Source organism: Thalassotalea hakodatensis (genome assembly GCF_030295995.1).
In the GTDB taxonomy this organism is placed as follows: Bacteria; Pseudomonadota; Gammaproteobacteria; order Enterobacterales; family Alteromonadaceae; genus Thalassotalea_C; species Thalassotalea_C hakodatensis.
Window position 1 is genome coordinate 2883576 of sequence record NZ_AP027365.1, and the last position, 230686, is coordinate 3114261.

Below are 230686 nucleotides of genomic sequence, written 5' to 3' on the forward strand. Positions count from 1 at the left end.
GCTATTTAGCTTTGTATGTTGATAAGTCATCGACCAGTACACAGCGGCATGCTGATGTTGATAGAAAGATTGGGTAATCTTAAATTGGCAATATGCTACGTTTTCGTAGAGTTCGCTAAAGTATTTTGTCAAATTAACCAAGCCATTTATTTCGTGCATAGGGTCAATAAAAGCAACATCATGGTGATAGATTAGTGCTAGCTCTTCAAAAGAACTATCCGCAGAAAGAGATTGATAGGTATCACAGAAGTTTACCAACCACGCTGGTCTCTGTTCTATACCATGTTCAGATACTTGCTCAATATGTCGTCGCAAAATGAGTCCCCAAATGCTGCTCTATAAAATTCGTTTATCGATAAAATGCTAGCGCTTGTTCTCTCGCCGCTTTATGATCAACAATTGCCGGCCAATAAGCTATATCAGAATGAGACTTCATATAACTATGCGGAAAGTGAACATGCTTGTCAGGCACTTTATCAAGCTCTGGTAAATACTTACGTACAAACTCACCTTTAGGATCAAATCTTTCCCCTTGTCGGATCGGATTAAAAATTCTAAAGTACGGCTGCGCATCACACCCTGTGCTCGCTGCCCATTGCCAGCCACCATTATTTGCAGCAAGATCACCATCAATTAATTTTGACATAAAGTATTGTTCACCTAGTCGCCAATCAATTAATAAATGTTTAGTGAGAAAACTCGCAACGACCATTCTCAAGCGATTATGCATCCAGCCAGTTTGATTGAGTTGACGCATCGCAGCATCAACAATGGGGTAACCCGTTTGTCCTAAACACCACGCATCAAATTTCGCTTTATCATACGGCCAAGTAATGTTTGCATATTTATCATTAAACATTTTATGCCGACACAGTTTAGGAAAATGATGCAACAGATGACGATAGAAGTCGCGCCAAATGAGTTCATTAAGCCATGAAAACGCAGGACTATCATGCGCAGTTAATAAATCTGGATGTTTGTTCAAAATTAATTGTAGTAAATACCTTGGGCTTAACGCGCCGATAGCTAAATAGGGTGATAGACCTGATGTGCCTTTGATGGAAGGTATATCTCGAAATTCATGATATTGGTCATGTTTGTTAGCAAAAAAGGCAGGAATAGTATGCGCTTCAACTTCATCAATTAATGGCCATTGCGACGACGAGTTGTCACCCTGTAAAACGTCGTTATTTGCATGGTTGACTGGTTCATCATTAATTTCAATGGCAGTTGTTCGTTTGCCTGGTTTGCCCAAATATTCAACACCATCATTTTTTACATGACGTAACCAAGCACGTTTAAAAGGCGTAAATACTTTAAACATCTCACCGGCTTGATTAAGTACTTTCCCTTTACTAACAATAACGTCTGCTTCAAATAACGTTAATGTTACCCCCTTACTTTTTAATTTTTCATCTCGTTGCCTTTCGTTGACTTCAAGTTCTTCATTTGCAATAAAATGAATTGCAGAGCCTTGTTCATTTTCATTGATAATAAACTCAACTTGTTGTTCAAAGTCATCAACGTGATATACCTCTAATTGCACACCTAGTTCATTTAACTGTTTACTCACTAACGCTACGTGTCGTTTAATCAAATCAATTTTAATACGCGACCAGTGATGTTGGTGCCATTGAGCTGGCGTTAACAAATAAATAGCCCGATCACCGGATTGATAATGCATTAAAAAATGGTGCAAAGCTGGATTATCATGCACGCGTAAGTCGTTTCTAAACCAAAGTATTTGCATAACGTCTCATATGCCAAAATGTATGTTAATCAAAGAAATGAATATCGACAAAGACCATGTAGTCTTCATCGATATAGGTTAAATTAATAGCCGTAGCGTAGCTTTAAACTTTCTGGGTACGGGTTTAAATAAGTCTGCTTAGCCAGATACGACTTGGGGTGTGACAATAAATAATGTTTTATTAAGGTCAAAGGCACAAATAATGGAACTAAGCCAGTGCGAAACGCTTCAATTTGTTGACAAAGTTCTTGCCTTTGTTCTGGCGAAAGGTGTTTTGAAAAATAACCTTGAATATGAGACAAGGTATTTGCATGGTTCTTACGCGTTGCTTTAATTTTAAGTGCTGCCATCAAGCCCGTGATATATTGATGAGCAAGTTCTTCAATAGACAATTCATTACCAGCAAGTAATTGACCTAGCTTTTTATAGGCAACAAGATCATGGCTCATCACTGTATATTTATATTCACTATGAAACGTTGTAAGCTTGTGCTTTGTTAACCCTGATTCAACCAATGACTGCCAATGCTTATAAGCAAAAACTCTGGCAACAAAGTTTTCCTTTAATATCGGATCGTTTAAACGACCATTTTCTTCACACGGCAACAATGGGTTAGCTGCCATAATCTGCTCGGCAAAAGCCCCAACCCCAGTAGCAGGAAGCGCATTTCCTTCAGGTGAGTAAATTTTTACCCGTTCCATACCGCAACTTGGACTTTTAGCACAAAAAATAAAGCCACTAAAACTATCAGAAAATTTAGCGATTTTTTTTCCGTATTCCGATAAAGCTTCCGTTACATCACCACTACCATCAGGTCTTGCCACTTTGATGACATTATCTTTTTGAATTAACCTGATCGTAGGCCGTGGTACAGGTAAGCCAATAGCAACTTCAGGGCAAAAGGTTTTAAACGTGACATGTTGAGCCAACTCTTTCATACAAAAGTTTGATGGCTTATTACTCGCATCAAAACGAACTTTTTCGCCAGCAATACAAGCACTTATTCCAACTGTAATGTCTTTTTTATCAAATGAACTATGCATGATTTCACCTGTTAATAAATAAAGCTACCAATAGGGTTTAGTAATTTATTAATCCCTTGGGTAAATTTTTGCGGCGCATTCGCTACCGTGTAACACAAACAGCCTTGAGCCGACACAGGGTTATGCACATGTTGGCCATCAAGCATTATAAAGTCGCCAGGAAAATATTCGCCCATTTCATCGGAAAAGCTACCTTCAACCAGTACGGTAAGTTCAAAACCATTATGCGTATGCATGGGCACACCACCTCCTGGTTCTATATGTACTAAACTTGTATGAATTTCACCTTCATCCAACATTACTCTGGCCCGTGAAAGCTTACCAATACTAGCGGTATTGGTTATTTCCATATTTTGTATAGCTCTGGGTAGTTCATATGTCGTGTCGCGTAACGTTATCGTTTTTGCTTCAACGGGTTTAGCTATTGTTATTCTGTCATCTTCACAAATATTGTTGATCATTTGCTCAAAATCAACTGATATAACGTTTTGATTGTTTAATTGATCAATGTTTAATAAATCCTGATCATGATCAAAACTCACTTCCGCCAATTGCTCAGTTAATAGGCTAATCTGTTTTTTACATTTCTCGCATTTATCCGCGTGAATGCTAATACCAGCAGCCAGAGATGCCGGTAACTCTCCTGCCACATAGGCAGTTAACATTTCAAAGGTAGGATGATGCTTAATCATGGTGTTCTCCTAACTGCGCCTTTAGTTTCGCTAAGGCTAGGCGTAATCGTGATTTTATTGTGCCTAAAGGTAAACCAAGGTGATTGGCAAGTTGCTCTTGCGACATCTCCATAAAGTAAAAGCCTTTAATCACTTGCTGCTGATTTTCAGGAAGTGTTTCGATAACAGACAATATGTTATTTTGTGCGAGATGATCTTCAAACGGTTCATCTTCTGATGCTGACTGTTCAGCTAATGGCCAAATGTCATCGCTTAAGGTATCTTCACGGTTACTTTTAACTTTTCTCAGCATGTCAAAAGTAACATTTCGCATTACCGTATATACCCACGTCGTGGGTGCTCCTTTTTGGGCGTCAAATAAGTGAGCTTTACGCCAAATATTAGACATGGTCTCTTGCACTATTTCACTTGCTTGCGCTTCACTACCAATTTTGTTTTTAGCGATACGCAAAATTTTAGGTGCAAAAAACTTAAACAGTTCGCTAAATGCCGCTTTGTCTCGATGATTTGCAACAGATGTAAGCCATTGACTTAACTGTTGATGTTCAGTTGAATCGTTCATAGCTTTAGGTTTAACACTTGAAGCTGTAACTGACAAGCTTATTTGCCCTGTAACCATCTTTAATACTTCCAAGAATATATATAATAGCCAATACGCAGCAATTAAGTGACTGGATCACTCAACGTGAATTTATTTTTCTACTAAGACAATATTTGCAATAAATTGCTTCGCCATTGGATAAGAATTTTGTTGAGCAAATATCATTTTTTCCTCAAGTGTTATCGGTAGCAACTCTACCCAACGCGACATTATCCAATTAGCATTGTCATTAAAACCAGATTGATAGAGATCACTCAGTAAGTTATTTTCTTCAAATATTTTTAACAATGATTGTGACAACCTGTTTGTTACGTCATCATAACGTTCTTCAGGCCAATGATTTTGAGGAACAATATCGGCGTACTTTAATTTGTCTTTATCTTCTGAAAGTTCCGCGACTGAAACGATAGACTTACATTTAACATCAATCGTTAACACGCCATGTTTATCTTGATCAAAATTAATAATATCAACCCAGCTCGCCCAATTTTCCACACCTTTATGCTCGCCACTAACCGTCGACAAAATGGCAAAGCCATGCTCTTTGATTGCCAATTTCACCATCTTTAAATAGCGTTGTTCAAAAATGCGTAACCGTGTAATTCCTTGTGGTAGCAGAAATACAGGCAGTGGAAATATTGGTAACTTCATTAATATCTTTTATTGATGTCTTTGTAGTTATTACGTAACTACCTTAGGTTTTGATCACAAAAAAGTACCTAAATTAAAGAAAAATTAACATGCATATTTTATAAATACTCAGTGAAAATATAATTCACTTGTCAATTCCTTCTCTCACATAGGTCGCAAAGTACTACGGCAAGTTTTTGAATTGGATCAAATTATTATCGTTAAAAAATATAAAAGTTTTTAAGTGATCTACACTTAGAAAATACACGTATTAATTAAGTCATTTAGTTCATGGGTGATAAACAGTGCGAATATTAATGACAGGTGGAACAGGCTTGATAGGACAAGTCCTGATAAAGCAATTATTATCTGATCAAGACAATCAGATCTCAGTGTTAACTCGCTCACCTGATAACGCCACTGCTCGCTTAGGTAGCGCAATTAATCTTATAACTAGCCTTAATCAAACGCTAATCGATCAAACAGATATTGTTATTAACCTTGCAGGAGAACCCATTGCTGATAAACGATGGACAACGAGCCAAAAACAAAAGATTTGTCATAGCAGATGGGATTTGACCGGTAAAATTGTTGAACTCATCCAACAAAGTGAAACACCACCTCACACATTACTGTCTGGCAGTGCCGTAGGCATTTATGGCAGGCAAGGAAATTATCAAATAGATGAAACCTTTACGCAATACTATCCAGAGTTTTCACATGAGATCTGCAAGCAGTGGGAAGACATTGCGTTAAAGGCACAATCATCGTCTACGCGTGTATGTCTATTAAGAACAGGCATTGTTCTTTCTACAACTGCGGGTGCTCTTAACAAAATGTTACTACCATTTAAGCTTGGTTTAGGTGGAAAGTTTGCCAGCGGCGAACAAGTCATGAGCTGGATACATATTGACGATATGGTTAACGCAATTATCTATTTAATGGAGCAAAAAGCTATTAACGGTGCAGTAAATATGACAGCACCGAATGCCGTCACTAATCAAGTATTTAGTGAAACACTAGCAAAACAACTATCTCGCCCATGCATATTTACAACTCCTAGTTTTGTGTTGAAGCTTATTTTTGGTGAAATGTCAGATTTATTTATTTACGGTCAAAACGTTGTGCCCAAGAAATTATTGGCCAATGGGTTTCAATTTGAGTATTCGCAACTAAACAGCGCGTTACTGGATTTACTTAGCGATTAGAGCACTGTTGAACAGACTTATCGAAAAATAACGTTATATCTGCAACCGTTATTCCGTATTTATTCATGGCAGTTTTATTCATCACGCGATTGTCATCTAATTGATACATCCAGTCATCCATTGAGAACCGGATCACATCATTATCAATCTCAACATCGAGCTCATATTGCCAATTAAACGCCATACCAACTTGTTGCCCTTTAGCAGTGCCTATTACATCATGGGCTTGGCCATTATATTTACCATTAGCTTCAAGGTTAAGTTGCCAAACACGCTTAGACACTTCACCATCTAAAAAATAAAACGTTTCATCAAGTTCACCTTTATTACCCAGCCAAGTGCCAATAATTTCAACGCAGAATCGACGTGATACTTTATTGTCGTACTTATTAATCATGCCCCAACCCACGAGCTTGCCCGAAAAATAGCTTTTAATGTCTAATTTAGGTGAGGTATTTCGATAATCACTCACATCACTGCTGCAACCGATTAAACAAGTGGCAATGACTAAAGACGTTAATACATTATTCATTGATTTCTCCTATTAGACGTTTGCGAAGTGCTGGCTGACTTGTTTTTTCAGAAAGCCATATTGCAAGAAATACCTCTGCAAATTTTGTATCTTCTATTGTGCCAAGTAATTCACCATTAAAATAAAAATGACTTTGATTATTGGCATAAAGCAAAGCTAAGGAATCACCCTTCTCAATGTTTGGCCAAAGAACACGCAAAGTATCAAGATACTTACCATACTGCTCCTTTGTAAAACCTAAGTATTGCCATTGCTCTACGGTATTTTCGAGTAAATCATCCCGTGTAATATCTTTCAAATAATGAATGTCCAGCAATAAAGGTTGGTTTGAAGTTGTGCTGTAACTCCCGTTTTGTGTATAAAGTTTACTTTCATAAATATCCCAAAACATGAATGAGAAGGTCGCCTTACCAACTTGTGTTAATTCTGATTTAATCTTGTTGATAGCCAATAGATTAGCTTGTGCCGTACTCATCATTAATAAGCATAGAAATACGATAGATTTAGCTGACACGGTGACGCTCCTTGTGAAGCAAATAGTTTTCTAACGAGAACGCTAACATGATAAATAATGGCCAAATAACAGACAGCAATAACATCGTCGGTAGTACACCCCAAGCAAACTTGACGGCTGATAACTGAAAGCCGACAAAATAGCTTAAGGGCGCAAAGAACATGGGTAGCGTTACCTGTAACCAACGAGTCGTTTTGAGTTGTTGTGGCGCTCGCAATAAAAGACAACTAAAGCATGCCCAAAGTACTATTAGCCAATAAGGAATAAATGTTTCGTTAGGGAATCTAAAGATGCCTAAGACAGTTAAAATGTTATCTATACTAATCCCGAGAAAGGTGATAACAGCAGCTAAATAAAATTCATGCCTCGTCAGTTTCTTGTTCCATGCAAAAGCACCCAACCAAAGTAAAGCTAAGATTATTGCAGCATTGCCGTAAATGACTAACGCCAACCATAGTAAATTAAACAAGATAAAGTGGATCAACATAACGGTAAAAAATTGGTGATATTAATTACCGTTACGTCTTAATAAAGGATAAAGATCACCTTAGAAGCAGATCCATTGACGAACTTATACTTGGCCCAACACTTGGGCAGGATCAATTTTCGTTGCTCGCCATGCGGGGTAAACAGTAGCCACTAACGTTAGCAACAACGCCGTGCAAACAGTTAGATAGATGTCAGCACTATTCACTTCTGTCGGTAAATAATCGACAAAGTATACATCGCCTGATAATAACTTAGCGCCAAAAAAAGATTCTAAAATTCGCGCAATGTCAGTTAAATTTAGCGCGAGTACTGTGCCGACAATACCACCAATGAAGGTACCAACAAGTCCATTCCTTAAGCCCTGTAGTATAAATGTCATCATAATGGTTTGAGAACGCGCGCCCATGGTTTTTAAAATTGCGATATCACTTTTTTTATCGTTTACGGCCATAATCAAAGTTGAAACAATATTAAAACTTGCTACCGCAATCACAAGCACTAAGACAATAAACATCACCATTCTGACAAGTTGAATATCGTTATATAAATGCCCTTGAGAATAGGTCCAATCATAAATATACACATAAGCATCTGTTTTATAAGCAACTTGCTTTGCAACTTTCGCCGCATCGAATACTTGCTCAACCGTTAAGCGAATACTCTGCACCTGATGAGACTCATAGTGCATAATATCCTGACCTTGAGATAGCGAAATATACGCTTGTTGTGCATCTATCTCACCACCAAACTTAAATATTCCAACGACAGTAGCATTGCGTTTGCTCATCGCATTAAATTGACGTTTTACTTGCACTTCTTGACGCATAGGCGGCAATAGAATTTGTAACTGCTCACCGACTTTCACACCTAATTTATCAGCAGTGGCTTGTCCAATAATAATGCTGTTTTCTTTTAATAAATGTTGCCAATCACCATCGACCATATGATGTGAAATTGCCGAGACTTGCTGTTCCAGTTGTACATCAACGCCACTTAACTCTACGCCCTTTAACTTATCTTTATGTTGCAACATTCCTTGTACTTTTATTAACGGAGCTGCAGCCACAACATTTGGTTGTTGATTGGCATTATTTACTTGCTGTTGCCAATGATTTATCGGTTCATTGACGCTAACAAGTTCTGCATGGGGAACCACAGATAATAAATGTTGCGCTAATGCCCTTTCAAACCCATTCATAGCACTTAACACCAAAATTAAGATGGCAACGCCAAGCGCTATTCCAATGGTTGATGACGCAGAAATAAAAGAGGCAAAACCACTATTTTTTTTCTGGCTGATATAGCGTCTTGCTAAAAAATAACTGAGTGATTTAGCCATCGACTAGCTCTTCTACATTAACAAGCACACCATGATCTAATTTAATTTGTCTATCCATTTTTGCTGCCAAGGTTAAATCATGTGTAACAATAATGAAGCTGGTATTTAATGTGCGATTGAGCGTTTTCAACAGTTGATAAATTTGCTCAGCAGTATCGAAGTCTAAATTACCCGTTGGTTCATCGGCCAACACTAATGCCGGCTTTGTCACTAAAGCCCGAGCAATCGCAACCCGTTGTCTTTCTCCACCCGATAATTCTGAAGGACGATGTGCTAAACGATGAGACAATCCTACTTGCGCTAACATTTCAGAGGCTAACTTCTCAGCTTCATTTTCCTGTAGGCCTCGGATCAACAATGGCATTGCCACATTTTCTAACGCGGAAAACTCCATCATTAGGTGGTGAAACTGATAAATAAAACCAATATGTTGATTTCTAAACTTTGCTTTCTTTTTCTCGCTTAATGTATGAATGTCAGTGCCATTGATAAATACTTGTCCTGAACTAGGGCTATCTAACCCACCGGCCAAATGCAAAAGCGTACTCTTGCCACTGCCAGAGCTACCTACTATCGCTAATAACTCACCAGATGCAACAGTAAGATCAACCCCCTGTAATACAGAAGTTTCCATTGTTCCTTGTTGGTAAACTTTAGTAAGTTGTTTACAAATCAAACCATTACTCATTACGAAGTACCTCCGCAGGTTGGGTAAGTGATGCACGATAGGCAGGGTATAGCGTTGCAATGAAACTCATCGCTAATGCCGTGAAAGAAATCATAAAAATATCACTCAACTGCATGTTAATAGGTAGAGACTGCGAGAAACCACTACCAAACATATTAATATTAAAATACGTTATCAGGTTATTTAAATTTAACGTTAATATCACCCCGAAAATGGTACCCAACATAACGCCCCAAACACCATTAATAAGCCCTTGCGCCATAAAAATCTTGATAATACCGCTTCTATCCATACCAAAGGTTTGTAAAATAGCAATTTCTCCTTGCTTATCAATTACAATCATCACTAACGCAGAAACAATATTGAAGGCAGCAACAGCTATAATTAAACTTAGCATTAGCCACATCATGTTTTTTTCCATACTAACAGCCGAAAATAACGTACCCTGCGTTGAACGCCATGTACTAAATTGGTAGTTTGAAAAGTCGTTTTGGTTAGCTTCAACCAGAGAATCAGCAGCAAAAGCGTCATCTAAGTATAAACGTAAATGGCTAATGGAATCTGCAGGATAGCGCAGTAACTTACTAGCATCTCGACGATGAATATAAATAACCCAATCATCTACTTGTGAGCGCATATTAAAAATACCACTAATGGTAAACGTGCGTTGTACTGGAATGCGTCCCATGGGGGTGAATAAGGTTTTTTCGGGTACCACAACACGAATGGTATCCCCCATTGAAACAGATAACTTTTGTGCTAATGATTGGCCAAGAATAACGGAGTACTTTTGATTGGTTAGATAACTTAACTGCCCTGCAACCATATGATTGAAAACAATATTATTTCTTTCTTCATTAGGTTCAATACCTTGTAACAGCACGCCACGCAGCGTTTTATTGGATAACACTAACGCTTCTGTTTCAATAATTGGAGTGACATGAGTGACGTGTTCAAGTGTGGAAAGTTTCGCGTGTAAATCGCGCCAATTATTCATCGGCTGATTATTTTCACTGACCAACACATGCGGCACAATACCTAAAATACGTTTTTTTAATTCCCCTTCAAAACCATTCATTACAGAAACTACCGTAATGAGCGCGCTAACGCCCAGTAAAATACCCACAATAGAGAAAAAAGTAATAAAGGAAACAAAGCCTGAACGCTGGCGACTTCTGCTATAACGAAGTCCGATAAAGAAACTAACCGGCTGAAACATTATTTTTCTATGCTAAATTAAGCTATTTGAATTAGCCAAGCATAACATAACAAACGCTGAGTTAATAACGCCTATTATGCTGTTTTTGTTAGTGTTCGATTAAAAAACTCTACTGACATTCCATAAACACGTAATGCTAACGCAGGATCGTATCTGTCGCCTTCATCACGCATAAACGCGTGTTGTGCATTAAATTCATGCCAGGTGAACGTATTGGCTGAATTAAGTAACTTTTTGTGTATCTTCATTCTACCTTCGTCAGGTACATGTGGGTCTTGTTTACCCCAAATCATCATTAACTCACCTTTTATATCAGGCGTACGCGTTAAAGAATCATTATGCTCTTCGCAAGAAAGCGTATTTGAATGAATATCGGTTGCATATAAACACACCGCAGAGAATACCTTACTATTTAATGCCGCACGGTAAGCTAAATGGCCACCGATACACACGCCCATTGTACCTATAGCCCCGGTACAATAGGTTTGCTGATTTATAAATTCCACCAACGCCTTGGTATCTGTGTCATGGCTTTCTAACGGCTTTGCCCATTTATCATTATTTCCCTTATCCTTGCCTTCATCGTCATAACCGAGCACGGTTCCTAACGGGTTTAATTCGTGAAAGACTTCCGGTACTAAAACAACAAAGCCATGACCAGCCATAATCGCTGCCGTTCTGGCAATCGGCGCTGTTTGTTGAAAAATTTCAGAATAAAAAATAATGCTGGGATACTTGCCGCCAGCTTGTGGGCGATAAATATAAGTTCGCATAGGCCCTGTAGCCGTATTTATATCAATAACATTTTTTTGAATGATCATCGGTTTGCGCTTTTAAATGGTTAATGTTCATTAAGTTAGTGTAGCGATATTCTCACATGATGGTAATCATTAAATAATTCATCAACCATTTCAATAAACATATCAACCGCTATTTGAAACGAACCTTATTGCCAATCATTTTAAGTGCGGGTACTCCTCGAATTAACGCTTCTCTTGCAAACGTTTGATGGCATTGAGGGCATTCACCTAACTTTTCGGTATGATCTTGAGCGATTCGTTCCGTAAAACACTTTATTAGTGCTCCTTTTCCGCCTTTTCTGTATTTAAACAATTTGCACTGACAAGCAGCACAATAAATATCAACTGTTCTGCTCGGTCCTTTCGTATTAGGTTTTGCCATGCATTAAAGCTCTTCTTTTTAAAAGATATTATAATTGTATTAAAAAAGTGTACATCATTCGCATTTTTTAAAATGGCTACTACAATCAACTATATAAGGCGATATATTCGCTATTCACTATGGAAAATAAATTTAATGTTTGTACTAAATAAACTATCGATTCGATTCAAAATTCTCATGATTCCAATTGTAGGCACGATAGGTTTTTTAATTTATTTAATCACCAGTATGACGGCGATGTCGCAAATTGTGAACCAACTTGAGCGTGCATACGCGATTGAATATAAATATTTAGAGTCTTCTAAGTATGCTTTAAACCACCTGGATAAAATAAAAGAAACATTAGGCAATGCCGTTACCATGGGCGAGCAAGAAATGCTGGAAACCGCCAACGGCTATGCTGATGACTTTCGACAAAACGTTAAACAAACGGCTAGCCTTGATCCAGCTCATTCATCAACCATCAAACAACTGGTTAGCGATTTCGAAGATTATTACCAACAAGCATTTACCTTATCAAGTGAAATGGTTGATGGCAGTATGGACTTTGAAACGTTAGGCGCACGATCATCAGCAATGGCAGATAAATTAAATACTTTACAAACCGAATTACAGCAATTCAAAAGTACGAAAAATAAAGCATTTAATGACGCCTTTGAATCAGTCAATAGCAAAGTTTCTTCTACTGTCACTATCGGTATTACCATTGGAGTGATCACTATACTTGTATTGTTTAGCGTTGCCATTCCAATTATTTCCTCTATCAGTAACAGCTTGAAAAATGTGATCGCTTCACTAAAAAATATTGCTCAAGACAATGGTGATTTGACCGTTCGCCTACAAACAAATAGTCAAGATGAAATTGGCGATTTGGTTTTTTGGTTTAATAATTTTATTGAAAAATTACAGGGAGTAATAAAACGCGTGGTAGATACTGCGGTTCCACTTGCAAATACCGCGAATAATATTCAGCGACTATCTAATGAAACCATTAATTCTTTTAATCGACAAAACGACAGTATTTCAGCATCAAAATCATCCGTAGAAGAAATGAGTCATAGTGTTAATACCATCACATCAAACGCTGCTGATGCTGTAACATCTGCACAAAATGCCAACTCGGAAGCAGAAAATGGCAAAAATGTTGTCGATCAAACAGTGATAGAAATAAGGCAATTGTCTGACGTGATAAAAGAATCTTCTGAAATTATTAATCAACTCAATGAAGATACCAATAAAGTCAATGTAGTGCTTGACGTAATTAAAGGCATCGCTGAACAAACTAATCTTTTAGCGCTAAACGCCGCTATTGAAGCGGCACGAGCTGGAGAGCAAGGCCGAGGCTTTGCTGTTGTTGCTGATGAAGTGAGAGGGTTAGCTTCACGTACGCAAGAATCGACTGAACAAATTAATCAAATGATAGAACAATTACAAAGCGCAGCACGCAATGCGGTGAATACCATGGAAACATCAATTACAGGAGTTGAAAGTAGTGTCACCAGTGCCAATCAAGCAGGCAATAGTCTTTTAGAAATTACAGAAGCAATAAATATTATTTCACAAATGAATGATCAAATTGCCAACTCAACACAACAACAAACCTCTATTTCAACCATTATGGTGGAGCACGTTGATGATATTCAACAATGTGCGCAAGATGCCTCTAATGCAACCACTGAAATAGCTTCCGTCAGTGATGAGTTAACCAACCTTGCGTCAAAACTTGAAGAAATAGCACTACAATTTAAAGTGTAGTGCGCAATACCATAGGAAATCATTATGAAAAAAACATTCATATGTTTGGCTACGTTAAGTGCCTTAACTTCGTCAGCAGCACATGCAGATATTACCTTTAATGGGTTTGCTTCTGTTGTAGGCGGCATGACTACATCGAGTAAAGATCAACTTTATAACTTTGATGATAACCTTGATTTTAAACAAGGCTCATTATTTGCTTTACAAGCATCAAGTGATTTAGACAACGGCTTAGGTGTAACACTTCAATTAACAGCAAAAGGCGCTGATGATTGGGATCCAGAATTTAAATGGGCTTATGTGAGTTATGATGCTTCAGACGAGTTTCGGATTCTTGCGGGTAGACAACGCGCACCCTTTTACATGTATTCTGATTATTTAGATGTATCATATGCTTACCCGTGGATTTCTCCTCCGAAAGGTGTGTACGATTTAATTTTTGATACTTTCGATGGGCTTGGTGGTATTTACACAACATCTTTTGGTAACGTAGACGCTACATTTCATGGCATCTATGGCAGAAATACCGATGACATTGAAGCATTTGGTCAGCAGGTCAAACCAGATATTACCGGGCTTACAGGCCTGTCATCTACTTTCGTATACGATTGGTTAACCCTTAGAGCCAGTTATTTTGTTGCAGACGTGTCTATACCCTTAACAGACTTACAAACTTTATCCGCAGGATGGCAACAAGCAGGGTTTAATGACATTGCACAACAAACTAATATTGCGGAAGATGATGCTTCATTTTTGGAGTTCGGCTTTCAAATGCACTTTGATAATATTCAAATTGTTGGCGAATATACCAACTTAGACATTGACAACTCACCGCTTGTAGAAGAAGAGTCATATTATGTAATGACGGGATACCAGTTTGATCGTGTTTTATTACACTTAACCTACGGTAAAGATGACAACGCAATGCCCAACTACACTTCAGGGGTACCTTATGGTATTGCCCCTACGCTTGATTTTCTCAAAGGGACTACAGAAGAAATAATAACCAATCAAATATCAAAAGAAAATTATTTAACGTTTGGCGTACGTTATGACTTCCATGATTCTGCCGCCGTAAAATTTGAATATACCGATTTTGAAAATGAAACTGATAGTAGTTATGATGCAGGATTATTCCGTATGGCATTAGTAACGGTTTTTTAAGGAGACAACAATGAAATTATTAAAAACAAGTATAGTTGTTTATTTATCAATCTTAAGTTTTTCCTCCTTGGGCGATGTTGCTGTCATTGTAAATCCGAATAACACGAGTGAGATCAGCGAGAACGATATCAGTCGAATATTTTTAGGGAAAAATAAATCCTACGCCAATGGTAATTCTGTTGAGCCTGTTAACACCAAATATGGTAATGGTGTTCGTAAAGAGTTTGAAGATAAGCTTATTGGTAAAAATAAATCGCAAATGAAGGCCTATTGGTCGAAACTCATCTTTACAGGCAAAGGAAAACCACCTAAAGAGTTATCATCAGATGATGAAATAATCGCATTTGTAGCTGCAAACCCTAATGCTATCGGTTATATCTCAAGTGAAAAAGTAAACGACTCGGTTAAAGTGGTAAAATAAATAGCCATTCACGTACATTTGAACAAAATAAAACAGCATGCCGTTCTCATTAGTGAACGGCATTTTAGTTTTCACTTTATCAGTATGATTAACAGTAAAGCAACTAAATGGTAATGCCAAAACTTATCATTAAACAATTTAGTCTCTAATCCTTCTTACAATAATTGATAGACCAACTCCAACTTCTCACTTTTGTTAACACCTCTTTCCTCACTGACTATAATCAAAAGCTAATAACACATATAAATAAAAAAAATGATTTTAAGCTAAGACTTACCACCTATAATGTATAGCCACATTGTATTACCAATAATAAAAACAACCAAAAAACACCCCTTGTTATTGGTTACTATTTAAACTATAAAATATAACCAGAGGATTTAAAACAAAACACCTCTTTGGTAATACCAAAAAAATTATAAATATAAAGAATTTGTGGGAGACAATGATGAAACTTAACGGTATAAGTGCGGTAATACGCCAGAAACGCAACTTACCTCTTTATGGTGCGGCTTTAGCTGCAATGCTAACAGTACCAGTTCAAGCGGAAGAAAGTGAACAGCAATCTAAAGCGGATCAAGTCGAAGTAATTGAAGTAACAGGTATTAGAAGTTCATTAGCAAGTGCATTAGCACAAAAACGTTCAGCTGACAGTTTAGTAGAAATAATTGAAGCTGAAGATATTGGTAAGTTACCTGATCAAAACTTAGCTGAAGTGCTTGAGAATGTTACCGGTATTCAAATTACACGTTCGGCTGGTGTTGGTACGGGTGTGCAGATACGCGGTACTAATGCAAACCGCACGGAAATTAATGGCGTTTCTACCGTTGGTTCTGGTGCAGGTCGAAGCGGCATTAACTTTGAAGATGTTTCTGCTTCAATTATTGCAGGTGTTGAGATTATTAAAGCGCCAGAAGCAAAAACCGTTGAAGGTTCAGTTGGTGGAACAATAAACTTAAGAACAATTCGTCCACTTCAACTTGATGAAACATTAGCGGCATTTAGAATTCAAGGTGAAGAAAGCAGCCTTTCAACTGACGGTGTAAAACCAAGGCTTTCTGGCACTTTTGGCGACAACTGGGATACTGACAACGGCAAAGTAGGGCTCGTTATCAGTGCAAGTTATGCAGAGCAAGATGTCTCAGCATTTCGCCCTCGTGCCGATCGTGACAATATTATCGCTGCTGACAGCGGAGCAGCTAGTGCTCAAGATTTTGATTTTTTACCCATTCAGTTTTTAAACCAAGATCAAGACAATTATGAATATGAAACACTCAACCTAGTGGGTACCTTAGAATGGGCACCAACTGCAAACACTCGGTTTTGGTTTGATGCCGTTATTAACGATCAAGACAGAAAAGAAGAAAGTACCAGAGTACAAGCTTCAGGTGTTAGTAGTCTAAATAACATCTCAATACCAAGTGATTTTGAGATGGTTAATTTTGGTACCCTTGATGGCGTTGATTTAGGCAGTATTCAAGCCGCAGTAAAAGGCATCATACCTGTAGACTTAGCAGATGACGATGATGATCCGAATTTACGTTTTTCAGGTGATACGAATTCACGTGTTACCAAAAGTGAAATCTTCAGTATTGGTGGCGAATGGCAAGGTGAAAGCTTATTTGCGAAAGTTGAGCTTTCAACATCACGTTCAGATTCAACCAACCCACGGATCAATACTACATTAAACTTTATCAATCCAAATGCGCCATTAGATGCCGGTGGTTCAAATGATAACAGCGTTCCTTTTGCATATGATTTAACGGGTGGTTCATTGGCTTTCGGCATTGCTTACGGCGCTGATCATGCACCAACCGTTGCTGATATGCTTAATCCAGAAAATGTGGTGCTTCGTGACGTACAAATTGCGAATGATCAAACTGAAAATACAGAAGATGCATTGCGTGCTGACTTTACTTATGACCTATATTGGAACGCTATCTCATCGATAGATTTTGGTATTCGTTACAGCAAAGCAAGCAGTATGACAGATCAAGTTCGGTCAAATCTTGGCCTGCGCTCAATGGATGACAGCCCGAGAGGATCTCTATTTGCTGACATTTTAACAGCAGGACCAAGTAACTTTGGTGATGCTGATGGTCGCGATTTATTTGTTAAAGACTATTTAATTGTAGATCCTGAGTTAGTGGCCTCTGATCCTGATTATGTCTTTGAAACATTAGCTTCAGCTATTCAAGCACATGGCGGTTCAAATCCATTAAACGAACCAACCTCAGGTGTTAGTGCATTTTTTGATATTGAAGAAACCACTAGTGCTCTTTACGCTCAGTTAAATTTTGAAACTGACTACATTCGCGGTAACTTTGGTCTTCGTTATATTGAAACCGATATAGAATCTTTAGGTAATTCAATTACTGAAGATGCAAATGGCAATAGTGTTGTTACGCAAGAAACCAAGAAAGGTAACTATGACTTCTTGCTACCACGGGTAAACTTAGTAGCAGATCTCACCGAAGATGTTATGATGCGCGCCTCATGGGGTAAAGACATTCGTCGTCCTAACTTTAATGACCTATCAACATCCGTAACCTATAGCACTAGTCCAAATCCAGCTGTTTCGGTCGGTAATCCAGGGTTAGAGCCAGAAGAAGTCACTTCTTTTGATCTCTCAGCAGATTGGTATTTTGCTGAATCTAGTGTGATTAGTATTGGTTATTTCCATAAAACCCGTAAAGACTTACATGTTGGTCAACAAGAAGATCCTTTTGAAGATCCAAATACCGGCTATCGCGACACAACAGGTCCAGATTGTGAACAAGGCGGTACTTGGAACCCAATTGCTGACGTTAATGTATTTGGCCCTAGTGGTGGTGTAGGGGTTTGTGTACCTTGGTCAACAACCATTAATGATACTGCTGAAACAACACAAGAAGGTATTGAAATGGCCATTCAATATGACCTTTCAAGCTTTGAAGAAGAACTTGGTTGGGCATCTGGTTTTGGCTTCCTTGCTAACTATACCATTCAAAAATTCTCTGGTGGTGAATCTGTAGATAGCGCTACAAGTAGAGCAAATGCAGTATTTGCAGCAACGACAGGTATCAGTGATATTGAGGTGTCAGCAAAACAATCGCTAATCGATTTATCTGAAAACGCATACAACTTCACTTTGTATTACGAAAAATATGACCTTTCTGCCAGAATGCGTTACACATGGCGTGAAGCATATCGTTCTACAGATTTCGGTAGTACAAGTAGCTTCCCATGGGGTTTTCCTGTAGTACAAGAAGACAGAGGACAACTTAATGCAAGCATAAACTACAATGTTAATGAGCAATTAAATATTGGCATTGAAGCTGTAAACCTTACTAAATCTGACATTAAGCAATCATGTGTCAGTGAAGGCGCACTATTATGCTACCAAGGTTTAACAGACCGCCGTATTACTTTCGGTGCAAGTTATAAATTCTAAATAAAACGAACGTAAAGGCCTTCAACAAGAAGGCCTTTTTTATAGCAGTGCTCAAGTTATTAACCTCATTTATTTTTTACTTCACTAGAGCGTGTTGATCTTTGTTGTTTGAGTTTTGTTCAAAGTAAACGCCTTCTGATCGCGGTACTTGGATTCTTGCATAGTCATTCTATGGTTAATTCAAGTAACAAAGAGCAGGAGGCGTTTAGTTGAACCCTTCGGGCAGCACCTATTTGGCATTTCTACTATGTTATCGCTTGATTTGAGTAGAATAACTACACGGCACAAGCTCTTCCTTGTATAAATACCAAACAAATTGCTGCAAAAACAAACATGAAAGATCAACACGCTCTAATTAAGGAAATATTTATGTCTGATGGTCGCAAGGTAGTCGTCATTACTGGCGGCGGTAGAGATATTGGTAAAGCCTGTGCAATTGATTTTGCCAAACAAGGGGCAAAAATTCTATTTACCTATCATTCAAGTAAAGACAGTGCTATGCAAGTTGTTGATGAAATCACTCAGCTAGGTAGTGAAGCCATCGCGATAAAAGCGGATTTAACACAACCTGACGCAGTCAACCTCGTTGTTCAGCAGGCTGTTGACACTTATGGTCGTATTGATACATTAGTGCACGTATCAGGCGGACTAATAGATCGCGTAAAACTCAGTGAAATGTCCCTTGAACACTGGAATAACGTTATGTCAGTGAATTTGACCTCATTATTTATGATGTCGAAGGCATGTATCCCACATATGCCTGCTGGTAGCTCTATTATCACCTTTGCCTCTCAAGCAGGCCGAGACGGTGGTGGACCTGGTGCTGTAGCCTATGCAACATCAAAAGGTGCTGTGATGTCATTTACCCGAGGTTTAGCGAAAGAATTAGGGCCAGATATTAGAGTTAATTGTGTCTGCCCAGGCATGATAAGTACTGGGTTTCATGATACGTTTACTAAAGACGATGTACGTGAAAATGTCGCCAACGCTACCGCCATTAAACGAGAAGGACAGGCAGATGAAGTGGCTAAATTGGTAACGTTCCTTTCAAGCCAAAACGCTAGTTACATGACTGGAAACTGTGTTGATATTAATGGTGGAATTTTATTCTCATAGCATTTGTTAGAATGGTAGCAAAAAAGCTGGTGTTTTTATCAAATTAACGCATGTTGGTTGGATTTGATAAATTAACACCTTTTACCATAAAAATATCATCGAATGCCAGCCCACCATTTCCATAAGGTTGTTCAAGTGGGCCAGTATTACAATTAGCCAAAAAGCTAATTAACGGTTGCTCTCGTTGCATACGAAAGTCAGCTTTTTCATACACCAAGGTTTGTTTGACAAACTCACCACCTTGCACATAAACACGATATGTTTGTCCACCGTGTATTTTTAAAGCATTATTGACCACATACCAAATTTGATACCATTGTTTCGCTACTAACGGCTTAGCGTCACGTTGTTGGCTATAATATTGAATATTATCGTATTGGCGGTATTTATCATTACTGGATATCTTAACCATTAATGCGCCAGTATTTTTATAACCATTAGATTCTGCTTTATCAGTAACTCTTAATGTTGGCTCAAAGGCATTATATCCGGCTTTTACAATTTCTTCTGACGTTAAGTTACTTAATCCAAAAGCATGATTATTTGGAAAACGTTCAACCTGTATGCGAGTATAAAACGTGAAGGTTTCGCCCACATTAACAGGTACCGGTAACGCTTTAAACGTTAACGCCTTTCGATTACCAATAACACCATCTTTTGCTGGTTTTTTAATTAAGTAATGATTATCTTTTTCACGTCGGATTTCAGTTATTTGTGGGTTTTCTATAAACGGTTTTGCATTATTTTGTGTATCAACTTTATACCAATTAATGAGACCTTGTTCAAAATCATCAACTAACAACCACGTACTGTGCTGCGACGTTGCACAGGCACTTAAAGTACTAAAACAGCAGACAATGGCAAACTTTCTCATTGCAAGCACCTAAATCGATATTGAGCACCCGTCAATTGAATTATCATATACAGGCACTCATAATTGACCTTAAATCACACGCTAAATATTTCTATTGATACAATTAAGATCAGAAAACGTTTGCTCTAGTCGATCTACCATGCTTAATTCAGCTTGGCGTAGCCAAACACGAGGGTCATAATATTTTTTATTGGGTTTGTCTTGACCTTCAGGGTTCCCTATTTGAGACGTTAAGTAATCACGATGCGTTGCATAGTAATTTTTTACCCCTGCCCAAGTCGCCCATTGCGTATCTGTATCAATATTCATTTTCACGACACCGTAGCTTATTGATTCACGAATATCTTTTAGCTCTGAACCAGAGCCACCATGAAAAACAAAATCTAACGGCTTAGTAGATAAATTAAATTTTTCAGCCACATACGCTTGTGAATTTTTTAAAATAACCGGCGTTAATTGCACGTTACCCGGTTTGTACACACCATGCACATTGCCAAATGAAGCTGCAATGGTAAATTGCTCACTGACTTGGCTTAATTTATCAAAAGCATAAGCAACATCTTCTGGTTGGGTGTAAAGCGCAGAATTATCAAGGTGGCTATTATCTACGCCATCTTCTTCACCACCTGTACAGCCTAACTCGATTTCTAAGGTCATGCCCAACGTTTTCATACGAACCAAATATTCGGCGCACACAGCAATATTATCTTCTAAAAGTTCCGCAGATAAATCAATCATGTGTGAGCTAAACAGCGGCTTTCCTGTTTGTGCATAAAACGACACAGAGGCGTCAAGTAACCCGTCTATCCAAGGTAATAAATTACGCGCTGCATGATCAGTATGTAGCATGACGGCTACGCCATAGAACTCGGCCATTTGATGAACATATTTAGCTGCAGCTATCGCACCTTGAATGGCTGCTTGGTGCCCTTCTAACTTGATACCTTTACCAACAAAAAAGCCTGCACCACCATGAGATAATTGAATAATAATCGGTGATTGAGCTTTGGCAGCAGCTTCTAAGCACGCATTGATAGATGATGTACTTACTACATTTACTGCCGGTAAAGCATATTGTTCTGCTTTTGCCTGAGCAAATACTTGTTGAACTTGCGATCCGGTGATCACGCCAGGAGCAATTTTCATTGTCATGAGTTATTTATTTCCTTCACTGCACGCATCTGTTATGGCTTGCCAATTCCCTTGTTCAACCCAGTCTTTCTTCGCAACCCAAGTACCACCAACAGCAAACACATTGTTAAGTGACAAGTAGTCAGGTTTATTGTCGAGAGTTACCCCCCCTGTTGGGCAAAAACTAATATCAGGAAACACCGATGAGATTGCAGACAAAAATTTAGCGCCACCTGATAATTCAGCTGGAAAAAGCTTCATTTCGGTGTAGCCGAACTCACGTGCCAGTAAAATTTCACCGGTATTCGACACGCCAGGTAAAACCGGCAAGTTACAATCAGCTAAATCATTTAATAATCGATCTGAAACAGCTGGCGTGATAATAAAATCTGAACCTGCCGCAATCGCTTTTTCCAAAATATCTTTATTCGTTACTGTACCAGCTCCAACAATCAACTCTGGCAATGCTGATTTAATGGCACTTAACGCTGCTAAAGATGCTTCCGTTCTTAATACAACTTCTACCAATGTTAAGCCTGCTTCAGACATAGCTTTAGCTATACTCACGCCTTCTTCTGGCGTTGATGCTTGAATAATGGGTAATAATGTTTGTGTTCCCATCAAAGATGAAAAGGATGTCATGGTAATAAACCTATAAAAATGAATTAAAGCGTGATGAGAAAGCTGATGATTCAACAATCGCACCAGGGTGTTGAATGACAAAACCAGCCACCTGGTTGGCTAATTCAACAGATTTCGTAATAGAGTGTCCTGCCATACGAGCACCAAGGTAACCACCATTGAAAGAGTCGCCTGCTGATGTAGTATCCACCACTTGCTTAACCGGCGTAACATCAACAATATTTTGGCCTGTAGATGACAAGCAATACACATTCTTTTCACCATTTTTGACCACTAACTCTTGATAATGATATTGCTCAAAAAAACTGATCACACCGTGAATATCGTTAATGTCAAATATTGCTGCAAAGTCATCAACGCCAGGTAATAAAATATCCGAGGCCTCAAAAGCGAGTAAAAATTGGGCTTGTGCCTCTGCTTTCGTCGCCCACAACTTGGGGCGATAATTTAAGTCAAAGGCAATTTTTACACCTGCCGCTTTAAGTTCAGCAATACATTGCCAAAACTTATCGCGACTCTCAGGGCGAACGACACCTAATGAAATACCACTAAAAAAGAAGATGTCCCCTTTGCTTAGTTGTTTCGTTATGTCTTCATTGATGAAGTCCATCACAGTTCTAGCTGCCGAATTGTCCCGCCAATAGGTGAAGCTACGTTCACCGTATTGATCAAGTTGAATCGCGTATAAACCAGGAATCTTTGTTTCAGAGCGAAAGACATAATCAGTACTTAGGTATTCATCTTGAAAGTACTTCACCATGTTTTCACTAAAATGGTCTTGGCCAACGGCAGTCACTAAGTTGACATTAGTGTTAGGAAACAATCTTTTTAAATACACTGCGGTATTAAAAACATCTCCGGCGAACGACTGCTTCATGGTCATTGATGAGGTATGCATCAACTCAATCATACATTCGCCGAATAAAAAAATGTTTTTCATTGGTTATGCCTTGGTTATTTTTTTCAATGGTTCGACTTTAGGGATCAGGATCCAAATGGCTGCCATTGCAATAACAGCTAACGAAGCTCCAATGACAAAAGCTGGTGTATAATTACCGTCTGCAGTTAAATAAGGAACAAGAGAGGTTAAACCAACAGCACCTAATTTCGCCGCCATTCCAGAAAAACCCGCTAAAGTCCCAACAGCCTTTTTCCCTAATAAATCACTCGGTAGCGTTTGTACATTACCAATGGCAGTTTGAAAGCCAAAGAGAATCACTGCCATTATAAGTACCGCTGTTACCGGTTCACCCGGATCCGCCATTGCTAACAACGAAGGCAACATAATTAAGCAACCTAAAGTGATGGTTAATTTACGCGTTTTGTCTGTGTTCCAACCCGCTTTTAATCTGTTTTGCGCTAATAGGCCACCAAACCAAGCACCAAACATTGCGCCTACATAAGGCACCCAACCATAAATACCAATCGATTTAACATCCATGGCATAAACTTCGTTCAAGTAAATAGGGATCCAAAAAACGAATAACCACCAAATAGGGTCAATCGCAGCAGACGCAATAATAACGCCCCAACTTTGTTTTCTTGAAAGTAGCTCCCCCGTTGACGGGTTGTACTCTTCTTCCTCTTCGCTTCCTTCGCTTATGTCGGAACGACGTTGACCCGTTAAAATATATGCTTTTTCTTCTTCCGAAATCCAAGGATGAGAACCCGGTGGCGATTTCACAAGTACTAACCAAGGTACTAACCATAACAGGCCTACAGCACCAACAATAACAAACACCATTTGCCAACTAAAATATACCGTTAAAAAGGCAATCAATGGAATTGCAATAATACCGCCAATAGCAGCACCAGAATTAAAAATTCCTTGCGCTAAAGCACGTTCTTTCGTTGGAAACCATTCAGCATTACCTTTGGTAGCACCGGGCCAATTACCAGCCTCTGCCACACCTAAGATGGCTCGAAAAATACTAAAAGACAGCACACCTTGAGCAAATGCATGAGCAATTGTCGCTAATGACCAAACACCTATCGATAATACAAAACCGATACGCGTACCAATCCAATCAAATATTTTGCCGAATATTGCTTGACCAAAGGCATAAGCAAACACAAAGACAATAGAAATATTCGCGTATATTTGCTTGCGTTCCAACGATGATTTTTCTGGAAAAAGATCTTCCACGATGTCTGGCCATAAAACACTTAGTGCCTGACGATCAATGTAATTAATGATAGTTGCAAGCGCGATTAACGCGATTACCCACCAGCGTAATCCTTTAATTTTCATTATAAATCCTCCACAAAATCTTCACGCGCAGGGCTAAACGTGTCGATTAAAATACCACCTGTAGGACAAGTAGCGCCGTGATCAGCATGAGGAGGGATATAACAACTGTCGCCCGCCTTTAAAACTTTCGTTACACCCGCAATATTAAAATGAAATTCACCTTCTACAACATAGGTAACTTGAGAATGACGGTGAGCATGATTATAGCCAATCGCCCCTTTTTCAAACCAAATTTTAACAGCCATTAACTCGTGGTTATAGCCAAGCATTTGACGTTTTAATCCACCACCGATATCTTCAATTTCGGTTTCGTTGCCAAATGAAAAGTGGGCACTTTCGCTCATAATAATTCCTGCCTTACTGCTGCTTTGTAATGTTAAGAAGTGTAAATCGACCATCAAGTTGATAATCGTTATTGTTATATGTAAATTCTGTTTTATCTGTACCAACTTCATTTACCGCTAATAAATACTGTTTTGAGTTAGCAAGTGTTATTTCTAGCAACGAGATATTATTTTCGTGGTGGAAATCTAGTGCGGTAACTTTCGACTGTGCTTCTAAAGTAAACTCTTTCGAAGGGTTATATTCGCCATGCGGCTCTAAAACACTGACAAATGTATGTTGTTTACTCGCTTTTTTTCGATAAATAAACGCGGCTTCATTTCTTAGGTTAAACAGCGGGTCATTTGCGCCGGTACGCGTAAATAATGTTTCAGTATCACCATCAACAATCGCTGATTGCGTATAAAATCGGCCATTATCATTAAGCCAAGTTACCTTTGCAATTCCTTCATTGGCAACGCCTGTTGCTGTTAACCACAAGTGCTGATAACCATTTGCATTACCTAAAGCTGATAATTGTTCAGTATAGGCATTACGCTCAAAATTCGTATCGATTAATTGGCCTTGGTAGTGAACGGGTAAGTCGTATTGATGCGCTTTATCGCTAGCAACATGGAACACATCAACTGCTAATGAAATATCGGTTTTTGGTAAAGTAATTAATGCCATCATGCGGGTTAATTCAACGCCTGAATATGCGGTGTTAATGTACGCTTTACTCAGAGTGCCATGGGTATTGGTTGCATAATAATCTACTATTGGATGATTGTTATTACCCACGCTAACATCGCCATCAAAGTGACTTTTCTCATCAACAACCAAGGTATTATGAGCAATGGTTTGTTTAGCGTAACTGTCATTTTCTGGTAAGTACTGACCACCATATTTTGCTTCTACATTTAAAAAACGTGCAGCACCGTAATCTGCAACAATTTCTTCGCCTTTGTCATAAAATAACCAAGCTAGCTTATCAAAATGACCATGACCTAACCCTTGTGCAGCTGGCTTAAATACCAACGCTTGATCGCCTTGAGTGTGTTGACGCATCACAACTAATGCACCTTGTTTACCATCGGCGCCATCACCAAACGCTTTAGAAGTAAACGCATAGGGAGTAGCTAAACCAGCATCTAAGGCTTTAGCAACCTGTAGACCATCACCCGTCAAAATGATTTGTTGTTGCTGGCTAGCTATATCAAGTAATCCACTATTCTTGGTAAGCCCGTAAGCAATGGTTACCGCTTGAACAAGCTCTATAGTGTCAATTCCTTTACTTTTTATCGCATCATTTAAAGGAAAGAATAAGCCGTTATAGCTCAAATCTATCGTGGTATTTATCGCTTTCAGTAAAACACCATCGCGATATTCAAATATTTTTCTTTCTGGTTCATTTGTTTCAATAGCTTTTGCAAATGTAACAAACGGCATTAAGGCATAGCGCTGATAATATGGCCCTTCATTGTAATACCCTTGAGGAGAGAAAAGCGCTTCCAATTGGTGCATAAAGCCGCCTTTTCCTGACTTATCTAAGCCATATAACGCTTGTTCGACCCATTCTTGTTCACCGATAACATAACCTGTCATACCAACAGCAGCCGTTAACCATGTGCCGTGATTATGAACTTTATTAAAGGTAGCAGGTGAATCGACAGATAAGAATTTAACAATAGGTCTTAGAATTCCAGTTTCAATTCTTGTTTGTTCTTGCTCAGTTAACTGACTGATTATCATATCGTAAGCTTGCGAGGTGTAGACCAACCAAACCGCTTCGTTCAAACTTTGCCAGAATAATTTACCTGGATTGTTTTTATCCTGACGACGTGCAGGATGTAACGGTAAATTGGGGTACATATCAGCATAAGCAAACAACATGTCACGCACATATTCAGCATATTGTTTCTGTTGGGTTAATTGAAAAACAACCCCCGCGTCATACATTAATTGATAATTTTTCTTATGGCGTTCATGTGTAAAACCACCACCAGAATCTTTCGGAGTAGGAACATTAATCGTTTTGCTAATTTGTAAATCTACCTTCGCTTTAGTTTTTGCGAAGGTATCTGAAAAGCTGTTATCCTCTTTTAATGCCATGCGCATCGCTTTCGTCTCTTGATATGACACCACTAAATTAGGATGTTTTTTTGCATGTGCAGTAGAAGTAAATATTAAGATAAAAACCGCTAAAAGCGCATTATTAAGTGTTGAGGTAAAAAACATTTTTCTTTTCCTACTTAACGATTTTATTATTTTGAAGTTCAGCGGTATGTTCCCCTGCAACGCGTAATTCAACAATGCTCGGTTTTTCATTTAAGGTATTATTAAGCAACATTGTTTTAGGCTCGCCAACAGTATGCTCTATGGTAATTGGCGCACTTTTTTGAAAAACATTTGTATCAATATTAGTTACCTGCACACCATGCAAAAACACGCTTGATGCTGTTTTATTACGTTTTCCAGCGCCCACTGAAGTCAACTCATTATTGGCTAAAGTAAAATGTGGGCCAAAGGTACTTTCATCTGTACCACCTCGGTATAGTTTCACCAACGCACCTTTCACATTGTTAAAGGTATTCTGCTTAATCGTGACATATTCAGCATTGTAGATCCCTAAGTCTTCATGCTCTTTGTCTAAACGTAAAACATCGCCAGTTATATTAGTAAAGGTATTGTTTCTTAATACAATTTCATCAGCAAAAGCACCTTTTCCTGACTCAAACACATGAAATGAGTGGTTAATATCTAACTGCTCGATGATTGAATTTTCTATCACTAAACGATAATTTTTTGTCATGCCCCACTTTTTACTGCGGATCATCACATTACCTGAAGAGTCAGGACTATTTTTACCACTAATTTTCACACCGTTTAGCGCTAAGCTACCACCATCTACAAGTTCAAATAATGTGCCACGCTCAAAGGTAATAATAGCTTTACCAGTTTTTTTTGCTTTGATAGTCAGCGTTTTATCAATAGTTGCTATTTTACGGGCATCATAAGTGCCTTGACCTAAAAGCAGAACATCACCGTCTTGAGCATTCTCTATCGCGTTATAAAGCGCATCTTCTGCAGGAGATATGTTAATTTCTTTACCACTATTAAATGCGGTAATACCTTGCGTTTTCGGATACCAGCTTGGCCCAGTTTGAGACTTGCTGATTGGCGTTAATGATTTATCTACCCCGATTGATAACCCTTGTGGATACAATAAACCATTTGCAGCACGTTCGAGGGTAATAGCTTGTTTTTCAATGCCGTAAGCGAGTGCTTCAACAGGCTTTTTATTGGCAATATTATTAGAAAATTTAATGCCAGATACGTCATCAAATAGAGTAAAAGGCTGCTGCTTTTCATTATAAATAAGGTTATTGTCAACATGAGAGTTAATGGGCACAGCAGAGCGTTCAGCATCACTGCCTGCGGCTAACTGGATATGATCAACATTGATAAAGCTGTTATTGCTGACCTTTGCATTTTCGACTTGGTGATAACGATTAATAGGAGAGTTTGGTACGCCATTCATAATGGTAAAGCCACTACCAAAACGATACCCTGTTAAACCTTCTAGATAATTATTACGGACAATTTGATCTTTATTGATCACACGTATGCCGCCAGTATGATCAACGCCATTACCGAAAAACACATTATTTTCAATAACGTTACCGTTACCATGGCGTAATGTTAAGGTTCCTCTAGATTCATAAAAAACATTACTTTTTAATAAGTTTTTACCTGATTTCACCGAGATAATTTCCACTTCACCATTACACTGATCAAAGTAGTTATTTTCGACAACGGTAAATGAATCTGCTAATGAATAATGACTCGTACCAATGCGTAATGTTTCACCACCATTTGAACCTAATATTTGACGAGGGCCAAAATAATTGTGATCAATTCTATGATGATTTTGTTGGCTGTCTTCACTATTCAAACGAACGGCTAACGTCACACCCTTATTGGTTTTACCTGCTAGATAGTTATGATCGAAACGGTTATATTGACCATATAAACCTACCCAATAATCTGACTCTTGTTTGTCAGGGTTGGAATAATCTTCAATGACCGTTTCAGTAACACGTGAATGAAAGGCAAGGTTTTCTTTGTTTCGGCGAAATGCGATCACTTCACTGCTTGGTGTGTACCCATTTTTAAACACTAAGCCAGAAACAACAAGATGCTCTCCAGCTAGGCGCAAATTAGATTGACCCGATAAAATCACTTTACCTTTGGTTTGTGCCATTAACGTGATTGGTTTATCTTTTGTGCCACTGCCGGTAAATAGAATTTCAAAGTCTTGCCAAGTACCGTTGGCTAGTCTGATCGTATCACCAGCAACAAGTTGTTTTACGGTTTTCTTAAATGCTTTAGGCGAATCAACTAAATATTCTTTGGCATTTACGCCCAAAGAGATCATAAAAGAGAGAAATATAACTGTAAGTGTTTTCATTTGTATACCGTAACCCTTTGTTATTATTGCTGGCTAAAACTAAGGCTTTCACAACTCCTTGTAAGAGAAAGCCTTAAAAGAGAGTATCGTGTAAGGAAAACCTCTAAAATCAATAGCTTACTATTTTTTGTTAATACTAACTAATGTGTTAGTACGACAACATTATTTTTCAAGTTTAAGAAAGTAATCAAAGATTTCTGGCACATTGCCCTGCCCTAAACCTGCATCAAATGCAGCTTGTAAGTTCTGTGATGAACCCTGAGCAATTTTAGATTCAGTGCCTAAGTCATCTACCATTTGTAAGAAGTAACCTAAGTCTTTATTAGCATTGGCGATTGAGAAGCCTAAGTCACTGACACCGTCAACGGCATAGTTTTTACAAAACTGCATGAACGGAGAATTTGAAGGACCCGTTGACATAATATCAAACAATTGTTGACGATCTACGCCAGCAAGATCAGCTACAGCAAACGCTTGTGACATTGCACAAACGGTAGTCATCCCCATGAAGTTATTAATTAATTTTGTTGTGTGTCCTGCGCCTAAAGCACCTAAATGGAAAACATTTTCACCTTGCTCTTCTAATACTGGCTTAACCTTGTTAAAGGTATCAATATCACCAGCCGCCATGATATTTAGTAAACCGTCTTTAGCATGAGCAGGTGTACGACCAAGTGGCGCATCAACCATACCTACACCTTTAGCAGCTAAGTCAGTGCCAATTTTACGCGTTGATGCCGGAATAGAAGTACCAAAATCAACCAACACAGCACCTTCTTTAACACCAGCAAGAATACCGTCTTCTGCATAGATAACTTTTTCAACGATAGCCGATGTAGTTAAGCACAGCATGATAATATCACTAGATTCTGCTAACTCTTTTGCCGATGATGCAGCATTGGCACCACGAGAAACACACGCTGCAACCGCATCTTTGTTAAGGTCCATTACGGTTAACTGGTATCCTCTTTTTTGCAAGTTTTCAACCATGTTTCCGCCCATAAGGCCAAGTCCGATAAAACCAATTGTTGGTTTTGACATAATAAACTCCTAAATAGTTACGCTATTACTTTTCTGAGGTATAACGAGCTACCTCTTCATTGGGAACACAGCGATTTACTTCGATTAATAAACAGAGTCTCAGTGAGTATTAACTGCGTGAGACTCACAGCTTTTAGTTGTCAGTAGTTAAGCTACTGCTCAAATTTAGTACCTTAAGTAGAATTCTTTAAAACTTCGCTTTCACGCCAAATTCCCACTTAGTGCCTGAGCGTGAGTAATCCGCAATGGTGGTATCGTTACCTCGCGTCATCACTTGTGGTTCATTGGTTAAGTTAAGTCCTTTTAAGAAAAGACTTACATTTGAATTGATTTTGTATTTTGCCGACATATTGAAATACAAAGCATCTTGTACATAACGGTGTGAGCGGTCTGGGAATGGTAGACTGTTCGGCTGCAGGTACTTAGAACGATATTTCCATAATAAACGTACCGTTGTGTCATCGCCTTCCCAATAAACAGACGCCGATGCAACATTCTTAGAGAAGCCAAATAAGTTCGCATCTGGAACAATACCCGCACTAGCTGGCTCTGCGGTAACAAAGTCAGACTCTGCATAGTTCCAAGCAAACTTTGCCCCTAAACCATTGAATGGTTCAGGTAATTCAACAAAATGTTTTTGACCGGTAAATTCAACACCCTTAATAACAGATTCGTCTTCAGATGTTTGTTTCACAAGATGTGCTACATCAGGGTAAATGGTATCTACGCCATCTAAATTAACCGTAATATCGCGGTATTCAGTTTTAACATCATAGCCACCGGTGAATGATTTATAGTAAAAAGCGGCGGTAAAGGCTGCATCTTGCGATGGATAATATTCAAATGACACATCGTAATTCATTGCAGTGTATGGGTCTAAGTGGTTACCACTAGCGTCACCACTACGAATAACTTGTGAAAAATCAGTGTTAGTCGCTGGATCACAGACGGTATCGTCTTCATCTTCACAGGTTTCGTAACTCACACCTGCTGACATTGCGTTCATTTGAAAACGTGACATTGAACGATACGCTGCAGTACGTACATAAAAAGCATCATTAACCATAAAGGTTAAATTTACGCTAGGTAATACCTCAGTATATTCCGAATCTAAATTAACGACTTCGATCTCACCCGTCGGGTTAATCTCTGAACTCCAGGTGATATCACCTTCGTTGCCTTCGGTAGACGTGATGTAAACTTTATCACCCCAGCCTTTTGAATGCGTTTCGGTTTTTACAACCCGAACCCCTACATTACCGTATACCGGAGTACCTGCTATTTCTGTATCAATATTCGCCATCACATAAGCAGCAGTAATGGTTTCGGTTACATCTCTATCAGCACCATCACGGCCATCTGCTCGTTCGCCTATGTCATAAAAATCAGTTCCTGACGCTCCTGGTAATTGACCAAGTATTTGACCAATAAAACATTTATGATCATAAGTGGCATAACGAGTAGCATCGCCGCCAGCACCTTCTTCCTCAGTAAACTGAATATTATTTGAATGATCGTTTTGGCAATTATCGATAATGCCATTAATAAGTGCAGAGTTCGCTTCAGGGTTTAATTCATCCCAACTATTATCTTCGTTATCACTTGCACCATAGTTTTGAGAGCCATCAGCGATGACTAGAGAAACATCATTTGTAACGTAATCGACTAAATGTTCTTCTGAGTAACGAATACCTGCTTTAATACTTGAAAAGTATTGATTGTCTAATTGATATTGACCATCAAATTTAACCGCAAGAATATCATCATTACGATGTTCATGAGCACGACGATACTCAACATACGCATGGTCGTCGTGAACAAAATTACCCATGTGGCTTGCATCAAAAGCTTCCCAAGAAGCAAAGCCGGCATCATCAGGGCCCAAGCGATTACTATCTAACCAAGTCAGAGTTGGCACATTACGGCCACGGAAATCTAAGGCATAATTATAGCGTTCAGTTGAACGAAACTTTGTGCGTTGACGTAAACGATAACGATAAGACTCAGAATAAGAAACATCTAACGCAAGTGATAACGCATCTGTTGGGGTATATTCAACTTCGATACCGCCACCATGATATTCATCTACTTGATTACGATTTTCACCTTGTAACGTTGGACGTGCCTCGCCTGTCGCGTAAAGTAAGGTGTGATCTTCTGAAACAATATGATCCGCAAGATCATCAAGGCGCGTATCAAGAGCCAACTCCATACGTTTTTCCGTATATTCAAGATCTGAATATTCATAATCTACGTTAATATTCAGTTTATCGTTTGGCACCCATTGAAAGGTAAATACAGCTCCTGTTCTGATATCTTCGTCTTCACCCGTACGCCAGTAGGCATCATTCGGGACATAAAAAATACTGCTTTGATCAAAATCGGCTAAGTCAGTATCAATACCTAATTCAGGTTCGCGACCAACACGGCCAGAACTTACACCCTGTTGACCTGTTGCACAGTTACTACCACCGATTAAACTAGAGCCGTCAGCTGCTCGAAGAGCACAAACCCCCATCTGTGAACTACCACCGTAATTTTCTTCTGGGTTGGCGGAATTTGTATGATTAACCCCTAAGGTAAAACCCATATCACCTAGATTTTCAGTTTCCCATTGCTGTACAGTTGATACAACTAGCTTACTTCCCCACGGAGAAACATCACCCTCTACATCTTGGTAATACGAATTGTAAACGCCCGTTGCTTGAACAGTTGTTTGACTTTGACCATAATCAACTGCACGTAAAGAGTTCACATCAATCGTACCTGACGTACCCCCTTCAACTAAATCAGCTTGCTGTGATTTATAGATGACAACTTTATCCACAAGCTCAGACGGAAATTTTTTGAAATTTACTGCGCGACCTGGTCCTGCATTCGTGATTGTGCGGCCATTAAATGTAGAATAGCCCCAGTAAGATCCTAAACCTCGAATAGATATTTCGTTTTGGCTGCCTTTTAATCGATGACCAGAGGCGCCAGAAATATTTTCAATAACATCAGACAATGACAAACCCGGTAATTCCCCAAAGTCAGCTGCTGCCACAGCATCAACAATCGCAGTATTATTTTTTTTCTCATTTAATGAGCGTGTCATCGTACCTCGAAGTCCTTTAACTTCGATGACTTCAACCTCAGAGTCTACTTTTTTCTCAGTTTCTTCCTGAGCATTTACAGGAACAGTCACAAGTGAAAGTAAAGTTGATGCACACAGTAACTGTTTGCGATAGCTGCCCCAATTGCGTAATGCACAGCTGATTTTATTTAACTGATTTGTAGTTGCCATTGATATATCCGATTAATTATAGTTTTTTGAATTTTCAATATTGCATTATTCAAGCAACATAAAAAACAATTGTCAACCATTTTGGTAAAACAATTAAAAAATAAAAACTAACCAATCAACAAAAAACAAAACGAACCTTATACTAAAATGGTTTTACCAACATAACAATAAAGGTCTACACACGTTACCTTAGGTTTATTAGCCTACTTTTAGCCTGTGAATATAATTGAAGAACATTACGACTTTGAACAGAAAAATAAACATTCACTTGGAACACTTGATGACCATGTTTATTTTTTGGTTGACCATTTGGTATTAAATAATGTAATAATCAATACACGCTCGATAAATTTACTGACAATGACATATTCCAGTGCAGTACATTTTAAATATTACGCGGTGTAATAATGACAAAATGAGATAACTTGAAGATAACTTGGACCCCCATGAAAAAACAAAAAATATTGTTAACGTTATTCACTTCAGCTTTTTTATTTAGCTGCGGAGGAAGTTCTACAGCTAAAAATACCCAAGCAATACCAAAAACACCTGAAGAAGACCAAACGACAACGCCAACGGTCATAGATGATATAACTTGTGATGTATCATACCCACTAGATATCGCTAGTATCAGTTATGAAGGAGGAGCCCAAAGCATTGCTTCATTACATGATGGTTCTAAAATAAATGACTCAAGTTGGCAACCTAATACATTAGATACCAACGTCTTAATAACCTTGGCTGAACCAGCGTTATTAAAGCAGTTAGTCATCACTTGGGCCAATACCGAATATGCAAACCTCTTTTCAATATCAAGCTCAAAAGATAATAAAAACTGGCAATTGTTAAACACTGTTACTGAAAGCGAAATACAAACAATTATTCCAGATGTTGTTGACTTAGCACAGAGCCCACATGAACAGCAAACCGCACTTTACCTCAACTTAGCACTATCAGGTAATCAAGTATCGCAAGCAAGCACACTCCTTGAAATTGAAGTTTATGGATGTCGAGAAACTACTGCGCATTCTATTGAATTAATTGATTGGTATTTGAGTGTTCCAACCGACGATGATAACAATGGCAAATCTGACAGTATTAAAGAACAAGATTTAGCGGCTGGCTATTATGACCCAAGATTTTTTACCTTAACACACGATAGTGGCTTACGGTTTTCCACTTCAGTTTCAGGGTATAAAACCTCTAACAACACTAGCTATGTACGGGCAGAGTTGCGTGAAATGCTTCGTAGAGGTGATGCGAGTATAAATACTCAAGGGGTTAACAAAAATAACTGGGTGTTTTCAACTGCACCTGATTCAGATCTCAGCAAATCTGGTGGCATTGATGGTACTTTAAGCGCTCAACTAGCAGTTAATCACGTTACGACAACAGGCGAAAATTATCAAATAGGTCGGGTTATTATTGGTCAGATTCATGCCAATGATGATGAGCCTGTCAGGCTGTACTATCGTAAATTACCAGAGAACCAAAACGGCGCTATTTACCTTGCACATGAAAAGCTTGGTGGAGATGACTACTACTACGAATTAATAGGCAGCAGAGGAAATAACGCGAGTAACCCATCAAACGGTATAGCACTAAATGAGAAGTTTAGTTACACCATTGAAGTGCAAGGTAATAACCTTAACGTAACTGTGATCAAATCTGATGGCACTGAATTTCACCAGCACGTAGATATGTCACAAAGTGGCTACGATGTAGGTAACCAATATATGTATTTCAAAGCTGGCGTCTATAACCAAAATAATTCCGGCGATCCACATGACTACGTGCAAGCAACTTTTTACCAAATCGATAACCACCACAACACTTATTAAACCAGGAGTAAACAACATGAAAAAACTATCCCCATTGTTATTGATACTCAGTTTTTATCTTCAAGCTGCAGAAACAAACACGCATAAGTTCTTCGATGAAACATTATTAATTAAACTTTCAACAGAATTAAACGCAATGTCTTCAACAACGTTAGAGAAGCGTTATGGCAATCAAAAAACACCACCAAGCTATGGGTTTGATAACAAAAATCAAACAGTAAGCTTTACGTTTACTCAATATCCCACGCCGGCAAATAAGCAATCGATGAATAAGATCCATAAATATATTTCGAATATGTTACGTAAATCGAGCGAAGGCGCGAACTGGAAAAAAGACAAAGTATATACTCGACTAGACACTAAAATTGCTGTCTATGAATATGAAACTCAAGGGATTGGTAAGTATCAATATAATCTAACTTATGCTTTGCCTGTTAACGGCAAACTCACTTTTATTTCATTTATTACCACTGATAAAAAATATAAAAAGAAATGGTTGAATCTCGCAAGGGAAAGTTTGGACTCTTTACAGTTAAAGAAAACATAAACAATAACCACACTAATTAAATAGATATGTACTTTAAATCATGTGCAAACAAAGCACTTACCTAGCCAATACACATGACTAAAATTGTGATTAATTAAAATTGTTACCAGTTCATGGTTGACAAAATGGTTTTACAAATTAATATAAAAACAAACAAGTCATTAACAAGATTGTTTTACCAAAAAAACAACAGGATCATAATAATGAAAAATTTAATAAACAAATCGATTGCGGCATCTGCGATTGCTTTGGCTGTTACGGGGTGTAATACAGATGAATTACCTAAAGAGACGGGTAATGCATTTGGTCAAATCTCATTGTCTGGTGCAGCAAAAGTAGGGGAAACATTAACAGTATCGGTTACCGACGGTAATGGTGTAGACACATCAGCAATTACCTATAGTTGGTTAGCAAACGACGTTGAAATTTCAGGTGCTTCATCTAGCTCATTTACCGTAACGTCAGAGCAAGTTAACACACAAGTTTCAGTTATCGCATCATATACCGACAATGATAACTACCAAGAAAAATTAAGATCTAGTGCAACAAACACCATCATCATGAATGCCGATGGTATGATTGAAGTATCAGGTATTTTTGAATCAGGAAAGCTTCTAACTGCAACACTTACAGACGACAATGGCGTTGATGCACAAAACGTGACCTATACGTGGCTAGCAGACGGTGTCGTAATAGAAGGTGCAACAGAATCCACTCTTGCGTTAACTGATGATGAAATTGGTAAAACCATTGTGGTCACGGCCACATACACTGATGATGATGATTACAGTGAAGAAGTCAGTTCTACAGCTTCTGAATCGGTAGCGCCCGCTTCCGGAAATACAGCAGCGACGTTTGAAGGCTTAACAGCGGCCGTTACCAATGATGAAACAGATAGCGTTACCGGTACTGTTGTTATCACTGACGCTGATGTTGGCGAAAGTTCAGCGCTTGCTCAAACAGATACAATGACTACGTTTGGTACTTTTTCTATTCAAACGGATGGTCAATGGACATATACGCTAGATACAACAAACCCAACAGTCACATCGTTACTTGATGAAAATGACACCATTAACGATACCATTTCAATTTCCTCAGCGGACGGTACGTTAGCAGAATTAAACATCACTATTTCGGGCGTAGCTTCATTTGCTCCAACTAAAGTGGCTAAAATTACTGATAACATGACTGATGATGCGGGTGAACTTAGATATAAACTTTCATCAAGTGATATTATTCCTGCAGGTAAACTTACCGTTTCCTTCCTTAAAGAAGATGGTATTGAAAAAGATGCCTACATTGGTTTATACGGTTCCTCAACCAGTACTAGCAATGCGTTAATTGATTTGCGTATCCAAAGTAGCGGTTATGTTATTCGTAATAATGAAGGGGTTGATATCACTATTCCTTTTTCAGCGAATAAGTGGACTGATGTTGAAATGACCTGGGATGCAAGCAATGCTTCGGATACCGTTGCACCACTATTAACGTTAACTATTAACGGCACAAGTGTAACCACCGAACCTTTTGCTTCTGTATCACAATCATTAAGTGATGTTGTGGCCGGCGTGCAAACAATTATATTCAAGTTAGGTGACAACAGTTCAACAACAGGTGAAGCCGCCTACTACATTGATAACTTCAAATTGTATTCAGATCTTGCAGGTACGACCGTTCAATTTGAAGATGACTTCGAAAGTTATATGGAAGGTGATTCATTAGATGATGATAATTCAGCATCACCATACAACTCTAGTACTGCTGAAACCGTTGTTGCACAAATTGGTTCCGAAGGTGGTGCAGAAAATCCAGATAACTTAACAGCAAAAATTACTGATAACATGACAGATGATGCTGGTGAGTTACGTTATAAACTATCTTCAAGCTATATTATTCCTGCGGGTAAGTTAAGCGTAGCCTTCTTAAAAGAAGCTGGTATAGAAAAAGATGCCTACATTGGTTTGTATGGTTCATCTACGAGTACAAGTAACGCCATTATAGACTTACGAATCCAAAGTACAGGTTATGTTATTCGAAATAACGAAGGCGTTGACGTGACCATTCCATTTACTGCCGATAAATGGACCAACGTTGATATCACATGGGATGCAAGTAATGCTTCTGATACCGTTGCTCCTCTACTAACTTTAACGATAGATGGTACCAGCGTAACGACCGAACCCTTTGCATCAGTCTCTCAATCTTTAAGCGATGTTATTGCAGGTGTGCAAACGATAATCTTTAAATTAGGTGATAATAGTTCAACATTAGGTGACGCTGCTTATTTTATTGATGAAGTTAAACTCTACTCTGATCTTGAAGGAACAGTGATACAGTTCGAAGATAATTTTGAAAGTTATTCTGAAGGAAGTTCATTAGATGATGATAATACCTCATCACCTTATAACTCTAGCTCTGCTGAAGTAGTAGTCGCTAAAAAAGCAAAGTAAGCTAATTTATCTCTCTAGCTTGAAATAGCGCTATTACATAGCGCTATTTTTTTATAACACTATACGGCAGTTTTTACTTTGTTCAGCATCAATAACAGATTTAAAATAAGTACAACGTCGTGTCAACAATTTAAGTCGCTATTCGTTGTTGTAATGTCGCAATTAGCGATATTAAACACCAAAATGCGCACGTTAAAATAGGAGTGCTTTAATGATTAAAGCCGTAACGAAAATATCACTCATATTGTTATTTGCAGGATGTGCTAGCACATCAAATAATCCTGCCAATAAATTTGATTTATCCCATTGGAAAATTACCATCCCACTCGATCAAGATAACGATGGTAAAGCAGATACCATTGACACTAGGGCGCTACAACACTATCAACACCCTGACTATTTTTATTTGGACCAATTTGGCCATTTAGTGTTTACCTCGCCGAATAAAGCAGTGACCACTCAAACGTCATCTAATACCCGCAGTGAATTAAGGCAAATGATCAGAGGGTTGGATACCTCAATTGATACGAAATCATACGGCAATAATTTCGCCTTATCTGCACACCCTGATGCGAAATACTTTGATCAACTCGGCGGTAAATTATCAGCGAGTTTAAAAGTAAACCATGTCGCTAAAAATGCTAAACACCCTAAAAAACCAGCTTATTCAGTTGTTGTTGGTCAAATTCATGCTGGTAAAGATAAAGCGCTAATCGCCGAAGGCAATGGCTTTGGTTGGGGAAATGAGCCGATTAAAATATATTATAAAAAGTGGCCAAATCATCAATCGGGATCAGTATTTTGGACCTATGAAAGAAATTTAGCCAAAGACAACCCCGATAGAACCGATATCGCCTATCCTGTGTGGGGAAATACTTGGGAAAATGCCGAAGACCCAAAAACTAAAGGTATTAAGTTAAATGAAGAGTTTAGTTACGAAATTAATGTATTTAACAGTGTAATGCACTTAACGTTTACCCAAAAAAATAAAAAAGCCGTTACTTATCAAATTGATCTTTCCAATAATATTGACGCCTATGGCAACATCGATAACAAAGACAACCCTAATGGCTATACAGGTGATTGGCATTACTTTAAAGCTGGTGCTTATAATCAATGTTCAACAAAAGATGCCGATGGTATTTGGTATGCTGGCTGCTCTGGCACCGGAGATTGGCAAACAGATAAAGCTAACGGTGATTATACTCGCGTTACTTTTACGCACTTAACGTTAAGCCAAGCTACCCAACCTTAAGCTCCACAAACAGGGTATATTAGCAATATCCTGTTTTACCTGCTTTCCCACTTGTCAGCGATAAACATCATAAATTTAGTTAGCAGCCTATCAATAAAAACTAGTTAAAAGTATATAGTTTGGTATTACCAAAAAAGATAAACAGCTAAGCATATTAATTAATAAGAATAAAAAACAAAATCCGCATAAAACAAACAATACAATGAGGCTAGCTTAATAATTTAAATATTCTACTTTCTTCCACACTTAAGAAGGTTATTACCAATAAAAGCGAAATCATCATAATATTGGTATGATAATTACTTGAATAATAAGATCTGTTATGTAATGATTTAACTTATGTCACTGATTTTGATATAAAGAACAGATCAGTTTGGTAATTATCGTTTAACGCTTTTCGGGGTAAAGTCACTATGGCGGCAAAAAGGTTATTTTGGAGCATTGTTGAATTAATTGAAGCTTCCATTAATTCTGGAAATTTTCCAGTTGGCAGCCGATTGCCACCTGAAAGAGAGTTAGCCCAACGTTTCAATGTGAGCCGTCCAACTATTCGTGAAGCAATCATTGCCCTTGAAGTAAGAGGAAGGGTTGAAGTAAAAACTAGCTCTGGTGTTTATGTATTAGCATCTCAGCAATCAGCAAATTTACTAAAAAATATCAACGCTTTTGAAGTTACACAAGCAAGAGCACTTGTTGAAGGCGAAGTAGCCGCACTTGCAGCAGCGTCTATAAACGAACAAGAGCTTGAAGAATTAAATCAAACACTTATCGACATGGAAAAAGGGAAAGATATGGAAGCCGCAGACAGAGCTTTCCATAAAATTATCGCCAACGCTACTCGTAATGAAGCAATGAAAAGCCTAGTAGAGAGCCTATGGAATTTAAGAGCTTCTTCCAAAGAAATTATCGAAGATTATGATAGTGTCTGTAGCAAAGACAGCGCTAAAACAATCGCTGAACATAGAGCCATCTATAATGCCTTAAAATCAGCAAATGCTGATAAATCTCGTACTGCCATGCATGAACATTTTCATCGTTTAATCAATACATTATTTGACGCTGAAGAAACCAGAGCATTAGAAAAAATAAAAAGAGAGAGCAGCGAAAAACGAGACATGTACTCGATAAAACGACAAGCCTAGCATCTACTAAAACACCAACGTGAAAAACCTAAAAGGCAAAAAGGTATATTCTTATTTGAAGACACCTATCTTGGAAGCCCTACCGCTATATAGCGATAGACCAGTGGTTTACCCTCTCAATATCAGAACTCGTCGAACAAAAGCTACTATTTCCTTTAAAAACCGATAAAAAATAAACATTGTGAACAAACCAGTTAGTCGGTTACAATAATTGTGTACAACATTGAGGTTATTGTATGAGAGATGCAGAACAAACTCGCCAAAAAATTTTAGAAATTACCGCAGATGAGATTCATCAACATGGTTTTCAAGCCACAAGCTTGTCAACTATATTATCCCGTTGTGAAATTTCAAAAGGTGCGTTGTACCATCATTTCGATAATAAACTCGTATTGGGCTATGCTGTTTTTGAAGAAATTTTCACGCCAATGTTTCTAGCCACTTGGCAGCCTGCCGTTGAAGCAACAGATCCTATTGACGGTTTATGTAAATTCTTTAAAGAAATCTCGCAAGACATGAGCTGTGAAGACATTGTTTGCGGTTGTCCTGTGAATAATTTATGCCAAGAAATGTCAGGTGTTGATGAAGGCTTTCGATTGCGCATACTGAATATGCAACAACAATTGAATCATTTAATTGCATTAAATTTACAACGTTTTTCAGCTCATCTTCGTACTGAGCTCGACTTTACTCAAGTAGCTTACTTTGTCGTTTCTAGTTTCCATGGCGCCTATAGTTTAAGTAAAAGCGCAAAAAATAAAGAATTATTTGACAAAGTGGTTGATGAGTTATGTATTTACCTCAATAACTTACGAACCACTTAATCTTCAATAGTCAAAATAAACATAAGCTACAACAAAATTTTTATAAAAAAACATTTACAGACCGAGTGGTCGGTATGTAGAATGTACGCTCATATTCAGCAACTCTTTAAATAAGGACATCACATGAGATCAGCATTTATCATGCTTTTATCTGTTTTTTCATTTTCCCTTGCCGCCCAACCAACGCTAACGCCAAAAGAAGTGATAAGCCAAACCGGCGATAAATTATTTTCTCGTATTGCTGCTAGCCAAACAGAATTGCAGAAATTTCCAGAGTTAATGCGTAACATTGTTGAAGAAGAATTAATGCCTGCTGTAGATTATCGCTACGCTGCCTTTAAAATACTCGGCAAGCACGTCAGAAAAGCATCTAAAGAACAAAGAATAAAGTTTGTCAACTCGATGAAACACTATTTAGTCAGAACTTACGCCACAGCTTTGAACCAATATAAAGATCAAAAAGTGAGCTACGGACAATCTAAACTTTCTAATAGCGGCAAGTTAGCGTCAGTTGATGCGTTAATTTCTGAAAACGGCAAACCTGATATCCATTTAACCTTTCAAATGCGACAAAACAGGGAAACGGGTCAATGGAAAGCGTACGATATGATTGTTGAAGGTATCTCTTTGCTAAGTAGCAAACAAAGTGAATTCAATACGCGCATTAATAAATACGGACTTGATCAAGTCACTATTGAGCTTGCTGCATTGAACAAATAACAGTGTGTAAAAAATTACTTATCTCCCACTCATGGAGCTTAGCCAGTCATCGACTGGCTTTTTTTTGTTAGCGAATAAATAATACCAATTCGCATAAATATTCGGTCATTCAGCGAAAATTAAACGCTTTAGAGGCGCGATAATTGCGCAAAACGTATTTGATGTAGAACAACTATACCTGCACACGTTTCGCTTATTCTCCCACCTCTGACATCGCTCTGAACTGACTTAATCTTTATGCGAATTTGGTATAAAGACATTTAATTTAATTCTTTATCAACCCAAAATTTGGTCCCTTTAATAACGGCTTGTAGTGCCAACCCTGCCTCCGTTAATGTATAAACAGTGACATCGCCATAATAAGCTTCTCCTTCAACAGAGCCACCTTTATCACCTGCTTTTGCAGCTGCATCAGCATTTCCACCGAAAATCCAACCGTTATTAATAAAGCTATTCATTGCATCTGTGGTATGAAAGACCATGACAATACGATAGTCTTTAACACCTAAACCAAGGCCTACACCGCCTTCAGCCATATTCATATAAGTATGGGTATTCGTATTCATATTCTTTACAACACCATAGCCTGTGCCGGCAGCCATAAAGATTAAATTGACATTCGCGTTAGAAAATACCGCATAGCCTGGTACGGCATTCAACTGTTTACGCGTATCAGGTTTTTGTTCAAACAATTTCGTTAGCACATCATCTTTCATTGCCAATATGGCTTGTTGTTTTTCAACTTTGCTTCCTTTTCCCATTGAGGCACAAGCAGATAACAACACTATAATCATCAAACTGAAAAGCTTCTTACATACACTCATTTCATTTTCCTTTTCTCAATAAGATACATAAAGCCTAACGCATTTTATCAAGATCATCGAACCGTACATTAAAGATCTAAAAACATTTTCATTTAAACCGTATTCTCCCCTTGGTATAAACGGTCAAAATTAGGAATGTTTTTCTCCCAAATGGGCGTGAATTTACCAATATAATCTCGTACAGCATCATAAAATAAACGGGTTCTAACGGGTAAATCCCTATGAGGATAAATGACGTACATATCGCGGTAATCAAGTAATTTGATATCTGTTAAAATAGGAATAAGTTCGCCATTTATTATTTCATCACCCACAATAAATGCAGGCACTACAACAAATGCACTCCCCGATAGCGCTTTTAATAATAAAATTTCAGCATCATTTGCACGAAAAACACTATTAATTTCTTGCTCTGCGTGTTCGCCAAGTGCATTCTCATATTCAATACTTGTCACGCGTATTGTTGTACTAAAATAACTGGCTGCAGGCAGTGATTTAAGATCCGACATTTTATTCGGCATTCCGTAGGTTTTTATGAATTCTGGAGAGGCCAAAATGACTAAACGATTACGCGCAAGTTTTCTCGCAATCAGCGTTGAATCTTTTAACTCCCCAACTCTAAAAGCGAGATCTATTCCTTCAGAAACAATATCCATTACCTTATCATCTAAAATTAATTCAACTTCCACTTCAGGAAAGCGTTTTTGAAAGTCATTAATTACTGGTTGTAAATAGCGTTTGGCAATAATCGTAGACGAAGTCATTTTTATCGTACCTCGAGGCTCTAAATGATAATTCTCTGCCATCCGAACCGTTTCATTGAGTAGTTCTCGAAGCTCCGAAGCTTTCTTAACCATTTCAGCACCAGCTGCTGTTAAAGAAAAAGAACGTGTTGTTCGGTTTAACAACCTTACGGCAAGTTCATCTTCTAATTTACTGATTTGTTTAGATATAACAGATCGATCAATATTCCTACCTTCCGCGGCACTTGCAAATGATCCGCGCTCTACAACATCTAATAACATCAATAAACGACTAGTAGTATCCATAACGAAACCTTTAATTTTATTAGTGCCATTTTGGCATTAATGAAATTAAAAAACCACTGTATTTACTCATCAATTTCAAGCGTATCATAACGGCATTATTTTCAAATAACACACTTGACCTATGACTAACTCAACGCTTTATAGTGCTCAAAAACATGGAGTTAAACGATGAAAAAAACAATATTACTTGCTACTTTAACTAGTATAGGCATTGCAATTAGTGGTTGTGCAGAGCCTTCTGCAAAACAAAATTCACAACAATTTTTACAACCAATAGACGTAGCGAAAGTATTAATTAAGCCAGTACAACACTGGCACACTTTTACCACACGCTTAGAAGCTCCAGAAGAAGTATCATTACGCCCACGTGTCTCTGGCGTAATTAAGGAAATTGCATTTAAAGAAGGTGATAGCGTTAAGAAAGGCGATTTACTGGTTCAATTAGATGATCGTCCTTTTGCAGCTGTAGTCGCGAACCTAAAAGCACAGATTCTTTCTGCTGAAGCTGCTTTACAACAAGCAAAAAACGAAGCTAAACGAGCAAAAAGATTAACCGAACGTAAAGCCATATCGGTAGAGCAAGCGGAATCACGTTCATCAATACTTCGCCAACGTGAAGCCCAACTAGCAGCACTACAAGCACAGTTAGTAGCAGCAAATCTTGACCTAGCTTTTACGTCAATTAAATCCCCCATAAATGGCATTATTTCTCGCGCTAATATTACCCGAGGAAATACCGTACAAGCAGGAACGAGTGTACTGACTTCAATTGTTTCTGACGACAAAATGTATGCCTATTTTGATATTGACGAACGCACTTGGAATAACGCCTTCTCGCATGTAACAACCGATAGTAAACAACAAGTACTGATGCAGAAATTAGGTCAAAAAAAGTTTGAACATACCGGTTATATTAATTTTATCGATAACCAGATTAATGATGCTACTGGCACACTTCAAGTACGAGCCGTTTTTGAAAAGAAAACAGGAGCAAACCTAGAAAACTCATTACTTGCTGGTTCATTTGCGCGTATTAGACTTGCCGCAAGTGAAGTAAACGAACAAATTATTATACCAGAGAAGGCAATAGGCACAGATCTAAAAAATCGCTTTGTACTTACCGTTGATGAAAACAATGTTTTGCAATACAAACTTGTTGAAATAGGTGAACGTTATGGAAAGTTACGTGCGATAACTTCAGGCTTAACCGCTAATGACACGATTGCGGTTAATGGCCCTGCACGAGTGGGTCCTGGCATGCCTATAAAGCCTAATGTTATCAACATAGAAACAGCTAATTCTGCCTTTACCATGACAACCATTAAGCGCACTGATTTAGTTGCTAAGTACTAGGAAGTAACCATGAATTTTTCTCATTTTTTCATTAAGCGGCCAATTTTTGCATCCGTATTATCGTTAGTTATATTGATTGGTGGCGCTATATCACTGTTCCAGCTACCTATCAGTGAATATCCTGAGGTAGTTCCTCCGACCGTAGTTGTAACGGCAAATTACCCTGGTGCCAACCCAACGGTAATAGCACAAACAGTTGCTACGCCATTAGAGCAAGAAATAAATGGCACAGAAAATATGCTCTATATGTTTTCTCAAGCAACAAGCGATGGCCGCATGACACTAACAGTGACTTTTGCCTTAGGCACAGATCTCGATCGTGCCCAAGTACAAGTACAAAACAGGGTTAACAGTGCACTTTCTAGACTGCCTCAGGAAGTACAGCGCTTAGGAGTTGTTGCAGAAAAGTCTTCACCAGACTTAACCATGGTCGTCCACCTATATTCACCCGAAAAAACTCATGATACAGCATATCTTTCAAACTACGCAGATATCTATATTAAAGATCAAATAGCACGGCTACCTGGTGTTGGTGATGTACAATTATTTGGTGGAGGCCAATACTCCATGCGGGTTTGGTTAAACCCTGATGCTTTGGCTGCTAGACAATTAACCGCTTCAGATGTAATAAATGCCTTACGCGCACAAAATCAACAAGTTGCCGCAGGAAGCTTAGGAGCGCAACCTGCAGCAAATGATAGTCAATTTCAAATTTTATTAAATGTTAAAGGTAGGTTGACCAGTGTTGAAGAGTTTGAACACGTCATACTAAAAGTCGGCGATCAAAAGCAAGTTATTCGTTTAAAAGATGTCGCCACTGTAGAGTTAGGCCAGAACAGTTACGCACTTCGTGCGCTATTAGATGGACAACCTGCGCTAGCTATGCCTATTTTCCAGCGCCCTGGTTCAAACGCAATTGAATTATCAGACCAAGTACGAACAACCATGGCGCAACTTTCACAGGCTTTTCCTGATGGCGTTGAATACGATATTGTGTACGATCCAACTATTTTCGTACGTGATTCAATTGATGCCGTAATAACCACCTTATTAGAGGCCATCGCTTTAGTTGTCATTGTAGTGATACTTTTTTTACAAACATGGCGCGCATCTATCATTCCATTGATTGCAGTTCCTGTTTCACTTATTGGTACATTTGCCGTTATGCAATGGCTTGGTGTTTCAATAAACACACTATCATTATTTGGTTTAGTACTCGCAATCGGGATTGTTGTTGATGATGCGATTGTTGTGGTCGAAAACGTTGAACGAAACATAGAAAAAGGCTTATCACCGGTAGAAGCGACTCGCGTTGCGATGACAGAAGTAACCGGTCCAATAATCGCCATTGCTTTAGTACTTCTAGCTGTATTCATACCCACCGCTTTTATTTCTGGTTTGTCTGGACAGTTTTATAAACAGTTTGCCCTTACCATTACTATTTCAACGGTGATCTCTGCGTTCAATTCATTAACTCTTTCGCCCGCTTTATCAGCACTTTTATTAAAACCTTACAATGCTAAGCCTGACGCATTAACCCGTTTACTAAACAAGCTTTTTGGTCGTTGGTTATTTACACCTTTTAATAAACTGTTTGAACGAGGTGCAAAAAGTTATCAGCGTTTGGTTAAAAAATTAATTCGAATGAGCATAATTGTCATAGCGGCTTATGTGCTATTGCTGGGCGGAACATTTACCCTATTTAATTCCATTCCTGGCGGTTTTATTCCTTCTCAGGATAAACAATACCTAGTTGCTATCGCACAACTACCAGATGCTGCTAGTTTAGATCGCACTCAAGAGGTTATGGTCGAAATGGAAAAGATAGCGCTTAACGTACCTGGCGTGTTGCACACGGTAACATTTCCTGGCTTATCAGTTAATGGTTTTACCAACAGCCCAAATAGCGGTATTGTTTTTGTCGCGTTAGATGCCTTTGAAAACCGTAAAGACCCTCAGTTATCTTCTGGCGCAATAGCAATGCAGCTAAATCAACAATTTGTCTCAATTGATGAAGCTTTTGTTGCAGTATTTCCGCCCCCCCCCATACAAGGGTTAGGTACAACTGGTGGTTTTAAACTACAAATAGAAGATCGCGATAATAAAGGCTTCGAAGCACTGTTTAATAGTTTACAAACAGTTATCGCTAAAGCGCAACAAGACCCAGCGCTAACAGGCTTATATTCAAGTTTTCGTATCCAAGTACCACAAATGGATATTGATATCGATAGAGAGCAAGCCCTGATTCAAGGAATTCCCCTTGAAGAAGTGTTTGATGCTCTACAAATATATTTAGGCTCATTATATGTTAACGACTTCAATACGTTCGGTAGAACTTACCAAGTAAATGCCCAAGCAGGCGCTGAATTTCGAAAAGATCCTGCTCAAATTCTCCATTTAAAAGTAAAAAATAGAATGGGTGACATGGTACCTCTGGGATCAATTTTAACAGTCACACCTACAACGGGCCCTGATCGCGTAATGCATTATAATGGCTACCCAAGTGCAGAACTTAACGGTAGCCCTGCAATGGGTTATAGTTCAGATCAAGCGCAACAAGCAATCGAATTAATACTCGCCGATCATTTACCAACAGGTATTGATTACGAATGGACCGATGTAACCTACCAACAAATTATCGCGGGTAATACGATGGTTTACGTTTTCCCCTTAGTTGTGTTATTGGTATTTTTAGTTCTTGCCGCACAATATGAAAGTTTACGATTACCGCTTGCGATTATTTTAATTGTACCGATGACAATATTCTCCGCCTTATTAGGTGTGTGGTTTGTTGGCTCAGACAACAACATTTTTACCCAAATTGCATTAATTGTATTAGTTGCCCTAGCATCAAAAAACGCGATTTTGATGGTAGAGTTCGCTAAAGATCAACATCAAAATGGCATGAGTCATTTCAATGCAATTATTGCGGCGTGTCGGTTACGATTAAGACCTATTTTGATGACTTCTATCGCGTTCACAGCCGGTGTAATACCTTTGGTACTAGCTTCAGGCGCTGGTGCAGAAATGCGGCAAGCAATGGGTAATGCGGTTTTTTCTGGCATGATTGGCGTCACCATTTTTGGTCTACTATTTACGCCTATTTTTTATATGTTAGTTACCAAAAAAGAACCAACCAACGATACGATTGAAAGCAACTCACTGGAGCATAAACAACATGATTAAGTCATTCTTACCTGCTAATAACCAAGTGGCGTTAACCTTGCTTTTGTCCAGTGTAATCGCAGGTTGTGCAACGTCAAATAATGTAGATGTTCATCTAGAAAATCAGCAACAACTTCAGCATTTTGTTACTGAAATTGATATTGCATCACAACTAACGGGTACGAGTGAAATAAACTGGTGGCGACAATTAAAATCACCTCAATTGAACTTACTCGTACAAGAAGCGCTAACAAATAATTACGATTTAATAACAAGCCATTTAACACTACAAAGTGCCTTAGCTCGCCTTGGTGCAGAAAAAGCAACGTTTCTTCCCCAAGGTGAAATAACCATAAATAGTGAACGAACAAGTATCAATAATACTATCACGCCTAATTCGACAGCAACGTTAGGAGTTAATTGGCATCTCGATTTATTCGGTCGTATCTCTGCGCTTGTCGATGCTGCTAATGCCTCGGCACTGAGCCAAGCTGAGCAGCTTCGATTATTACAAATAGAAGTGGTTTCATCGGTTGTTTCTGGCTATATCAGTTACCAAGGTAATCTGCAAAAACACCATATAATTTCACAACAAATAGATGCATTACAACAAAGTATTGAAATACTACAAGCCAGTGTCGATGAAGGTGTAACCAGTGAATTAGATTTAAACCGTACAAAAGCGCAATTAAATCAACAACAAGCGTTAATACCTGAAATCGAATACTTACTACAACGCGATAATTCAGCGCTTGCCTATATTACAGGTAAAACATTAAGTGATCTCACGTTAATTGATCAACGTAAAGTGATTGGCTACGATTTACAAGTTCACTTAGCACAGCCAAGCGAAGCAATAGCGTTACGTCCTGATATTAGTAAAGCACTTTACCAGTTTAGCCATGAAGCCGCTTTAAGCACGGCAGCGAGCAAAGCCCTTTTACCTGATATTAGTTTAAGTGCCTTTGCTGGTATTCTAAGCACAACTAGCGCCACGTTATCTAATACTGATCAACAATGGCAAGTATCCCCGCAAATAGAATGGTCACTGTTAAGTTATCCTGCATTATTAGCGCAGCGAAATGCGCAACAATATTTAAGCAAAGCCGCTTATAATGAATACCAAAAAACGGTATTAAATGCTATTAATGAAAGTGAGCTTTCTTTGCATAAACTCGTTAAAGAAAGCAACAAACAGCAATTTGCAAACAATCGCTACCACTATGCGAATAAAGCTTATTTACAAGCACAGGCTATGTTTCAAGAAGGTCAAATACCTTATTTATCGTTACTAGATGCAAGGCAAGATTTACTAGCAGCAGAAGAAAATGCAGTTGATTCAGCAATTTCAACTTTACTCACGAAAGTAAATGCTTATCATACCTTTAACGGTCGCTGGAGTTACGCACTATCCAGTATTTAATACTTGAGTAAATTATGCCTAATGTAACCACCTTACAAAATAACCTTTCTGACACGATGAAAGCCATTGTTTTAGAGAAACCTAATGAGCAACTCTCATTAGCCGCTGTACAATGGCCAACACCAACACGTACAGGAAATGAGTTATTAATCAAAGTGGAGTATGTAGGGCTTAATCCGTTAGATGGGCAATATGCCCAAAAAGGCTTTTGCCAATGGCAGTACCCACATATTTTAGGCTTAGATGCAGTGGGTACTGTAGTAGATGCCCCAAAAGGTGTTTTTCCCACCATTGGTGACCGAGTAATGTGGCACGCTAGCTTAGCGGATCAAGGAGTGCTAAGTGAATACACAACAGTACCAAATTATGCGGTATCTGTTGTACCTGAAAGCGTTGAGCCATATCAAGCTGCTACCTTGCCCTGTGCAGGCATGACAGCATTAATCGCCTTAGATAAATTACAAATCATCGAGGGTGATACCTTATTAATTGAGGCTGGAGCAGGTGCTGTTGGTCATTTTGCAATTCAGTTTGCAAAGCAACGCGGAGCAGACGTTTTCACCACTGCAGCCAAGCATAATCATAAACGTTTAAAGTGTTTAGGTGCTGATGCTGTATTTGATTACCGAGACAAAAAGCTTTGTCATAATATTTGCCACCAACTTGGACCACAAGGCTTTGATGCCATACTAGATTCAGTAGGTGGCGATGCCACCATTCGAAATTTAGAATTAATGAGGTTTTGTGGCAGAATCGCTTGTTTACAGCCTTTACCCGATTTACCTCAAGTATTATTATTCAAAAAAGCACCAAACATTAGTATTGTTTCTTTAGGTGGCGCATGGCTCGAAAATAGCCTTTGTGCCCAACAACACATGAGCTTTATGAGTAAATTGCTGCTTGATGGTGTTGCTGATGGATCAATTAAACTCCCTGAAATCCATCACGTAGATTTTCAAGCAGAAGCTATTTCATCAGCGCTTAGAACACAATTAGCGGGTGGTTTTACAGGCAAACAAATTGTTACGTTATAGCCTTCACTTAACAACAACCAGCTTCAGAAAAAGTACTGGTTCTTAAAGTTATACCAATTCGCATAAAGATTAAGTCAGTTCAGAGCGATGTCAGAGGTGGGAGAATAAGCGAAACGTGTGCAGGTATAGTTGTTCTACATCAAACACGTTTTGCGTAATTATCGCGCCTCTAACACGCTCCCAAAGGGCGAGTTTAAACGCCTAATCAACTTGAGCTCGGGATAACCAGTACACATTAATATGTTCATAAATAACTTGCCATATTTTGTCATGATTGATCATTAGTTGAACATAATATTCCCATCACATGCCTGTATAGTAATACAATTTAGAGCGTGCTGAACTTTTTAAGGTGTTTCATATAAAAACCAACTAAGGTATCTAGGGCAAGTTATATTTGGTGTTTATACGAGACTGAACTTATGTAATGAGGTTGTACCCCATAAATAAGTGAAACTGCCTTAGAAAATCAACACGCCATAGTAACAATAACAAGAGAAACATGATGAAATTTTTTACCACACCGTATAACCGCACATGTATTACTATATTACTTGCGTTATTTAGCCATATTTCTATCGCTTTTTCTTCACAGGAAAGCATCATAGTAAATCAAATCAAAAAACAAGAACGCCTACTTAACGCAGATTTTGGTGTTGCTATTTTCGATGTAGAAAAACAAAGCTTATGGCATTATAACGGCAATTCTCGTTTCCCCTTAATGAGCACATTTAAAGTGCTCGCATGCGCAAAGTTACTCGCTGATGTTGAAAAAGGCGTGCAATCTTTTGATTCATCAACGTTAATCACTAAAAGCGATTTAGTATATTGGTCCCCTGTAACAAAGCACATGGTTGGTAAGAAAATGTCACTAAAACAGGCTTGTTCTGCTACCATGACGATGAGTGATAATACCGCAGCTAACATTATACTAGCAGGGATAAAAGGACCTACAGCATTAACAAAATTTATGCGTGATATTGGCGATAATGTTACGAGGTTAGATCGTATAGAACCCGAGTTAAACCAAGCTCTCAAAAATGATAAAAGGGATACTACCTCTCCTATTGCCATGGTTAAATCTTTACACACGTTATTATTTGGCAATATATTAAAAGATCCGTCAAAAGCACAGTTAACGCAGTGGATGATTGATAACAAAGTCACAGCAAGCCTATTACGCTCAGTACTTCCTGAGCATTGGTCAATTGCAGATCGTTCGGGCGCCGGAGGCTATGGTTCTCGAGCTATAACTGCAGTTGTTTGGTCAAAAGATCAAACGCCACTTATTATTTCAATTTATTTAACGCAAACCGAAGGGACGATGAAAGAGCGAAATAAAGCCATTGCAGCTATTGGCGAGAGTATTTTTACCTTTTATCAGAAAAACAATAACTAACAAGTATTCCTTGCACCTTCTCGCGGCAATAAACTCAGCATAATTCTGAAATAGATAACATTACGTTGCTAAGTGACTGCGACAATCGTTCCATATCTTCTGGCTTAGGTATACCAAAACGTAGTGATTGCTGCTCATCGGTCAATCGCACATAAACCCCTTGTTTACATAAACCCTTATAAATGTTCACTGCCTGATTTTGTTTTTCTAAACTCACCGTTAGAAATAAATCAGTGCCATTAATCACATCACCAAAATGGCTGAATAATAGCTTTGTTAATGCTTGGCGTTGTTGCGAAAGCATCTCCTTTTGATGTTTTTGCCAGACAAAATCTTGCAAAGCATGTTCAGCAATACGCTGAGCAGGCCCGTTTGCCTGCCAAGGTCCTAAATGTTCTGCAAAAGAAGTTAGCCACAATGGATTGGCAATGATAAAGCCGATCCGGATCCCCGCTAAACCAAAAAATTTTCCAAATGACTTAAGTACGACTGTATTACTATCATTAATGTGTTTAGACATTGACTGACTTGGCGTGACCACATCCATAAACGCTTCATCAATAACAAACAGTCCTTGACGATTGCTGATGGATTGTTGATATTGCTTTAACGTTTCTCGGCTAAATAATTTACCTGTTGGGTTATTAGGGTTGATCACCACTAATACACAATGCTGCGGTAATTGTGCTAATGCGGGTAATTCATCGTCATACCATTGAAGCTCAAACCCCATATTTTTCCATGCTTGGGCATGCTCTTTGTAGCCCTTAATGGGTAAAAAAACACTCGTTGAAAGAGGGTTCTTTTTCATCCACAATGTGGGTAATATACTAATAAGTGACTGACTTCCACTACTGACGAGTATATTGGCACATTGATAATATTGCAGTGCTGCGTCGTGTAAAGCAGGCGAGAATTGAGGTAACTGTTGCCACGCAATACCGGGTATGTTTGGGATTGGATAACTAAAGGGGGCAATACCTGTAGATAAATCTAACCAATCATGTATTGGAATGTTGTAATCATTCGCGACCTGTCTAAGTTGTCCACCATGAATTAAAGCCATGAATGTAACCTTGTAAGTAATGGTTTAATAAAAATATGTGACTAGCTGATAACCAAACACTATTAAAACAAAGCCAATGCTGGCTCGTTTAACTAGATCAGTACTACGAGGAATATCATCAATATTAACAGGTTGACCTATCCCCATGATTGGAGAACATAAACTATCACCATGATAGCTTGCCTTCCCTCCAATCACACGACAAAGCACTGTAGCACCCGCTGACATAACCCAGCCGCCATTATGACTTTTATATTGATTACCTTGTTGATAAGCGTTTTTAAGCGCCAAAATAAACGAACCTTGCATTGCATATAACACAGTACATATTTTACCCGATATAAACCCTAATAGGTCATCCAAACGTGCGCTAGCGAAACCAAAAGATAAATATCTAGCTGTTTTATAACCCCACATGGCGTCTAACGTATTGGCTAAGCGATGGATTATCACTAGTGGAATGCCACCAATAACATAATAAGTTAATGACGCTATTACACTGTCGTGCCCATTTTCTAACACAGACTCAACTGTCGCTCTCGACATTTCATTGTCTGAAAGTGTTTCGGTTTCTCTGCTGACCAAGTAGCCAGTGAATTGGCGAGCACTTTTCATATCTCCTTTGAGTAATGGTCTATACACTTGCATTGCATGCTCTTTCAAGCTTCGACCGCCTAACGCGAGATAAAGGATAAAAGCATCAACAACAATTTGACCATACCAGTCAAAGTCATTAAGCCAAAAATAATAAATAACAGATAAAGGAAGTACTAAAAAAAGCCAAGCAATAAAGCCAAGGAAAACCGCATAGCGACTGCGTATCAAAGGATGTTCAACGTTATCTAATGCCGCTTTATTTGGGTTTAATGTTAATTCTACTACGTCGCTTAAATACCCAAAACCAACTAAATAATGAAAGTGTTTAGCTTCACCAAATAAAGCATCTAACAGTAATGCCAATAACAACGTTAGTGAGACACTAAACGGATGAAATAGTGTGTCAACAGTCGTTAACCATTCAGCCATCATTATTCACTTTCTATGTAAAAATATGGTGGCTCGGTGTGATGAGCAAGCTTGAGCATACAACCATTTTGAAATTGCTCATAAGCATTGGCCTTTGACACTTTACCTAATCCAGCTAAAAAGCACCTGAGTGCTTCCCCATGAAAAATGACCAATATTTTAGCGCCACTATAGTGTTTAGCTACCTGATGAAGTTTCCGTTGAATCCTCTCACTACATGCAATAGCGCTTTCTCCACCGTGAGAAGAAAGCTTACTGAATTGTTGCAATATTTCATCATAATCAGGATGTAAAGCCACTTCTTCAACACGTTGCCCTTGCCATAAACCTAAGTTTCGTTCAATTAAATCAGATTCGACTTGATAAGGTCTGTTCAGTATCTTTTGACAAATTTTTGCTGTAGCCTGTGCTCGCCCAAGCGGCGACGAATAAATTATATCAATATTATTCATCTTTACTTGCTGAGCTAGTTGATGTGATTGCCACTGACCTAACTCAGTTAAAGCACTATCTAAATGCCCTTGAAAACGCATTGCTTTATTCCAATACGTTTCACCATGTCGTGCTAAAAAAAATACCGTTTTTATCATTATAAAACTATTTTCTATACATCTTTAACATTACCACCAATATCACTCGTCTTACTAAAAAATTGTAATGCTAGTTGCGGGTTACTAGGAAAATACCAGTGCATGTAAGACGCAAGAATATTGTTGCTCCGATATACAAACTCCCCTGCTCGCTCACTGGGATGATGAATAGTTTGACACCAAGGTTCAAGACTTACCTCTGCACAAGAATAATGAAAACTATGACCACGCATAACATTATTTTGTAATGTGCCACCAGGCTGCAAAGGTAACTCAACCCATTGCGAACCAATTGCTGCGAGCTTATCTTGCATTTTCGCTTTACCCGGCATTACATCTGCCATTGTGTAAGTTTGACCTTTGAGATCTGTCAGTTGTTCTAAAAGATACAGCATCCCGCCACATTCAGCGAGAATAGGCTTGCCACTTGTTGCAAAGCATTTCACATCATGAATGAATAATGTATTGTTCATCAATTGCTCAGCATATAGTTCAGGGTAGCCCCCTGGAACATACAAAATATCACCACTTGGCAATCGCTTATCTTCAAGTGCTGAACAAAAAACAATTTCGGCACCCGCTTGCTGTAAAAAAGCTATATTGGCAGCATAAATAAAACTAAAGGCATGGTCTTTGATTATAACAACAGTTGTTCCAACCAAAGCACCTTTAATAAGATCATATTGACTATTATTTTCTATGTTATAAAAATCAACTTTAGCAGGTAAATCTGTTAACTTTGTATCCGCTATATGGTCAGCCGCTTTATCTAATTGCTGATCAATACCACTAAGTTCTTTCGCTTGTACTAACCCTAAATGACGTTCGGGAAGCGTAATCAACTTATCAGTGGGTAACCGCCCATAAAAGCGATATTCCCCAGACAGGTTTTCTGCTAACAATTCAGCGTGTCTATCGCTATTTACGCGATTTGCGATGACTCCAGCAAAGGGCAATTCAGGCCGGTAATTTGCTAAACCATGAGTGACTGCCGCAAAGGTTTGTGCCATTGCTTTTGCATCAATCACACCAAGTACAGGGATATTAAAATAGGTTGCTAAATCGGCACTGCTTGGTGTGCCGTCAAATAACCCCATAACGCCTTCAATTAAAATTAGATCTGACTGTAAAGCGGCTCGATAAAGTAATTCTTGGCAGCCCTGTTCACCAACGAGCCATAAGTCTAATTGATAAACAAGTTCACCGCTGGCCTGTCGTAAAATCATCGGGTCTATAAAATCTGGCCCCACTTTAAACACTGTAACCTTACGCCCTTGATTACGGTGATAACGTGCTAACGCCGCAGTAACAGTAGTTTTACCACTGCCGGAATGAGGAGCCGCGATAATTAATGCTGAGCAACTGACCTTAGCACCCTTATTATCACTAGAATTTGTTTGAAAGAGCGGTGTTTGTTTATCGAGCTTTACTTTTTTCGTCATTATAGCTATGCCCTTTTATTGTCTATTACTGCTATAGACTTTTCAGTAAAGAAATGACGAATAATAACATCTATGATAAGTGCGCATATCACGTAAACCATAGGGTTAGAAAGATAGCGTAAGTAATACTTATCAACACGGGTTGCGTATTCAGCCCACGATAAATCAGTAAATTTACCGGATAACGTATAATAACTACCATTGGAGATAAAAAATGCAATTGTGCTTGCGATGAATAACCCCAACGCAACCTTAAGTACGTTATTGAATAAAGAGCCTTCTTGCCATTTTGGCTTTGTATAGTAGCCAACCATAAACATGACACCATAACTTAGCACCAATGCAGGGTAAGAAGTGGTGATGCAGTCACCAAATTGTCCTCGGAAATAAGATGAACCAAGATCGATGCCTACGGTTAAAAGATAAAAGAACCAAAAAACACTAATGTTACGTAGGTACATACCCGCTAAGAAAAAAATTGCAATTGAGGCGCTTGGCAGATGATTTAAACTAGAAAAATGATGCGTGCGGGTAGCAAGCATAAGTAAAATTAGGGTAATAAATATCCCAATGAATAAACTCTTCGAATAAGTGGTATTAACTGATTTCATAACATTCCCGTTATTGAAAATTAAGTTTCACGGTGTTTGAAATCAAAGTTGAGAATGGGTGAAGCAATTTAACGTTGAGGGTGATTAACATCTACGTTAAATACAGTGTTACGTAAGATGCATATTTATTTACGTATTATCAACACCATTTACAGCCCTGAATACCGCCCACCGCAGTTGTCGAGTATCATTTAGGCCGGTCTCCGGACTCCTGTTCATCGCGTTTGCAACACCTTCCCATATTCACGAATCTTACGTAATGAATCGTTGCTAAATACAGTGGTTTTTGTTGCTGCTCACAGTTACCGTTGCGGGGGCAGTACTGGGTTCTCACCAGTTTCACGTTTCACCTTCAATGGGTAATATTCATTCGGTATGATATATACATTGAAGACACCTAAATCAGCGCAAATACTACGTGATAGCAAGGCTTTGTTCAATAGTTAATAGGTTAAAACGTAAGTAATTATTCAGGTATTTCATACTAACAAAAGCAATAATATGTTCGCGTTATTACTTTGGTTAATTTAATACGTTGAGCACAAAAGACGTTCAGAACAAGATTTTCTGTTACCCCAATAAGAACACTTTCATTAAACTCATTTGCTCCTACTGTAATAAAAATCTTACAACATATTGTAACCAATATTTTACATAAAATTTTAATACTTATTTATCAACGTATTAACTAACAATAAAATAATGAAGGTTATTTGTGTCAATAATGTTGCGCAAATTATAATCACAGATACTATCTAAGATACACTTTGTTACATATTTGTTAACTGTAGCGGTCAAGGTGTTTCAATTACAACGATAAGAAGGAACAAAAAATGTATCAGAGACAAAGTTCGTTAAACCGACAATTGGCCAAAGCTGCAGTTGGTTTAACACTAACAACGGGGTTATTAAGCAGCCCTCTTTACGCACAGACATTAGATGATGTTACCCCCCATGTTGTCGGTGGCACAGAAACTATTCCTTATTCTCGCCCTTATCAAGTAGCCTTGCTAATGAGCGGTCAACAAGGGTGTGGCGGCACACTAATAAGTCCTAATTGGGTGTTAACTGCAGCACATTGTTTAGATAGAGCGTCAACGAGTAACCTCACCGTAAGGGTTGGCGCACATCGACGCAATGGAGGCGATGGTCAGGTGATCCGAGTTAGCCAAATTATCGTGCATGAATATTGGCGTGGTGCAGGCAGTATAGTCTCAGGCTATGATATAGGCGTTTTACGTCTAGCCAGCCCAGCTTCACAGGAACCAGCATTGTTACCAACGCTGGAAATAGAACAACAGTATGCGAGTATTGGCGATTATCCAGTCGTATCTGGCTGGGGATTAACCTACAACCGTGGCACTCCTAGTGAAGTATTGCGTGAGGCACCATTGCCTGTTATTACCAATAGCCAGTGTAGCAGTCAGTTAAATTCAAATATTCCTTCTTCCGTCATTTGCGGTGGTGGTGAAGGTGGCAGATCAGCCTGTAATGGCGACAGTGGTGGGCCATATGCCGTGAGTGCTAACGGTAATTTTTACAACATCGGTACGGTGAGTTGGGGCAAAAGCTGTAGTGGAGCATCAGTATTTACTCGAACTACTAGCTATCTTGACTGGATAGAAGACAAAACTGGCGTGAGCGCCGGTGATCCTGATCCTAATCCTGCTCCCGTTGCCAGTTTTACTAGCTCTATTAACGGTTATACAGTCAACTTTACTAACACATCTACAGATGACAGCGGTATTGCTTCTTCTAGTTGGAATTTCGGTGACGGTAGCTCTACCAATCAATCTGATCCTAGTCATACATATGATAATCAAGGTACTTATACAGTCACACTTCAAGTTACCGATACCGGAGGTAAAACGAACACCACCAGCCAGTCAGTAACTGTTGGTGATGTTACTCCTCCTGATTGTGATGGTCTAACTACTTGGAGTGCCAGTCAAAGCTATGCATTAGGTGACAACGTCGCGCATCAAGGTGATAAATATGAAGCGATCTGGTGGTCTACTGGGGCTGCACCGCATATTTACACCAATGTATGGAAGCGTTTAGAGCAGTGTGACGGTGATGGTGGGAGTAATACTCCACCTGTAGCGCAATTTTCAGCTGCAGTAAATGCTCTTACTGTCAGCTTTACCGATCAATCCAGCGATGATCAAGCTGTGGTTACCTATTTGTGGAATTTTGGAGATGGCAATACTTCTACTCAACCAAACCCAACTCATAGCTATGCACAAGCTGGCTCGTATACAGTCAGCCTTACTGTTAGCGACGAACAGGGCCTGAGTAATACTACCAGTCAGAGCCTTAATGTTTCAGACGGTGGTAATACTGGCTGTAATGGCGTGCCAGCCTGGCAAGTTAGTACGGTTTACTTAAGTGGCGAACAGGTATCACATCAAGGACGAAAGTATCAAGCTAACTGGTGGAGTCAAGGCCAGAATCCAGCCCAAAACTCAGGTCAATGGGAGGTCTGGACCGATCAAGGTAGTTGTCAATAACACAAACTACATCAAGCGTGTGGGTATCAATTGGTATCCACACAAACTGTTATCTTGTGTTCACTTTTACCACGCTATAACCACCCCATTTATAGATCAGGTCTCCATAGAGTTTTCTTGGTTTAATTTCTCACCAAGTTTCGGTGGTAAATCACTTAATAATTTAGAATTGAAAACTAATCCTTTATTACCTTGAAGCCTTACCTACTAGAGTTAAATTCACTAAAGGCAGGTCTAGCAATGATGACTAAATACGCTCACCAATAAATACTTCAAAAGAAAGAAAACTTTATTAATCAATAGAGACGAAATTGGAATAGCTCTATACCTAACGCTCAAAGGTCAATAACTTTATGCGCGATAGAGACGATAAAAATAGGTAATTAATTAACCCAATTGGTTTAACGTAAAAAGGTTCATGCTATCGTTCATTGGTGTTAGAGATCACTTTTAACCAGTTCTACACAGAACACTCGATAGGCTTAAAGGTATTTTGACCTATCACGAAAAAAGGTAATAACATCACTGCTATTACCTTTTATTATTCAGCGCTAATTGGCTTAGTGATTTTCAGACACCATATTTACAGTGTATTTCGGAATTTCAACCACTAAATCTTCATCGGCTACAATGGCTTGGCAACCTAAACGTGACTCAGGTTCTAAGCCCCAAGCTTTGTCTAGCATGTCGTCTTCAAGTTCGTCACTCTCGTCTAAAGAGTCAAAGCCCTCACGAATAATCACATGGCAAGTGGTACATGCACATACTTTCTCACAAGCATGTTCAATATCAATGTCATTCTTTAACGCGACATTTAACACACTTTCACCTGCTTCTGCTTCTAATACTGCACCATCAGGGCATAAATCTTCATTAGGTAATACGATAATTTTTGGCATGATTGTCTCTTTACTCTTCTATAAGTCGTCAACCGTGTGGCCTGACAAGGCTTTATTAATCGAAGCGTCCATTCTGCGTTCTGCGAAGGCCGCTGTTTTCACATTTACTTTTTCTATCACCGCTTCAACCGCATCAGCACTTTGATCTTGACTAACTTTCGCTAATTCAGCCAGTACTTTCTCGATAGCAGCTACTTCATCGGCTGACAATAAGTGGCTGTCAGCAGCGAGCGCTGCGTTAACAGATTCAATCACTCGAGCAGCTTCAACTTGTTGCTCTTTTAACATACGCGCTTGCATATCTTCTTGGGCATTAGCAACAGATGCATGTAGCATCTCTGTGATTTCGTTATCTGCTAATCCAAAAGAAGGTTTAACTTCAATACTTGCTTCAACACCCGTTGATTTTTCCATTGCTGTCACAGCAAGTAAACCGTCGGCATCTACCTTAAAGGTTACACGAATATGTGCAGCACCTGCTGCCATAGGTGGAATGTCATGAAGCTCAAATCGTGCTAGTGAGCGGCAGTCATCAACAAGTTCACGTTCACCTTGTAACACATGTATCGCCATTGCCGTTTGGCCATCTTTGAAAGTGGTAAACTCTTGCGCTTTAGCGACAGGAATGGTGGTATTACGAGCAATCACTTTTTCAACCAGACCGCCCATGGTTTCTAAACCGAGCGATAATGGGATCACGTCAAGTAACAGTACATCACTATCGGGTTTGTTACCGGCAAGAATATCTGCTTGAATGGCAGCACCTATTGCCACAACTTTATCAGGATCAATTGAGGTGAGTGGTGTTCGCTTGAAAAAGCTCTCTGCATCAGTTCTTACCAATGGTACACGAGTAGAACCGCCCACCATCACCACTTCTTTCACTTCAGCAGCACTAACATCTGCATCTTTTAATGCTCTACGACAGGCTCTCATGGTTTTACTCACCAAAGGCTGTATCAGCTGTTCAAATTCTGCTTTGTGAATCTCACCTTGCCAATCATCGCCATTGGTAAGAGGTACTGATATTTTATGTGTTTCACTTGATGAAAGCGCTTCTTTGGTTTGCGTTGCTTGTTCTAATAATTGGCGCTCGACAGAAGTAGAAAGTGGGCGTGACAGCCCTGCACGTTCAATAATAAAATCAACTAAGACCTGATCAAAGTCATCACCACCAAGGGCAGAATCACCACCGGTTGCGAGTACTTCAAACACACCTTTATTAAGACGTAAAATGGAGATGTCAAAGGTACCACCGCCTAAATCATAAACGGCAATAACCCCTTCTTGTTTACTATCTAACCCGTAGGCTACCGCAGCAGCTGTCGGTTCGTTTAATAACCTAAGTACATTTAAACCTGCAAGCTTTGCTGCATCTTTAGTACTTTGGCGTTGAGCATCATCGAAGTATGCAGGCACTGTGATAACAGCGCCTGTTAACTCGCCACCAAGGGCTTGTTCTGCTCGCTGGCCTAAGTGTTGTAATAATTGTGCAGACACTTGTACAGGGTTTATCGTACCACTTCGCGTTTGAATGCTTGGATGAGAGTCATCACCACAAAACTGATAAGGAAGTGAAGGATATTTGGTTTGAATATCTGCTAATGAGCGGCCAATTAAGCGCTTTGCTGAAACAATGGTGTTTTCAGGATCAGAAATAGAAAATGCCTTTGCTTCATCACCAACAAGGGTTTCTGTTTCTTGGTAGCTGACAACGGAAGGTAAAATATCACGTTGTTTATCATCAGAAATTGTTTCTGCTAAACCACTTTTAACCGTGGCGACCAATGAATTGGTTGTACCTAAATCAATACCTATTGCCAATTTATGTTCATGAGGTACAGTACTTTGGCCTGGTTCTGCAATCTGTAATAACGCCATGTTTGAGCTCTTTAATTTTGTCGGTTTACGTGAGTCAGTTAATCGTCAAACAATAAGTCTTCTAAACGATCTAACTCTACATGTAATTTTTGGTAAAATTTAAGCTTACGAAGCAATTCACTTGCTTGCTTGTTTGATGCTTCTGTATTATCAATTAGGGCAACTTGCATTGCTTTGAAGTGCTGCTCAAATTCAACTTCTAATACTTGTGACGCTTCAAAAACAGCACTTTCAACATTATCAGCAAATTTTACTTCTGCAAGCATTTCGCGTAGTTCCATTTGTCTCATCAAAAAGGCATTATCACTAAATGACGCCTGCTCGTTAGGTAACGAGACATCTCGTAATTCAAGCATATATTCAGCGCGACTTAATGGATTTTTTAACGTTTGATAAGCATCATTTATCAATGTAGATTTTTTTGCAGCAAGTAATTTCTCTTGATTGCTTGCATGAGCAAAGCGATCAGGGTGCACACTTTTTTGAATGGTTTGATAACGTTCTGTTAAGGTATTCAGTTCAAGCGAAAATTTTTCTTCAAGCCCGAATATTTCAAAATAGTTCACATTTACCACTTAATTTAGGTTGATTATCAGAGGATATTTGATCGGTAGCAGAAAGCTTAAACGTTACACATTAAAGCTTTCGCCACAACCACATTCACCTTTGGCATTAGGGTTTGTGAATTTAAAACCTTCATTTAACCCTTCTTTGACAAAGTCTAATTCAATGCCATCAAGGTAAACAAGGCTCTTACCGTCAATGATGATATTGACGTCATCAACCTCAAACATTTGATCGTCATCGTTAAGCTCATCTACAAATTCAAGTACATAAGCTAAGCCTGAGCAACCCGTTGTTTTTACGCCTAAACGTAAGCCAAGCCCTTTACCACGATTTGTAACAAAAGACCTGACACGTTCTGCAGCGGCTGGAGTCATTGAAATAGTCATTCAATGCCTACCTATTCACCGTGCTTAGTACGGTAATCTTCAATCGCTGCTTTGATAGCATCTTCCGCTAGAATTGAGCAATGAATTTTCACTGGCGGTAACGCTAACTCTTCAGCGATGTCAGTGTTTTTAATGCCCGATGCTTCATCAATACTCTTACCTTTAACCCACTCAGTCACAAGTGAACTTGAAGCGATTGCTGAACCACAACCATAAGTTTTAAATTTAGCATCTTCAATGATACCTTCTTCGGTAATTTTTAATTGAAGTTTCATTACATCACCACACGCCGGAGCACCAACCATACCGGTTGCTATTTGTGGATCTTCTTTGCTAAATGAACCCACATTACGAGGGTTTTCATAATGATCAATTACTTTTTCACTGTAAGCCATAATATTCTCTCCTGATAACGCTAGCGAATTAGTGCGCTACCCATTCAACTGAATCTAAATCAACACCATCTTTATACATTTCCCAAAGCGGTGACATTTCACGTAAATGCTCAATCGCTTTTGAAATAATACTGATAGCATGATCGACTTCTTCTTCGGTAGTAAAACGGCCAAAGCTAAAGCGAATTGAGCTATGTGCCATTTCGTCATTTAATCCTAACGCGCGTAACACGTAAGATGGTTCTAAACTTGCTGATGTACAAGCAGAGCCACTTGATACCGCTAAATCTTTTAATGCCATGATGAGCGATTCACCTTCAACAAAGTTGAAGCTGACATTTAAATTGCCTGGATAACGCTTATCAACGTCGCCATTAATAAATACTTGTTCTAAGTTATCAATGCCTGCCCATAAGCGATCTCGCATAGCAGTAACGTGTGCTAAGTCTTGTGACATTTCTTCTTTAGCGATTCGACACGCTTCACCAAAACCAACAATTTGATGTGTTGGCAAAGTACCACTACGCATACCACGTTCATGCCCACCACCATGCATTTGAGCTTCTAAGCGCATACGAGGTTTACGACGAACATATAATGCGCCAATCCCTTTTGGACCGTACATTTTGTGTGCAGAAATTGACAACAAATCAACTTTTAACTGTTGAATGTCTAAAGGGATTTTTCCGGCACTTTGTGCCGCATCCACATGAAACGCGATCTTACGAGCACGACACATCTCACCAATCTCAGCAATATCTTGTATTACGCCAATTTCATTATTTACGTGCATGATACTTACTAATACGGTGTCATCACGTAAGGCTGAAGCAAGCTTGTTTAAATCAATTAAACCGTTTGCTTCAGGATCTAAATAGGTTACTTCAAACCCTTGACGTTCTAATTCACGACACGTATCAAGCACAGCTTTATGTTCCGTTTTACAGGTAATAATGTGCTTGCCCTTTTTGCTATAGAAATTAGCAACACCTTTAATAGCAAGGTTATTTGACTCAGTAGCGCCTGACGTTATAACAATTTCACGTGGGTCAGCATTTAATAAATCTGCAATTTGGTTTCTAGCAATATCAACCGCTTCTTCAGCTTGCCAGCCAAATTTGTGTGAACGTGATGCTGGATTACCATAACAACCATCTGTAGTTAGGTATTGCATCATTTTTTCAGCAACACGCTTATCTGCTGGTGTTGTTGCTGAATAATCAAAATAAATAGGAAGCTTCATTGACTAACTGTCTCCAATTTTAATCGACATTACTGCGCTAACAGTTTTGTATTAAATTCGTTGCGATCAAGGTCTCAAGTGCGTGCTTTTCTTCACGCTTTTGCAAGTTATCTTGCCGCTTTGATACCTGTTTAACATTTCTTTGTTCTACTAATTCAGACAAAGAAATACCTTGTAAAAATTCTTCAATACGATTGCTTAAGTCAGTCCATAATGAATGCGTTAAGCATTGATCACCTGACTGACAATCTCCCTTGCCGCCACATCGTGTGGCATTTATACTCTCATCAACTGCTGAAATAACATCAGCAACATATATTTGAGCAGAGCATTTCCCAAGGCGATACCCTCCACCCGGACCTCGAATACTATTAACAAGTCCGTGCTTGCGTAAACGAGAAAATAATTGCTCTAAGTAAGATAAAGAAATCCCCTGACGTTCTGAAATGTCAGCTAAAGAGACAGGCCCGTCTGCTGCATGAATAGCAACATCAAGCATAGCTGTAACGGCATAACGCCCTTTAGATGTGAGTTTCATTCTTTACCTCAATAAAATTGCGCGCAATTCTACATAACCCTATAAAATAGTCAAATAAATACCTGAGCAATATACTCAAGTATTCTACACACCTTTATAGATTTTGCAATGAATACCTGAGTAATTTACTCAGGTATTTTTAACAACGAAATGAACTCTACTTTTTTTAAGAAACAAGTAATTGAACTAATGCTTTAATGATTATATTTCAGGGTCGAAAGAATCTATTTTTTTTCTACGTCGTGCTGCAGCGGCAGCTTCGTCTTCGATGAATTCACCTACCCTTAATTCGGGTAAAGCATCTTGACAAACCTCCCCACCCATCCGATTAATTTCTTTGCATAAATCAGCGACTTTATTGTCCATTAAGTGAACATGATCTAATAAGCGACCTATCGCTTTTGCAACAGGATCAGGGCTATCTTCAGAGACGGCATAGGCATCGAAACCAAATTTTTCCGCGGTTTTTTCACGTAATTCATCAGTACCATTTTTATTTGGATTAACAATTTTTCCGGGAATGCCAACCGCAGTAGCATTATCAGGTAAATCTTTTACCACTACAGAGTTAGAACCTACTTTACCATTTTCACCTATACGGATAGGTCCAAGCACTTGCGCACCTGCGCCAATAACAACATTATTGCCTAGCGTAGGATGTCGTTTACCGGCTTTCCAACTGGTTCCACCTAACGTAACGCCATGATAAAGGGTAACATCGTCACCAATTTCAGCGGTTTCGCCAATCACAACACCCATGCCATGATCAATAAAAAAACGTCGACCAAGTTTAGCCCCTGGATGAATTTCCACACCGGTCAACCAACGGGAAAATGTTGAAAGCATCCGCGCGATTAACTTCCAGTTATTTCGCCAAAGTTTATTGCTTAGCCTATGGATCCAAATTGCATGCATGCCCGGATAATTGGTAAGCACTTCAAATGTGGTTCTTGCGGCAGGATCTCGATCAAAGACACTTTGGATATCTTCTTTGATACGACTAAACATAATTTTTATTTCCTTTTACTGCTGTAACGCATTATTTCTTGGCTGACTTTTCAACCGAAGATAAAATTCCACGCCACATTTTAACTTCTTTACTATCAGGTCGTGCGCGATTAATAAATCGACGTAATTTAGTCATCACCAATCCAGGATGACTAGGTACGATAAAACCTGTTGCTTTTAATGCTTGTTCAAAGTGTTCAAACATTCTTTCTGTTTCTTCTACAACCGGGTAGTCTTCAATATCATTATTTTCGTATTGCTTATTTTCGCTCGCAAGAAAAGCCATACGCACTTCATAACTTAACGTTTGTACAGCCATCGCTAAGTTTAGTGAGCTATATTCAGGGTTAGCTGGAATTTGCACATGAAAATGACACAACTGTAACTCTTCGTTAGTCAAGCCACTACTTTCACGACCAAACACTAATGCAACCGGATATTTTTGCCCTTCAGTCACCATTTTTTCGCCACACGTTCTAGGCTCTAACATTGGCCAAGGTAACGTGCGAGAACGAGCACTAGTACCGACCACTAAACCACAATCTTCAACGGCTTCTTCCAATGTCTTAACTACTTTTGCATTTGCTAATACGTCCGTAGCTCCTGCTGCCAAGGCTTGCGCTTGTCCATTTGGCATCTCAATAGGATCAACCAAATATAGTTCAGTTAACCCCATGGTCTTCATAGCTCGCGCTGCAGAACCGATATTTCGACAATCAGAAGTGTTTACTAACACAATACGTACAGAATCTAACATTACCTTAAAATCTCTTTGCTTAATCAAACCGAGCGATTAATTTGCTCAAATTAACTATCTAGATGGCTAAAATTGTCGATAATGTTAGCATAAAAACAATACCCCTGTATGGTAAAAAAAGCACGTAAATACGCTAAATTTAATAGAGCTTATCTTTCTGAATTATGATGATATTATCTATTAAAGTTTTGTTCATGAGATTACCGTACAAAAAACAACCTCTCCATTATTCACAATCACTCGCATTTCTTAATTTTATTTGCTATTATTCGCCGCCGAAATCAGAGTGTTGATTTTGTACTCGTTCTTTTACAAAGCTGTTTAAACTATTAAGGTATTGTTATGCACCCGATGCTAAATATTGCTGTGCGCGCTGCGCGTAGTGCTGGAAATATTATTTCTCGTTCTTTTGAGCAAGTAGATAAAATTGAGATTGAATTAAAAGGTACGAATGATTTTGTCACCAATATAGACAAAATGGCAGAGCAAGCCATCATTGATACAATACAAAAATCTTATCCAAATCACACTATTATCGGCGAAGAATCTGGCGCAACTGACGGCAGTGACAGCGATTACCAATGGATTATCGATCCTCTTGATGGTACAACAAACTTTGTCAAAGGCATCCCTCACTTTGCCGTTTCTATAGCATTAAAAGTAAAAGGTAAACTTGACCAAGCGGTGATATTTGACCCAATTCGTGGCGAACTTTTTACAGCAAGTCGCGGTAAAGGTGCTCAACTAAATGGCTTTCGTATTCGTGTTAAACAAAACAAAGAACTTTCTGGCGCTATTTTAGCGACAGGTTTCCCTTTCAAACAAAAACAACATATGCCTGCATACATGAATATGTTTCAAGCTTTGTTTGTAAAAACTGCAGATATGCGCCGTGCTGGATCTGCTGCCTTAGATTTAGCTTATGTTGCTGCTGGTCGTGTTGATGGATTTTTTGAGTTAGGTTTAAAGCCTTGGGATACCGCAGCGGGGGAATTATTGGTGATTGAAGCTGGTGGTTTGATTACTGATTTTGTTGGTAACCATAATCATACTAATTCGGGGAATATTGTTGCTGGTAGCCCACGTTTATTAAAAGAAATATTAAAAGATATTCGCCCACATTTAGGTGATGCGTTAAGTAAATAATTGCTCGCATTTACACAGAATAAGAGTTGTTGTTTTCAACACACAACAACTCACTTGTCCAACACGTATAGAACATTCAATTACTGATGCCTTGATTGAATTTATCAATAGTTATTAATAAATTCAATCAAGGCATCATCTTCTAACGGTTTACTGAGCCAATAGCCTTGTATTTCATCGCATTCCATTGCAGTTAAAATCTCAAGATGAACCAATTCTTCCACTCCTTCTGCAATAAGCGTTAAGTCTAAACTTTTACCTAGCCCGATGATCGTGTTTATTATAGCTTTATCTTCATCGTTTTTATCGCAATCTCGCACAAATGATTGATCAATTTTTAACTTATCAATAGGAAACTGTTTTAAATAGCTCAGCGACGAATAACCAGTACCAAAGTCATCTATTGATAACTGCACCCCCAACCTTTTAAGTTTATGCATCATATTGAGTGTATTTACTTCATGATGCATAAATACGCCTTCTGTGATCTCAAGCTCTAAATTCGCAGGATTAAGACCACTTTCTTCTAGCGCCTGCTCCACGGTTTCAATAAATAACGGATGTGAAAACTGCCTTGGAGAAATGTTCACAGCTACTACCAATTCATCATTATGTTGTTTTATTATTCTTTGCCCGAATAAACAAGCTTGCTGCAAAATCCACTGCCCAATTGTCACTATCAGACCAGACTGTTCTGCAAGCGGAATGAAATCTATCGGCGATACAATTTTACCGTTTTGACGCCAACGCACTAATGTTTCTATACCTGTGATCTTTTTTTGCTTAACGCAAAGTTGCGGTTGATACACAAGAAATAGCTCCTCAAGAAAAACAGCATTCCTTAAGTTGTCTAACATGGCAGCCCTCTTTTCTGCGCGATCGGCAAACTCAGAGGTAAAAAAAGCATAATTTTCATGAGGGCTTTGACAAGCAACCCCAAGCGCAATATGAACATTCTTTAAAAGACTATTGCTATTAGTTGCATGCTCAGGAAAAGATGCAAAACCAAAGTCAAATTCTATAAAAAATTCACCATAACGGGTTACTAAAGCATTTTCGGTTTGTTTACTTAACTCAGTTGCCAATGTAACTAAGGTGGCATTACTTTCATCATCAAGTGCTAACGCAGCAAATTCTCCTTCACCAAGATGATAAAACTCCACTTGCTGAGTGCTAGTATTACTCAGCACTTTGGCAATGCATTTAATTAATGATGTAGTGACTTCTCCCCCTAAAGTTGCGACTTTATCGTTATAATGCCTGATCGCAAAAACCCCTAAAGAGAAAATGACATCACTTTCAATAAGTGCTGATAGTTTTTCTTTTAATTTATATTGATTTGGTAGGCCTGTTTCTTGTGAGGTAAAAGCTAAATGCTTAACTTCTTGTTGTGCAACAACTTGTTCGGTCACATCTTTAATGTGAATATCATAAACATCGAAATCTTCTAACCAATTAACACTCACTTGCAGTATTTTATTTTTCAATGTTTGCTCAATAATAATATAATGATTATTCGAGCGAGCAATTACCTCTTTTAGCGCTAAAAAATTACTTGGAATGAGTTTAGTCACCTCATTATTATCGAAACCTTCTTGCTTTAATAAACGTTCACAAGCTGGGTTAGAAAAAAGCACTTCACCTTCACTGTTAACACTTATAATAGGGTTAGGGTTTCGCTGAGCAAAGTGTGCAAGCCTAGTGCTTTTCGTTTGTGCCAAAATATACTGTCTGATATACCATGCAACAATCACTGCTATAACCACAATAAAAACACTATAAAAAGTGACAAGCATCGCCGTTTTATCAATTTGCTGAATAGTTTCAACATGTCCTTCATCAACTTGTTTTTTAGTAATGTTTTCAATGTATTTAAGTGTAGGAAGCATTTGCAGACGTTGGTTTGAGATCGCCGTTAACACCGCTCTTAGGGCATCCCAATCTGGTTCATAAACATCCATTAATTGATCAAAACGATTAAACAATTGAATGATCTCTTGCTGTTGCAATTGAATATTTTTTGTTTCTTGTGCGATACCTTGTTGTCCCTCTAATGCACTTAAGTGCATAGCGAAGGTACGCTGTATATTACGTGATGAAGATAAAAATATTGCTTGTTCTTTAGAGCGATAATACTCATAAACTATTCGCTCTTGTTCTGTTAAATCAGCGATTAATTCATTGATGGCAGATAAGATAGGCAATCGATGTTCCACAACATCGACCGTTTGTATTTTAACTTTTTCATTGGCTTGAAAAACCAATAACGATAGCATCAATCCAAGCAACAAACTTAATCCTGCTAGCAGCGAAGCTTTTAGTAGGTATTTTCGTACCAAAAATTGCATATTTACATCCACATCTATAAAAATTATTAAAGCCCATCATTGGCAGGAGCTTGAACTAAACATTAAATCATTACTATACTTTTGCAATAGAAAACTCTTTTAATGACCGTTCATTAGCGCAATTAATCGCAATATTGAACAAAATATTTTGACGCTGCGTGGCGTATTAAATGATAAAAAGCTACAATCACTTCTTTTTAGTTTGTATGTTACGCATGTCAGTAGATTTTCCTCAAAATAAACAACCCTTTCAGGCTGGTGAAGTCGCATTAGTGGGGGCTGGTCCTGGCGATCCTGATCTATTAACACTTCAAGCTTACCGTTTTATCCAGCAAGCAGAAGTGGTTGTTTATGATCGATTAGTTAGCCAAGAAATTATGGCTTTATTGCCTGATGATTGTCAGCGAGTTTATGTTGGAAAAAAGCAAGCTGAACATCGAGTTCCACAAGATGGCATAAATCAACTACTGGTTGATCATGCATTAGCAGGTAAAAAAGTACTACGTTTAAAAGGTGGCGACCCTTTTGTTTTTGGTCGTGGTGGAGAAGAAGCACTCTTTGTTTTAAAGCATGATATTGCATGCCATATTGTCCCTGGAATAACCGCAGCCTCAGCGTGTACAAGCTATGTAGGTATTCCGTTAACGCACCGACAAACCGCACAAAGCTGTACCTTTATTACTGGTCACGTTAAAGACTGCGGGCAATTAGATTTACCTTGGTCTACGTTACAAAACAGCAAGCAAACCATTGTGTTTTATATGGGTGTAAAAAGTATTCCTATCATTTCGCAACAACTTATCGCCGCAGGTAGAGATAAGGCGACTCCGGCTGCGCTCATTTATAAAGGCACAACTCCTGAACAGCGTATTTACCGAAGCACACTTGAGTCGTTACATGAAACCGTCATTAAAGAAGCTATAAAGCCACCAACGTTAATCGTTATTGGTGACGTAGTCGGTATTTTCGATCAAGTAGAACTGGGTAATATTGGCTACCTAACCCCACCAAACCATTGATATAAAAGTTAAAAACACAGCACTTTAATTAATACTTATAACCACGTAAAGTAGTTCTTGACCAATGAGTTACTCATCGCTTTATAGTTATCTCACGTTTTATCATTCTGAGGATCACACATGCGCGTTAAGCAGCTTGCTACTCGCAACAATATCAATATTGATACCGTAAAGTATTACACGAGAATTGGCTTATTAACGCCAACAACAAACCCCGTAAATAACTATAAAGATTACAATTCTGCAGATGAGCAACGATTACAATTCATTGTACAAGCAAAATCGTTAGGGTTTTCATTACATGACATAAAACTCATTATTGAACAATCAACGCAAGGGCAATCTCCCTGTCAAAAGGTGCGAGAAATCATGCAACAACGGCTGACAGAAATAAAGCATAAAATCGATGCCATGCAACAAACCTATTTCACCATGAAAGAGGCAACAAAACACTGGCAACACCTACCTGATTGCGTACCAACAGGTAATCACGTATGTCATTTGATTGAAAGTTTTGATAAGGAGAATGCACACCATGACTAATTGTTGCAACGAAACAGAAAAAAAGAGTGTGAATTCAACAACGGTTCAGCAAGTTAACAACAATCACAGCTCTTCATGCTGTGATACTGAAAAAAATCGCGTTGATTGGCTTCTGTGGGTTTCTAGCAGTATTGTTGCCCTAACCTTTATTGCTTATTGGTTCCAGAGTCCATCTGATAACTGGTATTACATTATTAGTAAAACCTCTGTTGAAATGATGAATGCAATGTGGATAGGTATGGCATTAGGGGTTATTGCTGTTGGTTGGTTAAATCGTGTGCCACGCGATATCGTCATTGCAACGTTAGGACAAGGACACACCGCTAAAGGTTTATTTAGAGCAACCTTTGCAGGCTTATTTTTAGATCTATGTAATCACGGTATTTTAATGGTGGGTATGAAACTCTATGAACGCGGTGCAAGTTTAGGCCAAGTAATGGCTTTTATTATTGCTAGCCCATGGAATTCCTTTACCTTAACATTAATTTTAATTGGTTTAATTGGTTTACCATGGACACTTGCTTTTATTGCATTATCGTTAGTCATTGCTTGGATTAGCGGCTATATTTTTGACCGTTTAGAACAAAACGGTACGTTACCTGCCAACCCTAATAGTCACACTATACCTGAAAATTTTAATATCAAAGCTGCGCTTAAAACATTAGCTCGTGATGCCGATTATTCACCGAAAGCAAGCCTGTCAATGTTAATTGATGGGGTTAAAGGCTCTCGCATGGTGTTTCGCTGGGTGATGGTAGGCATTGTGATTGTAGCCGTTGTTCGTGCATTTGTACCACCAGAGAGCTTTAACATGTGGTTTGGTGCAACTACAGGAGGCCTTTTATTAACCCTGCTTGCCGCGACCATTCTTGAAGTTTGCTCTGAAGGTTCAACGCCACTTGCGGCAGATTTAGTCACACGAGCGAATGCACCTGGTAATGCATTTACTTTTTTAATGGCTGGTGCTGCAACTGATTATACTGAAGTGATGGTGATAAAAGACACCATGAAAAGCTGGAAAATTGCTTTGTACTTACCACTGATAACGGTACCACAAGTGCTATTTATTGGCTGGCTAATCAACGCAAGTTTATAACCAATCAAATGATCTCAAAAAAAGCCCTATGTTATATTCATTAGGGCTTTGTTATCTTCCTCGTATTCTAACTACCATAAATCAATACCGATCATCCAATAATGGCTCTTGGATTGATACGTTGAGATATTTTCGCCGTAACCATTGAAATACGTTAATTTTAAGGGGAAAAGCCCTGCAAAATGATGCACGAATTCAAGACGATATGATATATTATTCAGTTTATTCCCAGACGAGAGTGTCAAACTCCATTCCGTGTTATCTGCGAGATAATCTAACCAATTTTTATCACCATTTCCGCCATGACAATCGTTATTCGCAATATCGGCACAACCTTGATAATCAAGTTTTCTGTTCACCGTTAACTGGAATGTTCGATAGTCATATACATTGTCACCTGGGTGATCAATACCTTTTCGCCAGGCAATATTTTCTTCACGCCCTTTTACTGCTCCTAACCCTTGCCAGTTAAAATAGGCTTTTGCCGTGAAATAAAAGTCAGTTTGTACAGCAATCCGTCTGCCAAATAAGTCTCGGCGATGCATTAAAGTATATTTAGTAGAGGCGGCTAAATAATCCCACCCTCTGCTTAAATAATCTGTTGCCATAGCATTTGCACGCTGCTGGTTAAATCCATCAGAGAAGCAGCTTTCGTGACTTTCTTCGCGGCAAATACTGTCCAAAATATCTGCGACTTTGTTATCAAATACGCGTTCATCATCTATTTCTTGGCCATTAGATTCATGAAAATAGCCCACTGAAAAGCTTTTGTAACCACTCTGTCGCGTTTCATACTCGTACTTATAAAAGATACCTGGATTTTGCTGCCTTGAAATGACCGGCGCAGAATAACGAGAACCAAAGTAAAAATCATATTGCCCTGTATAAGCAAAGTAGACCGCTTGAGAACGCTCATCAATGGTATTTTCATCACCTAAATCAACTAAACTTCCCCAGAGAGGGTATTTTAGCGAGACTTTAAATTCTAGGTGTGAACCGTCTAAATGCTTTTTGTCTCGACCAACATAGCCAAAATAAGAGGGTTCATATCCTGAAATACACCTAAAATACATGCCCTTCTGTTGGCATTTCTTTTCTTTAAACGCCTGACCACTTTCTAAGAATTCCGCCCAAAAATCTTCTTCTGGTGAAACTTCTAAAGGTAACAACTCTTGCTGTGAAGATGCCAACGACATTGCTGAATTGAGCAATAATACTAAAGAAAATATGATAAAATTATAACGCACTAAAACAATCCTTTTCGTTAAGCTATAAAACGCTAACCAATCACGCTATTAGCTCTTGCTTGATGGAGTTTTTTATAACTGTCAATTAGTCGTAAATGTTTATCTAAACCCTCAAGTTGCATATTAGTAGGCGTTAAGCCATAAAAGGTTACGTCGCCATTAATAGAACCAATCACATTGTCCATCACCTCTTGGCTGAACATACGGGTAAAGCTTGTTAAGTAATCATCTATATCAAGATCTTCATTGATTGCCACTTCAAGCGTTGCTGCCATTGCTTGATAAAATAAACCACGTTCTACCGTATTATCATTAAACTGGAGGAACTCACCAACTAACTCTTGTGCTTCTTCTAACGCGCCTAACGCAAGGTAAATAAGTATCTTAAGTTCAAGAATGGTTAACTGTCCCCAGACGGTATTTTCATCAAATTCAATACCTATTAACGTGATTATATCGATATAATTATCAAGCTGGCTGTCTTCTAACCGTGTGACTAAAGCGGCAAGTTCATCATCAGATAAACGATGAATATTTAAAATATCTTCACGATATTGCAACGCTTTATTGGTGTTGTCCCAAATCAAATCTTCAACTGGATACACTTCAGAATAATCAGGTACTAAAATACGGCAAGCCTCACCTATTTCAGTAAACTCAGCAACGTAAACTTCTTTGCCCATTGTTGCTAATATGCCGAAAAGCGTATTACACTCTTCGTCATTGGTTCCTGAAAAGTCCCATTCAACAAACTCATAGTCATGCTTTTCACTAAAAAAGCGCCAAGAAATAACCCCAGATGAATCAATAAAATGTTCCACAAAATTTTCAGGTTCGGCAACTGCCATACTATTAAATGTTGGTCGTTGTACGTCATTTAAGCCTTCAAAGCTTCGACCTTGCAACAATTCAGTTAAACTACGTTCAAGGGCAACTTCAAAACTTGGGTGAGCACCAAAAGAAGCAAATACGCCACCCGTTTTAGGGTTCATCAAGGTAACGCACATCACTGGAAATTGCCCACCAAGCGAGGCATCTTTAACCACAATAGGAAAGCCTTGGGCTTCTAATGCTTGAATACCTTCATGTATACTAGGATATTTTTCGATAACCGCTTGTGGAACATCAGGTAACACAATTTCTTGTTCAATGATCTGACGTTTAACCGCCCGTTCAAATATTTCCGATAAACACTGCACTTTCGCCTCTTGCAGATTATTTCCTGCGCTCATACCATTACTTAAGAATAAGTTCTCAATCAAGTTAGAGGGAAAATACACAGTTTCACCATCTGATTGGCGTACATAGGGAATTGAACAAATCCCTCGCGCTACATTACCTGAATTAGTATCAATTAAGTGAGAGCCACGTAATTCACCGTCAGGGTTATAAATGTCTAGGCAATATTCATCTAAAATGTCATTTGGCAGTTCATCATTTTCGCCCGGTTGAAACCACTGCTCGCATGGATAGTGAACAAAATCACTATTGGCAATGTCTTCACCCAAAAATTGATCGTTATAGAAAAAGTTACAACTTAAACGCTCAATAAATTCTCCTAGTGCTGAGCATAATGCACTTTCTTTAGTCGCGCCTTTACCATTGGTAAAACACATTGGTGACGCCGCATCACGAATATGCAAAGACCACACATGTGGCACAATATTTCGCCATGATGCCACTTCAATTTTCATGCCTAAACTAGCAAGCTTTTGTGTCATGTTCTCAATGGTTTTTTCTAACGGAAGATCTTTGCCTTCGATAAAGGTTGTTTCTCCTTTATTTGAGAAATCAGTCAACATCGCTTGCGCGTCTTGCGCTAAATTATCGACCGCTTTAACATCAAAGGTTGGCCCGGTTTGTATGACTTTTTTTACGGTACAGCGCTCAACTGAACGCAATATGCCTTTGCGATCTTTTTCAGAAATAGCTTCTGGTATTTCTACTTGAATTTGAAACGTCTGGTTATAGCGATCTTCTGGATCAACGATATTATTTTGAGATAACCGAATACCATCAGTAGAAATATCACGAGACTTACAATAAACCTTAATAAAATAAGCTGCACATAATGCTGAAGATGCTAAAAAGTAATCAAATGGACTAGGCGCTGAACCATCTCCTTTATAGCGAATAGGTTGATCAGTAATTACTGAAAAATCATCAAACTTCGCTTCAACACGCAAGTTATCCAAAAAGTTAACGTTAATTTCCATGAAAAATCCAAAACCGGCAACAAATGTATATGCCAATATTATCGTTGTTTTAAAGCCAATAGTCTTGGACTTTTTCGAAAGATTTTCATGACGAAGCCATAAAGGTATCTTCCATGATAAAACAGCCTTGTATCATCACGCTTTTCATTCATTTACACATCAATATTGTCTAATTTTGTAGAGATAAAAAGAAATAATACTTGCTAAAACATAAACCTAGCGTTTAATGTGAGCCACCTATTTAGCAGACAATATGGGAAATCATTTCTCGTAGTATTACCAATATGAACCCAAATTTATTTATCAATAGCAAACCGCCTGAGTCATACAACCAAGTTTACTGGTTATATTTAAATCAACGGGATCAAAATAACCGTTACCCGCAATATTATTAAACCAGACAAATTCAGCTAGGAGTTTAACTCTGAGGTCACCATGAAAATTATATTCTCACACGGTAAAGAAAGCGGGCCATGGGGCAGTAAAATTACCACACTTGCTGATACAGGCATAGCCTCAGGTTTTCAAGTTGATAGCGTAGATTACCGTAACATTGTGAATCCCGATGAACGGGTAAAAAAGCTCAATGATTACTTAGCAAAAGAAACACAACCTTATGTGTTGGTTGGTTCAAGCATGGGCGGCTATGTTTCACTCGTAGCCGCGCAAACCAACAAACCGCTAGGGCTATTTTTATTAGCGCCAGCGCTATTTATGCCTAATTACCAACATCAAACATATGCTCCTCTTGTCAGCAATATTGAAATTATTCATGGTTGGTCTGACGATGTTATACCTGTTGAACATTCCATTAAATATGGTCAACAGACCCAATGTGCTTTGCACCTAATTGAGGGCGATCATCGCCTAACTTCTTCTATGGAACAGGTTATTATGCTATTTGAATCTTTTATATTGAACACAAAAACTCAATTTGAATACAAGGTAAATACATGATTCGTTCAACACTTATCGCCTCATTGCTTAGCTTATTACTGAGTACATCAGTCGCTTTTGCTGAACATGAAAATCACTTTGATAAAGCGCAATGGCATCAAGCTCTGGAACACTTTAACCTGGTAGGGACAGCATTAGAAAACCAATTATTTGATGATTATTCAATAGCTAAACAAGCACTGACTCTTGGAAGCTATTTATGGTTCGAAGAACAAAAGGGAGCAAATAACAATGCAAAAGAATCGAACCAGAAGCTTGCGCAGCAATTATTACTCTATGCAGCAAACCAACCTGATACCTTAAATAAATTTGATCATGGTTATTTATTCAATTTGCTTGCACAAACTTATCAAGTGCAAGGTATTACCTCTAAAGCTGCCTATTATTTTAATAAAGGCATTGACGTTGAATATCCAGATTCATGTAATAACTTAGGCGTGATGTGGGAGCAACAAGCTGACTTTAGAAAGGCAGAAAAAACCTATCTACACTGTTTATCTCGTTCAAAAGAGTTCGCTACAGCGTTACTTTATTTAAACCTTGGCACTATTTATTATAATGGCTCAGGGCAAGTGGTTTCGAATAAAAAGCTAGGTGCAATGTATTGGCAAAAGTCGTACGAGCTATTTCCCTTTGATGCCGATATTAACTACAACCTAGGTGTTTATCATGTAAATCAAACGGAAAATTATGCTCAAGCACGATACCATTTTGCCTATTGTGCTTATAAAGATTTACAGTGTGTGGCCGCATTATCACACAAAGCACTTATCGGAAAATATGCAAACAATCCCTACCTGCAAGATATTTTAACCTTACAAGCACAATTTGAGCGGGAACATTTACTCAGTGAACGATTAAAACACGCTTTTGATGACAGTGTTTACTTCGATGTTGCGACAAAACACAATTTAATATTTAGTGTGCACAAATCTAAAACAGAGCAAGTGATAAGTGTCTCTGTAAGTTTTAAAAAAGCGCAAGCAGAACGCGCAATAAACATGTTACATCGATTGATTTACATTGACATGTTTTCTGATCTTAATATCAACACATTAACACTTAAACAAGCAATCACCAGCCAAAAAAACTACACCTTTCATTATTTAGAACAGGCGCATCATTTAAGGCATGAAGCAGACAAACGCCATTACAGCATTACCTTTAACGATTAACTTCGCTAAACATAATCAACAGGTAATGCTGTAGTATACTTAATTTCTTCCATCGCAAAACTTGAGCTAATATCTGCAAAGCTTGCTCTATCAATGAGTTTTTTATAGAAGCTGTCATATGCTTTCATATCGGAAACAACAACTCTTAACAAATAGTCTACTTCACCACTCATTCGATAGAACTCAATGATTTCTGGAAACTCTTTAGCTATTTTACCAAAGGCAGCTAACCACTGTGGGTTGTGTTGGTTTGTTTTTATCATCACGAAAACCGTTAAACCTACATTGAGTTTCTCAGGTTCCGCCAAGGCAACTCGCCCTTTTATTATGCCTTTTTTTTCCAACGTTTGAATACGTCGCCAGCAAGGGGTTGTAGACAAGCCCACTTTTTCTGCCACATCACTGACCGATAATGTGCAGTCTTGTTGAAGAATTTCTAGAATTTTTTTATCAAATTTATCCATAAATATAACGCGTATAAACGCAACACAGGAATTTTATTCTACGTTATACCATGTTTTTGCATTTTTATAGCACAAACTTTGCTGTAGTGAGTTTGGAATTACATCAATAACCTGTTGCCAATAGTCTTGGTAATTCATTGAAAATAAACACAACGGAAAATTACTCGCCAGCATAACGCGATGCTCACCAAACACTTCAACACAGGTTAGAACCATGCCTCTTAGCCATTGACGAGTATAGTTTCTGGATACCATTTCCCAGCCAGAGCACTTTATTGCCACCGTAGGAAAAGCCGATAATGCTAAAAGCCCTTGATACCATTTATTGCTAATATTGTTTTGGTCGGCTTTAGTCAGTGAACCTAGATGATTAATCACCACCTTTAACGCTGGCGTTTGCGATAATAACGTACACAACAACGATACGGCTTTTGTATTTGCTAATGGCATTTGGCAATCAAAAATAAGTGACTTTTCAGCAAGTAATGAAAAATTCTGACTGACATTAGCATTTGATAGAATATCAAGTGCGTTATTATCGAGAATATACCGAATACCCACAACATGCTGATACTGCATTAAAGCGGTTATCGCTGCCTTGAAAACGGCAGGCTCATCGGTAATGTTTGCATATGCTATTGCAGTAAAAGGCATACTTACCGCTTGCTCTAGGTATTCGACTTCTTTAATCGGTTGCTTATTATCAAATCCAGCTTCAATGTGTACAAAACCACAAAGAGATAATGGTGGCTGTAATTCGATATTTTCACAGGTAAACGTTCGATGAATGATAGGTTTATCAGCCCAAAACGGTGGGTTTTCAGGCTTTAACCAATAATAGTCACCCTGCGTTATATCAAACAAGTGTAAATGTGGATCAATAATTTGTATCATATTATTGTGCGGTGTAACCGCCATCGATCACTTGCAAACTCCCCGTGATAAAGCTAGCTTCATCCGACGCTAAAAAGGTTACTAAGGCCGCAACTTCCTCAGGCTGCCCTAAGCGATTTAACGGTTGTAAGCTTGCCTCCTCTTGATGCACTTCCGACTTATCTGCCCCTGAACGTTCACAATAAGCGTTAATAGCATTATGATATAAAGATGTTTCGATAGTGCCTGGGCATACGGCATTAGCTCTTATATTATACTGCGCGTAATCTAAAGCAGTTGTTTTTGCCATAGATGCAAGTGCAGATTTGCTCAAGTTATAGGCAAAAGAATTTCGCTTTGCAATAATAGCTTGATCAGAAGAGATTAAAATAATAGCACCTTGTTTTTGCGCTTTCATTACAGGCAATACTGCTTGTATTGCTGAGTAAGCGCCTTTTACATTGATATCGAATATACGTTGTAACTCATACGGCGAAGTATCTTCGATAGTCGCTGAAAAATGAACTCCAGCATTAGACACCAGCACATCAATGCTTGATGACTCTGCAATCAACTCGATTGTCTGATGTACAGATTGATGATCAGTAACATCACAATGAAAAAACTCTCCTACTCCACCGTCGTTAATATCTAAGTTACACACTCGATAACCTTTTGCCATAAAAGACTGGGCAATACTCAGCCCGATACCTGAACTTCCGCCAGTTACAATACATGTTTTCATTATTAGTACTTGCCGTTAATTTTTACCACATAATACGCATAACCAGTATGTAGTACCAGCTTACGAAACTCTATAAACATAAACGATTGATGCTTTTTTCTAATTAATCAAGTGTATTGATAAGTTAAAATAAAGTTGCTAGTGTTAAAGATATTGAGGATCTTAGGATGTGTCGTTTTTAAAGGAATAAATACATGCACTATATTTTTTTGTGGAACCATCCGTTATTGCGCCAATTAAGCGCTTCTGAAAGATTTCGGCGTATTCATCATGCAATCGTTTTATTCAATGAAGAAAAAAGCACTGATTTTTATGGTAGGTATGCTGTTATTCTAATCCTTGCAATACTTCCCGCGGTGATTATCTTCATTAATTTTAGCTTTCTCTTTGCATTCGCCATGTTTTGGTTAAACATTGCGGTACTAGAAGCATTTATGGCGAAAAGTGAAGTTCCCTTTATCGCCAAGTGCCTAGAAGATGAAAGGTAAAATTACTAGCGTTAACAGAACCTAGTGCGTATTACTTTGCTAATTCAACCATCGCCGCAGTATACATTTTCAAATTCAAATCAAACTGTTTTTTCGTGATAAACTCATGCTCAGAGTGACCGGTATATTTTTCACCCGGCATAGATGGTCCAAATGCTACTGCGCCAGGAAATAAACGAGAATTAGTGCCACCACCTATAGATATCGGCTGTGCATTATTGATCCCGGTAAAGTGACTAAATACAGATAATAACGTATCAATGTGAGGTGCGTCTGATTGTACAAACGGATCACCAATTTGATGGTCTAACTCAGTAAGTTCAGCAAGGTACTGTAACTTCCAACTGGCAATAGCTTGGGTAATCTCAGCCCTGAGTTGTGTAGCTGTCTTACCTTCAGGTCGACGTATATTAATGTTTAGTTCAAGACTATCATTATGCTGTTTTATGACTGTTGGTGAAACTGTCATCGGCCCCATAAAGTCATCATGATAAGCAATTTCACCAAACTTTTTACCTTCTAATCCTAAGCCGACATTATCATTAATGAAGTTTACTAAAGTACCTGGTCCATTATTTGGCCAGCGATGATCAGCTAGTAAATCCGCTAAATAAGGAATAGCATTGACTCCCTCTTGTGGCTTAGAAGAGTGCGCTGACTTTCCTAGAGCAGTAATAGTTAATTGGTTATCTTTTAAGGTAAAGTCAAAATTAACGCCCTGATAAGATTGGGCTTTCTTCATTAATTTTTCTAAAAGATTAATATCAGCATTGTCAATCACAGCTTTGGCATCTTCCGGTATTTGAGAGCCAAAATATCCGCCCTCAAAGTGCTTGATATACGTATCAAATGTTTGTTTATTCAGCTTTTTAAAGGCTATTTTTAATGTGCCGTAACCTTTTTCGGCAGTCACTACTGGGTATTCGGCATCAATAGTAATATTAGTCTGCGGCAACTCATGAGTTTTGACATAGTCTATTAACGGCTGCCAATCAGACTCTTCAGCCATATAAACATAAAGCTCAAGGCGTTTATTTAAAGGGATCCCTTTATCCTGAATAGCTTTCATCGCATACAGCGCTGTTGCGATAGGCCCTTTATCATCTTCAGTTCCTCGCCCAATTAACTTTCCTGGTTCACTCGTTGTGTCTAATTCAAAAGGAGACTTTGCCCACTTATCAGGGTTTGCTGGTTGAATATCACCATGGGTAATAATGCCCACTCTCTCTTTGCTGTTACCTAAACCTATGATGACAATATAACCATCATCTTGATAATCTAAACCAAGCGCAAGAGCTTGCTGTTGAAGCTCTTTTTTAAACGCAATATGCGTTGGGTTTTTATCAGAAGGAATGCCTTTTGCCGCAACAGTATTATGTTGTACTAATTTTGCTAAGCTATCTATCATAGCTTGTGAATAAGTATTTACGGCATACTCAGCAGTTTGCTGAGCAATATTACTCACTTTAAGTGCTTGGCTAGGTAGTGAAAACAAAGGTAGGCTGCAAATGACTCCTACCTTAACGAATTGATTAAATTTCGTAAGATTCAAAATATTCTCCAAAAAGTATAAAGTTACTTTTATTAAAAACTGGGGGCACTCAACGAGAATTAAAAAAGAGTTTAAACAAACTAAAAGTTAATCAAGTTGTTATAACAAAAAATAGACAACTATTTTACGTAATTGTTCAGCTTTAAAACAACTACAATAAAGAAAAAACACCCATACAGTTTTCTGTCGCTACAAATACACTGTATTATATATAACTGACATTTATCATGTTTTAATATCATCAAAAATTTATACCCTTAGGAGTACATATGTCATTAGCAATAAGGCCAGCCGTTATTGAAGATGCACCAACCCTTTTACACTTTATTCGCGAACTTGCTATTTATGAAAAAGCTGAAAGTGAAGTTCTTGCAACAGTAGCAACGATTGAATCAAGCATGTTTAGTGAAAATTCTGGGGTACACGGATTAATTTGCGAATTAAACGGTGATGCCATTGGCTTTGCAGTATATTTTTATAATTATTCAACGTGGCTAGCAAAACCAGGGCTTTATTTGGAGGATTTATATGTTTCCCCTCAGTATAGAGGAAAAGGTGCAGGCATTGCTTTACTGAAACATCTCGCAAAAACAGCAATGAACAACAAATGCGGCCGATTCGAATGGAGTTGTTTAGATTGGAATACTCCCTCTCGTGAATTTTATGAGTCATTAGGTGCAGAACCGCAACCTGAGTGGGTTGGATACCGTATGGCAGGTGAAACTCTCTCGAACTTTGCCCAATCGTAATAATCTCCCTATAAACAGTTGGCTTAGTTCAACTGTTTATTTAACCTTAGCTCGGGTTATTTAATCAAAATTTTCAATGAATACATCAAAAAGCTCATCAGCTCCTATACTTAACATAGTCTCATAATTATAGGTACGAGTTATGGCAAAGGAAAATGAACTTGAAATTATCAGCCAACAAGATCTTGATAATTTACTTAGGATTAATGAATTCATTGAACAACAAGATGAAAACTCACTTGTTAGCGAACTTAAACAAGCAATTCTAGACTCAGGAAAACTAGAGTTATATCAATGGGAGTCATTACGAGATCACATTGCTGAAATTGAGGAGTTAATTCCCCATATTGATTTAATCATTAAGTTAAAAAGAGAAAATATTTAATCTGTGGTGAAAACTCAGTGTAGATGCGTTAAAATTACCGCGCATTAACGTATAATACCAATTTGCATAAAGATTAAGTCAGTTCAGAGCGATGTCAGAGGTGGGAGAATAAGCGAAACGTGTGCAGGTATAGTTGTTCTACATCAAACACGTTTTGCGCAATTATCGCGCCTCTAACACGCTCCCAAAGGGCGAGTTTAAACGCTGAATGACCGAATATTTATGCGAATTGGTATAAAACGTTAAATATTCATACAATTAATTAAGGATGACTACATGCGCACTTTATCGCTCGCAACTTTAGGCGTGACTATAGCCTTAACTTCTCTTACCACTTCTTATGCACTCGCTACTGAACAACCAAACGCAGAAGAGCTTGTAGGTAAAAATTATTTAGGTGCACACGGCCTTCTCATTAATACAGATGATGATCGCCTAATCACAAATCCTAGTTTTGGAACTACATCTCTTGACAATGGCGCAGGTGCTGGCCTTGAATTAGGTTACCGTATTACCAAAGATTTTGAAGCTAGACTATCATACTCTTACATAAATTTAGACGCAGAAGACGATAGATTTGATGTTGCATCAGGTACAAACACAGCGTTAGATTTACTTTATTTTCCTTATCAAAAAAGCTTCTATATAGTGGCAGGTGCTAACTTTCTAGATGTTGATCACTCAAACCTTTCTCCAGGTGTAGGTGCAGGTTATCGCCACTACATCAGCAACAATGCAGCTTTCTACTTAGAAGGCCAAGGCATGTATCAAATTGATGACAATCATCTCGATTTTGTCAGTAAAATTGGTTTTATTTATTATTTTGGTGATATTGACTCACCTGCGGCAGCTCCAGCAGCTAAACCGATAAAACCAGCAAAAGCCCAACAAGAAACATTGCCTGCTGACTCTGATAAAGACGGTGTTCCTGATGCTGTTGATAAATGCATGAATACACCTTTGAACAATAAAGTGAATTCTGTTGGTTGTACGATATTCATGGATCGCGAAAAAGTGATGGATTTATCGGTTCATTTTGCTCACGATAAATATGAAGTAAAACCAGCAGCTTACCCAGAAATAGAACGTGCAGCTAAGTTTCTTAAACAATACCCACAAGAATCCATCACAATAAATGGTCATACTTCTGCTGTTGGTGATGAAAAATATAATCTGGAACTTTCACAAAAACGTGCTCAAGCAATCATAAACATTCTAACAGAACAGTTTAACATTGATCGTTCACGCTTAACTGCCGAAGGCCATGGTGAAAGTGAATTACTCGACACTGCTAACACAGCTGCAGCTCATGCGAAAAACAGACGAATTGAAGCACGAATTGTGGGCACCAAACGTGTACCCGTTCAACGCTAACCGTTAGCTTAAAGCATCTTATAAATATTATACAGGCTGGATAACTTCCAGCCTTTTTTATACCTGCTCTTCAACAATCACTCAATTTAGTCTAAAAACTACTACTGACTAAGCATTCATTCCTTTATAATGTGAAAAATTTTAGTCAATAGGTCATTCAATGAAAGCTTGTGGTGTAGAACTTAAAGGCAATGATGCCGTTATTTGTGTCATGTCAAAATCAATGGGCTTGTATGATATTCCTCAGGTTCGTGTACCAAGAATTACCATCGATAATGCAGGTAATACTGAAGATTTACAGAAATTTCAATTCACTTTTGCAAAATTTCTGGAAGATTACCAAATTGATAAAGTTGTTATTAAAGGCCGTGCGCTTAAGGGTAAATTTGCCGGTGGTGCTGTTGGTTTTAAATTAGAGGCTGCTATTCAATTAATTGAAGGCATTGACGCAGAAATTTTATCCGCCACGATGATCAAATCTACCATTGCTAAATCACCAGTGCCAATCGACTTTAGAGATACTGGTTTGAAGAAGTTTCAAGAAACAGCCTTTCAAACCGTTTTTGCTTATTTAGAAAGCAACTAAGTTCATATTCAAGGCTTAATAAAGTCAAAATGAAAGTGGTTAGCTTTGATTGCTTCAATCTGACCACTTTTTTGTAACTGCTCAAATGCTCGTTGATATTTTAATACGGTAGAATCGGGCGTTTGATTACTAAAGGCCAGCCATAAACCATCCCCCCAGTTTTCAATGGTAATTAACCGTATAAGTTCACCCGGTGAACGCCCCGCTTGTGAGGCTAAATTAGTAATCGCTATTTCACTACCAAAAAGTAATTCAACTCGATTGTTAAACAATAAGTTAACCATTTTATCAGGGCTAGAAACTCTCGCTAACTTTTTAAAGCCTTTTTTAGTTAATTGTTTATCTTCAAAGGCATTACCAGTCACTGCAATAACTTTCTTTCTTGCATCAGCAATATCAGTTACATGATTTTTCTTTAGATCTCTTAACGCATAAAAGTAATGCACGTTTTCGTCTATTTTCCCAACCCATTTAAACAACTTATCTCTCACGGGAATTCGATACATCGAAAAAATTAATACATTCTCTTGCTCTTGTGCCTTGCGGTAAGCACGGTTCCAAGGAAGTACTTCAAACGTTATGTTATCTCCTACTTTTTTCCCGAGTGCTTTAACAATCTCAACTGAAAATCCTGAAACATCATGGTTACTTTTTAACTGCTGATAAGGCGGTAAATGCTCAGTTACAGCAATAATATGAGTTGCTTGAGCAAAAAGACTGATAGATAAGCAAAATAAAAAAGTCCAACATTTTACAGTTGCTTGCATACTTCCCCCTATCACTCAAAAACTTTTTATCATTAAGACTTTATGTCACCAAACTTAAAAAAGTTCAAGAAAAAACGCTAGAAAATTCCTTTTAAATACGCTAAAGCACGGTATTTTGTTAGTTACATAGAGTTAAAAGAAAAAGAAATTAGTGACAAAAATGTCAGTAGATAAATAAAAATAACTTAATGAATTAATTTGTTTTAACTTGATAATCACATATCATATACGCAGAAAACTATAATAACGTTAAAAGTAGATACAATGTCGTTGCCAAAATCATATAATAAAATACTTCTTACACTTAGTTTATTAGCACTAACCGCCTGTTCAGGCGAAGAAGGTCAGTTAAGTCAAGCTGAACAAAAAGATAATAAAGAAAAACAAGAGTTTGCAATACCAGTTGAAGTCACATTTTCCAAAGTGGGGGATGTCGCAAAGTATTATCAAACCACGGCTATTTTAGAAGCAGAACAAGAAAGTAAAGTTGTTAATGAAGTAACAGGAATGCTTGAGTCTATACATGCACAGGAAGGTCAAAAAGTAAAAGCCGGGGATTTACTCGCTCAAATAGACCCACAAAGTTACAAACTTGATTATGAGCGTGCAAAAATTGACTATATGTCAGCTAATTCTGAATATAAACGAAGTCAACCGATAGATGGTGAACAATTAATTTCAGCGAAAGATCTTGATAAGCTCAAGTTTAGAGTTCAAACCACAGAAAACCAACTAGCATTAGCTCAAATTAAACTACGTGATACTAAAGTGGTCTCCCCTATCGACGGCGTTGTTGCTAAGCGTTCTGTAAAAGCGCATAACATGTTAAGTAATGTGGGTAACGATATGTTCCACATTGTGTCATTAAACTCGCTAATAGGTATTGTTTATTTACCCGAATCTGAGCTAAACCAAGTTAAAGTAGGTCAAATTGCTAAATTAAGTTTTCCTGCTGAGCCGTCATTATCATTAGAAGCAAAAGTACTGCGTATCGCGCCTTTGGTTGATAGTAATCTAGGGACATTTAAAGTTACCTTAACCATCGATAACCAAGGCGGGGTTTTAAAACCCGGTATGTTTGCTCGTGTGGCTTTACTCCTTGATAGTAAACAAGCTGTCACCATGATCCCTGAAAGTGCCGTGATCAAAAAAGATGGTAACGCTACAGTGTTTACCGCAAACGATAACCGCGCTAAAAAGCTCAACGTTAAGTTAGGCTATTCACAAGATGGCTGGATTGAAGTTATCACGCCATTTGCAAGTGATGACGGTGTGATCACGGTTGGTCAGCACGGCTTAAAAGACAATGCGCTTATAAATGTATTGAATCAAGATAAAAGTGCTGCGCTAGCACATTCTAACGACAACTCACAGCAGCTTTAAGCAACACTTAAGTAAGGACTATTTATGAATATTGCTAGGCTTGCTGTAAAGCGCCCAGTCACTATTACTATGCTAGTGTTGGCTGTAATGCTGTTCGGTATGGTAGGGTTTTCACGCTTAGTTGTGTCACTTTTACCAGATCTTAGCTACCCCACACTGACAGTAAGAACAGAAAATGCTGGGGCTGCTCCTGCTGAGATTGAACAGCTGATATCAAAACCTATTGAAGAATCAGTTGGGGTCGTTAACGGCATTCGCAAATTACACTCTATTTCAAAGCCGGGACAATCTGATTTAATCATTGAATTCCAATGGGGAACCAATATGGATCTCGCCATTATGGAACTCCGTGAAAAGCTCGATATGGTGGTGTTACCGGTAGAATTGAGAAAGCCGGTCATTTTACGGTTTAACCCCTCACTAGATCCTATTATACGCCTAAGCATTTCTGGTAATGCCGATACACATGCGCAATTACGTTCACTAAGAACGTATGCCGAACAAGAACTAAAACGAGCCTTAGAACCCATTGATGGTGTAGCTGCTGTGCAATTAAGTGGTGGTCTTGAACAAGAAGTGCAAGTGCTGCTTGACCAACAACAAGCAATGATGCGTGGCATAACAGCAGAGACAATTAGCAATCGTATTAAAAGTGAAAACATTAATGTATCAGCAGGCCGAGTATTTGACGGTCAACAAGAGTTTCTAGCACGCACACTAAACCAATTCACAAATATCGAAGAAATTGGCGACGTCATCATCAAACAAGAAGAAGGACAAACAGTCTATCTTAAAGATATTGCAAAGGTAATAGATGGTGTAAAAGACCGTCAAGATATTACTCGTGTTAATGGCAATGAAGCAATTGAAATGGCATTGTATAAAGAAGGTGACGCCAACACTGTGGCAGTAGCCAAAAAGGTACAAGCCAAAATACAACAGTTGCGAGAAAACTTACCTGAAAATACAGAGTTAAAACTCTTATCAAACCAAGCTGAATTTATTGAAAAAGCCATTGACGAGGTAAAGCAAACAGCCATTATCGGTGGTCTTTTGGCTATCCTAGTTCTCTACCTTTTCTTAGGTAAATTTACCCCTACCCTTATTATCGCGCTGGCTATTCCAATCTCAATTGTTGCCACATTTAATTTAATGTTTGCCAACGACATTAGCCTCAATATTATGTCGTTAGGTGGTATTGCCTTAGCCATTGGTTTACTCGTAGATAACGCCATTGTGGTATTAGAAAATATCTACCGTAAAAAAGAGCAAGGCCAAAATACAGAGCAAGCGGCCATTGAAGGTACAAACGAAGTGTCGGGCGCAGTGACCGCATCTACATTAACAACACTCGCCGTTTTTGCTCCATTAGCTTTTGTTACCGGGTTTGCAGGTGAAATATTTAGTGACCAAGCTCTGACTGTCACATTTGCTTTACTTGCATCGTTATTAGTCGCGTTAAGTTTTATACCAACCTTAGCTTCACGTCAGTTTTCTATTCCAGAAGAAAGACATATTGCAAATACTGAAAGCAGCCACGACAAAGTTAAAACTGGCGGTAAAAAATGGCTTGGCTATTTCTTATTGCCATTCACCTTCGTATTAGTGAAAATCCCCTGCTTTATTGGCCGTTGGTTACTCAGAATCGCTATGATGATAGCGAAAATACTCAGCTGGTGTGCAAATAAGGTTATGCGCCCTGCCTATCTCGCCTTTAATAGCGTTTATACCTTGTTTGCTAAAAGTTATGAAAAGATTCTGAAGTCCGCTATGCAGCAGCGTATGGTTGTTGTCGTTGTTTGTTTAATTTTTGCCATCGCTATGACAAGTTTACTGCCGAAGGTTGGCATGGAATTAATGCCTGAGGTGGCGCAAACCGAACTCACCTTAGAGTTAACCCTTCGTCAAGGTACGCCCATTGAAAAAACTGATCAGCAGTTAAACCTATTAGCGCGTTCTGTGGTAGATATGACAGGTGTCATTCACACTTATAGCATGTCAGGCACGGGCAGCTTAATGATGAGTAGCGCTACACGCGGTGGTTCACATTGGGGACAACTCGTTGTTAAAACACGAACGCCTGAACAATTGACCGCAGTTCAAGAACAATTAAGAACCCAACTAGCTGCAATGGCAAACACCAACGCAGAATTTACCCAAAGTAAAATGTTTGAGCAAGAGCGCCCACTGGTTGTCGTACTAAGTGGCTATCAATTAAATGAACTTAAATATTTCTCAGATAAATTACTAGCGACGTTGCAGCAACAAAATCGCTTTGCCGACGTCACTACAACGCTACGTGAAGGACAGCCTGAATTAAAAATTGAGTTTGATCATCAAAGACTCAGCCGCCTAGGATTAACAGCAGCTGGCATTACAGATATATTAGCAACCAAAATTGGTGGTGATGTTGCAAGCAAATATAACCTAGATGATCGTCAAGTAGATATCATGGTGCAAGTTGAACGCAATGCACGCAATTCTGTCAATGCAATACGAGATATGATCGTTCATGGTCAAGATGGCCAAAGTGTCCCCTTATCTTCGGTAGCAAGAGTAACCGAGTCAATTGGACCAAATGAAATAAACCGCCTTGACCAAGCGCGAGTGGCTATTATTACAGCCTCTGTAAACCATGGCGATTTATCTACAGCAGCACAAGTTGTGCGTAGCGAAGTCGCTGCTTTAGGTTTACCTGAGCATATTTACAGCCAAGTAATTGGCCAAAACCAACAAATGGAAGAAGCTTATTCTTCGTTGATAATGGCATTACTACTTGCTGTATTCTTAGTGTATTTGGTAATGGCGTCTCAATTTGAATCATTGTTAAATCCATTCATTATCTTAATCAGTGTGCCACTGGCTGTGCTAGGTGCGATATTCGGATTATTTATTACCGGTACTAATTTAAGTGTTATTACCTTCATTGGTCTGATCATGCTTAGTGGCATTGTCGTTAATAATGCCATCGTGTTAATTGACCGTATTAATCAACTACGTTCAAAAGAAATGGCAATGTTCGACGCGATATTTGCCGCTGCAACTTCGCGATTACGACCGATAATAATGACAACCATGACGACTGTTTTAGGTTTATTACCCATGGCAATGGCAACAGATGAAGGTGCAGAATTACGAGCCCCACTCGCAATTACTGTTATGAGCGGCTTGTTGATAGCCACGTTTTTAACACTGGTGTTGATCCCTGTGTTGTATAGCCTGTTTAATCGAGAAAAAATGGCTAACACCGTTAGCGTTAACAAGGCTGAACATGAAGCAAGGTAAACTTAAAAAAAATTTAACCGCTCTGGCGCTAAAGCGGCCAGTGACCTGCTTTATGCTAATGGTTTCTATGTTTGTTGCTGGCCTTATTAGCAGCAAACTTATTCCGCTTGATAGCTGGCCCGCCGTTAATGCACCACAAGTTAACGTACAAATATCTTATCCTGGCTCTACGCCAGAAGAAATTGAACGTTTAATTACCAAACCTTTAGAAGAAGCGATGTCAACGATGAATGGCATAAATACCATTCGTTCTCGCACCACCGCTAGTTGGGCAAATTTGTCGCTTCAAATGAAGTTTACTACTGATCTAAACAGCGCAATATTAGAAGCGAGAGAAAAGGTCGATATGGTAAGGCACTTATTACCTGAAGACCTAGAGCGTATTAACGTAAGAAAGTTTTCAACGCAAGATATGCCAGTGGTAGAACTCACTTTGCTGAGTGAGAAATCACTCACGCATGATTACGAGTTATTAGAAAATCAACTCAAAACACCGTTAGAGCGCATTTCAGGTGTTGGCCGTGTGGAATTATACTTACAACAACCACGCATTTGGATCCAACTTGATCCTGATAAGCTAGCGATGAACCGTGTCGATATTCAAGCCGTGACACAGGTATTGCGTGATGCAAACTTTTTAAAGTCTGTCGGTGAAGTTCACACCAGCGATTATCGTTATACTGTTACTCCACAAGGCCAATACCGCAATATTGAAGATATTCGTGCACAACGAATAAACGAGCGTATTCGATTATCAGATATTGCGAGTGTTGAATACGCGCTAACCGAGCGCGAGTGGCAGCGCCGTGTAAATGGTGTACCTGCTGTTGGATTAGATATCTTCCGAGAATCTGATGCTAATGTGGTAGAAATATCAAATAAAATTAAAGCGGTGCTTGATGATGCAATGCAAAACCCGCGATTACAACATATTACCCTTAACTATGATCGCGATGACGGCAACAGCGTTGAAGTATCTATTGCTTCTTTATTAAAAGCAGGCGCAATAGGCGCTATCTTGTCATTTTTGGTGTTATGGTTCTTTTTACGTAATTTAAAACTCACCAGTGTTGTTGTTTTAGCCGTGCCTGTATCGCTCAGTATTTCACTGGCGGTTATTTATTTTATGGGCTTTAGCTTAAATATGTTAACCCTAATAGGCCTTATTATAGCCATAGGTCTACTGATAGATAACTCAGTAGTGGTTTGTGAAAGTATTTTACAACAACGCGCACAGGGTGACCAAGGCGCATCAGCGGTGATAGAAGGTGTTGATAAAGTCAGTACCGCTATTTTAAGCGCCACGTTAACTACCGTGGTTATTTTTTTACCCTTGCAAATGGGCGATAGCAACTTTTTAACGATAATGCTCCAACAAATAGCAGTATCGATTTGTGTTCCTTTATTAGTGTCATTAATAGTCGCCAAAACATTAATTCCCCTTTGTATGTATCGCGTGCTACCCAACAATGCTAGCGACAACGAATCTGGCTCAGACACAGCACAACAAAAATACCGTGCGTTTTTACGTTGGGGATTAACACACCCTAAACGTGTAGGTGCATTTTTCTTAATCATGTTCCTTAGTGTTATGGCAGCTAAGAGTATTGTTGATAAAAGTTCTAGTGACGCACAGTCAGAAAAAAGACTGCGAATATTTTATGAATTTACGGGCGAGCCGGATTTAGAAAAAAAACTTGATTACCTTAAACAAGTTGAATCTTACTTATTAACGCATAAACAATCACTCGGCATACACAAGCTTTATTCAGGTGTTTTTAGTCGTGGTGCTTGGTCACATATCAGGTTTGTAGAAAACTTACCTCGCCCTATTAATGACATAAAAAATGATATTAAAAATAACTTTCCGTTGTCGGCTTATGCAAAAGCCTCATTGCAAAGAGCTGAAGGCTCTCGCACCGCGGTAAGTGTTTATTTACATGGACGTTCAACCGCAAAACTAAATGACATAGCAACACAATTGATCCCCGTTATCGAGGCTCATCCACACTTTTCAGACGTAAAAGATAGTGCTGAGGGTCAAGTATACGAAATGCAACTTATCGTTAATCGTCAACGTGCAATGCAATTGGGGGTTTCAACACAAGACGTTGCGTTTAATATTGGTAATGCAGTTCGAGGCATCAATCTTAAAACCATGCGCACTATAGACAAAGGTGAAGTACAAATTGTTGCGGGTTACTTTGAAAAAGATGCTATTCCAATGGAAGATTTTAAACGCTTACCAGTAATGGAATCAAACGGAGCCGTATTAACGTTGCAACAATTAGTGGATATTGAAACGCGTCCTGCGCCACGCACTATTTCTCGCATGGATCGTCAAACTCAACTATCAATAGAAATGAATATTGAAGACGTTAGCCACAAAGAGGCCGCAGAATCATTAACTGAAATGATGAGCGCTATTACCCTACCTAAAGGCTATTCTTGGGGGCTTGGACCAAAGTTTGCTGAACAAGATGAGTCAGTGAAAGATATGGTATTTAATATGATCATCGCACTCTGTTTGATTTTTATGATCATGGCCGCTTTATTCGAATCACTATTATTACCAATCGCCATTTTAAGCTCCATCGGTTTGGGGTTTGTTGGCGTATATTGGACCTTTGCTATATTAGGTATAGGCCTTGGTGAAACAGGCTTACTCGGCATGCTAGTGCTTATGGGTATAGTGGTCAACAACGGTATTGTACTTATTGACCAGATTAACCGCTATAAAGGCACTGCTGAGCACTTGCAACAAGCGATTATTGACGCCTGCTCAACCCGTTTAAGACCGATTTTGATGACAGTTGCTACAACGGTGATTGGTATGCTGCCTGTACTTTTTGATAGTAACTCGGCAGATTCAGGTGTATTAGATTATAAGCCTATGGCCATTGCTATTATTGGCGGCTTAATTTTTTCAACAATCACCAGCTTAGCCTTTGTTCCCTATTGCTATTACATCCTTTATCGTCTTGGCCACGGAGCAAGTAATAAAGTAGCCAGAGCGAGAGCATACGCCAATCAAAAACTGGCTAAGATCAATTAAGTGTTATAAGAAAAGTCACTATACTAAACTTAGCACTAGTTCGATTTTAGCCATTAAAGTTTGTTTAAAAGTATTTTCACCGTTTCCAGGTTTAATGGCTCAATCTGTTAAACCCGGTGTTGAAAATAACGCTTCCACATATTCTGGCGAAGCACTTTTTTTTGCAAATCGTTTTACAAGCTCTGTCAACGTGGCCTTCATATCATGCTGATGTTCAATAATAAACGCTTTTAACACTTGATGATATTGCTCTTCACCAAGATGCTGTTTAAGTTGCTGAAAGACTACTGGCCCTTTACCATATGTAAGATAAGCTTGCCCTTGAGCATCTAATAACGATGGTTCGTCATCATTTGCAAACGCACGACCACTTTGATAGCGACGTAAATTGAAGGCCATCAAGCTTTGTTTCATTTTTTCGCCATACATCAAGCCTAATACATCAGCCTCAATTGATTTGGTTATTGATTCGGTAAGCACTTTTTCACCTTTGGTAATTTTAGGCACGAGTTTTTCACCAAACCACTGATGAGCGACTTCATGTATCGTATTTCTAGCAACGTTATTTATTGCTGCATTATCTTGATAATCCTGCAAAAAGAGTCGCTCATTTAACGCAACAATGCCAGCTGATGCTTTCCCTCCAAAAGGATGATAAATAGGAACTTCGATTAATCGTAATGAAGAATAAGGGTAATCACCGAAATGTTGTCGCATATAGGCTAAGGTAAATTGTGTTGCATGAGCGATTTCCTCAATATTACGTTGATGCTGAGGATGAAAATACAGCGTAACTGGAGTACCGCTAGCATCAAAATGATGCGCTTGATACTCAGCAGAAAAATAACCTACTATTGGATAAATCGGTTTATCTATTTGATATTGAAAGTAAGTACGTTTGCCTTGACGCCAGTGTTTAAGTAATTTACCTGAAGTAAACGCCGTTTGTGTATGAACAGTCGAAAGTGTCGCGCTAAGCTTGCGTTTTTTTGTCATCAAACGCAGATCATGTTGATGCTTTTCAGCTTTCGGTTGGAGATTATATTGCTCGCGAGTAAAATTATCGCTAATTTCTAGCATAGGAGCATAACCTAATAACGGTTCAAAATTTCCCTGATGCAAATAAACACCATTGTCTACAATACCAGGATTAATTGCGAAAGGTTGTGATTGCATTGTTAAGGTATAGCTTAATTCGCGATGCTCGTTTGGTTGCATAGGTTGAGTGAGCTCAAATACATAAACTTCTCCAAGTATACTTGTCTGTTGCTTTTGTAAGACAGCCCCTTCGATGGTAATTTTATTAAGGGGTTGCTTGCTAGAAATAAGCACCTGCTCAATGGCTCGATCAAAGTAGTTGGTGATCTTGTTTATGGAAGCAATATGAATACGTTCTTTGTTGGGATAAATATCCACTGTCATGTCAGTTTGGCTAAACTCAGGGTGTGGCATGTTGGCAAAAATCTGATAATTTTTCTCATAATCAGCCTTTGCCGCCAATAAATGCTTTTCACTATTTTGATGCGCATAGATAGGCATTTGAACAGCAAGCCATACCCCTATCAAGATAAACACGCTAAATGAGACTATCCCCCCTTTAAAAGTGATAATTGAAACGGAAGATAATCGATCACGCGTTAACCACCATCGCTGGCTTAGTAGCGCAGCAAAAATGGCAAACATCCCCCAATAAAGTGCCAAATAATTAAATAGCATTTCTTTGCCAGCAAAGCCAGCTATTGCTGAGTAACCACGCGTGAGATTCGGAAATTGATTTAGTTGTGCCAATGGAGAATGTACTCCCATTGACGCCAAAAACTGGCTGATAAAAACTAATATTAACGCACTGACTAGCATAGCCAGATATTTATTAGCTGAACTAGCATTCGCCACAAAGCTCTGCACCAAAAATAACAATATAGTTTGGTAAATGATAGGTGTTAGAGAGTAATAGCTTGTTAAAGCATACAATGAAAGCTCAATGTTAGAGTCGGTAAAAAACTGTTGATAGACAAGGCAAGAGCCTAGCATTAACACCAGCATGATAATGGGGAGCAACAACACGCTGGTAAGCTTGGCAACGTAGCTAGCAGTACTTGACAATGGCGTTGTCATTAACAGTCCACTCACTTTATGATCGCGCTCTATCCATAATACTTCGGCAATGACAAACACCAAGATTACTAAAGAAAAAATATTAAATGCTTCACCTGCTTGACCAATTAATTCAGCACTAGTCGTGTATTTACCCGAAAACTCTCCGCTATTAAACACGCCTGCCACCATCAAAATGCCAATAATGCTCATACACCACCATATTATTAACAAAATACGTACAGGCCAATTCGCAAGTAATTGTTCGCAATAAAATCTGACTTGTTGGGTAAATGAGTTAATCCAAAAGTGTTGAAAGCTTGGCTCGCAGATAACTTTTGATGTTTTAACGACTATTTGCTTATCGTCCTTAACAACAGGTTTAACTGGCAATATTAGTGATAAATAGTTTGGTGTAGTGGTTACGCTATGCCATAACCAACCAAAAATACTTATTGCCAATGCTATAACCCATAAACGGTTTATTAACATATAACCATCGAGCTGAATCGTTAGTTGATTCTTTTCAGCTGGTGTCCAAAACTGTGTCTGTTCAAAAAAGCTACTACTAGCGAATGGGTCTAATATCGCTAATACCTTCGTCCAACCACTTATTGATAAAGCAGATTCACCAGTAATAGGCGCATTAATAATAATCAACGCAAGCCAAGCAAACATCACTAATACGACACTTAACGCATAACTGACCTTTGCGCTCTTCCAAAAAGTAGTAACGGCGATCAATATACTAGTAACCAGTAACGTATTCGGAACTACAACCAACAGCCAAGGCCATAGAAAATCAAACACATTTAAAGGTAGTTGCGATGATGGGTCACCTGAGTTGATCATTAAGCTAAAAGCCATCCCAACCATCAACAATAAACTTAACATTAACATGAAACTGAGAATCACCAACCAGCGACTAAGTAATACTTTATTACTCGATAATGTTGCTGTAATACCTTCAAATTTATATTCTCTATCTTTAAGCAAAGTGTTAATGCTAAATAATGCAGCAGTGAAAGGTAAACAAATTGAAGTTAATGTTAAAAAGTAGCTAATACGGTAAGGTGAATTAAGGGCAATTAAGTTCATACCCTCACCTATTTGCTGAATGTTAATCAAAATGCCGTAAACAAATGCCAACATAGCTAACACCAGTACTGATCTTTGCTTGTATGCTATATAGCTTTCAAAAAACAATAATTGTTTCATCGTTCGAATTCCTTAAACTGCTTGCTTTAACAAGTGAAAATAACCATCTTGTAGATCGGGAGTTGCTTTCGAAAAATTGGCGACTGGACACTGCTTAGCAACCAATCGAACCTGACAACGACCTCCAATAAAGCGTGTTGATAGAACGTGAAAGTCATTGCGAAATTGCGCAGCATTTTCACTGCTCATTTCGGCTTGCCACAAGCGATTGGATAACGGGTTAATCAGCGCTTGCGGCGAACCAATAAAGCGTAGCTGGCCATTATCTAGTACCGCCATGTCACGACAAAGGTTTTGAATATCTTCAACAATATGAGTTGAAAAAATGACAATCATCGCATCAGACAGCTCACACAATAGGTTATGAAGACTATGGCATTCTTGTGGATCAAGCCCCGCAGTAGGTTCATCAACGATAAGAATATTGGGGTTAGCTAATAAGGCTTGAGCAATACCAAAGCGCTGACGCATACCTCCGGAATATTCTTCCACAGCCTGTTTGCGATGATTGGTTAAGTTGGTGCGCTCTAATAAGTAATCAATTTGTTTTTGACGTGTTTTTTTATCTGTTACTCCTTTGAGTTGACCGAGGTAATGCAACAGTACCTCTGCTGACACCTTTGGATAAACACCAAACTCTTGTGGTAAATAACCTAACACCTTGCGAATTCGATTAGGTTCAAGACTAATATCATAACCATTAAACACTATCTTTCCGCTATCAATTGGCTGTAAGGTGGCAATGCTGCGCATCAAAGTAGACTTTCCAGCGCCATTTGGTCCTAATAAACCAAACATACCGTTAGTTATTTCCATGGTAATTTTATTTAACGCCTTACCTTTGCCAGCGTAAGATTTATCCACTTGCTGAATGCTGAGAGAGTTTTCTTGGGCCATTTTATGTTAGCTACAATTGAAAAAAGATGGTTTCGATTGTGTGTTGAGGAAAAAATAAAGGCTATCTTTAGCTAAAAAATATGACCAAGTTGTCATTTGTTAGGATAAACAAATAATAATGCACGTTATTGTGTTATACCCTGCATTTTTATGAGTTGCTCAGCTAAAAATAAGCGTTCATCAATAAAAACCAACGAAAATGGAAAATTCCCCCTAAAGCGTGTAGTGTCAATCAATACTTTTATCTAATTACCGGAGTATTTCTGGGTGCTCAACTGGTTTACTATTCGCCGTCATCAAACCGCTATGATGGTACTTATTGCAACGGTAGCTATTTGTAGTACGTTAATCACTTTTTTCAATAGCACCCAGCAAGACCTTTTTTTAGTCTCTAGCGCCTATATCGTATTATCTTACCTACTGTTTTTATTTTTGGTGTTTATCAAGGTTCGACAACAACGCAGCCCAAAATTTCTCCACAGGGTTCCATTCGTTAAGACTGCACTAACATTCATTATGATGAGTTGTTTATTGATGACATTAGAGCAGATTTCACAGCATCGTTTGCTCTACAATAGCGGCGCTATATTAGCCTACGCACTCTTATTGTTTTACATCGTGAGCTACGTTCAGCAAAAAATGCCACAAGTAAACGAAGTAATGAGTCATAAGCAATGGCGATTTTATTTGGTTTACGCGATTTTTTTGTTGGTTATATTTCTGATCAGCCCCACCATGGATCAAAGTGATCCATACGGGCCTCACTTCCAATTACGCATGGTATTTTGGCTACTATTTTTACATATGATTGTGAGCTGGGTTGTCAATTTATGGAAGCTAAATCAACAATTACGAAACGAACGTACTTACGCTGAACTCTCATTATTAAAAAGCCAAATTAATCCTCACTTTTTCTTTAACACGCTCAACAATTTGTATGGCTTAGCTCTGGAAAAGTCAGATCAAACACCTGAGTTGATCTTACGCCTATCGGGTATGATGCGTTATATCATCTATCAAGGCCAACATGACTGGGTAAGTCTTCAAGACGAAATAGATTATCTGAATAATTTTATTGAATTGCAGCACGTTCGTTTTCAAAAGCGAGTATCTGTCAGTTTTAATACTGCCATTGAACAAGATATTAAAGTGCCGCCATTGCTTTTTATCAATTTAATTGAAAATGCGTATAAACACGGTGTAGAGAAACTAACCGACAATGCTTATGTATTGATAAACCTTACTGTTAAAAGGCAACAACTTACCTTTGAAATCGCCAATAATTATGATCCCACGGAGCAAAACAACATTATAGGTATTGGCTTAAGTAATTTACGTAAGCGACTCATGTTGTTGTATCCCGATAAACATCAATTAACAATTACCGATTCACAAAATCGCTACCATGTAATACTGGTACTGACTTTATCTGAGTCAAATATTTCAGGAGCATTAACCTGATGACTATTCGCTATATGATCATCGACGATGAACCAATTGCTCACCGCATTATCCAAGACTATTGTACCGATATGCCCCATTTTTCGTTAACCAACAATAGCTATAACGCGTTGCAAGCATTAGAGTACCTCAAAAATCACGATGTTGAATTAATATTTCTTGATATCAATATGCCCAAACTAAAAGGTTTTGACTTTCTGCGCACTTTAAAACACCCACCACAAGTTATTGTGACTTCTGCTTACCAAGAATATGCGCTTGAAGGATACGATCTCAATGTAGTCGACTACCTGCTAAAACCCTTTAGTTTAGCTCGGTTCATTCAAGCGATTAATAAAGTTTCTGAACAAGAAAGTATAACAAACACCGGTTCAACAACTCACACAACTCAAACAATTTTTGTCAAAGGTGATAAACAGCACTATCAAGTACAACTCGCTGATATTGAATACATCAAAGCGTATGGTAATTACAGTATTCTCTATTTAACGGGCCATAGAATCATTATTCAACAAACAATGGTGAAGTTTGAAAAACAGTTACCTAGTGAGCAATTTATCCGCATCCATAAATCGTTTATTGTTGCAAAAAATAAAGTCAAATCAATACAGAGTAATAAAATACAGATAGGAAGCGCTTCACTGCCTATTGGGCAAACATATAAAAAAACACTTAATGAATGGACAAAATAAGTCACTACCCAATAATTTAAGCATTGTCATTCTATGGTTTGATTATTTAGGGAACAAAGTACTAATGAGTTAGTTTAAAAAGCTTATAGGCTTTGTTATTGATTTGAACAAGAACATTACACGGACGTAGCTTATTAGAGAACACAGGAGCACGTTCTCCTGAGCGACCATTCATGCTTTCCATCAATGCCTTGCCTCTAACCCTTTATCTTTCGCTAAATGACCAAATGTTTAATTTAATTGGTATAAGATCCAGTCTTGTTTTAATGGCGAAAAAAAAGCCACTAAAGAGTGGCTTTAATTTTTGAAGGTGGTGGAGCGGGGGGGAGTTGAACCCCCGTCCGAAAAACCTACATCCTCGGTACTACATGCTTAGTCGATCATTTGTTTAACCAGTCAGACGCCGAACGACAGGCTTCTTTCTGGTGAGTCTGATACTGTTTCGCGGTTCACCCTCAGACAAGGTTCCCTCGCTAACCTAGTATTCTATGACCATCGCACCACTAGCCTACAGGTAAAGCTTTGTGGGGATGGCTAGCATTAAGCTGCTAGTGCGAACGTTTCGTCGTTTGCAACTATAGTTTTGCGGCTTTTTACCAGGCCAACCGCCCCTGGGCATGCACCTTGGGTTTCGCGAATCCCGTCGAATCCTAAATCCGCCCCAAAGTTTTGAGATTGCTCTCAAGCGCTTATTGTACTGCGCTTTGATGAAATAAACAACGTGATAAATTTTAACCAATTGATTGTATGTTATTTATTCAAGTTTTTGTTTTTCATTAAGCGGCCTTTATCAATCTGCCACTCACGATCTTTAATATCAGCACGTTTATCGTGTGTTTTCTTACCTTTACCTAAGTAAAACTCTAATTTTACCCAGCATTGTTTCCAATACATCGCGGTCGCTATTAAAGAATAGCCATCTCGTTCTACAGCGCCTATCAGGCGATCTAGTTCGCGACGATTGAGTAATAGCTTTCGAGATCTTACCGGATCACATACCACATGGCTAGAGGCAGCATTTAACGGTAAAATTTCACCTCCCACTAAAAATGCTTCGCCGTCTTTCACCATCACGTAACAGTCAGAAATATTGACCTTGCCGCTGCGGATACTTTTAATTTCCCAACCTTGAAGACTCATACCTGCTTCGAATTTGTCAGACAAATCGTAGTTGTGACGAGCTTTCTTATTGAGCGCAATTGTATTGCTATTTGATTGTTTTGATTTTTTCTTTCCCATAACGGCGCTCATTATACGCAGACTGCGGACGAATGAAATCATTTTCGACAATTATACCAAGCCTTTGCTATTATACTCGGCCAAATTCTAGGGGGAAAAATGCCAGTTATCAGTCGTAATGCGTTAGTGATGTTTAATTGTCAGCAAATGTATCAATTAATTAATGATGTATCTGCATACCCCGAGTTTTTATCTGACTGCGGCGACAGTAAAATTATCGCGCAATCACCCGATAAAATGACCGCTTCTTTGCTAGTGTCAAAAGGTGGCTTAAAAAAATGGTTTACTACAGAAAATACGCTTGTTGAGAATGAACAGGTTCATATGTCGTTGCTTGATGGCCCCTTTAAATATCTTAATGGCAAGTGGCAGCTAACCCCTTTATCCGAAGAGGCTTGTAAAGTCAGTTTACATCTTGATTATGAGTTTTCGAGTAAAGTGCTTGATTTAGCCTTTGGCCGTGTGTTTAATAACATTGCAAACAACATGGTACAAGCGTTTACTGAGCGTGCTAAACACGTCTATGGAGCAAACATTGGATAACACCCCAAAGCCAAAAATTCAAATTGAAGTAGTTTATGGGACGCCTGAAAAGCAAGTGATCTTAACCATTACGGTACCGGATGATTACACCGTTGAACAAGCCATTGAGGCTTCAGATATAAAATCTACCTTTAAAGAAATTGATTTATCCGTCAATAAAGTGGGTATTTGGAACCGTACAGCGAAGTTAACAGATACTTTACAAGACTTTGATCGCATTGAAATATATCGCCCGCTTATTGCCGATCCTAAAGAAGTAAGAAAACGCCGAGCAGAAAAAGCAAAAAATGAAGGGCGCGCAGATAAAGTTACCGGCGGTAGAGTGAACCCTTTGCGAGGCAGTAACGAAAAATAGCCCAACAGGATTAACCTCCCGTTAGACTATTTCATTGCAAAGTACGTCTCGTACAAAACTTAATGTATATACCTGATAGTGATTAATTTAGCATGGCTAATTGGTCATGATGTAACTTTTCACGAGCAACATATTTAAGCCATTGACTTGCTGATTTTGCAGATGATTTAATTTGCTCTGCTTCTTCAAATGCTGACATTGATTCAGTGAAGTTTTTCAGATTAAAATGACTCATGCCTACGATTAAATGCATGTCACCAAGTCGTGTTACACCGCCCCGCTCAATGGCCTTTTCGGCAGATTCTATTGCTAATTGCCACTTTTCAGTATTCAAATAAGCTTGTGCTAATTGCGCATCAAACTTACCTGATTCTGCTATTTCAGCAGCTTTCACAAGCACTGGTATTGCTTTTTGATCTTCTTTTGCCGCCATTAACGATTGTGCTAGCATTTCTAAGTGCTTTTCATTAGCAATCACATTACCCTGTGCAATTTCTTTTTCTAACAACACAGCAGCTTTATAAGGCACATTATTGTAGCGATAAAGCTGTGCTAAGGTAATAATATCTTGCGCTTTGCTAATAAAGCCTGCTTGCCATGCCGATTCCATCGCTCCCATTTGTTTATCTTCGCGGCCAATTTCCCCGTACATCCCTGCAAGCTGCAACCAATATTCTGGTTTACTGTACAACTTAACCATGAGTTCCATCACTTCTGTGACCTTCTCTGGTTGTTTCAACTCATAATAGTTTGCACGTTGTAACACTAACCAATTTTCTTTGGGTATTTCACCATTGTGTTTCGCTAACGTAACTGCATTTTCAATAGCGACTAGTGATTTTTCATACTGCTTAGCTTGGTAATAGACCTGAGCAAATAATACATGCTGCTGCGACGTTAACGCTTTGGTATTGACATTTTTCCACTGAGTTAAATAAGAAAGCGTTTGCGTATAGTTTTGTTGTTGCATTGATAATTGCGCAAGCGAATAAAGCGTCGACATGCGTAAAGACTCTGGAATAGCTTGCTCAGCAATTACCTTGTTAAAACTCTCTATGGCTTTTGCAGTATTCTCATCAGCGTAATACATAAAACCGTAAAAATTCCACAACATCGCTTTTTCATAGCTGTTCATACTGTCGATACGCGTTTTTACTTCATCTAATACTGCTAATCCTGCGGGCCTATCACCATCGTCAGCAATTTGTTGAGCGCGGGCTAATTGTGTATAAACACGATTACGCATTGCGGGCACTCGCACTGACTCACGCTGTTCTTCTGCTTGAGCATCGCCAGTAATGAAAGTAGGTGCTGTATATAGAACAGATACACCGAGTAACATACCAATTATTGATTTCATTATCGTTCTCTCTTATTCGTGATTAACCGTCAATTTCGAAAGAAATTTTATTTTGAACACCTGCAACTTCCGTTGCTTCACCATCAACAACCCGTGGTTTGTACTTAAACTTTAAAGCCGCATCCTTTGCAGCAGCATCAAAAATACCTTCGGGTTTTGCTTCAAGTACGATTGGGTCTCGCACTGAGCCATTTTTCGTTACCGTAAACTCAACGATGACATAACCTTCTATCCCTCTTGACTGAGCTCGTCTTGGATAAATTGGCGCCACTTTAACGATCGGTAAATAGTCGCCATCTGCACTACTTAAATTTAAACCGCCAGATAAACCGGTATCTGCTTGAACATCAGCAGTAAAGTTGGTGCTTACGGCATTAGCATTAGGGTTTGCTTGCTGCATTTGCGGTTGCTGCATTTGTGGAGGTGGTGTTTTTGGCGTTGGCGGCTTTTGTGGCTTACGCTCTTTCTTTTGCACCGTTTCCTCTTGTTTTAATCGAATAAAATCAAGTACATTGCCTCGCGGTGGCTCAGACATAACATTGTTACCACCAGCAATAAGGCGTTGCATACTCCACAATAGTGCAATCGTCACCAATACCGCTAATGCGAAAGATATTGCATATCGAGTGACATTATCAAACATTACTAAGCCTCTTCCGCTGCAATTGATACATCGAATACACCTGCTGCTCTTGCTGAATCCATCACTTTGATCAATACGTCAGTCGTTGCTTTTTTATCCGCTTGAATAACAACTGTACCTTGTGGGTTTTCAGCCTTTAAACGTTCAATGTTCGCTTGTACTGCACGTACATCAACACGACGTTTATTGATCCAAATTTCACCTTTATCACTAATAGCCACAAGAATATTGGCACGCTCTTTTTTTACGGCAGTCGCTGCTTCAGGACGATTTACTTCAATGCCTGCCTCTTTAACAAAGGAAGCCGTAACAATAAAGAAAATAAGCAAGATGAACACAACATCAAGCATCGGTGTCATGTTAATTTCTTCAGCTTCTTCTTGTTCTTGTAAAACTTTTGATAATTGAGAACGCATGTTCTAACCTCTTAATCTCAAATTTAGTGCGCTAATGGCAGCGCATCTTCCATTTGCTCTGTACGACGCTTGGTTTTACGTTGTAACCAAGTGACAATAAATACGCCAGATAATGAACCAACCATACCAGCCATAGTAGGTATGGTTGCTTTTGATACCCCAGATGCCATTGAACGGGCATTACCACTGCCTGAAATAGCCATTACGTCGAATACTTCAATCATGCCGGTAACAGTTCCGAGTAAACCTAATAACGGACATAAAACAACTAAACTTTGAATTAATGCCACATTATGGTTTAGCGATTCTGTGACCCTAGATACATTGGCTATTCTAATTTGCTCAGCATTCCAAGAACTTCGTTCTCCCCTGCTTTGCCACGTTTGCATCATGTGTTTCTTCATTTTTTGATAACCTACAAAGAAAAAATACAAACGCTCGAATATAAGTAACCACATCAGGCATATAACACCGGCAATAACTGTAAGTACCTGACCACCGGTGTCCAAAAATTCGCGTATGCTATTCATCAACTCGATGAATACAACCATGAGCTAAGCTCCTTTCTTCGCCAATTCTTCGCTTTCAGCACGCTCAGCTATGATGCCTGCGCTTTGCTGTTGCAAAATATTAATAATGCCGCGACTACGCGTGTTTAATAACGTTGAGATAAAGACCATTGGAATAGCAACAACCAAGCCTAATACTGTGGTAACAAGCGCTTGAGAGATACCACCAGCCATTAATTTAGGATCACCTGTACCAAATAATGTGATGGCTTGGAAGGTATTGATCATACCCGTTACCGTACCCAATAAACCGATAAGCGGTGCAACTACTGATACGATTTTTATTAACGTTAGTCGGCTCGTTATTTTGGGCACCTCGGCTAAAATACGTTCTGATAATTTCAATTCTAGCGTCTCAGTATCTGCATGTTTGTTCTCATCCTTAACAAGCATGACGCGCCCTAATGGGTTATCGTTTGAGGCCACATCCGTTTTTAATTGACGATTAATTTTGCTGCCCATTAAAAATAAGGTGATGAAACGTTCAAGGGCAATAAGTAATCCAACAGCACCGATGGCTAAGATGACATAACCTACCGCTCCACCTTGATCAACTCGCTCTTGTGTATCTGGCGCTTGAACAAGTAGACTTAAAATTGAACCGCCTGTTGGGTCTAACGCAAATGGCACTACATCACCATTACTTGACGTTAATGTTTGTGCTGACGATAAATAACGACTATTCGGTTGACGAATGAGTTCAGCCACAGAGCCTGTTTCATCGATATATTCAAGGTATTTACCCTTTGAAACTAAACTAAAACCACCAACTCGAATAACCTCTTGAGGCGACTTCGAGCCGTCTGCCGCGACAACTTCTCGGGTGAATTTGTGCACTTTACCGTTTTGCGTCATTTCACGTTGAAGCTCAAACCATAAACGTTCAATTTCTTCGATAGACGCCAGCTTTGATGTAGAGCCCATGCTTTGAGCGAATTCGTCTAAAAACTCCCCGCGGCCTGGAATTTGAGCAGAAACCACAGATGTTGTGAACTTACTGCGAGCATCACCTGCAACTTGTTGTAATACACCGAAAAGCTCTTTTAACTCACCCATTCGCTTATTTAGCGCTTCGATACGATTACCTAGTTCAATTTCGTTATTTTGAAAAGTTTCTTCAAGTTCTGTACTCAACTTGACAGCTTGATCACGAGTATTTTTCGCATCAGCTAACATTTGATCTTGCTGTGCTTTACGTGCGTTAAAGTCAGCTTCTCGCTGTTTATTTTCTTTACTTTGAGCAATCTGTCCTTGCTCTAACTGCTTTAACAGTTGGTCAAGTGATGCAGCTTGTTGTTGAGCAAATACACTTGTAGCCAACGTGCCAAGTAATAATGTGGTCAATAATTTGGTCATTTTCTTCATCGTTTTTCTCTTTACTCAGCAGATGTTTGTACAACAGGTGCCACGATTAAATCTGGGGCTAACTGTTTGCGTGCAATGCGTAAGGCTTTGTTGATATCGGTACGATAGCTAGCATCTAATGGTTGCCAACTTTCACTTTGCTGATCCCACATACCCATGTGCTGTCCATCACGGGTACGGTAAACTAAGCTCACGCGACCAATACGCAAAAAATCTACATCACGCTCTTCACCCGCAACGTTTTGTAAACCGGTATAAGCTTCTATGGTTCTTCCGTAATCAACTTCCACTTGGTAAGCTTCTAACACCTGTCTAAACTTTTCAGAAACAGATACGTCAGCACGAGTTAATGTTCGCTGTAATGCTTCAATACGGTTGTTGCGCTCTTCAGGTAAAAATGGCACATCAAGCGCCACAAACTGTGCAAGAGATTCGATCATACGTGCCATCAATGGTGAAACTTGACGTTCGATAACACTGACTTGTTCCATCGACACCGCTAATTGGGCTAATTCTGTTTGTTGGTTTTCAACCTGTGTTTGCATCTGTTGGTTATAAACATTCAAACCATCTATTTCTTTATTTAATGCTTTGAACTGTTGAAGTTTGGTTTGAATTTGTTCGCTAATACGATCAACACGCTTTTGTGATTTATTCGCAGAAGCGGTTATTTTCTTACCGGCTTCAACAACATCTTTTACGTCTGTCTGTTGAGCTGCTGCGCTTGACAAGGACAAGGTAATGGCGCCGAATAACAAACTTGTAGGAGCCAACTTGAACATTTTCATAGTTAAACCTTCATTATGTGTGAACTGCATAAAAGCAGCTGGAAAAACAAATTGTTTTTCCGAGTAAATAATGAAGCAAAGTGTAATAACTAATTGTGACAGTAAAGTTTCAGGAATATTGCAACTTTATTAAATGACAAATAAATGACAATTTTTTTACAAGGAATAAAGTACATCAATCACTTAGCCCGCCGAAAAGAAATGATTCAATACATGATGTTTACTTTCTGTAGTATTTATACGTTTCCTAGTAAAAAGTTCATACGGCTTAATCATTATTGCTCCCCACCGTAACAACAACAAAAATAAACACTTTAAATCAACAAGTTAAACAACAAAAAGAGTTGGAGTAGTTATTGCTTAATCACCTTAAATGTATTGTTTTAACATCAATAAGGATAAAAAGGTTATGGAATTAGCAGTGTTTTTTAAATCACTATTGTTATTAGCATTTCTATTAATGCTGGGAAACGCGATAAAACACACATTGCTTAAAAGATTTATTATTCCTTCTTCACTCATAGCAGGAGCTCTTGCTTTACTGTTAAGTCCGCAGCTACTTGGTCAATTCATTAACATTACCCTCAAAGAACAATCACTTTGGATTGATGATACCGTGATTGATATCTGGAAAAAGTTACCTGGGTATTTAATTGTTGTTGTATTTGCTGGTTTATTTTTAGGTAAAAAAATTCCGACAATAAAACAGTCTGTTAATAAAAGTTTACCCAACCTTAGCTTTGGTTATACCATCGCCATCGGCCAGTACATCGTAGGTATGATCGCAGCCTTACTCATTTTAGTGCCGTTATTTGATACTAAAGCGTTTGCAGGGGCCTTAATTGCCATAGGCTTTCAAGGCGGACACGTTACGGTAGCTGGCTTACAATCAACCTTTGAAGGGCTTGATTTCGCTAAAGGCATAGATTTAGGCTTAGGCATCGCTACTATTGGACTCATCAGTGCAATTACTTTAGGCACAATCATGTCGAATAAAGTTGGCGGTTCAAACCAAGAACTTGAAATGACTGATGATGATAACAACCTTGAGGTAAAAGATAGGCCTTTCGGGTTGCAATTTGCCATTTTAGGCTCTGTGATCATGCTTGCTTGGTTAGCCTTATCTGGTTTGAAAGTTGCGGAAGAACAGCTTTTTCCTGAAACATCAATTTCAATTTTTAAATATATGCCGCTGTTCCCAGTTGCGATGCTTACAGGGTTATTAGTTCAGGTAATTTTAAATAAAACCGGTGCAGGTAACCTCATCAGTAATTATCAAATTAATTTATTATCTAATCTATCACTCGACTTACTAATAGTCGCGGCGTTAGGTGCATTAAATTTATCTGTACTTGCTGAATATTGGCAGAGCATTGTATTATTAGGCGTTGTTGGTGTGGTTTATAGTACCGCTATTTATTTTATTTTTGGCAGCTGGTTCTTTAACAAAGACTGGAAAGTGCGAGGCATTGGTGAAGTAGGTCAATCAATGGGGACGACTGCCGTTGGGTTATTAATGTTAAAACAAGCGACAACTTCGCCAGATAAACATATCCGACCTTTTAGTTACAAGCAGCCTTTATACGAACCAATTGTAGGTGGCGGAATTGTTACTGCATTGGCAATCCCTACCATCGCTAACTTCGGGCCATGGGTATTCACTGCGATTATGACAACGATACTCATCTCGATCATTAGTGGGTTTACGTTTTATAAAAAGCGTTACCAGAATGAGTAGCGGTCAGAACAGTTAAACGTTTATAATCACGGGGGAACTATAAAGATAAGTTGGTTTAATAAATTTGAATACTACTAACATTAACAAAGTGTTTATCATTGGCTTACCCCGAACGGGTACCACGAGTATTTGTAAAATGTGTTTAGATTTTGGCTTTCATGTTGCACATACCGCGTATACCGATAAAACCTTTGAGTTTGCTACAGTGTTAGCCGATACCCCCATGTTTGCCGACTACAAAGCACTTGATCTCGCCTACCCTAATAGTAAGTTTGTCTTACTTGAGCGCGAGCTTACTGACTGGCTACCGTCAATAAAGCAGTTATTACAACGGATGTATGAGAATGTAACACGCACAGATGGTGGTTTTAACTCAATAATCAAACGCTGTTATCAACAAACATTCTCACCATTTACCTTTGATAACATTAATGATGATGCTTTTTTATCGCAAGCCTATGTAAAACATCAACAAGAGGTTTTACATTATTTTAATCAGCAGCCAAGCAAGTTACTGTCTATTAATATTCAGCAAAGCAACGCGGTAGAAGAATTGAGCAAATTTTTATCCATTAAAACTGACACAACCCATTTTGAACATTTAAACAAAGGCGGTAAAGTTACCGCCTGGAAAGATATAGAACATCCCAAGAAAGTGGCATCAACAAGAAAGGGAAGAGCAACCGCCCTACCTTATTCACTTTAACAAGGATATAACGATTAACACATTGCTATCTATTATTCATACTATTCGCGTCGCGATAGGCGAAGGCATATGGAAATCACTCGCATTTATTATTGTCTTACTGCTTGCAGGACCTGAGCTAATAATAGGTATGGAGCTAATGGCACTAATAGAAGTGGTGGGTGCATCGACTTTTGTTATCGCTTACTTAACTGGCTTAAAATTGTTGATGATTAAAATAAAAAAACGCTATCTTACTTTTGAGAAATACAGTGTTTTATTTCTTCCTACTTGGCAATACTTCAAAGCAATGCCAAGTTTATGTTTACACGCAATTCCTCACCGTACCGTTATCATCTCTTTATTTGCTACTGTTTACCTTGGTATGTTGTTCATACTCATTTAACACCTTTAACCATTAAAAAAGCCCCTTACTTTTCAGTAAAGAGCTTTTTAGCAGATGTTAGGTTACGACAAAGAATTAAAATTCGTAGGTATAACTTAAACTAACACTTGTACCTATTTCTTTTTCTCTTACCGCAATATCAGACTGAGTAACTTCTTGTGACTCATCCAGTAAGTTCTTTACTTTCAGTTTCACTTTCGAGTTAAAGTTTGGATAATACGTGTAAACTAAGTCAACGGCATGAAATGGCTGCTCCATAGCATCTTCACTACCACCTAAACCTGATGCCACAATTCGCTCACCAAACACATTGTAGACTAAAGATCCTGAATGATTGCCATTTGCTGAATCGTAGTTTAATTGAAAATTAACAACATATTCTGAATGACCAGTCATACGCTTCGTCGGATTGGTTAAATTCCCCGCTAAGGCTGGATCAATACTAACCTCAGAATCACTGAAGGTAATATTACCTGAAGTGAAAAAACCATCGGCTAAATACGTTAGATCATGCATCCATTCAACTTCAACACCTGTAACTTCCGCTGTTTCACCGTTCACAAATGTTGCATTGTAAGACGCATCATTTGCGGTTAGCACTTTTTCAATCGGCGATGCAATATCTTTATAAAAGGCCGCTACAGTAAAGTTATCACCATTGTCAGCGTAGTATTCATAACGAAGATCATAATTTTTCATTGGGCTACTTTGCAGACTTACACGGCCAAAAGTACGAAAATCTGTCAGAGGATCAAAATAAGCAACTGGCACTACTTCTCGTAAATCAGGACGAACAACCGTTTCACCATAACTTGCACGTACTTGATAACGTTCACCACCCAAATAAGTAAAGGCCAATGATGGATATAGATCATCATCATTGATACTACCCGCTTCAATTTTTTCTGGCGCATAATAAATATCAAGTTCTTTCTTGCCAAAAATTAAGCTTGATGTACCAATTGAAGTTTGCTTAAACTCTTCATATCTAACACCACCACTAAAGCGTAGATCACCGTATATAAAATCAAATGAACCGTAGACAGCATCAATTTTTTGAGCAGCAAGATAATCATCAGCATCAGGTGCAGAAGGCTCATTAAAATCAACTAATATACGTTGTTCTTCAATAAACGCATCCGTTAAGTAACTGGCATTATTCAACGGTGAATGAGAGCCATCATTAATCGTTATACTAGAACCAGCGTCATTATCGACTGTATAACTAGATGTTGTATAGTAACGACCGCGATCTGAGAAATCATAACCCGCTTTTAACTCTAGTTCATATCCTTCATTGTAAATCGGTAAGGTGATGTTACCACCATATGACTTCACATTATCTTCCATGTCAGTGTAGTTATATAATGCTCGGTTATCATCCCCGGTAATACTAGAACCAGAATAAACACCATCTTCAAACCTATCAATAAAACGATAGCTTGCATCTAATGGTATTTCTGTTTTCGCTTCCGATTCTGTATACTGCCAATCAGCACCAATCCCCCAATAATCAACAAAGGTATGCTGTCCTATTACTTGATTAACCAATAATGTACGCTCTTCATACTTAAATTGATGAAGTCTATCGGCACGACCGTCATTAACAATCGTATAAATGTTACTACCGCCAGGACTTTGTATTTCACCCACTTCAACTTCATCTTCATTATCAACTAAATATAAGTTATTAAATGAAATTGAATGGTTATTTAATTTATAACCAAAGTTTAATACACCATTGTAGCGCTCAGTCTCGGTAGTTACGCTTGAATTTTTTACAGCGGTATAGCAACTGGCTGCAATGTCTTCTGCCGTATCCAATAAAATTGAACAATTATCAGTAAGGTTTTGGCTAACAATATTCGTAGACTTGTCTGCAGAATCCCATTGACTTTCGTAGGAAAAAGCGGCTAAAAACCCGATAGTTCCACCAAAATATGTTTCATCGAAACTATTACCAATATGCGCTTTAATATCATATTTAGGGTCAAGTGATTGCTCTTTGATAGTTAAATCTCTTGGTAATGCTTTTAACAATTCATTATTAGTAGCAACAGCAATTTCAGAGACTGTTTGAGTTTCTGTTGCTGTAATGCCATCTCGTTTTATAATATTGTCAATGCTAAAGTTGCCGCGATATTGCACAATGGCATCTTCGAGCTTTTTAGGAATATTTCCGCTAGGTCGCTCATAAGTATATCCGTCATCCGCACTAGAGTCATAGCCTACACCCACCTCAATACTAGAAGTAAATTGACTCGGTACCGATTTAGTTCGAATATCAATTGAACCACCACCAAATGCGGCAGGCATGTTGGCTGAAAATGCTTTTTGTACCGCCATGCTTTCAATAATACTTGATGGGATAATATCAAGAGGTACAACGTTACGTGTAAGATCTGGACTTGGTATGGTGGCACCATTTAAGCGTGCGCTTGAATAACGCTCACCTAAACCACGAACATAGATAAATTTGCCATCTACCAACGTCAATCCAGTTACTCGTCGTAATGCAGAAGCAGCATCACTATCACCAGTACGCGACATTTGTTCTGAGCCTAGAATATCGGCAACAAATGCTTGATTTTTACGTTCAGCAATTACTGATGCAGCACTTCCTTGCAACCTGGTTGCTTTTGCTACAACCTCTTCCATTACCTGTTCTTCTTCAGGGGCAAGTGCATAACCAGTAACGCTGAACAAACCCAACCCGACAGCAACAGCTAGCTTTTGGAGTTTGTATTGATTTGTCATGTTAGTTTCCTAATTCAGTGTTCAATAAAAAGGCGCCAAGAGAGTGTTAACGGCGCCTTCTTGATTTGGATTTCAGGTGGAAATTAGTCTGCTTTAGCTGCTGTTACTGCAGTCTCTACCCACTTGTACCAAACTGAACTAGTATCTTGGTCTGAAACAGCACCAATGTAATTTACAGTATCGAAGAAGCTTGAATCTAAGCCTGATAGGTCATTTGCATCAATAGTAATTGCAGTTGAACTGGTGTTTGTCGCAAAACCGCTTTCTGAAAGTACGTCTGCATCAGCTGCAACACGGATATTAGAGCCGTCGTTTTCATACCAAGCTTCTACAGTCTTACCTGCTGGCATTTGTGTTGCGTCTTTAAATTCACTTGCACAAGCCATTACCGAGTTATTGAACATGATTTCAGCAGAATTCTTAAGTCCATCAGTAGTAAATTCAATACACTCTGAACCATTTGGATTTTCACGCTTAACAAATAATGCGTTGTAATAGTTTGATTTAATTGCGTCATCAAATTTAATAGCTTGTGATAATTTTTCATCACGTACCGAAGCGCCATCTGTTGTTACAACAGTAACGTTAGCAATCGTTGGAAATGATGCTGGTGCTTCACTATAATCTGCACCGCCGTTCTGCTCACCATCAGTTTCAAAGCCATTATTACCCATAAATGCAGTAGCGCCGTTACGCGTCGTCACAGTTCCATGCTCGATATATAAGAATTGTGCATTACCTTGCCAGCCTGCATCAATATCTATCGCATCATCTTGCGTATCAGTTACCACAATGTGCTTTATATTTGCTGCGCCACCAAAAAATTCGATACCATCATCGTAACCTTGATGAATATGAATATAATCAAATGAAGAGCCTGAACCTACAGCATTTAATGTCAAAGAGTTTAAATCTTCACCAGGTTCACCACCCACTTTAGGACCCGAACCAGCATACCAAATCTTAGCAAATTTGATATTACCACTACCGTCAGTGTTATCATTACCACCGAAGAATGTAGTTACACCTTCGAATTCTTGGCTACAAGTATCTGCAGCACGCTGTGCATTAGTACAATGATTGGTTATACCGTTACCATTTATTAAGATACCACCCCAATCAGAAAACTCAGCGCCTTTACCTTCAAGATCATGACGGTCATAGGCAAAAGCAGAGGTAAACGTGATTGGCTTTTCTGCTGTACCTACTGCTTGAATTTTTGCACCACGTGCGATTCGTACAATCGCTTCACCTGATTTAAAAGCTAAGGTAGCACCAGGTTTCACTGTCATCGTTGGACCATTAGTTGGTACGACAAAACCTTCACTTGTGCGGCCATCTTCACCAATTAAAAGCGCATCTTCAAATACATGAACACCGCCATCTGGCAATTCATCAAAAGTGATGTTTGCAGTTATTGAAATATTCTTACTTGCAAACGAATCGTTATATAGACAATCTTTACCATCAAATGTACCTTCAACAGTACCAACAGCTGAGTCATAACTGGCACATTCAACAGCATCTTGCTGCCCACCGTTATCGGTGTTATTCGAATTGTTAACACTGTTATCTGTTGTTGTACTGTTATCATTTACTGTTGGATTAATTTTGATATCGCCGCCACAACCTACTAATGCTAATGCACAAGCAACCGCACTGACTTTAAATAATGATTTCAATTGCATTTCATGTACTCCGAAGAATATTATTGTTAATTGTTCAAACTGATTAAGTGAAGCCTTCGTAGCGTCCTGCCATAAAAACTTCACTTAATCAGCTTGATTTAAGTTGAGCGTTATCCTACGGATGAAAAATGACAGAATTGTTTTAGAAATATGTAGTTTTTGTTTCGCTAAAATGACAAAAAGATGACAAAACACTACGCAAGCACCATATACACGGGTAAAGTTCTTTAGGAAGTGTAAAAAATAAAGTTGAAATACCCTTCAATGAATAACACTTTTAAAGCAATTATTACGATAATAACAATAATATTTAGAGCAATCGTAGATGTTAAAAACAATAAGTATCAATGAATTAAAAGTGGGTATGCATGTCGAAGATATCATACTCAAAAACAGCCTTCACAAAGTAAAGAATAAAGGCAAAGTTAATTCAGCACGTACCATTGAGCTACTTAAAAAACAAGGTGTTGATAAAGTAACGGTAGACTTTCCAGATGAAGATCTTATTAAGAATAGCGCAATATATAATGCTCAAAAGCAATCATCCGTCACGCAAGAATTAGCAATATCATGTCAGTTATACGACGATGCTACAGCGCATGTAAAACAGTTATTTCTAGCAACCGCTAAAAATAAACCGATCAATCCTACAGCACTTCAAGCATTAGCAGATGAAATTACTGCATCTGTCATGCGCAATGAGCATGCTATGACAATATTAACGCGCATACGAAATAAATCTTACTATCATTATGAACATGCTATTAATTGCGCAGTGCTGATCTGTGGGTTTTCCTTGCATTTAGGGTTTAAAGAAAAAACCGTTAAAGAAATTACCCTTGGTGCATTATTACATGATATTGGCAGTGCGAAAGTGCCGCTGCCCATTTTAGAAAAACCAGGTGAACTGAACAACAATGAACGTTCTGTCGTTCAAAAACACGTCTATTGGGGGGTTGAGCTAGCTAAAAAAGATAATTTTGCAAGTCCGCTCATTATTGACATGTTAGTTAACCACCATGAACGACTTGACGGAAGTGGTTACCCACGGGGTATTGATAAAAATAAACTGTCTAAGTTGTCATGTATCACTGCAATAGTCGACGTGTATGATGCCATGACCGGAAAGCGCCATCATAAAGAAGGCGAATTACCATTAAGTGTGTTGCGTTATTTATTAAAACATACCGATAAATTTGAGCAAACACTAGTTGAGCAATTTGTTAAATATTTAGGGGTTTACCCAGTAGGTTCTTTAGTAAGGTTAAGCAATGATAAGTTAGCGGTAGTGCTTGAAGCAAATCGATTATCACCGCTTAAACCTAAAATTAGCATTATTTATAGTGTAGTATTGAATAAGCTGATTAAGCCAATAGAAAGGGATTTAACAACAGAATCTTTTTGTATTGTTTCTGCTGTAAACCCTGAAAAATATAAAATCAACATGAATAAAGTGATACGAAATATAGCCGCACAATAGTACCTTGTAATAAACAAAAAAAAACCACGCTAAAAAGCGTGGTTAAAAACGTATATAAAGGTTGGGGATTATTAACGTTTATATTCCTTTTGCGAACTGTTGAATGCTTTTTCCATTACAAACAATACCGCGTAATGATGTATTTTGTTCCGCCGCAACTAAGTCATAGCCTTTTGTTGCCGCTTCCACACATAACTTAGTTTCTGCAGTTTGATCACCAGCGACAATTTTCACAAGTTTTGCTTTTGCATCTGAATTTTTTGGTAATGAAAATTGCTTGATAGCCACACCGTTACAAGTATTAAGATATAACGATTTAGCATATTCTTTACTTATTTTTTCTGCTTCTTGGTAAGCCGCTTTAAAACCTTTCGTTGCAGCTGTTACACATAATGTTGTTTCAAATGAACTGTCAATCGCAATAAATTTTGCATTATCACTTATTGCATTGACGGCAGTTGCTGTTAACAGTAAAGACAAACTTAATAATAACTTTTTCATAACGACTCCAGTTAAACGATTGTAGGGGTGCTGATTCATAAAACTAGAGTAATTATACTAATAAAAAACCATTAAGCAAGCACTTTATGAAATTAAATTACATTTAAGACTAATATCTATTAATTTCAATATGATTTCTTTGCTTTTTTTGGTAATTAAATTACATTTTAGATATTAATTTTCACAGGTATATACAAGATAACAATGGTGGGACTTATACCAATTCGCATAAAGATTAAGTCAGTTCAGAGCGGTGTCAGCGGTGGGAGAATAAGCGAAACGTGTGCAGATATAGTTGTTTATCGCGCTAATGAAGTACTAAGTTGGCTAAATATTTAATAGAATTGGTATTATTAGAAAACGCAGGAGCACGTTCTCCTGAATAACCATTCTCTGCAATCAACGCCGTGCCTCTAAAGCGTTTAATTCTCGCTGAATGACCGAATATTTATGCAAATTGGTATTACACTTAACGCGATTAATATCGCGCATTTTGTATAAACGATAAAGTGAGAAAGATTTAGTAAGGGAAGAATTAAAAAGAGCGCCTAATTGGCGCTCTCTTTCCGTATGTGATGTTTCTATTTAAAATGAATAACGAACGCCTAAGAGTACTCTTCGACTTAAATCTGTTACCCCATAAGGTAAATATCCCGTTTTATGAACAAACGTTTTTGCTACCATATTCTCATCAGTCAGATTTAACACTTGAAACTGCACTTGCAAATTATCATTCACACTGTAGTTTGCTGAAAAATCTAATTGACCATAATCATCCATAAAACGAGGTTCGCCAAAATCATCAGAAGTTTGCGCTAAATAACGCTCACGCCACGCATAAGAAAGCTTAGCATCTAGCGTACCGTCATCATAATATAGCGACGCGTTGAAGCTCGTTGGTGATAATCCGGGTAACCCTGCACTTCGCACATCATTTTCGATACCAAAATCAGCATCACTTGAAGTCTTAGTATAATTAGCTAAGAAGCCAAAGTTTTGTAATATACCTTCGGGCGCGAAGCTAAAAGGTTGCTGGTATGATAATTCAAACCCTTTAATGGAAGCTGAAGCGCCATTAGACGGCTGCGTAAAAAATACATCGCCGTTAAACACTTCAGGGCTAAGTTGCGTAACAAAGTCTCTATTAGCGGTAAACGTTGTTGTATCAATCAAGCCATCTAAATCTTTCCTAAAAACATTTGCTGCTAGCAATGCTTCATCGGAGAAGTACCATTCAATACTCAAATCTAAGTTATCTGAGGTAAAAGGTTTTAATTCTGGGTTACCGCGTTGCCCTGTCGCTGAGTTTACATCAGGTGCAAATATGCGTTCCGACGGCGCTAAGTCAGGTAAGTTAGGCCGAGTTAGCGTTTTAGAATATGCAGCTCTTAGTAATACCCCCTCAGAAAGTTCATATCGTAAGCTAGCGCTAGGCAATACTTCAGAATAGTCACTTTCAAAAGCTATTGGGTCAATCCCCCCAAGTGCAGTGGTAAAACCATCTATATTTTGTGTGGTTTTTACATAACGTAAACCAACATTAGCGGTTAGCTCTTCCCAATCAAAGTCTGCTTTAACATAAGCATTTAAGGTTTTTTCTTCAACTTGATAGGAATTCAAAGCCGCAGAGCTTGCTCTGTTTTGAACTGATGTACCAGGAACAAGTGAACTTCCAGTTGGTGAAACATTACCCCCTTGAAACCAAACATCTTGGAAACCATTTGGGTCAACTGAAAACATTTTATGGGTAAAGCTAGGATCAGCACCGTCAACATCATAGTCAAGCATAATCATTGAGTCTGCAAGGCTTGGGCCCATGTTAGGGTTCCATCCAGCCTCTCGGCCTATGCGATAATCTTGTTCAACCACTTCTTTATCTTGCACTGTATAACGAAGGCCAAAATCGACTTTATTCATAAATTCATGATCAAAAAAGCGCGTAAAGTCAATTTTTGATGTCACTTCTTTTGCATCATCTTCACTTGGTCGAAAAATTAACACGTTTAACGAGAAGTCTTCAGGGTTTGAAGAAAAATCAGTTAATGTGCTGTTAAAGTCTACGTAATCACCACGCACTTTGTATGAAAGAATACCGGGCACATTTCCGCCAGTTTCATTGTTAAGCTTGAATGATAAAAGTGATTGTTTTCGGTTAGCTTCTCGGCTTGAAGCACCGATATAAGGAGTGATTTCCCAGTAATCGTTTGGTTTCCAGGTTGCCGTTAAAGAGGTTTGAAAAAACGTATCGTCAATATCAGTAATTCTTGGCCCAACCCTATGTTGAACATTATCAAAACTTCCTTCAACGATAACTCCATTTTCAATCACTAAACTATCTTGCAACGCTTTAACACCTAAATGCTCCAAGGGAATATCATTTCGGTGAGCCGCTTTTTCATTGGTTAGTTCTGCATAAATACTATTAAAGGTAAAGGCTAATTCATCTGAAGGGCTGTATTGAAGTGCGAGTGTACCTGCTGTATTTTCACGATCTTCTAAAAAAGTATATAATCTCGTGCCATTTGCTACTAAAGCACTTCCCATTGGTGAATTAGGATCTACGTCAGGATCGATTACTGAAAGTGGGCGCCATACACCGTTTTCTGCACCATCAGATCTAAACTCACTTTTTGAATGGAATAAACCTATTGAAAAGCCAAATTTATCATCAATATTATTACTAACTGTCACAAAAGCTCGTGGATCAATACTGTCGGTAGTATCGCTATAGTTCCCTTGTAGAGAGGAAGAAAATTTCAAACCTCTATGCTGAAATGGTTGAGGCGTTTCTAACGTCACTAAACCTGCCAAGCCACCTTCACTTTGACTAGCGTCTGATGACTTAGTTACGGTAGCATTACTAAATAATTCAGATGGCAGTAATTCAAAACTAAAGCCTCGGCCACCGCCATTTGTGCCTAACCTGCCAGCACTTCCGCCGCCTGGTGCTGTCATGCCATTTATTTCAACACGCGTAAATTGCGGCCCTAAACCTCGTACATTAATTTGTGAACCTTCACCATTCTGGTTTCTATTAATCGTAACACCCGGGATCCGCTGTAACGACTCTGATAAATTCATGTCTGGAAATTTACCTAAATCTTCAGAACTAATTGAATCTGAAACATTACTGTCATTATATTTATTATTCAAAGAACGTACGATACTGCCCCTAACACCTTTTACCGTAATAACTTCGACATTGTCTTCTGCGCCAGAACTTTCTTCCGAACTTGCAGCATGTACCAGACCTACTTGACTGGCTGAGATAGCCAAACAGCAGGCTAAATATGATTTTTTAAACTTGTTTGAATGCATTTACTTTCCCCCTAGCTACTATATTTACTGTTATTTTCCACAGCTTTTTTTGATTTTATTACCTATATTTACTTGAGTAGCTTTCAACGAATGTTCAAAAGTAACAAGAAAATACATAATAATATGTTATTAATATACATATAAAGAATGATAATTCAACACAAATTTGAACAAATGTAACATAAAAAATAAAAATAAAATGTTACTAAATAACAAAAGAGTTAAGCATGAGAGAAATAATCAATGAAGGATTAATCGAAAAGGTAATTAAAATAGGGTGATAAAAAGTTATAAACAGTGAAGACTTAACATTCCTGCCGGCACTGTTAGAGCAATCAGTAGATTAACCGTTCATGGATAAAAAACTCTGAGATATAGAAAGTCTCTAACACAATAAGAAAGTTGTATCATGTAGTCATTTAAATCAATTTTGTATCTTAAAAAAAATGAAGTATAGGATTGAATAGTAAAGTTAATCTCCTAACGGTAGCCACTGAGAGCTGCCTCTGTGTTGATCTAATTGAACTTTCAACCTTCTTAGTTTTTCTCGTGATTTTCGTTGATTTTTGACCGCTAATTCACTCGCTAATATATCAATTGCAGCTAGCATTACATAGCGTGAAGCACTTGGCTTAAAAATATAATCTGCCTCATGTGTTTCAATAGGTAAATGAATATCAGCGATGTCAGCTAATGGACCCTTTGGACAAATAGCAATTACATTCGCCCCATACTCTTTTGCAACGTTAGCAGAAGCCTGAACATCTGGGCTAACACCACCTAATGATAAGCATATTACCGCATCACTTTTATCAACAGTTGCTGCTGTCATTCTCATCAGCATAGGATCTGAATAAGCATTACTGCTAAGTGCGAGTCTAAACAATCTATTATGGCACTCTTGCGCCATCACCGAGCTGCCGCCGCCAACACCGAAAATCAGCGTATGTCCTGCATCGGTAATTGTTTGACTAGCCTGGTGAATAACATCATCGGTAATTAACCCTGCATTAAGCGCTAAAATATCGTTAATACCTTGATATATTGCAGGAATATCTTTTTTCACAACATGTTTATTACTGGTAAACCTTTCCCCTACTGCTGCTGACTGAGCAAGACGGAGTTTTAGTTCTCTCACATCCTTACAATCTAATGCCTTGGCTAGACGAGAAATGCTCGCATGACTAGTTTTGGCTTTAGCAGCTAGCTCATGGGTTGATACCGTTGCAGCATAACTGAGATCCGCTAAAATAATAGTTGCTACTTTTTGCTCTGAGGGGCGTAAATGTGAAAATCTATCGCGTATTGCTGACACTATATCCATCATAATTTATTACCCTCGGTTGTTTTGTTTATGTGTTAAACAACCATTACAGTAATCAGTTGTTTCTACTAGCTTATACTGCCATTTATTCATCGTTAGTAACAGAAGAGAAGTAGTTGTTATACCTATTTTTTCTACTCCATTGTACAAGTCAATAACAAAAAATAACTAATCGCATGTTTTCTTGGTCTGTTGCTCTTTCTTTAAAACTTCGGATATTGATGTAGTACTTTAATCACTTCATTTGCATCGATGGGTTTGGCAATAAATCCAACCATACCAGCTTGAAAGCACTTTTCTTTATCGTCTTCTAATACGTTTGCTGTCATAGCAACAATGGCTGGGTGATTATCAGGCATAGATTCAATTATTTTTTTGGTGGCTGTTACGCCATCCATGGTAGGCATTTGCATATCCATAAAGATAATGTCATAGGACTTTTTCATTGCGGCTTTTAACGCCTCTACACCATCATTAGCTAAATCGACCTTGTAGCCTAATTTATCAAATAACTTATCAGCAATTACTTGATTTATTTTATTATCTTCTGCAATTAGTATCTTTAAAGGCTTTTGTTCAGCTAACTGACTATTTTCTAATACTACTTGTTGCTGTCCATATTGCTTACTATCAACATTTTCGGAAGTTTCCACTAATGGAACGGTAAACGTAAAAGTTGAGCCCTGATTCAATTTACTCGAAACGCTGATACTGCCATTCATCTGCTTGATTAATTGAGAACAAATAGTTAACCCCAAACCTGTACCACCATATTTTCGGCTGATTGAAGTGTCAACTTGCGAGAATGGCTTAAAGAGTTTTTCTTGATCTTGCTGCGAAATACCAATACCAGAATCTTTAACAATAACGGTTAATAAATGATGGTGAGGGTTTTCTCGTTTTTTTTCTGATTTAACGGTCAGTTTAATCTCACCATGGTTAGAGAATTTAATGGCATTACTCATTAAATTTAACATAATTTGTTTAAGGCGAAGCGAATCCCCCAAAAAAGTAGAGGGCATATTTTCTGCTATCACTGATGTTATGACTAAACCTTTACTTGACGTTTGCGGATCCAATAAAAAACAAACCTCGTTAATTAAATCTTTCATCTTAAATGCATGACTATCGATTGATAACTTTCCAGCTTCTAGTTTTGATAAATCTAAGATGTCATTAATCACTAATAAAAGACCGTTACCACTTGAACGAATGCTTTTTACATAACTCTCTTGTTCTTTACTAAGTTTGGTATCTTCTAATAATAAAAGCATGCCCAAAATTCCATTCATAGGCGTTCTTATTTCATGAGACATATTCGCTAAAAAATCACTTTTTGCCTGCGCTGCACTTATCATTTCACGGTTAGAAATGGCTAACGATTCCGCCATATAGTTATAAGATTTAGCTAAGGTATAAAACTCATCCTTTGAGTCAATGTTAATCTCTGACTCAAAATCACCCCCTGCTATTCTTTCAGTACCTGTGATTAATGTTTCTAAATTATGCGATATTTTTCGCTTAATTGAGACACCAAAGATTAAGGCTACTAAAGCCGCAAATAAGCAGCCGACAACGATGATGAGTTTGGTAAAGAAATTATCGTTTTGTTTTGATAACTTCCTCTGTGCCATTAAAATATGTTCTTCTTGAATAAAAGTATTGATAATTTCACGTATGTCATCTTTAATTCTTTTACCTGCATGACCTTCGAGAAAACTTACAATGCCGGAAAAACCCCTAGAAGTATCGACAAGGTTTCGTCTCTTAGTAATGGCAACATCATTAACAGCTTTTAGCCATTGCTTCTCTAATACGTTTATTGCCTCTAGACGTTCTACTTGCTTAGGGTTATCACTAACTAATATTTTTAATTGAGCTAATTTTGTATCCCAGACTTTTTTCGCTTCAAAATAAGGAGTAAGAAAATCCTCGTTGCCGGTAATTAAAAAGCCCCGTTTTCCTGACTCTAAATCAAGCAGCAATTTATTCAGCTCATGACCTTTTGCAATAACAGAGTAAGTATGTTCAACCCAACGAGTTGACTCTTCATTTTTTGATATGTTTACATAGTTAACAACGGATAAGAGAAAAATAAAGACGAGTGGAATAGTAAAGCCAATAGTAATCTTACGGCGTATTGATAAATCATTTAATTGAAACAATGTTCACAACTCCACATATTATTTTTCTAAAAAACTTATTAGCGAATGACTAAACTAAACGTTAAGGTAGAGTAATTGAGTTAAACAACGCTAAAATCACTTGAATTATAGCTCTTAATAGTTAATTAACGAAAAAAATCACTTCAAAACCAAATCAATCAACTGAATTAACTGGCTTTATCTATAAACATTATATTAATAAAGCTAAACAGTGCTTTAAAATTTTTTGAAGACCGATGCTTATCATTTATACACTCATTTCCGAGCTGATTAATACTAGTTCGCATAAAGATTAAGTCAGTTCAGAGCGATGTCAGAGGTGGGAGAATAAGCGAAACGTGTGCAGGTATAGTTGTTCTACATCAAACACGTTTTGCGCAATTATCGCGCCTCTAAAGCGTTTAATTCTCGCTGAATGACCGAATATTTATGCGAATTGGTATTAGGCATAAAAAAAGCTGAGACAAGCTCAGCTTTTTAATACATTCAATAGTGATTATGGCAAGATGACGTCTTGATCAGCACCTTCTTTTTCAATCACCTCAGGTATTAAGTCTTCTTTTGAAATACCTAACGCTAACGCAATTGAACTTGCTACATAGATAGAAGAGTATGTACCAATGAATACACCGAATAACAATGCAGTAGCAAAACCATGGATAAGTGCGCCACCTTGGAAAAACAAAGCTGCTAATACCAGTAACGTTGTAATCGAGGTAATAAAAGTACGACTTAACGTTTGTGTCAATGAAAGGTTAATCACATCTTCTGGTCCACCATCACGCACTTTTCTGAAGTTTTCGCGAATTCTATCAGATACCACGATAGTATCATTCAACGAGTAACCAATAACGGCTAATATTGCAGCAAGAATCGTTAAATCAAACTCTAACCCTAATATTGAAAACAAACCTAAGGTTAAAACCACATCGTGAAATAGCGCAAGTACTGAACCTAGCGCAAAGCGCCACTCAAAGCGAAATGCAACGTAAATCAGAATACAAATAAGCGCTGTTAACATCGCAAGGCCTCCTTGCTCTGTCAATTCATCACCTACACTTGAGCCAACAAATTCAATACGGCGCATTTCAAGTGTTTGGTTTGTCCCTTCTTTTAGCAATGCTAATACTTGGTTGCCTAACATCTCTGCTTTTACATCGTCTTGCACCGCTAAGCGAATAACAACATCGCGAGAACTGCCATAATGTTGAACAACAGCGCCCTCATAACCAGCACCTTCCATGATTTCACGGATTTGATTAAGGTCAGCTGCTTTTTCAAAGCCAACCTCAATTAACGTTCCGCCAGTAAAATCTAAACCAAAATTTAATTTATTAATCGCCAAGGAAGCGCACGCCGCGATCATAAGTAACGCACTAAATATTACAGCTACTTTGCGAAAACGCATAAACTCGATGGTTTCTTTCAATTTTAATAGTTGCATGTATAACTCCTAGATTGAAAGCTTATCGAGACGTTTACCGCCCCAAACGCTATTAACTATTGTGCGTGTACCAATAATTGCAGTAAACATTGAAGTAATGATACCTATTGATAATGTAACTGCGAAACCTTTGATCGGCCCAGTACCTACTGCAAACAAAATAATTGCCGCAATTAGTGTGGTAATATTCGCATCTAAAATCGTTGAAAATGCAGCATCGTATCCTTGATGAATAGATTGCTGTACAGATTTACCACTACGTAACTCTTCACGTATTCGCTCGAAAATAAGTACATTAGCATCAACAGCCATACCCACAGTTAATACGATACCGGCCATGCCAGGAAGCGTTAACGTAGCGCCAGGTATCATTGACATTACGCCAACAATTAACACCAAGTTTGCCGTTAATGCCAAGTTGGCAACAATACCGAATGCGCGGTAATAAATCAGCATAAAAAGAACCACTAATGCGAAACCGCCTACAATAGCTTGTAAACCAAGTTTCACATTTTCAGCACCTAATGATGGCCCAACAGTACGTTCTTCAACAATTTGAATGGGCGCAATTAAAGCACCTGCTCGTAGAAGTAGCGCTAAGTTATGCGCTTCAGCTTGACTGTCAATGCCGGTAATACGGAAGCTTTTACCCAAACGCCCTTGAATAGTCGCGATTTGAATAATCTCTTCGTTCTTTTCGAAGATAGTATTACCTTCTTTGTCTGTACGCTCGGTAGGTTTGTATTCAATGAATACCGTCACCATCGGCTTACCAACGTTTTCTTTTGTCGCATTTGACCACTTACTCGCACCAGGCGAATCTAGTGTTATGTTTACTTGTGGGCGCGAATACTCATCAAAACTCGAACCGGCATCAACAATATGATCACCCGTTAGCATGACACGTTTTTTTACTAAAGAAGGCCTGCCATTGCGATCTTGTAGTAATTGAGAATTTGCTGGTACTCGGCCATTTAACGCACTGTTAATGTCTCCTTCAGAGTCTAACATGCGAAATTCAATGGTCGCCGTAGCATTTAAGATTTCTTTAGCTTTTGCTGTATCTTGTACACCGGGCAATTCAATTATGATGTTTTTCTGCCCTTGACGCTGCACTAAAGGTTCAGCAACACCTAATTCGTTAACGCGGTTACGAATAATAGTGATGTTTTGTTGGAGTGCATATTCACGAATTTCTTTTAACTTTTGTTCAGACATGGTGACTGATAAGGTTAAATCATCACTGTTATCTGAAAATAATAAATCACGATAACGTTTTTTCAATAATGATTCAGCAGTATCAATATCATCTACGTTACGGAAGGTAATAATCACGCCATTATCTTGTTCTTTCACACTACGATAACGAATGTTTTCTTTGCGTAGATCAGTACGAAAATCTCCCACCATGCCTTCTTTTGCTTTAAGTTCAGCTTCATTCATGTTGACTTCCATGGTGAAACTAACGCCACCACGTAAATCTAAACCAAACTTCATTGGCACACCGCCAATACTTGCGAGCCAGTCAGGTGTCGCTGGAGTAAGGTTTAATGCTACAGAGTAATCGTCACCTAATGCTGAGTCTAATTCATCACGGGCTTTAAGTTGTTGCTCTGTATCGCTAAATTTTACTAATACTTGACCATCTTCAAGAGACATACTTGAATAGTTTATTTGCTGTTCCGTTAATGTAGCTTTAACAGAGTCTAGTGTTGACGCTGTTGTTTCTACACCACGTAATCCAGAAATTTGTACTGCCGGATCTTCACCGTATAAATTGGGCATCGCATATAATGCACCAATACATACAACAAAAAGCACCAGTAGTTTTTTCCACAATGGTGAATGGTTTAACACAATATCATCCTAATGTTCTTAAGTTAGTAGACAAACTGTCTTGAAAAGCCTTAAAGGCTTTTCATTGTGCCTTTTGGTAATACTGCAGAAATCGCTGATTTTTGTACAGTTACTTCAGTATTATCAGCGATAGTAATCGCGATAAAGTCTTTTTCATCAGACACTTTAATGATTTTACCTACTAAGCCGCCTTGCGTTAGCACTTCATCACCTTTAGATAAAGCAGACATTAAACTTTTATGCTCTTTTACACGTTTTGCTTGCGGGCGGTAGATCATGAAATAAAACACTAACCCGAATACAAGCAACATAATAATCATTTCCATGCCACCGCCTGGTTGTGCTGAACCTGTTGCTGCGTGTGCAGTACCGATAAATAAACTCATAATATCCTCTTACTTCTAATTGTTATTAATAAACTAAACTTGTTCGCTGCCTTTCGCTAACGGTGGAACCGGTAACAAACGAAGCGCATAAAATTCACTCACATATTCTTCTAATTTGCCTTGCTCAATCGCATCACGTAATTCTTTCATAATGCGTTGGTAAAAACGTAAGTTATGAATAGTATTTAATTGAGAGCCCAATATTTCATTGCACTTATCTAAATGATGTAAATATGCACGCGAATAATTCTTACAGGTATAACATTCACATTGTTCATCTAATGGCCCTGTATCTACTTTATTCTTAGCATTTCTTATTTTTACCACACCTGTGGTAACAAACAAATGACCATTTCGTGCATTTCGGGTAGGCATCACACAATCAAACATATCGATACCACGCCTAACGCCTTCTACTAAATCTTCTGGCTTTCCTACTCCCATCAGATATCGGGGTTTATTTTCAGGGATCAAGGGGGCTGTATGATCTAAAATTCTGACCATATCTTCTTTAGGTTCACCCACTGATAAACCACCAATGGCGTAACCATCAAAATCAATTGCTTTTAAACCATTAATAGAGACTTCGCGCAAATCTTCATACATGCCACCTTGTACAATGCCAAACAAGGCATTTGGGTTTTCTTTGTGAGCATCTTTACTACGTTGCGCCCAGCGCAGTGAAAGCTCCATAGACTCTTTTGCTTCAACATGCGTTGCAGGGTAAGGCGTACATTCATCAAATATCATGACAATATCTGAACCCAATTTACGCTGAACTTCCATCGAACGTTCAGGAGTTAACATGATTTTCTCACCATTTACCGGTGAGCTAAATTTAACCCCTTCTTCGGTAATTTTTCGCATTGCACCTAAACTAAACACTTGAAAGCCACCGGAATCAGTAAGAATCGGCTTGTCCCAGTGAATAAAGTCATGTAAATCACCGTGCTGTTCGATAATATCAGTACCTGGGCGCAGCATTAAATGGAAGGTGTTTCCTAAAATGATTTCAGCGCCTATTTCTTCTATTTCCTCACTTTTCATGCCCTTTACGGTACCGTATGTACCAACAGGCATAAAAGCAGGCGTTTCTACCGTACCACGCGCAAAGGTTAATCTGCCTCTACGTGCTTTACCATCTTTAGTAATAAGCTCATAGCTCATTGCTTTTTTTTGTGTTTTTTCAGTCATATGATTTCCTGCCTACTAGCGAAACAGGCCAGCGGCGTAATTAACATTATGATTGACGACGAGTTAAAAACATCGCGTCACCATAACTAAAAAAGCGATATCGTTCAGATATCGCATGATTATATGCTGCCATAATATTATCATAGCCAGCAAACGCACTGACTAACATCAGTAACGTTGATTCTGACAAATGAAAATTGGTTATTAAGGCATCAATGATTTCAAATTCATAACCAGGCGTAATAAAAATGTCGGTATCGCCATAAAAAGGTGTTAACGTTTGCCCTTTTTCTTTTGCTGCTTTTGCCGCACTTTCTAGCGAACGTACCGAGGTAGTTCCAACAGCGATAACCCTGCCACCGTTTGCTTTTGTTTGCTGGATAAGTTCAACAACGTCTTGCGGCACTTCAGCATATTCAGCATGCATTATATGGTCTTCAATTTGCTCTACGCGTACAGGTTGAAATGTGCCAGCACCAACATGCAAAGTAACGAAGGCAGTGTTAACGCCTTTTTCTTTAATACGTTTTAATAACGCATCATCAAAATGTAAGCCCGCCGTTGGCGCAGCAACCGCACCTGGTTTTTCATTGTAAACTGTTTGATAACGCTCTTTATCGCTTTCTTCGTCAGGGCGATCAATATAAGGCGGTAAAGGCATGTGGCCAATATCTTCTAATACCGTTAATACGTTGTCTTGGTGTGAAATTTCAATTTCAAACAGTGCGTCATGCCGTGCCACCATGATAGCTGACACTTTATTTTCTAATACCAGTTCTGTACCAGGCTTAGGAGATTTACTCGCACGTACATGCGCTAGAAAGCGTTTATCATCAAGAATACGTTCGACCAGTACTTCTAATTTCCCACCGGTTTTTTTCTGGCCAAACATTCGTGCTGGAATAACACGAGTATTATTAAAAACTAATAAATCGCCAGCGTTCAACTGCTCAATGACATTAACAAAATGGGCATCTTGCAACGCCCCGCTACAACCGTCCAGCACCATTAACCTGCTAGCCGTACGATCAGCTTTAGGATAGCGAGCAATAAGCTCTTCAGGTAAATCAAAGGAAAAATCTGCGACACGCATAGAATTAATAAGACTTCTTTATGACAAAATAAACCGCGTAATTTTAGAGCCCTAGCCTTGTAAATTCAAGTAAAACTAAGTGATAACGCCACATTATCACTATTGTTTATAATGACTATTTAGCAGAATGAATCAGTAAAATGCTGTTAATTATCGTATTCTGTTAAGTATCCACTTTGCTCATTCGACACTTAATGACGATGTTTGATCCACACACTAAAGCTATTGCTAGAACAATATTGAATGGTTTTGAACGCCATATTTATTTATTTAGTCAAATAACGAAGTCTGCACAAACGCGATTTGAGCAGGGTCAATGGTTAGCGATTCAAGCCGCGTCAAGAGATCGCAACGACTACTTCGATCTACGGGTTCAAGAAACTTTAGCAGTACTACGTGATGATTTTCGTATTGAAACACTCGATGATACGCTTTGGCGCCAAGTAAAGCAGTTTTACATTGCATTATTGCAAACACATCCACAAGCAGAATTAGCAGAGAGCTTTTATAACTCCGTTTTTTGTCACCTATTTGATCGCCGATATTACTTTAATGACTTTATTTTTGTTGAATCTTGTTTAGCGATAGATCGAAGCAATGAAACCATATACACCCGATATTCCATTAGTGAAAAAGGCTTATGCCACACCATTACGCATATTATAGAACAAGCCGGGTTTAAACGATCTTTTGCGCACATTAAAAAAGATGTAAAAGCGCTGATCAAGCTGTTTATTAAACACCCTGTTTTATCAACATTTGCATTATCTACGATTGAAATAGACATACTAAATTTTGTCTTTTACCGCAACAAAGGTGCGTACATTATCGGTAGGGTACTCACGCCCGCAGGCAATACCCCTTTCATCGTGCCGATTGTGAATAACCTAAACACAGGCTTAAAAATTGATGCATTATTAACGGATGAAGAAAATATGGCGGTTGTTTTTGGTTTTGCACGTTCCTATTTCTTTGTTGATTGTTTGCATCCAACGGCATTGGTTAATTTTTTACAAACTTTGATCCCACATAAAACTAGGGCTGATCTATATTCAGCCATCGGCTTTCATAAACAAGGAAAAACACAGTTTTATCGAGACTTCTTAACGCACCTTAACGAAAGTGACGACCAGTTTAAACTCGCAGATGGTATTAAAGGCATGGTGATGTCTGTTTTTACACTGCCTTCTTACCCTTATGTTTTCAAAATCATAAAAGATCATTTTTCACCGAGTAAGAGTGTGACGAAAAAAGAAGTCAAAGAAAAATATCGCCTAGTCAAACTGCATGATCGTGTCGGTCGCATGGCCGATACCATGGAATATTCACAAGTTGCCTTTCCAAAGCATCGTTTTTCACAGGCACTTATTGATGAATTACTTAATGTTGCGCCTAGTATAATCACTATAGATGAACAACTTATTATTATAAAACATGTTTATATCGAACGGCGTATGACCCCGCTGAACCTGTATTTAGCAAAAGCTAATGATGAACAAATAGCACAGGCAATGTTTGGTTATGGAGAAGCAATAAAGCAGTTAATTGCCGCGAATATATTCCCTGGAGATATGTTGTTAAAAAATTTCGGTGTTACACGACATGGTCGCGTTATCTTTTACGACTACGATGAAATAACCTATATGAATGAAGTCAATTTTCGACAGAAACCCATGCCAGTAACCGAAGCACAAATTTATGCCTCCGAACCTTGGTATACAGTAGAAAAAGGCGATGTTTTTCCAGAGGAAATTGCTACCTTTGCCTTAGCGAATCCAAAATATCGGAACGCTTTTTTAATTCATCACGCCGACTTATTAACTGCAACCTATTGGCAACACCAACAACAAGAGGTCGCACGAGGCGAGGTTGCTGATGTATTTCCCTACCCAGAACAGTTAAAAATATAACCAAACACCCCCTGTGTTGAGTAATTAATGAGCGAACAATACAAAAGTATAAATTTCCGCTTTACCTTTGCTCATCCATGAGTATAATTCTCGTCCGTTGCAGGGGTATAGTTCCAATTGGTAGAACAGCGGTCTCCAAAACCGACGGTTGGGAGTTCGAATCTCTCTACCCCTGCCATTCTTTTTACGTAATAAGTTACACGACTCTTACTCTCTCCATTTCACTAAAATACAATATCTACACACCAATCTGGTTTATCATCGCGACTTAATTGCTTAATAGCTGAAAGCAAGATAACCTTTGTTGTTTGTTTTTCATGCAAACCTTAAGTGATGGCTAACGTTAACTTACAATTATGAAACGAATCTTGCTTATGAAACGTTTTAACTTCAATCTTGTGATGATCGCCCTCTTGTTGTTTATGTTCAAGACTGGGGCGTTTCAAATTGATAATGATCAGTCTGACGAGCAACTTTACCAGACACTAATCGCAATTTCTGATGATAGTAAAATAAACAATCAACAAAAATTAAAGCAACTGCAGCAGTTTATCACGCGTGTAAGTATAAAAATGCACCCAAAAATATCTGCGCTGGCTCGAACAAAAGCAATGGCGATTGCGGCTATGGAAAATCAAACAGAAACATTAGTCGACTATCAACAAGAATTAAAAAACATTCCACTTGCAAACGATGAACAACAAATAATAAACCTACTTAGCGAGACCGCAGAAACAAACTTATACCGAATACAAGATAAGCATGTTTTGGTTATTGCAAAAGCTAAAGCGTTATTAGATCAGCTTTCGGTATTGCCTATTTCTAAGCAAGATAACTACCTAGATTCAACATTAACGCTTTCAGTCAATGATCAAGCATTTCTTAATTATATTATTGCTAACAGTTATTTTGTCACCACCAATTACGAAGCTGCCCAACAGCACTTTCTCAGTGCGATGCAACTTTACCAATCAACCAAGAACCTTCAAGGGCAAGCGACTATTTACACCAACTTAGCCATGCTCAGTTGGGCACAACATAACTATGAAAAAGCACTGTCGCAAAATGAAAAGGCTTTCAATATCGCGCTTGTGCTTTCAAATGAGTTTATGTGGGTAAACACCATGCTAAATAAAGGTGTTTATTTCCAGCATTTACGTCAATTTGATAATGCGTTAGCAACCTTTCAAAAGTTACTTGAACACCCCAGGATTGACGAATATCCCGAACGAAAAATTAAAGCATTGATCGCTAAAGCTGATGCCCTTCAAAAGATAGGCCTATTTGAAAAAAGTGAAACCTTTATTCAACAAGCATTACTGATTGCTACGGCTAACCATGATAACGTTAACCTTTACACAGGAAAAATAGCGTTGGGTAACCTACTCACTCAGCAAAAAAAATATGATGAAGCCCTTAAATTATACATTTCAGCTGAAAAATATTTCAAAAATAATCAACAACCTAGGCTACATTCTGCAGCATTGAAGTCTCTCAGTATCTTATTTGAGGTGAAAAAAGATTTTCAACAAGCGCTGTCGTATCATCAACAATACGCCACATTAAGCATTAATAACCTTCGCAACGCACAGAAGGCGTCAATAATACGTTTAAATGAGCAATTTCAAGCCGACAATAAAGAAAAACAAATTCAATTATTGCAACAAGAAACGGCTCTACACCAATCAAATACTCAACAAGCCGAAGACCAAAAACGCTTTTTATTAATTTTGGTCATATCTAGCGCCATCATTATCATTTTATTAATCAGTCGACGTTACAGTAAAAAAGAAGCAGCAAAGCTACAACAAATGAATAGTGATATTGCAGCAAATGAAAAACAATTAATGTTGCTATCTTATGCTTTTAAAAGTACATCTGACGCAGTGTTTATTACCGATAATCAATTCAACATTGAAGCGGTCAATAATGCCTTTGTACAAATTACCCATAAAACAATGCATCAAGTTATCGGGAAAAAAGTCAATTTCGCGACAATAAACGGTCAAGATAAAAACTTAGCTGACAATATCATGCTGCAAGCAAAAATAGCAGATACCTGGCAAGGTGAGTTATATGAGCAACGCTCAAATAATGAAATATATCCGATAGAATTAGAAGTTGAAGCCATTAAAAACGGACAACTTGAGGTTATTCATTATCTTGGCGTTTTTCGTGATATTACTGCGCGTAAAAAAGCACAAGAACAACTTACTAGGCTTGCCACTCACGATGATTTAACGGGTTTACCCAACAGAGCACTATTTGAAAGTTTGATACAGCAATCATGTTTAAACGCAAAACATGTCAACAAGCTTCCGACATTACTACTCTTTGACATCAATGGCTTTAAAAAAATCAACGACTCTTATGGTCATCAATTTGGTGATACGATTATATGTGAAATAGCCAAACGTTTAAAACGGGTACTGTTCACAAAAGATGTCATCGCCCGCATTAACGGAGCTGAGTTTGGTATTTTAGTCGAGTTAAACAACCCAAAACATAGCGCAGTGAGAGTATCAAAAAAAATATTTTCGATATTCGAACAACCTTTCATGCACAATGAGGTGTCATTAACAATCAATGCAAGCATGGGCATAGCCCTATACCCTCAAGATAGTGACGATGCCCAAGAGTTATTACGAAAAGCTGCTGTTGCTATGCTTGATGCGAAAAAAACTGAAGGTTTATATTATCGTTTTTATGAAAGTAAAATGAACACTTCAGTGATGAAGCAACTTGAGCGCGAGCAAAAATTACTCAATGCAATTAACAATCAATATTTTGACTTTTATTATCAGCCTGTCGTTGATTTAGAAACTGACTTGATCATAGGTGCTGAAGCTTTGATTCGTTGGGTTGAGCCAGACGGCACCATTATTTCACCTGCTGAATTTATACCGTTAGCAGAGCAATCAGAAGTTATCGCTCAAATTGATCGCATCGCGATAAAACAAGTCTTTGATCAAGTAGCTGCGTGGCAGTTAGCAAACGTTCAGTTCGGGTCAATTGCCATCAACTTATCAGCGCAAATATTTTCTTCTCCCGATGAATTATTAACCATGTTACAGGCTAAAATAAGCCAAACCGGTGTTTCACCTGCTTGTATTAAATTCGAAATTACAGAAGGAATGCTGTTAACGGATGTGCAAACAGCCATTAAAACGATGCGAAAATTAAAAGCATTAGGCTTTAAACTATCATTAGACGACTTTGGTATCGGTTTTTCATCGCTAAATTATTTAAAAAAGTTTCCCGTTGATTGCATTAAAGTAGATAAAAGCTTCATTTTTAATTTACATAAGAGCGATATAGATCACAGTATCGTCAAAGCAATTATCTCTCTCGCTGAAACACTTCACTTACAAGTCATTGCAGAAGGTGTAGAACAGCAAGCTCATGTTGACTTACTCAAAGACATGCAGTGTCACCAATATCAAGGATTCCATTTCAGTAAACCACTACCTGTTGAATTATTTGAAATAAAATTAAAAAATAATACATCCTCCGATCTTACAAAGAGATAATGTTGAAATCACCTTAACAATTATCAGCAAGCAATTTATACTAGCCCCATTATTTTTCACGCTAAGTTAAGTATGGCTATCAACGAAAAACAATTTGTTTATTTACAAGAGATGGGCATCAACCTATGGCTAAGAAAATCAATTTCAGCGCAAAGTGCAGTCGTCGATGAGTCGTCACAAACAGATATTTCAGCACCTTCTGTTGAAATTGATCAGTTATTAACTGAACGTTTTTTTCTAGACACCATTCTTGCAATGGCTTTAAAACCATCAAGCTTTACTCAAGTTTCTCCCAATAAACTACAATGCGATGATTTTATTTGGCAATTTGTCAATGAAGCAACCATTGACTTTGAAAACAATGTATTAACAACGCCACCAATCACTGATATTTTTCAGCAACCAGCGTTAAAAAAACGTTTGTATCAACAACTTTTACCCGTGATTAACACTAATACTGTTGGCTAACGGCTACTAATTGCTAAAAAACATCTTATTTTACCTCTAAATACACTGCGAACCTATGACAACAAACACCACTGAACTGCAATTTACCTCAATTAATGAAGGGCACGTTCCAACTTTATTACCCATTGAAAATACTTGCCATAGCCATCCTTGGAGTGAGAAAGTTTTTCGCTCATGCATTGGTGGTCGATATTTTGGATTTCTAGCACAGCACCAAAAAGAAGTGGTTGGCTTTTATATCGCTGACCTTGTCGCCGATGAAGTCACACTTATGGATATTTGTATTGACCCCAAGCATCAAGGTAAAGGTTATGGTAAAGCACTAATGTTGCATTTGAATCAACAGTCGACCAATAAAGGTGCCACTACGCTTTTGCTCGAAGTTCGAGCAAAAAACATTTCAGCTTTAATGATGTATATTAATCAGGGGTTTATAGAAGTCGCTAGAAGAACAGGTTATTACCCAAGTAAAATCGGCTATGAAGACGCCATAGTAATGAAAAAAGAAATCTCATAACATGTTGAACGAAAAGCACCTGATGCATTTTAGCTGATAGCAATTAAATTGAAAAATCATAGAGTTTTTACTGCTCTTAACAGGCCTTTTAGGTATAATGCCGCGCGATAAATTTCTTATATTTCGAATCAACTACATCACTAACAGGTAATTTGCATGTCTGTACAACAGCAGGAAGTCGATATTCGTAGAACGTTTGCGATAATTTCTCACCCTGACGCCGGTAAAACTACGATCACCGAAAAGGTCTTACTTTTCGGACAAGCCTTGCAAAAAGCAGGTACCGTTAAAGGTAAAAAATCAGGACAACATGCAAAGTCTGACTGGATGGAAATGGAAAAAGACCGCGGTATATCAATTACTACCTCGGTAATGCAGTTCCCGTACAATGACTGCTTAGTTAATTTACTTGATACTCCTGGCCACGAAGATTTCTCGGAAGATACTTACCGCACATTAACCGCTGTTGATTCATGCTTGATGGTTATAGACACCGCTAAAGGTGTGGAAGATCGCACCATAAAGTTAATGGAAGTAACACGATTACGCGACACCCCCATCATCACCTTTATGAACAAAATGGACCGAGATGTACGTGATCCGATGGAAGTGATGGATGAAGTTGAAGACGTCTTAAAAATAAAATGTTCACCTGTAACTTGGCCTATCGGCATGGGTAAAGAGTTTAAAGGTGTTTACAATATTTTAGCCGATGAAACCATTCTTTATCAATCAGGCCAAGGCCATACTATTCAAGAAAAGCGTGTAATAAAAGGGCTAGATAACCCGGAACTTGATGCAGCCGTTGGCAACTATGCTGACGATCTACGTGAAGAACTTGAACTTGTTATTGGTGCTTCACATGAGTTTAATCTTGAAGAATTTTTAAATGGTGAATTAACACCAGTATTTTTCGGTACTGCTCTTGGTAACTTTGGCGTTGACCATATGTTAGATGGCCTAACTAAATGGGCACCAACACCTATGCCTAGAGCAACAAATACGCGAGATGTTAAAGCAACAGAAGAGACGTTTTCAGGCTTCGTGTTTAAAATACAAGCAAACATGGACCCTAAACACCGTGACCGTATTGCTTTTATGCGTATTGTCTCAGGTAAATATGAAAAAGGTATGAAAATGCGTCAGGTACGCATTGGTAAAGATGTAAAAATTGCTGATGCTGTTACTTTTATGGCAGGTGATCGCGCTAACGTTGAACAAGCCTTTGCCGGCGATATTATCGGTTTACATAATCACGGTAGCATACAAATTGGTGATTCATTTACCGCAGGTGAAGACATGAAATTCACCGGAATTCCTAATTTTGCACCGGAATTATTTAGACGTATTCGTTTACGGGATCCATTAAAAGCCAAACAACTACAAAAAGGGTTAATACAGCTTTCTGAAGAAGGTGCTGTTCAAGTTTTCCGGCCTTTTAGTTCTAATGACATGATTGTTGGTGCTGTTGGTGTGCTTCAGTTTGAGGTTGTTGTTCAGCGCTTGAAGTCAGAATACAACGTTGATGCTATTTATGAACCTATCAGTGTTGCAACAGCTCGTTGGTGTAGCTGTGACGATGAACGAATTCTTGAGCAATTCCAGAAAAAAGCCTATGACAATTTAGCGCTTGATGGTGGTGATAATCTTACCTATATTGCGCCAACGATGGTAAACCTTAATTTAGCACAAGAACGTCATCCTGATATTACATTCCATCACACGCGCGAACATTAAGTGTAGGTATTGACGTTAAACAAGTAACAATCATTCAATAATTGCTTTAGGGTTTCCTTTAGCGTGCGAATTAGCAGATAGATAGAGATAACAGATGAATATTAAACAACTACTTGCTGAAAGAGTCACTACAGCGATGGTAGCAGCAGGCTTACCTGAAGATACAAATCCAGCAGTAAGTGTCTCCACAAAACCACAATTTGGCGATTATCAAGCCAATGGCGTAATGGGAGCAGCTAAAAAGCTGAAAACAAACCCTCGTGAATTGGCGACAAAAGTTGTTGAAAACTTAGATCTTAACGGCATAGCAAGTAAAGTTGAATTAGCAGGTCCTGGCTTTATTAATATTCATTTAGCTGACACCTGGTTAACTAAGCAGTTAATCAATACTGCTAGCGATAAACATTTAGGCGTGACACAACGTGCTGAACCACAAAATGTTGTGGTTGATTATTCTGCACCAAATTTAGCCAAAGAAATGCATGTTGGCCACTTACGCTCTACGATTATTGGTGATGCTGTCGTTAGGGCGCTAGAATTTCGTGGTGACAATGTCATTCGTCAAAACCACATGGGTGACTGGGGCACACAGTTTGGCATGTTGCTCGCTCACCTTAACGATAAATTACAAGCGAATGAAGTCGCTGAAACGGCACTGGCTGATTTAGAAACGTTCTATCGTGAAGCTAAAATTCGCTTTGATAATGAAGAAGGTTTTGCCGATCGTGCCCGAGATTATGTTGTTAAACTACAAGGTGGCGACAGTAAATGCGCTACACTTTGGCAACAATTTATTGATATTTCTATCACCCATAGCGAAGAGATTTATCAAAAACTTAATGTCACGTTAACCCGCCAAGATATTATGGGCGAAAGTGCATATAATGATGACTTATCAGCCGTTATCGATGAATTAATGGCACAACATATTGCCGTTGAAGATCAAGGGGCAAAAGTTGTCTTCATTGATGAAATGGCAAATAAAGATGGTGAACCTTCCGTATTTATCGTGCAAAAGTCAGGCGGTGGTTATTTATATGCAACAACAGATTTATCCGCCTGCCGCTATCGTAGCAAGACACTAAAAGCAGATCGTATTATTATCTTCACTGATGCTCGTCAATCATTACATTTCAAGCAAGTAGAAGTCGTAGCACGCAAAGCTGGTTTCTTACCTGACCATGTTCGTTATGATCATTGCCCTTTTGGTATGATGATGGGTGATGATGGTAAACCTTTTAAAACCAGAACAGGTGGCACGATCAAGCTTGCAGAATTACTTGATGAAGCGGTTATTCGTGCGCAGAGTGTGATTAAAGAAAAGAACCCTGATTACAACGACGAACAATTAGCTACCATTGCTAAAAAAGTTGGCATTGGCGCGGTTAAATTTGCCGACCTTTCAAAAAACCGCACCAGCGATTACATCTTTAACTGGCAAACCATGCTAAGTTTTGAAGGTGCTACAGCACCTTATTTACAATATGCATATTCTCGTATTCAAAGTATTTTTTCTAAAGCAGCTATTTCGCCACAATCACTGAATACAGCGTTTAAAGTAATTGAACCACAAGAAAAAGCACTAGCACTAAAAGTCTTACAATTAGAAGATGTAATAGATGCAGTGATCAACGATTGTACACCTAACCTTTTATGTAATTACCTTTACGAATTAGCCAGTCTTTACATGAGTTTTTATGAAGCTTGCCCTATTTTAAAAGATGGTATTGCACCTGAGGTTAAAACTGCACGCTTGGCACTTTGCGCACAAGTTTCCAATGTATTAAAGCAAGGCTTAGAAATTCTTGGTATTGATATAATGGAAAGAATGTAAGGAAAGTGACATGAAAGTGTTGCTAATAGATAATGGTGAGCAATCACTTTCTCCCATTAATACCTTATTAAAACAGCGCCGATGTAAAACGGCTTACATTACAGACGCGATAATGGGCATAAAGCTGCTGCAAAAGCATGCTTTTGATGTGGTTATTATCGCTGATAAGCCTATACGTACTACCCTAGCGAATTTGTTAAAAGCAATTGCGCTTAAATTTCCACAGGTAGTACGCTTTGCCGTTATTGCAGAGGGTAACATTAACGAAGACTTATCAGCTCATTATTTGTATCACCATCCTATTGATGCGCCTAAAATCATCAAAACGATTATTGCTCTTGGCTCTGCACATCAACAAATCACAAAAGCAGTCGTTGTAAAAACAGTAGCACAAGTAAAAACATTACCTAGCCCGCCCAAAGTTTACTTACAATTAAATCGCCTACTCAAGCAAGCGAATGTTGATTCAAATAAAATCGCAGAAATAGTGTCGCAAGACCCAGCCTTAGCTGCCAAAGTCATTCAGTTTACAAACAACACTTTTGCACAAAGCGATAAGCCTATAACCAATATTAGCGAAGCGATCACTAAAATGGGAGTTGATACTCTTAGCTGTATTGTCATGACTGCCGAGCTTTTTTCTTATCAGCCCGATATTCCCAATTACTCAATTATTGATGAGCAATTAAAAGCGCTTAATACGGCAAAATTAGCAGCATCATTGGTCCCAGTAACACTCAAACAGGATGCGCTATTAGCAGGCCTTTTACACAGCATAGGTAAGTTAGTGTTATTTGAAATGGATAAAAAACTTACGCTAACATTTTTTAATCATCATGCAAAAATGACCGATGATATTGCCCTTGAACAACGTATATTTTCTACAGACCATTGCCAAGTTGGTGCCTATTTATTACATATTTGGGGATTTCCCTACAACTTGATTGAAGCGGTATTATATCAATATACACCTGAAAATCTTCTAGGTAACACCCTTGGCATTTCACAAGCAACCTATTTAGCGAAGGCATTACTGAGTAAAAAAGAAATTGATCAAACATTTGTCACGCACTACCAACTTGAGCCACAATTAGAAAAACTACAAAATAACGCTGCAAAATTCATGTAACAAAGGTTAACAGCCCTTAGGTCACGCTTATGTTATTTACCGACAGTCATTGCCATTTAGACTTTCAGCCGCTTAATGAAGATCCAAATGCATTATTTACCCAATGCATTAAGGCCAATATTCACCGCATTATAGTGCCTGCAGTATCTCCTAAAAACTGGCAGCAAGTATTAACATTGAAGCGAGAAAGCAGAAAAAATCTTACTATATTACCCTGTTTAGGTATTCACCCTTGGTACCTAAAAGGTTTAACATTTCAAGTATTAGAACAGTTAGCAGCGATGATTGAAAAACACCAAGAACATCTTATTGCGATTGGTGAATGCGGCATTGATGGAAAAATAGCAAAAGAACAAAATAACCTCGTACAACAACAACAGTTTTTTCGTCAGCAGGTTTTACTTGCAAAGCAATATCATAAACCTCTCATTATTCATCATCGGCGTTCTCATAACGAGCTCATAGAAATTTTAAAGCAAGAAAAGCCTCAAACAGGTGGTTTTTTACATGGTTTTTCTGGTAGTTACCAACAAGGAAAAACCTATATTGACATGGGTTTTAAACTTGGTATTGGTGGCACAATTACTTACGAAAGAGCCGAAAAAACTCGTAAAGCTGTTAAACGCTTCCCATTAGACACATTAGTGTTAGAAACTGACGCACCTGCAATGCCTTTATCGGGGGAGCAAGGTCAACCAAACTCGCCACTGAATATCATTAAAGTTTTTGAGCAATTATGTTTATTGCGTGTTGAAACACCAGAAGATATTGCCACGCAACTTGAAGTTAATGTTGATAAAATTGTACATGTTTAAGAACGATTACTTGGCTAGACGAAAACTTTGACGGCTAAAACGATTTAATCCGCGGGTTAGTAAAAAACCAACCACACCTGCCAGCATTATCATCAGACGGAAATCAGCAAACTGTTCATCACTTGCAGCTTCTAATGAACGCGTAAACGGCTCTTTAAGTAACGTTACCCGTAAATACCCTTTTAACGTTGCATCACGTACTTCATGAACTACTGGTAAATATTGAGACTCATTAGGTGCTAGGTAATCCCCTAACCCATATAGCGCAAGGACTGACTGTTGTTCAACATTAGACAGTATTAACTGGCCGGTTTCATCATAGATAGAAATATCTTTGATCCAAGGAGTGTTAGTCGTTTGATCAATATATTGCTGTAATTTTTCTGGGTTTTCATGCCATAGTGTTAAACTAGTGATCGCCATTTGGCTGACAACTTCATCTGAAAGCTCAATAAAGTGCTCATTAATTGCTGATTGTTGATCACCGTAGCTAAACACCCAAATGTTCATCACCAGCACAATAAGTATTATCGCTATAGCTAATTGCGTTATTTTATTATAAATAGATGACAATCTAGGGTATAAATGCGGTTGATTTTGTTTCATATAGCAAATCTCGTCACGCGTTAACCACACTATAAAGTGTTATACTCGACAATGAAATATACGCAAGACAATATTTTCAACTAAATATAACTAAACTTAAAAGGCAGAGCCGTGGCTAGTATAGTAACTCACTTCCCGCTAAATAATTTTTCCAAACAACAATTATCACAAGTTTTTATAGAAGATGAACTAAATCTTCCTCAGTCGTTAACATTAAATGAACATGCCTTAGCATTGCTTGTTACGGATGATGAAAAAGCATCATTCATTGCCTATCACAATATAGAACTCGTGGTATTTTCCACATTAACCTTATCTGATTTATTAGCACTTACACACGAATGTGACATTACCTTGATTGCTCTCACAGCTATTAATCATAGAGCTTCATTAACAAGTTATCGATTTGCAATTAACTGCCACTCACTGGAGAAAAGCGTCAATTCACTTGCCGACTTTACACGCAATCAAGTCATTGAAGCTGCCATTATTCAACATGCGCCTTTGTTATCTCAACCTGGCTTATTAGTCATGGATATGGACTCAACCACTATAGAAATTGAGTGCATTGATGAAATAGCCGTATTAGCTGGTGTTGGTGAACAAGTAGCGGATGTCACCGAGCGCGCAATGCAAGGAGAATTAGATTTTGCTCAAAGCTTACATCAACGTGTAGCCACTTTAGCGAATGCTCCTGAGTCAATTTTAGCAGAGGTAGTGAAAAATCTACCATTAATGGCAGGCTTAACGACCCTAGTCGATACCCTAAAAGCACATAAATGGCGAATCGCCATAGCCTCAGGAGGGTTTACCTATTTTGCCGACCATTTACAGCAGCTACTTGAATTAGATGCAGCACACGCAAACGTACTTGAAATCGTAGACAAAAAATTAACAGGTAACGTCATTGGTGATGTTGTCGATGCGCAAGCAAAAGCCGAATGTTTAATACAATTAGCAAATACATTTAATATTGAGGCAACGCAAACAGTTGCAATGGGTGATGGCGCCAACGATTTAATTATGATGAAAGCTGCGCATCTAGGAGTAGCCTTTCATGCTAAACCTATTGTGGTGAAACAAGCGGATACGACCATCAATAATGCAGGTTTAGATTTAATGCTTCACTGGTTGGCATAAGTTTTTAGACAGATCGTTCGTTGAGTTTGTATTAAGCACATTCAACGAACAAATTGCATTAGGACAGGAGTGAACTATCACATATCATTGGCCATTAATTGATAGCGATTAAGCGCTTCGTGCGTCACATCAATAAGTTGTACTACCCCAACAACACTCCATATATCTTGTTCGATTTGTTTTCCGCGGTGTATTGCATATGCACTGATATAACTAAGTTCAGGGTTTAAATATTTCATATCAGGATCATCAGTACGAGATAACTTCATTTGAATACAATAAAACTCTCCGCGTTTTAATGCATTTTTAATAAACATTTTTTTAAACATATCTGACTGCAGATCAGAACCAAGCTTTGTATTCACCGCTTGTTCAACAATATCATTTTCTGGATTGATAGAAATATATAAAGTTTCATCAATCGATGTATCTTCCGGTTGCATCTTCTTCAGCGACTCATTAAAGAAATTCGTCGCTTTCAAATGGCTTAGCACAGGGTATAAATTAAAATGATGCACCCTGTCGCTAATCCGTTTGCATTGACGTAATAATGGGCTTTCGTCATCATTGGTTGCAATGGTCTCATATTTATAACGGCTACCACTAGTTTGCACCACGACTGAAATAGTTTGTAAACTGCGACTATAAATATTACGTAATGCTTTTGCCAACCCAGGGCTAAACATCGCGTATTCATCGGGAGTGAGCTTATCACGGTTTTTTTCAATTAACGCTTTAAAAAAGGAGCGCCCTATGTGTTTATGCTTTTCAACATAAACACGTAAATGTAAAACCGTTTTATCTTTACTAACTCGCATGACCTCGTAAGGCAACTCATTTAAATCAAATGACGAGGTAATCTTTTGCAGCTGCATAAAAGAAACATTAATGATGTTGCCGCGAGTTAATACACAAGGCTTTTCTAGTTCAACTTTCAAACCAGAGGTTGAAAAATCTTCAGATATCCCCTGCCACTGAACCCCCTCTGAGGAGACAGCAAGAGGTGTTTTGTACTTAAACCTAGGCTCTTGTCGTTGATTATTAAAGTTAATACCAACGTCATCTATCGCCAAAGGTTCTGCCAATCTTTTATGGCCAAAATTTTTCAGTTTATTTGTATTGATATCATCAAAATTGAACCCTTTATAAAAGTCAATAATCTCTGGAGAGTCAATACGTTGTGCAATCACCAGCATCGACAAATTAGATATCGATAACAAAACATCTTCAGTAATAGGCTGATTCAAGTGTTGATCACGTTTAGCAAGACTATTCGCCAACGTTAACGGAGATTCAGCGTATGATTCATCTAATGGTAACGTATAAAGTTGATGAACAGCAAAACTTGCTTTATTGGCTGCAAACCCAAAAAAATGCATTCTAAAAACATCGTCATCTTCAAGCTGAATAGAATCTGCAGTATAAAAATATGCTTTGCCATTACTGTCATGCACAAAACTATACACGAGTAATGGTGAATGCTTTGAAGCGTGCTTTTTAATGCGTAATAAACGTTCAGGGGTAACAAGATAGTTTACTGTACTGTGGCGAGACTCATCTTGCCAATATTGAAAGGTGCCTTGGTTGTTATGACAAGTCAACACGTACCTTGGCAAAATGCCATCATCGGTATCTTCAATAAAAATAGGCAACTCATTCGATTTAGGTAACACAAATTGTTCAATACATCTAGAATGTAGGGCAGAAATTGTGTTATCTAAATTGATCTTATATCGACGTTTATTGCCTTGAATAAAGCCGGCAAGAAATTGCCGAAAACCATCCCGTTTTACATCGCTATCAGGTACTCGTTCAAGCCCTACTAATTGTACGTTATCAACTAATTGAATATTTTTAACTTGATAACGATAATGACTATTTTTACCAAACTGAAAATCATTCTCAAGCCCTGTAAAGCGCACTGTGAGTACATGACGCATGGTAATTTTATGTTTACCACTATAACGGAATTTACAACCATGCACGCTTATATCTGAACTGGAAACTTCGATTTCTTTACCATCAGGAAGCTCAACGATTAATGGAATAGCGAAATTCATCCGCTCTTCTTTGCGGTTAAAGTAAGGTCCAAATCGCAGTAACTCTGCAGGATATTGCGTTTTCTCAAACACTTTAGCTTTAGGAGCAGGGCTAGGAGGTACAGTACCAGAAAGCTGATCTTTTTCACGATGGTACATCACTCTAAAATTGTTTTCAGTGTTCATCACCGCTTCATAAACAGCTAGCGTATAACCACCGTATAATTCGAGGGTATCTTCAAAGGCCCTAATTGCAATATCATCAAGATAATGCGTTCTATTTTCATGTACATATGGGCGGCACTCACCATCAACATGCCCACGTAAGTCAATTAAACGCGTACACGGTGTTGCAAGGCGCTTAACTTCCATTTTAACTAAAAAGCGATCAGACTTTGGTAACTTTACTGTTGCTTCGTTAAAACGAGATTCAAAATCCTCAGCCGTGACAGTACCGGAAAATTCATCGATTATCGCTTGATATTTTGAAAAATCTTTAGTCATTTGCTCATCAAAGTTAGTACAATTACGTTAAGGCTATACCTATAGTCGAAATCATTATAATGTGAATCAGTTAAATGTCATACACTAAGTTGACTTTTAATACACTTAATCTAATTTTTTAAAGCAATAAGCGTACCTTTTATACAATGGCAAAAAATAAACCCTCTTACGTCTGCACAGAATGTGGCGCTGATTACTCTCGTTGGCTTGGACAATGCAATGAGTGTAAATCATGGAATACCATTTCAGAATTTAGACAACCAAAGGTTTCAAATAAACAGCAACGCTATGTAGGCTATGCTGGTCAAACTGAAGCACAAGTTCAAACGCTTGATACCATTGATTTAGCAGAATTACCCAGATTTTCCGCAGGTTTTGCAGAGTTCGACCGCGTATTAGGTGGCGGTATTGTACCTGGTAGCGCTATTCTCATCGGCGGTGAACCAGGCGCGGGAAAATCAACATTATTACTGCAAACCATGTGTGCCCTTTCCGAACAGATGTCTGCTTTATACGTTACCGGTGAAGAATCATTACAACAGGTTGCAATGCGCGCTAAAAGGCTTGGCCTAACTGCAGAAAAGTTAAAATTGTTATCGGAAACAAGTGTAGAAAATATTTGTCATATTGCTGAGAAAGAGCAACCTAAAATCATGGTCATCGATTCTATTCAAGTGATGCATATGGCAGATATTCAATCAGCGCCTGGCAGCGTATCACAAGTTAGGGAAGCGGCGGCTTTTCTCACTCGTTTTGCTAAACAAAACCATGTTGCCATGATTTTAGTGGGTCATGTGACAAAAGACGGTGCTTTAGCTGGGCCAAAAGTATTAGAACACTGTATTGATTGCTCTATTATGCTAGAAGGCAGTACCGACTCCCGTTATCGCACCTTACGTGGAAATAAAAACCGCTTTGGCGCAGTGAATGAATTAGGCGTGTTTGCCATGACAGGTACAGGCCTAAAAGAAGTTAAAAACCCATCTGCAATCTTTCTCACCCGAAGCGAAGAACAAACACCAGGGAGTATCGTCATGGTACTTTGGGAGGGAACAAGGCCGTTATTAGTTGAAATTCAAGCGCTTGTTGACCATTCAGCCTTAGGTAACCCACGAAGAGTTGCCGTTGGTGCTGAACAAAATCGCCTCGCCATGTTATTGGCTATTTTAAACCGTCATGGCGGCTTACAAATGAATGATCAAGATGTTTTTGTCAATGTTGTGGGTGGTGTAAAAGTATCTGAAACCAGTGTAGATTTAGCACTCATGTTAGCGTTAGTGTCAAGCTTTCGTGATAAAGCCTTGCCACAAGATTTAGTGGTATTTGGCGAAGTAGGTTTATCTGGAGAAATTAGGCCAGTACCCAGTGGCCAAGAGCGAATTAACGAGGCGGCAAAACATGGTTTTAAACGCGCCATTGTACCTTTTGCAAATATGCCTAAAGATCGTATTGAAGGAATGGAAGTTATTGGCGTAAAAAAAATTAGCGACGCATTAGAAGTCATTTAACGCATATTAAAAAGCTCTAAATAACCAGGAAACTACAATGAAAGTAAACCACGCAATACTCATCCTAAGCCTCAGCTGTATATCTCTGTGTGGCTGGGCAAGTAACAATCCCTTTATCGGCACTTGGCAATTAGTTTCAGGTGAATATGTTAATAATAAAAATGAAATCATTACATATAAATCAATTGGAATACGTTCTCAAAAGGTCATTGGTGAAAAACATTTTAGTTTCGTTACTTTTTCACAAGATAAATTTTGGGCCGCAGGCACAGGTAGTTATCAATTTACCAACACCACCTATAGCGAAAAACCAAGTATGGCGTCATACCCTTTAGAGGGTAATGGTGTATACACCTTTCACTATGAGATGAAAAATGACCAATGGCATAACTCACGCTGGCATGATGGCAAACGCGTTGAGTATGAAATTTGGCAAAAAGTACAATAAAGATTACAAAACCAGCTATTCTTCACTGTGCTTCAACGAAGAAGGTAGATCATGAAGTAGATATTTACTTGTTTTAATTTATTTTATCATTCAAAAATTGGTTATTAATCTTATCAATTAGGTTACTTAGCGGTTCATGGTTGACTTTATTGGGCTAGTCGCCATTATAAGTAGCGTAAAAATGACTTATAAAAACGATAAGAGACATCTATGAAAAAATCACTTTTAGCCATTTCTATCGCTACAATCTTGCTAAGCGCATGTAGCGAACAAACGACCTCAACGACCGTTAGCCAAGAAGCTAGCGTTGAAAATACCGCAGAAACTAGCACAACAGCCAAAGCTGAACTAGGTTCATTCGGTGTAGATTTAACGGCTCGTAACCTTACCGTTAAACCAGGCGACGACTTCTTCATGTACGCTAGTGGCAACTGGTACGATAATTACGAAATGCCAGCAGATAAAACCCGCTATGGTGCATTTAACGCGTTAGCAGAGCGCAGCGAAAAACAAGTTAAAGAAATAATTGATGATGTAACTTCACGCGATAACTTAAATGCTGAAGAACAAAAGGTAGCTGATTTTTATCACAGCTACATGGATGTTGAAACCATCAACAAACTTGGACTATCCCCTATTCAATCGACTCTTGATGACATTGCAGCCGTTGATTCTGTTGATGATTTAACAAAAATGTTTGGTCAAGCATGGTTAACCGGTACGACAAGTCCATTAAGTGGTGGTATGTGGTTTAACCGTTTAGACCCTGACAAGTATGAAATGTCTATCGGTGCAAGCGGATTAGGTATGCCAGATCGCTCATATTATTTAGTAGACAGCGAACGATTTGAAAAAACGCGCGCTGCTTATGTCGCTCACATTGCTGAAATGCTTGCGTTCGCTGGCGTTGAAAACGGTGAAGAAAAAGCAAAAGCCATTTTAGCATTAGAAACGAAAATTGCCGAAGGCCACTGGCCGAGAGAAAAACGACGTAACCGCGACTTAACGTTAAACCAGATTGAACGTGCTAATTTATCAAAAGAATACCCTGGTTTTAACTGGGATCTATACTTTGCTCAAACAGAATATAAAGTTCCCCAATTAAATATTTCACAGCCTGAGCCTGTTAAGGCGATGATCAGCTTAATTAATGATGAAGAGCTAAGTGTGTGGAAAGACTATATGACTTACCATACCATCTCTAATAACTCATCATTACTAGCTGAAGATATTTACGCGGCTAACTTCAAGTTTTACGGTACTGAATTACGCGGCCAACAAGAACCTCGTCCTCGTTGGAAACGTGCTGTAGCTCAAATGTCTGGTACACAATCTCTTGGTTTTGCCATTGGTAAAGTGTACGTAGATAAATACTTTCCTGAGTCATCTAAACAGCAAATGTCTGAGTTAGTTGAAAATTTACGAAAAGCCATGGGCGAGCGTATTGATGGATTAGATTGGATGGGCAAAGAAACAAAAGTAAACGCTCATGAAAAACTAGCCGCTTTCAATCCAAAAATTGGTTACCCTGATGTTTGGCAGTCATTTGACGGTCTTGAAATCTCAAGTAAAGATTTACTTGGCAATATTAAAAACATTCGCCAATTCTTCCGTGCTGACAGTGCGGCCAAAGAATTAGAAAAAACAGATCGTAATCGTTGGGGTATGACACCACAACAAGTTAACGCCTATTACAACAGTTCATTTAATGAAATTGTATTCCCAGCAGCAATATTACAACCACCATTTTTCGATCCAAATGCAGATCCTGCGGTAAACTACGGCGGAATCGGTGCAGTAATTGGTCACGAAATGGGCCATGGATTTGATGATCAAGGGTCAAAATCAGATGCTAACGGTATTCAACGTAATTGGTGGACAGACGAAGATCGTGCCGCATTCGATGCAAAAGCTGATCAACTTGCAGCACAATATAACAAGTACGAACCTATTCCAGAAAACTTTGTAAATGGCCGAAACAGCCTAGGTGAAAACATTGGTGATGTTGGCGGTATCGCGATGGCATACCATGCTTATAAACTAAGCTTAAACGGTAAAGAAGCGCCTATCATTGATGGCTTAACCGGTGATCAACGTTTCTTCCTCGCATGGGCACAAGTATGGAAAGAGAAACGCACTGAGAAAAGTATGTTGAGTCAGCTTCGTGCAGGTACACATGCACCAGGGCGTTTTCGTGCTCTTGCACCAAGAAACCACGACGCTTGGTATAAAGCATTTGATGTTAAAGAAGGTGATAAGCTTTATTTAGCCCCAGAAGATCGTGTACGTATTTGGTAACACACAAAGAGTAAGCAAACAAAAACCGGCTTCAAATTTGCCGGTTTTTTTTATTCTAAAAATATAGAAATTATATCAAACGGTATAACCTTTAATCGGGTTCGTAATCTAAGTTCGCAGACAACCAACGCTCAGCTTGTTCAAGGGTCATCTCCTTACGCGCAGCGTAGTCTAATACTTGGTCTTTTGCCACCTTAGCAACAGCGAAGTATTTACTGTCAGGGTGAGCAAAGTACCAACCACTAACGGCAGCGCCAGGCCACATTGCATAACTTGAAGTAAGTTCCATACCGATATTTTCTTCAACATTAAGTAAACTCCATAACATGCCCTTTTCCGTATGATCAGGACAAGCAGGATAACCAGGTGCAGGGCGTATACCTTGATATTTTTCACGAATTAAGTCTTCATTCGCTAACGACTCATCCGCTGCATAGCCCCAATATTCTGTACGAATTTTTTCATGAAGATATTCAGCTGAAGCCTCAGCTAAACGATCGGCAACCGCTTTTATTAAAATGCTATTATAATCGTCATGCTCAGCATCAAATGCTTTAGTAAGCGCTTCAATACCAAAACCCGCTGAAACAGCAAATGCTCCCATATAATCAGCAACGCCACTGTCCTTATCCGCCACATAATCAGCTAAGCAACGATTAAATTGTCCTGAAGGCTTCTTACTTTGCTGCCTTAACTGATGTAAACGCATCAATGGGGTTTGTTTTGCTTCATCTTCAAAGACCCACAGATCGTCTTGCTCACGATAAGCAGGAAATAATCCAAAGACGGCTTTAGCTTGTAATTTGTTATTAGCAATCACATCATCAATCATCGCATTAGCATCATTGAATAATTTAGTTGCCTCTTCACCTACCACTTCATGCTTTAATATCAGTGGATACTTACCCGATAACTGCCAAGTCATGAAAAATGGTGTCCAATCGATATAGTTACGCACAATGTTTAAATCAAGAGAATCAAGCACTGTGACCCCTAGATGGTTTGGCTTTTTCGGTATGTAATTGTCAAAACTAATCGGTGCAGGATTACTTCGCGCTTGATCTAAGGTGATCAAACTTGAACGAGGTCCTTTTTTATAGTGGCGTTCACGTACTTTTTCATATTCTTTATCTTGTCTTGCGATAAAGTCTGTACGTAGCTCTGCCGATAATAAATTACTCACGACGGAAACTGATCGAGAAGCATTAGGAACGTAAACCACTGGCTGTTTATATTGATGTTCAATTTTTACCGCTGTGTGCGCTTTCGACGTGGTAGCGCCCCCTATAAGTAAAGGTAAATTGAAGCCTTGACGTTCCATTTCTTTTGCTACATGCACCATCTCATCTAACGATGGCGTGATCAAACCCGATAAGCCAATTACATCAACATTTTCTTCTTTTGCTACACGCAAAATGTCATCACATGAAACCATCACGCCTAAATCAATAATATCAAAATTATTACACTGTAACACTACACCGACAATATTTTTGCCTATATCGTGAACGTCACCTTTTACCGTCGCTAAAAGTACTTTACCATTTGAACGCGCTTCAGTTTTTTCGGCTTCAATATAAGGATTTAAATGAGCAACCGCCTGTTTCATTACTCGTGCAGATTTCACCACTTGCGGCAAAAACATTTCACCTGCGCCAAATAAATCACCGACAACATTCATGCCATCCATTAATGGCCCTTCAATTACATCTAACGGTCTCTTCGCTTCTATTCTCGCTTCTTCGGTATCAGTGATAATAAATTCATTTATCCCTTTTACTAATGCATGCTCTAACCGTTTAATTACCGGAAGTTCACGCCAAGAGAGATCAACTTTACTATCTTTTGTCCCCCCCTGACCTCGGAATTTTTCAGCAAGTTCAAGTAATCGTTCCGTTGCTCCATCATCACTATTTTGGATAACGTCTTCCACGGCGGTTTTTAGATCTGTAGGTAAATCTGAGTAAATCGCCAATTGCCCTGCATTTACAATCCCCATATCCATACCATTTTTTATCGCATGGTAGAGAAACACAGCATGTATTGCTTCACGAACAGGGTTATTACCTCTGAACGAGAATGAAACGTTTGACACACCACCTGAAATCATTGCATGAGGTAAATTTTGTTTAATGTCGCCTACCGCTTCAATAAAGTCGACCGCGTAATTATTATGTTCATCTATACCTGTAGCAACAGCAAAAATATTAGGATCAAAAATTATATCTTCTGCTGGAAAGCCTATTTCATCAACAAGAATATGGTATGCACGATGACAAATTTCATATTTACGCTCTCGAGTATCAGCCTGACCTGCTTCATCAAAAGCCATCACGATAACGGCTGCGCCATAACGTCTGAGTAACTTCGCTTGATGCCTAAATTGATCTTCACCTTCTTTTAATGAAATTGAATTAACTACCCCTTTGCCCTGTATGCACTTTAATCCTGCTTCCAAAATGTCCCATTTAGACGAATCGAGCATAATCGGCACTTTTGCAATATCAGGTTCACCAGCAATCAAATTTAAAAATTTAACCATTGCCGCTTGTGAATCCAACATTCCTTCATCCATGTTGATATCAATGATTTGTGCACCGTTTTCAACCTGTTGAAGTGCAACAGCAATAGCTTGTTCATAATTTTCCTCCGTTATTAATCGACGGAAAACCGCTGAACCTGTCACATTAGTTCGTTCACCCACATTAACGAACAATGAGTCTTTATCAATAGTCAGCGCTTCTAAACCTGATAATCGACAAGCAATATTCTTAGTACTGATAGCACGAGGTTCAATATTCGCAACTGTGGCAGCCATACCTTTAATATGTTCAGGTGTGGTTCCACAACAACCACCAATAATATTTAAAAAACCCGATTGCGCCCATTCTTCTACATGAGTATTCATGTCTTCAACGCTAAAATCATATTCACCGAAAGCATTAGGTAAACCAGCATTAGGATGTGCTGATACGGCAAAGTCACAGATTCGACTCATTTCTTGCACATATTGCCTGAGTTCAACCGGCCCTAATGCACAATTTAAACCAAAGGAAATTGGCTTTGCATGTCTTAATGAATTATAAAACGCTTCAGTTGTTTGCCCTGATAAAGTGCGGCCTGAAGCATCAGTAATCGTGCCCGAAATCATGACGGGGTACTTAATACCTAACTCTTCAAATACTGTTTCAACAGCGAATATAGCCGCTTTCGCATTTAGGGTATCAAAGATCGTTTCAATTAAGATAAGATCCGAACCTCCTTCAATAAGCGCATGAGTTGATTCTTTATATGCTTCAACTAACTGATCAAAAGTGACGTTTCGATACGCAGGGTCATTTACATCAGGAGAGATAGAACAAGTTCTATTCGTTGGGCCCAACACACCCGCAACAAAACGTGGTTTGTGCGGTTCTTTTGCGGTAAATTCATCGGCGACTTCACGGGCTAATGCCGCAGCCACTTTATTAATGTCTGCACTATGGGATTCCATGTCATAATCAGCCATTGCGATAGTAGTGGCATTAAAAGTATTTGTTTCAATAATATCAGCGCCTGCAGCAAGATATTCGCTGTGAATAGCTTTAATGATATCTGGTTGCGATAACACCAGCATATCGTTATTACCTTTAACATCTAAGTGCCAATCAGCAAATTGCTCACCACGATAATCTTGTTCTTCCAATTTATAAGCTTGGATCATCGTCCCCATAGCGCCATCAAGAATTAAGATGCGGTTTTCTAATTGCTGTTTCATTAATGAAAAGGAGGTTGAATGTTGCATGTAATGACTCTTTATTAACGTTGATGACTAGGATGAATTGCCTGAATATTATTAGCATCAAGCTGATAGGGTGTAATTTGATAAACGTAATAGTTTAGCCAGTTAGTAAATAAAAGACTGCCGTGGCTTTTCCAGTTACACATTGGCTTTTGTTTAACGTCATTTTCTGGGTAGTAGTTTTCGGGCATTATAGCATTTTCTGAGGTTGTTAGATCACGATGATATTCATCATCTAAGGTAGTCGCATCATATTCTGGGTGTCCCGTTAAATATACTTGCTGCTTATTTTTACTAACGGCCAGATATACTCCAGCTGTAGGCGACTCAGCCACTACGGTTAAATTTGGCACTGACAAATAATCAGCCTTATCAATATAAGCATAACGGGAATGAGGCACATTAAAGTAATCTTCAAATCCACGAGTTAAATCTTCTTTTGCATCTAAAGGAGAATGAAGATAAACGCCTGATAATTTTTTAGGTCGTAAGTGACGGTTCAAGCCATAATGATGATACAAAGCGGCATGCGCAGCCCAACACGAAAACATTGTAGATGTAACATTTCTTTCAGCCCAATCAAATACTTCACAAATTTTATCCCAAAAGGTGACTTTTTCGTATTCTAATAAAGCAAGTGGTGCCCCTGTAACAATAAGACCATCATATTGTTTATGTTTAATATCATCGAATAAACGATAAAAATTATCTAGGTGCTCTTGTGGGGTATGTTTAGATTCTGCTGTATTAATACGGACAAACTCAATATTAATTTGTAATGGCGTATTTGACAGCATTCGACAAATTTGTACTTCCGTTTCAATTTTATTAGGCATCAAGTTTAAAATCGCCACTTCCATGGGACGAATTTCTTGATTAATAGCTCTATGTTCTGACATAACAAATATATTTTCATTATCAAGAACTTGTAAGGCAGGTAGTTGATCAGGAATTTTAATTGGCATTGCATACACCCAAGAGTCGATTCGTATTGTATTTCTCGAAGATAACCTTTACAGATTATTATAGTGTGTAATGTGCCTTGGATTGCTAGCTATGTCAACATCTAAACGTATAGACGTCTAAAACAGTTATGTATAATTTAGATTGAAACTGTCTGATATAGGTATTTTTGATCACTAAAAAACCCAGTAACAATGTTACTGGGTTTTTATTATATTCTAAAGTATAAGGATAAAAAATAAACAAGTCTGCCGTGTTTAAACTTACACGCTCTTGATGTAGCTTACTCGGCTACCGCTTCTTCTTGTTCTGAGCTTTCAGTTTTCTTATTTAAAAACATCTCACGTAAACGAGTATCTAGCTCTTTTGATACTTCAGGGTTTTGACGCATATACTCAACTGCTTTTGCTTTACCTTGACCAATACGATCGCCGTTGTAGCTATACCAAGCACCTGCTTTTTCAACCATCTTATTTTGAACCCCTAAATCAAGCAATTCACCTAAACTGTTGATACCTTCACCATACAAAATTTGAAACTCAACTTGCTTGAATGGCGGTGCTACTTTGTTTTTTACTACCTTAACGCGCGTTTCATTACCCACAATTTCATCGCCATTTTTTACCGCACCAATGCGACGAATGTCTAAACGTACTGAGGCGTAAAATTTAAGTGCATTACCACCTGTTGTTGTTTCTGGGTTACCAAACATAACACCAATTTTCATACGAATTTGGTTGATGAAGATCATCATGGTATTAGATTGTTTAAGGTTACCGGTTAATTTACGCATTGCTTGAGAAAGCATACGTGCTTGAAGACCCATGTGAGAGTCTCCCATGTCACCTTCAATCTCAGCTTTTGGTGTTAGCGCTGCAACCGAGTCAACTACAATCACGTCAACGGCGCCTGAGCGCGTTAACATGTCGCAAATCTCTAATGCTTGTTCACCTGTGTCAGGTTGTGAAACGAGTAATTCATTAATATTCACACCAAGTTTTTCTGCGTAAATAGGATCAAGTGCATGTTCCGCATCAACGAAAGCACATACTTTTCCATTACGCTGCGCTTCGGCAATCACTTCTAGTGTTAAGGTTGTTTTACCACTTGATTCTGGGCCGTATATTTCAACAACTCGTCCCATTGGTAAGCCGCCTGCACCCAGTGCAATATCTAACCCTAAAGAACCTGTAGAAATGGTTTCAACATCCATGCTACGATTCTCACCTAATTTCATGATTGAACCTTTACCAAATTGACGTTCAATTTGACTTAACGCAGCAGAGAGTGCTTTTTCTTTGTTATCGTCCATTTCTTGCTCCAATGTTTCGGATAAATCTTTGTAATGCGCAAAGTATACTGTATGACCGTACAGTATCAAGTTTTTTTTTACATTTATCTTAAAAACTTGTTGTTTTGACCATTTGAAAAGAAATAAAAGGTTAAACGCTTACAATCCACAACGAAAATTTTTTTCAAAAAAGTTAATATTTTTTTCAAAGGAAAGGCAATTGTGGAAGTTTTAAGCAGTAAGACCATTACAAACCCAGTAGACGCATATTTTTTAACCATTTCAAAAAGTAGCTATGATTCATATTTTTTTAGAATTCGTGAATTTTGTAGAGTAATTTTTAAAACAACAGATTTTCAAAAATGCGATTGGAAAAGCTTTACATACATTGATCTCTTACGCTTCATACAACATAAAAAATCACAAGGGATAAGCCCAAATTCACTTAACACATCTATTGCGATCATTAAATCAATTGCATTACATGCTTGGCAATTAGGCTTTATCTCGCTAGAAGAATACACAAAGATCAAACTCACAAAAAAGGTAAAAGGACACCGCTTACCCGCAGGCAGAACACTGGAAATTAATGAAATTCAAGATATTAAGCATTACTATTTTTTAGCTGATGAATTATTAGATATACGAGATTTTGCTATGTTCGCCCTTGGCGTTGGTGCAGGGTTACGAAGAAAAGAGATAACCTTGCTAGACGTTAAACATATTACCAAAGATAATATTTTAGTGAATGGCAAAGGCGACAAGCAACGCTTAGTACCTTTAACATCATTTGTTAAACAAGCTGTTAAACGTTGGCTAAAAGTGGCTGGTATTGGTTCTGGTGCCGTATTTACCAACATAAACACATCACAAAGAATTAGTATTCAAGTTGTTCATCGGTGCTATAAACGCATTGTTCGTAATGTAGAGTGTGAGCCATTCACTGCACATGATTTACGTAGAACTTTCGCTACTTATCTTTTAGACAATAAAGCTGATGTTTTCGCTGTGCAGCTGCTACTTGGACATAGCAACGAAACAACGACTAGACAATATGATCGCAGGGGCGAAAAGATAAAGGCACATGCTATAAAATTATTGCCTTTTTAACGTAACGCTGTGTAAATTTTGCCGCTAATCATAGCCGCTTACCTTTCAGATTTTACGTAGCGTTGTATTTATCCACATTTTACTGGTACCGGTCGCCCTACTTTTGTGAATAATCGGTTATCCTGGCAAACGATTTATTCACATTTTATTGTGGTACCTAACTTTAAATTGTGGATAAGACACAAAAAAGCCGCTTATTTTTAGCGGCTCTTTTTAAAATAACTTAGTTTCTATCTTAGTAAGTCGTTTGTCATACTTCCAAGCGAAATAGATTAACGCGACGAACTGAGCGTTTACGCCCATTGATTCAGCTATTGTTAATATCTCCATTACTGCCTCACTACATCAACAAAACCGTGAATAGTACAATAATCAACACCAACTTTTATTCCTTGGCTAGTTAGCGTTGCTTTTACCATAGCGCGAAATTCTAAGTTTTCACTTTGACAATAGGCACGTGAAATATCACCTACCTGATAGTTAGATGAACAGCCGATCATTAACATGGCCATGAACACCGTTAAAAGAAATTTTACCATTTAGGCCCCCTAAATTTTATACCCCAATACATGACTTTTGCTTTTATGCGATTAACGCCATTAGCGCGGCATGCTTCGTAATACATTTTGTGTACGTCTTTGTGTGGCCGTGAACGTGTCACGCAATAAACATCATGCACGATTGACGCATAACGATGTTTTCCCACAAAAGGCGAACCAATAAAAAACCACAACCAACGCGGAATACTTGAACCGTCAACAATAGAGCCTTTAGGCGCTACCCAAATAACGCCTTGTTTATCAATAAAGGTAAAATCTTCTAATAGTTGAACTTTTCGTTCAGGTAGCCAACGCGTTAACGGTTGACCACTAAACATAGATATAACGCCATGTTTTAAGCGGGCTTATTAAACGAGTTAATAACCACATGTTAGCCCCCTGTTTGCGCGTTGTTGATTTGGTCTAAGCTTGAACCATGAATTTGTTCATATATCCAACCGCCAAGCTTGAAGTTGCTATTACCCGTTACTTTTGCTCCAACAGCATCAACACCAGAAGCAAACACGTTATCATCGTTTATCGGGTTAACTGCATCACCGACAGCCGCAGCTGCTGCACGTGCTTTCTTTTCACCGTAGTAAAGAACAACACCACCAACGGCCGCGACTGCCAACACCATGCCGACTTTTGAGTCTAATAGTTTCGTTACTTGCATTATGCAAACCCCCTTTCAAAACCTTCGATAAGCTGATCGCTGCCGTATGGCTGCATGCCGTTTTCATGGCGCGTTATTGCTGCCATTAATGCAGGGTATTCGCCAGTTTCTAAGGGTTCATTAGGGTTAACACCAACTATTTGAGCTGCATGGTTAACGTAACTTTGTGTATTATTCTCAATAGGTGGAGCCCATCTATTTATAATTTGCTCAATGGTATTGAGTTGATATAAATCACGATAGTTACGCAGAATACGCGCCATTGCTCGCAAGCCATTCTCGGCAGTATCAAAAATAATAAAGCCTGCTTCATCTTTACCGATAGCGCCTTGCCATTCTTGCCAGTTACCCGTGGCGCGAATATTACCCGCGTTATTGTTACGGATGCCTCGCGGCATGCGTGAATTATTCATATATAAAAGCCCTCCAACGGCTAATAAAAGTAAACTAAACTTGTTCATCTGGTGAGCCGTCTGCTAACAGTTCATCAACTCGCGCAGCTGTTAAAATGCCAACACTTTTAAGATAATTAAGCCCGTCTATTGTTTGCTGAAAATCGAGATCAACAAATGAACTTGCTAGTAAATCTTCATTAAGCACTTGCACAACTGGATCATTACTTGTCTTAACCGCTGATTTTTCCGCTAACGTCATACGACGACGAAACGAACCTATCGAGATGATGCGAATTTTTGCTTCTGGCATATCTCCGCTGGGATAAAGCGAACCAACAATAAAATCTTGATTAACGAGTGTTAACGATTCATCTATAACTGGATTAGTTGAGCTTTGCTTGCTAACAACAACGCCATTAACAATTTTTACGTAATTAAACATACTCAATCACCTCCCAAGAAACATTTGCCGTTCTTGTCGTTGCATCATGCCTTAAACGCAAATTAGTATCCGTTGTTAACTCACCTCTACTCAATGAATTGGCACTTTGTGACCAACCACTAGACATAAGATTAATAAAAGCTTTTTCTCTGTTTACTTTTGCGATTGTTATATCCAAAGCAGAACTTAAACTTGCAGTTCCACGCTGAATTGATTTTACAGGGCTAGTATTAAGAAGTTTCATTTAGCTAAACTCCTCTAAAATTCTAACCTCAGTGCCCGCATTAACAGGTATTAACGTTAACGCGCCTCTGTTTTCCCATTCCATTGCACCAGTAACAAGAATGCCGTCATCAACTGAACTCACATAACAATCACCAGATAGTTGTATCAACGCTGTTTTTCTGTTTTCTGAAAAACTTAATACTTGCGAGCCGTTCACCGTATCGTTTAACGTTTGAATCGGTAGTGTTTGCGAACTGCTACCCGTTGAATTAACCGTAACTGTTGAAGCACCGCTTAAGCGATCATCGTCAGCAATATCTAACCCCGCAAAGTACTCAATTGTTTGGTCAACATCACTGACAATTGTAAATTTTGTATAAGGCGCTGGACGACTAGAAAAATTTAAGCCTATACCCGCTAATAATGGCGTTGATAAACTCCATTCGCCGTTATCATACGAGCTATAAAAATCAATATTAACTAGCGCTTGTGCTGAAAAAATACGGAAAAAACGACCTGTTAAGCCAATATCAGCGGGAACACCCGCTTTTAATACTAATTTCTTCATTTTTTAATCACCATGGCGACCGCTAACGCGCCCACACCCATCATTACGTATTTAACCATGTTAGTGCTTGCCTCTGAATTATCTTCAGTACCTAAAGAACCCGCTATTTGAAGCGCATTATCTAGCCCCGCCTCTTGTAATACGGCCATATCTGTTAACGCGGTTTGTGTTTGGCTTGTTAAATCAGCTAAATTACTGCCGTATTCACTTGTAAGCTGTGCATTTTGTGACAATGATTGACTTGTTAAATCAGCTATATTACTGCCGAAAAAATCTGTAGTATCTTTCAAATCACTCGCGAACTGACTCGCCAACGCTGTATTGTTATTAATTGCAAATTGCATGTTCTGGCTTTCGCGTTCCGATGAACGTTCCAAAGCTGCACCAAAGCCCTCAATTAAATAATTGTTATTATCGAGAACCTTTTCAGTTAACGCGTTATTGTTAGATAACGTTGAGTCTGTCAAATACGCTAAGTTATCACCGAAGTTGTTCGCTAAATTTGCGTTAGACTCGACCACATCACCCGCGAGTGACATAAACGTATCGGCGTTTTCCCCTGCTTCCATGATAGCCAGTTCAGATAAGGCATTAGCCCCATCATTAGCCGTTAAAACACCATTAATTGCACCTAATGAAATAGATTCGTTAGTAACTAAAGCGTCATTAACTATGCCGATAGCCCCCTCAACTGCACCATGATCAACGCTTGTGAAATGATTACCACTCCCGTTCACTAAAAAGCCGTTATTGTCCCCACCAATACCAATAGAAACAGAGGTGTTATCGCTTCTGCTTGTTTGGCTTGATCGAGATTTAGATCCACTCATAATTTTAAATACTCATTGTATAAACAACTTCTAACTGCACCCAGCCAAATTCGGCTGCTAATCGCTCCATTCCTTTTCTGTGCGTGTGCATTCTTGCACTTGTACAATTATGTTGTTTTGCTAATTTTTTTAATGTTCTGCCCGCCTTTACAAGTCCTTTACCCTCGGCACACATGACAATTAATTCTTTTTCATTTTCGTAGTGTTCGAAGCGAGTAATAAAGCAACAATCACCAATTAAAAAAGCCTCTGCTTTTTTGGCTTCTAATGATTTGCGAATTGCTTCAACATCGTATCGAACAGACTTAGAGCATAGTTTTAGCGCTTGTTCTGTTGAAACAGGTGTTACCTTTTCCAAAGTAACACCGCCACAACTGCCAAGCCTGCAATCATAATCATTTGATTGTTATTATCTTTAGCGCCAAACGTCATATTTCCGACGTTATAACTAGAATCACTACCAAAGTCGCCATTAGTGGCCGTTGCCGATGAACTCGCCGACATACCCCCGCCGCCGCCACCCATGAAACCGCTGAGCATATTACCCATCTTTGTTCGCCTTACGATTACGTAAATAATCGAGTAAAAGACCCGCCGCGACCGAAGCCGCGACAGTAAAAGCAAATGTTTTTTTGTTCACTTGCCACCCCTATTTTTTAGCGATTAAGAAAACCGCAGCTAATGCAGCCGCACCAATAACAAGCTGATTTGTGGATAAACCACCAAAACCACTTGTAGTATTATTGGTTGCTTGGCTTAACTGTTCAGACGTTAACGGCACTTGGCCGTTGCCTTGCGGTTGCTCAACCGTATTATTAAGTTGAGCTTGCCCCGCACCAGTCACATCAGCTTGATATTGCGAATCTCGCATTTTTAAATACGAGTCAGCCAAGCTAAAAAAGGAGTCTATATAACCGCCTGAATTAGGTGGATTCATACATCACCCCCTTATTAAATACCGTTAAACTCGGTTAAATACTCAACCACAATATCGAATGCACCCGCAGTATCTAAAAACGGACGTAAACGAAAATCTTGAACGCGCTGTGTATTGCCGCTTGAATCAAGCCATGTCATTGCTAATGCTTGAGCGGGATCACCTTCTAAATGAAAATCAACAGAAGTGTGTGCGGCTGCATCAGGGTTGCGGCCATGGTCAACTTGAATGCCTGCGCCTAGCGTTTTAGCCAGTTCATAGACTTTCACGTCATCAACTTCAACTTCTACTTTAGAAATATCAGGCTTAAACAAGTGAATTGCAGCAATACGCCCTTCTTTAGGGATATTATCTATCTCTTTAATGCCAGACGTTGCCGAGCTAGCAGGAAAGCGTTTCACTTTTGTGATCATGCCTAGCGGCAATTGATTTGATTTAACCGCATACGCATCAATAACAGGTGCAGCTGCTGCCGCATCAATATCGAATTTGATTTCAAATGTTTGAACGTCAGCCGTTCCGATTGCAGTCATTCGACGTAATGCAATGTTTTCCATCTCAGGGCGTACAAAGTGGAACGTTAAAACACCCGCTTTGATATTACGCTTATAGTGCTTATTCATTGCTTGTAAGCGAACACCATCGGTATACGTTTGAATTGGCTTACCATTGATTAACACTTCAATGTTTTTGATTTGTGCCAGAGTGACACCCGCATATTCTAAATGAATAGAATCATACGTTACGCCACGCGGAATAATTAGCGTAGCAGTTGAACCCGCTTGCACATTTGCAAGACTAGGTAGTTTCGTAAATTTACGAGCCATTTATCGTACCTCCGATTAGCCAGTGATACGACGAACAGCCGTTACCTTTGAACGAGCCATAGTTGCTAATAGCGAACCCGCTGCAACTAGTAAAATTGTTTTAAATGCTGATTTAGGCATTGTTAATGTCTCCCGACAGTTACTTTAAATATTGCGAAATTGCAGTATTCAAAATGCCTTTAAATCAATTTTTAGGCGAAAAAAAAGCGCCTTAAAGCGCCTTTTTCCGTTAACGGTTTTTATTCTGTTAAAAGCCTATAACAAAAGTAAAAAATGGCTAAGTAACAAATAAAACCCAAGCCACCACCGATTAAAATTACCAGTGTATCTATATCAATCAAAAATCACTTTCCATGCTATTGCGCCAAGCAATACTGATACTGTCAGTAGAAACATTGACATGCTAAAAATAAAAAGTTCTTCCATTATGCTGCCGCCTTATATTCATCTAATGGCTTTTGCCAGTTTTCTTTAGAGTTTCCACGCATAACCACATTAGAAAGCATGTCGCGTTCTAAGTAATCAAGCGCTTTTAACTCGGTTAAATCGTTAACGTGAACATCGAGTTCAGCCGCCATATATTTGCGATCTTTTGCGCGTGACATTCGACCGACCCAAATACTAGATAAATTACCCAATATGGTTTTATCTGATTCACTTGGCCGCTGTGTTACTGCGTATAAGGTAATGCCACGTTTACGGCCGCGACTCACTAACGTGTGCCAACCTTGCGGCGCTTTACCCGGTGAAGTCACCCCCGCAATTTCTTCGGCTACTGCAACACAATTACCCCAAGCAAAAACAGCTTTTGACCATACGTTAAAAGCGGCTTCACCGTTGGCAACATAACGAATTCGTAAACCGCCTTTAGGGTTTTGCTTTAACTTGGTTAAAAGTGCCTGTGCATTCGTTACCGTAATGATATTGGCAAGTTCACCGTATTCATCATCTGGATCGAATATCACCAAGCGCTTAGCTTTTATAATCTTTGATTTCACTTTGTACGACTTACCAGAGCCAGAAGAACCACAAAACAATTCAATGCAGGCTTTGCGCGTTGTATCTATGCGTTTAGTCAAGTTTGAAGCCCTCCTGTTCTTGATACGTTGGCCGATAATCAACAACGGGTTTTATCCCTTCGGCTTTCTCTGGTGGCTTCTCTGGTTGTTTAGGTGGCTTGTTCACCTCTTTTTCAGGTTCAGCGATGATATGAGGAGCAACGACCATTCCCGTTACCGTTAGCGCGGTTAATTCAACACCGAACACGCTACCCGCATCAGGGAAGTATTTATCAAGTAAATCGCCGTAAGCTTCCGCTAACGCTTTTTTGTGCTTTTCTGGCACATTCCATTTGCTAGCAAAAATATCAAAACCCGCTGATATGATCGGGTATAACAATTCGGCCGTTTCGATATGCTCAGATTCAACATGTTCGACAATTTCGCCCGTTTCACCAATTACCCCACCGTCAACGCTTTCAGCCTCGGCTAAAATCGCATCGAGTTCGCTTATCTGCGCTAAATCATCATCAATTACGGGTTGCTGTTCTTCCTGCTCGATTTCTTGTTCATCATTCATCGTCATCGTCCTCCAGCAGCCAAGAAAGTGCCGATTTTTTGCGTTTAGGCGTTACGCTTTCACCCGTTAACGCTTTTTCAGGTCGCTTTTGTTCGCCTTTTTCCGTTAACGGTTTTTCAGGTTCGCTTTGTTGCGTGATGGTTACGACTGGAGGCGCACCCGCGTATAACGTTTCAAGTCGAATGTTTTCGGGTTGTGTTGCATCAGGCCATAACACCGCTTTTTCACGTAACCATTGTTGACCTTGCGGTAAATTAGGCGTGATTTTGCCAAACTGCGAGAAGTAATAGAGCTTGCCGCGCTTATCAGCACGAACAACCGATAAGTGACCCGATAACGGGCATTTAATATGTCCGATATTATTATTCGCCATAACAAAGCGCCTTAGCTAAAGTTGCATTAAAACGGTTTTGCAAATCTGCTACCCGTTCAACGTGCTTTCTAGCGTTCATGATGCTTGCTGACTTAGCGATTTTTGTTTCTGCGTGTAATTCAGAAACGAGAAATAATAGGCTATCTTTAGCCTCTTTTGATATTTGCATTTTCGATGTCTCCCGACAGTGAAAAAGCCCGTAAAACGGGCGCTAATTATTTTACAATGGTGTCACTACACAATTCAGCGCGTATGCTGTATATGTGAAAGCCTTTCGGAATACGACTGATAACGTGATGAATGGCAGCCGTTGACGATTTGCGATCTAAAACAATAAATTTTTCTTCACATTCGCGCGTTCTCTCGGTATTGACTGAGGAAATTAGTACAACATAGTTGTTTAATTTAGGTTTTTTCTTAGGTTGGTTTTCATTCACTTTAATGTCTCCCGACAGTTATATTATAAAAAGATTAACCCGTAATTTTGCGAAGTTGCTCGACTGCGTTCTCGGCCGTTGCTATCTCCAGTGCAGCCTTTCGTTTTTTGTCGTGTAGATTATCAATAACCAAATCGGCCGCGTTGATTTCATCAACACAAAAATCGATACGCTCGTTGAGTTGTTCTATTTTGCTTTGGAAAGTGTTGAGCGTTTGCTCAGTGGTTGGCATAAGCCATTTATTGAGTAGGTATTTAAACATTTCTTTGTCTCCCGACAATAAAATATGGTTTAAGTTGTTGCTAGCGCTTCACAGCGTGAGCGGTCGAAAACAATATACCTAGTCATGAATAAATATACAAGCTTTATTCACATAAAGCGCATACTTATTCACTTAATCATCATGCAATTTTATCGTTAAATTTTTGGGCGAAAATTTTACTTCGTTTCAATAATGGTGAACGGGCAACGAAAGCACTTCGTAAAATACACTCTGCTAGCCGCAACGCAACCTCTCTACTGTTTTATTGTTGATTTTATTGAAATAGGTTACTTGGCTTAACGCCTCTTACACGCCCTTACAGGGCGCGCGCTTAAATGTGGTCGCTAGCGCTCCAACTCTCAACCTTGATGTGAAGGCCAACGCTATACCGTTGAAAGCTATTTACCTGTCCTTGCTGTACTTTCCGCTTCGCTCCAAGTACAGCAAGCCCCTAGCAAATCAGTATTAAAAATACCGAACAAATTCGGCTGATAACACTTAAATTGCCATGGTCTGCTATACGTGGAACAAAGCAGTTAAAAACATACTGGTATCAATACGCTTTTAGCTGCTCTCCAACGCACATTGGCAGGCTCTCGAAGTGCTTTCGCACGCCCATTACCAAACGCCCTGCCAAAGCAAACGTACTACGTAACTACCTCGCCTTTTTAACGTGCTGCCGTTGGTCTACCCGTTGCACTTGTCACATAGCGGGGCTTCACTCCCGCACGTTTGCCGCTTCTTACATCGCTAGCTTTTGGTAACACTCCCGTGATAACTAGCTTGAGTCGCTCAGACTCCTGTTTTAAAGCATGTATACAACCACAAAACTCTATGATCCAATCGCATACTGATTAGCTAAAAAACCTTGTTTAACGAGCAAAAGAAAGCCCCCGTCAAAGGACAGAGGCTTTGTTTTAATCGTTAGTTGGTAAGTTGACTTTTAACCAATCTCTTAAACCGTATGGCTTGAAGCCTGTACGCATAATTTGCTCAACATCTTCATCGGTCGCATACGCATCTAAAAAACCTGCGTATTCTTTAGTCATGCCCGTACTTAAATCTTTTACAAACACTAAAGTTAAATAAGCGCCTATTGATGATAAGTAGAATTCACCATGTTGAAGATACTTCATACCATTTACTTCGATATTCATTACAGCCCCCTTGAAGCGAAAAGCTTCGATAAAATTAATTTCTTTAACAAGGGAACATTAGCGGGATTAAGCTTGGCTTGGGTAAGTAATCGAGCGCGATATTTATCGCGATTATTTACAATTGTAAGTCTTTGTTCAGTCACGGTTAATTATTCTCTTGTCATTATCCCTCTTGCAAAAAAACGGCAGGGCTTCGTTGCACCTCCACCCCGCCAACAAGAGCTAGTTAGATTTAAAATGGCTTTCGCAGTTATGAACTGACTTAACGATTGATACGCAAACAACAATCAGTAAAACCACTTGTGCTGCGAAAGCAGAAGAGATATTAAATGATAGCTTCACACCTGTAAAGGCAGGCTTTTCGTGTTGCTTTAGGGTTTACATAGGGCTAAACTTTTAGTTAGCAAACAACAATCAGGTGGTAACATGACTCTGCAAGACTTACTAGATAAGGTCTGTGATGGAATGTCAGACAATAAGACATCACAAAAACTTGGAATTACACGTATTTCATTTAGTAAATACAGAAATGGACATGCCATTCCAAACGATGATGTGTTAGAAAAAATGATAGAGATTAGCGGACTTGATCCAATAGAAGTATATACAGCCGCTTATGCTGAAAAGGTGCATAACCCATTAGTGGCAAAGGCATTTAGAGAGTACAAATCTATTGTTGCATAACATTTTAGACTCAGTAAAAAGCCGCTTTTTAGCGGTTTTTTAGTACCTATAGAAAGTTGTTAATAATTTAATTTTCGTGTTTTTGTTGGATTTTTTAGGCGTGAATTCTTATACAGTATAGAAACCCTGATACAGCCAGTATTTTAGCGCTTTGGGGTGACACGTGTATGACCGTACAGTATCAAGTTTTTTTTTATTATAAAGTAGTTTTTTTGCTGAATTAAACAGTAGTATCTTGTTTATATTGAAAATTTTATTCGCTTTAAGGTTTAGCTAACAAACAAAAAAAAACGCTACTCAAAGCGAGTAGCGTTTTTCATTTATGTATTTTCTGTTAGATTATGCTTTTCTTCTTGAAAAAGATAACCCCATCATTGCTAAACCTAAAATAGCAATTGTAGAAGGTTCTGGTACAGTAACTGAGCCAACATCAAGTGCTGAATACATGATGGTGCCACCTGCAGTTAAAAACTCACCAAAGCCATTACCAAAAAAAGTAACCGTAGTAAATTGAGACGAATCATCAATAGCACCAACGAAGAATGCATCACCAGCATTACCGCCTGCAGCCGTTGCAGGGTTATCGTTAACATTTGTAGCACTTGCTACTTTAATTGCTGTACCGCCATCAAAGCTGATAAATAACTCAGAAGTAAAACAGCATGTTGCCCAATCGCCTACTTCAAAGCCTAATGCATTCACTGCGCTGTCAAACGTAAAGGTTAAACCAGAACCTGCACCATTATCATTGTTATCTCGCGGGTCAATACCAATCATTTCACCTGTAGAGTTATCAACATTTGCACCATAAACACTTTCATATGATCCATCAGTGGTTGAAATCGTAAAATCACCCAAATCCCAAGAGTTTCCGCCACTTAATCCACTTAAATTAACTGAACTTACCGCGCTGCCTGCATTCGTCACAGTTGTTGTGAATTGATTTTGACCATTTGTGATCGTGTCATAATAATCTAGTATTGTCGCTTGAGATGCACCAGCTACTAGGCATAAAGAAAGAGAAAGAGTTTTGATTGCTTTATTAATCATTTTTTATTCCATTAAGTTAATTAAAAACATTTTGTTATTACAAACAAAAAGCAAATTAAATGCCAGCATGTATATAACCCATAAAAACAATAACTTAAGAATTTTAAATAACAAAAACATTACATAAGTGTAAAATATTTAGACACTTTTCCAAAGTTACTCTATTTAAGGTTGAATACACCCCTTAGTTAAAATTACAATCTACAACATAAGAACATATTGATAAGTTAATTAATGACCACAAACCCAAGCCTTGATTCACACACACCCATGATGCGTCAGTATCTGACAATAAAAGCTGAATTTCCGAACATTTTGGTTTTTTATCGTATGGGGGATTTTTACGAATTATTTTTTGATGATGCGAAAAAAGCCGCAGATTTACTTGATATATCCTTAACAGCTCGTGGTAAAGCTGGCGGCAATGCAATTCCAATGGCCGGTGTGCCCTACCATGCCGTAGAAAATTATTTAGCTAAACTCGTTAAACTTGGTGAATCTGTCGCTATATGTGAACAAGTAGGTGATCCCGCAACCAGTAAAGGCCCTGTAGAAAGAAAAGTTGTTCGCATTGTGACACCTGGAACTATTAGCGATGAAGCTTTATTGTCTGATCGCCAAGACAATTTACTCGTTTGTATTTTTCAACATAAAGAACACTTTGGCCTAGCATACTTAGATATGACCAGCGGGCGTTTTGTCATCTGTGAACCCCAATCTAACGAGCAACTGCAAGCTGAATTACAACGATTATCGCCTGCAGAGCTGTTATATCCGGAGTCTTTCGAGCATGAAGCTTTGATCCGAAGCTTTAAAGGAATAAGAAGACGCCCTGACTGGGAATTTGACCATCAAACATCCGTGGCATTATTGAACAAGCAATTTAACACTAAAGAATTAAAAGGCTTCGGAGTAGAAGCGTTTCCATTAGGCATAGCAGCCGCAGGTTGTTTGTTACAGTATGTGAAAGACACTCAGCGAACTGCTTTGCCGCATATACGTGCTATCAAAGCAGAATCGGCACAACAAGGTGTTATTTTAGATGCAGCCACACGCCGAAATTTAGAATTAACCCAGAATTTACAAGGTGGACAAGAAAATACTTTATCTTCAGTATTAGATGGCACAACCACCCCAATGGGTTCTAGATTACTAAAGCGTTGGTTGCATTTTCCGTTGCGCGATTTGCCTACGTTACAAGCGAGGCAGCATGCTACTTCAACATTAATTGAGCATGAATCATATGTAGACATTCAAGATTTATTAAAAAAAATGGGCGATGTTGAGCGAATTGTTGCCCGAATTGCATTAAGAACAGCTAGACCTCGTGACTTTGCAAGGCTCAAAAATGCATTACATATATTGCCAATGCTACAACCATTTACAGCTAATACCAAAAGTGAACTACTCACAACAGTTGCTAAAAATACGCAACCAATAAGTCACCTCAGCGATTTATTAACCACGGCTATCGTTGAGAACCCGCCTGTGTTAATAAGAGATGGTGGGGTAATCGCGCCTGGCTACAATCAAGAGCTAGATACCTTAAGGGATCTTAGCCAAGGGGCGAGTGAGTTTTTAGCCCAGCTAGAGCAAAGAGAGAAAGAGAAAACTGGCATTCAATCATTAAAAGTTGGTTACAATAAAGTACATGGCTTTTATATTGAAATTAGCCGCGCAAGCTCGAATGAAGTTCCGCCGGAGTATATTCGTAGACAAACATTAAAAAATAACGAGCGCTTTATCACCGAAGAATTGAAATCTCATGAAGAAAAAGTATTAAGTGCGCAAAGTAAGTTTTTAGCCTTAGAAAAAAAATTATATGAAGCGCTATTTGATCTCATACTGCCAAACATCGATTCTTTACAGTCTCTTGCTGACTCCTTAGCGACTTTGGATGTAATCGCTAACTTTGCTGAACGAGCAGAAACGTTACAATACTCACAACCAATATTACATGATGGCTCAGGCATACATATTGATAATGGCCGTCATCCCGTAGTCGAACAAATGACAGCAGATCCTTTCATTGCAAACCCTGTAGCACTGTCAGACAGCCGTAAAATGCTGATAATTACCGGCCCTAACATGGGCGGTAAATCAACTTATATGCGCCAAACTGCATTAATCGTTTTACTTGCTCATGTGGGTTGTTTTGTACCGGCAGATGCCGCTAAAATCAGCTTAGTTGATCGTATTTTTACCCGAATTGGTGCTTCTGATGATTTAGCAAGTGGTCGTTCTACCTTTATGGTTGAAATGACGGAAACGGCCAATATTCTGCATAATGCAAGCCAAAATAGTTTGGTATTACTCGATGAAATTGGTAGAGGTACTAGTACTTACGATGGTCTTTCACTCGCCTGGGCGTGTGCAGAAATGCTTGCTTTACGCACTAAAGCTTATACATTATTTGCCAGTCATTATTTTGAACTAACCTTACTCGCCGAACAAGTTCCAACCTTAGCCAATGTACATTTAGACGCTAAAGAGCACGATGACAACATTATTTTTATGCATGCCGTTCAAGAAGGTGCAGCAAGCAAAAGTTTTGGTTTACAAGTTGCTCAACTTGCTGGTGTGCCACATAGCGTGATCCAACGTGCAAAGCAAAAACTTAAAGAGTTAGAGACACAACAGCCAAGTGTTAACATTGACTTAAAAGCCCCTTACGAACAGTTACCACTCGTTGATATTGAGCACCCTGTTGTGAACACCTTAGAAAACACAGATATAGATAACTTAACACCAAAGCAGGCTTTAGATTTATTGTATGATTTAAAGCAAAAATTAGATTAAAAGTAGATTAAAAGGGTCAGGTACATTAAAAATGTAAGCGATCAAACATGAGTATATTTTTAATACATCGCCTTTTTAAAAGTAATCACCTAGGGCCTGTTGATCTTTCGAGATTAAATTTTGTTCGAACCCAAAGTGCAACGTTTATTAACAAGCAAAAAAAACCAGCCAATTGGCTGGTTTATCTAATTTGGCTTAATCCTTATTACGCTTGAAACAAAGCTTCAATTGATAAGTCTTGGCCGCTTAAAATATCGCGTAAACGTTTTAATGCTTCAACTTGAATTTGACGTACTCGTTCGCGAGTTAATCCAATTTCAACACCAACATCTTCTAAGGTTGCAGCTTCGTAGCCTAATAATCCAAAACGACGTGCGAGTACTTCTCGTTGTTTTGAATTTAACTCATTCAGCCAATGCACAATATTATTTTTAATATCATCTGTTTGTAAGTTGTTTTCCGGACCATTTGATTTTTCATCGGGTATAACATCTAACAATACTTTGTCTGACTCAGCGCCAAATGGGGTATCTACTGAGGCAATACGCTCATTCAAACGGAGCATTTTCGATACATCGGCAACCGGTACATCTAAAGCATGAGCAATATCTTCTGCGGTTGGTTCGTGATCGAGCTTTTGCACCAACTCACGGGCAGTTCTTAAATAGATATTAAGTTCTTTGACTACATGAATAGGTAAGCGAATAGTACGCGTTTGATTCATGATCGCTCGTTCAATTGTTTGACGTATCCACCACGTTGCATAGGTTGAAAATCTAAAGCCGCGTTCAGGATCAAACTTTTCAACAGCACGAATTAAGCCTAAATTCCCTTCTTCAATGAGATCTAATAGTGGTAAGCCACGATTGTTATAACGACGTGCAATTTTTACGACAAGACGCAGATTACTTTCAATCATACGTTTTCTTGAGGGCTCGTCACCTTTAAGGGCTAAACGAGAAAAATAAACTTCTTCCTCAGCAGTTAACAAGGGTGAAAAGCCAATTTCACCAAGATACAACTGTGTGGCATCTAAATTTGAAGGTACATCATCCTGTACTTTGTCTAATACTTCCTGTTCTGCTGCATTAACAGCGTTTTCGACAGTTTCACTTTTTAATTCTTTTTTTTTGCTCATGCTATAATCTCCCATCATTCGCAAAGCTGAATTACTTATAAAATACTCACGTCATCTCCAAATTATTATTTTAGTTTTTATCTTCTCGGCAAATACTTTAATGGATTTACTGGCTTACCACGGAAGCGAACTTCAAAATGAAGCATGACTCTTTCCGCGCCACTATCACCCATTTTCGCAATAACTTGACCTGCTTTAACAGTTTGCTGCTCCTTGACCAATATTTGATTGTTGTGAGCATAAGCGCTTAAGTAGTCATCATTATGTTTGACGATAACCAACTGGCCATATCCTCGCAACACATCACCGGCATATACTACCTTGCCATCAGCTGCTGCCTTCACAGAATCATTACGATTACCTGCGATGTCTATTCCTTTATTACCTTGTTTTCTCGTAGAAAACTTATTGATGAGCTTTCCACTTGCGGGCCATTTCCACGTTCTTATTTTTTGCGAAAATGTTCCTTGATTGTCAGATGGCTTTTTGTATGTTTTTTGCCCTCTTACATTTTTACCATACGCCTGCTTTTTATTTGATGCAACAGGTTTTTTTACAACTTTCTGCTGTTGTTTCTGTGTCGTTTTACTTGAAGGTTTATTTTTACTCGCCTTCACGGATTTTTTAGCTAAAAATATTTTTTGTCCAGGAAATATTTTAAACGGAGGAGAAATATCATTGTATGAAGCGAGTGTTCTAACATCTAAACCAGCACGCCAAGAAATAGAATATAACGTTTCTCCTTTCTTAACGATATATTCAGTGCCTGATAGGCTATTCCGCACTTGTTTACTTAATGGTACTTTAGCTTTCGCTTCTATTACGGGTGCCGGTGTTTGTCTTGATGAACAAGCAAATAAGGTCATTAACAGTAAGCAAACAACAATTCGATTAAGCACAAATCCCTCTTTAAAGTGAACTAAACGTTATTAACGAAGCGCGAAATAGGCGATAGCAATTAAGGCTACCAACAGCCAGCCAAGAATATCAACCCATTTCCTGAGTTTTTGTTCTACTTGCTCACCGCCAGCATATATAAGGCCTGCAACTAAAAAGAAACGCAAACCTCTGCCAATCGCTGAAACGAATAAAAACGGCAAAAATGCCATTTGTAAAAAACCAGCACTCACGGTAAAAACTTTGTATGGAACAGGAGAAAAACCGGCAATGAATACTACCCATACCCCCCACTCTTTAAACCAAAATACCGCTTGATCAAACGTTTCTTGCTTACCCCACTCAATGATTAAAGGTTGAATCCACGGCTCAAACATAAAATAGCCAAGCGCATAACCCGCAACGCCGCCCATCACAGACGCCACAGTTGTTAAAGAAGCATAAAACCAAGCTTTACGCCTTTTTGCAACAACCATTGGCGCTAATAGCACATCTGGCGGTATAGGAAAAAATACAGATTCTGCAAACGTTAGTACGGCGAGAATGACTGGCGCAAATTTGTGCTTAGCCCATTTTATTGTCCAATCATAGAGCGCGGTAAATATTTTCATTGTACCGCTCCTGGTACTAATGGAACGAAACGAACGGCTTCCACATGTTGTTCATTAAATTCATTACCTTGTCGCTTTATAATTTTTAGTATTTGTGTTTGTTCACCCACAGGTATAACTAAACGTCCGCCATCTGCTAGTTGCTCTAATAATGCTTGCGGTACTTCTGTTGGCGCAGCTGTAACAATGATAGCTTGAAAGGGTGCTTTGCTTTTCCAACCCTTCCAACCATCTCCATGCTTCATGGAAATGTTGTGAAAATCGATAGACTGTAATTTTCTTTTCGCTTGAAATTGCAAAGACTTAATACGCTCAACAGAATAAACATGTGGCGTTAATTGCGCTAAAATTGATGTTTGGTAACCTGATCCTGTGCCTATTTCTAAGATACTGTCAGGAGTGCCGTCAGCTAGAAGTAGTTCTGACATTTTTGCGACAATATATGGTTGAGAAATAGTTTGCCCTTGGCCTATCGGCAGCGCGGTATTGTCATATGCTTTATGTGCTAATATTTCTGGTATAAATATATGTCTAGGGCTACGAGCAATTGCTTGTAGCACTTGTGGATTTTTTATCCCCTCGGATTGTAACTTCTGCGCCAGCAACTCACCACTACGCGTGGATTTTCCACCCACTCGATGTCTTACTCTGACATTCATTTTATTATTCTCTTAATTGAAATTCATTAATCCATTCAGTCATAATTGACATACTTTTATAAGCTGTCATATCAACTGTTAACGGTGTTACCGATGCAAATCCTTTACTGACCGCATTAAAATCTGTACCTTCTCCGGCATCAAGTTCTGCACCTAATGCTCCGTACCAATAAATGTCGCGTTGCCAAGGGTCTTTACTCACTTTCATAGTTTCAGCTTTGTGACGATGACCTAAACGTGTGACTTTAATACCTTTAACTTCTGTTAACGGGACATCTGGTACATTTAAATTAATAATTTGATCAGCAGGTAGTGGATGTTGTCTCAACCGCTGTATAAACTTTGCGGCAACAACAGCGGCTGTCTCAAAATGTTTTTCGTCTTTGCCTGCTAGTGATACTGCTACAGCTGGCATACCCATATGCCGCCCTTCGGTGGCTGCTGCAACCGTACCAGAATAAAGCGTATCATCACCTAAGTTAGCCCCATGATTAATGCCGGCTACAACTAAATCAGGTGCAGGGTCCATCAGTTGACTGATCCCTAAATGCACTGAATCGGTAGGTGTACCGTTAACAGAATAAAAACCATTATCCAGTTTTTGCGCTCTTAACGGATTAATTAAGGTAAGTGAGTTACTCGCACCACTACAGTTGCGATCAGGAGCAACAACAGTGACTTCTGCAATCTTTTTTAACTCTTGATATAACGCCTTAATGCCTTGAGCATTAACACCGTCATCATTGCTTAATAATATTCTCATTATTTACTACTCTATCTAACGGTTAAATCTTGGTAACACAAAAGTTCACGTAATACTGAAGTAGCAAAGCATCCTGCATCAAGCGAAAAAGTAAGTACTGCGTGTTTTTTCTCAGTGTCCACTTGAATATGGCAATCACGTGGCATTAACCTGATTCGTCGACGCTCTTGTTTTAAGCCATGCTTTATTAAGCCATGGCATAAATCTTCATGTAACGCCGCTATTTTTTGTTCCTGTGCTGCTATTGTTGCAACACTAAATAATTCACCCTTTCCCCACATTGCCGCAGTTAGGTCAACATCACCTTGAGCTAAACGTTGCTTAAGATCGGGGGTAACTTCATCAACCTTAAACACTGATTGTGTGCCCGACAACATTAACGCATCACCAACTTGTAGGTGATCGAACTGCTCATGTTCTATACGCGATGAAACAAGGTGATTAAAAATAAATGAACGTGCAGCTGATAAATATATCCCCCGCATTTTTTTATTTTTCACTTTCTTTCCAGAGAACAGTTCACGCGCTTTATTGACGTTTTCACCGTCAATGCCAAAGCGTTGCTCACCAAAATAATTTGGCACACCAAAATGATTTATCGCCTGCCAACGCTGCTGCAACTTAACAATATCGCTGATATTTCTCAACGTTATTTCAAAATGATTACCACTCAGTGCCCCTATACGTAGCTTTTTATTATGACGCTGAAACGATAATATCTCTACGCCATTAATCACCAATTCATCAAGGTTGTCTATTGCTTTACCAGGTAGGTGTACACCAAACCATTGCTCAGTCACTGCAAATCGATCTTTTAATCCAGCATAAGTGACTAAGCTTTCCTTAACGTTAAAGAAGCTCGCAAGCTGTTTGGCAACAAACGTGGTATTGAGCCCTGTTTTTCTAAGATGAATAAGTAAATGCTCGCCTTCACCTGAGGGTAAAAAAGGTAATGTTTCGAAAACTTTAAAGTCTTCACGCTGTGTACGTAAATCACCTGTTATTTCTGGTTTGCCAAAAAGGTATCGCCATTGGCTCATCAAATTATTGCTCATTAGACACCAATAACACGACAGCATGAACAGCAATACCATGTTCTTCTCCAACAAAACCAAGTTTCTCGGTCGTGGTTGCCTTGACATTAACTTGATTGATAGCACAGTTCATATCAATGGATAGAATTTCGCGCATATCGGTTAAGTGAGGCGCCATTTTCGGTGCTTGCGCTACAATTGTGATATCTGCATTACCTAATTTAAAGCCATGCTCATTCATTAAGCCTACTACGTGACGTAATAAAATTCTGCTATCAATGTTTTCATATTGATTGTCAGTGTCTGGAAAGTGGTTACCAATATCAGCTAAGCACAACGCACCTAATATCGCATCACAAAGGGCATGTATAGCAACATCTCCATCAGAATGAGCAAGAAAGCCCTGATGATAAGGAATTTTCACCCCAGCCATCACAATAGGCCCTTTACCACCAAATTTGTGTACATCAAAGCCATGTCCTATTCGCATGAGTAGTCCTGTTGTTTTAATAAAATAAATTCTGCCATTGCTAGGTCATCCGGTTGAGTAATTTTAATATTATCCGCTCTTCCTTGTACTAATAAACTCGATTCGCCGGCCAGTTCAATCGCTGATGCTTCGTCTGTGACGGTTTCACCGTCGATGAGCGCTTGTTCAATGGCATTTTTTAATAACTTTGCAGGATACATTTGCGGCGTTAATGCATGCCATAAATGTTCGCGTGCTACCGTTTTTTTAACGAAAGCGGTTTTGTCTTCAACATAGCTTCTTTTCATCGTGTCTCTAACAGGTATTGCTAATAGCCCACCCGTTTGCTGTAAAAGACATTGTTCAATCAGCAGATCAATGTCTTGATGTGTGATACAAGGTCTAGCAGCGTCATGTACAATAACCCAGTCAACGGTTTGATCTTCAATGGCACATAGCCCATTCAGTACAGAATCAACTCGCTCTTTGCCACCATTAGCAACTCTTACTTTTGGGTGTTCTGCTAATCGTGTTGAAGCAAAGTATTGATCGGACTTACTCACCGAGATAACAATTGATATGATACTAGGATGGCTAGCAAGCTTGTCTACGGTATGTTGTAAAATGGTCTTATTAGCTATCGATAAATACTGCTTAGGACAATTAGTTTGCATGCGCTTACCAACACCAGCTGCAGGAATCACAGCAACAATTTTAGGAATTTTAGGCATTCTAACTGCTAGCCTTTATTGGGTTTGTTAGTAATAATGCGAAAAAACGTTTCATCTTGCTTTATCATGCCTAGTTCGTTTCGTGCACGTTCTTCTATGGCTTCAACACCCGACTTTAAATCATCGGTATCAGCATAAAGCAGTTTATTACGCTTTCTTAATTTATCATTATCAGCTTGTTGTCTGGCAATTTCATCTTCTAGAGCAAGGTAATCAGGCACACTGTTTTTACCGAGCCAAAGTCGATATTGCAGCATAATTAAAAATATAAGCAAAATGCCTGAGATAAAACGCATCAATTGAAAACAACCTTTAAAAAGATAGCATTATTATAAATGCGATTAACCTGCTGTAAACATGCAAGCACGAATTCAAGGCTTAATTGTTAGGGTTTGCTTGAAATTACGCCAATTTATTGCACATGACAGTAACAATTCTCTTAATGTTGGCATTGTTGGTATTGTCTTTTGATCATTTAACCAAGTATGCCCTGTACAGGCAGCTGTCATCACTTTTTTATTGGGTTTTAATAATTTTATCGGTTGAGACTGTGGTCCATCAAGTGTAAACCAACCAAAGGTATTGGTTCGAAACCTTTGGTTTTCCATATCGATACGATCAATTGAATCAAGCATTATACGAGACTTATCAGCCACAGGAACCACTAAACCATGCGTTAAGGGCGCAGATAAATACCATTGATTAACTTCATCAGTCTCTTGCCCTGCAAGAGGGGGGTGGATAGATTGTTTTGCAGACCAACTGGCATTTTGAATATCTAACGTAAGCGGTGTTTTCGTTTGTAGCATACTCGATGCAGTACGCTTTACATAATAAGAGAGGCTTTTTAAGCGTCCTTGAATCGCGCTTGCTGAGTCTAACTGCATTCTAGATAGCGAAGTAATTTCTCGCTCATATAAGGCACAGCAAAGCTCAGCAAAGTCTGCTGACTGTGATTCATCTTGCCATAAAGATACTTGCTCAGTCATAAGCTAAAATTATTACTCTACACCCTATTTTGTTCACACTTTAAGCATACTTGATTGTTAGTGAAAGATAAATTGCTACTTTAGCGAATGTCTGTATCTGTTTTTAATCGCTTCACTTTAAAATCTCGTTTACACTAGCTTTAAAATTACTTTGCTTTATCTTTTGAAATACAAGGGAATAATCATGCTTTTTCAAGAACCCAGTAATAATTCAGCAGCAACGGGGAATGGGCTAGATCCAAGCCAATTACTGCAAAACGAAATTGACTTAATAACCCAAGCTTACCAAGTAACCGTTGAGTTTTTTACCACTTACACCTTTCAATTAATTGGCGCTGTTATCATTTTTATTATTGGCTATATATTAGCGGGGAAAATTGCTAATGCTGTATTAAAGTTATGTCAAAAACACCAATTAGACATCACGCTTAGTCAATTTTTATCAAACACAGCAAAGATGCTGATTGTCATTATGATTGCCATCGTGGCTTTAGCAAAACTTGGCATTAGTGTTACGCCATTCATTGCTGCTATCGGTGCCATTTCATTGGGTGCAGGTTTAGCACTTCAAGGCTTACTGTCAAACTATGCGGCTGGGTTTAATATTATTTTAATTCGACCATTTGTTGTCGGCGACACAATTACGGTGCAAGGGGTAACAGGTGTGGTTAAAGAAGTATTACTTGCTTATACCATTATTGCCGATAAAGATAACGTAAAGATTACCATTCCTAATAAGCATATCGTTGGCGAGATATTACACAATTCTAAAGATGATTCTTTATTGGATCTTACTGTTGGGATTGCCTATAAAGAGGATCCAATATCCACTATCACTTTATTAGAAAATGTCATCGAAAATTTAGATATTTCAGGTGGTACTAAAGCGACTCAAATAGGTATTGAAGCATTTGGCGATAGCTCAATTGATATTGCTTTACGTATTTGGACACCAACAGAGTATTTATATGAAAACAAGTTCAAAGCGTATAAAGCCATTTATTTAGCGCTACAAGAAGCGAATATAGAAATTCCCTTTCCACAACGCGACGTTCATCTTATCCAAAAATAAAGTTGAACAGATGCTTTTAATAGACCAAAAAAAACCACGTTACTGAGCAATCAATAACGTGGTTTTTAATAAACCTTTAAACCTATGGCTTTTTCTATCATTCAGCCTAAGGGTACATAACCTGAGCTCAGGTTACATAGCAAAAGATTACTGACCTTTTACTTCAGATAAACCGTTAAATATTGCTTTATCACCTAAATACTCTTCAATTCGTAATAGTTGGTTGTACTTAGACACACGGTCGGAACGACATAACGAACCTGTTTTAATTTGACCGGCTGCAGTACCAACTGCTAAATCAGCAATGGTTGCATCTTCAGTTTCACCACTACGATGTGAAATAACAGCAGTAAAACCAGCGTCTTTTGCCATTTTAATAGCCGCTAAAGTTTCCGTTAACGAACCTATTTGGTTAAACTTGATCAAAATTGAATTACCAATGCCTTGCTCAATACCACGGGCTAATATTTTAGTATTGGTAACGAATAAGTCATCACCAACGATTTGTACTTTATCACCAAGTAATTTGGTTTGGTAAGCAAAGCCGTCCCAGTCTGATTCGTCTAAACCGTCTTCAATAGATACAATAGGATATTGTTCACACAGTGTTGCTAAGAAATCAGAGAATTCATTAGCAGAAAATTGTTTGCCTTCACCTTTAAGATCATAAATGCCTTTATCAGCGTCATAAAATTCTGATGCTGCACAGTCCATCGCTAGCGTAACATCTTTACCTAGTTCATAGCCTGCCGCTTCAGTTGCTTCTTTTATAACAGCTAATGCATCAGCATTAGACTCTAAATTAGGTGCAAAACCGCCTTCATCACCAACGGCTGTGCTCATGCCCTTAGCAGATAACACTTTTTTTAATGCATGAAATATTTCAGCGCCAACTCGAAGTGCTTCTGTAAAGCTTTTAGCAGCAACTGGCTGTATCATAAACTCTTGAATATCAACGTTATTATCTGCATGCTCACCACCATTTAAAATATTCATCATAGGTAAAGGTAATGAATATTGACCAGATGTACCGTTTAAGTCTGCAATATGTTCAAACAATTGTACTTTCTTTTCCATTGCTGCTGCTTTTGCATTAGCAAGCGATACGGCTAAAATAGCATTCGCCCCAAATTTTTCTTTATTTTCAGTGCCGTCTAAATCGATCATCGTTTGATCTATTTCAGCTTGCGCCAATGCACTTTTACCAATCAGTGCAGGAGCAATACTCTCATTGACTGCTGCAACCGCTTTCAATACTCCTTTACCCAAGTAACGTGATTTGTCACCATCACGCAACTCAAGTGCTTCACGTGAACCTGTAGACGCTCCAGAAGGCGCTGCAGCGCGTCCCCAAGCACCTGATGCTAAAAACACATCTGCTTCTACGGTAGGGTTACCACGTGAATCCATTATTTCGCGTGCAATCACTTTACTGATATTTGACATTGTTTTTCCTCTGACTCATTGTTCATGACAGCCTATGAACAAGCTAATTATAAATAATGTACTTACATCGACAAAAGTAAACGTAAGTGTTAAAAAAACAAAACCGCAGCAAGAGCCACGGTTTTAAAAAGATTATGCTTTATTTGATTTGTTTTTACGGTACTCGTAAGCAGCCGCAATAAAGCTCTCAAATAGCGGATGTCCATCTCGAGGCGTTGAATTAAACTCCGGATGAAATTGTCCTGCAATAAACCAAGGGTGATCTGGAATTTCTATCACCTCAACCAAACTCTTATCGGTAGATAACCCAGAAAAAACCAAACCAGCCTTGCCGATTTTATCTCTGTAGTTATTATTTACCTCATAACGGTGACGGTGTCTTTCATAAATTGTTTCACTGCCATATACGTCGCATACCTTGGTACCTTTCAGTAAGTGGCACAATTGTGACCCTAGACGCATCGTACCGCCTAAATCTGAGTTTTCATCACGGTATTCCATTTGGCCTTCTTCATCTAACCATTCATTGATTAAACCCACAACAGGATATGGCGTAGCTTGATTAAACTCAGTACTGTGCGCATCTTCCATGCCCACTACATTTCGAGCAAATTCAATTAAGGCCACTTGCATACCTAAACAAATACCTAAGTAAGGTACTTTATTTTCACGGGCGTATTGTGCGGCAAGTATTTTCCCTTCAACGCCACGTTCACCAAACCCGCCAGGTACTAAAATTGCGTGTAAATCATCTAACTGTTGAGTACCTTTTGATTCAATATTCTGAGAATCGATATATTGAATTTTAACATTCAGTTGATTCTTTAAACCTGCATGTTTTAAAGCTTCATTCACTGATTTATAGGCATCAGGTAACTCGATATATTTACCTACCATGCCAACTCTAATTTCGCTGATAGAATTCGCTTCTTGATACAGTACTTTTTCCCACTCAGATAAATCGGCTTCCGGCGCGTCTATACCAAAACGTTTCGTTACTAATTCATCAGCTCCTTGTTCTTTTAAGATAGCTGGTATTTTATAAATTGAGTCTACATCACGCATCGCGATAACCGCACGCTCTGCTACATTACAAAATAATGCGATTTTTTCACGTTCATTTGCCGGTATTGCATTTTCACTACGACAGACCAATAAATCTGGGAAAATACCAATAGAGCGAAGCTCTTTTACAGAGTGTTGCGTAGGTTTAGTTTTAATTTCACCTGAGGCAGCTAAGTAAGGAACAAGGGTTAAATGCATGAACATTGCACGTTCACGCCCTAGTTCAGTGCCAAGCTGACGAATTGCTTCTAAAAATGGTTGTGACTCAATATCACCAACCGTACCGCCAATTTCAACCATCGCAATGTCAGCACCTTCAGCGCCTTCAATCACTCTACGTTTAATATCATTGGTAATGTGTGGAACTACCTGAATAGTTGCACCTAAATACTCACCTCTACGCTCGCGCGCAAGTACATCTTGATAGATGCGCCCTTGAGTAAAGTTATTCCGTTTTGTCATTTTGGTACGAATAAAGCGCTCGTAATGACCTAAATCTAAGTCAGTTTCAGCACCATCTTCTGTAACAAAGACTTCACCATGTTGAATGGGGCTCATTGTCCCTGGGTCAACATTAATATATGGATCTAACTTTAACATCGTAACTTTCAAGCCACGTGCCTCAAGAATTGCCGCAAGAGATGCTGCCGCAATACCTTTACCAAGAGACGATACAACGCCACCGGTTACGAAAATATATCTAGTTGTCATGCGTTACCCAGAATCAGGAAAATTAGAAAAATTTGCGTTTTTGTGTGTTGAATCAGCAAGAAAGTGCTACGAAATATTGCGCTAATGCCGCCTCAACAAGACGGGAGAGCATTATACGCATTTCGCTGATTAACAACAACACAAACTTATCATCAATCTATATAAAATAGTCGATAATTTTAGAAACGAAAACTTGCAGTGATGCTCGAAAACGATATCATCCATATATTCTTCCCGTTTGCAGAGCCTCTATATGAATTCCGATCGTTGTCAGCACGTTTTCACCGCTATTGATAAAATCAACCGCCAAGATCCAAATAAGCTCACCATCAATCAAGAAAGTATTGCTAAAGAGTTAGTTTACGGTCACCAAATGACTGCTTGTTTGAATAAGTACTGGCCAAATGCCAGTGAATGTTTACAAATAGCGGTACGTGCGCAACATGTAAAACGTTGGCATATAGCACGCTCCGAATATCCTACAGGTAAACAAGGCTATCTTACTTGGCGAAAAGAGTTAGGGAAAATGCACGCTGATATAGCCAAAAAGATTATGCTAGAACATGGTTATAATGAGCAAGAAGCTGAACACACCGCTAAAATTATTAGAAAAGAAAAGTTAAAACGAGATCAAGACAGCCAAACACTCGAAGATGTTGCATGTTTGGTGTTTTTACAACATTACTTTGCACCGTTTGCTGAAAAACATAGCGATGAAAAAGTAATTTCTATCTTGCAAAAAACATGGAGAAAAATGTCCGACAAGAGCCATGAAATAGCCTTGAAATTGACGTTACCTGAACACTTAGCAGCATTAGTAAACAAAGCACTTAGCTAAACTGTTACTCAGTATTGGTAGTACGCCTCTCTATAAATAGGCTGAAAGCCAAAACATACCGAAGCATAAACTAGGAATGATCAAATAATACCAATTTAATTAAATTGGTATTTACTTTAATGGATGATTACCCTCTGCTATCGGCAACTTACATATGAAAATGAATGGTCCTGCAATTAATGCTACCACTAGAATTTTCAACCAAATATTGTCCATGACATACACAGACCAGCTGGCTGCAAATACAATTGAAACCAAAGCAACGACCTTACCTCTTTTAGGGATACTCTTAGATTGTTGCCAGTGGTAAATTAATGGACCAAATACTTTATTAGCCAGTAACATGTTATAAAGACGAGGCGACGATTTTGCAAAACACGCCGCGGCCACCAACAAAAATGGCGTGGTAGGTAAAAGAGGTAACACTGCGCCAAGGGCTGCGAGTGAGACAAACAATATGCCAATAACTTTTAACAACAATAGAGCATCCTTGTGTTCAATTTTGCTCTTACAGTATAGCAAAAAATATTATTGACGTTTCATATTCACATAGTATTTGATTTTTCTTCTAGTGAGGCTGCATAAGGTAGCCCTTCTGAACAGGGCTATCACTTTAGTCGCGGTTTTTTAACGGTAATTGCTTACCATCTAATGTGCCACGCCACTTTTTATCGCCATCTACAATTAACACTTCGCCATATTGACCACGCTTGATGCTTGAATCAATTGCAATAACTCTACCTTGATGTTTTGTCAGCACTTCTTTCTGTGAAGTGTGACCAACAACTAGGTGTTCCACATCAAAATGCTTAAGCAATAAATCAATTTCAGCAGATGTTGCACCATTATCTTTTAATAAACCTCGATACCAAATAGGCCCTTTAGATTTATGCATGAACTGACCTAAGTCATCTCTAGGCCCAGTAATTTCTCGTTCTACTAAATTTTCTTTAAAGCTTTTATTGATCATTGCTAGAGTAAGCTTTTGTTCAACTAATTCAGGATGAAAGCCACCATGAGCAAACAACATATTGTTTATTTTTACTAATACAGGCTTACTTCTTAACCAGTCGCCAAGCACAGAACCTTTATCGAACAATAACTCAAATGGTGTTTCAAGTATTCTGGCAACGTCAATGTATTTAGGGTGTAAATAACGCAAGTTTCCATTAAGTACCATTACTTCATGGTTACCTAATAATAAATGCACATAACCACCTGCAGCTTTTGCTTGTTGTTCAAGCTGATAAACAAACCATAATATTTCAGTCACTTTGGCACCACGATCAAAAATATCGCCGGTGATCACAAAATGTCCTTTACCTAATGCCCAATTGCCATCACGATCAATAACACCATTACTTTGGAGTAAACGCTTCATGATCGCATATTGACCATGAAAATCACTTGTTGCTACAACACGTTGTTTGGTGTTGTAAATAAGTGTTGTTTTTTCAATAAAATCAATATTCGACAACGTTACAGGGTAACCACAGTGATCAATTTGCATGCGTGCAATAAATGATAATCCTTGATAGCGTTTTGCTTGACTGTTAATAACACACTCAACAGAAAGCTCACCCTTTTGTTTTTTGATATAAGGCCCATCAGAAACAACCATCGATTGCTCATCACCTTTTGCATAACTTAAAGCACTCGCTCCAAGTAACCCAATCAGTAGCCATTTACCGATATTAGACATATTCATACCTATAACTCTTAAATAAAAAACACATCCCTGTGCTGCATTTAGCAATAACGTCCATATCGCTTGATTTCACGTCCTTGTGAAAATGATTCGTCCAGAGAGAATTTATAAGCTGATTAAAACTTCACTTCTGCGCCAGCATATATGAATCGTCCTTTTCCGCCGCCGTAAGAGCTGTCATAGTTGCCTTTACCACCTAAGATAAATGGTCCATTGTTATCAAATACGTTGTTAACACCACCAAATAGGCGTAATTCTGCACCATTGCTTAAATCAGTGCTGTAAGAAACAGACACGTCATTACGTACATATGATGGTAAGAATAACTGGTATGGTTTTTCTGGGTTATCAACACATACACTTGAATCTTCAGCACATGCCGCATAATACTCAGTGATCACGCCACCATTACCTTCTGCATCAAGTGGTTCGTAGTAGTCATCATAACGCGACTTACTTGAAACAACATCGCTCTTATACTTCATGCTCCAACGTACACGCCAGCTATCTTTGTACCAAGTTACAGAAGCACTTGCCGCATCTTGGAAGACGTCAGCAGATAATGAACCTGTGTAATCTGTTGTGTATTGACCGTCAGGAGATGTTTTTGTTTCTTGATAACTTATTACATGAGTCCAATCGGCTTTAATTTTAACATTACCATATTCATTTAAGTCAAAACGATATTCCGCAGCAACATCATAACCACTGGTACTGATTTCATCTTGGTTATAAAGACGTTGCATAACACCGGTAATTTGCCCATCACTAGGGTCACGTTCAACATCATTACAGAACGGGTTATCGTTACCAAAAGGTTCTGATGAATCAAAGCAGAATTCGATAATATCTTCATTGCCAAAAGAGGTGATCGCATCTTCAATTGAAATGTCATAATAATCAATCGCCATTCTAAAACCATCTAAGAATGCCGGCGCCATGGTAATACCAAGTGTGACGGTTTCCGCCGTTTCTTCAAACAAGTCGGCATTACCCACATTAGGTGAATAACCGCTATTCTCATCTTCAAATTCGCCTTCAGCAGCAATTTCAGCAGCAATACCTGGAATTTGTCGACAATTCGCATGGCCAGGATCTGTAGACGTAGCAGTAACTCCATCACAAATATCGTCAAACGAATCGTAATCACCACGCGGAGGTGACATTGCTTCAGTAATGGTAGGAGCACGTTGCGCACGAGCCCAGTTTGCACGAACCGCATAACCTTCAATAGGCTCCCATACAAGGCCAGCTTTGTAACTTTGTACAAGATCAATATTATCCAGGTCGTATTCGGCTAAACGAACAGATACTTCAGCACTTAAGTTTTTAGCACCTTCAACATCTTTTAGTAACGGAAATGCCGCTTCTGCAAATACTTCAGCCACACTTAAATCACCTTTAAAGTCAGGTACATAGTTAAATGTAACGCCACCTTCAGGTACATTAGTACTAACATCCTGTGTATCTTTTCGATATTCAAAACCAAAAACCGAAGACACCATACCTGCTGGCATTTCAAATAAATCGCCCGCCATATAACCTAAAACATTAAACTGCTCAATCTTAGTGTTGATACCTGGATTAGCACGAATATAGTCAGCCGCTTCATCCGAAATAGCGCCTTCACCAAACATGTTTAACGGCACACAGCCTTCACCGCGAGCAGTCGCGTCAACACATTGATAACCGCCATTACCGTCACTTTCTACATCTAAGGCATTACGCACATTAGCGACATATAGTTCATTGAATCTACGTTGGTTTTGTTCGAACTTACCAAAACCTACGGATAAATCCCAATCCCAATCGCCATCTAACATGGTACCTTGTAAACCGGCCCATGAACGAATCGTTCGACGAGTATTATCGGTAACAATGTTACCTACTTCAGCAAAATTTCTGTCCCATTTAACACCTCGTGAACTTGCTTGATCACGAATTTCTTCTGGCATAAATGGGTTATTTTTAGGAATACGACCGATACAATCAGCACCAAACTCACCTGTAGAGATATCATGCGTCACAATAGAGTCACATTCATCTTCACTTTCAGGTGCTTTATCATTGATTGAACGATTATAGCTATATTGTAACTGACCGTAGAACATCGTATCGTCAGTTAGATCATAATCAACTTTTACTGCCGCAGACGCTTTTTCATCTGGTACTCGAAGCATCACAAATTGGTTAGTATTGATGCCATAACGCTCTTCATGCCAATCATCACGTAAGCCGTTTTGATCATACCAAAAGCCAGCATCTGGACGCGTACTACTTTCTTCATCAAAAACACCGCCAGGGATAGAATCACTTAAACTACGCCAATCAGCTTTAGTGATATCACGCATACATTGATCGCCAGATTCGGTCTGCATCAAGTTACACATTAGTTCATCATCGTAATCCCAAGAATCTTGCTGTTGCGCACGGCTGCGATCTTCAAAATCTAAACCAAATTCACGGTCATAACTTGTTGCAAGGAAAATGCTACCGCGGCCATCAGCGATATCAGTACCAAAATCCATGTCTAAACCGTATTCACGTGCGCCGCCATCCGTTGATTCACCGCCACGTGCTTTAAATGAGAAACCTTCAGCATCTTTTTTGGTAATAATGTTTACCACACCTGCGATAGCGTCTGAACCATACGCAGCTGATGCACCACCGGTGATAACTTCTACACGATCTACCATACCTGAAGGAATAGTGCTTAAGCTGACATAGTTACCGCTATAACTGTTAGACACAACACGACGACCATCAATTAACGTTAAGGTACGATTCGTACCTAATTCACGTAAGTCAATCGTTGAAAGACCGGTATTTTGCACACTTGATTGAGAGTTACTGTTACTTGTACCTTCCGATAACTGAGGAAGTTCATCAATTAAGATATCTGATAGAGAACCGATACCTGTATCTTCAATGGCTTCTCTGTCCATTGTCGCTAATGGTGTAGCTACACTAAAACTATCGCGTCTTAAACGTGAACCAGTAACGGTAATTTTTTCAGGCTTTTCTTCTTTTACCTGTTTTTCTGATGAACTTTGAGCAGAAGCAGACTGTGCCTCTACTTCGGCAAGCAACTGGTTTTCATCTGCTGAAGCAGTACCAGAGATAGCAACAACAGAGCTAAACATAGCTGACTGTATCGCGACCGATATGCGTGTTTTTTTCATGACATTTCCCTTATTTTTTATGTGACTTTCTTTGTATACTGCCAACATCCTTGCACCACTTAGTACATAAAAAATGTGACAGCAATGATAAGCAACGACTTTTATTATTTTTGCTTTAGCTACTTATTTACGTAAGTGTAGGTAATGGCACAATCGGCTGAGCGTCTTTTCTATCTCTATTTAACATCTATTTTTATTTTCCCCTTTAAAATCAAACCTTAACAAACAACATCAACATCAATACTTTTTTATATAAATGTAAAATAGTTACACTTTTAAGACGAGTTTATATTGTATGTGTTGTGAGTAATCGCTATTATTATTTTGCAACGTTTTTGTACTCCACCCCAAATAAATAACAAGGCATTAGCTCGATTTATGATTTCAGATTCGGTATTCACTATTGGTCAATGTCAAGTGATTCCCATCGAATACGCTATTTGTTTTTCCAGACAAGAAAAGCAATCACTCCAACCCAAATTTATAGAACTGCTGTGTTATTTAGCAAAAGAATACCCACGCGTTATTCCCAGAGATGAGTTAATTGAAAATGTTTGGAATGGTAATCAATACGTTGGCGAAAAAGCGCTAACCAATGCAATTTGGCATTTGCGCCAAAACCTGCAAGGTGCAGATGGCGATAGTGAAGTCATTGAAACAATTAGAAAAGTAGGTTACCGATTATTAATTGAGCCTGTTTTTTTACACGAACCTGAGCGCTCTCAACCGTTAATCACTGAAGAACAAGTCGTTCCTGCAAACCAAGCACCAAAAGGCATTATTGCCTTAGCTGTAGCATTAATCGGTTTACTTGCCATTGTGATAATGCAGCTAACACAACCTAAGCAATATAACGACCTCGTAGTTAGTGAAATTACCAAAGAGCCAGGTACAGAGCTGTTTGCGTCCCCATCACCTGATGGCAGAAAAATCGTGTTTAAGTGGAGTGGAGAGCAAGCAGATCGTAATTTATATTTGCAAGATCGTAATAACAATGATCGTCCACCTGAGCAACTTACTTTTGGTAATAATCACCTTAGTCATTCTGTATGGAGTAACGATGGTCAATATTTATATTTCGCCAAGCGCGCTGCCGATCGCAGTCAATGCCACGTTATTCAGTTAAAAATAAAAACGCGAGAAGAAAATCCAATTGTAGATTGTCCACTAAAAGGAGGCTACTACTATATTGATATTTCGCCTGATGATAAAACCCTCGCGTTTCACGGTTTCCATGAACCTGCCGATGAAAATGGCATTTATTTTATTGACTTAACCGACCAACAAAGCCAGCCGATTCGTTTTTCATGCAGTATTGACTGCGGTTATAAAGATAGAGACTTTAAATTTTCCCCGGATGGAAAGCATATTGCAGTTACGCGACGTGTTAGCCGTTTTAATGAAAATATTTATTTGGTCAATCTTGCTAGCAAAGAAGCCACGGCGATAACCACCAATGAAGAAGATATTGTAGGCTTAACTTGGCACCCGTCAGGTAAAAAACTGGTATACGCTGCGCAACGTGCTGATAAAAGATCTGGTCATATTGTTGATATCAAGAATAAAGAAACCGCACAAATTGATATAGATGGTTTTAGTTACCCAGCGTTTGCAACACAAAGTGGTGAGTTGTTTTTTCAACAGCGAAGCGAGAAGTACCATTTAGCAACATTAGCATTAGACAGTGATATCGTATCTACGCCCTTTCCGTTGATACAATCAGAGTTTAGCCACCACCACCCGCATTATTCTCATAAACAAAATAAAATTGCTTATGTCTCCAATGAGTCTGGCTATTATGAGCTTTGGTTAACCGATACATCAGGTAAAAACCGAACGCAATTAACCTTTTTAGAACGGTCAATACGTTACCCTCGATGGTCACACGACGGCTCTAAAATAGCGTTTCTTGCCCCTATTGAAGGTAATGAATCTGATAAAATATATATTTATCATATGGACACGCAAAAACTGTCTATCGTGCCGAGCCAACATAAAGTACATAACCGCCCTACGTGGTCATGGCAAGACGATGCCATTATTTCCGCAGTTTATGAGAGCGAATATGTGGACTTACATCAAATAGATGTAAAAACAGGAGACAGCAAGCGCTTAACGTTTGATGGTGGTCGTTTTGGTGTTATGACCTCTCCATCGACGTTAGTGTATACCGCAACCAAAAAAGGACTTTGGCAAAAAGAATTAGATAACAATTTATTTAATGACAGTCCCTTAGAGAAAATATCTGGTAAAGATTTTAGAGTCACGTACGCGTGGGAGTATACCGAACAAGGTATTTACTATCGTAAAAATTATCGACGTTACCACCTTATTAGCTTTTACAGTTTTGCCACACAAACCAGTACACCTTTAGTTAAATTACCGAAAGATTCTTTAGGTTCAACGACCAATTTATCAACACTGGCGAGTATAGATACCTTATTGTTTACCCAAGCTGACTCCCCCCAGTCAGATATTAAAAAGTTAACGCACCCATTTTTACAAAATTAACGCTCTGTATTCCAGTTAAAGAAGTAAGCACCTAGCGATAAGAATACTGTAGTCATCACTGCCATTATCGCTAAGTGGTAACTAATGTCTGCTAAACTTGCACCTTCTGTAATAATTTTTCGTGCGCCTGACACTAAATGGGTTAAAGGTAAAAAGTCAGCAAAAACTTGTAAACCTTTAGGCGCACCTTCAAGACTAAACCATACGCCAGAAAGCATCATCATTGGCCAAGAAACTAGATTCAACAACCCACCCGTAAGCTCTTCACTTTTACTTCTTGATGCCATTAATAACCCTAAGGTGATCAAACTCGTTGAACCGAGTAAACCAACAATAAATAAGTCAACGTAGCTGCCTAACATATAAAAATTAAAAAACACATTACAACCAAGATAAATAACACTCGAAGTAAGCATCACAATAATGATACGTGATGCTAATTGCGCACTAACAAACTCTAATGCCGTTAGTGGTGTAGCCTTCAACCGCTTTAATACTGCATTTTTTCTATACCTTACAATGACATATCCCACACCAAACAAGCATGAAAACATCATATTCATTCCCAATATACCCGGTAACACCCAATCAACGTAGCGTATTTTTTCACCCGTAGTCGTTAATGCTTCAAAGCCTGATTGTTCGGCTAAAAATATTCTTTCAACTAAATAACCATTAGGAGAATCTTGATTGATCCAATACCGTTGATTGGTAAAATCAACCACCATGTCAAGGCTATGATGAGCAAGCTTAGTTTGGGCAAGAGCTACATCTTGGTAATCAACAAAATCTATATACTTCGTTTGCAGAAAGTTTGATTCAACCTTTGTTAAATCTATCACACCGACTTTATAAGCAGCTTTACCATCACCAGAGAAAACAAATGACAACACCACTAACAAAATTACAGGAAACAGAATACTCCAACCTAACGATGACTTATCCCTCACAAACTCTAAATTACGTGCCTTAACGACAGCTAAAAACCGACTAATGTTCATATTATTCTCTCAAAGAATGACCGGTTAATTTTAGAAACAGATCATCAAGATTCGGCGACTTTACATGTAGCCCCGTTAGTGAAATATTTTGCTTTATCAAATACGCTAATGTTTGTTCAACGGTTGACGTGGAAATTACCACTTTATTACCTTCGATCAACCAATTATTTTCTGCCACTAAATGTTCATCTATATCTTCTATAGGCAGATTGATAAAAACATCCTTAAAGTGCCTTGAAAGTAACTGGTCAGGCGTGCCCTGTTCAATAACTTTGCCTTTATCCATTATTGCTACATCGTCACAAAGTTGCTCTGCTTCGTCCATATAATGAGTCGTTAAAATAACTGTTTTATTATTGGCTTTAATTTTACCTATCAATTGCCAAAAATTTCGTCTTGCTTGTGGATCTAACCCCGTTGTTGGTTCATCTAAAAAAACAATATCAGGGTCATTAATTAGTGCCAATGCTAATAACAAACGTTGCTTTTGACCGCCAGATAATAGGCGATTATCTCGCGATAAAAAATCACCTAAATCACATAATTCAATTAAACGTTCATGGCTTATTGTTTGTTGATAAAATGAAGAGAACAGATTAAGTGTTTCTTTTACCGTTAGGAAATCTTGCAAAGCGGTATGTTGAAATTGAATGCCTATTTGCTGAGCAATGGCAGTAGTCGCAGGTTTTCCGTAGTACTTCACTTGACCAGAGGACGGCTTAATGATCCCTTCCATAATTTCGATTGTTGTTGTTTTTCCTGCGCCATTTGGACCTAACAAACCGAAACATTGACCTTGGTTGATGGAAAAGTCTACGCCATCTACCGCATTTAACTCACCATATACTTTTGTTAACCCTTTTACTTCAATGACCGGTGTCATTAAATCACTCCATAATATTACTTACACATCAGATAGTAACGCTTAATTCGGCGCTTCACAACATCAACAAGCACTTAATGCGATTAATTATCATTTGCATTTATTTCAATAAATGACTACTGTTATATTTCGGTTGTCAAAGCAAGGAAAAACCATGACAAGAAATAATGCTAACCCACCAACAATAGAGCTTGCGCAAGTAGCCATTCCACAACATTTATTAGCAACATTGATCACATCAGGCGTGGTACATGGCAACGAGTGCCAAAGTTTAAATACTGTCGCAAAAAAAGTTATTTGGAAAAGTTTATTAACGAGCTGTTTAGCTACAAAGGAGTCCTAACAATGAAGGTGTTCGATCTAAAAAAGCAATACGCAACAACCCCTGAGCAATGGTTAACTATTCTACTTAACACGTATTGTTGTGCCCCCAGCCAAGGGTTGGCAAAAACTATTGTTCACTATATTGAGAAAGTGATCATGTCAGCAGATTCTTCATCAGAAACAGCAAACCTATGTGATTATCACACAATGCATCGGTTTTGGTGTTGGCAATGTCAACGCTAGTTCCACCCTATCAACAAATTAAATTATGCAATAAGATCTGTAACTGTTGTTGAATTTGCTTTTTACCCGAAAATGAAAACACTTTGCTAATATTAGCATCACTCTGTTGCTGTAAAAGTTTAACAACCATAAAATCTAAGGCGATTTCAGCGTTAGAAAACAACGTGCCTATTATAATATCTTCTGCTGCTACCTTATCATTAGTCAAATAATGCAACGTCCAAAGTTGCAAGCTAAAAGCACTTTGTAAAAATTGCATTTTTTTATCGGTAAATGCTTTAACAACAAGATTATCAGTTGATGTTAAAGGGGGTAACCATCGTGACTTTCCAGTGCGCATTAACTGTCGAATTAATGATGCTGGTAGCTTTTGAAATACACTAGGTAAATAAAAAGCTATTTTTCGATAAAATTGTTCAGCCAAAGCAAGTTCAATTTGTTTAGCCTCGTCATTTAGGGCTTTTAACATTAACGCGGCATGCTCACCACTCGCTTGTACTTTTGACAGACCAAGATTAACAATAGTAAACCCATTTTTTTGCCAAAACGACACAATCGCTTGATTTGCAGAAAAACTGGTTGATACAAAATCAACAGATAATTGTTTTGCTTCTGTGGCTACAAAACTAAGAAGTTTACTTCCAACGCCTAATTGTTGCATACCCTCGGGAACAGCAATTCTATTTATGCGCCAATATCGATACTTAAAGGCGTTTTCAACCGATAGATGTCTGAGTAAATATTGCGGAATAAATTGGTTAGTCAATTGCTTTTCATGGTTGATCACCGAAGCAACGTCGTCATTGCTGGCATTGCCTTCTTCAACGATCAACGCTACTGCGTTCACTGAACAGTTTTCTGTTTGATAGCCTATAACAATTCGTACCGCTTCATTGTCGAGCAGTAATTTTAAATCAGACGGCGTGGTTTTATAATGCGCGTTCATGAGCACGGCAAATATTTGTGTCAGTAAGGCATTATCTCTAATTAATTCATTTTTATTCACAAATCGAAACCGTTGTGCCGATGCGTTATGCTTTATTAGTAAAGGCTCGTGGTGGCAATCAAACAAAAAGGTAGCATAAATGAGCGTTTCTAATGGATCATTTTCACGCCAACGGATCGGCTGCTGAATATGTATTGCGCGATACTGGGGGGATATGTTAGCTAATAAACGCTGAAACTTAATGGCAAATCCTCTACCTGCTCCTTCATAACCATGTTGTGTTGATGAAAACACAATGCGTTTAAAGTGTTCAGCAACCGTTGATAATAAATGTACCGGAATTGCCGCTGCTTCATCAACAAGCAATAATTGACATGTCGGTTTAGTTTCGAGTAACACATCTATTGGAATAAATCTTACAACATGTTGTTGAAATATAAACTTATCTTTCGTCAATGTACCTTGTGGACAATGTAATGAAAGTTGCTGAAAAAACACGGTAATTGCATTTATGGTTGGTGCACAAATAATAATGGTGGTTGGTGGTTGAGTTGTTTGCAATAAAAGGTGAGCACTTGCCAACGCTAGCGCGGTTGATTTTCCACGACCTCTATCAGCGGTGAGTACTAACGGACGATTTCTATGACCTGATGCAACACGTAAAATACTGTCGACGGCGTGTTGTTGCTCCAAGGTAACACACCCGTGTTTAAGTGCTGTAGATTGCTTTTCAAGTGCGCTTTTTTTTACTGTGTCAACTTTTGGTAACATTGTAGGAGTTAACTGAACAACGTCAGGATCTAGAGTGAAATGATCGATAATACGTTGCATAAAAAGACTCGTTTTACACGTGCTTGGTTTTAGCCATAGCAGCACCCCTCCCGCTTTTATAGTCCCTGATAACGCAGCAAACGCATCGGGATGAAAATCAGGTTCAGCAAAAATCACCACGTCATTTTCACGGCCCAATTGATGTCGATAATTTTTAATGTTCCCAGTTAAATACGATTGGGACTCTCCCCACAAAAAAACTTCACCGTCGTGCTCATCATAATAATTATAAAATATTTCCGCTATTTGGTTTTGCCATGATAAATCACCCTCTGCAATAATCAGTCGTCGTTCATATGCAGCTAAAATATCAGGCTGCCATGATGATAACCATTGAAATACCTCGTCAGTAGAATGCACAACTATTACTCAATACTCTGTAAATAAGTAGCTGGCTATCATACCAAGCAAGCTTCAAATTCTAAACTATACTGAAAAAATATTCTCGTTACGGATAAATAATAAACATTGATACAGATCAATATGTTTTATCTGATAACAAACATAATAGGCATAAATACATATAAGGATAGAAGCATGGAACAAAATATATCCTCAGAGAAACAGCGTAAATACGAAAAGAATACCTTCCTTTTTCTTGCGGTATTTTTAGCGCCAATCTTATCAGTCATTATCGTTGGTGGGTTCGGTTTTATCGTCTGGATATCACAGATGTTGTTTGGCCCACCTACTTCTTAAGAACGTTTAACGGGTAGATAGTAACAATCATCAACCGTGGAAGGTTACGAGAAGAAAGTTTAAACGTTTACCGCATGAGATTTCTTATGAAAGCAACAAACAGCAAACAAACAAATGATGGTTGTACAGAATCAACCGAATACCATGTCGCCAGTTTTGTGGCACATATTACTCCACAACAAACAAATGCGTTCAGCCAAGAAATTGAAGCGCAACATGGCGCACAAGTCCACGCAGTTAGTAACGATGGCAAAGTTGTTTTTACTATTGAAGCTCAACACCAAAAACACATTGCGTTTGTTGTTGAACAGTTCAGAAATTTTATCGGGCTTTACAGTTTATCGCCCGTTTATCATCAATTTTTAACCGAAGAATAAGGTGACAAAATGAATATTAATCGCCGAGAATTTATTAAAGCTAATGCTGTAGCCGCTGCTGCTGCCGTTGCAGGTGTATCGGTGCCAGCATCGGCGTCAAACTTGATCACCAGCAGTGATTTAACCAAATTAAAATGGGATAAAGCCCCTTGTCGGTTTTGTGGTACAGGATGTAGTGTCAACGTTGGGGTCATGGACGGTAAAGTGGTTGCGACTCATGGTGATATTAAATCACCAGTTAACCGCGGTTTAAACTGCATTAAAGGATATTTTTTATCGAAAATTATGTATGGCAAAGATCGCTTAACAACCCCCTTGCTGCGTATGAAAGATGGCAAGTTCGATAAAAATGGTGATTTTGCACCTATCACTTGGGATCAAGCGTTTGACATTATGGCAGAAAAAGCAAAACAAACGCTTAAAAAAGTAGGTCCTACAGGTATTGGCATGTTTGGTTCTGGCCAGTGGACCGTATTCGAAGGATATGCTGCCTCTAAATTATTTAAAGCGGGTTTTAGAAGTAACAATATTGACCCAAATGCGAGACATTGCATGGCCTCAGCCGTTGGCGGCTTTATGCGAACATTCGGTATTGATGAACCAATGGGCTGTTATGATGATATTGAAGCAACCGACGCAATGGTGCTTTGGGGCTCTAATATGGCAGAAATGCATCCTATTTTATGGACAAGAATCACAGACCGCCGTTTAAGTGCCCCCCATGTGAAGGTAGCCGTGCTTTCTACCTTCCAGCACCGTAGTTCTGATCTTGCTGATAACAGTATGATCTTCACCCCACAAACTGATTTAGCCATTTTAAATTTTATCGCTAATTACATCATTACTACTGACCGTGTTAATAAAGACTTTGTCAATAAACATACTAATTTTCGTATGGGTAACACTGATATTGGCTATGGCTTACGCGAGGATCATCCTTTACAAAAACGTGCGAAGAATAGCGGTTCAAATGCTGGTGGTTCGAAAGCAATTAACTTCAAAGAATATGCTGAATTTGTGAGTACTTATACCGCAGAGTATACTTCTCAACTGTCTGGTGTCCCTATTGCAAACTTAGAGGCATTAGCAGAATTGTATGCCGATCCTAACACTAAAGTCTGTTCTTTTTGGACCATGGGGTTCAATCAGCATACCCGCGGTGTATGGGCAAACAACCTTGTGTATAACATTCACTTATTAACCGGAAAAATATCAACCCCTGGCAATAGTCCGTTCTCATTAACAGGTCAACCTTCAGCATGTGGAACAGCGAGAGAAGTAGGTACGTTTTCACATCGTTTACCCGCGGATATGGTTGTTAGCAACGATAAGCATAGAGCGTTTGCTGAAGACAAATGGAAGCTTCCTAAAGGCACAATACCAGCAAAACCCGGCTACCACGCTGTAGTGCAAAATCGCATGCTTAAAGATGGCAAACTCAATTTCTATTGGGTGCAGTGTAACAATAATATGCAAGCCGCAGCGAATATGAATGAGGAAGGTTATCCTGGTTATCGTCATCCAGATAATTTCATTGTGGTGTCTGATCCATACCCTACCGTAACCGCACAAGCAGGTGATTTAATTTTGCCTACAGCTATGTGGGTAGAAAAAGAAGGTGTGTATGGTAATGCAGAACGAAGAACACAAGCATGGTATCAAATGGTTGAAGCGCCACAGGGGGCTAAATCAGATCTTTGGCAATTAGTCGAATTTTCGAAGCGTTTCGCTATTGAAGAAGTGTGGCCACAAGAATTACTGGATAAAAACCCTTCATACAAAGGTAAATCGATGTATGAAGTGCTCTTTGAAAATGGTCAAGTAAACAAATTTTCAATCAACCAAGTACCAACAGACAGACTGAATGATGAAGCTCGCCACTTTGGTTTTTATATCCAAAAAGGCTTGTTCGAAGAATATGCCAGTTTTGGTCGAGGAAAGGCTCATGATTTAGCGTATTACGATCGTTATCATGAAGAACGTGGGCTTCGTTGGCCCGTCGTTGATGGTAAAGAAACTCGCTGGCGTTTCAAAGAAGGTTCAGACCCTTATGTAACCCCTGGCAGTGACTTTGAATTTTATGGCAAGCCTGACGGTAAAGCGGTAATTTTTGCCCTACCTTATGAGCCGCCAGCAGAAGTGCCAGACGCACATTACGATTTGTGGTTATCAACGGGCCGTGTATTAGAGCATTGGCATTCAGGCTCAATGACACAGCGTGTACCTGAGCTTTATAAAGCAATGCCTGACGCGCTCGTTTATATGCACCCAGATGACGCTAAAATGCGAAAAATGCGACGTGGTGATTTAGTAAAAATACAATCCCGCCGCGGTGAAGTTCAAACCCGTGTAGAAACCAGAGGGCGCAATAAGCCGCCTAAAGGCTTGGTTTACATGCCGTGGTTTGATGCCAGCAGATTAGTCAATAAAGTGACCTTAGATGCAACAGATCCACTTTCGAAGCAGACAGACTTTAAAAAGTGTGCTGTCAGAATCGTCAAAGCTTAGGAGGATGTTATGAACAAAACAATGCAATATACCTATTCCACACTTTTGTCACTTTTGTTAATCACAACTACTGTTGCAGCTTTTGATGATGTTGCCACGTTAAGAAAAGGGAAAGCGTTAGATCAGCAATCCCCCTCTTCACCCATTGCCAATGTCATGAACAATGATATAAAGCAAGCCAGAAATTATCCTATGCAGCCGCCAGTGATCCCACATAAAACGCGTAACTATGAGGTGAACTTAAATACCAACAAGTGCATGTCGTGCCATAGTAGGAAGCGCACAGAAGAATCTCAAGCCCCCATGGTAAGTGTTACTCACTATATGGACAGAGACGGCAATTTTCTCGCAGAGATATCGCCAAGACGCTATTTTTGCAATCAATGCCATGCCACGCAAACTGATGCAAAACCCTTGGTTGATAATACTTTCATTGATATGCATAGCTTAATGAAAACGAAACAAAAAAGTGAAAATTAGGAGTGTATGATGAAAAAAATCATTAGCATTGGCTGGCAAACGCTCAAAAAGCCCAGTGCATACTTTAGTTTAGGCTTTCTCGTTATTGGTGGCTTTATCATGGGCATTATCTTCTGGGGTGGTTTTAATACCGCATTAGAAGCAACGAATACGGAACAATTTTGTATTTCTTGCCACGAAATGGAAAATAATGTTTATGAAGAAATGAAAACAACTATTCATTTCTCGAATCGTTCAGGGGTACGTGCAACCTGCCCAGATTGCCATGTTCCACATAAATGGACAGATAAAATAGCCAGAAAGATGCAAGCATCGAAAGAAGTGTGGGGAAAAATATTCGGCACAATAAACACCCGAGAAAAATTTCTCGCACATCGCCGACGTTTGGCGCAAAATGAATGGACACGCCTAAAAGCGAATGATTCTCTAGAGTGCCGAAATTGCCATAACTTTGATTACATGGACTTTACCGCGCAAAGTGGCAGAGCTGCTCAACAACATTCAACCTCACTTGCTAGCGGTGATAAAACCTGTATTGACTGTCATAAAGGTATTGCTCATCAGTTGCCCGACATGAAAGGCGTAGAAGGCTGGTAAAGTTAACAACCACTTTTTAATACTTGGCACTACTGTAATTTTTCAGTGGTGCTTTCAGCTCCCTTTCATCAACTATTATTAATCGTCAATTAAAACATTTTTTACGCTGAAAGTTTGACCGATAAAGTTTCCTTGCCTATGTTCACATTATTAGGATGAAAACTACGAAAGTGATATTCGTTATTCGCATGAACTAGGTATAAAAACATGACTTATGACAAACACGACGATGCGCACAATCAACAACTTAACAATGATGAGCCCGATGTGCATTCTTTACCTACAGCAGAAAACAACGCCAAAGTAAGACGGAAAATTGATGATTTGTTGGAGCAGAAACGTTTAAAAGACTTACTTGACGATTGGGATTCATCATAATTTTTATATCCTGCTTGTTTATCAGCAATAATTATTCTGTATTAACCGTTTAGTTAATAGCATTAATTACATTATGTTTTGCTGTTTCCTCATTCTTTTTCTATAAAACACATATCGTTATTGATAAAATGGTCAAATTCAAATACTGGAGTTGACTGCATGACCTTTTTAGAGAAGTTACGCTGCCTATTTACATTTGGCCAAGGCGTTGCTTTACCCTTACCTGATATAAAACCCAATCAATCCCCTTTTGATTTATTTCAACAATGGTTTGAAGATGCCAATAAATCAGGCATTTTATTGCCAGAAGCGATGTCAGTCAGTACCGTCAGTGATAGCGGTCAACCCAGTTCGCGCATGGTGTTATTAAAATCATTCAACGAGCAAGGTTTCGTTTTTTATACCAACTACGGCAGTAGAAAGCACCAAGAATTGCAACACAATGATAAAGTCGCATTGTTATTTCACTGGAATGTACTTCAGCGACAAGTGCGTATAGAAGGCTCTGTTGAAAAAATCACACCAGAAGAGTCTACACGCTATTTCCATAGTCGTGACCGAGGTAGCCAAATTGGCGCTTGGGCATCAAAACAAAGCCAAAAACTCAGTCATGACAATGCGATCAAGGAACAATTTGAAGCGTATCAACAAAAATTTTCAGGTCAAGAAGTGCCATTACCAGAATTTTGGGGCGGTTTACGCGTTAAGCCACACTACATGGAGTTTTGGCAAGGGAGAACGAGTCGACTACATGACAGAGTATGTTTTGAAAAGAGTAATAAAAGCTGGCAACAATATAAAATACAGCCTTAATAACGATAGATTGCGATACTTTTTATAATTATGTTAGGGTGAATAAAAGCAGCAAGGATTTAATACGTGAAGAAACTTTTAATTATCTTATTGTTAACGTTTTCAATGACGGGTAATGCAGAGTGTATTTTCGTTGAACTTGAACCATTTCCACCCGTTATAAACGATGATGGTTCAGGGATATTACCTGATATGTTAGCAGCCATTGAAGCCAAAACAGATTTATCTTTCCAGGTCACAATTGCAACCTATGCCCGAGCCAAAAAAGACTTGCATGACGGTAAAGTGAAGTTAATCGGATTAACCCCAAAAGGCAATGAATCGAAAAGCTTTTATCAAAGCGCAATAGAATTAGACTGGTTTTTTCAAGCGACAGTGGATATTTACGCACAAACCCCACAATACCTTAACGAAGAAAACTTAACCACCAACAGCATTGGTACTTTAACGGGGAATGCTGATTTTATGGCAATGGTGACAAACATTTCTAGAGAAAAGTTTATCGAAGTCAGCAGCCTTGAGCAGTTAGCTAGGTTAATCGTTAAAAATCGCATAAAAGCTGCGATTTTTGAACGCGCATCAATGATGAGTACCATCAACCGCTTAAAATTTTCCAACATACATTACAACAAACTAATTACAATTCCTGCAGGTCTTGCCGTTAATAACACTCGCGCAGGTCAAACATTAAAAAAACAGCTTGATAAAGCCTTATTATCTCTTAACACTCAAGCCTACTTAACGCCATTAAATAATTTTAATCAATTAGCAAATTCTGGCATAGTCACGACCATTTCGGACAAAAAAAAGCGTTAATCGTGATAAACATCGATTAACGCTTTTTCTATTAACTTGTAACTGTTTACTGACCAACCAATGCTAATAAAATACCAGCAGCAACCGCAGAGCCTAACACCCCAGCCACATTTGGCCCCATAGCGTGCATCAATAAAAAATTATGTGGATTAGCTTCTAAACCTACTTTATTAGCTACTCGTGCTGCCATCGGTACCGCAGACACACCAGCCGCTCCGATTAATGGGTTTACTTGCTCGCTACTTAATTTATTCATCAGTTTCGCCATTAATACCCCAGAAGCTGTACCGATTGAAAAGGCAACAGCACCTAAACCGAGGATACCTAATGTTTCAACGTTCAAAAACTGATCAGCACTTAATTTAGAACCCACACCTAAGCCTAAGAATATCGTCACAATATTAATAAGCTCATTTTGCGCAGTTGAACTTAAACGATCAACCACACCACATTCTCGCATTAAGTTACCTAAACAAAACATACCAACTAATGGCGTAGCCGCAGGTAAAAAGAAAATTGTCATCAACAAGACACCCAACGGAAAGATAACTTTCTCAATTTTGGTTACATGGCGTAACTGTGCCATTTCAATCTTACGCTCTTTTTCCGTGGTTAAAGCTCTCATGATTGGTGGTTGAATAATTGGTACTAACGCCATATATGAATATGCTGCGACGGCAATTGCACCAAGTAATTCTGGTGCTAACTTAGACGCTAAAAAAATGGCCGTTGGGCCATCTGCACCACCAATAATCGCAATGGCAGAAGCATCTTGTAACGTAAATTCGAAGCCAGGGATCGCATTCAATGCGATAGCACCAAACAATGTAGCAAAAATACCAAATTGTGCTGCAGCCCCTAAGAACAAGGTTTTAGGGTTCGCGATTAGCGCGCCGAAATCGGTCATTGCACCGACACCCATAAATATTAATAGCGGGAATATACCCGTATCAATACCTGCGTAATACACATAATGTAATAAACCACCTACCTCAGAAAATCCTGCAACAGGTATGTTAGTCAGTATGGCACCAAACCCCATAGGCACAAGTAGCAGTGGTTCAAAGTTTTTCGCGATAGCGAGAAATAAAAGCCCACAACCAACAAGCATCATAATAACCTGGCCTAACTCAAAATTTGCTAAGCCTGTTGATAACCATAAAGTATTTAACTGCTCCATGTTATCACCTACGCTAAAGTCAGTAAGGTTTCGCCAACAGTAACGGCATCCCCTTCTCTAACATGAATAGAAGCAACTTGACCTGCCGATACCGCTCGCACTTCAGTTTCCATTTTCATCGCTTCCATGATGATAACCACATCGCCTGCGGCAACCTCTTCACCTTCATCAACAAGTACTTTAAAAATATTACCAGCCAATGGGGCATTTAAGGTTTCACCAGCGCTGACAGATGCAGATTGTTTTATTTCAGCATCTGCAGTGGTAACTGAAGATACGCTACCACTTGGCCCAACGACAACATCAAACACTTGTCCATCCACACTGACCGAGTAGTTTTCAGTAGTTGCTGATGTTTTCTTCGTCGTTGAAGCTTCAGAAGTTGTCGCCTCTTTAGTCGGTGCTGGCTCAAAAGCATCTGGATTATTTCGATTTTCTAAAAATTTTAAACCTATTTGCGGAAATAATGCATAAGTTAACACGTCATCAATCACTTCATCCGCTAAGGTAATGCTTTTCTCTTTCGCAAGATTCTCAAGTTCGTTGGTGAGTTTATCAACTTCAGGTGTTAATAAATCAGCCGGACGACACGTAATTGCCTCTTTGCCGTCAAGTACACGATCTTGTAACTCCGTATTAACCGGAGAAGCCGTTGCGCCATATTCACCTTTAAGAACGCCAGCAGTCTCTTTAGTGATCGACTTATAACGCTCTCCCGTTAGTACGTTTAAAACCGCTTGCGTGCCGACAATTTGCGATGTTGGCGTGACTAACGGAATATTACCTAAATCTTCACGTACCCGTGGAATTTCTTTTAATACGTCATCAAACTTATCAGCAGCACCTTGTTCTTTTAACTGGTTTTCCATATTGGTTAACATGCCACCAGGTACTTGTGCTAGTAAAATACGCGCATCTACTCCTTTAAGACTACCTTCAAAGTTTGCATATTTTTCTCGAACATCCCTGAAATATGCAGCCACTTCAGCAAGTTTTTCCATATCTAAACCAGAATCACGCGCTGTCCCCTCAACAATAGAAACAATTGTTTCTGTTGGCGAATGACCATACGTTTGGCTCATAGATGAAATAGACGTGTCAATCACATCAATATCAGCGTCAATGGCTTTCATGTGAGTAGCAACACTTAAGCCGGTTGTGGCATGACAATGTAAAGCAATAGGTAATGAGACAGTTTCTTTAAGACGACTAATCAATTCTGCACCGTCATATGGCTTCAGCAAACCTGACATATCCTTTATACATAAAGAATGTGCTCCCATGTCTTCTAGCTTTTTAGCCATGGTTAGCCAGCCCTCAAGAGTATGTACAGGACTTTCTGTATAACTAAGCGTACCTTGCGCATGAGCACCAACATTCACTGCAGCTTTAATCGCAGTTTGAAGATTTCGAACATCATTCATGGCATCGAATATGCGAAAAACGTCTACACCATTGACATGCGCTCGTTCAACAAACTTCTCAACTACATCGTCGGCATAATGACGATAGCCTAAAATATTCTGGCCTCTAAATAACATTTGTTGTTTAGTTTTCGGCATTGCTTTTTTTAATTCACGAATGCGATGCCAAGGATCTTCTCCTAAATAACGAATACATGAATCAAACGTAGCACCACCCCATGACTCTATTGACCAGAAACCAATATCATCTAATTTTGATGCGATCGGCAACATATCTTCTAAACGTAATCGAGTGGCAAGTAAAGACTGGTGGCCATCTCGTAATACAACTTCGGTAATACCTAGTGCTTTTGACATGTGTATTCGCTCCTATGCTTTATCGCCATGTTTTTGTTTATATTGAGTAACAGCCGAACCTATCGCCGCAACGACTTGGGGTGTTACACCATTAGAGGCAATATTTGTTTTCTTTGCTTTAGGTTTTGATTTAGATTGAATAATAGGATCGGGATATTTGTTCGCAAGTTTTACTAGCACTAAGTTAATAAAAATAACCAGTAGCCCTAAAAATGCAAAAACAAAAACCATACCTGCTAACATTAATGTGCCAGCTTCAATAAAAGTTTCTAATAAACTGTCCATTTTTTATCCTAATCTAAAAAAGGTTGGAATTAGAATAATCACTCCAATTGGTAAAAAGCAAATATATTTTCGAGAACTCAGAAAAAAATTTTGAAGTCAACCCATAAAAGTCACATTTAAGCCGTGATATTCAATTATTTTCAATAATTATTCACATTTTTGTTATAAGAATTAATATTGTATACAATTACCAATTCCTATTTTTAAGGCTTAAGAACAAAAAAGACAGCATTGTATACAAAGTACAATGTGAGAACATTGAATACACAATGAATGATTAAAGGGTCAGGTACATTTTAAAAGCCTGAAACATGATAGTAAAAATTAAAAAGTAGCGGACGCGGCAGGAGTCGAACCTGCGACCGAAAGGGATCATGTTTCGTAGCCAGTTTTTATTCACAGTAACGCTATTCAGCTGAGCTACATCTCTTTTATACATCGTTCTTAAACGAGAAAACCAACCCGAAGGTCTGACGAATCCCCAAAAAATGACAAGCACAACATTTTATGATCTTATTAGTTCGCCAAAACAAAAATAAGAGTAAAATGCTATGCCTGAATCCTTACTTTGCCATAACTTCTTTGATAAGTCCTTATCGAATTTCAATCAAGCGAGAATGAAGACACTTAAAGCATGCTCTGAAGCACTTATAGCGTCTGATAGATTAACCTTAACAAGTTTGGGGCGTTACTTAGCTGGACGTGCGAACATTAAGCATAAAATAAAAAGGGTTGATCGTTTTCTTAATAACGAGCATTTGTTTAACCAACAAGTTGAAATATACGCTTCGTTGGCCAAACCAATCATTAGCAACTTGCCTTATTTAGCCATTGCAGTGGACTGGAGTGGTTGTTGTCGTTCAGATTACCACCTGCTTAGAGCGAGTTTACTCGTTGACGGCCGTTCTTTAGTGCTTTACAACATGGTTGTTGAATTAAAAGATTTTGATACGCCAGAAACCAATGCCAGATTTTTAGACAACCTCCTTCAAGTTATTGGTGAACACCGGTCCGTTTATATTTTGTCAGATGGTGGTTTTCTTACTCCTTGGTATACTAAAGTCCGTTCATTAGGATGGCACTTTATTGGCCGTCTCAGAGGCACGATGACATGTAAGTTAGAAGGTAAAAATACTTGGGAAAAACTCCCTGCCTTTCATCAGGGAGCGAGCTGTCAACCAACTCGACTTGGCAAAGCGAGGGTTACTCAACACAGTCCAACAGCATGTGATGCATTTCTCCATTTGTACAAAGGAAAATACAAAGGACGAAAAGGGAATAGCCGTTTTACTAAAGATACTCGCATGTATCGACGGCATGCTCATGAGCCATGGTTACTCGCAACATCAGATAATACACTCACTAGTGATCAAGTAATTAAGTTGTACAGTAAAAGGATGCAAATTGAGCAAAACTTTCGCGATGACAAAAGCCAACAATATGGCTTTTCGTGGCGGTTTAGTAAAACACAAGGCGTAAGGCGAATGAGTGCCTTGTGCTTAATTGCATGTTTAGCCAGTCTATTACTTTGGTTTGTTGGCTTTGAAGCGGAGCAGCGCAATTGGCAAATAATGTTTCAGGCTAATACGATAAAACACCGCAGAGTTCTATCGTTTCTTACATTGGCGAAGCAAGTAATTCGGCATAGACTCCACAAAATTAAAAATCACTATCTACAGAAAAGTCGAGAAAACTTTTTAGCTTATTATCAAATATGTTCAGTTATATAAAAATGGGGATCCGTCAGCCCGAAGGTTGGCTTTAAAGATGGCGGACGCGGCAGGAGTCGAACCTGCGACCGAAAGGGATCATGTTTCGTAGCCAGTTTTTATCCACAGTAACGCTATCCAGCTGAGCTACTTCTCTTTTATACATCGTTCTTAAACGAGAAAACCAACCCGAAGGTTGGCTTTAAAGGTGGCGGACGCGGCAGGAGTCGAACCTGCGACCGCCTGGTTCGTAGCCAGGTACTCTATCCAGCTGAGCTACGCGTCCGCGGTCAATCAATATTTTATATCCCGAGGTAGAGATAAAACGTCTCTTAATATCTATCAAGAGATAAAAAAACCAGTCTGACGACTGGTCTTAAATGTGGCGGACGCGGCAGGAGTCGAACCTGCGACCGCCTGGTTCGTAGCCAGGTACTCTATCCAGCTGAGCTACGCGTCCGCGGTCAATCGTTATTTTATATCCCGAGGTAGGGATATGCGACATAATCGCAGTATTAATGATTAAAGCTTTAATACTAGCTCTTCTTTTATATTTAACCACTTAAAGAAAGTGGCGGACGCGGCAGGAGTCGAACCTGCGACCGCCTGGTTCGTAGCCAGGTACTCTATCCAGCTGAGCTACGCGTCCGCAATAATCTAATAATTTATATCCTGATTAAGGATAACGAACCTAGTTCGTAGCCATCTTATCCAAGCATACTGCCTATCCAGCTGAGCTACGCGTCCGCAATAATCTATTTTAAATCTTAGATAAAAGATGGCGGTGAGAGAGGGATTCGAACCCTCGATACAGCTACAAACTGTATACTCCCTTAGCAGGGGAGCGCCTTCAGCCACTCGGCCATCTCACCAACGGGGCGAATATTAATGGATATAAAAAATAAGTCAAACGATTTTTTTAGCTTTTACATCTGTTTGTTGACAAATCAATCAACCAGAGCAAATTACCAGCACTTTTCTTTCGTACTCCTTTATTTTTAAAGCAATAAAAAAGCCGGCTATGCCGGCTTCTTTGGGAAACAATTTCGTTAAAAACTATTTCCAGGCGTAGTTTCGCCCTTTTCAGACTGTATTCGCATATAAATTTCTTCACGATGTACTGAAACTTCTTTTGGTGCATTAACACCAATGCGAACTTGATTTCCTTTAACACCTAAAACTGTGACCGTGACATCGTCACCGATCATTAAAGTTTCTCCAACTCTACGGGTTAATATTAACATTCCTAATTCCTTAATATCTAAAACGGGATAAACTAAATTTAGCTAGTTAAAAATTTAGTCTTACACTGGGTGACAATAATTCAATTACCCTAGAGAAAAATATTCCGTAATACTTTCCCAACACTCTAAGTTTAGAAGAACGTCGTACCAGTTACCTTTATTTTAGCAAGCTTCTTCTCATGTGACAGTTAAATTACGATATTTTTTCAACAAATATGTAACTATTAATACTCTACTCATCTCTGATTAACGTCACTTTAACAATTACCATCGTTGAAGGAGTAAACAATAATGATTTGTTTTTTAGTCAATGAAAAATTGGGATAAAAAAGGAAACTCGAAAGTTTCCTTTATTAAATATTTCATTGATATCAGAAGCGTTAGCTTAGATTCTCAGTTAACCATGGTTCAACACTTGCCATCGCATTAGGTACGTTTTGAGGTTCACTGCCACCAGCTTGTGCCATATCTGGTCTCCCTCCACCTTTACCACCAACTTGCTGGGCTATCATGTTAACGATTTCGCCCGCCTTAACTTGTCCGGTTAAATCTTTTGTAACACCGACAATCAAACCTACTTTGCCATCGTTAATTGTCGAAAGAACAATGATGCCACTTTTAATTTTAACTTTAAGATCATCTACCATACCGCGTAAGTCTTTCGAAGCGACTCCGTCTAACTCGGCAATTAACGTGTTAATACCGTTAATGTCTTTTGCTTGGCTTAATAAATCTGAACCCGCTTGAGCCGCTAATTGCTGTTTCAGTTGAGCAATTTCTTTTTCAAGCTGTTTCGTTTTACTTAGTGTTTGTTCCACTTTTTCAACGGTATTTGACACGTCTGATTTAACTAAGTTCGCAATCGTTGCCAAGGCCTCCGCTTGTGCATCAATATAATTAAGTGCCGCTTCTCCAGATACCGCTTCAATACGACGAACCCCCGCAGCGATACCTGATTCAGATACGATTTTAACTAAACCAATGTCACCGGTTCGTTCAACATGCACACCACCACAAAGCTCAATAGAACAATTACCTAATGTGACTACACGTACTTCGTCATCATACTTTTCACCAAACAACGCCATTGCACCTTTTTCTTTCGCTTCATCTATTGGCATTAGTGCGGTTTCACGTTGATGATTTCTGCGTATTTCTAAGTTCACCAAGTGCTCAATTTTCTTGAGTTCTTGTTCAGTTACTGCTTCAAAGTGTGCAAAATCAAAACGTAGTTTTTCAGCATCAACGAGTGAGCCTTTTTGTGTAACATGATCACCTAATACATCGCGTAATACTGCATGTAAAATATGCGTGGCTGAATGGTTTTTAACAATGGCACCACGGCGTTCAGTATTAATTTCTGCTTTCACACGCGCATTTAGCTGGATCGTAGTCTTGGCAATACCATGATGAGCAAAAGCATTACCCACCTTAATAGTGTCCGTAACTTCAAATACACCATTCTCAGTAGCAATCACACCTGTATCACCTACTTGACCACCTGATTCAGCATAAAACGGCGTATTATCTAAAATAACAACCCCTTGCTCGCCTTCATTGAGCACTGATGCAGAGCTGCCATTATGAAAAATTTCAACGATTGTCGCTGAAAATGTACTATTGGTATAACCTTTAAAAGCGGTATTCTTTTCAGATTTTAGCTGTTCGTTATAGTCGGCACCAAACTGGCTGGCTTGTTGCGCTCTTTCGCGCTGTAACCCCATGGCAACATCAAAGCCATTTTGATCAATTTTCAATTGACGTTCACGGGCAATATCTGCGGTTAAATCGGCTGGAAATCCGTAAGTATCATATAATTTAAAAACATCATCACCGTTAATGGTATCCCCCTCTAAGGTAGATAATATTTCTTCAAGTAACTGCATACCACGATCAAGTGTACGACCAAATTGTTCTTCTTCGATGCGCAATAATTTTTCTAAAATCGCTTTCTGCTCAATAAGTTCAGGGTAAGCATCACCCATTTGTGTAATTAATGATGGTACCAATTTATGAAAGAAGTGTGATTTAGCGTTAAGTTTGTGTCCGTGACGTACTGCTCGACGAATAATACGGCGTAACACATAGCCGCGTCCTTCATTGGATGGCATCACACCATCAGTTATGAGAAAACAGCAAGAACGAATATGATCAGCAATTACGCGTAACGATTTATTTTCTAAATCATCACAATTCAATATTGCAGCAGTATCTTTTATCAACCCTTGGAAAATATCTATTTCGTAATTACTGTGTACGCCTTGTAATATCGCTGCAATACGCTCTAATCCCATGCCCGTATCAACAGAAGGCTTAGGTAGTTGCTCCATGGTACCGTCTTCATGGCGGTTGTACTGCATGAAAACTAAATTCCAAATCTCAATGAAGCGATCACCGTCTTCTTCTGGTGAACCTGGCGGCCCTCCCCAAATTTCTTCGCCGTGATCATAGAATATTTCACTACAAGGACCACAAGGACCTGTGTCACCCATGGACCAAAAGTTATCAGACTCGTACTTTTTACCTGCAGTTTTATCACCGATACGAATGATTTTTTCATGGGGTACACCGATGATGTCATGCCAATAATTGTAGGCTTCATCATCTGTTTCATAAATGGTCACTAATAGTTTTTCTTTTGGTAAACCAAGTTCTTGCGTTAGAAACTCCCATGCAAAGCTAATTGCTTCTTCTTTAAAATAGTCACCAAAACTAAAATTACCTAACATTTCAAAAAAGGTGTGGTGACGAGCGGTATAACCAACATTTTCTAAGTCATTATGTTTACCACCAGCACGAACACAGCGTTGAGACGTTGTAGCACGGCTATAACTTCTTTGCTCAGCGCCTAAAAAGGCCTCTTTAAATTGCACCATACCCGCGTTAGTAAAGAGCAAGGTTGCATCATTACCAGGAATTAACGAACTACTAGCGACAATTTGGTGTTGCTTAGAAGCAAAAAAATCTAAGAATGCCTTTCTTATTCCGGCACTGGTTTTCATCATAGCCATACCTAACATTTAATCATTAAAATTTATGAGTTAATTTGCATTAATAAGTGCGAATATTTCATGCGAGGAAAATCCTCTATACTGCATGAACCGAATTCTTTTCGCCTTATTTTTATCATCTTTAATTGGCGTATTGCCAAATTTTTTATCGTACACTTGCGCTGCAATTTCTTGCCAGTCAACCGACATTTCTGCTGCAACTTGATTAACGAGCGAACTGTCAATACCTTTTTGCATTAACTCTTGTTCAATATACTTTTCACCGTACCCTTTATTTACCCGACTACGAAATACAGACTCTGTGAATCTTTGTTCACAGAGATACTGGTTAGATTCGAGAAATTCAATCACCTCAACAATATCATCAGGTTCATGGCCTCGTTGCAACAATTTATGTAGAAGTTCTTTTTTCGAGTGCTCTCGTCTCGAAAGTAGATCAATTCCTGTATGCAGTATCTCTTTAATCACGTCACAATTTGTCAGTATAAAATTGGCACAAGCAATTTAGTGCAAAACATCTAACTATTCTACCTATAACTTGATAAAAAATCCTCATTCACCTTTAAATTGTGATAAGTTTTTACAATAACGAAAGAATCACGCAAAATACCATTAACAATTGATATAATAATCAACAAGCGGCTAATCAATATAGGGAACTATATGAAGGAATATTCAAGATACTTTATTCGAACTATTTACACGTTGGCATTGGTCATTTTAGTTCAGTCATGTGGTGGTAGCTCCGATGCTGATAAAGCAGCTGAGAATTATGCTATTTCTGTTGATACAAGCGTTATTAACTTTAGTAACGAATTCTTGAAGGTATCAGAAGATACCGTATCAATTACCGTTGACTATACTGGCAAAGGATTATTACTAGGTTACGCACCTGATAATCAACCGGTTGGCTGGCTTAACTTTTCTACAGAGCAATTAAGTGATAGCTCTGCAAAAATCACTGTCAAGCTTGTTAATGCCGACAACATTTTACCTGATGAGTACAGAACAACGTTAAGAGTTTCTACTGGTGATGCTAATCAAGTGAATTTAGTGCATCACGATATCGATATATCGTTACTTATTTGGCAATTAACCACTAATACTGATCAAATTACTTTCCAAGCGACGTTAGGCGAAGAAAATATTGATTCACAAACACTCGAAATAACAAGTGAGAGTAACAATGCTTGGACAGCGTCGGTCGATGTTGACTGGTTAACGTTAGACAAAATTTCTGGTGAAGGTGCATCGACGATTACCTTATCAGCTGATGTAACCACATTCGATTCAGCTAATTTATATCAAGCTCAGTTAACATTAACTGAAACCTCTTCTGGTGATAGTAAAGTTATACCTGTAGAACTTGGTTTAGATCGTCATTATTTATACTCAAGTCATACTGGGATAGCTTTTAGCCAAGTAGTTAATTTGGAGAAACTTAGCCAGCAAGTAAGTATTTCAACCAATAGTCCTAATACTGTTAATTGGCAAGCCACTGCTAGCGCCCCTTGGCTTACGTTGACACCTTCAAGTGATACGCTCACAGTGGCTATTAATAACAATGTTGTACTTAATGATGGTTTACACACAAGTACCGTGACAATTGCAAGCGTTGACGATAATGATGCGGTTGCTGAAACGATTAATGTGTCTTTCTATGTAAATTCAGTAAGTATCGATAACCAAGTGATTGATAACATCAGCCTCAATAATAATAGCATTGTCACTTCAACTTATTTACCTTATGTCTATCTAGCACAAGATAACAGCTTATATACCTATCATATTCACACAGGTGAACAAGTGAATATGTTTGCTGTTGCACCTGAAAATACCTTATTAGAGCAACTGGTCCTTTCGCCTAATGGTGAGACACTCTTAGCGATTGCTAACGAAACAGTAACCGCTGAAGACGGAACAGAAACACCAATAACGCACCGTTATAAAATTAACTTACTCGATAACACCATTAACACGTTAACTGACAGTGATATTGAATTTGAACCGGTGAGTTTTATTACGGTATCAGGGAGAGAATTCGTGGTCACCCAAGCATTAGAGTTTGCCACCATTGATCTGAAACGCGTTTTTTGGGACAGCGAAAATGCTTTTTTCACCTCGCTTATCAAACAAGCAAATATTACTGAAACGGTTTATGCATTAGACTTACTTGATTCTTCTTTTAAACGTTATACGCTTAAAGCGAATGATTTTACCTCTCAGCAAATAAGCGCCCAGTTGAGTCATCAATATCGACCTACATTACTTGGCGACGATCAGGCAATTAGCGACTTTGTGGTCACTGATAATGAGCAAGCACTTTACACCGTTAGCCCAACCAGTGAGTGGATAAGTTTTGATGGTAACACCTATACTGACCAAGGGTTACTTCCACAAGCAGAAGGGAATACCACACTACAATTGGTTAAAACGCAAAATAATAGTGCCAACTATGTGCGATTTGATCCTAATGATGGTTTCTTGATCAACATTTATGATCAACAACAACAACTGAGTAACACCCTAATAACAGAAGGTAATCAACCGTTAAATTCAGTACTTTCTGCTGACGATACTCGCATGTTGCTATATATCAACAGCGAAAATCAACTTGAATTAGTAAATCTACAGTAACTTAAATGGGGGTTAGTTTCCCGCTAGCCCCTATTATACCAATTCGCATAAATATTCGGTCATTCAGCGATTGGTATTACTCAAGCTATCATTGCAACCTCTCTTAACTTCCAGCTTTCTTTATCATACAAACCTGATCACCGTAGTAATTGTTTGCATAATTGCATGTGACTAAGTGTGTTTTTTCTTTCTGATTTTCTAAGATCGTTCTTAATTGATTCATGATGTTTTTCATAGCTATCTCCTTTTTTATTTACCTATATTATCTTCCCTTTAACTAATTCAGTAAATTTATATAAATAGAGGATGACATTCTAAAAAATCTAACTACTAGGTTATTGGCACTTTGCTAGTAGTTGTTCATGAAACAATGATTTCAACACGATAATTTCATTTGTTCGCACATAATTAGGACGTGTGATTAATGAAATGGTGCGGTGAGGCCCTGGCTCATTTAAATGGATAGCTCTTAATTCTGATTCTGGATAAATAAGCTGATCAAGCGCCATTTGTGGTACTAGGGTTGTACCTAGTTTTCCTGCCACCATCTGAATAAGTGTATGTAAGCTTGCAGAATCAAAGGCTGAATCTTGTTTTTGCGATTGAAAACGGCAAGCTGCAAGTGCATGCTCTTTCAAGCAATGACCATCTTTAAGTAACATCAGCGTTTCTAATGCTAACTCTTCACTAGTGATCTCTTGCATCTGACTTGGGCACTCATCTTTATGACTAACCCAGTAAAAGTCTTCTTGCCAGAAATCAAATTTCATTAAGCCTTCAATAGGGAACGGTAATGCTAATATCGCAGCATCAAGTTCCCCTGTACGCACCAAATCTACCAAGACATGTGACTGTTCCTCAATAATTTTAAGTTTAAAGTTAGAGTGCTGTAGCCTTAGTTCGGGTAATACTTTTGGTAACAAATAAGGGCCAATCGTTGGAATAACACCTATAGTCATTCCACTTGAGAACGGTTTCTTATTCACTTGCGACACTTGTAATAATTCATCAAGTTCAAGCTTAACGCGTTTCGCTTTATTAAGGATAAGTTGACCATCATCAGTCACTAGTACTTGTTTATTATTGCGTTCAAAAATAACCACACCAATTTGTTTTTCAAGCTCGCTAATTGCAGTGCTTAACGCTGACTGTGAAACATTACATGCTTCTGCAGCCTTTTTAAAATGGAGTGTTTTCTCTACCGCTAGTGCGTAATAAAGTTGCTTTATTGAAATCATCTTGTTCATTAATCAATTTAACAGAACCATATATAGATTATATTCAATTTTTAAATACATTGGGAAGCAGATAGTCTACATTTAACGTTCTATTTTTTAAAACATCAACTTCGATACAATCAATTATAAAAAACATTATATACCGAATAATATTACCCCATCGAAAGCAAACACGCTTTTGCGTAACTAAAACGTTTACTTATTACTTATAAAGAGGAAATAACCATGGCTCAAATAGGAAAATCAATACCAGAATTTACCGCTCAAGCATTTCACAATGGCGAATTCGTTGAAGTATCAACTGAAAGCGTAAAAGGAAAATGGTCAATCTTTTTATTTTACCCTGCTGACTTTACGTTTGTATGCCCAACAGAACTTGAAGATATGGCGAATCAATATGAAGAATTACAAAAATTAGGTGTTGAAGTATATGCAGTATCTACCGATACACACTTTTCACATAAAGCTTGGCATGACTCTTCAGATGCTATCGGTAAAATAAAATTCCCAATGATTGGCGATCAAACAGGCAATATTACTCGTGGTTTTGATGTCATGATTGAAGAAGATCACATGGCACATCGCGGTACATTCTTGGCTGATCCAGATGGCATCATACAAGTTGCACATATTCATGCAGGGGGAATTGGCCGAAGCGCTAAAGACATGGTGCGAAATGTAAAAGCAGCTCAGTATGTTCGTGAAAATGACGGTGAAGTATGCCCTGCCGCATGGGAACAAGGCGAAGCAACCTTAACACCGAGCTTAGATTTAGTCGGTAAAATTTAACGAATAAAGAGTAAAGAGGTAACTTAGTTGTTACCTCTTTTTTAGAACAATCGATTTATTTTTCATCCAAAATAAAGTTATCAAAGCTGTTCCAATAGGTAAAAATATAACGCAACCTGCAAAGAGTTAACTATAGTAATAATGCAGTCTAATCGATTTACTTTCATAAAATGATGTCAAGGAATTCAAACAATGAGTGATGTAAAACAACAGCCAAGCAAATGTCCATTTACCCACGGTAGTAATACAAAGGTTGGTGATAGCGGTACAACAAATACTGAATGGTGGCCAAACTTATTAAATTTAAGAATTCTTCGACAGCATGATAAAAAAGCTGACCCCATGGACAGCACATTTAACTATGCAGAACATTTTAAGTCTATTGATTACAAACAATTAAAAGCTGACCTTATTCAGTTAATGACTAATTCCCAAGATTGGTGGCCTGCTGACTATGGCCATTATGGTCCACTATTTATCAGAATGGCATGGCACAGTGCAGGAACCTATCGTGAAGGTGATGGGCGCGGTGGAGCTTCTGCTGGCAATCAACGATTTGCACCGCTCAATAGTTGGCCAGATAACGGCAATCTTGATAAAGCTAGAAGATTACTTTGGCCAATCAAGCAAAAATACGGCAAAAGTCTTTCATGGGCAGATTTAATGGTTTTAACAGGAAATTGTGCCATTGAATCTATGGGCTTAAAACCAATAGGCTTTGGCGGTGGTAGAGAAGATATTTGGCATCCTGAAGAAGATATTTACTGGGGCGTAGAAAAAGAATGGCTCACAGACAAACGTTATTCAGGTGAACGTGATTTAGACAACCCACTCGCTGCTGTTGAAATGGGCTTAATTTACGTTAACCCAGAAGGACCAAACGGTGAACCAGATATTTTAGGCTCAGGCAAAGACATTAGAGAAACCTTTGCTCGTATGGCAATGAATGATGAAGAAACCGTGGCATTGATAGCTGGCGGGCATACGTTTGGTAAATGTCACGGTGCAGGAGACGCTAATAATGTAGGTCCAGAACCAGAAGCATCACCCTTAGAAAATGTAGGTCTTGGATGGATGAATACTCATGGTACAGGTAAAGGTAACGACACAATTACCAGTGGCGTAGAAGGCGCTTGGACGGCAAATCCTACTCAATGGGATAATGGTTATTTTGATGTATTATTTGCTTATGATTGGGAATTAGTAAAAAGCCCTGCGGGCGCATGGCAATGGGCGCCGATCAACCCTAAGGACGAACATCTAGTACCAACCGCACATGATGCAACTAAAAAAATCCCCACGATTATGAGCACTGCAGATATGGCACTAAAAATGGATCCTATCTACGCGCCAATTTCAAAACATTTTCATCAAAACCCTGACGCGTTTGCAGAAGCATTTACGCGCGCTTGGTTTAAATTGACTCATAGAGACATGGGGCCAAAAAGCCGTTATTTAGGTGAAGAGGTTCCAAGCGAAGACTTTATTTGGCAAGACCCTTTACCTTGTAACACCTTTGATGCAATAGACGACACAGATGTTAAACTTTTAAAACAACACATAGAACAAGCCAATATACCTGTTTCAACCATGATTTTCACTGCTTGGTCAGCAGCCTCAACCTATCGTGACTCGGATAAACGTGGTGGTGCAAATGGCGCAAGAATCGCCTTAGCACCACAAAATACCTGGCCAGTAAATCAACCTGATCAGCTTAAAAAAACCATCAGTACGCTAAAAATTATTCAATCAGGCTTTAAAGAGAAAACCAGTAAACGCGTTTCTTTAGCAGATCTTATTGTGCTTGCTGGTAATGTAGGTATTGAAATCGCTTGCCGAAATGCAGGTCAAAACGTTTTGGTGCCATTCACACCAGGAAGGGTTGACGCAACACAGGAACAAACAGATGTAGAATCCTTTGCCGTTTTAGAGCCTAAAGCTGACGCGTTTAAAAATTATAGTCAAAGCGATTTGGGTACAACACCCGAAGAGTTGATGCTAGATAAAGCAAACTTACTCACGTTAACGGCGCCAGAGATGACAGTGCTTATTGGTGGTTTTAGAGCTATAAATATCAATTACTTACAAAGTAATCATGGCATTTTAACCGATACTTCTGGCATGTTAACTAACGATTATTTCATCAACTTACTTGACATGAATACCAAATGGCAGAAATCAGAAGAATATAACCTGTATAAAGGTATTGATCGAAAATCAGGTAAAGAACGCTGGTCTGCAACACGTTGTGACTTAGTTTTTGCCTCTAACTCTGAATTAAGAGCAATAGCGGAAGTTTATGCCTGTGACGATGCCAAAGAAAAATTTGTTGAAGACTTTATAGCCGCTTGGACTAAAGTGATGATGCTAGATCGTTTTGATGTTAAGTAATCTGAGCTCGGGTTAAGTAAGCTTTAAAGAGTCTTATGATACAAACAAGGGTTATGCCGTTCATAAAAAACATAACCCTTGTATATCACTTTACTGTTTACTGTCTATATTACATATCAACACATGTGACCTTAGTCTTATATTATCTTTAATATTAATGCGGTTAATTGGTAGGCAACGCTAATTCAAATTGATATTGCTGATTTACCTTTGGTTCAATATCTTTTAAACCAATATGAACCCCTAACAATCTAACAGGTTTCCCTTCACCTCTTGATAATGCTTCTTTTAGTAATAATATAAATGACGCTGAATCAATATCTTGATGTTGTATTTCTTTGGTAGTTTGATGAAAATCGTTAAACTTAACTTTTACACCAAGCTTACTGATCCCACGTTCAACGGTATATGATTTTGAACGTGTTAATAACTCGGGTATTAATGACTGCAACATATAATCAGTTAATTCATCAAGCTCATTTTTATCTTTAGAGAACGTGTGTTCAACACCAACTGATTTTCTCACTCTGGTAACCTCTACCGCTCTATTATCTATGCCATGACATTTTTGCCATAAAGAAGCGCCTAATTTACCGAATGTTTTCATCAAAACAGTTTGTGAGCTTTGCCTAACATCCGCTCCCGTATGTAAGCCATGCTGTTGAAGTTTATTAAACGTGACTTTTCCAACACCAGGTATTTTATTCAGTGGCATACTTTCAATAAACGCCATAACGCTGTCTGGCGCAATAACACATTGACCATTTGGTTTATGTTGATCTGATGCTATTTTGGCAAGAAACTTTAGTGGCGCGATACCAGCCGAGGCAGTTAACTGTAACTCATCAAAGATAACTTTTCTGATATCTTGCGCGATTAACGTTGCAGAACCGGAAAATAATGGGCAGTCAGTTACATCTAAATAGGCCTCATCGAGTGATAATGGTTCTATTTTTGATGTATAGCGTTGAAATATCTCATGAAGCCTTGAACTCGTTTCTTTATACACCGACATTCTACCCGGCACTATTAATAATTCAGGGCATTTTCTTAACGCAACACTATTTGCCATGGCTGAACGTACGCCATACTTTCTTGCAATATAATTACACGTCGATAAAACCCCTCTGGTATTTCCAGGACCGCCAACGGCAACTGGCTTACCTTGCAGCTCAGGATTATCTCGTATTTCAACTGACACGTAAAAAGCATCCATATCTATATGGATTATTTTACGTTTTGCATTAGGCATAATTACGTTTGTCATACGGCATTTATATTCAAAGCGAATGAGAGACTCAAACAAGCAAAATAAACTGTATATAAAAACAGTATTTCATATTTTATGGGTTATCGCAAGCTCATGGAGTGGAGCATGCTCAACAGTTGACACGTAAATGATACCAATTCGCATAAATATTCAGTCATTCAGCGAGAGTTAAACGCTTTAGAGGCACGGCGTTGATTGCAGAGAATGGTTATTCAGGAGAACGTCTCCTGCGTTCTCTAATAAGCTACATTCTTGTAGCGTCCTTTTCAAAATCAACAACACAGGCTATGAAGCGTTTAAACTCGCCCTTTGGGCTGACGAATCCCCAAAAAATGACAGGCACAACATTTTATGATCTTATTAGTTCGCCAAAACAAAAATAAGAGTAAAATGCTATGCCTGAATCCTTACTTTGCCATAACTTCTTTGATAAGTCCTTATCGAATTTCAATCAAGCGAGAATGAAGACACTTAAAGCATGCTCTGAAGCACTTATAGCGTCTGATAGATTAACCTTAACAAGTTTGGGGCGTTACTTAGCTGGGCGTGCGAACATTAAGCATAAAATAAAAAGGGTTGATCGTTTTCTTAATAACGAGCATTTGTTTAACCAACAAGTTGAAATATACGCTTCGTTGGCCAAACCAATCATTAGCAACTTGCCTTATTTAGCCATTGCAGTGGACTGGAGTGGTTGTTGTCGTTCAGATTACCACCTGCTTAGAGCGAGTTTACTCGTTGACGGCCGTTCTTTAGTGCTTTACAACATGGTTGTTGAATTAAAAGATTTTGATACGCCAGAAACCAATGCCAGATTTTTAGACAACCTCCTTCAAGTTATTGGTGAACACCGGTCCGTTTATATTTTGTCAGATGGTGGTTTTCTTACTCCTTGGTATACTAAAGTCCGTTCATTAGGATGGCACTTTATTGGCCGTCTCAGAGGCACGATGACATGTAAGTTAGAAGGTAAAAATACTTGGGAAAAACTCCCTGCCTTTCATCAGGGAGCGAGCTGTCAACCAACTCGACTTGGCAAAGCGAGGGTTACTCAACACAGTCCAACAGCATGTGATGCATTTCTCCATTTGTACAAAGGAAAATACAAAGGACGAAAAGGGAATAGCCGTTTTACTAAAGATACTCGCATGTATCGACGGCATGCTCATGAGCCATGGTTACTCGCAACATCAGATAATACACTCACTAGTGATCAAGTAATTAAGTTGTACAGTAAAAGGATGCAAATTGAGCAAAACTTTCGCGATGACAAAAGCCAACAATATGGCTTTTCGTGGCGGTTTAGTAAAACACAAGGCGTAAGGCGAATGAGTGCCTTGTGCTTAATTGCATGTTTAGCCAGTCTATTACTTTGGTTTGTTGGCTTTGAAGCGGAGCAGCGCAATTGGCAAATAATGTTTCAGGCTAATACGATAAAACACCGCAGAGTTCTATCGTTTCTTACATTGGCGAAGCAAGTAATTCGGCATAGACTCCACAAAATTAAAAATCACTATCTACAGAAAAGTCGAGAAAACTTTTTAGCTTATTATCAAATATGTTCAGTTATATAAAAATGGGGATCCGTCAGCCCTTTGGGAGCGTGTTAGAGGCGCGATAATTGCGCAAAACGTGTTTGATGTAGAAACAACTATATCTGCACACGTTTCGTTTATTCTCCCACCTCTGACATCGCTCTGAACTGACTTAATCTTTATGCGAATTGGTATGAATTGAGTTATGAAACTAAAAGGAAAAAAATAGCGGCTTTCAGCCGCTATTTTTATATATTTTTGATATCTATTTTATGTTCTGCTTTGATAGCAGCTTTACGCTCTTTCTCTTGACGTTTTTCACAAGGATCATCACAATCACATGCTTTATCGATACCTAGGGTACCCAGGCCCCCACAACTACCTGCAAGTGACTTTTGCTGAAAAATATAGCCTACAGCCATTGCTACAACTATCAGTAGAAAAAAGCCAAAGGTCACTAAAAATATTGCCATTATTACAGCCCTTATATTCAGCCATTACTATTTCAAATACGGCATAAATTCTACCGTAATTTGCTCGATAAAGCCATTTTCTGATTTGCTGATCAAGTAAGCAGCTATCTGATGTGTTTCTGCAAACTCAAACGCTTTTTCAGGACCCATTAACATCATGGCGGTAGATAGACCGTCAGCTGTCATTGAAGATGGATGAATTACCGTCACTGACACTAGAGTATGATTTATCGGTTTACCTGTATCAGGATCAATAATATGAGAAAAACGTTGACCCTCTTCTTCAAAATATTTTCGATAGTCTCCTGATGTCGCAATCGCATTATCTTTTGGAATGATAATTTGATGCACAGCTCGCTCAGTTGTGACTGGTTTTTCTATCGCAACCGACCATAATTCACCAGTATGTTTAAAACCTTTTGCACGTAATTCCCCCCCTATTTCTACAAGGTAATTATGAGCACCAACTTCATCTAAATATTCAGCCACTAAGTCAACTGCATACCCCTTGGCAATGGTTGATAGATCAACGTAAAGATCAGGAATACGCTTTGCGAGCATATTGCCTTCAAGTGTTAAGTTATCAATACCAATACGGGCTTTTGCCTGTGCTATTTCATCTTGTGTTGGCGCTTTTTCTGGACGACCTTCAGGTCCAAAACCCCATAAATTTATAAGCGGGCCAATCGTTACATCGAGTTTACCTTCACTTAAGTGGCCCAAACGAATAGACTCTGCTAGTACACGCCTTAAACCTTCAGATATTTCGACTGGCTCCATTGAGTTATGGCTGTTGAATTTCGAAAGCTCTGAATCTGAGATCCAGTTAGACATATCTTGATTCAGTTGCTTTAAAATTTGTTCAACGTTTTCATGTATCACGTTTTCATCCGGAATCGACTGGTTCTGTTCTGCTGATTGATCAATATATTTAATATTATAAGAGACCGTTCCCATCGTGATGCCTTGCAGGTGTATCTGCTCTTTCTCTAACTCATTACTTGGATAACAACCTGCAAGCATTATCAAGGCTAAAAAAACGGTACCGTATAAAAATTTATTCATGTTAATAGTCCTATTAACCTTCTTTACTCTATGTAAACAAAAAGGCAGCCGAAGCTACCTTTTTAAACTAACCATAAGATGATCTAAGGTTAACCGCCGAAATCATCTAACATGATATTTTCGTCTTCCACACCAAGATCTTGCAACATGTGAATAACCGCTGCATTCATCATTGGTGGACCACACATGTAATATTCACAGTCTTCAGGAGCTTCATGATCTTTTAAGTATTGTTCATACAATACATTATGAATAAAGCCTGTTAAGCCATCCCAATCATCTTCAGGCTGTGGATCTGACAGGGCAACATGCCATTCAAAATTATCATTTTCAGACGCTAACATGTTGTAGTCATCTTCGTAGAACATTTCACGAAGTGAGCGTGCACCATACCAGAAGGTCATTTTACGTTTTGATTTAAGACGTTTTAACTGATCAAAAATGTGTGAACGCATTGGCGCCATACCAGCACCACCACCAATAAAGACCATTTCAGCATCAGTATCTTTAGCGAAGAACTCACCAAATGGACCTGAAATTGTTACTTTATCGCCAGCCTTCAAATTGAAGATAAATGATGACATTTTACCCGCAGGTAAATGTAACTTACCAGGAGGTGGCGTAGCAATACGCACATTCAGCATGATAATGCCTTCTTCCTCTGGGTAGTTCGCCATCGAGTAGGCACGTAATGTAGGTTCATCAACTTTTGATTCAACATCAAAAAAGCCAAAATGTTCCCAATCACCACGATACTGATCTTCTATATCAAAATCTTTGTATTTAACATGATGTGCAGGAGCTTCAATTTGAATATAACCGCCAGCACGAAATGGTACTGACTGACCATCAGGAATTTTAAGCTTTAATTCTTTGATGAATGTTGCTTTGTTATCATTTGAGATAACTTCACATTCCCATTGTTGAACACCAAAAATTTCGTCTTCTAGTTCAATGTCTAAATCTTGCTTTACAGCAACCTGACATGCTAAACGACAACCATCTTTTGCTTCACGTTTAGTAATATGGCCTTGTTCCGTTGGCAAGATATCACCGCCACCAGAATGAATGTCTACTCGACACTGACCACATGTACCACCGCCGCCACACGCTGACGGGATAAATATACCTTGATCGGCTAACACACCTAATAACTTGCCACCGGCAGGAGCCGTAACAGCTTTATCAGGGTCGCCATTAATTGAAATGGTTACATTTCCTGTTGAAACTAACTTAGATTTGGCAAATAAAATTACCAAAACAAGTGCAACAACAATTGCTGTAAACATCGATACGCCGAGAATAATTTCCATCGACTTTTCCTTAGCACTTATCTTGAGAAAGCAAGCAGAACTTACTTTCTACGTTAATCTTATTATAACGAAATACCACCGAAAGAAAGAAAGCCAAACGCCATCAATCCTGCAGTAATAAACGTAATACCCAATCCTTTAAGGCCATCTGGTACATCAGAATACTTCATTTTTTCACGAAGACCTGCAAGTAAGATGATAGCCAATGCCCAACCAACACCTGAGCCAACTCCGTAAATAAGTGACTCCGTTAATGTATAGTTACGAGCAACCATAAATGCTACCGCACCGAAAATTGCACAGTTAACTGTGATTAACGGTAAAAATATACCCAATGCGTTGTATAGCGGTGGGAAATATTTATCTAGTACCATTTCAAGGATCTGTACTAACGCAGCGATTACGCCGATAAAGGTAATAAAAGATAAAAAGCTTAAATCAACTGATTCAGCTGGATCAGTGATCCCTAATACGCTATCTAATGCACCCGGCGCTAAAATCGCTTGGTAAATAACTTGGTTAGCAGGTACTGCGATACCAAGTACAACAATAACCGCTACACCCAAACCTATCGCCGTACTGACTTTTTTAGATACGGCTAAGAATGTACACATCCCTAAAAAGAAGGTTAACGCGATGTTTTCGATAAAAATCGATTTAACAAATAAACTTATGTAATGTTCCATCGTGATTAGTCCTTCTCAACTTGAGCTGGTTTCCATTGGCGAATCGCCCAAATGATAAAACCAATGATAAAGAATGAGCTAAATGGCAATACTAATACACCGTTTGCTTGGTACCAACCACCATTTTGAATTAATGGTAATATTTCCATTCCAAACAAGGTACCAAAACCGAATAACTCGCGGAAGAAAGCAACAACAAGAAGAATAAAGCCATACCCTAAACCGTTACCAATACCATCTAAAAAGCTAACACCTGGCTTTTCTTTCATGGCGAACGCTTCAGCTCTACCCATAACAATACAGTTAGTAATGATCAAGCCAATATATACTGATAGCTCTTTCGATAATTGATATGAAAACGCTTTAAGCACTTGGTCAACAACAATTACCAACGACGCAATAATTGCCATTTGTACGATAATACGCACACTTGATGGAATTTGATTTCGAATAATCGAAATAAACAAGTTAGAAAAACCCGTAACAATAACTACCGCAATTGTCATTACTAGGGCATTAGTCATTGAACTTGTTACAGCTAATGCTGAACAAATCCCTAATACTTGTAAGGCAATCGGGTTATTATCTACAATCGGTTTTGTTAAAACACTTTTGTTATCAGCAGACATTATTTAACCTCCTGAGTACGAAATTTAGTAATGAAAGGCTTATAACCTTTTTCACCAAACCAAAATTGCAACGTACGTGTAACACCGTTACTTGTTAGCGTAGCACCTGACAGGGCATCAACGCCATGTTCATTGCTTGCTTTCGCACCGCCTTTAACAAGTTCTATCGCAACGTTACCCGCTTCATCGTAAATTTTCTTACCTGGCCATTTAGCAATCCACTTGGGGTTTATAACTTCTGCCCCTAAGCCAGGAGTTTCCTTATGGTCTGAATAAATAAGATTTCTTACCGTATTTAAATCTGACTTTAAGCCAACATAACCATACATTAAGTCCCATAAACCAGAACCTACGATAGGTAAGACAACCGTTTCAATTTCACCTGCACCATTGCTCACTAAGTAAACAACGGCAGTGTGTGAACGACGATTAATGCCCGCAATATCTTCTTCAAGATCTGACGACTTTTCAGGATCACGAGCGTTACGACGTTCATCAAATAATTTCGGGTTGCCTTCAATAAACTCACCTGAGTCTAAGTCAATCATTTTCGCATCAACAAATTGCTCAAAGGTCGATTGAATTGACGCTTTTGTGCCATCTGTCATTGACAAAATATCTGCTGCTTGCAAAATTTTTGTTTGTTGATCAAATAGTTTATTTTCTACTTGTAGAGGCTTTAATTGAACCGCTGAAATTGATACTAATGCAGCACATGCTAAACATACTGCAATAACAAATCCAAGCGTTTTACCAAATGTTTCTTTTTTAGCTGACACGTGCAAGCCTCCGTTTCACATTCGATTGAACGACAAAATAGTCGAATAATGGTGCGAATAAATTAGCAAATAATATCGCTAACATCATACCTTCTGGGAATGCTGGGTTCACAACACGTACAAGCACTACCATGATGCCGACTAAGGCACCAAAAGCGTACTTACCAGTATTGGTAAATGAAGCTGATACAGGGTCTGTCGCCATAAACATCATACCGAAGGCAAAACCACCGAGTACAAAATGCCAATACCATGGCATAGCAAACATCGGGTTAGTATCGCTACCAATCATATTAAATAGATAAGACGTTAACACCATACCTAAAAATACACCCAAGACAATTCGCCACGAAGCTATACCTTTATAGAGGATATAAGCACCACCGAGTAAAATACAGAATGTAGATACTTCACCAACAGAGCCTGGGATATAACCCCAAAATGCGTTCCACCAGCTGGCATCTAATGCATAGCTAAGTTGGCCTGAAGCAGCAGCACTTAACGCTGTAGCTCCTGAGAAACCATCAACCGCTACCCACACTGCATCACCAGAAATTTCTAACGGATAAGCAAAGAATAAAAACGCACGACCCGCTAAAGCAGGGTTCAAGAAGTTTTTACCTGTACCACCGAAGATTTCTTTTGCCACAACAACACCAAAAGTGATGCCGATAGCAACTTGCCATAATGGAATTGATGCAGGAAGAATCAATGCAAATAAAATAGATGAAACAAAGAAGCCTTCATTTACTTCATGCTTACGTACAGCCGCAAATAATACTTCCCAAAAACCACCTACCGCAAAGGTAACCGCATAAATAGGAAGGAAAAAACATGCGCCGTAAAGCATCATCGCAAACCAGCCAGCGTCAGCTGAAAGTTCACCACCTAGCATTTGGAATAAACCAACCTGCCAAGAATCAGGTAAAGCGTAACCAGCAGCTAATGCTTCAGTCGCTTGGAAACCAATGTTGTACATACCAAAAAACATGGCAGGAAACACCGCTAACCACACTGTGATCATAATACGCTTCAAGTCAATGCTATCACGTACGTGCGTTTTACCTTTAGTCACATAACCAGGTGTAAATAAACCTGTTGCTACCGCTTCATATAAAGCGAACCATTTTTCATGTTTGCCGCCTTTTTCAAAATGCGGCTCGATATCTTCAATAAACTTTTGCAAGCCCATGACTAACCTTCCTTCTCTATTGTGGTTAGACAGTCACGAAGTAATACGCCGTAGTCTGTTTTGCCTGGGCAAACAAACGTACATAACGCTAAATCTTCTTCGTCTAGCTCTAGAGCACCAAGTTGCTGAGCGCCATCGGTATCTCCAGCACATAAATCACGTAATAACACGGTAGGGAGTACATCTAACGGCATCACACGCTCATAGTTACCAATAGGTACCATGGCACGTGGGCTACCATTAGTTGTTGTTGTCATGTTAAATAATTTACTTGGAAAAAGATGAGACATGTAAGCTCGAGTCACCGAAAATTTATTCGGTCCTGGGTACATGTAACCCATAAACTCTTTCTCACGGCCTTCTTTTAATATCGCAATTTGTGTGTGATAACGCCCCAAATAAGCATGAACGCCAGCAGCTTCACAACCTTGCAATACAGAACCAGAAATTACGCGTAATTCAACATCATTAGTTTCATTAGCAATAAGCTGTTCTGTGCTTGCGCCAGTAAGTGTACGAACTAATCTTGGATTCTTTGCTTCTGGACCAGCAATCGAAACAACACGTGTTGCATCAATTTCACCGGTAGTAAATAATTTACCGTAAGCAATAACATCTTGGTAACCAATGTGCCATACAATGCTTTCAGCACCGACTGGTGACAAGAAATGAATATGGGTACCTACTAAACCAGCAGGATGTTTACCTGAAAATTCATTTACTTCTTCATTACCTGTTGTTGGGATACTTGCATTAGGTGCTTTAGAAACAAACACTTTACCTTCTGTTAAACGGCTTAATACCGTTAAACCGTGTTTAAAGGCTTCGCTTTGTTCATTAATGATCACTTCAGGATCTGCAGCTAACGGATTAGTATCCATTGCGCTAATGAAAATAGCTTTTGGGGTGGAGTCTATCGCTGGAATTTTACTATATGGACGCGTTCTAAGTGCGGTCCATAAACCAGAATTAACCAAGTTGCTAACAACATCTTCACGGTTAATGGTGGCTAAATCAGATTCAGCATATTTAGCGAATGTTTCTTGTTCGTTACTATCTGACTCTTCATTGAGAGTGATAACAACAGACTGTAACACACGCTTTTCACCACGATTGATTTCTGTTACTACACCTGCAGCTTGAGCTGTGAATTTAACGCCAGCATTCTTTTTGTCTTCAAAAAGCGCTTGACCTTTTTTAACACGATCACCCACTTTAACAAACATGGTTGGTCGCATACCCACATACTCTTCACCGAGTGTCGCAACGCTTTTGATGGACGGACCATCATGGATTACTTGCTGGGGAGCACCTTGAACAGGAACATCCAGACCTTTTTTTATTGTAATCATAAACACTTGCACTACTTTGACGGGAGTAAAAATCAGCCGATTTCTCACCTAAGTACTTTTAAATCAAAACCTTAAAGTAATTAAGTGAGAAAACATTTGATTTCAGTGTATTTCAGTAGAAAAGCTCTTTATTAACATTACGCTAACAAAAAGTATCTACCGGCTCTTAAGTTAAAAATATTCTGGCACGAATTTTAGCATAATTTTAGAGAATTGCGCCATTATCCTGTAACACTTTCTGTATTATTTTTACGACTTTGCTGTTTTTTTAGACTAATCACTCGATTTTAATAATCTTACAAAAACAAAAAAGAGCAATGTTATAAAATCATTGCTCTTTTTTTACATCAATAGTTATAAGTTAGTAATTTTTACACTAAATTATTTATCTCTGTCACTGGACTAAGGTCCGCTTCATAGTCAACACCAGCAACATTAAAACCAAATAACTTTAAAAACTCATTATGGTAGCTTTCATAATCCGTAAGTTCATCAATGGTATCGCTGTCAACAGAATCCCAAATCGTTTGAACACGTTCTTGTACGCTATCTTCAAGCTCTTTATAATTTTGGCTTAAGCGACCAGCTTCATCAAAACGCGGTGTATTACTATATAAGTTTTCATTAAATAATGATTGAATTTGTTCAATACAGCCTTGATAGGTACCATCGCTTTTCATCACTTTAAACATTGCTGAAATATAAAGTGGCATAATTGGTATCGCAGAACTTGCTTGCGTAACTACCGCATTTAATGAGGTAACATAGGCTTGGCCTGAAATATTTTCCGTTGACGCTTTAATCGCACTTGCTGCGCGATCAAGATCTTCTTTTGCACGACCAATTGTTGCATGGCCATAAATTGGCCAGGTTAATTTTTTACCTATATAAGTGTAAGCAGTTGTTTTAAAGCCCTTTGCTAAAACGTCTGCTTCTTGTAACGCCTTGATCCATAACTCCCAATCAGCACCGCCCATAACATCAACAGTACCTTGAATTTCTTCTTCGGTAGCTTGTTCAACACTGACCGAGTCAATGATGCGCTTAGACGTATTTAAATTTTTGGTAGTCACGCTTTGACCAATAGGCTTTAACGTAGAGGAATACACTTCACCTGTATCAGGATCTGT

202 protein-coding genes, 5 tRNA genes, 1 other RNA gene and 1 riboswitch (2 of these 209 only partly in view) are annotated in these 230686 nt (G+C 38.7%); of the genes, 75 read left to right on the forward strand and 133 right to left on the reverse strand.

Translation table 11 applies throughout. The features are described 5' to 3' along the window. From QUE72_RS12765 to QUE72_RS12790, 6 genes are all read right to left on the reverse strand, one after another. Positions 1–315: the 5' portion of a nuclear transport factor 2 family protein gene (locus QUE72_RS12765; protein WP_254849495.1), read on the reverse strand. The gene continues 162 nt to the left of window position 1, outside the view; the window shows 315 of its 477 coding nt (coding positions 1–315); its start codon is at positions 313–315; its stop codon lies beyond the left edge, outside the window. Between the two features lie 34 nt (positions 316–349). Then, positions 350–1750 (reverse strand): deoxyribodipyrimidine photo-lyase, encoded by a 1401-nt coding sequence (gene phrB, locus QUE72_RS12770; protein ID WP_286269389.1) that lies wholly within the window; start codon positions 1748–1750, stop codon positions 350–352. A gap of 83 nt (positions 1751–1833) precedes the next feature. Beyond that, complete coding sequence (locus QUE72_RS12775; protein ID WP_286269390.1) at positions 1834–2793, reverse strand: YbgA family protein; 960 nt, start codon at positions 2791–2793, stop codon at positions 1834–1836. An 11-nt stretch (positions 2794–2804) separates the two neighbouring features. Beyond that, positions 2805–3485, reverse strand: coding sequence for a ChrR family anti-sigma-E factor (locus tag QUE72_RS12780; protein ID WP_286269392.1), 681 nt, complete (start codon positions 3483–3485; stop codon positions 2805–2807). Continuing rightward, positions 3478–4104, reverse strand: coding sequence for a sigma-70 family RNA polymerase sigma factor (locus QUE72_RS12785; protein ID WP_286269394.1), 627 nt, complete (start codon positions 4102–4104; stop codon positions 3478–3480). The genes QUE72_RS12780 and QUE72_RS12785 overlap by 8 nt, the downstream gene beginning before the upstream one ends. 72 nt (positions 4105–4176) lie before the next feature. Further along, positions 4177–4737, reverse strand: a complete 561-nt coding sequence (locus QUE72_RS12790; RefSeq protein WP_286269395.1) for an LON peptidase substrate-binding domain-containing protein — start codon at positions 4735–4737, stop codon at positions 4177–4179. 284 nt (positions 4738–5021) lie between these two features. Between QUE72_RS12790 and QUE72_RS12795 the strand changes: the two genes are divergently transcribed. Continuing rightward, the gene (locus QUE72_RS12795) at positions 5022–5924 is read left to right on the forward strand and encodes a TIGR01777 family oxidoreductase (RefSeq protein WP_286269397.1); all 903 of its coding nucleotides are present in this window, start codon (positions 5022–5024) and stop codon (positions 5922–5924) included. Here QUE72_RS12795 and QUE72_RS12800 read toward each other — a convergent pair. The 8 genes from QUE72_RS12800 to QUE72_RS12835 form a co-directional block, all read right to left on the reverse strand. Further along, positions 5914–6456 carry a DUF3833 domain-containing protein gene (locus QUE72_RS12800; protein ID WP_286269398.1) on the reverse strand — a complete coding sequence of 181 codons (543 nt, stop codon included), beginning with the start codon at positions 6454–6456 and terminating at the stop codon, positions 5914–5916. The genes QUE72_RS12795 and QUE72_RS12800 overlap by 11 nt on opposite strands. Further along, positions 6449–6970, reverse strand: a complete 522-nt coding sequence (locus QUE72_RS12805; protein ID WP_286269400.1) for a chalcone isomerase family protein — start codon at positions 6968–6970, stop codon at positions 6449–6451. Before QUE72_RS12805 ends, QUE72_RS12800 begins: the two co-directional genes overlap by 8 nt. Beyond that, complete coding sequence (locus tag QUE72_RS12810) at positions 6960–7457, reverse strand: DUF2878 domain-containing protein (RefSeq protein ID WP_286269402.1); 498 nt, start codon at positions 7455–7457, stop codon at positions 6960–6962. Before QUE72_RS12810 ends, QUE72_RS12805 begins: the two co-directional genes overlap by 11 nt. Positions 7458–7541: 84 nt before the next feature. Beyond that, a complete protein-coding gene (gene lolE / locus QUE72_RS12815; RefSeq protein WP_074495461.1) occupies positions 7542–8798 on the reverse strand; it encodes a lipoprotein-releasing ABC transporter permease subunit LolE in 1257 nt (418 codons plus the stop codon). After that, on the reverse strand, positions 8791–9486 hold the full coding sequence (lolD, locus tag QUE72_RS12820; protein ID WP_074495459.1) for a lipoprotein-releasing ABC transporter ATP-binding protein LolD: 696 nt from the start codon (positions 9484–9486) through the stop codon (positions 8791–8793). The genes lolE and lolD overlap by 8 nt, the downstream gene beginning before the upstream one ends. Then, positions 9479–10705, reverse strand: coding sequence for a lipoprotein-releasing ABC transporter permease subunit (locus QUE72_RS12825; protein WP_286269403.1), 1227 nt, complete (start codon positions 10703–10705; stop codon positions 9479–9481). Before QUE72_RS12825 ends, lolD begins: the two co-directional genes overlap by 8 nt. A gap of 74 nt (positions 10706–10779) precedes the next feature. Further along, a complete protein-coding gene (locus QUE72_RS12830) occupies positions 10780–11526 on the reverse strand; it encodes a dienelactone hydrolase family protein (protein WP_286269404.1) in 747 nt (248 codons plus the stop codon). A gap of 109 nt (positions 11527–11635) precedes the next feature. Beyond that, entirely contained in the window at positions 11636–11887 is a 252-nt protein-coding gene (locus tag QUE72_RS12835; RefSeq protein WP_286269405.1) for a hypothetical protein, read from the reverse strand. A 177-nt stretch (positions 11888–12064) separates the two neighbouring features. Between QUE72_RS12835 and QUE72_RS12840 the strand changes: the two genes are divergently transcribed. The 5 genes from QUE72_RS12840 to QUE72_RS12860 all read left to right on the forward strand — a co-directional run bounded on the left by QUE72_RS12840 (position 12065) and on the right by QUE72_RS12860 (position 19776). Further along, a complete protein-coding gene (locus tag QUE72_RS12840) occupies positions 12065–13642 on the forward strand; it encodes a methyl-accepting chemotaxis protein (RefSeq protein WP_286269406.1) in 1578 nt (525 codons plus the stop codon). Positions 13643–13666: 24 nt separating this feature from the next. Then, positions 13667–14806, forward strand: a complete 1140-nt coding sequence (locus QUE72_RS12845; RefSeq protein WP_286269407.1) for a porin — start codon at positions 13667–13669, stop codon at positions 14804–14806. Positions 14807–14816: 10 nt separating this feature from the next. Continuing rightward, the gene (locus tag QUE72_RS12850; RefSeq protein WP_286269408.1) at positions 14817–15227 is read left to right on the forward strand and encodes a type 2 periplasmic-binding domain-containing protein; all 411 of its coding nucleotides are present in this window, start codon (positions 14817–14819) and stop codon (positions 15225–15227) included. A 523-nt stretch (positions 15228–15750) separates the two neighbouring features. Further along, positions 15751–18660, forward strand: a complete 2910-nt coding sequence (locus QUE72_RS12855) for a TonB-dependent receptor (RefSeq protein ID WP_286272983.1) — start codon at positions 15751–15753, stop codon at positions 18658–18660. Positions 18661–19029: 369 nt separating this feature from the next. Further along, entirely contained in the window at positions 19030–19776 is a 747-nt protein-coding gene (locus tag QUE72_RS12860; RefSeq protein WP_286269409.1) for an SDR family NAD(P)-dependent oxidoreductase, read from the forward strand. Positions 19777–19819: 43 nt separating this feature from the next. On the opposite strand, the gene QUE72_RS12865 is transcribed toward QUE72_RS12860, so the two are convergent. The 10 genes from QUE72_RS12865 to QUE72_RS12910 all read right to left on the reverse strand — a co-directional run bounded on the left by QUE72_RS12865 (position 19820) and on the right by QUE72_RS12910 (position 33793). Next, positions 19820–20650 (reverse strand): hypothetical protein, encoded by an 831-nt coding sequence (locus QUE72_RS12865; RefSeq protein ID WP_286269410.1) that lies wholly within the window; start codon positions 20648–20650, stop codon positions 19820–19822. An 81-nt stretch (positions 20651–20731) separates the two neighbouring features. Beyond that, positions 20732–21802 carry a class II fructose-bisphosphate aldolase gene (gene fbaA / locus QUE72_RS12870; RefSeq protein WP_286269411.1) on the reverse strand — a complete coding sequence of 357 codons (1071 nt, stop codon included), beginning with the start codon at positions 21800–21802 and terminating at the stop codon, positions 20732–20734. Positions 21803–21805: 3 nt separating this feature from the next. Continuing rightward, positions 21806–22423, reverse strand: coding sequence for a bifunctional 4-hydroxy-2-oxoglutarate aldolase/2-dehydro-3-deoxy-phosphogluconate aldolase (eda, locus tag QUE72_RS12875; RefSeq protein ID WP_286269412.1), 618 nt, complete (start codon positions 22421–22423; stop codon positions 21806–21808). A gap of 10 nt (positions 22424–22433) precedes the next feature. Next, complete coding sequence (locus QUE72_RS12880; RefSeq protein ID WP_286269413.1) at positions 22434–23363, reverse strand: sugar kinase; 930 nt, start codon at positions 23361–23363, stop codon at positions 22434–22436. A gap of 3 nt (positions 23364–23366) precedes the next feature. Continuing rightward, positions 23367–24674, reverse strand: coding sequence for an MFS transporter (locus tag QUE72_RS12885; protein ID WP_074495429.1), 1308 nt, complete (start codon positions 24672–24674; stop codon positions 23367–23369). Beyond that, positions 24674–25018: a cupin domain-containing protein gene (locus tag QUE72_RS12890; protein ID WP_074495428.1), complete on the reverse strand. Its 345-nt coding sequence runs from the start codon at positions 25016–25018 to the stop codon at positions 24674–24676. Before QUE72_RS12890 ends, QUE72_RS12885 begins: the two co-directional genes overlap by 1 nt. Before the next feature lie 13 nt (positions 25019–25031). Continuing rightward, complete coding sequence (locus QUE72_RS12895) at positions 25032–27233, reverse strand: heparinase II/III domain-containing protein (protein WP_286269414.1); 2202 nt, start codon at positions 27231–27233, stop codon at positions 25032–25034. 10 nt (positions 27234–27243) lie between these two features. Further along, positions 27244–29466, reverse strand: a complete 2223-nt coding sequence (locus tag QUE72_RS12900) for a polysaccharide lyase 6 family protein (RefSeq protein ID WP_286269415.1) — start codon at positions 29464–29466, stop codon at positions 27244–27246. Between the two features lie 162 nt (positions 29467–29628). Further along, the gene (locus QUE72_RS12905) at positions 29629–30507 is read right to left on the reverse strand and encodes an NAD(P)-dependent oxidoreductase (RefSeq protein WP_074495425.1); all 879 of its coding nucleotides are present in this window, start codon (positions 30505–30507) and stop codon (positions 29629–29631) included. 187 nt (positions 30508–30694) lie between these two features. After that, the gene (locus QUE72_RS12910; RefSeq protein WP_074495423.1) at positions 30695–33793 is read right to left on the reverse strand and encodes a TonB-dependent receptor; all 3099 of its coding nucleotides are present in this window, start codon (positions 33791–33793) and stop codon (positions 30695–30697) included. A 446-nt stretch (positions 33794–34239) separates the two neighbouring features. Between QUE72_RS12910 and QUE72_RS12915 the strand changes: the two genes are divergently transcribed. The 7 genes from QUE72_RS12915 (at position 34240) to QUE72_RS12945 (ending at position 42575) form a co-directional block, all read left to right on the forward strand. Then, positions 34240–35634 (forward strand): polysaccharide lyase family 7 protein, encoded by a 1395-nt coding sequence (locus QUE72_RS12915; RefSeq protein ID WP_286269417.1) that lies wholly within the window; start codon positions 34240–34242, stop codon positions 35632–35634. Between the two features lie 16 nt (positions 35635–35650). Continuing rightward, on the forward strand, positions 35651–36181 hold the full coding sequence (locus QUE72_RS12920; RefSeq protein WP_074495419.1) for a hypothetical protein: 531 nt from the start codon (positions 35651–35653) through the stop codon (positions 36179–36181). A gap of 203 nt (positions 36182–36384) precedes the next feature. Next, positions 36385–38634, forward strand: coding sequence for a VCBS domain-containing protein (locus QUE72_RS12925; protein ID WP_286269418.1), 2250 nt, complete (start codon positions 36385–36387; stop codon positions 38632–38634). Between the two features lie 211 nt (positions 38635–38845). Continuing rightward, positions 38846–39889: a polysaccharide lyase family 7 protein gene (locus tag QUE72_RS12930; protein WP_286269419.1), complete on the forward strand. Its 1044-nt coding sequence runs from the start codon at positions 38846–38848 to the stop codon at positions 39887–39889. Positions 39890–40302: 413 nt separating this feature from the next. After that, a complete protein-coding gene (locus QUE72_RS12935; protein ID WP_074495415.1) occupies positions 40303–41031 on the forward strand; it encodes a FadR/GntR family transcriptional regulator in 729 nt (242 codons plus the stop codon). A 236-nt stretch (positions 41032–41267) separates the two neighbouring features. Next, positions 41268–41855: a TetR/AcrR family transcriptional regulator gene (locus tag QUE72_RS12940; RefSeq protein WP_286269422.1), complete on the forward strand. Its 588-nt coding sequence runs from the start codon at positions 41268–41270 to the stop codon at positions 41853–41855. Between the two features lie 123 nt (positions 41856–41978). Continuing rightward, entirely contained in the window at positions 41979–42575 is a 597-nt protein-coding gene (locus QUE72_RS12945; RefSeq protein ID WP_286269424.1) for an MlaC/ttg2D family ABC transporter substrate-binding protein, read from the forward strand. A 260-nt stretch (positions 42576–42835) separates the two neighbouring features. Here QUE72_RS12945 and QUE72_RS12950 read toward each other — a convergent pair whose 3' ends face one another. Together QUE72_RS12950 and QUE72_RS12955 are read right to left on the reverse strand one after the other, a co-directional pair. Next, a complete protein-coding gene (locus QUE72_RS12950) occupies positions 42836–43399 on the reverse strand; it encodes a YSC84-related protein (RefSeq protein ID WP_286269426.1) in 564 nt (187 codons plus the stop codon). Positions 43400–43491: 92 nt separating this feature from the next. Next, complete coding sequence (locus QUE72_RS12955) at positions 43492–44448, reverse strand: LysR family transcriptional regulator (protein WP_074500171.1); 957 nt, start codon at positions 44446–44448, stop codon at positions 43492–43494. Between the two features lie 168 nt (positions 44449–44616). Between QUE72_RS12955 and QUE72_RS12960 the strand changes: the two genes are divergently transcribed. From QUE72_RS12960 to bla, 5 genes are all read left to right on the forward strand, one after another. After that, the gene (locus QUE72_RS12960) at positions 44617–45801 is read left to right on the forward strand and encodes an efflux RND transporter periplasmic adaptor subunit (protein WP_286269427.1); all 1185 of its coding nucleotides are present in this window, start codon (positions 44617–44619) and stop codon (positions 45799–45801) included. 9 nt (positions 45802–45810) lie between these two features. After that, entirely contained in the window at positions 45811–48987 is a 3177-nt protein-coding gene (locus QUE72_RS12965; RefSeq protein ID WP_286269428.1) for an efflux RND transporter permease subunit, read from the forward strand. Next, positions 48980–50389 carry a TolC family protein gene (locus QUE72_RS12970; protein ID WP_286269430.1) on the forward strand — a complete coding sequence of 470 codons (1410 nt, stop codon included), beginning with the start codon at positions 48980–48982 and terminating at the stop codon, positions 50387–50389. The genes QUE72_RS12965 and QUE72_RS12970 overlap by 8 nt, the downstream gene beginning before the upstream one ends. 14 nt (positions 50390–50403) lie before the next feature. After that, complete coding sequence (locus tag QUE72_RS12975) at positions 50404–51423, forward strand: zinc-binding dehydrogenase (protein ID WP_074500180.1); 1020 nt, start codon at positions 50404–50406, stop codon at positions 51421–51423. A gap of 541 nt (positions 51424–51964) precedes the next feature. Further along, on the forward strand, positions 51965–52822 hold the full coding sequence (gene bla, locus QUE72_RS12980) for a class A beta-lactamase (RefSeq protein WP_407704977.1): 858 nt from the start codon (positions 51965–51967) through the stop codon (positions 52820–52822). Positions 52823–52856: 34 nt separating this feature from the next. On the opposite strand, the gene cobD is transcribed toward bla, so the two are convergent. The 5 genes from cobD to QUE72_RS13005 are packed head-to-tail and all read right to left on the reverse strand — an operon-like array spanning position 52857 to position 57557. Next, entirely contained in the window at positions 52857–53888 is a 1032-nt protein-coding gene (gene cobD, locus QUE72_RS12985; RefSeq protein WP_286269434.1) for a threonine-phosphate decarboxylase CobD, read from the reverse strand. Positions 53889–53912: 24 nt separating this feature from the next. Next, positions 53913–54917: a CobD/CbiB family cobalamin biosynthesis protein gene (locus QUE72_RS12990; protein ID WP_286269435.1), complete on the reverse strand. Its 1005-nt coding sequence runs from the start codon at positions 54915–54917 to the stop codon at positions 53913–53915. Further along, positions 54917–55504, reverse strand: a complete 588-nt coding sequence (locus QUE72_RS12995) for a histidine phosphatase family protein (protein WP_286269436.1) — start codon at positions 55502–55504, stop codon at positions 54917–54919. Before QUE72_RS12995 ends, QUE72_RS12990 begins: the two co-directional genes overlap by 1 nt. Before the next feature lie 14 nt (positions 55505–55518). Further along, the gene (locus tag QUE72_RS13000; RefSeq protein WP_286269437.1) at positions 55519–56946 is read right to left on the reverse strand and encodes a cobyrinate a,c-diamide synthase; all 1428 of its coding nucleotides are present in this window, start codon (positions 56944–56946) and stop codon (positions 55519–55521) included. 5 nt (positions 56947–56951) lie between these two features. Continuing rightward, positions 56952–57557 (reverse strand): hypothetical protein, encoded by a 606-nt coding sequence (locus tag QUE72_RS13005; RefSeq protein WP_074499120.1) that lies wholly within the window; start codon positions 57555–57557, stop codon positions 56952–56954. Between the two features lie 177 nt (positions 57558–57734). Further along, positions 57735–57973: riboswitch (cobalamin riboswitch) on the reverse strand. Positions 57974–58390: 417 nt separating this feature from the next. On the opposite strand from QUE72_RS13005, the gene QUE72_RS13010 reads away from it, so the two are divergent. Then, positions 58391–60067, forward strand: a complete 1677-nt coding sequence (locus tag QUE72_RS13010) for a trypsin-like serine protease (RefSeq protein ID WP_286269438.1) — start codon at positions 58391–58393, stop codon at positions 60065–60067. A 560-nt stretch (positions 60068–60627) separates the two neighbouring features. Here the strand turns inward: QUE72_RS13010 and fdx are convergent. The 9 genes from fdx to trmJ all read right to left on the reverse strand — a co-directional run bounded on the left by fdx (position 60628) and on the right by trmJ (position 67741). Then, positions 60628–60966: an ISC system 2Fe-2S type ferredoxin gene (fdx, locus tag QUE72_RS13015; RefSeq protein ID WP_074499119.1), complete on the reverse strand. Its 339-nt coding sequence runs from the start codon at positions 60964–60966 to the stop codon at positions 60628–60630. Positions 60967–60984: 18 nt separating this feature from the next. After that, on the reverse strand, positions 60985–62847 hold the full coding sequence (gene hscA / locus QUE72_RS13020; RefSeq protein WP_286269440.1) for a Fe-S protein assembly chaperone HscA: 1863 nt from the start codon (positions 62845–62847) through the stop codon (positions 60985–60987). Positions 62848–62885: 38 nt separating this feature from the next. Beyond that, positions 62886–63413, reverse strand: coding sequence for a Fe-S protein assembly co-chaperone HscB (gene hscB / locus QUE72_RS13025; protein ID WP_074499117.1), 528 nt, complete (start codon positions 63411–63413; stop codon positions 62886–62888). Positions 63414–63476: 63 nt separating this feature from the next. Next, positions 63477–63800 (reverse strand): iron-sulfur cluster assembly protein IscA, encoded by a 324-nt coding sequence (gene iscA / locus QUE72_RS13030; protein ID WP_074499116.1) that lies wholly within the window; start codon positions 63798–63800, stop codon positions 63477–63479. An 11-nt stretch (positions 63801–63811) separates the two neighbouring features. Then, complete coding sequence (iscU, locus tag QUE72_RS13035) at positions 63812–64195, reverse strand: Fe-S cluster assembly scaffold IscU (RefSeq protein WP_074499115.1); 384 nt, start codon at positions 64193–64195, stop codon at positions 63812–63814. Positions 64196–64223: 28 nt separating this feature from the next. Further along, on the reverse strand, positions 64224–65438 hold the full coding sequence (locus tag QUE72_RS13040) for an IscS subfamily cysteine desulfurase (protein ID WP_074499114.1): 1215 nt from the start codon (positions 65436–65438) through the stop codon (positions 64224–64226). A gap of 37 nt (positions 65439–65475) precedes the next feature. Further along, positions 65476–65976, reverse strand: a complete 501-nt coding sequence (gene iscR / locus QUE72_RS13045) for a Fe-S cluster assembly transcriptional regulator IscR (protein ID WP_074499113.1) — start codon at positions 65974–65976, stop codon at positions 65476–65478. A 201-nt stretch (positions 65977–66177) separates the two neighbouring features. Next, positions 66178–66984 (reverse strand): serine O-acetyltransferase, encoded by an 807-nt coding sequence (gene cysE / locus QUE72_RS13050; RefSeq protein WP_074499112.1) that lies wholly within the window; start codon positions 66982–66984, stop codon positions 66178–66180. Positions 66985–67015: 31 nt separating this feature from the next. Further along, positions 67016–67741, reverse strand: a complete 726-nt coding sequence (trmJ, locus tag QUE72_RS13055) for a tRNA (cytosine(32)/uridine(32)-2'-O)-methyltransferase TrmJ (RefSeq protein WP_286269441.1) — start codon at positions 67739–67741, stop codon at positions 67016–67018. Between the two features lie 342 nt (positions 67742–68083). Between trmJ and suhB the strand changes: the two genes are divergently transcribed. Further along, positions 68084–68887, forward strand: a complete 804-nt coding sequence (suhB, locus tag QUE72_RS13060; protein ID WP_074499110.1) for an inositol-1-monophosphatase — start codon at positions 68084–68086, stop codon at positions 68885–68887. 104 nt (positions 68888–68991) lie between these two features. Here the strand turns inward: suhB and QUE72_RS13065 are convergent, their stop codons facing one another. Continuing rightward, positions 68992–71235 (reverse strand): sensor domain-containing protein, encoded by a 2244-nt coding sequence (locus tag QUE72_RS13065; RefSeq protein WP_286269444.1) that lies wholly within the window; start codon positions 71233–71235, stop codon positions 68992–68994. 170 nt (positions 71236–71405) lie between these two features. On the opposite strand from QUE72_RS13065, the gene cobA reads away from it, so the two are divergent. The 3 genes from cobA (at position 71406) to QUE72_RS13080 (ending at position 73893) form a co-directional block, all read left to right on the forward strand. Further along, a complete protein-coding gene (gene cobA, locus QUE72_RS13070; RefSeq protein WP_286269445.1) occupies positions 71406–72254 on the forward strand; it encodes a uroporphyrinogen-III C-methyltransferase in 849 nt (282 codons plus the stop codon). Between the two features lie 120 nt (positions 72255–72374). After that, positions 72375–72797 (forward strand): MerR family DNA-binding protein, encoded by a 423-nt coding sequence (locus QUE72_RS13075; RefSeq protein ID WP_074499108.1) that lies wholly within the window; start codon positions 72375–72377, stop codon positions 72795–72797. Then, on the forward strand, positions 72790–73893 hold the full coding sequence (locus QUE72_RS13080) for a permease (RefSeq protein WP_286269447.1): 1104 nt from the start codon (positions 72790–72792) through the stop codon (positions 73891–73893). The genes QUE72_RS13075 and QUE72_RS13080 overlap by 8 nt, the downstream gene beginning before the upstream one ends. A 71-nt stretch (positions 73894–73964) precedes the next feature. Here QUE72_RS13080 and QUE72_RS13085 read toward each other — a convergent pair whose 3' ends face one another. Then, a complete protein-coding gene (locus tag QUE72_RS13085) occupies positions 73965–75140 on the reverse strand; it encodes a phospholipase A (RefSeq protein ID WP_286269450.1) in 1176 nt (391 codons plus the stop codon). Positions 75141–75172: 32 nt separating this feature from the next. Further along, complete coding sequence (locus QUE72_RS13090; RefSeq protein ID WP_286269451.1) at positions 75173–77356, reverse strand: OsmC domain/YcaO domain-containing protein; 2184 nt, start codon at positions 77354–77356, stop codon at positions 75173–75175. A 435-nt stretch (positions 77357–77791) separates the two neighbouring features. On the opposite strand from QUE72_RS13090, the gene QUE72_RS13095 reads away from it, so the two are divergent. Next, complete coding sequence (locus QUE72_RS13095) at positions 77792–78313, forward strand: alpha/beta hydrolase (protein WP_286269452.1); 522 nt, start codon at positions 77792–77794, stop codon at positions 78311–78313. Continuing rightward, positions 78310–79488 (forward strand): SEL1-like repeat protein, encoded by a 1179-nt coding sequence (locus QUE72_RS13100; protein WP_286269453.1) that lies wholly within the window; start codon positions 78310–78312, stop codon positions 79486–79488. Before QUE72_RS13095 ends, QUE72_RS13100 begins: the two co-directional genes overlap by 4 nt. Positions 79489–79493: 5 nt before the next feature. Here QUE72_RS13100 and QUE72_RS13105 read toward each other — a convergent pair whose 3' ends face one another. Genes QUE72_RS13105 through QUE72_RS13115 form a run of 3 tightly spaced genes read right to left on the reverse strand, consistent with a single transcriptional unit; the run spans position 79494 to position 81573 of the window. After that, positions 79494–79952, reverse strand: a complete 459-nt coding sequence (locus tag QUE72_RS13105) for an Lrp/AsnC family transcriptional regulator (protein WP_286269455.1) — start codon at positions 79950–79952, stop codon at positions 79494–79496. Between the two features lie 33 nt (positions 79953–79985). Next, positions 79986–80870 (reverse strand): amidohydrolase family protein, encoded by an 885-nt coding sequence (locus QUE72_RS13110; RefSeq protein WP_286269458.1) that lies wholly within the window; start codon positions 80868–80870, stop codon positions 79986–79988. Then, positions 80848–81573: an SDR family NAD(P)-dependent oxidoreductase gene (locus tag QUE72_RS13115; RefSeq protein WP_286272984.1), complete on the reverse strand. Its 726-nt coding sequence runs from the start codon at positions 81571–81573 to the stop codon at positions 80848–80850. Before QUE72_RS13115 ends, QUE72_RS13110 begins: the two co-directional genes overlap by 23 nt. A 191-nt stretch (positions 81574–81764) precedes the next feature. Here QUE72_RS13115 and QUE72_RS13120 point away from each other — a divergent pair, with 191 nt between their 5' ends. After that, complete coding sequence (locus QUE72_RS13120; RefSeq protein ID WP_074499099.1) at positions 81765–82058, forward strand: hypothetical protein; 294 nt, start codon at positions 81765–81767, stop codon at positions 82056–82058. A 31-nt stretch (positions 82059–82089) separates the two neighbouring features. Here the strand turns inward: QUE72_RS13120 and QUE72_RS13125 are convergent, their stop codons facing one another. After that, positions 82090–83610 carry a dipeptidase gene (locus QUE72_RS13125; protein WP_286269461.1) on the reverse strand — a complete coding sequence of 507 codons (1521 nt, stop codon included), beginning with the start codon at positions 83608–83610 and terminating at the stop codon, positions 82090–82092. A 269-nt stretch (positions 83611–83879) separates the two neighbouring features. On the opposite strand from QUE72_RS13125, the gene QUE72_RS13130 reads away from it, so the two are divergent. From QUE72_RS13130 to QUE72_RS13145, 4 genes are all read left to right on the forward strand, one after another. Continuing rightward, positions 83880–84359, forward strand: coding sequence for a GNAT family N-acetyltransferase (locus QUE72_RS13130; protein ID WP_286269462.1), 480 nt, complete (start codon positions 83880–83882; stop codon positions 84357–84359). Between the two features lie 142 nt (positions 84360–84501). Beyond that, entirely contained in the window at positions 84502–84744 is a 243-nt protein-coding gene (locus QUE72_RS13135) for a hypothetical protein (RefSeq protein ID WP_074499096.1), read from the forward strand. A 276-nt stretch (positions 84745–85020) separates the two neighbouring features. Further along, positions 85021–86118: an OmpA family protein gene (locus tag QUE72_RS13140; protein WP_286269463.1), complete on the forward strand. Its 1098-nt coding sequence runs from the start codon at positions 85021–85023 to the stop codon at positions 86116–86118. 160 nt (positions 86119–86278) lie between these two features. After that, a complete protein-coding gene (locus QUE72_RS13145) occupies positions 86279–86704 on the forward strand; it encodes a DUF3010 family protein (RefSeq protein WP_286269464.1) in 426 nt (141 codons plus the stop codon). A gap of 8 nt (positions 86705–86712) precedes the next feature. Here the strand turns inward: QUE72_RS13145 and QUE72_RS13150 are convergent, their stop codons facing one another. After that, positions 86713–87471 carry a substrate-binding periplasmic protein gene (locus QUE72_RS13150; RefSeq protein ID WP_286269465.1) on the reverse strand — a complete coding sequence of 253 codons (759 nt, stop codon included), beginning with the start codon at positions 87469–87471 and terminating at the stop codon, positions 86713–86715. A gap of 264 nt (positions 87472–87735) precedes the next feature. Between QUE72_RS13150 and QUE72_RS13155 the strand changes: the two genes are divergently transcribed. The 3 genes from QUE72_RS13155 to QUE72_RS13165 are packed head-to-tail and all read left to right on the forward strand — an operon-like array spanning position 87736 to position 95194. Further along, on the forward strand, positions 87736–88854 hold the full coding sequence (locus QUE72_RS13155; RefSeq protein WP_286269466.1) for an efflux RND transporter periplasmic adaptor subunit: 1119 nt from the start codon (positions 87736–87738) through the stop codon (positions 88852–88854). 24 nt (positions 88855–88878) lie between these two features. Next, positions 88879–92139: an efflux RND transporter permease subunit gene (locus tag QUE72_RS13160; protein WP_286269468.1), complete on the forward strand. Its 3261-nt coding sequence runs from the start codon at positions 88879–88881 to the stop codon at positions 92137–92139. Next, the gene (locus QUE72_RS13165; protein WP_286269470.1) at positions 92126–95194 is read left to right on the forward strand and encodes an efflux RND transporter permease subunit; all 3069 of its coding nucleotides are present in this window, start codon (positions 92126–92128) and stop codon (positions 95192–95194) included. The genes QUE72_RS13160 and QUE72_RS13165 overlap by 14 nt, the downstream gene beginning before the upstream one ends. Before the next feature lie 99 nt (positions 95195–95293). Here the strand turns inward: QUE72_RS13165 and QUE72_RS13170 are convergent, their stop codons facing one another. Together QUE72_RS13170 and QUE72_RS13175 are read right to left on the reverse strand one after the other, a co-directional pair. Continuing rightward, a complete protein-coding gene (locus QUE72_RS13170) occupies positions 95294–98506 on the reverse strand; it encodes a M1 family aminopeptidase (RefSeq protein WP_286269471.1) in 3213 nt (1070 codons plus the stop codon). A gap of 12 nt (positions 98507–98518) precedes the next feature. Then, positions 98519–99403, reverse strand: a complete 885-nt coding sequence (locus tag QUE72_RS13175; RefSeq protein WP_286269474.1) for an ABC transporter ATP-binding protein — start codon at positions 99401–99403, stop codon at positions 98519–98521. A 267-nt stretch (positions 99404–99670) separates the two neighbouring features. Here QUE72_RS13175 and QUE72_RS13180 point away from each other — a divergent pair, with 267 nt between their 5' ends. Both QUE72_RS13180 and QUE72_RS13185 read left to right on the forward strand, forming a co-directional pair. Then, the gene (locus QUE72_RS13180) at positions 99671–100864 is read left to right on the forward strand and encodes a sensor histidine kinase (protein WP_286269475.1); all 1194 of its coding nucleotides are present in this window, start codon (positions 99671–99673) and stop codon (positions 100862–100864) included. Then, positions 100864–101556 (forward strand): LytR/AlgR family response regulator transcription factor, encoded by a 693-nt coding sequence (locus QUE72_RS13185; protein WP_286269476.1) that lies wholly within the window; start codon positions 100864–100866, stop codon positions 101554–101556. The genes QUE72_RS13180 and QUE72_RS13185 overlap by 1 nt, the downstream gene beginning before the upstream one ends. Before the next feature lie 311 nt (positions 101557–101867). Here QUE72_RS13185 and ssrA read toward each other — a convergent pair. Together ssrA and smpB are read right to left on the reverse strand one after the other, a co-directional pair. Continuing rightward, positions 101868–102219, reverse strand: a transfer-messenger RNA (tmRNA) gene (gene ssrA / locus QUE72_RS13190). Positions 102220–102306: 87 nt separating this feature from the next. Next, positions 102307–102795: an SsrA-binding protein SmpB gene (gene smpB, locus QUE72_RS13195; RefSeq protein ID WP_074495940.1), complete on the reverse strand. Its 489-nt coding sequence runs from the start codon at positions 102793–102795 to the stop codon at positions 102307–102309. Positions 102796–102894: 99 nt separating this feature from the next. Between smpB and QUE72_RS13200 the strand changes: the two genes are divergently transcribed. Together QUE72_RS13200 and QUE72_RS13205 are read left to right on the forward strand one after the other, a co-directional pair. Beyond that, positions 102895–103338, forward strand: coding sequence for a type II toxin-antitoxin system RatA family toxin (locus QUE72_RS13200; protein WP_286269477.1), 444 nt, complete (start codon positions 102895–102897; stop codon positions 103336–103338). Beyond that, a complete protein-coding gene (locus QUE72_RS13205) occupies positions 103331–103693 on the forward strand; it encodes an RnfH family protein (RefSeq protein ID WP_407704924.1) in 363 nt (120 codons plus the stop codon). Before QUE72_RS13200 ends, QUE72_RS13205 begins: the two co-directional genes overlap by 8 nt. Before the next feature lie 82 nt (positions 103694–103775). Here QUE72_RS13205 and QUE72_RS13210 read toward each other — a convergent pair whose 3' ends face one another. The 6 genes from QUE72_RS13210 to QUE72_RS13235 are packed head-to-tail and all read right to left on the reverse strand — an operon-like array spanning position 103776 to position 108834. Next, positions 103776–105053, reverse strand: coding sequence for a tetratricopeptide repeat protein (locus tag QUE72_RS13210; RefSeq protein WP_286269479.1), 1278 nt, complete (start codon positions 105051–105053; stop codon positions 103776–103778). A 22-nt stretch (positions 105054–105075) separates the two neighbouring features. Further along, positions 105076–105696 carry an energy transducer TonB gene (locus QUE72_RS13215; RefSeq protein ID WP_074495947.1) on the reverse strand — a complete coding sequence of 207 codons (621 nt, stop codon included), beginning with the start codon at positions 105694–105696 and terminating at the stop codon, positions 105076–105078. A 2-nt stretch (positions 105697–105698) separates the two neighbouring features. Further along, positions 105699–106112, reverse strand: a complete 414-nt coding sequence (locus QUE72_RS13220; RefSeq protein WP_074495949.1) for an ExbD/TolR family protein — start codon at positions 106110–106112, stop codon at positions 105699–105701. Between the two features lie 23 nt (positions 106113–106135). Then, the gene (locus tag QUE72_RS13225; protein ID WP_286269480.1) at positions 106136–106663 is read right to left on the reverse strand and encodes a MotA/TolQ/ExbB proton channel family protein; all 528 of its coding nucleotides are present in this window, start codon (positions 106661–106663) and stop codon (positions 106136–106138) included. Between the two features lie 3 nt (positions 106664–106666). Continuing rightward, positions 106667–108046, reverse strand: coding sequence for a MotA/TolQ/ExbB proton channel family protein (locus QUE72_RS13230; protein WP_074495954.1), 1380 nt, complete (start codon positions 108044–108046; stop codon positions 106667–106669). Positions 108047–108057: 11 nt separating this feature from the next. Continuing rightward, on the reverse strand, positions 108058–108834 hold the full coding sequence (locus QUE72_RS13235; protein WP_074495956.1) for a DUF3450 domain-containing protein: 777 nt from the start codon (positions 108832–108834) through the stop codon (positions 108058–108060). A 409-nt stretch (positions 108835–109243) separates the two neighbouring features. On the opposite strand from QUE72_RS13235, the gene QUE72_RS13240 reads away from it, so the two are divergent. From QUE72_RS13240 to QUE72_RS13250, 3 genes are all read left to right on the forward strand, one after another. Beyond that, entirely contained in the window at positions 109244–110572 is a 1329-nt protein-coding gene (locus QUE72_RS13240; protein WP_286269484.1) for a sodium/glutamate symporter family protein, read from the forward strand. A 79-nt stretch (positions 110573–110651) separates the two neighbouring features. Beyond that, positions 110652–111278: a sulfotransferase gene (locus QUE72_RS13245; RefSeq protein WP_286272985.1), complete on the forward strand. Its 627-nt coding sequence runs from the start codon at positions 110652–110654 to the stop codon at positions 111276–111278. 22 nt (positions 111279–111300) lie between these two features. Continuing rightward, positions 111301–111663: a hypothetical protein gene (locus QUE72_RS13250; protein ID WP_286269485.1), complete on the forward strand. Its 363-nt coding sequence runs from the start codon at positions 111301–111303 to the stop codon at positions 111661–111663. A gap of 75 nt (positions 111664–111738) precedes the next feature. On the opposite strand, the gene QUE72_RS13255 is transcribed toward QUE72_RS13250, so the two are convergent. Continuing rightward, the gene (locus tag QUE72_RS13255; protein WP_286269487.1) at positions 111739–114420 is read right to left on the reverse strand and encodes a TonB-dependent receptor plug domain-containing protein; all 2682 of its coding nucleotides are present in this window, start codon (positions 114418–114420) and stop codon (positions 111739–111741) included. A gap of 83 nt (positions 114421–114503) precedes the next feature. Further along, positions 114504–116108 (reverse strand): hypothetical protein, encoded by a 1605-nt coding sequence (locus QUE72_RS13260; protein WP_286269489.1) that lies wholly within the window; start codon positions 116106–116108, stop codon positions 114504–114506. A 325-nt stretch (positions 116109–116433) separates the two neighbouring features. Between QUE72_RS13260 and QUE72_RS13265 the strand changes: the two genes are divergently transcribed. Further along, positions 116434–117588 (forward strand): HD-GYP domain-containing protein, encoded by a 1155-nt coding sequence (locus tag QUE72_RS13265; RefSeq protein WP_286269491.1) that lies wholly within the window; start codon positions 116434–116436, stop codon positions 117586–117588. 78 nt (positions 117589–117666) lie between these two features. Here the strand turns inward: QUE72_RS13265 and QUE72_RS13270 are convergent, their stop codons facing one another. The 9 genes from QUE72_RS13270 to queA form a co-directional block, all read right to left on the reverse strand. Continuing rightward, positions 117667–118089, reverse strand: coding sequence for a hypothetical protein (locus QUE72_RS13270; protein WP_286269492.1), 423 nt, complete (start codon positions 118087–118089; stop codon positions 117667–117669). A 585-nt stretch (positions 118090–118674) separates the two neighbouring features. Next, a complete protein-coding gene (locus QUE72_RS13275; protein WP_286269494.1) occupies positions 118675–121407 on the reverse strand; it encodes a TonB-dependent receptor in 2733 nt (910 codons plus the stop codon). Positions 121408–121879: 472 nt separating this feature from the next. After that, positions 121880–122734, reverse strand: a complete 855-nt coding sequence (locus tag QUE72_RS13280) for a MurR/RpiR family transcriptional regulator (protein ID WP_254849503.1) — start codon at positions 122732–122734, stop codon at positions 121880–121882. A 200-nt stretch (positions 122735–122934) separates the two neighbouring features. Next, positions 122935–124896 carry a CHASE3 domain-containing protein gene (locus tag QUE72_RS13285; RefSeq protein WP_286269495.1) on the reverse strand — a complete coding sequence of 654 codons (1962 nt, stop codon included), beginning with the start codon at positions 124894–124896 and terminating at the stop codon, positions 122935–122937. A gap of 496 nt (positions 124897–125392) precedes the next feature. Beyond that, entirely contained in the window at positions 125393–126340 is a 948-nt protein-coding gene (secF, locus tag QUE72_RS13290; RefSeq protein WP_074495975.1) for a protein translocase subunit SecF, read from the reverse strand. A gap of 9 nt (positions 126341–126349) precedes the next feature. Then, positions 126350–128197: a protein translocase subunit SecD gene (gene secD / locus QUE72_RS13295; RefSeq protein ID WP_074495977.1), complete on the reverse strand. Its 1848-nt coding sequence runs from the start codon at positions 128195–128197 to the stop codon at positions 126350–126352. A 50-nt stretch (positions 128198–128247) separates the two neighbouring features. Continuing rightward, complete coding sequence (gene yajC / locus QUE72_RS13300) at positions 128248–128583, reverse strand: preprotein translocase subunit YajC (RefSeq protein ID WP_074495979.1); 336 nt, start codon at positions 128581–128583, stop codon at positions 128248–128250. A gap of 33 nt (positions 128584–128616) precedes the next feature. Further along, positions 128617–129777, reverse strand: a complete 1161-nt coding sequence (gene tgt, locus QUE72_RS13305; RefSeq protein WP_407704925.1) for a tRNA guanosine(34) transglycosylase Tgt — start codon at positions 129775–129777, stop codon at positions 128617–128619. 46 nt (positions 129778–129823) lie between these two features. Then, positions 129824–130870: a tRNA preQ1(34) S-adenosylmethionine ribosyltransferase-isomerase QueA gene (gene queA, locus QUE72_RS13310; RefSeq protein WP_286269496.1), complete on the reverse strand. Its 1047-nt coding sequence runs from the start codon at positions 130868–130870 to the stop codon at positions 129824–129826. Positions 130871–131046: 176 nt separating this feature from the next. Between queA and aceK the strand changes: the two genes are divergently transcribed. The 9 genes from aceK to QUE72_RS13355 all read left to right on the forward strand — a co-directional run bounded on the left by aceK (position 131047) and on the right by QUE72_RS13355 (position 142810). Beyond that, on the forward strand, positions 131047–132780 hold the full coding sequence (aceK, locus tag QUE72_RS13315) for a bifunctional isocitrate dehydrogenase kinase/phosphatase (protein ID WP_322111092.1): 1734 nt from the start codon (positions 131047–131049) through the stop codon (positions 132778–132780). A gap of 101 nt (positions 132781–132881) precedes the next feature. Then, positions 132882–132958 (forward strand) — tRNA-Trp (locus QUE72_RS13320). Positions 132959–133154: 196 nt separating this feature from the next. Then, positions 133155–136310, forward strand: coding sequence for an EAL domain-containing protein (locus QUE72_RS13325; protein WP_286269499.1), 3156 nt, complete (start codon positions 133155–133157; stop codon positions 136308–136310). A 72-nt stretch (positions 136311–136382) separates the two neighbouring features. Then, positions 136383–136778: a DNA polymerase III subunit psi gene (locus QUE72_RS13330; RefSeq protein ID WP_286269500.1), complete on the forward strand. Its 396-nt coding sequence runs from the start codon at positions 136383–136385 to the stop codon at positions 136776–136778. A 55-nt stretch (positions 136779–136833) separates the two neighbouring features. After that, positions 136834–137295 (forward strand): ribosomal protein S18-alanine N-acetyltransferase, encoded by a 462-nt coding sequence (rimI, locus tag QUE72_RS13335; protein WP_074495990.1) that lies wholly within the window; start codon positions 136834–136836, stop codon positions 137293–137295. A gap of 156 nt (positions 137296–137451) precedes the next feature. Next, positions 137452–139032, forward strand: a complete 1581-nt coding sequence (gene prfC / locus QUE72_RS13340; RefSeq protein WP_286269502.1) for a peptide chain release factor 3 — start codon at positions 137452–137454, stop codon at positions 139030–139032. 94 nt (positions 139033–139126) lie between these two features. Next, the gene (gene argS, locus QUE72_RS13345; RefSeq protein WP_286269504.1) at positions 139127–140866 is read left to right on the forward strand and encodes an arginine--tRNA ligase; all 1740 of its coding nucleotides are present in this window, start codon (positions 139127–139129) and stop codon (positions 140864–140866) included. A 10-nt stretch (positions 140867–140876) separates the two neighbouring features. Beyond that, positions 140877–141995 carry an HDOD domain-containing protein gene (locus QUE72_RS13350; RefSeq protein WP_286269505.1) on the forward strand — a complete coding sequence of 373 codons (1119 nt, stop codon included), beginning with the start codon at positions 140877–140879 and terminating at the stop codon, positions 141993–141995. A 29-nt stretch (positions 141996–142024) separates the two neighbouring features. Beyond that, positions 142025–142810, forward strand: coding sequence for a TatD family hydrolase (locus QUE72_RS13355; protein WP_286269506.1), 786 nt, complete (start codon positions 142025–142027; stop codon positions 142808–142810). A 6-nt stretch (positions 142811–142816) separates the two neighbouring features. On the opposite strand, the gene QUE72_RS13360 is transcribed toward QUE72_RS13355, so the two are convergent. Continuing rightward, on the reverse strand, positions 142817–143416 hold the full coding sequence (locus tag QUE72_RS13360) for an AhpA/YtjB family protein (protein ID WP_074496000.1): 600 nt from the start codon (positions 143414–143416) through the stop codon (positions 142817–142819). Positions 143417–143527: 111 nt separating this feature from the next. Here QUE72_RS13360 and serB point away from each other — a divergent pair, with 111 nt between their 5' ends. Further along, a complete protein-coding gene (gene serB, locus QUE72_RS13365; RefSeq protein ID WP_286269507.1) occupies positions 143528–144556 on the forward strand; it encodes a phosphoserine phosphatase SerB in 1029 nt (342 codons plus the stop codon). A gap of 77 nt (positions 144557–144633) precedes the next feature. Here the strand turns inward: serB and QUE72_RS13370 are convergent, their stop codons facing one another. Next, a complete protein-coding gene (locus tag QUE72_RS13370) occupies positions 144634–147099 on the reverse strand; it encodes a PilZ domain-containing protein (protein ID WP_286269508.1) in 2466 nt (821 codons plus the stop codon). Positions 147100–147245: 146 nt separating this feature from the next. Here QUE72_RS13370 and radA point away from each other — a divergent pair, with 146 nt between their 5' ends. From radA to QUE72_RS13385, 3 genes are all read left to right on the forward strand, one after another. Continuing rightward, a complete protein-coding gene (gene radA / locus QUE72_RS13375) occupies positions 147246–148607 on the forward strand; it encodes a DNA repair protein RadA (RefSeq protein WP_286269509.1) in 1362 nt (453 codons plus the stop codon). A 37-nt stretch (positions 148608–148644) separates the two neighbouring features. Continuing rightward, on the forward strand, positions 148645–149055 hold the full coding sequence (locus QUE72_RS13380; RefSeq protein ID WP_286269511.1) for a hypothetical protein: 411 nt from the start codon (positions 148645–148647) through the stop codon (positions 149053–149055). A 210-nt stretch (positions 149056–149265) separates the two neighbouring features. Beyond that, positions 149266–151353 (forward strand): M13 family metallopeptidase, encoded by a 2088-nt coding sequence (locus QUE72_RS13385; RefSeq protein WP_286269512.1) that lies wholly within the window; start codon positions 149266–149268, stop codon positions 151351–151353. A 91-nt stretch (positions 151354–151444) separates the two neighbouring features. Here QUE72_RS13385 and metH read toward each other — a convergent pair whose 3' ends face one another. From metH to recA, 3 genes are all read right to left on the reverse strand, one after another. After that, complete coding sequence (gene metH, locus QUE72_RS13390; protein WP_286269513.1) at positions 151445–155137, reverse strand: methionine synthase; 3693 nt, start codon at positions 155135–155137, stop codon at positions 151445–151447. 14 nt (positions 155138–155151) lie between these two features. Further along, on the reverse strand, positions 155152–156099 hold the full coding sequence (locus QUE72_RS13395; RefSeq protein ID WP_286269516.1) for a homoserine O-succinyltransferase: 948 nt from the start codon (positions 156097–156099) through the stop codon (positions 155152–155154). Positions 156100–156380: 281 nt separating this feature from the next. Then, positions 156381–157409, reverse strand: a complete 1029-nt coding sequence (gene recA / locus QUE72_RS13400; protein WP_074496015.1) for a recombinase RecA — start codon at positions 157407–157409, stop codon at positions 156381–156383. Between the two features lie 201 nt (positions 157410–157610). On the opposite strand from recA, the gene QUE72_RS13405 reads away from it, so the two are divergent. After that, positions 157611–158498, forward strand: a complete 888-nt coding sequence (locus QUE72_RS13405) for a tyrosine-type recombinase/integrase (protein ID WP_286269517.1) — start codon at positions 157611–157613, stop codon at positions 158496–158498. A gap of 329 nt (positions 158499–158827) precedes the next feature. Here QUE72_RS13405 and QUE72_RS13410 read toward each other — a convergent pair whose 3' ends face one another. The 19 genes from QUE72_RS13410 to QUE72_RS13500 all read right to left on the reverse strand — a co-directional run bounded on the left by QUE72_RS13410 (position 158828) and on the right by QUE72_RS13500 (position 167744). Then, positions 158828–159037: a hypothetical protein gene (locus QUE72_RS13410; RefSeq protein ID WP_286269518.1), complete on the reverse strand. Its 210-nt coding sequence runs from the start codon at positions 159035–159037 to the stop codon at positions 158828–158830. Beyond that, positions 159031–159375 (reverse strand): DUF1353 domain-containing protein, encoded by a 345-nt coding sequence (locus QUE72_RS13415; RefSeq protein ID WP_286269519.1) that lies wholly within the window; start codon positions 159373–159375, stop codon positions 159031–159033. Before QUE72_RS13415 ends, QUE72_RS13410 begins: the two co-directional genes overlap by 7 nt. Before the next feature lie 53 nt (positions 159376–159428). Beyond that, on the reverse strand, positions 159429–159713 hold the full coding sequence (locus tag QUE72_RS13420; protein WP_286269520.1) for a hypothetical protein: 285 nt from the start codon (positions 159711–159713) through the stop codon (positions 159429–159431). Next, positions 159713–160126: a virion protein gene (locus tag QUE72_RS13425; protein ID WP_286269521.1), complete on the reverse strand. Its 414-nt coding sequence runs from the start codon at positions 160124–160126 to the stop codon at positions 159713–159715. Before QUE72_RS13425 ends, QUE72_RS13420 begins: the two co-directional genes overlap by 1 nt. A 34-nt stretch (positions 160127–160160) precedes the next feature. Beyond that, entirely contained in the window at positions 160161–160550 is a 390-nt protein-coding gene (locus tag QUE72_RS13430; protein ID WP_286269522.1) for a hypothetical protein, read from the reverse strand. Continuing rightward, positions 160543–160794 (reverse strand): hypothetical protein, encoded by a 252-nt coding sequence (locus tag QUE72_RS13435; RefSeq protein ID WP_286269523.1) that lies wholly within the window; start codon positions 160792–160794, stop codon positions 160543–160545. Before QUE72_RS13435 ends, QUE72_RS13430 begins: the two co-directional genes overlap by 8 nt. Continuing rightward, a complete protein-coding gene (locus tag QUE72_RS13440) occupies positions 160795–161343 on the reverse strand; it encodes a hypothetical protein (RefSeq protein WP_286269525.1) in 549 nt (182 codons plus the stop codon). It abuts the gene before it with no gap. Further along, a complete protein-coding gene (locus tag QUE72_RS13445; RefSeq protein ID WP_286269527.1) occupies positions 161340–162173 on the reverse strand; it encodes a hypothetical protein in 834 nt (277 codons plus the stop codon). Before QUE72_RS13445 ends, QUE72_RS13440 begins: the two co-directional genes overlap by 4 nt. Before the next feature lie 4 nt (positions 162174–162177). Next, a complete protein-coding gene (locus tag QUE72_RS13450; RefSeq protein WP_286269528.1) occupies positions 162178–162531 on the reverse strand; it encodes a hypothetical protein in 354 nt (117 codons plus the stop codon). Continuing rightward, on the reverse strand, positions 162519–162722 hold the full coding sequence (locus QUE72_RS13455; protein ID WP_286269530.1) for a hypothetical protein: 204 nt from the start codon (positions 162720–162722) through the stop codon (positions 162519–162521). The genes QUE72_RS13450 and QUE72_RS13455 overlap by 13 nt, the downstream gene beginning before the upstream one ends. Before the next feature lie 100 nt (positions 162723–162822). Then, a complete protein-coding gene (locus QUE72_RS13460; RefSeq protein ID WP_286269532.1) occupies positions 162823–163110 on the reverse strand; it encodes a hypothetical protein in 288 nt (95 codons plus the stop codon). Between the two features lie 14 nt (positions 163111–163124). Then, entirely contained in the window at positions 163125–163937 is an 813-nt protein-coding gene (locus tag QUE72_RS13465) for a major capsid protein P2 (protein WP_286269533.1), read from the reverse strand. Between the two features lie 425 nt (positions 163938–164362). Beyond that, complete coding sequence (locus tag QUE72_RS13470; RefSeq protein ID WP_286269534.1) at positions 164363–165016, reverse strand: P-loop NTPase family protein; 654 nt, start codon at positions 165014–165016, stop codon at positions 164363–164365. Beyond that, positions 165009–165515 (reverse strand): hypothetical protein, encoded by a 507-nt coding sequence (locus QUE72_RS13475; protein ID WP_286269535.1) that lies wholly within the window; start codon positions 165513–165515, stop codon positions 165009–165011. The genes QUE72_RS13470 and QUE72_RS13475 overlap by 8 nt, the downstream gene beginning before the upstream one ends. Further along, entirely contained in the window at positions 165508–165888 is a 381-nt protein-coding gene (locus QUE72_RS13480; RefSeq protein ID WP_286269536.1) for a hypothetical protein, read from the reverse strand. The genes QUE72_RS13475 and QUE72_RS13480 overlap by 8 nt, the downstream gene beginning before the upstream one ends. Then, the gene (locus QUE72_RS13485; protein ID WP_286269537.1) at positions 165878–166057 is read right to left on the reverse strand and encodes a hypothetical protein; all 180 of its coding nucleotides are present in this window, start codon (positions 166055–166057) and stop codon (positions 165878–165880) included. The genes QUE72_RS13480 and QUE72_RS13485 overlap by 11 nt, the downstream gene beginning before the upstream one ends. 46 nt (positions 166058–166103) lie before the next feature. Next, a complete protein-coding gene (locus QUE72_RS13490) occupies positions 166104–166325 on the reverse strand; it encodes a hypothetical protein (RefSeq protein ID WP_286269538.1) in 222 nt (73 codons plus the stop codon). A gap of 34 nt (positions 166326–166359) precedes the next feature. Further along, positions 166360–166587 (reverse strand): hypothetical protein, encoded by a 228-nt coding sequence (locus tag QUE72_RS13495; RefSeq protein ID WP_286269540.1) that lies wholly within the window; start codon positions 166585–166587, stop codon positions 166360–166362. A 917-nt stretch (positions 166588–167504) separates the two neighbouring features. Next, positions 167505–167744, reverse strand: coding sequence for a hypothetical protein (locus QUE72_RS13500; RefSeq protein ID WP_286269542.1), 240 nt, complete (start codon positions 167742–167744; stop codon positions 167505–167507). A gap of 465 nt (positions 167745–168209) precedes the next feature. Here QUE72_RS13500 and QUE72_RS13505 point away from each other — a divergent pair, with 465 nt between their 5' ends. Further along, the gene (locus QUE72_RS13505) at positions 168210–168428 is read left to right on the forward strand and encodes a helix-turn-helix domain-containing protein (RefSeq protein ID WP_286269544.1); all 219 of its coding nucleotides are present in this window, start codon (positions 168210–168212) and stop codon (positions 168426–168428) included. Positions 168429–168767: 339 nt separating this feature from the next. On the opposite strand, the gene QUE72_RS13510 is transcribed toward QUE72_RS13505, so the two are convergent. Beyond that, positions 168768–169478 carry a PEP-CTERM sorting domain-containing protein gene (locus QUE72_RS13510; protein ID WP_074496017.1) on the reverse strand — a complete coding sequence of 237 codons (711 nt, stop codon included), beginning with the start codon at positions 169476–169478 and terminating at the stop codon, positions 168768–168770. Between the two features lie 234 nt (positions 169479–169712). Between QUE72_RS13510 and mutS the strand changes: the two genes are divergently transcribed. Beyond that, the gene (gene mutS / locus QUE72_RS13515) at positions 169713–172277 is read left to right on the forward strand and encodes a DNA mismatch repair protein MutS (RefSeq protein ID WP_286269545.1); all 2565 of its coding nucleotides are present in this window, start codon (positions 169713–169715) and stop codon (positions 172275–172277) included. A 205-nt stretch (positions 172278–172482) separates the two neighbouring features. On the opposite strand, the gene rpoS is transcribed toward mutS, so the two are convergent. The 10 genes from rpoS to QUE72_RS13565 all read right to left on the reverse strand — a co-directional run bounded on the left by rpoS (position 172483) and on the right by QUE72_RS13565 (position 179568). Next, positions 172483–173415 carry an RNA polymerase sigma factor RpoS gene (gene rpoS / locus QUE72_RS13520; protein WP_175573061.1) on the reverse strand — a complete coding sequence of 311 codons (933 nt, stop codon included), beginning with the start codon at positions 173413–173415 and terminating at the stop codon, positions 172483–172485. A 77-nt stretch (positions 173416–173492) separates the two neighbouring features. Then, positions 173493–174314, reverse strand: coding sequence for a peptidoglycan DD-metalloendopeptidase family protein (locus QUE72_RS13525; RefSeq protein ID WP_286269547.1), 822 nt, complete (start codon positions 174312–174314; stop codon positions 173493–173495). Between the two features lie 30 nt (positions 174315–174344). After that, the gene (locus tag QUE72_RS13530) at positions 174345–174923 is read right to left on the reverse strand and encodes a YqaA family protein (protein WP_074496024.1); all 579 of its coding nucleotides are present in this window, start codon (positions 174921–174923) and stop codon (positions 174345–174347) included. Next, positions 174920–175582 carry a protein-L-isoaspartate(D-aspartate) O-methyltransferase gene (locus QUE72_RS13535; protein WP_074496026.1) on the reverse strand — a complete coding sequence of 221 codons (663 nt, stop codon included), beginning with the start codon at positions 175580–175582 and terminating at the stop codon, positions 174920–174922. The genes QUE72_RS13530 and QUE72_RS13535 overlap by 4 nt, the downstream gene beginning before the upstream one ends. A 4-nt stretch (positions 175583–175586) precedes the next feature. After that, positions 175587–176345: a 5'/3'-nucleotidase SurE gene (gene surE / locus QUE72_RS13540; RefSeq protein ID WP_074496028.1), complete on the reverse strand. Its 759-nt coding sequence runs from the start codon at positions 176343–176345 to the stop codon at positions 175587–175589. A gap of 11 nt (positions 176346–176356) precedes the next feature. Further along, positions 176357–177400, reverse strand: coding sequence for a tRNA pseudouridine(13) synthase TruD (gene truD / locus QUE72_RS13545; protein WP_286269552.1), 1044 nt, complete (start codon positions 177398–177400; stop codon positions 176357–176359). Next, positions 177390–177869 (reverse strand): 2-C-methyl-D-erythritol 2,4-cyclodiphosphate synthase, encoded by a 480-nt coding sequence (gene ispF, locus QUE72_RS13550; RefSeq protein WP_074496030.1) that lies wholly within the window; start codon positions 177867–177869, stop codon positions 177390–177392. Before ispF ends, truD begins: the two co-directional genes overlap by 11 nt. Further along, a complete protein-coding gene (ispD, locus tag QUE72_RS13555) occupies positions 177860–178579 on the reverse strand; it encodes a 2-C-methyl-D-erythritol 4-phosphate cytidylyltransferase (RefSeq protein ID WP_286269553.1) in 720 nt (239 codons plus the stop codon). Before ispD ends, ispF begins: the two co-directional genes overlap by 10 nt. 8 nt (positions 178580–178587) lie before the next feature. Then, the gene (gene ftsB, locus QUE72_RS13560; protein ID WP_074496035.1) at positions 178588–178875 is read right to left on the reverse strand and encodes a cell division protein FtsB; all 288 of its coding nucleotides are present in this window, start codon (positions 178873–178875) and stop codon (positions 178588–178590) included. A 75-nt stretch (positions 178876–178950) separates the two neighbouring features. Beyond that, positions 178951–179568: a hypothetical protein gene (locus tag QUE72_RS13565; RefSeq protein ID WP_286269555.1), complete on the reverse strand. Its 618-nt coding sequence runs from the start codon at positions 179566–179568 to the stop codon at positions 178951–178953. A 184-nt stretch (positions 179569–179752) separates the two neighbouring features. Here QUE72_RS13565 and QUE72_RS13570 point away from each other — a divergent pair, with 184 nt between their 5' ends. After that, positions 179753–180640 (forward strand): mechanosensitive ion channel family protein, encoded by an 888-nt coding sequence (locus QUE72_RS13570; protein ID WP_286269556.1) that lies wholly within the window; start codon positions 179753–179755, stop codon positions 180638–180640. Between the two features lie 147 nt (positions 180641–180787). Here the strand turns inward: QUE72_RS13570 and eno are convergent, their stop codons facing one another. Then, positions 180788–182086: a phosphopyruvate hydratase gene (eno, locus tag QUE72_RS13575; protein ID WP_074496041.1), complete on the reverse strand. Its 1299-nt coding sequence runs from the start codon at positions 182084–182086 to the stop codon at positions 180788–180790. Positions 182087–182218: 132 nt separating this feature from the next. Then, on the reverse strand, positions 182219–183862 hold the full coding sequence (locus tag QUE72_RS13580; protein ID WP_074496043.1) for a CTP synthase: 1644 nt from the start codon (positions 183860–183862) through the stop codon (positions 182219–182221). Between the two features lie 253 nt (positions 183863–184115). Between QUE72_RS13580 and QUE72_RS13585 the strand changes: the two genes are divergently transcribed. Next, on the forward strand, positions 184116–184700 hold the full coding sequence (locus tag QUE72_RS13585) for a DUF4202 domain-containing protein (RefSeq protein WP_286269558.1): 585 nt from the start codon (positions 184116–184118) through the stop codon (positions 184698–184700). A gap of 111 nt (positions 184701–184811) precedes the next feature. On the opposite strand, the gene QUE72_RS13590 is transcribed toward QUE72_RS13585, so the two are convergent. From QUE72_RS13590 to QUE72_RS13600, 3 genes are all read right to left on the reverse strand, one after another. Further along, positions 184812–185180, reverse strand: coding sequence for a YbaN family protein (locus tag QUE72_RS13590; protein WP_254849507.1), 369 nt, complete (start codon positions 185178–185180; stop codon positions 184812–184814). 133 nt (positions 185181–185313) lie between these two features. After that, positions 185314–186402: a metallophosphoesterase gene (locus QUE72_RS13595; RefSeq protein ID WP_286269562.1), complete on the reverse strand. Its 1089-nt coding sequence runs from the start codon at positions 186400–186402 to the stop codon at positions 185314–185316. 122 nt (positions 186403–186524) lie between these two features. Next, entirely contained in the window at positions 186525–189590 is a 3066-nt protein-coding gene (locus QUE72_RS13600; RefSeq protein WP_286269564.1) for a TonB-dependent receptor plug domain-containing protein, read from the reverse strand. Positions 189591–189968: 378 nt separating this feature from the next. Here QUE72_RS13600 and QUE72_RS13605 point away from each other — a divergent pair, with 378 nt between their 5' ends. Continuing rightward, the gene (locus tag QUE72_RS13605) at positions 189969–192101 is read left to right on the forward strand and encodes a winged helix-turn-helix domain-containing protein (RefSeq protein ID WP_286269566.1); all 2133 of its coding nucleotides are present in this window, start codon (positions 189969–189971) and stop codon (positions 192099–192101) included. On the opposite strand, the gene QUE72_RS13610 is transcribed toward QUE72_RS13605, so the two are convergent. Further along, on the reverse strand, positions 192098–193102 hold the full coding sequence (locus QUE72_RS13610; protein WP_074496054.1) for an ABC transporter permease: 1005 nt from the start codon (positions 193100–193102) through the stop codon (positions 192098–192100). The two genes, QUE72_RS13605 and QUE72_RS13610, sit on opposite strands and share 4 nt — an antisense overlap. A 1-nt stretch (position 193103) precedes the next feature. After that, complete coding sequence (locus QUE72_RS13615) at positions 193104–193985, reverse strand: ABC transporter ATP-binding protein (protein ID WP_074496056.1); 882 nt, start codon at positions 193983–193985, stop codon at positions 193104–193106. 154 nt (positions 193986–194139) lie between these two features. On the opposite strand from QUE72_RS13615, the gene QUE72_RS13620 reads away from it, so the two are divergent. Beyond that, positions 194140–194328, forward strand: coding sequence for a hypothetical protein (locus QUE72_RS13620; RefSeq protein WP_074496059.1), 189 nt, complete (start codon positions 194140–194142; stop codon positions 194326–194328). Positions 194329–194330: 2 nt separating this feature from the next. Then, positions 194331–194552 carry a hypothetical protein gene (locus QUE72_RS13625; protein ID WP_286269569.1) on the forward strand — a complete coding sequence of 74 codons (222 nt, stop codon included), beginning with the start codon at positions 194331–194333 and terminating at the stop codon, positions 194550–194552. Between the two features lie 10 nt (positions 194553–194562). On the opposite strand, the gene QUE72_RS13630 is transcribed toward QUE72_RS13625, so the two are convergent. Beyond that, complete coding sequence (locus tag QUE72_RS13630; RefSeq protein ID WP_286269571.1) at positions 194563–196689, reverse strand: GNAT family N-acetyltransferase; 2127 nt, start codon at positions 196687–196689, stop codon at positions 194563–194565. Positions 196690–196866: 177 nt separating this feature from the next. Here QUE72_RS13630 and napE point away from each other — a divergent pair, with 177 nt between their 5' ends. From napE to QUE72_RS13670, 8 genes are all read left to right on the forward strand, one after another. Next, a complete protein-coding gene (gene napE, locus QUE72_RS13635; protein ID WP_074496065.1) occupies positions 196867–197028 on the forward strand; it encodes a periplasmic nitrate reductase, NapE protein in 162 nt (53 codons plus the stop codon). Between the two features lie 86 nt (positions 197029–197114). Next, positions 197115–197405: a chaperone NapD gene (locus QUE72_RS13640; protein ID WP_286269574.1), complete on the forward strand. Its 291-nt coding sequence runs from the start codon at positions 197115–197117 to the stop codon at positions 197403–197405. A 9-nt stretch (positions 197406–197414) separates the two neighbouring features. Further along, positions 197415–199913 carry a nitrate reductase catalytic subunit NapA gene (gene napA, locus QUE72_RS13645; protein WP_286269577.1) on the forward strand — a complete coding sequence of 833 codons (2499 nt, stop codon included), beginning with the start codon at positions 197415–197417 and terminating at the stop codon, positions 199911–199913. A gap of 9 nt (positions 199914–199922) precedes the next feature. Next, complete coding sequence (locus QUE72_RS13650; RefSeq protein WP_286269578.1) at positions 199923–200393, forward strand: nitrate reductase cytochrome c-type subunit; 471 nt, start codon at positions 199923–199925, stop codon at positions 200391–200393. A gap of 9 nt (positions 200394–200402) precedes the next feature. After that, positions 200403–200990, forward strand: coding sequence for a cytochrome c3 family protein (locus QUE72_RS13655; RefSeq protein ID WP_074496073.1), 588 nt, complete (start codon positions 200403–200405; stop codon positions 200988–200990). A gap of 207 nt (positions 200991–201197) precedes the next feature. Next, positions 201198–201368, forward strand: a complete 171-nt coding sequence (locus QUE72_RS13660; protein WP_175573062.1) for a PA3496 family putative envelope integrity protein — start codon at positions 201198–201200, stop codon at positions 201366–201368. Between the two features lie 159 nt (positions 201369–201527). Further along, the gene (gene pdxH / locus QUE72_RS13665) at positions 201528–202181 is read left to right on the forward strand and encodes a pyridoxamine 5'-phosphate oxidase (RefSeq protein WP_286269580.1); all 654 of its coding nucleotides are present in this window, start codon (positions 201528–201530) and stop codon (positions 202179–202181) included. A 66-nt stretch (positions 202182–202247) separates the two neighbouring features. After that, entirely contained in the window at positions 202248–202997 is a 750-nt protein-coding gene (locus QUE72_RS13670) for a type 2 periplasmic-binding domain-containing protein (protein WP_286269582.1), read from the forward strand. 46 nt (positions 202998–203043) lie between these two features. Here the strand turns inward: QUE72_RS13670 and QUE72_RS13675 are convergent, their stop codons facing one another. From QUE72_RS13675 to QUE72_RS13685, 3 genes are read right to left on the reverse strand one after another with little or no spacing between them, the layout of a single operon-like run. After that, a complete protein-coding gene (locus QUE72_RS13675) occupies positions 203044–204177 on the reverse strand; it encodes a sodium ion-translocating decarboxylase subunit beta (RefSeq protein ID WP_074496079.1) in 1134 nt (377 codons plus the stop codon). An 8-nt stretch (positions 204178–204185) separates the two neighbouring features. Next, positions 204186–205958: a sodium-extruding oxaloacetate decarboxylase subunit alpha gene (oadA, locus tag QUE72_RS13680; protein WP_286269585.1), complete on the reverse strand. Its 1773-nt coding sequence runs from the start codon at positions 205956–205958 to the stop codon at positions 204186–204188. 12 nt (positions 205959–205970) lie between these two features. After that, positions 205971–206243 (reverse strand): OadG family protein, encoded by a 273-nt coding sequence (locus QUE72_RS13685; protein ID WP_074496083.1) that lies wholly within the window; start codon positions 206241–206243, stop codon positions 205971–205973. A gap of 551 nt (positions 206244–206794) precedes the next feature. Between QUE72_RS13685 and QUE72_RS13690 the strand changes: the two genes are divergently transcribed. Further along, positions 206795–207973: an IS4 family transposase gene (locus tag QUE72_RS13690; protein WP_286269174.1), complete on the forward strand. Its 1179-nt coding sequence runs from the start codon at positions 206795–206797 to the stop codon at positions 207971–207973. Between the two features lie 188 nt (positions 207974–208161). Here QUE72_RS13690 and QUE72_RS13695 read toward each other — a convergent pair. The 7 genes from QUE72_RS13695 to QUE72_RS13725 all read right to left on the reverse strand — a co-directional run bounded on the left by QUE72_RS13695 (position 208162) and on the right by QUE72_RS13725 (position 212675). After that, positions 208162–208238: transfer RNA gene (locus tag QUE72_RS13695), tRNA-Arg, on the reverse strand. A 97-nt stretch (positions 208239–208335) separates the two neighbouring features. Beyond that, positions 208336–208412: transfer RNA gene (locus QUE72_RS13700), tRNA-Arg, on the reverse strand. A 112-nt stretch (positions 208413–208524) separates the two neighbouring features. Next, positions 208525–208601, reverse strand: a tRNA-Arg gene (locus QUE72_RS13705). Between the two features lie 130 nt (positions 208602–208731). After that, positions 208732–208824, reverse strand: a tRNA-Ser gene (locus QUE72_RS13710). Positions 208825–209001: 177 nt separating this feature from the next. Continuing rightward, on the reverse strand, positions 209002–209196 hold the full coding sequence (csrA, locus tag QUE72_RS13715) for a carbon storage regulator CsrA (RefSeq protein ID WP_074497221.1): 195 nt from the start codon (positions 209194–209196) through the stop codon (positions 209002–209004). 380 nt (positions 209197–209576) lie between these two features. Then, positions 209577–212201, reverse strand: a complete 2625-nt coding sequence (gene alaS / locus QUE72_RS13720) for an alanine--tRNA ligase (protein ID WP_286269587.1) — start codon at positions 212199–212201, stop codon at positions 209577–209579. A 36-nt stretch (positions 212202–212237) separates the two neighbouring features. After that, positions 212238–212675 carry a regulatory protein RecX gene (locus QUE72_RS13725; RefSeq protein ID WP_175573083.1) on the reverse strand — a complete coding sequence of 146 codons (438 nt, stop codon included), beginning with the start codon at positions 212673–212675 and terminating at the stop codon, positions 212238–212240. Positions 212676–212870: 195 nt separating this feature from the next. On the opposite strand from QUE72_RS13725, the gene QUE72_RS13730 reads away from it, so the two are divergent. Then, complete coding sequence (locus QUE72_RS13730; RefSeq protein ID WP_286269589.1) at positions 212871–214844, forward strand: BACON domain-containing protein; 1974 nt, start codon at positions 212871–212873, stop codon at positions 214842–214844. 335 nt (positions 214845–215179) lie between these two features. Here the strand turns inward: QUE72_RS13730 and QUE72_RS13735 are convergent, their stop codons facing one another. After that, on the reverse strand, positions 215180–216082 hold the full coding sequence (locus tag QUE72_RS13735; protein ID WP_286269590.1) for a hydrogen peroxide-inducible genes activator: 903 nt from the start codon (positions 216080–216082) through the stop codon (positions 215180–215182). A 225-nt stretch (positions 216083–216307) separates the two neighbouring features. Between QUE72_RS13735 and ahpC the strand changes: the two genes are divergently transcribed. Together ahpC and katG are read left to right on the forward strand one after the other, a co-directional pair. After that, a complete protein-coding gene (gene ahpC / locus QUE72_RS13740; protein ID WP_286269591.1) occupies positions 216308–216871 on the forward strand; it encodes an alkyl hydroperoxide reductase subunit C in 564 nt (187 codons plus the stop codon). Positions 216872–217063: 192 nt separating this feature from the next. Next, positions 217064–219262: a catalase/peroxidase HPI gene (gene katG / locus QUE72_RS13745; protein WP_286269593.1), complete on the forward strand. Its 2199-nt coding sequence runs from the start codon at positions 217064–217066 to the stop codon at positions 219260–219262. Between the two features lie 163 nt (positions 219263–219425). Here katG and dinB read toward each other — a convergent pair whose 3' ends face one another. Beyond that, on the reverse strand, positions 219426–220529 hold the full coding sequence (gene dinB / locus QUE72_RS13750) for a DNA polymerase IV (RefSeq protein WP_286269595.1): 1104 nt from the start codon (positions 220527–220529) through the stop codon (positions 219426–219428). A gap of 398 nt (positions 220530–220927) precedes the next feature. Between dinB and QUE72_RS13755 the strand changes: the two genes are divergently transcribed. Beyond that, positions 220928–222106: an IS4 family transposase gene (locus QUE72_RS13755; protein ID WP_286269174.1), complete on the forward strand. Its 1179-nt coding sequence runs from the start codon at positions 220928–220930 to the stop codon at positions 222104–222106. A gap of 209 nt (positions 222107–222315) precedes the next feature. Here the strand turns inward: QUE72_RS13755 and nqrM are convergent, their stop codons facing one another. The 9 genes from nqrM to fabV form a co-directional block, all read right to left on the reverse strand. Next, positions 222316–222540 carry a (Na+)-NQR maturation NqrM gene (gene nqrM / locus QUE72_RS13760; RefSeq protein ID WP_074497200.1) on the reverse strand — a complete coding sequence of 75 codons (225 nt, stop codon included), beginning with the start codon at positions 222538–222540 and terminating at the stop codon, positions 222316–222318. Between the two features lie 27 nt (positions 222541–222567). Beyond that, entirely contained in the window at positions 222568–223605 is a 1038-nt protein-coding gene (locus QUE72_RS13765; protein WP_074497198.1) for an FAD:protein FMN transferase, read from the reverse strand. 89 nt (positions 223606–223694) lie between these two features. Next, the gene (gene nqrF / locus QUE72_RS13770; RefSeq protein ID WP_074497194.1) at positions 223695–224918 is read right to left on the reverse strand and encodes an NADH:ubiquinone reductase (Na(+)-transporting) subunit F; all 1224 of its coding nucleotides are present in this window, start codon (positions 224916–224918) and stop codon (positions 223695–223697) included. 62 nt (positions 224919–224980) lie between these two features. Next, the gene (nqrE, locus tag QUE72_RS13775; protein ID WP_074497190.1) at positions 224981–225604 is read right to left on the reverse strand and encodes an NADH:ubiquinone reductase (Na(+)-transporting) subunit E; all 624 of its coding nucleotides are present in this window, start codon (positions 225602–225604) and stop codon (positions 224981–224983) included. A gap of 5 nt (positions 225605–225609) precedes the next feature. Then, complete coding sequence (locus QUE72_RS13780; protein WP_074497189.1) at positions 225610–226233, reverse strand: NADH:ubiquinone reductase (Na(+)-transporting) subunit D; 624 nt, start codon at positions 226231–226233, stop codon at positions 225610–225612. Then, positions 226233–227012, reverse strand: coding sequence for a Na(+)-translocating NADH-quinone reductase subunit C (locus QUE72_RS13785; protein ID WP_074497186.1), 780 nt, complete (start codon positions 227010–227012; stop codon positions 226233–226235). The genes QUE72_RS13780 and QUE72_RS13785 overlap by 1 nt, the downstream gene beginning before the upstream one ends. After that, on the reverse strand, positions 227002–228204 hold the full coding sequence (locus QUE72_RS13790; RefSeq protein WP_074497184.1) for an NADH:ubiquinone reductase (Na(+)-transporting) subunit B: 1203 nt from the start codon (positions 228202–228204) through the stop codon (positions 227002–227004). Before QUE72_RS13790 ends, QUE72_RS13785 begins: the two co-directional genes overlap by 11 nt. Positions 228205–228206: 2 nt before the next feature. After that, positions 228207–229556: a Na(+)-translocating NADH-quinone reductase subunit A gene (locus QUE72_RS13795; RefSeq protein WP_074497234.1), complete on the reverse strand. Its 1350-nt coding sequence runs from the start codon at positions 229554–229556 to the stop codon at positions 228207–228209. Between the two features lie 371 nt (positions 229557–229927). Next, on the reverse strand, positions 229928–230686 hold the 3' portion of the coding sequence (gene fabV, locus QUE72_RS13800) for an enoyl-ACP reductase FabV (protein WP_286272988.1). It continues 432 nt past the right edge of the window; only the last 759 of its 1191 coding nucleotides appear in the window; its start codon lies beyond the right edge, outside the window; its stop codon occupies positions 229928–229930.

Coding starts and splice junctions, on each gene's coding strand:
- QUE72_RS13220 (WP_074495949.1), bottom strand. CDS start 106,112: ATGCGTTCTCAATTATCAAAAGTTTTACAAGAACAAGAAGAAGCTGAA.
- iscU (WP_074499115.1), bottom strand. CDS start 64,195: ATGGCTTACAGTGAAAAAGTAATTGATCATTATGAAAACCCTCGTAAT.
- QUE72_RS13495 (WP_286269540.1), bottom strand. CDS start 166,587: ATGTTTAAATACCTACTCAATAAATGGCTTATGCCAACCACTGAGCAA.
- QUE72_RS13175 (WP_286269474.1), bottom strand. CDS start 99,403: ATGGCCCAAGAAAACTCTCTCAGCATTCAGCAAGTGGATAAATCTTAC.
- QUE72_RS13185 (WP_286269476.1), top strand. CDS start 100,864: ATGACTATTCGCTATATGATCATCGACGATGAACCAATTGCTCACCGC.
- QUE72_RS13260 (WP_286269489.1), bottom strand. CDS start 116,108: ATGCAATTGAAATCATTATTTAAAGTCAGTGCGGTTGCTTGTGCATTA.
- QUE72_RS13475 (WP_286269535.1), bottom strand. CDS start 165,515: ATGAATGATGAACAAGAAATCGAGCAGGAAGAACAGCAACCCGTAATT.
- QUE72_RS13360 (WP_074496000.1), bottom strand. CDS start 143,416: ATGAAACAAAATCAACCGCATTTATACCCTAGATTGTCATCTATTTAT.
- QUE72_RS12880 (WP_286269413.1), bottom strand. CDS start 23,363: ATGAAAAACATTTTTTTATTCGGCGAATGTATGATTGAGTTGATGCAT.
- QUE72_RS13685 (WP_074496083.1), bottom strand. CDS start 206,243: ATGGACAGTTTATTAGAAACTTTTATTGAAGCTGGCACATTAATGTTA.
- QUE72_RS12855 (WP_286272983.1), top strand. CDS start 15,751: ATGCTAACAGTACCAGTTCAAGCGGAAGAAAGTGAACAGCAATCTAAA.
- QUE72_RS12900 (WP_286269415.1), bottom strand. CDS start 29,466: ATGAAAACACTTACAGTTATATTTCTCTCTTTTATGATCTCTTTGGGC.
- QUE72_RS13235 (WP_074495956.1), bottom strand. CDS start 108,834: ATGAAAATGTTCAAGTTGGCTCCTACAAGTTTGTTATTCGGCGCCATT.
- QUE72_RS13655 (WP_074496073.1), top strand. CDS start 200,403: ATGAAAAAAATCATTAGCATTGGCTGGCAAACGCTCAAAAAGCCCAGT.
- QUE72_RS13690 (WP_286269174.1), top strand. CDS start 206,795: ATGCCTGAATCCTTACTTTGCCATAACTTCTTTGATAAGTCCTTATCG.
- QUE72_RS12950 (WP_286269426.1), bottom strand. CDS start 43,399: ATGAGTGTATGTAAGAAGCTTTTCAGTTTGATGATTATAGTGTTGTTA.
- QUE72_RS13605 (WP_286269566.1), top strand. CDS start 189,969: ATGATTTCAGATTCGGTATTCACTATTGGTCAATGTCAAGTGATTCCC.
- QUE72_RS13155 (WP_286269466.1), top strand. CDS start 87,736: ATGTCGTTGCCAAAATCATATAATAAAATACTTCTTACACTTAGTTTA.
- QUE72_RS13385 (WP_286269512.1), top strand. CDS start 149,266: ATGAAAAAATCACTTTTAGCCATTTCTATCGCTACAATCTTGCTAAGC.
- QUE72_RS12960 (WP_286269427.1), top strand. CDS start 44,617: ATGAAAAAAACAATATTACTTGCTACTTTAACTAGTATAGGCATTGCA.
- csrA (WP_074497221.1), bottom strand. CDS start 209,196: ATGTTAATATTAACCCGTAGAGTTGGAGAAACTTTAATGATCGGTGAC.
- QUE72_RS13650 (WP_286269578.1), top strand. CDS start 199,923: ATGAACAAAACAATGCAATATACCTATTCCACACTTTTGTCACTTTTG.
- suhB (WP_074499110.1), top strand. CDS start 68,084: ATGCACCCGATGCTAAATATTGCTGTGCGCGCTGCGCGTAGTGCTGGA.
- iscA (WP_074499116.1), bottom strand. CDS start 63,800: ATGACTATTTCAATGACTCCAGCCGCTGCAGAACGTGTCAGGTCTTTT.
- cysE (WP_074499112.1), bottom strand. CDS start 66,984: ATGTTTAGTCGTATCAAAGAAGATATCCAAAGTGTCTTTGATCGAGAT.
- QUE72_RS13095 (WP_286269452.1), top strand. CDS start 77,792: ATGAAAATTATATTCTCACACGGTAAAGAAAGCGGGCCATGGGGCAGT.
- QUE72_RS13330 (WP_286269500.1), top strand. CDS start 136,383: ATGGCTATCAACGAAAAACAATTTGTTTATTTACAAGAGATGGGCATC.
- QUE72_RS12905 (WP_074495425.1), bottom strand. CDS start 30,507: ATGTCAAAACCAACAATTGGTTTTATCGGACTTGGCCTTATGGGCGGA.
- smpB (WP_074495940.1), bottom strand. CDS start 102,795: ATGGGAAAGAAAAAATCAAAACAATCAAATAGCAATACAATTGCGCTC.
- queA (WP_286269496.1), bottom strand. CDS start 130,870: ATGCGTGTCGCAGATTTTTCCTTTGATTTACCTGAAGAGCTTATTGCT.
- QUE72_RS13455 (WP_286269530.1), bottom strand. CDS start 162,722: ATGGGTAATATGCTCAGCGGTTTCATGGGTGGCGGCGGCGGGGGTATG.
- fbaA (WP_286269411.1), bottom strand. CDS start 21,802: ATGACAATGAAAATTGCTCCTGGCGTGATCACCGGATCGCAAGTTCAA.
- ahpC (WP_286269591.1), top strand. CDS start 216,308: ATGGCTCAAATAGGAAAATCAATACCAGAATTTACCGCTCAAGCATTT.
- argS (WP_286269504.1), top strand. CDS start 139,127: ATGAATATTAAACAACTACTTGCTGAAAGAGTCACTACAGCGATGGTA.
- QUE72_RS13570 (WP_286269556.1), top strand. CDS start 179,753: ATGCTTTTTCAAGAACCCAGTAATAATTCAGCAGCAACGGGGAATGGG.
- QUE72_RS13000 (WP_286269437.1), bottom strand. CDS start 56,946: ATGACGAAAAAAGTAAAGCTCGATAAACAAACACCGCTCTTTCAAACA.
- QUE72_RS12865 (WP_286269410.1), bottom strand. CDS start 20,650: ATGAGAAAGTTTGCCATTGTCTGCTGTTTTAGTACTTTAAGTGCCTGT.
- QUE72_RS13660 (WP_175573062.1), top strand. CDS start 201,198: ATGACTTATGACAAACACGACGATGCGCACAATCAACAACTTAACAAT.
- QUE72_RS13435 (WP_286269523.1), bottom strand. CDS start 160,794: ATGAAACTTCTTAATACTAGCCCTGTAAAATCAATTCAGCGTGGAACT.
- QUE72_RS13485 (WP_286269537.1), bottom strand. CDS start 166,057: ATGCAAATATCAAAAGAGGCTAAAGATAGCCTATTATTTCTCGTTTCT.
- QUE72_RS13355 (WP_286269506.1), top strand. CDS start 142,025: ATGTTATTTACCGACAGTCATTGCCATTTAGACTTTCAGCCGCTTAAT.
- QUE72_RS13130 (WP_286269462.1), top strand. CDS start 83,880: ATGTCATTAGCAATAAGGCCAGCCGTTATTGAAGATGCACCAACCCTT.
- prfC (WP_286269502.1), top strand. CDS start 137,452: ATGTCTGTACAACAGCAGGAAGTCGATATTCGTAGAACGTTTGCGATA.
- QUE72_RS13530 (WP_074496024.1), bottom strand. CDS start 174,923: ATGAAAATATTTACCGCGCTCTATGATTGGACAATAAAATGGGCTAAG.
- QUE72_RS12940 (WP_286269422.1), top strand. CDS start 41,268: ATGAGAGATGCAGAACAAACTCGCCAAAAAATTTTAGAAATTACCGCA.
- nqrM (WP_074497200.1), bottom strand. CDS start 222,540: ATGGCAATATTTTTAGTGACCTTTGGCTTTTTTCTACTGATAGTTGTA.
- QUE72_RS13075 (WP_074499108.1), top strand. CDS start 72,375: ATGCGCGTTAAGCAGCTTGCTACTCGCAACAATATCAATATTGATACC.
- ispF (WP_074496030.1), bottom strand. CDS start 177,869: ATGCGAATAGGACATGGCTTTGATGTACACAAATTTGGTGGTAAAGGG.
- QUE72_RS12975 (WP_074500180.1), top strand. CDS start 50,404: ATGCCTAATGTAACCACCTTACAAAATAACCTTTCTGACACGATGAAA.
- rpoS (WP_175573061.1), bottom strand. CDS start 173,415: ATGAGCAAAAAAAAAGAATTAAAAAGTGAAACTGTCGAAAACGCTGTT.
- QUE72_RS13625 (WP_286269569.1), top strand. CDS start 194,331: ATGAAGGTGTTCGATCTAAAAAAGCAATACGCAACAACCCCTGAGCAA.
- QUE72_RS13780 (WP_074497189.1), bottom strand. CDS start 226,233: ATGTCTGCTGATAACAAAAGTGTTTTAACAAAACCGATTGTAGATAAT.
- QUE72_RS13425 (WP_286269521.1), bottom strand. CDS start 160,126: ATGAATAATTCACGCATGCCGCGAGGCATCCGTAACAATAACGCGGGT.
- dinB (WP_286269595.1), bottom strand. CDS start 220,529: ATGACAAACGTAATTATGCCTAATGCAAAACGTAAAATAATCCATATA.
- QUE72_RS12780 (WP_286269392.1), bottom strand. CDS start 3,485: ATGATTAAGCATCATCCTACCTTTGAAATGTTAACTGCCTATGTGGCA.
- QUE72_RS13240 (WP_286269484.1), top strand. CDS start 109,244: ATGGAATTAGCAGTGTTTTTTAAATCACTATTGTTATTAGCATTTCTA.
- QUE72_RS12955 (WP_074500171.1), bottom strand. CDS start 44,448: ATGGATACTACTAGTCGTTTATTGATGTTATTAGATGTTGTAGAGCGC.
- QUE72_RS13675 (WP_074496079.1), bottom strand. CDS start 204,177: ATGGAGCAGTTAAATACTTTATGGTTATCAACAGGCTTAGCAAATTTT.
- QUE72_RS13420 (WP_286269520.1), bottom strand. CDS start 159,713: ATGCAAGTAACGAAACTATTAGACTCAAAAGTCGGCATGGTGTTGGCA.
- hscA (WP_286269440.1), bottom strand. CDS start 62,847: ATGGCGTTATTACAGATTGCAGAACCAGGCCAAAGTACTGTACCTCAT.
- QUE72_RS12825 (WP_286269403.1), bottom strand. CDS start 10,705: ATGTTTCAGCCGGTTAGTTTCTTTATCGGACTTCGTTATAGCAGAAGT.
- radA (WP_286269509.1), top strand. CDS start 147,246: ATGGCAAAAAATAAACCCTCTTACGTCTGCACAGAATGTGGCGCTGAT.
- QUE72_RS13105 (WP_286269455.1), bottom strand. CDS start 79,952: ATGGATAAATTTGATAAAAAAATTCTAGAAATTCTTCAACAAGACTGC.
- QUE72_RS13040 (WP_074499114.1), bottom strand. CDS start 65,438: ATGAAGCTTCCTATTTATTTTGATTATTCAGCAACAACACCAGCAGAT.
- QUE72_RS13170 (WP_286269471.1), bottom strand. CDS start 98,506: ATGAAACAATTATTGTTTTTTGAAAGCTATATAGCATACAAGCAAAGA.
- QUE72_RS13110 (WP_286269458.1), bottom strand. CDS start 80,870: ATGGCGGTTACACCGCACAATAATATGATACAAATTATTGATCCACAT.
- QUE72_RS13120 (WP_074499099.1), top strand. CDS start 81,765: ATGCACTATATTTTTTTGTGGAACCATCCGTTATTGCGCCAATTAAGC.
- QUE72_RS13410 (WP_286269518.1), bottom strand. CDS start 159,037: ATGGTAAAATTTCTTTTAACGGTGTTCATGGCCATGTTAATGATCGGC.
- QUE72_RS13270 (WP_286269492.1), bottom strand. CDS start 118,089: ATGAAAAAGTTATTATTAAGTTTGTCTTTACTGTTAACAGCAACTGCC.
- QUE72_RS12930 (WP_286269419.1), top strand. CDS start 38,846: ATGATTAAAGCCGTAACGAAAATATCACTCATATTGTTATTTGCAGGA.
- QUE72_RS13535 (WP_074496026.1), bottom strand. CDS start 175,582: ATGAATGTCAGAGTAAGACATCGAGTGGGTGGAAAATCCACGCGTAGT.
- QUE72_RS12810 (WP_286269402.1), bottom strand. CDS start 7,457: ATGTTGATCCACTTTATCTTGTTTAATTTACTATGGTTGGCGTTAGTC.
- QUE72_RS12970 (WP_286269430.1), top strand. CDS start 48,980: ATGATTAAGTCATTCTTACCTGCTAATAACCAAGTGGCGTTAACCTTG.
- katG (WP_286269593.1), top strand. CDS start 217,064: ATGAGTGATGTAAAACAACAGCCAAGCAAATGTCCATTTACCCACGGT.
- QUE72_RS13505 (WP_286269544.1), top strand. CDS start 168,210: ATGTCAGACAATAAGACATCACAAAAACTTGGAATTACACGTATTTCA.
- QUE72_RS13165 (WP_286269470.1), top strand. CDS start 92,126: ATGAAGCAAGGTAAACTTAAAAAAAATTTAACCGCTCTGGCGCTAAAG.
- QUE72_RS13460 (WP_286269532.1), bottom strand. CDS start 163,110: ATGAATCCACCTAATTCAGGCGGTTATATAGACTCCTTTTTTAGCTTG.
- QUE72_RS12910 (WP_074495423.1), bottom strand. CDS start 33,793: ATGGCAACTACAAATCAGTTAAATAAAATCAGCTGTGCATTACGCAAT.
- QUE72_RS13265 (WP_286269491.1), top strand. CDS start 116,434: ATGTTAAAAACAATAAGTATCAATGAATTAAAAGTGGGTATGCATGTC.
- QUE72_RS13065 (WP_286269444.1), bottom strand. CDS start 71,235: ATGCAATTTTTGGTACGAAAATACCTACTAAAAGCTTCGCTGCTAGCA.
- QUE72_RS13395 (WP_286269516.1), bottom strand. CDS start 156,099: ATGCCAATTAAAATTCCTGATCAACTACCTGCCTTACAAGTTCTTGAT.
- cobA (WP_286269445.1), top strand. CDS start 71,406: ATGATAAAAAGCTACAATCACTTCTTTTTAGTTTGTATGTTACGCATG.
- QUE72_RS13610 (WP_074496054.1), bottom strand. CDS start 193,102: ATGAACATTAGTCGGTTTTTAGCTGTCGTTAAGGCACGTAATTTAGAG.
- trmJ (WP_286269441.1), bottom strand. CDS start 67,741: ATGTTAGATTCTGTACGTATTGTGTTAGTAAACACTTCTGATTGTCGA.
- QUE72_RS12790 (WP_286269395.1), bottom strand. CDS start 4,737: ATGAAGTTACCAATATTTCCACTGCCTGTATTTCTGCTACCACAAGGA.
- QUE72_RS13135 (WP_074499096.1), top strand. CDS start 84,502: ATGGCAAAGGAAAATGAACTTGAAATTATCAGCCAACAAGATCTTGAT.
- ftsB (WP_074496035.1), bottom strand. CDS start 178,875: ATGCGTTTTATCTCAGGCATTTTGCTTATATTTTTAATTATGCTGCAA.
- QUE72_RS13640 (WP_286269574.1), top strand. CDS start 197,115: ATGAAAGCAACAAACAGCAAACAAACAAATGATGGTTGTACAGAATCA.
- QUE72_RS13790 (WP_074497184.1), bottom strand. CDS start 228,204: ATGGGCTTGCAAAAGTTTATTGAAGATATCGAGCCGCATTTTGAAAAA.
- QUE72_RS13150 (WP_286269465.1), bottom strand. CDS start 87,471: ATGCAAGCAACTGTAAAATGTTGGACTTTTTTATTTTGCTTATCTATC.
- QUE72_RS12965 (WP_286269428.1), top strand. CDS start 45,811: ATGAATTTTTCTCATTTTTTCATTAAGCGGCCAATTTTTGCATCCGTA.
- yajC (WP_074495979.1), bottom strand. CDS start 128,583: ATGAGTTTATTTATCGGTACTGCACACGCAGCAACAGGTTCAGCACAA.
- QUE72_RS13430 (WP_286269522.1), bottom strand. CDS start 160,550: ATGTTTAATTACGTAAAAATTGTTAATGGCGTTGTTGTTAGCAAGCAA.
- QUE72_RS12890 (WP_074495428.1), bottom strand. CDS start 25,018: ATGAGCGAAAGTGCCCACTTTTCATTTGGCAACGAAACCGAAATTGAA.
- napA (WP_286269577.1), top strand. CDS start 197,415: ATGAATATTAATCGCCGAGAATTTATTAAAGCTAATGCTGTAGCCGCT.
- QUE72_RS12935 (WP_074495415.1), top strand. CDS start 40,303: ATGGCGGCAAAAAGGTTATTTTGGAGCATTGTTGAATTAATTGAAGCT.
- QUE72_RS13225 (WP_286269480.1), bottom strand. CDS start 106,663: ATGGTTGTATTCATCGAGTTGATGAATAGCATACGCGAATTTTTGGAC.
- QUE72_RS13480 (WP_286269536.1), bottom strand. CDS start 165,888: ATGGCGAATAATAATATCGGACATATTAAATGCCCGTTATCGGGTCAC.
- nqrE (WP_074497190.1), bottom strand. CDS start 225,604: ATGGAACATTACATAAGTTTATTTGTTAAATCGATTTTTATCGAAAAC.
- metH (WP_286269513.1), bottom strand. CDS start 155,137: ATGCAACATTCAACCTCCTTTTCATTAATGAAACAGCAATTAGAAAAC.
- QUE72_RS12800 (WP_286269398.1), bottom strand. CDS start 6,456: ATGAATAATGTATTAACGTCTTTAGTCATTGCCACTTGTTTAATCGGT.
- QUE72_RS13200 (WP_286269477.1), top strand. CDS start 102,895: ATGCCAGTTATCAGTCGTAATGCGTTAGTGATGTTTAATTGTCAGCAA.
- tgt (WP_407704925.1), bottom strand. CDS start 129,777: ATGACTGAAAAAACACAAAAAAAAGCAATGAGCTATGAGCTTATTACT.
- eno (WP_074496041.1), bottom strand. CDS start 182,086: ATGTCAAATATCAGTAAAGTGATTGCACGCGAAATAATGGATTCACGT.
- ispD (WP_286269553.1), bottom strand. CDS start 178,579: ATGCCTAAAATTCCTAAAATTGTTGCTGTGATTCCTGCAGCTGGTGTT.
- QUE72_RS13230 (WP_074495954.1), bottom strand. CDS start 108,046: ATGAAGAAAATGACCAAATTATTGACCACATTATTACTTGGCACGTTG.
- QUE72_RS12860 (WP_286269409.1), top strand. CDS start 19,030: ATGTCTGATGGTCGCAAGGTAGTCGTCATTACTGGCGGCGGTAGAGAT.
- QUE72_RS13755 (WP_286269174.1), top strand. CDS start 220,928: ATGCCTGAATCCTTACTTTGCCATAACTTCTTTGATAAGTCCTTATCG.
- QUE72_RS13005 (WP_074499120.1), bottom strand. CDS start 57,557: ATGAAATCAGTTAATACCACTTATTCGAAGAGTTTATTCATTGGGATA.
- QUE72_RS13010 (WP_286269438.1), top strand. CDS start 58,391: ATGTATCAGAGACAAAGTTCGTTAAACCGACAATTGGCCAAAGCTGCA.
- QUE72_RS13370 (WP_286269508.1), bottom strand. CDS start 147,099: ATGACTAAAGATTTTTCAAAATATCAAGCGATAATCGATGAATTTTCC.
- QUE72_RS13160 (WP_286269468.1), top strand. CDS start 88,879: ATGAATATTGCTAGGCTTGCTGTAAAGCGCCCAGTCACTATTACTATG.
- QUE72_RS13100 (WP_286269453.1), top strand. CDS start 78,310: ATGATTCGTTCAACACTTATCGCCTCATTGCTTAGCTTATTACTGAGT.
- nqrF (WP_074497194.1), bottom strand. CDS start 224,918: ATGGAAATTATTCTCGGCGTATCGATGTTTACAGCAATTGTTGTTGCA.
- napE (WP_074496065.1), top strand. CDS start 196,867: ATGGAACAAAATATATCCTCAGAGAAACAGCGTAAATACGAAAAGAAT.
- QUE72_RS12925 (WP_286269418.1), top strand. CDS start 36,385: ATGAAAAATTTAATAAACAAATCGATTGCGGCATCTGCGATTGCTTTG.
- QUE72_RS12785 (WP_286269394.1), bottom strand. CDS start 4,104: ATGGTTACAGGGCAAATAAGCTTGTCAGTTACAGCTTCAAGTGTTAAA.
- QUE72_RS13210 (WP_286269479.1), bottom strand. CDS start 105,053: ATGAAATCAATAATTGGTATGTTACTCGGTGTATCTGTTCTATATACA.
- QUE72_RS12945 (WP_286269424.1), top strand. CDS start 41,979: ATGAGATCAGCATTTATCATGCTTTTATCTGTTTTTTCATTTTCCCTT.
- cobD (WP_286269434.1), bottom strand. CDS start 53,888: ATGGCTTTAATTCATGGTGGACAACTTAGACAGGTCGCGAATGATTAC.
- surE (WP_074496028.1), bottom strand. CDS start 176,345: ATGAGAATATTATTAAGCAATGATGACGGTGTTAATGCTCAAGGCATT.
- QUE72_RS12845 (WP_286269407.1), top strand. CDS start 13,667: ATGAAAAAAACATTCATATGTTTGGCTACGTTAAGTGCCTTAACTTCG.
- QUE72_RS13140 (WP_286269463.1), top strand. CDS start 85,021: ATGCGCACTTTATCGCTCGCAACTTTAGGCGTGACTATAGCCTTAACT.
- iscR (WP_074499113.1), bottom strand. CDS start 65,976: ATGAAACTCACATCTAAAGGGCGTTATGCCGTTACAGCTATGCTTGAT.
- mutS (WP_286269545.1), top strand. CDS start 169,713: ATGACCACAAACCCAAGCCTTGATTCACACACACCCATGATGCGTCAG.
- QUE72_RS12850 (WP_286269408.1), top strand. CDS start 14,817: ATGAAATTATTAAAAACAAGTATAGTTGTTTATTTATCAATCTTAAGT.
- QUE72_RS13465 (WP_286269533.1), bottom strand. CDS start 163,937: ATGGCTCGTAAATTTACGAAACTACCTAGTCTTGCAAATGTGCAAGCG.
- QUE72_RS13595 (WP_286269562.1), bottom strand. CDS start 186,402: ATGTCTAATATCGGTAAATGGCTACTGATTGGGTTACTTGGAGCGAGT.
- QUE72_RS13080 (WP_286269447.1), top strand. CDS start 72,790: ATGACTAATTGTTGCAACGAAACAGAAAAAAAGAGTGTGAATTCAACA.
- QUE72_RS13145 (WP_286269464.1), top strand. CDS start 86,279: ATGAAAGCTTGTGGTGTAGAACTTAAAGGCAATGATGCCGTTATTTGT.
- truD (WP_286269552.1), bottom strand. CDS start 177,400: ATGAGCAATAATTTGATGAGCCAATGGCGATACCTTTTTGGCAAACCA.
- QUE72_RS13325 (WP_286269499.1), top strand. CDS start 133,155: ATGAAACGTTTTAACTTCAATCTTGTGATGATCGCCCTCTTGTTGTTT.
- QUE72_RS13445 (WP_286269527.1), bottom strand. CDS start 162,173: ATGAGTGGATCTAAATCTCGATCAAGCCAAACAAGCAGAAGCGATAAC.
- recA (WP_074496015.1), bottom strand. CDS start 157,409: ATGGACGATAACAAAGAAAAAGCACTCTCTGCTGCGTTAAGTCAAATT.
- QUE72_RS13090 (WP_286269451.1), bottom strand. CDS start 77,356: ATGGAAATTAACGTTAACTTTTTGGATAACTTGCGTGTTGAAGCGAAG.
- fdx (WP_074499119.1), bottom strand. CDS start 60,966: ATGCCAAAAATTATCGTATTACCTAATGAAGATTTATGCCCTGATGGT.
- QUE72_RS13275 (WP_286269494.1), bottom strand. CDS start 121,407: ATGCATTCAAACAAGTTTAAAAAATCATATTTAGCCTGCTGTTTGGCT.
- QUE72_RS13615 (WP_074496056.1), bottom strand. CDS start 193,985: ATGACACCGGTCATTGAAGTAAAAGGGTTAACAAAAGTATATGGTGAG.
- lolD (WP_074495459.1), bottom strand. CDS start 9,486: ATGAGTAATGGTTTGATTTGTAAACAACTTACTAAAGTTTACCAACAA.
- QUE72_RS13735 (WP_286269590.1), bottom strand. CDS start 216,082: ATGATTTCAATAAAGCAACTTTATTACGCACTAGCGGTAGAGAAAACA.
- alaS (WP_286269587.1), bottom strand. CDS start 212,201: ATGATGAAAACCAGTGCCGGAATAAGAAAGGCATTCTTAGATTTTTTT.
- QUE72_RS12835 (WP_286269405.1), bottom strand. CDS start 11,887: ATGGCAAAACCTAATACGAAAGGACCGAGCAGAACAGTTGATATTTAT.
- eda (WP_286269412.1), bottom strand. CDS start 22,423: ATGACATCCTTTTCATCTTTGATGGGAACACAAACATTATTACCCATT.
- QUE72_RS12840 (WP_286269406.1), top strand. CDS start 12,065: ATGATTCCAATTGTAGGCACGATAGGTTTTTTAATTTATTTAATCACC.
- QUE72_RS13215 (WP_074495947.1), bottom strand. CDS start 105,696: ATGTTTGATAATGTCACTCGATATGCAATATCTTTCGCATTAGCGGTA.
- QUE72_RS12990 (WP_286269435.1), bottom strand. CDS start 54,917: ATGATGGCTGAATGGTTAACGACTGTTGACACACTATTTCATCCGTTT.
- QUE72_RS13565 (WP_286269555.1), bottom strand. CDS start 179,568: ATGACTGAGCAAGTATCTTTATGGCAAGATGAATCACAGTCAGCAGAC.
- QUE72_RS13795 (WP_074497234.1), bottom strand. CDS start 229,556: ATGATTACAATAAAAAAAGGTCTGGATGTTCCTGTTCAAGGTGCTCCC.
- QUE72_RS13730 (WP_286269589.1), top strand. CDS start 212,871: ATGAAGGAATATTCAAGATACTTTATTCGAACTATTTACACGTTGGCA.
- rimI (WP_074495990.1), top strand. CDS start 136,834: ATGACAACAAACACCACTGAACTGCAATTTACCTCAATTAATGAAGGG.
- QUE72_RS13510 (WP_074496017.1), bottom strand. CDS start 169,478: ATGATTAATAAAGCAATCAAAACTCTTTCTCTTTCTTTATGCCTAGTA.
- QUE72_RS12830 (WP_286269404.1), bottom strand. CDS start 11,526: ATGATCATTCAAAAAAATGTTATTGATATAAATACGGCTACAGGGCCT.
- QUE72_RS13280 (WP_254849503.1), bottom strand. CDS start 122,734: ATGATGGATATAGTGTCAGCAATACGCGATAGATTTTCACATTTACGC.
- phrB (WP_286269389.1), bottom strand. CDS start 1,750: ATGCAAATACTTTGGTTTAGAAACGACTTACGCGTGCATGATAATCCA.
- QUE72_RS13580 (WP_074496043.1), bottom strand. CDS start 183,862: ATGACAACTAGATATATTTTCGTAACCGGTGGCGTTGTATCGTCTCTT.
- QUE72_RS12920 (WP_074495419.1), top strand. CDS start 35,651: ATGAAAAAACTATCCCCATTGTTATTGATACTCAGTTTTTATCTTCAA.
- QUE72_RS13620 (WP_074496059.1), top strand. CDS start 194,140: ATGACAAGAAATAATGCTAACCCACCAACAATAGAGCTTGCGCAAGTA.
- QUE72_RS13350 (WP_286269505.1), top strand. CDS start 140,877: ATGAAAGTGTTGCTAATAGATAATGGTGAGCAATCACTTTCTCCCATT.
- QUE72_RS13255 (WP_286269487.1), bottom strand. CDS start 114,420: ATGACAAATCAATACAAACTCCAAAAGCTAGCTGTTGCTGTCGGGTTG.
- QUE72_RS12775 (WP_286269390.1), bottom strand. CDS start 2,793: ATGCATAGTTCATTTGATAAAAAAGACATTACAGTTGGAATAAGTGCT.
- QUE72_RS12885 (WP_074495429.1), bottom strand. CDS start 24,674: ATGAAAATTAAAGGATTACGCTGGTGGGTAATCGCGTTAATCGCGCTT.
- QUE72_RS13380 (WP_286269511.1), top strand. CDS start 148,645: ATGAAAGTAAACCACGCAATACTCATCCTAAGCCTCAGCTGTATATCT.
- QUE72_RS13415 (WP_286269519.1), bottom strand. CDS start 159,375: ATGTTTAGTGGTCAACCGTTAACGCGTTGGCTACCTGAACGAAAAGTT.
- pdxH (WP_286269580.1), top strand. CDS start 201,528: ATGACCTTTTTAGAGAAGTTACGCTGCCTATTTACATTTGGCCAAGGC.
- QUE72_RS12895 (WP_286269414.1), bottom strand. CDS start 27,233: ATGTTTTTTACCTCAACACTTAATAATGCGCTTTTAGCGGTTTTTATC.
- oadA (WP_286269585.1), bottom strand. CDS start 205,958: ATGTCAAAAGCACTAGGTATTACCGAAGTTGTATTACGAGATGGCCAC.
- QUE72_RS12995 (WP_286269436.1), bottom strand. CDS start 55,504: ATGATAAAAACGGTATTTTTTTTAGCACGACATGGTGAAACGTATTGG.
- secF (WP_074495975.1), bottom strand. CDS start 126,340: ATGCAACTATTAAAATTGAAAGAAACCATCGAGTTTATGCGTTTTCGC.
- QUE72_RS13500 (WP_286269542.1), bottom strand. CDS start 167,744: ATGAATATCGAAGTAAATGGTATGAAGTATCTTCAACATGGTGAATTC.
- lolE (WP_074495461.1), bottom strand. CDS start 8,798: ATGGCTAAATCACTCAGTTATTTTTTAGCAAGACGCTATATCAGCCAG.
- QUE72_RS13440 (WP_286269525.1), bottom strand. CDS start 161,343: ATGAAGAAATTAGTATTAAAAGCGGGTGTTCCCGCTGATATTGGCTTA.
- QUE72_RS13600 (WP_286269564.1), bottom strand. CDS start 189,590: ATGAAAAAAACACGCATATCGGTCGCGATACAGTCAGCTATGTTTAGC.
- QUE72_RS12915 (WP_286269417.1), top strand. CDS start 34,240: ATGAAAAAACAAAAAATATTGTTAACGTTATTCACTTCAGCTTTTTTA.
- QUE72_RS13585 (WP_286269558.1), top strand. CDS start 184,116: ATGAATTCCGATCGTTGTCAGCACGTTTTCACCGCTATTGATAAAATC.
- QUE72_RS13765 (WP_074497198.1), bottom strand. CDS start 223,605: ATGAATAAATTTTTATACGGTACCGTTTTTTTAGCCTTGATAATGCTT.